We start from the raw sequence: 230686 nt of genomic DNA, 5'->3' as shown, positions 1-230686 counted from the left end.
CCGTCGTCGTGGCACTGCCCGGGTCGCCCGAGGTGGAGGCGACGATGGACGGTGAGGACGGGCTGCTGGCAGGACTCGAAGCGGGCCAGGTCCTCGTCGACGCCACGACGACGCTCCCGGAGACGTCCGTCGCGTGCGAACGACTGTGTCGCGAACGCGGCGCCCAGTTCGTCGAGGCGCCCATCACCGGGGGCTCGCCGCGCCCGGGCTATCACGTGATGGTTGGCGGGTCCGAAACCGCCTACGGCGCCGCGAGGGAGATCCTCGACGTGATCTGCGACGACCACGTCCGCATCGGCGACGTCGGCGACGCCACGGTGTTCAAGCTCGCACTCCAGCTGCGATACGCGGGCCAGCAGGCCGTCGACGCCGAGGTCGTCGAGTTCTGCCGCGACAACGGCGTCGACCCGGCGCCGCTCAACGAGTTCCTGGAACTCGGCGTCTGGGACCGGTACTTCACCGGTGAGTACGAACAGGCGATCCAGGGGCTCGGCGGACTCGAAATCTGGCACAAGGACGTCGGCTACGCTCGCCAGGTCGCCCGCGAGAACGGCACCGCGCTCCCGCTCGCGGCCGTCGTCCACGAGGCGTACAAGGCGACGGTCCGCCGGGTCGAGGAGGACGAGGGCCACGCCGCGGCGGTGATCGAGTACTGGCGGACGCTCAACGACGCCGAGGACCGCGACGCGCGGTAGTCAGCCCACAAACCACGCGCAACGACGGATGGGCGGGGAGGGGCGTGGACCCGGCCCGTGTTACTCTGCCACACGAATTTCGGAGATCGTCCGCCACTACCGGACGGTACGGCCGGGCGATCTCGTCGGATTCGGGCCCAGATGCCACTGATTCGGCGAAGAAACGTCCTGTAAGGAGTTTACGGGAAACTGAGTTTTCCGTTATAACCGGAAGGAAATTCGGATTTCGCGGGAAATCCGGGAGTGAGCGCCGAAATGCGTCATAGAGGCGGTCTAGCGCCGTTTCGAGTGAAAGTCGTCCGGCACTGCCGGAAGCATGGAACGGGCGGCCGACGACGTCAGTGCTGCTCGCTGGCGACGGGTTCGGGCGCCGGCGCGTCCTGCAGGCGAAAGACGATGGCAGCGGTCAGGGCCGTCGCCAGCGCCGCGACGGCGGCGACGGCGAAGAAGGCGACCTGCACGTCGAAGCGCTCGATGAGGAAGCCGAACACCGGCGGGGCGACGGCGCTGCCGAGCATGATGCCGATGGTGATGATCGCGAAGCTCTTGCCGACCGCGCCCTCCCCGGCGAGTCGCTGGGTCAGCGTGTCCCTGGCAGGCCCCTCGAGGCTCCTGACGGCGCCGACGAGCAGGAAGAGCCCGACAGCTGCGAGTGCCGGAACTGACCCGGTCGCGATGATCCCGACGAGCGCCGTGAGGCCGACGAAGCTCCCCAGCAGGACCGGCGCCGGCGAGAAGCGGTCGGTAAGCGAGCCGCCGACGAGGACGCCGACCGCGCCGGTGAGGAACAGCCCCGTCAGCGCCAGGTTCGCCCGATCGAGCCCGACCCCGTACGTGTCGGTCAGGAAGACGACGGCGTAGGAACTCAGCCCCCAGTTGGCCGTCGAGGCGACCAGCGCCAGTGCGGCGAGGACGAGGATCGCTGGGTCGGCCAGCAGCGACCCGAGTTCCGACCGGACACGTTCGGCCGCGCTCGCGGAGCCAGTCGATCCGGCGACGTTCGGCCCCGTGATGGACCGGTCGACCCGGCGGGCGAACAGCACGGTGACGATGACGGCGTATCCCAGGCCCACGACTCCGAGGAGGCCGACAGCGTGGCGCCAGGTGAGTCCCGGGACGCCCATGATCGCGGTGATGACGACCGGCGGCGTGGCGAACCCGAACGTGCCGCCGACGTTGTACACCGAGAAGGCGCGCCCGCGGACCGCCTCCGACGTCGCGTCAGTCAGCAGCGGGTAGTGGGCAGGGTGGTGGCCGGCGACGCCGACGCCCACGATGGCCTGGCCGACGACCAACCACTCGAACGTCGGGGCCGCTGCGACCACGAGGACGCCCGCCGCGCCGAGGAACGAGGACAGCGCCAGGGCCAGCGTCCGGTCGTAGTGGTCCGCGAGGTGACCGAACGGCAGCTGGAACACGGTGTTCGTCAGCGCCTGGACGCCCAGCGCGACGCCCAGCAGCGCGAGCGAGACCCCGAATTCCCCGGAGAGCACCGTGAGTATCGGCGGCAACAGGACGAGGTACATGTGGTTGACGTACTGCGACCCGCTGATCAGGCCGACGACCAGCGCGGACTCTCGGGGGATCCGACGAACGGTAGCGAGCGCTCCGTCCAGCATCTGTCCAGTACCAGGCGATCCGTCGTCTAAAAGGGTGCCACTGCGGCAACCACTGGGAAGCCGTCGTCGGCCCATCGACCAGTCGGCCCGTCGACCCATCGGTCCGCCGGTCCGGCCACGCGCCGGCAGACGTGAACCCCCGGGTATAGCTTTACAGTCCCGCTCGTCCACGTCCCGTGTCGCAACGTCGCCGAACACCTCCGCATCTCGCTCCCGGAGCTTCGGGCCTGCCTCGACGAGCGGGGCCACGCCGGCCCGGGATGCGGTCGAGACCGACTTCTTCGAGTCAGTCCGGGAGTGAGACGGACGGGAAGACCCCCGTGAGGGGTGCGCGGCCCCGGGTGAACATATAACACCGAATCCCACGAACGTCCGGTGTGCCACTCGATTACACCCACACACCTGTCGGAGCGGACGGCAAGACGGTCGTCGCGGTCGGTGCGACCAGCGGCATCGGTCGCGCCATCGCGCTCGGGTTCGCAGAGGAGGGCGCCGACGTCGTCGCCACCTCCCGGTCCGAGGCCCGCGTGGAACGGACGGCGACAGAGCTCAGGGAGCGAGGCGCCGAGACTATCGAGGTGACCTGCGACGTCACGGTTCGGGACGACCTGGTCGACCTGCGCGACGCCGTCTTCGAGGCCTTCGGCGGCGTCGACGTGCTGGTGTACGCACCGAGCTACATCGCCCGCGAGTCGGTCCTCGACGTCTCCGAAGAGCAGTGGGACGACGTCGTCGACGTCCACCTCAAGGGGGCCCACCAGGCCACCCAGCTATTCGCCCGCGAGATGGACGAGGGGGCCATCGTCCACGTGGCGTCGGCCTCCGCGAAGACGGCCATCCCGAACCTGGCAGCCTACTCCGTGGCGAAGGGCGGCCTCGACACGCTCGTCCGCGTCGCCGCGGACGAACTCGGTCCGGAGATACGGGTGAACGCCGTCCGACCCGGATTCGTCCGCAGCGAGCAGACCGAGGGGACCTACACCGAGGGGGAACCCCGTTTCGAGACGATTCGCCAGCGGACGACCGGCGAACGGCTCGGGAAGCCCGAAGAGATCGTCGGCGCAGCGGTCTACCTCGCGAGCGACGCGGCGAGCTACACGACCGGCGAGATACTCACCGTCGACGACGGGTTCATCGCAGCGACGTTCGAGGAGTGACGACTCCGGGTCGGTCAGGGAAAGTCGGGGTCAGCAAAGATCGGGGGTCAGCAAAGGTGGGTGGGTGGAAGTCTACAGCGCTACCCTCCGAAGTAGCGCAGGGCAGACAGTTACAGGCGACCGGGCCGTCCCGAACTACCACTGATGACGGGTGGATCACGGCAGCTGTTGGGAAACTGACTCGGGTGCTTGTGCCTCGTCATCGTGAACGATGACGACGATGTCGCCTGTACAACTGGCTTCTCGCGGATATCATAAAAAGGTTTGGGAGAGAGTCACAGTCAATCGGCCGGTCACGCCTCGCCAGCGGTCGGGCACGCCTCGCCAGCGGTCGGGCACCGACTGCGCCGCCCACCAACTGTTATGTGCGGCCGCACCAACAATCCCGTATGGAAACGCGTCCACTGGGCGAAACCGGCCACGACAGCACCGTCATGACGTTCGGGACCATCGCGCTGAACTGGCTCGAACAGGAGGGAGCCGACCAGATGGTCGAGCTCGTCCTCGACCACGGCGTCAACCACTTCGACGTCGCGCCGACGTACGGTGACGCGGAACTGAAACTGGGGCCGAAGCTCCGCCAGTACCGCGACGACATCTTCCTCGGCTGCAAGACCCAGGAGCGAGGGTACGAGGGAACGAAGCGGAAGATGCAGGCCTCCCTCGACCGCCTCGGCGTCGACACCATCGACCTCTATCAGGTCCACGGCCTGGAGTACGAGGAGGAACTCGACCGCATCACGGCCGACGACGGCGCACTCGCGGCCATCCGCGAGGCGAAGGCAGACGGCGTCATCGACCACATCGGCCTCACCAGCCACGGGAACCCACAGCTCATCCTCGACGCCATCGACCGCATCGACGACCTGGAGACGCTGATGTTCCCGCTCAACCCCGTCGTCGCCGGCAAGGACGACGAGGACCACGACTACCAGGCCGTGCTCGACCGCGCCAACGAGGAGGGCATCGGCACGCTCGTCATCAAGGCCTTCGCGAAGGGGCCGTGGCCGTCGACCGACGAACTCGCAGAGCGTGACCGGCCGTACGCGAACTGGTACGAGCCGGTCGACACGCCCGAGGAGACCCGCGAACGCTTCGACTTCGCGGCCTCGCAGGACGTGACGACCGTCGTCAACCCTGGCGACCCGAAGCTCGTCGCGATGACCCTCGACGCGGCAAGCCGGTACGAGACGATGGACGAGGCCGCCCAGCGCTCGCTCGTCGAGGGCGCGCGCCACGACGACAGCCCCGTCCCCGAACAGCTCCACCACTGACTCCCTGCCGCGATGGACGTCCCACGGACGGTGACGGCGGCGCTCGCTGACCGGCCCGTCGACGGGGCGACCTGTCTCGAAGCCGGCGCCGGCGTCGGGAAGACGACCGCCGGCCTGCTCGCCGACGGCGCCGACCGAATTTATGCGGTAACGAACGACGCCGAGCACGCGCGAACGGTCCAGGACCGTGTCGGACGAGACCACGTGGACCGCGTCGCAGTCGTCGAGGCCGACCTGGTCGCGACGCCGATCGCGTCTGACTCGGTCGAGATTATCACGGCCCACGGCCTGTGCAACGTCCTCCCGCTGGCCACCCTCGACGCCGTCCTCGAAGAGTTGACCCGCGTCGCCGCCCCGGGCTGTCACCTCGTCGTCGACGACTACGAGCCGCTGCCCGAGGACGCCGCGATGGGTGACCTCTTCGCCGTCGAGAACGCTGCGTCGGAACTGGCCCGGGGCCGGTCGGCGCTCACCTTCTATCCCGCGACGACGCTCCGTCGTGTCATTGTCGGCCACGGCTGGGAATTCGACCGCGAACGGACGCTGCTCGATCCGGTGCCCTGGACCGCGAACCACGTCGCGGCCCACGCGAACGCGGCCCGCGCCAGCGCCCGGACGCTGCCCGACGGCATGGGCGCACCGCTGTTGACCGAAATCGACCGCCTCGTCGACGAAATCGGCGAGGAGTCGACCGGGACGATGTACAGCCTCGCGTTCCGATTGCCCGGGTGAGCGGCTCTCCCCGGACCGGAGATGCCAGTCCTGCGGCCGAAACCAAGTACTATGTCGAACGGGCTCCGAAAGACGGTCGTGACCGACACTATCGTCGTTACCGGTGCGCTCGGTGGATCGGGGAGCTGGATCGTCGACGCACTCAGGGCGGACCACGACGTCGTCGCGGTCGACCTGACGCTGCCGGAGAGCACCGACGTCGACGGCGTCAGCTTCCAGGCCCTCGACCTGACCGACCAGGGCGCTGTCTGGGAGACGGTCCTCGACGCCGATCCGAGCGCCGTCGTCCACTTCGGCAACATCCCCCACGAGGAGAACAATCCCGGCGGGGACGTCTACGAGAACAACGCGCTGAGTACGTTCCACGCGCTCGAAGCCGCGGGACGGGCCGGCGCGGACGTCGTCTGGGCCTCCAGCGAGACGGTGTACGGGACCCACTGGCCGGAGCCGACGCTGCCCGAGTACCTCCCAGTCGACGAGGAGCACCCGGTCGAGCCCTGGAACGGCTACGAGATGTCGAAGCTGGCCGGTGAGGCGGCCGCCGAGCGCGTGACCAACCGGTTCGGCGTCTCCGTGGCCTCGATCCGGCCGTCGTGGATCCAGTACCCTGGCCGGTACGCGATAACGCCCTTCCGGGAGGACTTCGACCTCGAGAGCGCCGACCGGTTCGGCAATCTCTGGTCGTACATCGACATCCGGGACGTCGTTTCGCTCGTCGAGGCCGCCCTCGACGCCGACTTCGAGGACCACGAGGTGTTCAACGCCTTCGGCCCGGACAACTTCCTGGGCGTGGACACCGCGACGGCCATCGAAGCCGGCTACGGCGACCTGCCCAGTGAGTGCGACCTCTCCGGCGAGGAGTCGGCCTACTCGACGGAGAAGGCCGCGAAACTGCTCGGCTGGGAGCCCGAACACTCCTGGAAGACCGCCGAAGACGAGGAGATAGCGGGCCCGTCGTTCGTCTGAGACGACGCTACGGAGCGCGAGACGAGCGCCGGACCACATCCATTAAGCACCCCACTGCTGATTAACAACACATGGAGTACGTCAGACTCGGCACGACCGGACTGGAAGTCTCACCGATCTGTTTCGGCACCTGGCGGTTCGGCCTGGAACACGAGGACAGCGGCGTGATGGAGACGGACCGCGAGGCGGCCCACGAGCTGCTCGACGCGGTCGAGGAGCGCGGCGGGAACTTCATCGACACCGCGAACGGCTACGGCGAGGGCCGCAGCGAGCAGTGGATCGGCGAGTGGCTGGCCGACCGCGACCGCGAGGACTTCGTGATCGCCTCGAAGTGTTACTGGTCGCAGGTCTCGCGCTTCCAGGAGAACCTCTCGCGCAAGAACGTCCGCGCCGAGGTCGAGGGATCCCTCGATCGGCTCGGGACGGACTACCTGGACGTCCTCTACCTGCACCGCTTCGACGACGGGACGCCCATCGAGCGCACGCTCCGCACGCTCGACGACCTCGTTTCGGAAGGCAAAGTCCACTACATCGGTATCTCGACGTGTGACGCGTGGAAGCTCACCAAGGGCCTGTGGAAAGCGGACGTCAACAACTACGAGGCGTTCACCGTCACCCAGCCCGAGTACTCGGCGGTGTACCGGGACCCCATCGTCGACGACCTGGACCAGCCTCCCATGCACAAGGAACCGATCGCGGAGTACCTCGACGTCTGCGAGGACCAGGACCTGGCTGTCTGCCCGTACTCGCCGCTCCACGGTGGCTTCCTTACGGGCAAGTACGAGCGCGTCGACGGCGAGATCCAGGCGCCCGACGGCTCGCGCGCCGAGATCGACGAGAAATTCGAATCCGACTACGTCGCCGAGGCTGCGTGGAACATCCTCGAGGAGGTCCGCGCGGTCGCCGACGAGGTCGACGCGTCGCCGGCCCAGGTGTCCCTGCGCTGGCTGATGGACCACGAGCGGTTCACCTGCGTCCCCATCGTCGGCGCTCGCACCGTCGACCAGCTGGACGAGAACTTCGGCGCAGTCGACGTGTCGCTCTCCGAGGACCAGTGGGCGCGCATCGACGACGCCATCGACGTCTGAGCGAGCGGGCGGTCGCCGCGAGACGGGCTTTCGCTCCCGTCGCCGGCCGAACGCGACCGGTTTTAAGAGGCGGTGGACAGATGGATAGAGTGATACGAACACATGACCGAACAGGCCAAACTGGACCGGCTAGACGCGTATCTCGCGACGAACGACTTCGGATCGGTGTGGTTCGCCGCGCCGCCGACGTTCGCTTGGCTCACTGGCGGCGACAACCTCGTCGCCCGCGAGGGTGCCGCCGGCGTCGCCGCAGCGGGCTACGACGGCGAGGAAGTGACCGTCGTCACCTCCTCTATCGAGGGCCAGCGGCTCCTCGACGAGGAGGTCGGTGACGACGTCCGCCTCGTCGAGCACCCCTGGCACGAGCGCGGCGTCGAAGAAGCGGTCGCAGACGTCGCGGCGACGCCCGCGGCGGCCGACGTCGCCTGGGACGGCTTCGAGCGAATCGACCGGTCGGCCGTCACCCAGCCCCTGACCGACGGCGACGTCGAGCGCTACCGTGACCTCGGCCGCGAGACGGCCGAAGCCGTCGAGGAGGTGACCCGGGGCGTCTCGCCGACCGACACCGAGCGCGAACTGGCGGCTCGACTCCACTACCAGCTCCAGCGCCGGGGCATCGACTCGCCCGTCGTCCTCGTCGGCGGCGCGGACCGCCTCCAGCGATATCGACACTTCACCCCGACGGACGTCGCGGTGGGGAGCTACGCCGTCCTGACTGTGGTCGGCGTGCGCCACGGGTGCAACGCCGCTGTCACCCGCACCGTCGCCTTCGACGACGCGCCCGAGTGGCTCGCCGACCGGTACGCCGACGTCAGCCGCGTGGCAGCGACGGCCGCCGCGGCCACCCGGCAGGTGGGAACCGAGGGCGGGACCGCCGGTGACGTCTTCGAGTTCATCCAGGCCGCGTACGACGAACTCGGCTACCCCGGCGAGTGGGAGAACCACCACCAGGGCGGCGCGCTGGGCTACGCCTCGCGGGAGTGGACGGCGACGCCGGGCCACGAGGCGCCGGTCGAACTCCCGATGGCCTACGCCTGGAACCCGACCGTCGAGGGCGCGAAGAGCGAGGATACCGTCCTCGCGACGGCCGACGGCGTCGAGGTGGTCTCGACCACCGGCGAGTTCCCGACGCTGACGGCCGAGGCGGTGGGGCTGGACGCCGACCTGACGCTCCCGGACATTCTCAGGAAGTAAGGGCGGCGGCGCGGTGCGGAATGGAGGTGGAAAACCGAGTGTTTTCGCCGCCTACAGCGTCCGGAGGAGCCGGTCGACCAGCGTCGTCGCCGTCGGGTGCTCGCCGTAGGCGTCGGTCACGCGGAAGGTACAGCAACACAGCGTGCCGTCGCCGTGTTCGCGGGTGACGAGCGGACTCCCCCAGTTTGCGATCCAGCCCTCGACGGAGCCGACGTGGACCTCGTCGGCCGCGGCGTCGAGGTCGACGACCAGGTCGTGGGGGAAGAGATCCTCGAACGCCCACCCGACCCGGGCGTCCGGGCAGAGGTCCGCGACGAGGTCGCTGTCCTGGTAGAGCAGCGAGGCGACGAGGTTCCAGCTCTCGCCGGCAGGCACGTTCCGGTACTCGAAGCGGTCGTTCGGGACCATCCGGCCGTCGGGTTCCGGGACGACGAGTGCGCTGTTGCCGCGTTCGACGAACGCCGAGACGTCGTCGTCCAGGTCGGTGACGACGGCGACGTCGGCGTCGACCAGGTCGTCGGTGACGGTCACGCCGTTGGCGTCGAGCGAGTCCGCGACCGGCCCGGTCGCGTACACCGTCTTCCCGCCCGCGTACTCCGGGGCGACGACGGCGACCGGTTCCGCGTTCGTGACCACGCGGTCCCCCGTGTCCAGGGTCACCTCGACCTGGTGGGGGCCCGTCTCGGTGTCGGGCGACGGGGCGACGGTCAGGACGTTCTCGTACGTCGTCGTGCCGAAGCCGTCGATGGCGACCGACCGGCCGCCCTCCCCGCCCGCGCCCGTCCAGCTGAGGACGCCGTCCAGCGCGTCGGTCGTGTCGTTGACGACGTGGACGTCGACGGCGACGTCCTCGCCCGGCGCGACGACGTGGCGCTCGGGCTCGACGACAACCAAGACCTCACTGTTCACGGTCGCGAAGTCGTCGGCGAAGGACTTGGGCTCGCGGAGGTAGTCGAGGACGCCGTTGAACTCCCACTCGATGTCGGAGAACTCCGTGAGGACGTAGCCGGCAATCCCCTCGTGGGTGCGCATCTCCTCGATGACGCCCTTGAGCGACGCCGACTCGCGCTCCTGCCACACCTCGGCGAGGTCGTCGTACCCCTCGAAGACGTCGGGGAGGTCGGTGGCCTCGTAGCGGTCGTCGACGCCCTCGGGGCGCTTGAGCGGGTCCTCGAGGAAGTCGTGGGAGAACCACGTCGGGTCGCCGCCGTAGTGGTCGCGAAGCGTCGGCAGGTCCGGGAACCCCCAGGTGCCGAACTCGGAGATCAGGATCGGCGCGTCCGCGGCAGGGGTGTTCTCGACGGCGTAGTTGTCCTCCGGGTTCGCGACGATGTCGTCGAGGTCGTCCGCCCAGGCCGCGTGGCGGTCCGGGCTGACGAAGTACTCGTGGTAGTCGTTGAGGTCGGTGGCGACGTGGGCCCAGCCGGAGTTGTCGCAGATCGGTCGGGTCGGGTCCAGTTCCTTCGTCTCGTGGAAGAGCTCGGTGAGGTAGGCCTGTTTCTCCTCGTCGTTCCACAGCCGGCCATCGTGGTCCGAGTAGTCCACCTGGTCGAGGCCGATCCCCCACTCCTCGTTGTAGAGACTCCAGATCACGACGCTCGGGCTGTTGTAGTCCCGGTCGATCAGGCCCCGGATCTGGTCCCTGACTTCCTCTTTCGAACGATCCGTATACAGGTCGGGGTTGGCCGGTTCCTCCCAGACGAGGATTCCCAGCCGGTCCGCGGCCTCGACGAAGTCGGGGTGGGCCGGCTTGATGTGCTTGCGCAGCATGTTGAACCCGAGTTCCTTCGCCTTCCGGATCTCGTACTCGAAGAGGTCGTCGTCGAACGGGCGATACAGCGTGTCCGGGTAGTAGGCCTGGTCGAGCGCGCCGCGGACGTACAGGGGCTCGCCATTGAGGTAGAGACGGTCGCTGTCGACGCTGACGCTACGCATCCCGAAGTAATCCACGTAGCGGTCGAGGACCTCGTCGTCGCCGTCGTCCTCGCTCCGGAGTTCGACCGCGACGTCGTACAGGGTCGGGTCCTCGGGCGTCCAGTAGGCCGGGTCGTCGAGCGCGATGGTGCACTCGGCCTCGCCGCCCTCGACGGCGACGTCCGCCGTCGCGACCGCGTCGCCGTCTCGCAGAATCGTCACCGTCGCCTCGACGCCCTCCGTCGGGCCGTCGACGGTGACGTCGAGGGCGACACTGTCGTCGTCAAGATCCGGCGTCGCCTTCACGTCGGCGACGAAGGTCTCGGGCCGGGACTCGAGCGTGACGGACTGCCAGATGCCACTCGAGCGGGTGTACCACGGCTTCCCCTGCTTGCCGTGGGGAATTTCCTCGAGGTTCTCGGGGTCGGTCACCTCGACCACGACGGCGTTCTCGCCCGCCGAGACGGCGTCGGTGACCTCCACCTCGAAGGGGAGGTAGCCGTCGCGGTTCGTCCCGACCTGCTCGCCCGCGACGTAGACGGTGGCCTCGTAGTCGACGGCGCCGAACCGGAGGAAGGCCCGGTCGCCGTCGCCGTGGCCGTCGTACTCCACCGTCGTCCGGTACCAGGCCGTCCCGGTGTACTCGCGGTAGGTCTCGTCCTCCTGCCAGGCGTGGGGGACATTCACCGTCTCGGCCTCGGCCGGCCACTCCTCCTCTGGACGGTGGAGGCCGCGCTCCACCCCGTCGGCTTCCGGGTCCGTCACGAACGTCCACTCGCCGTCGAGCCGAGTCGTTACTCTCGGCTGCTCGTCGAACTGTGGCATGCTCTCCCGTAGCTTCTCGGGCATCCCTCAAAACGTCATCGCTACCGGGCGTAGCGAGGCGGTCCCGAACCCGGCGAGCGGCGGGTTCGTCGCTACCGGTTGTCGTGTTTCCAGCTGTCGATGGGCACCTGTCCGCCGTCGACGCGGAGTTCGTGGCCGTTGACGTAGTCGCTCGCGGGCGCAGCCAGGAACATCACGGCGTCGGCGATCTCCTCGGGCTGTGCGAACCGGTCCAGCGGGTTCAGGTCGACGATCTGCTCGGTCGTCTTCTCGGAGAAGCCGTCGGTCATCCGCGTGTCGACCCAGCCGGGGGCGACGGCGTTGACCCGGACGCCCTCGCGGCCGAGTTCGAGCGCGAGGCTCTTCGTCAGGCCGAGGAGGCTGAACTTCCCGACGTCGTACTCCGGGGACATGCCGACGCCGTTCTTCGTGTGGATGGAGGTGATGTTGACGATCTTGCCGTATCCCTGCTCGACCATGCCGTCGACCACCGCCTCGGTGCAGTGGATGGAGCCCCAGAGGTGCGTGTCGAGGTTGAGTTCGAACAGTTCGTCGCTGTCCCGCGAGAGGAACGGGCCCGACTGGCCGACGCCGGCGTTGTTCACCAGAACGTCTATCGTGCCCACCTCGTCGACGGCCTCGGCCACCATCGACTCGACGGCCTCCTTGTCGGAGACGTCGGCAGTCAGCGCGATGGCCTCACCCCCGGCGTCCCTGATCGATTCGGCGGTCGACTGGGCGGGTCCGTCTTCGAGGTCGTTGACGACGACGGTCGCGCCGTTGGCCGCGAGTTCTTCGGCTATCGCCTTCCCGTTGCCGCGTCCGGCGCCCGTCACGAGCGCGACGCGGTCGCTGACGTCGATGTCCATGCGTCGTTCGTACCTCGGTAACGAGGCACTTGAAGATGGGTGTCGTCGAGTCGCGAGTCGCTGGCGTGCTGGCCGCTCCGGTTCACGGGTGGACGAGGACGGGCGCGAGAAGGACGGCGAACGGGCGCGAGAAGAACGACAGAACTGCGCGAAAAATACCGGCGAGCGCGGGCCGGTTTACCGGACCGAGATGCCGGCGACCGTCGACGGTTCGAGTTCGGCGGTGAGGACGCCGTCCTCGACGGTGGCGTCGAGGTCGTCGGCCGCGAACTCGTCGGCGTTGTCGGCGTCGACCACCATGTCGGGCTCCTGACCCTCGAAGAGGACCTTCGCGTCGACGTCCGCGCCGGCGTCGCCCACGAGGTCGATCTCGACGGTGTGGCTCCCACGAGTGTCCATGTTCGTCGCCGTGACGTAGACGCCACCGTCGTCGTCGACGGACGCGGAGGCGCCGACGAGGGGCAGTTCCTCGTCGCCGACCTCGCGCGTGGGTGCGTCGACGGACGTCTGGACCGCCTCGTTGCCCTTGTGAGGGGCGTAGAGGTCGAAGACGCGGTAGGTCGGTCGCGCCCAGGCCTCGTCACCCTCCGTCTCGACCAGGCACTGCAGGACGTTGACGGTCTGGGCGATGTTGGACATCGTCATCACGTCGGCGTGGTCGTTGAAGATGTCGAGGACGACCGCAGCCGACAGCGCGTCGATGACGGTGCCGGGCTGTTCGAGGCCGGTCTCGGCGACGGCCTCGGTGTGCCAGGCGCCCCACTCGTCGATGATGACGCCGACGTCGCGCGTCGAGGCGAACGCGTCGATGGTGGAGGCGATGCGCTCGATGTGGTGGTCCATCTCCAGGGCCTCGACGAGGAACTGGTCGTAGTCGTCCTCGTCGGCCTCGGCGACGGACATCGTCCGGCCGTAGTAGTGGTGCAGCGTCAGGTGGTCGAGGGGGTACTCGACGCCCCAGCTCGACTTGCCGACCTCTTCCATGAAGCGGTGGTTCCACTCGTGGTCCTCGAACCCGCAGGCGATGAGTTCGAGTTCCTCGTCGAGCATGAGGTTGTCCATCGAGCCGACGTAGGTGGCGAACCGGCGGTACTCGCGAGCGTACTGTTCGGGCGACATCCGGCCGCCACAGCCCCAGTTCTCGTTGCCGATGCCCCAGTAGGGCACCTCGTAGGGCTCGTCGCGCCCGTTCTCCCGGCGGCGGTTCGCGAGTTCGGTGTCGCCGTCGTAGCAGGCGTACTCGACCCAGTCGGTCGCCTCCTGCGGGTCGCCCGAGCCGACGTTGGTCGCCAGGTACGGCTTGGTTCCGACGCGTTCGCAGTACTCCAGGAACTCGTCGGTGCCGAAGGTGTTGGGCTCTTCAGGGACTTCAGAGCGGTCCTGGGACCAGAAGAGGTTGCGTCGACGCGGCCGGTCCTCCCGGGGCCCGATGCCGTCCTCCCACTGATAGTCGTCGGCGAAACAGCCGCCGGGCCAGCGGAGAACGGGCATGTCCAGGTCCGAGAGCAGCGTCATGACGTCTTCGCGGAAACCGTCACCGTCGGCGTCCTCACTGTGCCAGATGCCGTCGTAGATACAGCGCCCGAGGTGCTCGGAGAAGTGGCCGTGCAGTTCGGGTTCGATGCGGTCGATAGCCGCCTCTGTGTGGACGGTGACGTTCGCGTCTGTCATACAGGTACATACTATCCAAGGCAGATTATAAAACAATCGGTCACGGCGGTCCGGCGGTGGGTGTTCTGGTGCGGCCTGACCGGCGGCCAGTGCCAGTGGGCTCGCGCCCGGAAGGTGCCAGTCAGTCCGTGCCCCGGGCGCCGTCGGCGCCGGCGTAGATCGTCTCGTCCTGTTCGGTGGCCTGCTCGTGGTCGGGCGGGTCCAGCAGGACGTGTACGTGGAACGCCGCAGCGAACCCCGCGAACACGAGCGGGAACGCGATGGTCAGCAGGCCGGTCGCGAGGAAGGCCACGAGCGTCGCCATCGCGAGCGTGACGGCGCCGACGGCGTTCGCGCTCGTCCAGCCGAACCCGGCCCGGACCGACGACTCGAGGTCGCCGCCGGTGGCGAGGCCGACGAACGTCGGCACGAGGACGAGCGCCGCGTACGCGCCGGCGTAGGCCGATCCGACCGAGAGGGCGAGCAGGAACGTCGACGGACTCGCGAAGTACTCCAGGACGTACAGGACTGAGACGACCCCGAGAACGAGCGGGACACCGGAGAGGAGCATCGCCGAGACGCCGTGGCGCTTCAGGACGCTGGCGACGTGCTCGCGGTCGAATTTGTACGTCTCCCGGACAGAGACGACCGCGGCGTAGGCCCCGAGCGTCGCCGGGCCGACGGTGACCAGCGGGAGCGAGCAGACGAACCAGACGACGCTCAGCAGTACCATTCTCGGACCGTACTCGTAGAAAAAACGGGTCGCAGCGATAAACGATCGATAGACCGATTTCGAGTCCGCGTCCCTCATGACGCGAACGGATGGGACGGGGCGTTAACTAGGTTACCCCTTGCATCTCGACGGCGGACATGAGCTGTTCCTGCAGCAACAGGAACAGGATGAACAGCGGTCCGGACGCGATCAGCGCCGACGCCATCGTCACCGCCGGCTGGTAGGTGAAGTTGTCCCGCAGCACGACGATCCCGATGGGCAGCGTGTACGCTGCCTCGCTCTGGAGCACGATCAGGGGCCAGAGGAACTGGTTCCAGCTCCAGACGAAGATGAACAGCGCGAGCGCCGTCAGGATCGACTTCGAGAGCGGCAGGACGATGTGCGTGTAGATCCGCAGGTTCGAGAAGCCGTCGAGCTGGGCCGCCTCCTGGATTTCGTAGGGCAGGTCCCGGAAGAACTGCGCCAGGAGGAACACGCCGAGCGGGCCGGCCACGAACGGGAGAATCACCGCCGCGTAGTTGTTGAGCAGCCCCAGGTCCGTGATGAGGATGTACAGCGGGATGATGTTCACGAAGCCCGGGACCATGAAGCTCGCGATGATGAGCGCCAGAACGTAGCGCTGGCCGGGCCAGTCGAGCCGCGTGAGCGCGAAGGCGATCATCGAGTCCACGAGCAGGACGAGCAGCGTCGTCACCGACGCGATGATGAGCGTGTTGAGCGCCCACTGGGCGATCAGTGACCCGGTCAACAGGCCCGTGAACGAGGCGACCGTGAGCGGGTCGGGGATCCAGTTCATCCCCTCGGAGACCGCCTGCTGCTGGGTCTGCAAGGACGTCGAGATCATGTACAGGTACGGCAGCACGAACAGCAGGGCCGCGCCGTACATGACGGCGTGGACGCCGACGCTCCGCAGGGAGACGTCGCCGACACTGAACGATTCGAACCGGTTTACCGTGGCTGATGAGTCACTCATTGTCGCCTCCGAGGAGGTAGTAGTTCGCGATGGAGACCAGCACGAGGATGCCCGTCAGGACGTACCCAATGGCGGCGGCGTAGCCGAAGTTCCGCTGGCTGAACGCCGACTCGTAGAGGTACATGACGAGCGTCTCCGTCGTACTGCCCGGACCGCCCGAGGTCATCACGTACGGCTGGCCGTACACCTGGGCTGCCCAGATGATGTTGATGATGACGACGAAGAAGATGGCGTGTCTGATCTGGGGGACGGTGACGTCCCTGAACTGGCGCCAGGCGCCCGCGCCGTCGAGCTTGGCCGCCTCGTAGAGGTAGTCCGGCACGCTCTGACGGGCAGACAGCAGGATGACAAAGCTGAACCCGACGAGCCACCAGACGGTCGTTATCGCCAGGGCGGGCATCGCCGTGAGCCGTTCCTGGAGCCACCGGGGCGGGTTCTCCATGACCATCCCGAGGTAGTGGTTGATCATCCCGTACTGCGTCGAGTACATGTCGACCCAGACCACCGCCACGACGGAGACGGTCAGGATGTACGGGCTGAAGAAGATCGCCCGGAGCAGGCCCTTCCCCTTGATGTCGCGGTTGACGCCGAGCGCGAGGCCCAGCGCGACGACGACGATCGAGGGGACGGTGAGCAGTGCGAAGTAGCCGGTGTTCTTCAGGGCGTTCCAGAAGCCCTGGTCGTTCATGAGCGTCTGGTAGTTCTCGAGTCCGATGAACACCGACTGGGTCGGATCGATGGCGTTCCAGTCGAACAGGCTCATGTACCCGCCCATCACGAGCGGGTACAGGAGGAACACGCCGAAGATGACGAGATAGGGGAGCGAGAAGAGGATGCCCTCGATCAGTTCCTTGCGCGAGCGATCGTCGGAACTGATCACCCCTCTGATCCCGTCGAATCGGTCAGTGACAGACATTGTGTGCGTGTACCTGTGTGGTCACTGAAGCTGGGAGTTCCAGGTGTCGACGCCCTGCTGGAGCGCTTGTTCCGGCTCCGTGCTCTGCGAGTAGGCGTCAGTGAACCACGTCCAGTTGCTCTGGGCGAACATGTCCGCGTTCGGCAGCTGGGGCCAGTAGGCGAGCTGGTCGTCCTCCGCCATCTCCATGAACGTCGAGAGCGTCTTGTCCCAGATGTCGGCCTCACGCAGTTCGTCGCCGTTGAGGATCGGGCTGTACGCCGGCAGGTGACCCGCTTCGGAGCCCCATTCGGGGTTCTCCTGGGCGATCCACTCCGCGGCCTCGACGCTGGCCTGGATGCGCTCTTCGCTGGCGTTCGACTGCTGGGGAACGACGATCGTGTGACTGTCGGCCGTCGTCACCAGTTGCTCGGCGTCCGGGACCCAGTGAGGTTTCTGAAAGCCCCACTCGAACTCCTGATCGCGCATGACGTTGACGTACCACGTCCCGTTGACCGTCATCGCGACGTTCCCGTTCCGGAAGCTCTGGGCGACGCGGTTGTCGGAGGTGTCGGGCTCGTCCCAGCCGCGCTCGTCGGGGATGCTGGCGATGTACTCGAGCGCCGCGAGTCCGGTGTCGCCCCCGAAGGTGGCTTCGGTGAGGTCGTCGTTGAACATGCTCCCGCCCATCTGGTTGAGCGCCATGAAGTACTGGCGGAAGCCGCCGCCGTTGCCCCAGTACGGGTCGGGACTGAACGGCTTGGCGTCGGTGTTCTCGAGGATGGCGTTGCAGGCCTCCTCGAACTCCGTGAAGTTCTCGAACGGCGGCTCGACGCCGGCCTCGTTCAGAACGTCCATGTTGTAGTACAGCCCGAGCGGGTGAGAGTCGATGGGGACCGCGTACTGATTCCCGTCGATCATACACGAGTCGAGGATCGACTGGACGTAGTCGTCCGTCGTCGAGGTGTAGTCGCCCAGGGTCGTCAGCGTGTCCTGGAACCGGCGCAGGTACGTGGCGTGCGAGATGGCCATGTCCGGCGGCTCGCCGCCCGTCATCGACGTGAACAGACGGTCGTAGTGGTCGTCCCACGGCGTCCGCTGCCGGTCGATGGTGATGTTGTCACCGAGCGGTTGTTCGTCGTTGAACTTGTCGATGATCGACTTCATCACCTCGCCGTCACCGCCGCCGAACAACGTCCAGTACGAGAGCTCCATGCTGCCCCCGCCGGACCCACCGGTGCTGGCGCCGCCGTCACCGCCGTCGCCACCAGAACCGCCGTCGCCGCCGTCGCCGCCGCCGCCGCCGCCGAGTCCGAAACAGCCAGCGAGACCGGCGATACCGGTCGCACCCGCTGCCTGGAGGAACCGACGACGGCTGCGTCCCTCTTTCGTCGTTTGGTGATTCGAATCGCTGCCACTGCCACTACCACTGCTATTTGTTGGCATCACTATCGGGGTTGTTCTTAATGATAATAAAGGTTACTGCTGTTGTAACATGGACCATTGAGATGGGAGAAATATTAACGATCCGCGTTGTGCAACGATGATCCACCTCCCGCGTCCGTGACTGGAGTGGTGATCGGCCAGAACAGCAGGGGGATACAGACCGACCAGAAACGTCCCCTAATTAACACCAGTGATACCGGCCAACAGTTCCCAAACACGAAAACGTTTTTACCCTGTCTGGGCAATCATTGAGGCATGAGTGAGGTTACCATCGAGAACGTGTCGAAGGTCTACGACGACGGCGGGAACGACATCCTCGCCGTCGACGACATCGACCTGGACATCCGGGACGGCGAGTTCATGACCATCGTCGGCCCCTCGGGGTCCGGGAAGTCGACTTTGTTGCGGATGATCGCCGGGCTGGAGAGCATCACCGACGGGACGATCAGCATCGGCGACCGCGTGGTCAACGACGTCAGCCCACAGGACCGCGGGACGGCGATGGTGTTCCAGAACTACGCGCTGTACCCGCACATGACCGCGCGGAAGAACATGGCCTACGGGCTGAAGCTGACGACGGACCTGGGCAAGGAGGAGATCAACGACCGCGTCGAGGAGGCCGCCGACATGATGGGTATCTCACAGCAGCTCGACAAGAAGCCGGGCAGCCTCTCCGGCGGCCAGCAACAGCGCGTCGCCACCGGTCGTGCCATCGTTCGCGACCCCGAAGTGTTCCTGATGGACGAGCCCCTCTCCAACCTCGACGCAAAACTCCGCATGCACATGCGGACAGAGATCCAGCGCATCCACGAGGACCTGGGGACGACGATCATCTACGTCACTCACGACCAGGAGGAGGCGATGACCATGTCCGACCGCGTCGCCATCTTCGACATGGGCGAGATCCAGCAGGTCGGGACGCCCGACGAAATCTACAACCACCCGGCCAACCTCTTCGTCGCGGACTTCATCGGCAGCCCGTCGATGAACACCTTCGACGTCACGTTCGACGGGTCACGCCTCGTCGGCCCGGACTTCGAGTACGAACTCTCCGCCGAGACCGTCGACCACGTCACCCAGTACGCCGGCGAGGGCGACGAACTCGTCCTCGGCATCCGCCCAGAGGACATCTACCTCGCCGACGGCAGCGGTACCAACGACGTCAGCGCGTACCTCGACGTCCTCGAACCCGTCGGCTCCGACAACTACCTCTACTTCCAGGTCGGCGACGACGAGTGCCGCGTCCGCGTCCCCGGCGACGTCAAGCCAGAGGAGAACAAGGAGGTGTTTATCGCCTTCGACGAGGAGAATATCCACCTCTTCCATCCCGAGGACGGGACGAACATCCTCGCCGAGAGCCAGCGCACCGCCCAGCCGGTCGCCGACGACTGAGTCCGTTCCGACGACAGCTCTCCGTCTTCTGTCGCGCGTTCCGGTTCCGTGAACTGGTCGAAAAAGACCGAGTAGCCGCCGGTCACTCCGCCCGCGGCCAGACCTGCATCTCGCCGGGGTCCCGGTTGTCCCACGCGTAGTACGGCACCATCGTCAGCCGTGCCGACTCCGTCCCGACCTCGTCGTCGGGGCGGTACAGCGATCCGTCCCATCCGTCCAGATTCGGCACCGACGCGTCCGTCTCCAGGACGGTCACGCCCTCGAGCAGGTCCTCCCGGTGGTCGGCGTCGACGTCGCCGTCCGTCCGGACCGCGTACTGGTGGAGGGGCCGGTCGTTGTCGACGGCCTCGGCGCAGTAGACGAGCGGCCCGCGTTCGACGGCGACGCGGCCGGCGTCGGCCTCGACGGCCGGGTGAGCGCGAACCAGTTCGGCCGTCTGCTCGAAAGTGACGTGGATGCGGTCGCCGTCCCACTCACCTTCGAGTTCGACGTAGCCGTCCCCGCCGCCGTGGTCGATTTCCTCGCCCTCGACCGAGACGGCGACGTCCGTCGCCCACGACGGGACCCGGAGACGGACGGGGACGGCGCCTTCGGACTCGACGGTCAGCGTCACCTCGCCGACCCAGGGGAGTTCGCTCGACTGGGTAAGTTCGACGGCCGTTCCGTCGACGGTCGTCTCGACCGTGCTCCCGACGTACTGTTGGACGGTCAGCGCGCCGCGGTTCGTCGAGTAGACGTACTGACCCAGGGAGGCGAACAGGCGCGCGGCGTTGGGCGGACAGCAGGCGCAGGTGAACCAGCCCTTCCGGTGGTGGTCGCCCGAACTCGCCAGCGGGTTCTCGTAGAAGAATCGCGTGCCGTCCATGGAGACGCCGGCCAGGAAGCCGTTGTACAGCGTGCGTTCGATCAGGTCGGCGTACTTCGCCTCGCCCGTCAGTTCGAGCAGTCGCTGGTTCCAGAAGATGCTCCCGATGGCGGCGCAGGTCTCCGCGTAGGCGTCCTCGTTCCTGAGGTCGTAGTCCCCGGTGAACCCCTCGTGCTCGCGCTCGGGGCCGATGCCGCCGGTGACGTACAGACGCTTCGTGGTCATGTTCGCCCAGAGGCGCTCTATCGCCTCGAACAGTTCCTCGTCGCCCGTCTCGGCGACGAGGTCGGTGACGCCCGCGTAGAGGTACATCGCCCTGACGGAGTGACCTTCGACGGTGTCCTGCTCGCGGACCGGTGCGTGGGCCTGCGCGTACGTGCCGACGTATTCCCCCTCGTCGCCGAGGAACAGGCTCCCGCCGTCGTCGGTCGGGATGAGCGCGCCGTCGTCCCACGAGTGTCCGCCGATCTCGTCGGGGTTGGTGAGTTCCCATTCGAGCCGGTCGTCGTGGCCGCGGAGGTCGACGAAGTACCGCGCGAGGTCGAGGTAGCGCTCCTCGCCGGTGACGTGATACAGTTTGACCAGCGCGAGTTCGATCCCCTCGTGGCCGGGGACGCCGTCGATCTCGTCGCCGAAGACGTCGTCGACGTGGTCCGCGAAGTCGACGGCCACGTCGAGCAGCGACTCCTCGCCGGTGGCATCGTAGTGGGCGACGGCGGCCTCGATCAGGTGGCCCGCGCAGTACAGCTCGTGCATGATGTTGAGGTTCGTCCACTTCAGCTCCGGCTCGACGAGCTGGAAGTACGTGTTGACGTAGCCCGAGGCTTCCTGGGCACCGGCGACGAGGTCGATCACCTCGTCGACTCGCTCGCGAAGGTCGGGGTCGTCGGCCTTCGCGAGTTCGTAACTCGCCGCTTCGAGCCACTTGTACGCGTCACTGTCCTGGAACCACATCCCCTGGAAACCGCCCTCCTTCCCGTCCCGGGCGCGGCGGAAGTTCTCCAGGCTCCCGGACTCCTCGAGCTGGTCGTACTGGTACTCGATCGTTACCTCGCGGTTCCGGGTCACCCAGGGCGACCAGAACTGGTCGTCGATCTCGACGTCGGTGACGCCGACGGAATACTGTGGGCTGGTCATACTGGACGGTTCTACCATGCGACGCTCGGTTACATAGCTCTGGTGCCGCCCGAACGCACTGACGGCCTCCCGAGCGGGCACTGGACTCCGGAGGGGCCCCTAATGCCTAGTTATTACTGTGCCTCCGTCGAACGGGCCGACTATGGAGCTGACACGGCGAGACGCAGTGGCAGCGCTGGCTGCCGCGGGCGTCGCCGGCGGCGGTGCGTACCTCGCCACCACCGGCGGCGACTCCGGTGGGGAATCGAACGACGACGAGGGTGCATCGAACGAGGGGAGCGACGCCGTCGTCGAGACGGCGACTGCACTCGCCCCGGTACTGTACCCCGCCGAGGTAGCCGACGCCGAAGAGTTCGTCCGGACGTACGTCACCGGCCGGATCGAGAACGACGACGACCACCGGACCGGGATGGCTGATGCGGTCGCCGTGCTGGACGACTACGCGACCGAGGAGTTCGAGTCGAACTTCCGCGACCTCTCGCCCGCCGAGGGCGACCAGTTGCTCACCGACCTCGGCCTGGACCGGGTCGGGCCCGACCCCGAAGGGTCCGATCTGGAGCGGGTCCGCTTCTACCTCGTCAACGAACTGCTGTACGCGCTGTTCAGTTCGCCGACCGGTGGGGAGCTCGTCGGTACCGAAAATCCACCGGGCCACCCTGGCGGGTTGGAGTCCTATCAGGGGGCCCGTCGATGAGCGTGACCGACGGCGAGTCCACCGAGCGAGACGCCACCGAACGAGAAGCCCCCAATCGCGAGCCCTCCGACCGGGTCGACGTCTGCGTCGTCGGCGCCGGGCCGGCAGGCGGCGTCGTCGCCCACTCGCTGGCCGCCCGGGGCCACGACGTCGTGGTCCTGGAGGCGGGCCCGCGCTTCTCGTTCGAGGAGCGGATCCGCCGGATGGAGCGCCACCAGCGCCCGGCGTTCGACCAGGCCGACGTCTGGGAGATGGGCGGGGACCGCGACGCCTTCCGCTCCAGCGGCGACCTGAACTACCCGCTCAACGACGTCCGGGTGAAGGGCGTCGGCGGGACGACGCTCCACTGGATCGGCTACACCCCGCGGTTCCACGAGAAGGACTTCGAGATGGACTCGCGGTACGGCCTCGCCGACGACTGGCCCATCGCCTACGAGGACGTCCGGCCGTACTACACCGCCGCCGAACGCGAGATGGGCGTCGCCGGGGGCGAGGACAACCCGTTCGCGCCGCCGCGCGAGGAGGCGTTTCCGATGGACGCGTTCCCGCCGAGTCACTCGGACGCGTCGCTGTCGGCGGCCTGCGAGGAACTGGACATCACTACCCACTCCATCCCGCAGGCCCGGAACAGCGAGGCCTACGACGACCGGAGCCAGTGCGTCGGCTACGGCACCTGCCACCCCGTCTGTCCGTCGGGGGCGAAGTACAGCGGCGACGTCCACGTCAGGAAGGCCGAGGAAGCGGGGGCCAGGATCCTGGATCGGGTCCCCGTCCAGCGCCTGGAACACGACGACTCTGGCGAGCGCGTCGAGGCGGCCGTCTACGCGACGCCCGACGGCGAGGAACACCGCCAGGAAGCGCGCCAGTTCGTCCTCGCCGGGGGCGCCGTCGAGACGCCGCGGCTCCTGTTGCTCTCGGAATCGTCGCAGTACCCCGATGGCCTGGCCAACAGCTCCGGCGCGGTCGGCCGGTACTTCATGGACCACCTGCTGCACATGACGATGGGCGTCGTCCCCGAGGAGACCCGCCAGCACCAGGTCGGCTTCTCGACGGCGGCGACCCACCAGTTCTACGACCACGAGGAGCCGACGCCGGGGAGTTTCTTCGTCGCCTTCCTCAACTACGCCGGCCCCTCGCCCGTCGAAGCGGCCCTGGAGAACGGGGCCTGGGGCGACGACGTCGTCTCGGCGGTGTCGGAGGAGTACGGAAACCACGTCGGCACGGAGGCCCTCGTCGAACAGCTCCCCGACGCGGAGAGCCGCATCACGCTGGACACCTCGCAGACAGACGACCACGGCAATCCCGTCCCGGACGTCGCGTGGTCCATCGGCGAGCACGGCGTCCGGACCGGCGAGCGAGCGCTCGAGGTCCAGCGGGAGATCATGGACGAGGCCGGCGCCCGCATCACCTGGTCGACGAGCCCGCGACAGCCGCTGTCGGGCAGCCACCCGATGGGCACGACGCGGATGGGGGCCGACCCCGAGACGAGCGTCGTCGACGAACGTCTGCGGACCCACGACCTGGACAACCTCTCCATCGCCTCCAGCAGCGTCTTCACGACCGGCGGCGCGATGAACCCCACTCTCACCATCGCCGCGCTGTCGCTCAAAGCGGCCGATCACGTCGACGCAGACCTCTGAAAACCGTTCTCTCTCCGCCGGGCCGCGGCGTTCGAGGCTCAGAACGCGCTGTCGCCGAAGCCGCCGTCGACGGTGAGCACTTCGCCCGTCACGTAGGATGCGGCGTCGCTCCCGAGGTAGACCGCCGCCCCGACGACCTCCTCGCGGTCGGCCACCCGGCCGAGGGGTGCGCGCTCGTCGATGGCCGCCCGTTTCTCCGTTCCCTCGGCGTAGGTGTCGGCGTTCTGCGGCGTGATGATGAAGCCGGGCGCGATGGCGTTGACCCTGATTTCGGGGGCCAGTTCCTTCGCCGACGCGCGGGTGAAGGCCTCGACGCCGCCCTTCGCCGCGGAGTACGCGGGGAGGTTCGCCATCGAGAGTCGCGCGGCCATCGAGGAGATGTTGACGATGGAGCCACCCTCGTCCATCGCGGGGGCCATCGCCTGGGTCACCTTCCGGACGCCGTCCAGGGCCACGTCGGTGACGAAGTCCCACTCGTCGTCCTCGATGCCCAGCACCGAGGCCCGCGAGATGGCGCCCTGGGAGGCGACGACGACGTCGATGCCGCCGAAGGCGTCGACGGCCGTCTCCCGGACCTCGTCCAGCGACTCGCGGTCGGTGACGTCACAGGTGACGCGGGCGGTGTTCGCGCCCAGGTCCTCGATGGCGTCGGCGGTCTCGTCGACCGCGTCCTCGGTCCGACTGGTGGCGACGACGTCGGCGCCCTCCGAGGCGAATCCCAGTGCGATGGCCTGCCCGATACCGCTCGTTCCGCCGACGACGACGGCCCGTTTGCCCTCGACGGATACCGGCGTGTGTTCGTACGCTACCATGGCTTCACGATGACAGCTTCGCCGTATTACGTTTCCGGATGCGGACGGCTGGCGGGGGATCGACCCAACACTTTATTACGAACCACACTCGAAATTCCGCTATGCGAGGGCTTGCGAAAACCAGCCGGAGCCGTGGTGGAATGGAACTCGTCGATCGGGACCGACCGAAACCCGGGCCGGACGAGGCGCTCGTCGAGGTCGACTACGCCGGGCTCTGTGGGAGCGACGCCGGAATCTACGAGTTCGAGTCCGCCTTCGAGCGGATGAACCTCCCGACCGTCATCGGCCACGAGTACTCCGGGCGCGTCGTCGAGGTCGGCGAGGGGGTCACGAAGTTCGCCGTCGGCGACCGCGTCGTCGAACGGCCGATCCGTGGCTGTGGCGACTGCTACCAGTGTGAGATCGGCGAATCCAACGTCTGCCAGAACGCCGTCATCACCGGCGTCGACCACGACGGCGCCTACGAGCCGTATCTCGTCGTCCCCGAGGACGCCCTCCACGCCGTCCCCGACGGCGTCGAGCAGCAACACGCCGCCATGGTCGAGCCGACGAGCATCGGCGCCCGCGCCGTCATCGAGAACTCACGGGTCCGCGCCGGCGACCGCGCCCTCGTCGAAGGTCCCGGCCCGATCGGCCTGCTCACCGCCCAGATCGCCCGGGCCCAGGGCGCCGAAGTCGTCGTCTCGGGCGTCGGTCAGGACGCAGACTACCGCCTCCCACTGGCCGAGGAACTCGGCTTCGAGACGATCAACGTCGCCACGGACGACATGGCGGCCTATCGCGACGACCTGACCGACGGCGTCGGCTACGACGTCGTCTTCGACACCACGGGCCACCCCTCCGGGCTCCCCTCGGCCGTCGAGGAGGTCCGGAAAGGGGGCCAGATCGTCCTCGTCGGCCAGACCGGCGAGACCACGATGGAGTACTCGCCGCTCGTGCGTGCCGAGATCGACCTCCAGTGTTCCTACGCGTCGATGTATCAGGACTTCGAGAACGCCCTCCGGCTGATCGACACCGGCGACGTCGACGCCGAGACGTTCATCGACGACCGCTTCTCGCTTTTGGACGCCGACGAGGCCTTCGAGACGTTCGTCGGTGGCGGGACCTGCAAGCCCGTCTTCGACGTCTCCGAACTGCGGTAGGAGCGCCAGCGGCCCGGCCAGTCCACCGCGTGGACGCGGAACGACGCCCCTCGTGGGACGACCACCCACACCAGAGGCTTTTACTCCCCGCTCGCAGTATCGTGAGCCAATGCTCGACTGGATCGACAGTTACGAGGAACGCGCGTGGCAGACGACGACCGACGGCACGGTCAGGTACGCCCTGCTCGGCCTGGGCTGGTGGACGATAGACGTCGCCCTCCCGGCCATCGAATCGTCGGACCTGGGCGAGGTGACCACCTTCGTCAGCAGTTCGACCGAGAAGGCCGAACGGCTCGCCGACGAGAACGACGTGGCCAACGGCATCAGCTACGACGAGTTCCACGACGGCGAAGCGAGCGACGAGTTCGACGCCGTCTACGTCGGAACGCCCAACGCCTACCACCTGGAGTACGTGGAGACGGCCGCCGACCTCGACAAGGCGGTCATCTGCGAGAAACCCATGGAGTCGACCGTCGAACGCGCCGAACGGCTGGTCGAGGCCTGCGAGGAGGCAGACGTCCCCCTGATGGTCGCCTACCGGATGCACACCGACCCCGCCGTCCAGCGGGCGAAAGAACTGATCGACGAGGGGTTCCTCGGCGACCCGGTGTCCGTCCACGGCAACAACAGCCAGCCGCTGTTGAAGATGATCCCCGACCCCGACCAGTGGCGCCTCGACCCCGACCTGTCGGGCTACGGCACCTCGGTGATGGATCTCGGCATCTACTCGATCAACACCGCGCGCTACCTGCTGGACCGGGACCCCGTCGCCGTCCAGTCCCAGATGAGTTCCCACCACGATGCGTTCCAGGACGTCCCGGACGAGCGCTCGGCCGCCATCCTCGTGCTGGAAGACGACGTGAAGATGGTGACGACGGACAGCCAGCACGCCCAGGAGGACACCGAACTGAAGATCACCGGGACGGAGGGCCAGATCGAGTTCCAGCCCGCCTTCCACGGCGAGGTGACGCTCAAACTGTCCCGCGGCGACGTCACGGTCACGGTCGACCACGACACGTTCGACGCCGAGCGAGAGATGGAGGAGGAGTTCGACTACTTCGCCGACCGCGTCCTCACCGGCGGGGAGATCCACGCGGACGGACGCCACGGACTGCAGGACATGCGCGTCATCGAGGCGATCCACGAGTCGGCCGAGAGCGGCGACGTCGTCAAACTCTAGAACGGGGCGGCGGTTCTCCCGCGAGTTACGAGTACGTGAGATTTACCTCGATGACGTTGGCGCTGCGGAGCACCATGTCCGGGAACTCGTCGGTGAAGGAGTCGCCGAGCATGCGGCTCTTCGGGCCGGAGACGCTCACGGCGGCGATGGCCCGGTCGTCGGCGTCGGTGATCGGCGCGGCGACACAGCGGATGCCGTCGACCCGTTCCTCGTCGTCGAAGGCGTAGCCGCGTTCGCGGACCTGGTCGAGGACGTCGAACAGCTCCTCCCTGTCGGTGATGGTGTTGTCGGTGACGTCGGGGAGGCCGTGCCGGTCCAGGATGGCCTCGACCTCCTCTCGCGGCCGGTGGGCGAGGATGGACTTCCCCATCGCCGTCGTCTGGAGCGGGACGCGCTTGCCCGCGTGAGTGTCGAGCTGGACGGCTTCGGACCCGCGGACCTTGTAGAGGAACACGCCGAGGCCGTGTTCTTCGATCATCATGTTGGCGTGCTCGCCGGTCTCCTCGGCGAGGCTCTCGACCTCGGGGCGGGCGACCTTGAACACCTTCATCCGGTTACGGGCCTGTTCACCCAGCTCCAGGAACCGGGCGCCGACCCGGTAGGTCCCGTCGTCGTTGATGAGGTACTCCTCGTTCTCCAGGGTCCGCAGGTGGTCGTGGATGGTGCTGGTCGGCATGCCGAGCCGCTCGGCGAGCTCCGAGACGCCAGCCCCGTCGAGCTCGCGGAGCGTGTCGATTATCTCGAACGTCGTCTTCGCGGCCTGGACCGGAGAACCCGTAGTCGTCATGCTACGAGGGTACACGGCGCTCGGGAATAATCCTTCCGGTGTGTCCGGATCGGAGTCCGGTCTTAGGGCGCCCCTTCCACCAGAATCACGATTCGAATCACCGATCGGCCGCGAATCTTCCGGTGTTGCCGGACGTTCGATACAGACTTTATAACAATATTAATTTTGTTATTTTTGTTCGGCCACGACCCGCCACGAGAGCCGAATCGCGCGATGGGAGGTCCAGTCGCTCGTCAGATTCGGGTAACGAAGTGAAAGAAACTCTGTGAGGGAATAGACGACGTTCATCGGGAGAGTCGTAGTCGCGTCCGGCATCACCGGAGATGTAGCTGCACGAACGAGTTAGGGAGATGTTACCAAATGGCACGTTTCGGCACTGGACGGACGTGGGTCGCGAGCTCCGGGAAGCGGCCCGGAAGCAGGGACACTCCACGACAGAGGCCCACCCGAACGCGCCGACGCAACCGTCGAACGCGGGAACGGTCGACCCCACACCGTCCCCCTGGACGGTGAATGGAGCGAAAAGCGGGATGGCTGTCTGCATGTCGGACGACTGGAGAGACGAGGCCGACGGGCCCACCGCGACACGGAGCACCGGTCGACGTCGAAAGGCGAGGCCAGTCGACCGACCCTCTACGACAGATCACCCGAGTCCGGTTTCGCCCGTCCGACATCGTCGGTTCCGTCTCGCGGGTCGCCCGCTCGTTGCCAGGCCAGTGAACTTTGGGCGTGAGACGAGACCCCAGGGTTCACACGCCGTTCCGGAACTCGCCGGAGCCCACTTCGTGTCGACTACCGGGTCAGTCGAGGCCGACGTGCTCGCGGAAGGACGGGCCGGTGAGCCACTCGCGGTCCCGTTTCGACAGCGAGTCGACCTGCCGGAGCCAGGTGTGCGAGGCGGCGTAGTCGGTGACGTCACTGACGTTCGGGTAGTCCGACCCCCAGACGACGCCCTCGGTGCCGAACGTCTCGACGAACCACCGGACGTGGTCGTGCACGTCGGCGTAGGGAAAGTCGGCCTCCGTCATGTGGGCGATCTCGGAGATTTTCACCGCGACGTCTGCGACGATGTCGGACAGTAGTTGGTATCGACGGAATGTAACTGGTACCCAGGACAGAGAGAAGAGAACGTCTCGTGGCGCTTCCGGAAGGAATAACAGGCATAAGAGTGTTATCAGTTGCGTTCGACATCGTCGGTCTCCCCGGTGCAGAGGGGTGCAGACGTCGCTATCGGCGTTCGATCGTCCCGGTCGCCTGCTTGAGCGACCTCGCCGCCACCGGAAGGGGCGCCCACGAGCGACGTCACCAAGAAACCGGCCTCCGGACAGGTTCCGAGACCCGAGAAAAACGCCAGGGCCAGCGTGGCGGCCGAAAAGTGACGGAAAGGAAACGGTCCGCCTGCTCAACGACGATACTGATCCGCCTACTCGACGGCGAAGCCGTACTCGCCGGACCCGACGTCGACGACGAGTTCGTCGCCGTCGCGTTCCACGGAGCGCACGCCGTCGGGGGCGCCTTCCGTCAGCGGGACGCCCCCTTCGGAAATCGAGGCGTCCGCGTCGGCCGGGAGCCGGACCGTCGCCCGACCGTTCCAGGGGACGGTGACGGACAGTTCGTACCCGCCGTCGCCGTCGCGCTCCCACTCGACGGCCAGTTCGCCGTTCCGGGTGTCGAGCGTCGCGGCGACCCACTCGAGGTCGTCGACGAGCGAGGGAGCGACCGTCACGTGGTCGGTCACCGGCCGGTCGCCGATGCGGATGCCGGCGAGCACCTCGTAGAAGAACTCGGAGACGTGGGTGAACGGCGAATGGTTGAACGAGTTCATCCCGTCCCCGACGCGGCCGTCGGAGTCCCAGCGCTCCCACATCGTCGTCGCACCGTTGCGGACCATGTACACCCAGCCGGGCTGTTCGGGCTGGCTGACGACCTCGTAGGCCAGGTCGGCGTAGCCGTGGTCGGCGAGCGTGTGGATCAGCGGTCGCGTCCCGAGGAAGCCGGTCTTCAGCTTCCCGCCGTCGGCGCGGACCTTCTCGGCGAGGTTTGCGGCGACGTCGTCGACGTGCTCGTCGGGCACCAGCCCGAGGAACAGCGGGACGGAGTAGGACGACTGTGTCCCGGGCCCGTAGGATCCCGCCTTGGCGTCGAAGTAGCGGTCGTCGAACGCATCCGCGACGTGCTCGGCACGCTCACGGTAGGCTGCCGCGTCCGTCTCGTTGTCGAGGACGGCCGCGATCTTCGCGAAGGTGTCGACGACCTGGTAGAGGAACGCGGTGTTGAACAGGTGGTGGGGCAGGCCGCGGCGCCCGTCCGCGTTCTCGAAGGTCAGCCAGTCGCCGAACTTGCCGTAGTCGTCCGGGAGGATGCCGTCTTCGGCGTTCTCGTACCAGTAGTCGACGTACTCGCGCATCCCCTCGTACTGCTCGCGGAGGATCCCCTCGTCGCCGTCGTGGCGGTAGAGGTACCACGGGACAACGACGCGCGTGATGGACCAGGTGGGGTCTGCCGGGTCCTCGGTGGCCTTGTTCGGGATGACGTCCGGAACGTACCCCATGTCCGAGGCGACGTCGTCGTGGTCCCGGGCCCACTTCTCGTCGAAGCGGACGGCGTCGTAGTTGAACAGCAGCGACCGGGTGGAGATGTGGGCGTCGCCGGTCCAGCCGAACCGTTCGTCGCGCTGCGGGCAGTCCTCGGGGATCGAGTGGGTGTTGCCGCGCAGCCCCCAGACCGCGTTGTGCTGGAGCTGGTTGAGCTCCTCGTTCGAGCAGGCGAACTCACCGCGACGGTCCATCGCCGTGTGGACGGCCTTCGCCGTCACGTTGTTCGGATCCAGTTCGCCGGGGTAGCCCGTGACCTGCGCGTAGCGGAAGCCGTGGTAGGTGAAGCGCGGTTCGTACGTCTCGCTGTCCGCGCCGCGGGCGACGTAGGTGTCGGTCGCGTCGGCCGACCGGAGGTCGATGGTGGAGAGGTCGCCGTCCTCGGTGAGCGCCTCGGCGTGGCGTATCGTCACCTCGTCGCCGGCCTCCGGGTCGTCGACCGTCAGTTCGACCCAGCCGGTGAGGTTCTGGCCGAAGTCGAGGATCGGTCCGTCCTCGCGGTCGTGGACCGCCTCGACGTCGAAGCTGTCGACGACGCGCATCGGTTCGATACGTTCGGGCCGGAGCGCCCCGCCGGGGGCGTCGACCACTGTCGCGGTAGCCCACGAGGAGGCGTCGAAGCCCGGCGAACTCCAGCCGTCTTCCTCCTGGCGCGCGTCGTAGGTCTCGCCGTCGTAGATGTCGTTCTCGAGCAGCGGGCTCTCGGTCGCCTGCCAGTCCGCGCTGGTCGCGACGCGCCGCGTCGTCCCGTCCGCGAACTCCACGTTGAGCATCGCACGCGTTCGCGGGGAGCCGTCGCTCACCCAGTAGGAACTGCTCTTGGCGAACCAGCCGCGACCGAGCCACAGCCCCACGGCGTTCGGGCCCTCCTCGAGCCGGTCGGTGAGGTCGTGGCTCGTGTAGAGGACGCGCTTCTCGTAGTCCGTCCACGCCGGGTCGAGCTTCCGGTCGCCGACCCGGTCGCCGTTGACGTACAGTTCGCCGTAGCCGACGGCGGCGACGTGGAGTCGCGCCGACCGGACGGGCTCCTCGAGGTCGAACTCGGTCCGGAGCAGCGGCGAACTGGAGCCGGCCCTGGACGAGGTGTGTCCGTTCACGAGCTGTTCGCGCCCCCAGGTGTCCGTCTCGAAGGACGAGGAAGACTCGACGACGCCGTCGGTCGCGAGTTCGGCGCCGGCCGGGTCCTCGACGGAGAGCGCAGCGAGCGCGAAGCACTGCCACGCGCTGGCGCGTGCGACGCGCCGGTCGTCACTCCGGTTGTTGGACGTGTCCCACGTCGACGGCGTCACCTCGAACAGGTCGGTCGCCGTCACCCGGACGTACCGGCCGCTGACGCCGACGTCCTCGTGTGTCTGGACCGGGACGTCGTCGTCCGTCGGGACGCCGTCCTGGACCGCCTCGTCGTCCGCCTCGAACGCGACGTCGGCGACGACCGTCGCGTTCCCGAAGTCGGGGTCCTCGGCCACCTCGACGCGGTAGGCCCCGGGAAAGCCGAACCCCTCGAGGGGGTTCTCGTCCCAGGAGATGGTGACGACGCTGTCGTCCGGCGTCCGGACGACGTCGACCGGTTCGGCCCCGTGGAGCGCGACGGCCGAGACCTCGCGCGTCTCGCCCAGGTCCACCTGGACCCACTCCTCGGCGTCCGCCGCTGGCCGACGCCACTGGCTCCGCCAGCCGTTCGTGTCACCCCCACCGGGCTGGTGAGCGATCCAGTCGCCCCGCCATCGCTCCGGGTCCAGCGCCGTCGCGAACCGGGACGGTGTCGCCCAGTCGGTCTCCTCGTCACCGTCCCAGACCTTCACCGACCAGTAGTAGGTCTCGTCCGACCCCAGGGACGGCCCGTCGTAGTCGACGTCCGTCGAACGGGTCGCGTCGACGCGACCGGAGTCCCAGAGGGGGCCCCGTCCGTCGGCGACTGCGTCACGGTCGCGACCGACGACGAGTCGATAGGCAGTCTGTCCGGCCCCGCGTCCGTCGGCCTCGACACACCAGGAGAACCGGGGCGACCCGGTCGGGTCGACGTTCTCTGGCGCGTCCTCGTACTCGACGCGCAGGTCTGTCGGTCGGCAGTGGGGCACCTCCCCGGATGATGCAGCCATGGATCCGAACTCAGCAGGCGGCGAAGTAAACCTTTGGCCGCCGAACGTGACTTGCCGCTCGCCCCGGCTCGGCCGACGGCGAACGCGCCTGCACACGCACGAGAGATCCCACCCGGTGGCAACCACCAGGGCTGTTCTCGACCGGGACGCTCGACCCAGCCGACGCCGAGTCACTGTTCGCCGACATGGTCGATGCCGAGCGCGAGTACCTCACGGACTACGACGTCGCGGGCGCGGATGTGCTCTCCTGAACCACCGGGTCGTTCCAGGCACCAGCTGCGTTCCCCAGTGCCGAACGGTTTAAGACCGCGCTCTTCTATTGCCCTCCCATGACAGACGGCGTGGTGGACGACTCCGGACGCACGATCCAGTCGGTGGAGATAGCGTTCGCCGTCATCGACGCGCTACAGGAGACCGGCAGCGCCGGCGTGACGGAGCTCGCGGAGTTACTCGACCACTCGAAGAGCACGATCCACAGCCACCTGCGGACGCTCGAAGCCCAGCGGATCGTCGTCCGGGACGGTGACGGCTACCGGCTCAGCCTCCGCATCCTCGACATGGCGACCCACGTCAGAGACCAGGTGGGGAACTACGACGTGATCCGTGAGGAGGTGGACGCACTCGCCGCCGAGACCGGCGAGGTCGCCCAGTTCGGGATCGAAGAGCACGGGCAGCTGTCGTACCTCTACAAGCAGGCCGGCGAGCGCGCCGTCGAGACGGCCTCGCGCGTGGGAACCCAGCAGCCGATGTACGCGACGGCGCTCGGCAAGACCATCCTCGCGTCCCTTCCCGACGACCGGGCCTGCGAGATTATCCAGGCCCAGCGCTTCGAGGCCCAGACGCCGACGACGATAACGAGCGCCGAAGCACTCGCCGCCGAACTGGACACCATCCGTGAGCGGGGCTACGGCATCGACGACGAGGAGAACATCGAGGGCCTGCGGTGCGTCGCCGCGCCCGTCACGAGCGACGAGACGGTACTGGGCGCGGTCAGCGTCACCGGCCCGGCCAGTCGGGTCACCCACGACCGCATCCACGACGAACTCGCCGAGGAGGCCAGGCGAGCGGCGAACGTCATCGAGCTCAACACGAAGTTCGCGAAGCTGGGCGGGAGTGGACGGAGAAAATAGTGGATCGGCAGCCGCAGTTACCGCGCTTCCGCCGTGGTCGACGGCGGGAGGTGAGGTGTCGTCCCTACTCCTGGGCCTCCATCTTGCCTTCTCGGGGCAGCCAGAAGGGCGGCCACTTGATGCTGCGGTCGACGTCGCCTTCCTCGGCGAGGGTCCACTCGTCGTTCGTGACCCAGGACTGCTCGAACTTGGAGACCAGCGAGAGCATCGGCAGGTCGACGTTGTTGTGCCAGGCCGCTTCCTGGACGATCGGCATCGCCTCCTCGTTGGTCGGGACGGTTCCGATCTCGTCGACCTTGTCGAGGGGGACGAGCGTCGTCTCGCCGTCGCCGTCCATCGAGGGGATGGTCTGCTCTTCCTCGGCCGGGTAGTTGTGTCCGCCGCTGATGGCGTCGTTCACCAGCTGGTGGCGCAGCGGGTAGTACGGGAACGCAGACCGGGCCTGGCCGGGCAGCCAGTAGAACGTCCCGATTTTGAAGTTGCTGTCGATCAGCGAGCCCTGCCAGTCGCTTGTCGGCTGGCTCGCGACGGTCAGGTCGAAACCGAAGTCGCTGAGCCGGTCGACGATGGTGTTGGTCATCGTCGTGAAGTCGGACCAGCCAGCCGGGGTGAGGTACTCGGCGCTGATGGCCTCGCCGTCTGGGGTCTGCCAGGTGTCGCCGGACTTCGAGTAGCCCGCGTCCTCGAGGACCTGCGTCGCCGACTCGGTGTCGCTCTCGCCGACGCCGTAGTCGTTGAAGTTGCTCTTCGTGTCACCGAGCCACTGGTCGATGTTCTTCGGCGCGATGCCACAGGGGACACTCGCCGGGAACTTCGTGCGTGGGCCCGCGTTGGAGACGAGTTCCTCGCGGTTGACGACGTAGGCGATGGCCTGTCGCACCGCGCGGTCGCCGAAGACCGGGTCGTCGTGGTTGAACACCATCCCGTAGCCCCACTTGGCGGGGATGGACCGCACCTCGACGACGTGGTCCTGGAACCCCTCGACCGTCTCCGGCGGGGCGAACATGCTCCAGTTACTGTCGAAGCGGCTTCCCGCAGTGAAGTCCTGCTGGGGGACGCTCGCTTCCTGGTAGGCGTCGAACTTGTAGTTCGAGAAGTTGATGTTGTCCGCCTTGCGGAACTCTGGGTTGCGCTCGAAGTTCCACTCCTGCTGGTTCCGGTCGACGTACTTCCAGCCCGCGCTCGTGAGGACCTCCTCGTCGCTGTCCTCCCAGTACCACGTCTGGACCTCGGAGGCGTCCTGGTCGAGGAACTGCTCGAACACGGCGGCGGGCGTGTCCACCCACATGTTCGCGAGCTGGTGTTTCACCATCACCGGGTTCGTCTCGCCGGTCAGGTTCAGCTGGTAGGTCAGGTCGTCGACGACCTCGGTGCTCTCGACGAACCCCCAGATCGCGTCGCCCGTCATCTTCCGTATCTTGAACTGGACGTCGATGTCCTCGGTGGTTACCTGGCTCCCGTCGGACCAGGTGAGGTCGTCGCGGAACTTCAGGGTGACCGTCGTCCCGTCGAACTCCCAGTTCTCGAGCGCAGACATGATGAACTCCTCGGACTCGAAGGAGTACGCCGCGTACCGGTCGAACACGAGCTGTGTCGCCGGTTCGGAGGCGTTCTGCGTGTGATGGGGGTTTACCGTTCGGTCGTTCGGGTTGGCCTGCAGTGCGCTGGCGTGCGTCTTGTCGATGACGCCACCGTCACCGCCGTCGCCCCCGTCACCGGAGCCATCCGAACCGTCACCGGACCCGTCAGATCCGTCTGAGCCGTCTGACCCGTCCCCATCACCACTGCAGCCTGCGAGTGCGGCGACGCCAGACGCCCCCGTAACCGCGAGGAATTTCCGCCTGTCGACGACGTCCGCGTACCGCCTGTCGTGTTTGGACATACCATCCAGTGGTATATATGAAAAGATAATAAATATTCCGGTGTCACCGAACGAGAGACGAATACTCGACGAGGACCGGAATCTGCGTCGACCGCTGTCGATGTAGCGTTTCGTCACTGACCGGTCGTCACCTGGTTGCCACCGGGACGGCCAGCCACGAGTACTCGGATCCGGTTCCCGCAGTCCGAACCGTTACAGAACTAGTTTTGTGAGGATTTCGCCCTGTATCGCCACCATTCGCGACGAACTATTCACTCACCCGATAATAATTCTTCGCGATACGCGGGTTTACGGCCTCTAACAGCCGACGTGCCTTCGTTCGGCAGGCGCGAACGCATTCGGCAATAGAAGCGGACAGCCGCCTCGGACTGACGACAGTTGATCGGCCAGGCTATCGGTAGAATATCGGGATAGAGAAGCGATATGCCCGAGTGTTTCGGTTTCAGTGGCTCGAGCACCGTCCAGTACTACGGCCAACTTACGTTCCCGTGTGGGGAACAGTAGTCACTGTTTTCTCCGGTGTTCGAGGACATACCACATGGATAATAATTGACACCACCGGTGTAGGATAGCCCGCAATCCATGTCGAACCAGCGTCACAGGAGCGACGGTGTCACGGGTGGAACAGACGAGAGAGCGGAGACGGACGAGCGGAGGCCGAGCGGTGACAGGACGCACCTCACCCGGCGACGGGCCATTGCCCTGGCCGGCGCAGGCCTGGCGACGAGTGCGATCGGGGCGGCCCAGGCGGACAGTCACGATGCCCTCGTCTCGAACAGCGGGGGACAGTTCGTCGCCGAGAACGGCAGCTCCGAGGTGTACGCCGGCGGGGACTTCCTCGACGCCATGCAGGCGGCCGTCGACAGCCTGACCCCCGGCCGCACGGCGAAGGAGACGGTCCGCGTCGAGGCGACCGGGTCGACGGGGAGTGCGGGGAGCCTGCGAGCCGTCGACCTGCCGAGTTACACCGTCTTCGACGTCCCGGGATCCATCGACGTGACCGACTCGGGCGAACCGTGGGTCGTCCCGGTCCGCGCCCAGAACGCCGAGGCCATCGAGATTCCCCGCCTGACCGTCACCGGGAATCCCCGGTACGGGATCCGGATCTCTCACTGCACCGACGTGGTCATCGGCGACGTCACGATGGATCTGTCCACCGGTCTGGGCATCCGCATCGACGGGCGCGACGGCCCGCGGACGCGGAACGTCACGCTCGACTCCGCGACCATCAGTGGTTCGAGCACCCACGCCGTCGAGACCTACGGCGTCGACGACATCGACGTCGGGACCGTGACGGCGACGGACGTCGACACCGGCTGCGGGTTGCTCCTCAACGATACGAGCGGCGCCACCGTCGACCACGTCGACGCGACCCGGTGCGACGAGGGCGGCGGCTACGCGGGCTTTCGCTGTGCGAACGACGCCGGCCCGGAGATCTCGGTCGGTCGGGTCGACGCCGTCGACTGCGGCCGCGGGGTGTTCACCGTCTCGGGCAGCCGCGGCATCACCATCGACGAGGTCGCTCTCGAGAGTTGCGGGTCGGGTGCGCTCGTACAGGACACCCGCGACACCGCCATCCGCGGCGGGTCGATCACCGGGAGCGACGGCGAGGGCGTCCGCATCGACTCCCGGGACTCGAACGAGCACCCCTACACGCGGAACGTCACGGTCGAGAATCTCCAGATCCACGACAACGGCTCATACGGCGTCTACGAGACCGGGCCGGACACGGAGGCGAACACGATTCAGAACAACGACTTCTGCGGCAACGGGAGCGGTGCCATCGAGACTTACGCTTCGAACACGACCGTCAGCGGCAACACCAACTGTGCTGGTGGCACCGGTGGAAGCGGGAGCGGAGGCGGCGACGGTGGCAGCGGTGGCGACGGCGGCACAGGCGACACGCCGATAAGTGACGGCCGGTACCGCGCTGTCAGTGCCAACAGCGGCAAACTGCTGGAGGTAGCCGCTGCCGACACCAGCGACGGCGCCAACGTCCGCCAGTACGCCGACACCGGCCACCCCTGCCAGGAGTGGGACCTCTCTTCGAACGGCGACGGCACGTACACGCTCAGCAACGCCCACAGCGGAAAACTGCTGGAAGTCGCGAACGCCGACACCAGCGACGGCGCCAACGTCCGCCAGTGGGCCGACACTGGCCACGCCTGCCAGCGCTGGCGGTTCGTCGACAACGGTGACGGCACCTACCGCCTGGAGAACGCCCACAGCGGCAAGGTCGCCGACGTCGAGGGCGCCTCCACGGAGGACGGTGCGAACGTCCTCCAGTGGCCCTGGACCGGCGGCGACAACCAGCGCTGGTCGTTCGAGGGGGTCTGAACGAAATTAGTCGACCAGCCGGTCGATCTCGTCGTCGAGGCGGCCGTACAGTTCGCGTGCGCGCTCGCGCTGGTCGGCCGTGAGCGGTCGGATCGGTTCCCGGACCGACCCGCCGTAGAGACCCGCCAGCTCCAGACCTTCTTTGACGGCGGGGACGCTCGCCGCACCGGGAATTGTGTTGTCCGCGCCGGTCTCGTCGCGGAAGATGCCGACGCCGCCTCGTCGGCGTTGAATGTCACGTTGGCCGAACCATCGGCGTAGTGGGCTCGAAGCCCCCTCGCCGAGTCTAGCGGTTCGAAGTCGTCGTCGCCGACCATCGGAGCGGCCAGGACGTATCCCGTCTCGTTGGGCTTTCGGAGGACTGCGGCGCTCTGCATGTCGAGTTCACGCCGAATACTCCCCGCGTCGCCGCGCCGTCGAGATCGACCGCGCTCTTCAGCCACCTTGTCACTCACTTCGCAGAATCCCGCCGTGTGGACGACGTTTCGGACCTCTTGCCGGGTCGCGTCCGAGATCTCGGCGTCCCCAGCAGCGGAGTCAGCGGCGGCCAACCCCGGTGCTCCGATGGTCAGCGCCGTGAGACTGGTCGACCGGAGAACCTGTCGTCGGGAGAGGTTTCCGCTAACAGCGTCGTCACTCGATACTGATCTACTCGCTGCGTCTCGATCGTTGGTATCGTTCGCCATCTCCAGTAGATACGTGTCAGTAGATAGTATTTATTCGTCCGAATGAATATCGAACCGAGCGTTCGGCGTTTTCCGAACAGTCACAATCCCCTCCCGGGGAGTCGCCACCCGGGCGTCGTCTCCCGGTATCGAGTCGAGACAGCACCGACGTCGAGGATCTGGCCGCGCTTCTGCAGCTGCTCGACAGCCGTCCCGACGCCGGTGTGGTGACCGGTCGCGTCGAAGACGACGTCGAACCCGTCGAGGACGTCGACCCGCGGCCCGTTCACCCAGGGTGGTCCGCGCCCGGTGGTCCCCGGGCGTGGACGTGGCTATCGAGCAAGCTGCGACCAGCGGCGGGCCGGCCTCTAGCTCTTCCCCCGTCTCACGATCGACGGTTGATCCGTACGACCCGCGATGCCCCCCGTCGACGGTCAGCGACGTGACACCAATCGTTCACAACATGCGTTGTCGGTTCCCATGAGTTTAGGTTGCAGTCCGAATATACCTAGCTATGCGATTCGGTGTACTCAGCACGGCAGACATCGGCGTCGAATCGGTGATCCCCGCGATAGCCGCGAGCGACCACGAGGTCGCCGCCATCGCCTCGCGCGACGGCGACCGTGCCGAGGCGGTCGCCGCGGACCTGGGCATCCCCGAGTCCTACGGGAGCTACGACGAACTCCTCGCGGAAGCCGACGTCGACGCGGTGTACATTCCACTGCCCAACGGCCTCCACGCCGAGTGGATCCGGGCCGCCGCCGACGCCGGCCTCCACGTCCTCTGCGAGAAGCCCGTCACCGGCGACCCGAGCGAGACGGCCGCCGTCTTCGACTACTGCGAGGAGCGCGGCGTCACCCTGATGGAGGCGTTCATGTATCGCTTCCACCCGCTCACCGAACGCGCCGCCGAAATCGTGGAGACGGAACTCGGCGAGGTCCGCGCGGTCACGTCCACGTTCACGTTCCGGATGCCCGACGGCGCCGAGGACATCCGGCTCGACCCCGACCTGGAGGGCGGCTCGATACTCGACGTCGGCACCTACGCCGTCAACGCGGCGCGACTCTTCCTCGGCGAACCCGACCGCGTGTACGCGACCACCCACGACGGGCGCGACTGCGGCGTCGACACCGAGATGGCCGGCGTCCTCGAGTACGACTCCGGCGCCGTCGCCCGCGTCCAGTGCGGCTTCGAGACGCCACTGACCCAGTACTATCGCGTCGAGACGACCGACGGCTGGCTCCGCGCCGAGCCCTCCTTCGACGTCGGCGTCGAAAACGAGACGTCGCTCACCTACGCCGTCGACGGCCGGGAAGTGACCGAGCGCTTCGAGGCGACCGACCACTACCGCCTGGAGGTCGAACACTTCGCCGACCGCGTCGAACACGGCGAGACACCGCGGCTCGACCGCGCGGAGAGCGTCGCCCACGCCGACGCGCTGGCGGCGATATTCGAGTCTGCGGCGTCGGGCGAGCGCGTCACCGTCGGCGAGGAATAGGAGACCGGCCCACCGCCTGTGGCATGCATCCGGCACCTGTGTGAGGAGCAGTGGGTCGATGACCTCAGTCACCGGACCCGCGTAGCGAGCGTCGCGCCCGCGTAGACGGCGATGGCCACCAGCACGATGGTCCCGCCCGCGGCGACGTCGTAGACGTACGACAGCGTGACCCCGGCGACCGTGGCGACCAGGCCGGCACACACCGCCGCACCTATCGACCGCTTGAAACCGCGGACACCGGTCGCCGCCGCGACAGGGATCACCAGCATCGCGGCGACGAGGATGACGCCCATAATCTGCATCGCGCCGACGACGACCACCGCGGTCAGCACCGCGAGCAACTGGTTGTATCGCGTGACGTCCAGGCCAGCGGCGCGGGCGCCGACCTCGTCGAAGGTGACGTACACGAGCGGTCGGTACGCGACGGTGACGCCGAGCGTGACGACGACGCTCAGGAGACCCAGGATGGCGGCGTTGGCTCGCGAAACCGTCGCCAGCGAGCCGAAGAGGTAGGCGTTGATGCCGACGGCGATGCCGCCGTCCGTCGCGGTGACGAGCACGCTCCCCACCGCGAACGACCCCGTCAGCACGATGGCGAGTGACGTGTCCCGGTAGGCGCCGGCGTAGTCGACGAGCGTCTGGACGACCAGCGCGGCGAGTGCGGCCACGAGCAACGCCGTCAGCAGTGGCGGCACCGTCACGGCGAACGCCGAATTGACGAACAGCCCTGCGGCGACGCCGGCGAACGCGGAGTGAGCCAGCGTGTCGCCGATCATCGCCATCTCCCGGTGGACCAGGAAGCTCCCGACGAGCGGGCCGATGACGGCGATGCACACCGCCGCGAGGTAGGCCCGCTGCATGAACGGGTAGCCCAGCATCTCGACGCCGGTCAGGGCGGCGAGGAGGTCGAGGACGGTTCCCCAGACGTCGTCGAGGATCAGTTCGACGAGGCCGTCGAATACACCGACCTGGACGAGCGAGAGGGCAGCTGTCGACTGGGAAAGGAGTGTCACCGCCATCAGTGCTGGTGGTGGACGATGGACTGGGCGCCACCGTAGGCCTCGGCCAGCGCGTCGGTCTCGACGAAGGTCTCGGGGTCGCCGTGGAAGAACAGCTCCCGGTTGAGGCAGGCGATCTCCGAGGCGTGGGTCGTGACGACGCCGATGTCGTGTTCGATGAGGACGACCGTGATCCCCTCGTCGTTCAGCTCGTGCAGCAGGTCGTAGAACCCCTCCCGGGACTCCGCGTCGACGCCCACCGTCGGCTCGTCGAGCGCGAGCAGGTCGGCCTCGGCGGCGAGCGCGCGGGCGATGAACACCCGCTGGCGCTGGCCGCCCGAAAGTCGGCCGACGCGCCGATCAGCGAGAGCTGCGATCCCGACGCGCGCCAGCGCGTCGTCGACGGCGCGCCTGTCTGCGCCGGTGAAACGCCCCACCAGATTTCGGGGATACCGCCCCATCCGGACCGCCTCCCGGACCGTCGTCGGCATCCGCCCGTTCGCCGTCGCGACGTCTTGCGGGACGAACCCGATTCGGTGGCCGTCGCGGGACTCGTGGGCCGGGTGGCCGAACAGCGTCACCGAGCCGCTGTCCGGGCGACGCAGGCCGATCAGCAGTTCGAGCAGCGTCGTCTTCCCCGACCCGTTCGGCCCGACCAGTCCCAGGAACGCCCCCTCCTCGATAGCGAGGGAGACGTCCTCGACGACCGGCCGGTCGCCGTAGGAGAAGGTGACGTCGGTGGCTTCGACGACGGCCATTATACGTCGAGTGCGCGCTCCAGCGTTGGAAGGTTTACGTTTTCCACGACGTCGACGTACCCCCAGTCCTCCCGCTCCCACTCGTCGGTGAGCCCGGGCATCGCGGTCAGGGGCAGCACCGCCTCGGCGTCCGTCTCGGCGACGAGTTGCTCGGCCGCCTCCTGGGACTCCAGCGGGTCCGCACAGACGTACCGCAGGTCGTGTTCGTCGATGATCGACTGGGCGCGCTCGACGTCGCGCGTCGACGGCCGGTCGTCGGGCGAGACGTTCGTCAGCGCCGCGACCTCGACGTCGTAGCGGTCCGCGAAGTACTGGAACGAGTCGTGGCCGGCGACGAGGACGGTGTCCGTCGACGCCTCGGCGACCGTCGACTCGATGCGCTCGTGCAGGTCCGCCAGCCGAGCGGTGAACTCGTCGGCGTTGGTGTCGTAGGCGTCCGCGTTCTCGGAGTCGACGTCGACGAGCGCCGCCCGGACGGTTTCGACCGCGTCCCGTACCCGGAGCGGGTCCATCCAGAAGTGCGGGTCCGCGTTACCGTGGTCGTGGTCGTCGCCTTCGTGGTCCTCCTCGTGGGAGGCGTCGTGGTCGTCGCCCTCGTGGTCGTCGTGCGTCTGCTCGCTGTGGGTCTCTTCGTCGTCGTGCGCGTCCGATTCGGAGTGCTCCTCGTGGTCTGCCTCGTCGTGCGTCTCCTCGTGGTCGTCGTGTGCTTCGTCGTGGTGTTCCTCGTCGTGCCCGGCGCCCGGTGCCAACAGGTCGACCCCGCTGCTCACGTCGACCGTCGCCACGTCCGACCCGTCGGCTTCGAGGTCCCCGATGATCCCGTCGACCCACGGCTGGAATCCCGTCATCCCGTGGACGAGCAGGTCGGCGTCGTGGACGTCCTCCCGGACGCTCGGCCCGGGCTCCCAGCCGTGGCCGTGCTGGCCCACCGGAACGAGTAGCTCCGCGTCGGCCGCGTCGCCGGCCACCTGGGCGGTGATATCGCCGAAGACGAAGAACGTCGACTGGGCGACCGGGCCGCCCGATTCCGACCCCGGATCCGCACCGTCCGCCGCACCGTCGAGACAGCCGGCGAGCAGGCCCGCACCGGCCGCTCCCGCCGTCGCGGTCAGCAATCGTCGTCTGGTGAAGTCCATGTGTAGTTGTTAAACTATATCTCGAATATAATAATCTTCGGTTTTTCGTAGCCCTCGTATAATAACCCTTGTCAGAGTCGGGGCGGTGATTAGCATTCGGACGGGCGACGGTTCGAGCATGGCGTCCGCGCCGCCGCTAGCGGTCCTCGGGTTCGGCCGGTCCGTCGTCCAGTTACGCAGGGCCGTCGTCCAGTTCGGCCGGGCCATCATCCAGTTCCGCCGGGCCGCCGAGTTCGTCGCGAATCCGCGCGACGTGGGCGACGAACGACCTGTCCGTTCGCTCGCGCGGTCGCGGCAGGTCGACGGCGACGGTGGACTGGACGGTCCCCGGGTCCGCGTCCATGACGACGACCCGATCCGCCAGCCGCACCGCCTCGTCGACGTCGTGGGTGACGAACACGACGGTCTGGCCCGTCCGTCGCCAGATAGCCAGCAGTTCGGCGTGGAGTCGGTCGCGCGTCCGCGCGTCGACGCTCCCGAAGGGCTCGTCCAGCAGGAGTATCTCCGGGTCGACGGCGAGCGCCCGCGCGACGCCGACGCGCTGTTTCATCCCGCCGGAGAGCTCCCGGGGATAGGCGTCCTCGAAGCCCTCCAGCCCGACGAGGTCGATCAGCTCCCGGACCCGCGCCTCGCAGTCCGGACAGTCACAGGCCGGCCGGTCGAGGCCGAACCGGACGTTCCCGCGGACGGTCCGCCAGGGGAACAGCGCGTGCTGCTGGAACACCATCCCGCGGTCCAGCCCCGGGCCGGTGACCGGCTCGCCGTCGACCAGGACGGCGCCGCAATCCGGCGTTTCCAGCCCGGCGATCGCACGCAACAGCGTGGTCTTCCCGCAGCCGGACGGCCCGACGACGCAGCAGAACTCCCCCGCCGCGACGCGTACCGACACGTCGGACAGCGCCCGGACGGTGCCCGACGCCGATCGATACGTCTTGCCGAGGTCCCTGACGACGACCTTCCCGTCCGCGGCCGAACCCGACGGAGGAGACGGGGCGTTCATCGCCACGCGAGCACCCGCCGTTCGACGAGTCGGAACCCGACGTCCATACAGAGGAACGCCAGGCTGATCAGGATCATGTAGGCGACGCTCGTCGCCATCGCGAGGTTGTTCGAGGCGTTGACGATCTCGTATCCCACGCCCGGGGCGCCGAACAGCTCGGCGCCGACGACGATCATCCAGCACCGACCGATGCTCGTCCGGAACCCCGTCAGGAGCTGTGGCGCCGCGCTCGGTAGCGCGACGAGTTTCAGCATCGACAGGTCGCGCTCGACGCCGAGCGTCGCCGCCGCGTCGGTCAACTCGGTCGCGACGCCCTCGACCCCGCCGTAGGCGCCGTAGAAGTTGATCCAGAACGCGCCGACGAAGACGATGAACGCCGCACCGGTGTGGTGGATGCCGAACCAGACGATGGCGAAGACGACCCACGCCAACGGCGGGATCGGTCGGAGCACCCGGACGAGCGGTCGCAGCCAGTCGTCGAGGGCCCCGTTCCACCCCATCGCCAGGCCGAGACCGGCGCCACAGAGCGCACCCAGGAGCAGGCCGGGGACGTAGTGGAACAGCGTCTGTGCGAGGTGGGCAACGCCCGTGGGAAGGACCAGCGTCGCCCCGAGCAGCGGGACGACGACCGCCGTCGTTGTGGCGAAGAGGTCGAGGAACGCCAGCGCCGACGCGGCCGGACCCGGCACCAGGTACGACGGCTCCGTCGTCGACGCCGTGAGCCACCAGACGAGGAGAAACGCGAGGAGCCCGCCCAGGCCGCGACGGTACCGGCGCAGATCACCCTCGAAGCCGGCCGCAGTCACCGCGCCGGACCCGGTGTCGGTGCGCGTGCTCATGGCCGAATCGCGTCGTAGGGGCCGAACGCGAACAGGTCCTCGGTCGCGACCGGTTCGTCGACGTTGCCGACGTCCGCGACGAACGCCCCCATCGTCGCGGCCTGGTCGGTGATCGCGTGGGGGTCCGAGAGGAACTCCGACGCGCGCGAGTCCATCGCCGTCTCGGCGAGGTCCCGGCTCACCCCGGAGCCGATCACCGACGCCGCGTGGGCAGCGGCGTCGTCGGGCGAGTCCGTCGTGAACTCGGTCGCCGCCACGTGTCGTTCGACGAGGGCCTGGGAGACCTCGCCGTCGTCGATCACCCGCTCGTTCGCGAACAGCACCGTCACCGGGTGGTTCGCCAGGACGTCGCCGGACCAGACGAGTTCACCGAAGCCCTCGTCCCGGCCGATGATCGTCGTGAACGGTTCCTGGACGATCGTCGCGTCGACGTCGCCAGACTGGATCGTCTGGACCGCCTTCGCCGGCGGGACCGTCGACGTCGTGATCGCGGACTCCATCTCGCCGACGCCGAGGTCCTCCTGGATCCAGTACCGGAGCACGACGTCGGGAACGCTCCCGTCCGGCGGGACGCCGAACCGCACCTTGCGCCCGTGCTCCCGTTCGAAGCCCTCGAACGCGGCCGGGCCCGCTCGCTCGTAGCGGTCGACGAACCCGGACGTGGCCACGATCTCGAACCCGTTTCTGGAGTTCGCCGCGAGGATACCCGCGTCGGTCCCCCTGTCGACGAGCACCATCGCGGGCGTGATGCCGAAGTGCGCGACGTCGACGTCTCCGCTCGCAAACGCCTTGACGACGCTGGGGCCGGCGCTGAACCGCTCTATCGTGACGTCCACCGGCAGCTCGTCGTAGTACCCCTCCCGCTCCATCACGTAGTGTTGCATATTCGGGTAGATGGGCACGTAGGCGACGGTGATCGAATCGAGCCCACCGGCGGCGCCCCGGCCGAGACAACCGGTGAGGCCCGACGTCGCCACGGTCGCTCCCAGTCCGGTCAGCATCCCTCGGCGAGTGAACTGGCACATCTGTGTTACTAATCATATCTCTAGTTCTAATAACTTCTGTGATCCCCACCCAACTTGTTATTAACAGTGGCGAGGGAGGGATGCCGGGTCGGTCGTCGAACCGGGTTGGACACGTCACCCTGCTTCGCCAGGAAGGTCGATCCAGTTGTGGAATCGACACCGTCCCCCAGCTAGTCAGGCTGTCGCGTCGGTCACCTCGACCTGGTAGAACGACGACGGGGCGTGGTCGGTCTGCCACGCGTACGCGTATGTCCACGACGTCGCCAAACGGTCCAGTGAGCGGCCGTCGTCGCTGTTGCCGGTAGCCGGATCCCAGGTCGTCCCGTCGCCCCGCACCGTTCCGTCGGCGTCCCGCTCGAACGGAAAGCCCGGGTCTTCGTAGGCGACGAGCGTCCCGTCCGCGTCGAAGACGACGACGTCGGTTTCGCCGACGGTCGTTCGCACGAGTCCGCCCGCGGCCTCGACGCGAGGTCGCGCGAAGCCCACGGCGTCATCGTCGACTGTTACACCCAGCACGCGCGTCTTCGCCGTAAGGTCGTCCGGCCCGTCCGCCTCCCACTGCTCCGGACCGCCGTGGAGGTCGAGGTAGCCGAAGGTGTCCTCGCGCTCGAAGACCGACGTGACGTCGGCGTACGCGTCGCCGGAGCCGTCCGGGGAGTCCGCGTCCGAAATCCAGCCGCGCAGTTCGACGACACCGGTGAGCAGTTTCATGAACGGGCTGACGCTCACCTCTCGCGTCCCGTCCTCCGGGTCCCGCGCGAGGTTCGCCGCGCGGACCAGGCTGAACGCGGCGTCCATGACCTCGCGACCGGCGGGGTGTTCGAGGAGTCCCGTCGTCGTCGCGGCGAACTGCTGGAACAGGTACGGGCCACTGTGGTCAGGCCGCTGGAGCACCGTCCCGTTTGGATAATCGATCTGGAACGCCTCCCACGTACTCATCCGGGAGGAGTACAGGTCGAGGCCCTCGCCGGCCAGCTCGCCGTTCAGGCCCTCGCCCGTCGACTGCTTCCACTCCGAGCCCGTCTCCTCGTCCCGCATCACGAGGTTGTTCTCGACGATCTTCCCACCGAACTCGAAGGTGAGTTCCCGCCCCCCTATCCGGCGCTCGTAGGCCGCGACCGTGCCACACAGCGGACAGTAGGTCACGACCAGTGGCACCCCGTCGACGGTGTCGTTGGCGATGTGGTGGACGTTCAGTATCGAGACCGGATAGCCGCGAGCGCCGTCGTCCGTCTCGACGACGAGCAACTCGTCGTCCGGATCGCCCGGATAGTCGGTCTCGAAGGTCGGGTTGCCGATACTCGGTATGAAGTCGGTGTCGAATCCTGTGACGACTCGCATCTGTAATCCCGTCTGATCCTCGGGTCGACGCCGGCATATATATAATCTAAATTACACTTTAGCCGGTTGCGTCCGCGTGATCCACTCAATCGGCGGTAAGGTGGTTTCCTCACGCTACCCCTGCCGGGAGCGGACACGGGTCGCTACGGAGTTGCCTGTGACGCGACGGACTCGCTCGCGGGACGGCCGGGTAATCGAAGAATGAGTCCGCGGGTCGACGATGTCCGCAGGCTCGGTTACAGGGTGAGTACGAACAGCAGTTGCAAGAGGACGACGCCACCGGTCGAAGCGAGCCCCAGGTGGTGTAACGCCGCGAGACGACCCACCCCCCGTCGAACTGCGGGGGCGTCACCGTCCGAGGAGACCGACTTCACCGCCTCGATACGGGCGCGGAGCTGCGAGACGACGTATCCCATACTGAGCACCAGCCAGGCGGCGACGGCGACCGCCATCCAGCGGAGGTCGTACTGCCACGCCTGGACGAACACCAGGAGCGTCCCGCTGGCGACGACGGTGATCATCGTCGGCGGAGCCAGGCCGATAACGCGCTTCAGTTCGGCGTGCACCAGCCGCGCGTCCTCGGTCGGGACGTCCTCGCCGTCGGCCCCGAACATCAGCGGCCAGATCGGCTTCTCGACGTAGGAGAGCACGACGAAGAAGCCCGTCGCGAACGAGAACAGCGACGCCACGAGAACCGGAACGAGCGCCGTCATCGGTCTTCTCCCCACTGGACGAGCCCGTGGCCTGTACTCGCAGGCCGGTGACTGGAGCGTCGAACTGCCGTCGATAGACGTGTGGTCTGTCCGAGTGACATCGATCCAGTGTAGCACGCCGGGAGCAATAAATATCATATTTAGTATACTTTAGGCCCTCGGGTCGGGGTGAGAGGATAACCCGAGCGTTAGCGCCTCACCGGCCCTGACCGGACGAATCGCGCGCGACAGGCGGGTCGACCGGAACGAGTGCTTTAATCCTGCCGTGCCCGAGTTAGTACGCATGCCCCGGGACGACGACGAGTACGTGTTCAAGTCCGCCCTCGACGACGAGGAGTCGACGGCCTCGGTCGCCATCGAGTTCCTGAGTCGCAAGTGGACCAGAACCATCGTCGAAGTGCTGGTCGAGGAGGACAGTCTCCGCTACAGCGAACTCAAGACCGAACTCGAAGGTATCTCCGACAAGGCGCTGTCCGACGCGCTCGAAGGACTGGAAGCCCTGCACCTCGTCGACCGCGACGTCGTCGACGACCGACCGGTCAAAGTGGCGTACTCGCTGACGGAAGTCGGGCAGTCCCTCGAGACGATCATCGACGACTTCGTGGCCTGGAGAGACGAGTACCTCGCCTACGTCGACGGCCTGGACGGTGCTACCGAGGACGGTCTCGATACCGACGACTGACGGGACCGACGGCCTCAGACCTCCCCGTTGATCACGTCCGCCAGCCGCTGGTGATCGAACAGCTGTGCGTCCTCGTCGCGGAGCGATTCGACGCCGTTCCACGCACCGAACCGGTCGGGATAGAACTGTTTGGCCGCGATCTCGGTCTGGAGGAGGTTGAGTACCGGCCCCTGGTAGGACGTGCCGCCGCGATAGAGCCGGTCCTCCTGCACCGCGGTGAGTTGCTGGCCCACGGAGTGGGACCGCAGGTCGTCCATCCGCTCTTCGAACTCGTTCTCGGAGAGGTCCGAGAAGCCGTACGGGAACACGATGACGTCCGGGTCGACGTCCAGGAGCTGTTCGTAGTCCCAGCCGGCGTAACTCCCCTCGATGTGGGGCCCGAACGCGTCGTGGACCCCGAGGTCACGGTACTGTTTCTTGCCGTTGCCGTCGCCGATGGGATAGGCGTCCAGCGAGCCCGCGGTGAAGTCCGAGAACGCCGAGACGAGACCGATCTCCGGACGCTCGTCTTCCGGCGGGAGATCCGCTTGCAGATGGGCGAGGAACTCGTCGTGGATTGCCTCGATGGCCTCGTAGCGCTCTCGCTCCTGGAACACCTCGGCGACCGTCTCGAAGGCCTCGTACAGCGAGTAGTACGGATAGTCGTGCCAGTCCTCACCGACTCGCCTGATGTAGTTCCCGAGGACCGGGCCGACGTTCGCCGCGATCTCGTCGAAGTCCTCGGCCGAGAACGTCTCGTGTTTCAGCCCGACGAAGTTCGGGTCGAGCAGGTGGACGTCGGCGTCGATCTCGTAGAACACCTCCTTGTCGAAGCTACTCGCGTTGTACAGCTGTCGGACGTCGTCGAAAGAGACGTCGACGCCGGGGAGCACGTCGTAGAACTGGTCCGGCCAGCTGTCGCGATAGACGAGCGCCTGGAGGCCCTCGAGTTGCCCGAGGGCGATCCCCATGTCGCCGTACGTGCTGTAGTAGGCCATCCAGGTCTCGGGAACCGAATCGAACTCGACCTCGCCGGCGGGCGCCATCGTCACCGTGTAGGACGTGTCTTCCGGGGTAGCCGCCTCGGTCGCCGCGCCGGTTTCGGTCGCCGTCGACGCCGGCGTGGTGTTCGATCCGCCACCCGAACAGCCGGCGAGCAGTCCCCCGCCGACGACTGCCCCGCCGTACTTCATGTAGTCTCTGCGCGTCGGTGCCGTGTGCGTCGTCTCGTCGTCCATATCAGTTCCCTCCGGTGATAGCGGTCGCCAGTCGATCGCGGTCGAACAGCCGCTCCGAGGGGTCGTGCTGGCCGACGCCCTTCCACTCGCCGAACTGTTCGGGGAACAGCTGCTTTGCGGTCATCTCGATCTGGAAGACGTTCATGACCGGCCCCTGCGTGGGCGTCCCGCCGACGTAGACGCGGTCGTCCTGGACGGCGGTGAGTTCCTGCGCGACCGGGCTGTCGGCGAAGAACTCCCGCATCGCGCGGGTCCGCTCCGACGGCTCGACGTCCCAGTTGTGCACGATCACGTCCGGGTCGATCTCGAGTAGTCCCTCGACGTCGTAGCTCCCCTCGTAGTTCTCCGCGTAGGTCTTGTCGCTGTCCGCGAAGGCGTCCTCCACGTCGAACGGCCGGAACTGCGCCTTGCCGTAGCCCGGCGCGTTGATCCGGTACGGCGAGAACGCCTCCTGGTCGGGAGTGAACACGAGCAGGCCGACCGACGGTCGATCGGACCGGGACGGGAGGTCCGCCGTAATCTCGTCGACCAGGTCGTCGCGGATCGCCTTCAGTTCGGCCGCCCGCTCGGTCTCCCGGTAGACCTGCCCGAGCTTCTCGGTGAGTTCCCAGAGCGAATAGTACTCGTACTCGCCGCCGTACTCTCCGGGCGGGTCGGAGTGGGCGCGGCTCAACCGGTTCGCGAAGAACGGACCGACGTTCGACTCGATCTCCTCGACGTCCCGCATCGACCAGCCCGACCAGCCGCTGTACCCGATGTTGACGGGGTCGAGGTGATGGACGTCCGCGTCGAGTTCGTAGAACTGCTCCTTGTCGAGACCGTCGTTGTACAGCGGCGCGAGTTCGCTCGGATCGAACGAGACGCCGTCGAGCTGGTCGTAGTAGCCGGCGTAGTAGTTCTCCGGGTGCCCGAGCGACAGGACGGCGTCGCCGTGACCGAGACCCACGAGGGCGTCGGCCCACGTCGCGTCGTACACCGTCGCCGTCTCGGGTGGGCGCTCGAACTCGACCGTCCCGACCGGCGACATCGTCACCGAATACCCGGTGTCCTCGGTCGCGCTCGGCGTCGAGGTTCCCGATTCGGTCGCCGTCGCGTCCGGAGTCGACCCACCGCCTGAACCGCCCGTACAGCCAGCGAGCAACCCACCGCCGACGACGGCCCCGCCGTACTTCACGTACTCCCTGCGCGTCGGTGCTTCCCGACCGCTTGCATCCCTTGCCATGAATTTTAGGCCCACCTAAAGGTAGATAATAGCACCGATTCTTAGGCAGACCTAAATTTGTCTCGGCGTCAGTACCGGTCGTCATCGAAAGGACTCTTCGAGGTGAAGGGGGCCGCTCCGCGCTTCGGAAAACGCCGGGTTCGCCCCCGGAGTAGACCCCAACGACGATATCGCTAGCACTCGTGGCCGACGACAGAGATGCTGACAGAGGGCTTTACAGACCGTTTTCGGCTCGAACGCGTTTCGAGGGACGCGCTGTTCGTGACGGCGTCGCTGTTGCTCTCCCTCAGCTACGCCGTCGGGAAACTCCTCGTCGATCCCCAGATCACGCACGCCACTGGCGTCCGCGGCGACACCGTTGTCGTACTCGCTGTCGCACTGTCTGGCTGGGCGGTACTGACGTCACTCGCCGGGGTGCCGATCGCGACGTGCGTCCTGACCGTTCTTCCACTACCGATGGCCTTCTACGGGATCCGGTTTTTCGATTCGATCCGCTGGTCGTCAGGGCCGGTGCCAGACCAGCTCACGTTCGTGGCGGTGCTCGTTTTCGGAACGACCGCCTTCGCGGTCAGCGTAAGCTTTCTTTCTGGAGTTGCAGTGCGTCGCATTGCTGGTAGCTCGCTTCGATCGTCGGAATGAGAGCGGTTCATTGTTCCCGCCGCCATGGAGAATCGTATGCGACGACGAGCCCTTCTCTCGGCGCTCGGTGTGGGAGGGTCGGCCCTCCTTTCGGGCTGTGGCTCCCGGGACCGTGAGAACGAAGTCGAGCTCACGGTGCGAAACGACAGTCAGCAAAAGATCACACTGGACGTCTTCGTCACTACCGACGAGTATGAAACGGTCTTCTCGGCGCACTATACCCTTGCTGCTGAGAAAGCGGACGAATCGAAGAGCTTCTACGGAACTGCCAGCCGAGTCTACGCTATCGTAAACGAATCCGAGACGAAAGTGAAAACTTTCGACCCTCAGCCGTGTTCCGGGACGAACACTATCCCCGTTGGAGTGTCGCATAGTGTCGACGGGGAAATACACATCGGGGTCGCGTGCTCGGATCAGTAGGCCACGACAGGGCTCTCGGTCCGCCGAAAACGAAGAACGAGAGTAATCCAGGCGTTCAGCGCCCTCGACCACTCGAACGGCGTCCAGCAAGTGTCTCCGAAGCGGGTCCGTCGCCAGTCCAGGTGAACTGCTCACGCCCGGGCGCACACGCTGTCGGGTATCGGGAGAACTGTCACGACGAGGATGCGTCCATCATGTTCACCGTCTTCGAGACCCATCCCGTGGCACCGCTCGGGAACGCCTCCGACCGCTCCTCGGCCTGGACGGTCCCGTCGCCATCGATCGCCCGGACAACGACCTCCTGGCTGGCCCGGGGTTCGAATTCGAAGCGCCACTGTCGCCACACGTCCTCGCCCGGGAGCGGTTCCGACAGTTCGGCATCCCGCCAGGTGTCGCCGCCGTCGACCGACACCTCCACAGTGTCGACGCCGCGGGTCCCGGCGTAGGCGTGGCCTGCCACTTCGATCTGCCCGTCGTCCAGCATCGACTCGCTCCAGAGTTTGGCGACGGTGTTCACCGGGCCCGTTCCGTGCCACCCGCGCCGTTCCCAGTAGCCGTCCATCGCCTCGTCGAGGAGTTCGATCTCGGCGAGCCACTTGACGTTCGTCTCCCCCCAGTGTCCGGGGACGAGGACGCGCACGGGATGCCCGTGAGACTGCGGGAGCGCCTGGCCGTTCATCCCCCACGCGAGGAAGCCGTCTTCGAGCGCTTCGATCGGGAACTGGACGAAGTAATCGTCTTCCGCGCGGAGCATCGCACATCGACACTCCCCCTCCGGGTCGGCCTCCTCCAGTAGGGGCTTGATCGGCGTCCCGGTCCAGACGGCGTTGTCCAGTTTGTGACCGTTCAGGCTCTCGCCCACGCAGCGCAGCGTCTCGAACCGTCGCTCGGTCGGCATGTCGGTCAGTTCGTCGAACGAAACTGTGACGTCGGTCCCGACCTCACCGGTGACGGTCAGTGACCACCCGTCGGCCGACAGGTCCGGGTCGAACTCCGCGATGTCTACGTTGTAAAATTCCTCGAACGTACTCACCAGGCCCGGGATATCGCCGTCGACGTCGAGGGACTTGCGCTCGGCCTCCTGCATGAGTGTCGATACCTCCTCGTCTATCGGCTCGCGCTCGTCGCTGGCCGGGCCGCCGGTCGTCATCAGCCGCCCCAGGCCGATCGATACTCCGACGAACGTGAGTGCGCCCGCGGCGGAGACGAGTGCGCTCCGCCGTGACTGGTCGTGGTCCGGCGAACTAAACGGCGCACTCCCGACCGCGGTAAATACCGCTACTGGCCCGGCCGCAGCGAGTGCGAGCGTTGGCTCCGTCGCGATCGCCGTCGTCACCCCCCACGCGAGTACGGCGGCGAGGAGGACGCCCGCGGTGGGGTGACCGAACCGCCGCGCGACGAGAAGCCCCACTATCGCGGTGCCTGCGAGCACGCCGATCGCGATCGTGAACGACAGCGCGATGTGAAGGAGATGTCCTCGCTCGCCCACGTTCTGTATGACGAACGCGACGATCGGTCCCGGCGTCAGTCGGACGACGAGGGCGTCGATCGGTGCGACGATGAACTCTCTAGTGTATCCCGCGACAGCATACGAGCCAGCGACCCCAGTGACCCCTGCGAGGACGGCGAACACGATCTCGGACCAAGAGACAGAGTCGCGGATGTTCGTCGGCATTGCCTTGGCGCCCCTAGTCGGTGACGTAGGGGCCACCGCTAAAGAAGATAGTTTCCAGGTCCATTCAACTGCTGTCTGCGGACGGGCTGGGGTACGCCCAGTCCACGTGTCTAGCACGTCAGTGTGGGCCCTCGGATTTCGACGGCTCCTCCGCTCTCCAGCGAGCGATGGCCTCGTCGACCGATTCCTCCGGACGGACACCACCAACGTCGGCCGCAAGTCCCATCGTCTCGAACATCTGTACGACTTCGGATTCCGCCCCGGCGAACCGGAGGTCGATCGCTCTCCCGTCGAGGTCCCGGCTGAGGTCCGCCAGCATTTGCGCGGCGCCGAAGTCGACCGTCGGCGACGAGGTGAGGTCGAAGACGACCAGTTCGACGTCGGTAGAACGCGTCTCGATCCGTTCGAGGAGGTCGCTGCGAACCGTGTCAGCGTTCGCGTAGAACAGTTCGGCCTCGACGCGGTAGACGAACACGTCCGATATCGTGGTCGCCGCGGGGTAGAGATCGAGGGCGACGAACCCGTCCGTCCCGGCGACCTGCCCGAGTTCGTGCGTCGAAGGGCGACTGACCCTGGAAACGGCCACCAGCAACGACAGCACGACGCCGACGAAGACGCCCCAGAGCATCCCGAGCGAAAGCACGCCGAAGAACGCCGCCATCGCGATGGCGAACTCGGTCCTGCTCACGCGGTACAGCTGGCGGAGCGACTCCGCGTCGATCAGGCCCGTGACTGCGACGATGACGATGGCTGCGAGGATCGTTTCCGGGAGATTCGCGAAGACACCGGTGAGAAATACCAGGACGACGGCGAGGACGAGAGCGACGACGGCGCTCGTGAGCTGGGTCTCGCCACCGACGGCGTCGTTGAGCGCCGACCGGGACATACTGCCACCGACAGCGAATCCGCCAGCGAGACCGGCAGCGAGGTTTGCTACGCCATCGGCCAACAGTTCCTGATTCGAGTCGGTCTGGTAGTCGTGCCGTCTGGCGAACGTTTCGACGGCACTGATCCCCTCGACGTACGAGAGCAGGAACAACCCGACCGCGACGGGGACGAGCGAAGACAGCGTCGAGAGACTGGGAATCGCCGGAGCCGTCAGTGCGGGGAGCCCGCTCGGAATCGACCCGACGATGGAGACACCTCGGGCCGCCAGATCCGTCACCGACATGAGCACGATCGAGAGGATAACGACGACGAGCGCGGTCGGGGCGCGCGGCAGGTACCGTTCACCCAGGACCAGCAGCGCGATGCCAGCGACGCCGACACCAAGTGTCTCGGGGTTCGTCGCTGCGAAATGCGTTCCAGTGTACCAGAGACGCCCGAAGAACGTCTGCGCAACGAAGGCGTCCGACGAGTCACTCGGAATGCCTATCAGCGTCGTGAGTTGCGTCGACATGATGTAAAGTGCCGCGCCGGCGGAGAACCCCGTGAGCACCGATCCCGAGATGAAATGGACCAGAAACCCCAGCTGAAACGCCCACGCGACGATGGCGAAAACGCCGACGAGCATCGTCGTCAGGACGACGAGTGACGCGTAGGACGCGGTGCTACCGCCAGCGACTGCCCCGACCCCGCTGGCGAGCAATATCGCCAGGGCCGACGTCGGTCCCACGACGAGTTGTCGGGAGGTGCCGAACAGAAAATAGGCGGAGACGGAGAGCAACGCAGCGTACAGGCCGGTCTCCGGTGGTAAATTGGCAAGCGACGCGTACGCCAGGGCTTCAGGAACGAGCACTGCCGCGACGGTTATTCCTGCAACGACGTCGAGCCGGAGCCGCGAGGTGTCGTACCGCGGAAGCCATTCCAGCACCGGAAGCATCGACGAACCCCGCTGGCTGACGCGATCTCTCAGGCTGGGTGGAGACACGAACGCTCACCCCCGTCACTGTCGGTGTCGTTGCTGAGAGAGCGACCACTATCGAGACCGACTGTTGAACCTCGGACCGAAACGCCGGAAAAGCCGCCGTGAAGGTCGACTCCCGTGCCATACTCAGATAGTCCATCAGAACACTTGCCGGAAGCGTAAGCGAGCGAGCGCATGGTGACCCACCGCAGAAACACGCACCGAGACCGGTCTGCGTCCATGGGGTACGTATTCGTCTCGTCGGCCAAAGTAACGCACCGAGAAATGGATTTCGGAGGGAGTAACTCGGCCCTACTTGCTGTGTTGAAAGACGGTGTCGGCCGCAACACCCCATTATTCGCCGGTTTGCTGGTAGCTCGCTTCGATCGCCGTACCGGGGTCAATTTATTACCATCAAGAAGCTTCTACGGAACCGCCAGCCGAGTCCACGCTATCGTGAACGAATCGGAGGCAGCAGTGAAAATTTCGTGCCTCGACCGTGTTCCGGGCCGAACACCATCTCCGTTGGAGTGTCGTACAGTCCCGACAGAGAAATCCAGGTAGGGGTCGCGTGTTCGGGCCAATAGGCCAGTACCAGGCTTTCGATCCGTCTGAAGCGAAAGACGAGATCAAGCCAACCGTTCAGCGTCTTCGGACTCCTCGACGGCCTCCAGCAAGTACGCCCGCACCGCGTCCGCCGCCAGCGCGCCAGTCACGTGACCCTTCTCCAGCACCGCGACGGGGAACCCTTCGTAACAGGACCGCTGGACGTCGTACTCGACGATCCGGTCGTAGCGCGCGAGCAACGGCTCGCCCATCTCCGCATTAGCCGCACCGTTATATCGTTGTGGAGAGACGTTCGACGCGAGTATCGGTCACTGTGACAGCACCTTTCTCCTCGAGACGACTCACGATTTCCTGTAACTGTGTTGTGGCGTAATCGAGATCTTGCTGCAGGGTGGACATCGATTTCGGCTCGTCCAGGACGTGAAGCACTTCGAGTTCCTGGTAGACGCGCTCCGTGATCTCCGCGACGGGGTCGTGCAGCGGTGTCGTCACGTTGTGTCGTTCGGTGAGATCACTCAATGCCTCGCTTACGTAAGTCACGAACAGTTCTTGCTCCAGGAGTTCGATCTGCGCAGCGAGTTCTGCTTCGACGACGTCGAAATCGAGACCGGTCTGCATCAGGGAAAACATGTCCTCGACGTCGTCCACACGTCCGGCAACCGCTTTGAACAGGAAGATATCTTCCGGGCTCACGAGCTCGACGACGAGATCCCCCGGGTCGAGATACCGCTCACTCCGCTGGCGAATCCCTTCTGAGAGAACCAGTTTGTCGATCACCTGCCGATTGAAGACGTCGATACGACACCCATCGTCGTTCCCGAGAATTCGCTAGGCGCCGAGCGCTTCGTACGCTTCGTCCGGTTCTCGAACGATGTCGTATCCCAACTCGAGTAATACTGCCTGGAGCTGCCAGAGATCATCGCCGGACGTGACGACGAGGTCGATATCTTTGGTCGTGTCCTTGAGCCCGCGAAACGCCATCGACCCACCGCCGATCAGGAAAACGGTAAGCGGTTCGTCTAGCTGCTGGCCGATACGGTCGAGCTCTGACCGAATATACGAACTGTCGAACCGCGCTCTCATACCGTCACCTCGTACTCCGCAGCCAGTTCCTGGAAGTCTTCCCACTCGGGCAGTCGAGACGTCCGTTGCTCACCGCTCGTATCGAGGTACGTGCAGAGATCGTCGACGAGATCATCGACGTCGTACGTGACTGCCTGGGAACGGAGTTCGTCGCGGTCGACGTCGACGTGGCTAAGCAAGAGCAGGCAGTAGGACTGAACTCGCGCTCCTGCATCGATGACGAGCATGTGGCAACACAGTGTCTCCGGTGAGAGGTCCCTCGTGGTCTCCGAATAGAGGTAGTAGCGGCGGTCGCGTGCCAGGAGGGGGAGGTCATAGGCCTGGAATTGCTCTGGTCCGGTCGGGACGAAATCTTCTGCAGTAATGTCGTCGGCAGTCTGTACGAGGAACTCGTCGAGCGACTCCCAGCGGATGGTGTAGGTGTCGGTGTACCGTTCGACGGTCTGGCGATGGTCGTGGTGAGCGAGTTCCCGGGCGAGCGTGCTCAGTCGTTCGAATCCCTCGTTCAGTGCATAGGCATCGTCTTCGGTCTGGTAGACAATCCCTCGATGTTTGAGTGGATCGAGGGCGCGATGGACGGTACTCCTGTGGACGTCGGCCCTGCGTGCGAGATCGGTTGCGGCCCGCGGTGTATCGAGATAGTAGAGGACGCGAAGCGTCGCGCCCGACACCAGTTCGGGCCACTCGATGTGAGAATGCGTTTGCGTGATGTCTGCGAGGAGTTCCAGTGCTTTCGCGTCGGATGGTCGGACCCGTTTCGTCTTTCCATCTCGGCGCGTCTCGACGAGACCAGTGGTCTCGAGGCGCTCGACGAGTTCGGACGTGTAGCTGAGACTTCGGTCGAGTTCAGTTGCGAGTCCGGAGACTGTCTGCTCACCGTGGAGGACGACGAGTGCGCGCAGCTCCCCTTCCGTGAGCATTCTGTTGCATAATTACGAATCCAAATATAAATAACTTCGTTATTTCGCAACGAATTGGCGGAATAGGCCCAGCCGTGATATCGCTAGCACCCGTGGTCACCGACAGCGAGGGCAAGGACTTGTCAATCCCCAGGAAACCCGGGAGTGACTCCGATGGCACTAGTCAGCTCACTCGGACTCCCGGACGGCCTCCAGCAAGTACGCCCGCACCGCGTCCGCCGCCAGCGCGCCAGTCACGTGGCCCTTCTCCAGCACCGCGACGGGGAATCCTTCGTAACAGGACCGCTGGACGTCGTACTCGACGATCCGGTCGTAGCGCGCGAGCAACGGTGCGCAGTCGTCGGCCGCCACGGCGCGGAACTGGTCCTCGAAATCGAGCACGTCGCGCAGACGGTCCGGCCGACGCAGGGCCGACTCCGAGACCAGGTGCCGGTAGACCGACGAGACGAACAGTTCGCCCAACGCCGCGCCCGCGAGCAACGGAACGTACCGGTCCGCCGTCCCGAAGCAGGCCCGGTGGAGGTTCGCGGCGAACCCGCCGAGGCTCACCCCCGAGAGGACCACCGGCGCGTCACTCCGCTCGGCCAGGTCTGCTCGGGTTGCCTCGAACAGCGCCGCCGAGGAGGCGCACATCCCGACGAAGTTCCGGAGGTCGCCCAGGGCACGCGCGTACTCCCGCTGCGAGCGGTCGTGGAAGGGTGCCCGCACGCCGACGATATTGACGGGGAGGTCCGCCTCGTGGCCGACGAACAGCCCCTGGAACGAACTCGACGCGAAGCGGCCGAACTCGAAGGGGTGCTCGCCGCTGCCGTGATGGTAGACGACGGTCGGATACTCTGGTCCACGCCACTGCCAGGGCATGTACGCCGCCTCGAACGTCCCGAGCGGCGTGTCGACGTCGACGGCGTGCTGGCCGGCAGTGGTGGCGTTCTCGACTGTGGTTTCGGCATCGGGCGTGACGTCGACGAGTGGTGGGACGTCGAGGCCACGCTCGAAGAGTTTCCGGTCGCGGGTGAGGAGTCCGCTGAGTCGGATCGCGGCGACGTCGACGAATTCGTGGTGGTTCATCGGTCGGTGGGCGGGCAGGTCGAAGTCGCTTCCTTCTCCGTCTGGTCGCGGACTGCCGTGAAACCGTCGGCGGGAACCATCGGTGTTCCTCGCTACGTACTGGCCGGGTATCAGCGTTGGTGAGAAAACGGATCTCGTCGCGTGCCCGCGGCGGTCAAGATTCGATCCACTGGTTGGGCCACGCGGACCGATTCCGTACGGAATGGAGTACGTCGTGGACTGGGCGCCAGTGGGGAGCCTCGTCGGGACCGATCGGTGCAGCAATTTCGCTAGTTTGCCATACTAAAATTTAAGTAGTAACTGGGAGCCACCAACTGCCATGGCCGTCACGCGCGGGACCGAACCGTCGGAGTCGCCGACAGTGCCAGCGCCGATACCACCCGGAGACCCCGACGCCTGGTACGCACCGGACGTGCGGTCCCAGGACGAAGTCTATCCCGGGGTAGTAGTGACAGTCCGGGACAGTCGCCAGGAGTTCGTCTACGACGTCCGCGAACCGGAACTCACACAGCGCGGGAACGAGGCCCGCGAGCGGGTCGAGGACTACTTCGAGAGCGCGCACGTCGAACGACCCCGGACGCGGGAAGGCGCCATCGAACGCATGGAGTCGGGATTCGACCCGAAACATCGGACGGTCATCGACCGTCTCGTCGACTGCTCGCCCGCGGTGCGACGCCGCCTGGACTACCACGCGCTCTGTTCGCTGACCTGCCTCGGCGAGATGACGCCCTACGCGCTCGACGACCGGATCGACGTCGCCGACGTGACTGACGACGCCGTCCTCGTGCACACGGACGACTTCGCACCGGCGCGGACCGACCTCGATCCCGACACGGAGTTTCTCGAACGGTTCGCCAGCGAGCGGATCGAACAACACAGTGTCACGTTTCACGAGTTCGACGTCCCCGTGATCGTCTACCGGGAGAACCTGCTCGGGGAGGACCCCTTCACGACCAAGTACGCCGTCAGAGAACCGGACCTGCTCCCCGGCGACGAGGACCTGATCGAGGACTGCAAGACGCGGGTCTGGGAGGCGAGTATCGACGGCGTCCTCGAAGACGAGGTCGGATTCGTCCGCGACCGGGCGAGAACGCTGCTCTCCCGTCAGCTGACGATCCAGAATACGCGTGCCTGGCTGGACGCTTTGTCCTACCGTGTTCGGACGGCCCTGGCGGAGTACGATCTGACCGTTCCGCCCGTCGACCACCGCTTCGCCGACGACCGACTCGAAGACCTCCTGTACTACGTCCTGCGGGACCTGGTTGGCTACGGAAAGCTCACGATTCCGGTGAGGGACCCCACGCTCGAAGACATCGAGGCGAACCGGGTCGGCGAGCGGATCAAGGTCGTCCCGCGGGCTGACGTCGGCCACAACAGCAGAGTTCCGACGAACCTCGTCTTCGAGGAAGAGCGCTCCTTCGTCAACGTCGTCACCAAGCTGGCTGCCGACGACGGGACGGAACTGAACGCCTCGACCCCCAGCGCGAAGGTGAACCTATCGCCCGATGGCGTCGAGGAAACGATACGGTGTGCCGTAGCACTCCCGACCATCTCGGAGGACGGCCCACACATCTCGATCCGGAAACAGTCCACCGACCCGATGACGCCGGTCGACCTGGTCGACGCCGGTTCGATGTCGACCGAACTCGTCGCCCTGCTCTGGTTGCTGTACGAACACCACGGCGTCGTCCTCTTCTGTGGCCCGACGGGAGTCGGGAAGACGACCCTGATGAACGCTCACATGCCATTTATCCCCTATCGCGACCGACCTATCAGCATCGACGAGGGGTCACGCGAGGTACACATTCCCCACGAGACGGGCGTCTCACTCTCGACTCGCGAGCACGAGCGCGACCACCGCCGCGTGACGATGGCCGACCTGATGACGGAGTGTAACTACCTCAACCCGGACGTCGAGGTCATCGCGGAAGTGAACACGCCAGCCAGTTTCCAGACGTTCGCGGAGACGCTCAACACCGGCCACGGCCTCATCGGGACGACCCACGCCGACGACGTAGAGACGCTCGTAAACAGGATCATCGAACAGGGGTTAGCGGCGTATCTGTTGCAGGAGATCGACCTGCTCGTCTTCCCGAAACGGGTCGGCGACGACCGCTACGTCGGAGAGGTCGTCGAGCTCGTCGACGAAACGACGTACAGGAGCCTCGACCGGGACGACGACAGGCGCGGCACGATCCGCAAGGACGGAACGACGGTATACTGGACGTCCGTCGCCTGGCGAGACCACGACGGTGACTACCAGTTCGCCTACGACCATCCGTCGCTCGACGGTGGAGACGCTGGCGACGGCACCATCGCGACATTCGAGCGATTGGCAGAAGAGATCAACCAACCGGTGGACCAAGTCGAAGCGATGTTCCACCGACGTCATCGATACGTCAGGTACCTCGTCAAGGAAGGGATAGCGGACGTGGACGAGCTATTCACAGTCCTCGCCGACCTGGAAACGAACGAGGCAGCCACTGTCGAGCGGTTACGACGCGAGCTCGTTCTCGACGGACGAACGGAGGGCTCGGATGGGAACGAGTAAACCGCCGCGACAGCTCAACCTGATCGACCGGGGACTCTACGCGCTGTTCGCCCAGCACGCCGACGGGGACCAGCACGACCGGGACCGCGAACGGTACCGGGCGACCGACCTCGATACGGGCTTCGACCTCTATCTGGCGCGAGTCTACGGTCTCGCCTGGGTGAGCAGTTTCGCCCTGGGATTCGTCGTCTTCAGTACGTTCACACTCCTCCCTGACGCCCTCCTGGGTGGGGGCGTCGCGTTTCTGCAGGACGGCATCCCCGTGATCAATCGCATCACCTGGCCCGCAGTCCCACAGGCCACGCTCGCCTTCGGTTCGGGCGTCGTCGTCGCCGTCCTCACCCGATGGGCCCTAATCCGAGCAGGCGGGACCTATCTCGGCTGGGCAGCGTCTGCCCGTCGCGCCGACATCGAAGCGACGCTCCCGGGAGCCGTCCGGTACCTCCGCGTACTCGCTTCCGGCGAACACGACCAGCGAGCGATGTTGCGACGCGTCGCTGACCAGGACGCCTACGGAGAGACGGCCGTCGCGTTTCGGCGGGCCCTCAACCGCGCCGCATTGACTGGGAGTCTCGACGACGGTCTCGAGCGCGTGGCTAGCGAAACGCCGTCACGCGACCTGCTCGCCCCCTTCCTCCTGAAGTTTCGGGAACACGCGAACCAGAGTTCGAATGCGCTCGAAGGGTACCTGGAGATGGAGAGTCGATTGCTCTCTCACCAGCAGTCACGGCGCCAGGAACGGGCGACAGGCTATCTCGAGCTCGTGGCCGAACTGTTCGTCGTCCTGCTCGTCCTGCCAGCGTTGCTGGTTCTCATCGTTACGGTCATGGGCGTCCTCTCTCCTGGGCTCTCGAATCCAGTCGTCACGCCGCTTGGGACGACGACTGTCCGTGGCCTGCTCGTCCTCGGAAGCGCCGTGTTCGTCGTCTCTGCCGGCGCGACGGCATCGTTCGTCGTGACGACGCTCCGTCCGCGAAACGCGAGCCCACCGTCCTACGAACGGCCCGACGAGTTGCTTCCGCTGCTCGAGAGCGTCCCACTGAATCCGGCGAGTGCGACGGTCGTGATGGTACCTATCGGGCTCTGCGTGGCCGTCGGGCTCTGGCTACTCGACTACAGGCTCGAAAACGTCTTTCTCCTCTCGTACGCAGCGTTCGGTCTCCCTATCGGAGTCGTCTCCGTGAGGCGAGCGAGGCTCGACGACGACAAGGACCGCGAAATCCAGGACTTCGTCCACGCCGTCTCGGGTCACGTCAGCCTGGGGCGGCCGTTCAGCGACGCCGTCGAACGCGTCGCGCGCGAGGTGGAACTCGGTGCGCTCCAGAGTGACGTCGACGATCTCGCCTTTACTCTGGGACTGACGTCGAGCCCGGCCGGGGATTCGACAGACGGACGGGCTGCTGCGCTCGACCGGTTCGTCGAGGCCGTCGGCACACCGATGGCCGACCAGACCATCGGGCTCGTCGTCGGTGCGCTGGACGCCGGGAGCGACGCCGAAGACGTCTTCGAGACGCTACAGACTGAAATCGGTACGCTCTATCACGAGCGAAAGGCACTCCGGTCGTCGCTCCTCGTCTACGTCGCTGTCGGGTGGACCACCGCGTTGCTCGTCATCGGCATCGTGGTCGCCGTGAATACGTACGTCCTCGACGGATTCGCGCAGCTATCGACCGTCTCCGGCGGTCAGGGGCTGACCATCGATCCGAACGCCATCGACCCGGCGCGGGACCGCCACCGGTTCTACGTCGTGACGCAGGCCACGATGCTCGCCTGCGGCTGGTTCGCAGGGACGGCGAGCCGGGGATTTTACGAGGCGCTGTTACACTCCGCGTCGCTCGTCACCATCGCCTACGTCGTCTTCGCGGGGGCCGGGATGATATGACGCGGAAAGCGAGGTGCCGACGGCCACGTACCTCGGCCCAGCCACTCGGAACCGGAGACCGCGGGCAGTCACACGTCGTCGGCGTCGTCCTCCTCCTCGGGCTGACTGCCATCGCCCTGGGCGGCCTGACCGCGAGCATCGGAGCCATCATCCAGGACCAGACGGCTCACGCCGACGCGGCGAGCGTCGCCGCCGACTTCGACTCGTCACTCCGTCCGATCGAGACGACCGGGTCGAGGCGGGGGCGAGTGACGTTCACCGAAGGGACGGTCTCGACCGTCACCCGCGAGATACGCGTTCTCGACGAGACCGGGGTGAGACAGACGGTAGACGCCGACGCTCTCGTATACGAGTCGGCAGACCGGCGAGTGGCGTTCCTCGGTGGGGCGATCATCCGAGGGCAGGAGGGGAACGCCTGGCTGGAACGCGAGCCGCCCGTGACGAGCGGGTCGGACGTACTGATCGTCGGCGTGCCACGACTCAACGGGAGCGGCGGGGTCAGCGGCACCGGTGGCGTCGCGACACCGATCGAGACGAACGTCACCCACACACGCCACTCGCTCGGGGACGGCGACTACAGCGTCGCAATCGAGACGGAGACGCCCAGTGCCTTCGAGGAGTACGCCGCCGAACAGAACGCGACCACGACGGTGCGCGACCTCGATAGCGACGGCGTCCCGAGCGTCGTCGTCGATTTCGGCGGCGACCGAACCGGCTACGTGGTCGTTCACGACATGCGACTGGAGGTCGGCCATGGATAGCCGCGCGGTCACGCCCGTCGTCGAGAAGACGATAACGATGGGTATCGTCGTGCTTTTCGTCGGCGGTATGACGACCGCGATGTTCGGGACGGCCGTCCCGACGTACCGGGACGCGGTCGGCACCGAGATGAGCGAACGCGTACTCGCGATGGCGAGTGAGGAGATCGAACGAACGGTTCCGCCGAACACGACGACCGTTCAATCCGACCGGACCGTCGACCTGCCCGCCACGATTCGGGGTTCAGCCTACAGGATCAGGGTCGACGGCCGGTCGCTCGTCCTCGTACATCCAGACATTCCGACACGGCGGAGTCGGCCGGCACTTCCGCCGATGGTGACTGGTTTCAGTGGCGAGTGGCAGAGCGGAGCGAACACCATCGTCACCGTTCGGAGCGTCTCCGGCGGTCTCGCCGTCGAACTCCGGGAGGGAGCGCCGTGAACCGAGCGCAGACGGGGCTGCCGGCCCTCGCGATCGCGCTCCTGGTCCTGACCGTCCTCACCGGCCTCGGGCTCGCTATCGCCGACGGAGCGCTCGCGAGCGCCGACCGGAACGCCGACGAGCGACGCGTCGCCTCGTCACTGGCCGAACGCTTCGTGGCGGCCGAGTCGCCGCTCACCGAACGCGCGAACGTCCTCAATGCGACGCGGCTGCGTCGACTCGACGCAAGCGGGGTAGAGCGGTCGTTTCCTGTCGCGGACGGGCGGAGCTTTCGCCTCCGGGCGAACGGCACGACCGTCGCCACGACGGACGACGTCGAAGACGGGACGACCTTTCGACGGCTCGTCGTCGCCGAGCGTCAACAGACGAGAACCCTACGGCCTGATCTCAGACCGAACCGGGCGATTACGCTCCCCCGTCGAACGACGAAGGCGACCGTCGACCTCTCACCGCCGGCGAACACGACGCTCACGACCGTCAGGGCCAACGACCGGGTACTGCTGCGGAACACGAGCGGACTGTCCGGACGGTTCGAGGTCGCGCTTTCGCGGTTCGAGACCACGCGACTCCGGTTCGAAGGGGCCGGAAGCCTGCCAGAGGGGAGCGTGACGATAACGTACCGTGCACCGGAGACGACGAAGACGACGCTGGTGGTGACAGTCGATGGATAGAGCCCAGCTCCCGCTCTCGCTGCTGGAAGTGGCCATCGGGATAGTGTTCGTCCTCGGTGTGACACTCGGGTTCGCCCTCGGCGTGCCCTCACCGAACACGCGAGAACCCCAGCTCGACGCCTATGCCCACGACACCGCGACGATCCTATCGAACGAACAGCCGCGCCACGGTGGCGCGACCAGACTCGCGGAGGTCGTCGAGTCCGACGCGGCGTTCCAGCGCGAACGCGACGCGTTGCGCGAGCGCGTCGACCGCATCCTCACCGACAACCTGCTGTTTCGGGTCGAGACACCCCACGGCGCCGTCGGCTACCACACGCCTCACGGCGTCGCGACTGGGCGTTCGACCGTCACGACCCGCGCCGGCCCGGTAACGATACGAGTGTGGTACGTATGAGACGGCGCGGACAGCTCGTCCTCGTCGCGGCGGTGATCATCGCCGTCGCGATGATTCCCATGGTACTCGCGTACCTGCAACTGGGGTACCACGCCGACGTTCGCGCCAGCGGCGCGCACGACGACCCGTCGACCGAAGCCCGATCGGTGCTTGTCCGGAGCGTCCACAGTGCGAGCGTGGACGTCCCCGGAACGTTCCGATGGAGCAGTCGCGACGCCGCCGTGAACGCGGTCCGATCCGACCTCGACCCACGACTCTCGACTGTCGAAACCGCCCGCGTCGACGAGGGAATCCACCGCAACGTCACCTACAACCAGACTCTCGCCAGCCGGTGGTCGAGCGCCAACTGTCCGACCGGCCCAGACCGACAGTTCGGCTCCTGTGAAGCCATCGACGGCGTCGTCGTCCAGGAACGAGCGGGCTGGACCCACGTCCTCGCCGTCGCGTTCGACCTGGTGACGGATACCCGTCGGCAACACACGGAACTGTCGACAGTCGTTCGGGCTGGGTACGAATAGCCGAAACGCGACCAGAGGGGCTGACGAACGCAACTAGCCGGTTCAGACGTATACGGGGTGTAACTGGAATCCGTCGTGACTATTTCCGGGTGTTCCGCATCGACTGGCCGGACTCAGAGCACGAATCGCCGCGTCCGGACCGGGCCAGACGATGAGAAAGTACTTGTCGGTGACAGAACCAGGGCAGTCCATGTCGACCGACTGGTCCCGGCGCGCCCTTCTCGGCACGGTCGCGACGGTTCTGGCCGGCTGTTCGGCCGATTCAGAGACGGCGGCAACGGCCACCGAGTCGTCGCCGACGGCCAGTGAGACGGGGACGGAGGCCGGCGAGTTCGAATCGCTACGGACCGACGACCCGGTGCTCATCTGGGCAGTAGCCCTCCCGGAAGCTGTCGTGACGCCTCCTGCGCTGGATCCAGGGGCAGACCGCCTGTACGTCGGAGCGGGAAAGCACTACGGTGAGACGCCGACGCCGACGGACCAGCGAGAATCCTCGAATGGTGCGCTCTATAGCCTTCGGACGGTGGACGGACAGAAGGAGTGGGGAACCGCGACGCCGGGACCGATAGCGGCACAGCCACTCGTCCACGACGAGCGAATACACGCAGTTGCGGGCATCGGCGGCCCACTGGAACCATCGATCGGTGAGCCGGAGATTGTCGCCTACGGCGCCGACGGCGAACAGCTGTGGACGGCAGCCCCAGGAGGTCCGGAATTGTCGCTCCTCGGTGCAGACGGCGGACGGGTGTTCGGTGGGTCGAGGGACGACCAACTCGTCGGAACCGAAAACAGATCGCTGTTCGCGCTCGGCGACGACGGGGCGGTAGTCTGGGAACGCGATGCGAGCGACGCCATGGGAGGCGCAGTAGCAGGTGCCCACCTCTTGCACTGGGACGGGACCGAGGAACTTGCCGCCTATAGCCTCGAAACCGGCACGGAGGCCTGGCAAGTTTCCGAAGCGCCGATACTGACGTCGAACGAAAATCCCGAGCTACGGTCGGCGTTGGAGCCGGTGGTGTTCGACGGTCTCTGCTTTACGAAGTCGAGCGAGGCGGCCGATGGGAGTCAGTCGCTCGTCGCGCGGTCGGTGGCGGATGGATCCGAACGGTGGCGGTACGAGCCACCCGACGGCGGCACGTTCCGCCCGACGGGCGTCGCTACCAGCACCGGCGTAGCCGACGGACACCACGAGGACCCCTCGATCGTGGGAACGGGAGACGACGGCACCGTATTCTCGCTGTCCGACGACGGAACCGAGCGGTGGAGGACGACCGTCGGTGGCGTTCGACGGGGTAGTCCGCTCGTCGGCGACCGAATCTATGTTCACGGGAACGGGACGATATACGCCCTGGACCCGACAGAGGGGCCCGAGCGTTGGCGAGCGTCGGTACCGGGGAACGGTACGCTCCGTCTGATCTCCAATGGCGTCGTTGCGCTTTCGAACCGTGAGAACGACAGCGTCGTCGCATCCTTCCGGTCCGATGGGAGCGAACGGTGGCGATACGAGACGTCGAAGGACCTGACGCAGCCAGCAGTCCACGGGAACCGGGTGTACGTCGGTACAGCGGACGGGACCGTCCTGGCCTTCGCTGCCGAGTGACGTGTGGGAGTGAGTCGAGATGAGTGCTCGGCGTTCGACCGCCGGACGACGACCGAGCACGAGCGGACCGAACTGTCGACCGTGGTCCGGCCAGTGGGCGACCGCGAGCCCTGACTCCTGCGCTCTGCCCGACAGCGCGCGAGCGAACGGGGACGCACGCCGCCCCGAGATAGCATCGTTCAAGTAGCGGACCGAGAGACAGAGGGCAGATGCTGCATCGATCGGTCCGGACGCGGTGGCTGCTCGTCCTCGTCGCGGCCGCCGGGATGGGCGCCGCCGGGTCCTACCAGTTCGTCTGGTCGTCGCTCCGACCAGCGCTCGGCATGCGACTCGGGGCGAGCGAGGCGGCGCTGGGGACGGTGTACACCGTCTACCTCGTCGCCCAGACCCTCTCCCAGTTCCCGGCGGGCTGGTTCCGGGACCGCTACGGGCCGCGCCTGCCGGTGGCCGTCGGCGCGGTGCTCCTCGCCGTTGGCTACCTGGGAACCGGGGTCGCGACGGCGACGTGGCAGGTCACGCTGTGGTACGCCGTCGGCGGCGTCGGCGCGGGCACGCTCTACACCATCGCGGTGAACACGCCGGTCAAGTGGTTCACCGAGCGCCGCGGGCTGGCGACGGGCATCGTGACGATGGCCTACGGCGGCCTGAGCGTGCTGTTCATCCCGTTCGTTCGCGACGGGCTTGCGACGGACTTCTTCGGAACGGTCGCGACGCTCGGACTCGTCACCGGCGCCATCGCGTTCGCCGGTGCGCTCGTGCTCCGGGACCCCTCCCCGAGTTCCGACGACGGGGACGAGAGCGAGGGAGACGAGAGCCCCGACGCCGTGAGCGACCAGACCGCGACAGCCGACGAGACCTACACCTGGCGCGAGGCGGCCCGGACCTGGCAGTTCTGGTTGCTGTACGCGATGCTGGTCGTCGTCAACGCCGTCGGGCTGATGCTCATCGGCAAGGCGGTGGCCTTCGCCGACCAGTTCGGGATGCCCGCGGCGGTGCTGACGGCGGCGGCGTCGGTCGTCGCGCTTGCGGACAGCGCCGGCCTGCTGGCCATCGGCGGCCTGTCGGACCGGCTCGGCCGCGAGCGAACCGCGGCGGCGACGGTGACGCTCTCCGGTGTCGCCGTCGCCCTGGCGGTGTGGACCGGTGCGACCCAGCGGGCGCTCCCGTTCGTCGTCCTGCTCGGCGCGGCGGCGTTCTTCCGGAGCCCAGTGTTCTCCATCGTCCCGTCGCTGGTCGGGGAGTACTACGGCCAGGCGCGGTCCTCGGAGAACTACGCCATCCTCTACACCGCGAAGGTGTGGGGCGGCATCGGCGGCGGCGTCGTCGCGAGCCTGCTGATCACCCGCGTCGGCTGGTCGACGGCGTTCCTCCTGGGGGCCGTGGCGTTGAGCGCCGTCGGGCTGTCGCTGACCCGGTTGCGGCCCGTGGCGTCGGATTCCTCCCACGGCTGAAGCCGTGGGCACTCACTATCAGTCTGTAATTTCCGCGTCAGTCGACTGTCCGTGGATCGAGGGCGTTCCCTACATGCACCGGCTGAGGTCGTCCTGCCTGGGATAGTCGAACGCTTCACCGAGCCCGCGCGTGACTGGCGTCTGTGGTCGACGGAATCGCCTTTCGATAGTTCCCCGTACTCGATATCGCCACTGGGCACCCGAGTCAGCGGATTTCAACTGGCAACTGATTTTGATTATCGGTCGTCGCCCGTTACGTCGATGGCGACCAGTTCACCCATCACTCCGGCGTAGAGTTGTCCATCCGATACGAGTATACACGAGGTGGGGTATTCGGTCTCCACGTACCACCGCTCGGTGCCGTCGTGTGAGAACGCATAGACCCCATCGTCGGTCCCGGCATACACCCCGCTCGCGTCAGCTAGCGGGCTCGCGAAATCGGAATCCCTGACAGTGTAATCCCAGCGCATCTCACCGCTATCCTGGTCGTATGCAACGAGCCGGCCGTCGTCATTCTCGTCTGGGTACGTTCCGACGTAGACCTGTTCGTCTCCTGTGGTTATTCCGGAGGGGCTGATAGCCGGTGTCTCGGCGGTCCAGTTGACGGATCCGGTCGAGCGATCGAGAGCCACCAGACGGCCAATTTCTTGGTCGCGGCCAGTTGCTGCATACACAGTGTCGGCGGCGACGACCGGTGGACGACCCTCCCACTCGAGGTCGTGTTGCCAGCGCGACGTTCCATCAGCGTCCATGCAGTGGACCACGCCAGCAGCCTCGTTACAGGCGACGACGCCGTCGTCAGTCGGAGCGAGGAACAGTTCCTCTCGGGCGCCGATCGCTGTCTGCCACTCTTCCGTCTCGGAACTGGCGGAGACAGAAATGAGATCTGACCCCCCAGCGTAGACGTGGCTTCCCGTGGCGACCACGGAGGACATCCCAGCCGAACCTGCTGTCCACAGGTCGGATCCGTCTTTCAGGGAAAGCGCACGCACGCCGTCGCAGCTGGGTACGTACAAGCGCTCGCCGTCTGAAGCGACCACCTCCCGCAAACAAGTGGTTTCGTCAGAGTGGAGATTCGGTTCGTCCTCGACGTGTCGAGACCAGATCTCCTCGCCGGTCTCCGTCTCGATCGAGTACAGGTCTGTACCTGTGGAGAAGTATAGTGCTTCGTCGACGATTGCAATATCGTAGGAAACAGGCGAGCGGTACCAGATGATTCGGTCGTGGGACAGCGTCGCCTGTGGACTACTCGAAAACGAACATCCCGCCAGCAACGAACCGACTGTGGCGCCTGTAGCGCCGAGTAGTTTCCGCCGTTCAAACGAGCTAGCCATCGCTAAGGGATGTGATCTCGGCCAGGAAATACATTCCGTTTAACACCCATCTGGAAAAAGAAAATTTCTTCGTGTGAAAATTTGCCGATATGGAACCAAGAGTTAGAGCTCAGTTCGAAGGACAGACACCGGTCTACACGTCACATGCACCGTCCGACGCCGTCCTGCCTGGGATAGTCGAACGCTTCACCGAGCCCGCGCGTGACTGGCGTCTGTGGTCGACGGAATCGCCTTTCGCTAGTTCCCCGTACTCGATATCGCCACTGGACACTCGAGCTAGCGGACGATAGCCGACAACTTGGTTAGATTACTGGTCGTCGCCCGTTGCATCGATCGCGATCAGTTGACCCGTCACTCCGCCATAGAGCGTCCCGTCCGAAACGGTGGAACACCTGGAGGAGTATCCAGTTTCGATGGACCACCGTTCGGTTCCGTCGTGGGAAAACGCCTTGATACCGTCGTACGTCCCAGAATACACTCCATTGGCGTCGACGACCGGCTCTGAAAACTCGGATTCGGCAACGGTGTGTTCCCATCGCTTCTCGCCGCCGTCCTGCTCGTATGCGACGAGATGACCGATGTCGTTCTCGTCCCAATAACTCGCAACGTAGACCTGTTCGTCTCCAGCGGCCAACCCGCTCCGACGGATAGATGGCGTCTCAGTAGTCCAATTGACGGATCCGGTCGATAGATCGAGCGCCACGAGGCGGCTAACTTCGTATTCGCGAACGCTCGCTGCGTACACGGTATCGCCCGCGACTACCGGACGACGTCCCTCCAAGTCGAGATCGTGCTGCCACCGCAGCGTTCCATCCGCATTCACGCAGTGGACGACGTTAGCAGCCTCGTCACAGGCGACCACACCGTCGTTGATCGGAACGAGGTGCAGTTCCTCGTTGGCGCCGATCTCGGTCTCCCACTCAACCGTCTCGGAACGTGGGCCGATAGAGAAGAGATCGGTTCCGCCAGCATAGACCTCATTTCCTGTGGCCACCGCAGAGGACAGCCCGGCCGACCCCGCCGTCCACAGGTCAGAACCATCTTGTAGGGAAACTGCATGAAGGCCATCGCAGCCGGGGACGTACATCCGCTCGCTGTCCGCGGCGGCCATCCCACTCAAGCAGATGGTTTCGTCTGAGTGGAGGGGCGGTTCGTCTTCGACGTGCCGAGTCCATTTCTCCTCGCCGCCCGCTGCCCCAACTGCGTACAGGTCCGTGCCAGTGGAGAAGTACAGCGTCCCGTCGACAACGGCAATCTCAGAAATATATGGCGAACGGTGCCACATGATGCGATGGTGGGAAAGCGCCGGTTCCGGTTCTGGACTACTCGAATACGAACACCCCGCCAGCAACGAACAGACTGTGGCACCTGCAGTGCCGAGTAGTTCCCGCCGTTCAAACGAGCCAGCCATCGCTAAAGTATGTGAGCTCGGCGTGAAAAGTAATTTCATTTGTTCTTGCTCTCAAAAAGCAAGACTATTCAAATGAGAATTTTCTTAGACGAAACCGGAAATTAGAACCGGGTTCGACAGGCACCCAACGGTATTCGCGTCACGTGCACCGGCCGGCCTCGTCGTGTCTGGGATAGCCGAACGCCTCGCCGAGGCGGTCGGCAGGGTCCCACTCGGGGGAATAACGGCCTTCGTCGTTCAACACGTAGTACCGGACGTGCGTCTCTCCGTAGCTGGTGAACCGCGGATGGTCGGCGACGATGTACGTGGGCTTGGTGTCACTACTGAGGGTCACAGTGGCTTCGTCTTCCGGGGTTTCGAAGTCCCCCACGAGCGTGGAATTGAGGACCGTTCCGTTTGCGTCGTAGAAGCACAACATCACGTCCTCGAACGTGGTCGATTCGAGCGAGTCGTCGAGCGGTGCTCTGAAGTCGACCCTGACGTCCATTCGGTGCGTCCCGTTACTGTCGTCGTATTCGTCGGCGTAGAGCCTGACGACGCCGAACGGGGCAGTGCCGTCCGACCCACCGCCAGTCGGCGTCGTGGTCTCGTCCGAATTTCCGTCGAACGGGCCCGCAAGTGGACCGCTACAGCCCGCTACGAGGAGAAGCAGGCAGACTGCGACGGTTGTTCGCGTGCGCCCGTTCATCTAGTTAGCGTCCCGTCAGTGTCGGTGAAGAGTGCTTCGAGGCTGACGGCGGTGTACCGCGTCCCGGTCGGAGGGCGAGGAGTGCGAGACTACGAAAGCGTACCATACCAGCCCAACACTCAAGCCCGCGCTCTCTGACACGAACGGCATGAACGATCCGGACCGGGAGAATCGGAAACTGTGGGACGAGTGGAGCGACGAGTTCCAGGCGCTCTGGAACGCGGACACCGACGAGGGCGGGCTTCCCCCAGTGTACACCCCGCTACCGGACCCCGAGGACCTGGCGAAGTGGCAGGCCGAGCGACTCCCCGACCGCGAGGACCTGGATTTCGTGGAACTGGGCTGTGGCGGTGGACAGGGAACGGTCGGGACAGCCAGCGAGGGCGTGGGCACCGCCGTCGGCGTCGACTTCTCGTTCCAGCAACTCCGCCACGCGACCCGCGTCAGGAACGTCTACGGCGCCGACGCCGAGTTCGTCACCGGCGACGTGGCGGACCTGCCGCTGGCCAACGGCGCGTTCGACCTGGCCTACTCGGGATACGTCTACTTCATGGTCGAAGACGTCGACGCGGCGCTCGCGGAGGCGAGGCGCGTGCTCCGGGACGGCGGCCTCCTCACGTTCCAGGTCCCCCACCCCTTTCACGAGCAGTTCGACCCGGCGACCGTGGAACTGGCGCGGAGCTATCACGACACCGGCCCGCGACGCGAGAAGTTCGACGATATCCTCCACGACGACATCGTCGTCTTCGACCGGACGGTCGGCGACCTCCACACCGCGCTCGTCGACGCCGGATTCACGGTCCGGGAGCTGTTCGAAACCCCGAGCAGCGACGACCCGGACGACTACGACGACGGGGACGCCAGCACGTCGCCGGAACTGCAGGCGATGGTGCCGCGGACGCTGGGCTTCTGGGCGGTCGCCGAGTAGCGCGCGGTCCGGCGGCGAGTACTACGGCCAGGCCCGGTCCTCGGAGAACGACGCCGTCCTCTACACCGCGAAGGTGTGGGGCGGCATCGGCGGTGGCGTCACGAGCCTGCTGATCACCCCCGTCGGCTGGTCGACGGCGTTCCTGCTGGGTAACGGCGCGCTGAGTGCCGACGGGCTGTCGCTCACCAGACTCCGGCCCGTGGCGGCCGATTCCTCCGACCTTCGCGAGACGGAGCGCCTCGCGTAGTCCTGACCAGGCACGTGATCCGGACGACAGTGATAGTCGCTCGAAGCCGAGGTCGGATCGCTCTTCCCCCGAACTGGGCCTGTTCATCGCTGGACGTGCCCACCAGCTCCTGAAGTGAGGAAGGACAGTTCCTCCCCGGCCGGTCGAAACATCTATATTAGCAAGCGCTCATATTACCATTCACTGAAATGGACTCGAACGCTACCGAGACGGCTTCCCAGTCCGGTCGACCCGACGATTCGGCCGAGAGCGCGTGTTGTGCGGAGATTCCCGAGGTCGAGGAGGACGCGCTGGTCGCGGACGTCCAGTTGCTCTCGGCGCTCGGCAACGACACCAGGTACGAACTGGTGCGCCGCATCGGCGCCGCGGAGGGCAGCGTCTGCGTCTGCGACCTCGAAGCGGCCGTCGGAATCAGCCAGAGCGGCGTCAGCCAGGCCCTGTCGCGGCTCTACTCGGCGGGGCTGGTCACGCGACGGAAGGAGGGGTCCTGGCGGTACTACGGACTGACCGACGACGCCGAACAGATCCTGGAGACGCTCGACGCCCTGGGTGACGACGATGAGTGACGTGCCACAGGACTCGTCGCTCGACCGCGACGCGGACGAACAGCGCCGGATCGTCAGGGAACGCTACGCCGACATCGCCACCGGTGACGGCGGGAATTCCTGCTGTGACGACGGGACCGGCGATGGGGAGAGCCGTCGTGAGGACGGGACTGGCGGCGGGGAGGGCTGTTGCGACGACGGCACTGGCACGGACAGCGAACGACTCGGCTACTCACAGGACGACATCGAGGCAGTGGCAAGCGGCGCGGACCTGGGCCTCGGGTGCGGGAACCCCAAGGCGATGGCTGACCTCGACCGGGGCGAGACGGTGCTCGACCTGGGCTCCGGTGCCGGTTTCGACTGCTTCCTCGCCGCGAACGAGGTCGGTGACAGAGGACAGGTCATCGGGGTCGACATGACGCCCGAGATGGTCGAGAAGGCCCGCGAGAACGTCGCAGCGAACGACGCGCGAAACGTCGAGTTCCGCCTCGGCGAGATCGAACACCTGCCCGTGGCGGACGCCAGAATCGACGTCGTCATCTCGAACTGCGTCGTCAACCTCTCGCCGGCGAAAGACCGGGTGTTCGCGGAGGCGTTCCGCGTCCTCGTCCCGGGCGGTCGACTCGCCGTCTCGGACGTCGTGTTGACCGCGTCGCTGCCCGACTCCCTGGAAGCAGACCCGGACTCGGTCGCGGCCTGCGTCGCCGGCGCGTCGCCCGTCCCGGAGATCGAACGGCTGCTCGCCGACGCCGGGTTCGTCGACGTCCGGGTCGAGCCGAAAGACGACAGTTCGGAGTTCATCAGCGAGTGGGACGACCGGCTCGACCCGAGCGAGTACGTCGTCGCGGCGACGATCGAAGCGCGGAAACCGGCGGCCGAGCGGGACTGAGCGTCGCGACCGATGGCGGGGCACGCGGACCGGTCCAGTGACGGGTGGATCGACCGACCGGACGTCCGGATGCTGGCGGTCGTCAGCGCGACACTGTTGCTGTCGGCGTTGCTCTGGTTCAACTACTCGGCGGTCCTGCCGACCGTCGTCGATCGCTGGGGGCTCAGTGGCCTCCAGGCCGGCGTCGTCTACGGAGCCTTCCAGGCCGGCTACCTCCTGGGCGTGATCCCGTTCGGGGCGCTCGCCGACCGGTACGCGCCGCGGCCGGTCATCGCAGTGGGCGCGACGGTCGCGGCGATCGGGAGCCTCGCGTTCGGCGCGGTGGCGGACGGATTCCTCGTCGGAACCGCGCTCCGCTTTCTCAGCGGCGTCGGGATGGCGGCCGTATACGTCCCGGGGATGCGATTCGTCAGCGAGTGGTTCGACCCCGGCGGCCGCGGGACGGCGATGGGCGTCTACGTCGGGACCTTCTCGATCAGCAGCGGGCTGTCGTTCGTGGTGACCTCGTCGATCGCCGCGAGCGCCGGCTGGCGGACCGGCATCGTCGTGACGAGCCTGCTCGCGCTCGGTGCCGGCCCGCTCGTCTATCTCCTGGGGCGGGACAGTCCCGACCGGGCGTCGAACGGTGGGGGGTTCGACCGCTCGCTGCTGACCGACCGGGCGTTCCTCGCCGGCGTCGGCGTCTACGCCGCGCACAACTGGGAGCTGTACGGGATTCGCAACTGGCTGCCGGCCTTTCTGGTCTCGACGGCGGCCGTCGGGGCGACCGCCGCACCGGTCGCCACCGCGGGGCTCCTGGCCGGCGTCGTCACGGCCGTCGGCGGCGCGGGGAACCTCGCCGGCGGCTGGCTGAGTGACCGCATCGGGCGTTTCCGGGTGATAGCAGTCGCGCTCGCGTGTAGCGGCACGGGAACGCTCGTGCTCGCCGGGTTCGCGTGGGAGTCGCTGGCGGTGCTGGCTGCGGTCGTGATCGGGTACGGGTTCGTGCTCACGATGGACAGCGCACCGACCTCGACGACGATCACGCTCGTCGTCGACGACGACCAAGTCGGAACCGCGCTGTCGGTCCAGGCCTTCCTCGGGACGCTCCCGGGAATCGTCTCGCCCGTCCTGTTCGGTGCGGCGCTCGACGCCGGCGGTCACGCGCTCGCGATGCCGACCCTCGGTGCGGGGGCACTGCTCGGCGTCGGGGGTGTCTACCTCTTCTGGAGTGCTACCGGGACCAGGACGCGGGCCGAAGAGACCGTCGACGTCGCGGATTGACCGCCTGCACGGCCAGGGCCCCTCCGGTAGCGGGTGAAATCACGGAAGGACCGGGCGCCGGGATCATCCCGGTCCGTGGTCGGGAGTCGACTGCAAGGAGAACGGCCGACGCTCGCGACGTCTCAGCGGTCGTCCACCTCCCCCCGAGAGACCTGCTGGATGCTGATGTTCGCCACGTTCGCCCCGTACTCGGCGGTTCGCTGCAGGCTATCGAGGAGGAGGCCGGCGGTGTGGGCCTCGCCGGGGACGTCGTGGTCGTAGAGCTCCCGGTCGAGCGTCTCGATGTCGGCGACCAGGTCGTCGCGGTGTTCGAGCGCGAGGTGGGCGGCCTCGATCCCGGCGTCCGCGAGGACGACGTCCGCCGCCTGGTCGACGATCTGGCGCGCGTCCTTGCCGAGCGAGACGATCCGGTCACCGAAGTCGGCCGGCAGGCCCGCGTCAGGGTCGAGGGCGAAGCGGGCTATCTTCTCCGCGTGGTCGGCGATGCGCTCGAACTGCCGGCACGTGTAGTAGTACTCGAAGAGGTCGTCGCGGCCGTGGTCGAGCTTCTCTACCTCGTGGAGGTCGGTGAGCGCCCGCCGGAAGTGCCTGGTCACCATGGCGAACAGTTTGTCCGCCTCGGCGTCCCTGCCGACGACGCGCTCGGCGAGGCCCTCGTCGCCGTTCACGACGGCAGTAACGGCGTCGCGATGCATCGCGAGCGTCACCAGACGCAGTCGGAGTGCGCTCTTCCGGACCTCGACGTTCTCCGCGTCGATGAGGTTCGTCAGCCGGATGCGGGTGTCGGTGACTTCGAGCAGCTCGAAGCCGGAGAGTTCCTCGACGGTCCGTCCGACGACCTGCCGCCTGTCCGCGTCGTGCCCGCCCTGGTCGACGAGCGTCACCTCGTCGAATCCGACCGCGTGGAGCGCGTGGACGCGCTGTTTGACGGCGTTGGCCCCGCTGGTGGAGACGTCGACCGTCGCCGTCCGGCGGTCTTTCGACCGGTCTGGCGACGCCTCGACGAGGAGGGATCCGTCGCCGTTCGGGTGGAGTGAGAGGACTGAACCGGCGTCGATCCCGTTCTCGGTCGCCCAGGCTTTCGGTAACGAGACCGTGTACGTCGTCCCCCCAGAGAGTTGCACTTTCCGAGTCTCCATATGGAGCGTTCTCACGGAGACCCTATCTGAGAGTTTATATGAGGGGAACGTGCCAGTTCCGTCCGATATATATCCGTACCGTCGGTACGGAGGTGCGGATCGAACCGCCGACGGGAGCCGGAGCGATGGAGCCTATATAGCCGTCCAGACAGTCTGTGGGATAGCCCTATAGCGAGCACACGAGCCCGGGGACGTATGTCCCGCAAAACGTGGCATCGGCCGAGAGACGCGACGAGGCACGGTCGGGACGCCACCCTCTCCCAGGTAATCGAAGCCGTCGACCGAACGGCGCCGGCGACGAAAGCGGACCTGGCCGACGCGGTCGGCATCTCCGAACAGTACGTCTCCGAACTGCTCCAGGAACTGAAACGTGACGGCGTCGTCAGGAAAGCCTACGTCGTCGACGACGCGGCCGTCTTCGACGCCGCAGACAGCGTCTCGGAGTTCTTCGAGACGGCCGCGGACGCCGCCTCCGAGAACGGGCGTCGTGCGACCGGCACCGACAGGGGGACGACCGTCCTCGAGCTCCTCGAACGGCTCGACGACGTGACCTCGACGCAGTACGAGGCGGCGCGACTCGCCTTCGTCGGCGACTCGCCGGACCACCCGGCCGACGGACTCGAATCGCTCACCAACGAGCGCTACTTCGCCGTGCTCGGGGAACTCAAGTCGTACACGCTGACGACCGACTGGCCGGGCAACCGCGTCGCCTCGGACCTGGCGACGATCGCGACGAACCTCGAGATCGTCGGCGACCGGTCGTGTTTCATCGCCGACGTCGTCGACCGACAGGACACCGAGACGACCGGCGTCGTCGAGGAACGCATCCTCGACGTCTTCGAGGCGGGCAGCCGGATCAACGGCTATCTCGTGGACGTCCTCTTCGAGGGCGATCTGGAGGCCTACGACGCCTTACACGCCGAGGAGGAGACGGTCCACCGCGACCTCGACGAACTGTTCGAACTCGTCACCGCCTACGATCCGGAGCTGTACGGCCACCTCGTGACGGTGACGCGAGCGCTCGAACGGGCGATCTACTACTGGGTCGACGCCGCCGAAATCGCCGTCCGGCTGCACTCCGGAATCGAGGCCGACCACGCGATGATCTGAGTGAGCGGGGTGTCTCCTGCCTGTTCACCGGTGCTGGGCGCAGTCGGCGAAAAGAAACCACAGAGCCGTTACGGTTCTACAGAACGAGCCTCGGGGAGAGTTTTAAAGGCATCGGGGTCAAAAAGATCCTACCATGGCCACCAATACGGTCGTTTGTCCCTATTGCGGCGTGGAAACCAATGTCACTACACCCCGTGGTGCAGCGATTACCGAGGTGCTCAAAGAGCGATCGACTGACGATCGTGGTAGCGATGCCGGCTGTCCAAACGGCCATCAGTTCGCGGTTACCTTTTCGATCCCGCAGTGACGGTCAGTTCAGGGTATCGAGTATCGGATCGTCCGTGGCGCTTGTTTCCATCGCTCGTTCGATCGTACACGCAGATTCAATCTCGAAGTCGTTCAGGCACGCAAACCGCTTGACGAACCTGTCTCCGAGTTCGCTGTCGTACACGAGATACAATTCAACGGCTATGCGGCCGTTCCAATTCCTCGCGCTCACTTCACGCACGCAATCACGGAAAGGCCGTCGTGACTGTCCACCGGCTGACTGTTCTATTTCGATGGTTCCACGATATGGCTCCCTCTCGTCCGATCCGGACTCGTCCGTGCGAGAAAGCGGTACGACGACCGGACGCAACTCCGGGTCGATAAATTCCCAGGCGGGCTGGTATCCCTCCTCGACCGCCGCCAAGTACGGTTGACAGCACACGCGAAAGTTCTTCGCACGTCCTCGTCCAGCGTTCTTCACGACGATTTCGATCGTATCACCAGCCGCCGAGACGGACTCTACGGTAATGTCCGGTTTGAAGGACGCGGCCATGAGCTTGGTCTGCCGGTCCATGATGTCGGACTGCGTGCGCTGAACCTCGTTTTGGCTCTGCTGTTCGCGGTACATTCGCCAGTAGAGAAGGGCAAGAAGACCCGAGAGGCCGAGTGAACCGACAACTCGAAGCGCCTCCAGCACCCAGGCCACCGATTGGCCGATCTGGCTACCCTGAAAGAAGAGTGTCGTACTTGACATAGAATATACCGCCGCAGTTGGTGCAACCACACCGTTCTTCTCGGTCATCGCCCGTCGTCCGGCGGTGTGCTGGACCTACGCTTGCATCAACCGGTATCATAGCGAAGGTCTCTCTACCGCAATACGGACACCCGACGTTCACCACCTGCATTGATTCACTCGTTACTCTTCCGAGATACTATTTTAATCCACGGCCACGCGTGAGGATATCGTGTCGTAGCTACTGGTTCGCGATCGTTCGGTACCGTCGCGGACGTGCAGGGACCAAGAGTCGCAAAACAGACTCCTCACGTGCGTCTGTAAACGCGCACACCGGGACGACAGCCCGAATTACTCCACTACTCCGGTCGTCTCGGGCGCGTATCGCTCCAGAAACACGTTGAGGTCGCGGAAGGCGTCGAGCCGGTCGGCGAGCGTCTCGTGGTCCCACTCCCACCACTCCGTCGCCTCGATCCGCTCGGCGACGTCTTCGGGGAATCGACGCCGAATCGGTTCGGCCGGGACGCCCGCGACCACCGTGTATGGGTCGACGTCGCGGGCAACGACCGCGCCGGCCCCGACGACCGCACCGTTGCCGATTTCGACGCCGGGGAGGACGATGGCGCCGTGGCCGATCCAGGCGTCGTGGCCGACGGTGACGGGCTGGTCGGCGCGCCACGCGAAGATAGAGTCGTCGTCTTCGTCGGCGAGGTCGTACATCGACGAACGATACGTGAAGTGGTGGGCCGACGGTCGGTCGATGGGATGGTTCGTCGGACCGAGACGGGCGTCAGAGGCGACGTTACCGAACTTCCCGATAGTCGTGTAGTCCAGCTGGACACGCTCCATCAGGTAGGTGTAGTCGCCGATCGTCGCCTCGTTGACCCGTGATCCGGCGCGCACCTCCGTCCACTCGCCAAGCGTGCTCTCCGTGATCTGGACGGGATCGTGGAGCGTCGGTTCGGGCGAGAGGCCACCGACGCGGTCCTCGCCGTACGACTCGACGACGTATCCCTCCTCGCGGCGCTCGAAGTGCGTCGTCATCCGGTCACCGCCTCCCCCCAGCCGACTCGACGATCTTTCGCGGGGCGGTGACGAACGCCTCGAGCACGCCGGTCTTCTCGACGTCGTCCTCGTCGCGCAGGTACGATCGCACGCGCTGGCTCGCCAGTTCGACGGAGCCGGCGAGGACGACGACCAGGATGATGCAGGCCATCATCTCGGTGTAGTTGAACGTCTGCTTCTGGATGTTGAGTTCGAGGCCGAGCCCACCGGCGCCGATGAGGCCGAGGGTGATGGCGACGCGGACGTTGTGTTCGAGGTCGAAGGCGATCCAGGCGATGAACTGACGGAACACCTGGCTCAGCATACCGAACGAGATGACCTGGCGCGACCCCGCGCCGGTGCTCTCGACGCCCTCGATGGGGCCGTCGGCTATCTCTTCGAGTTCGTCGGTGAACAGTCGGCCCAGGTAGCCCGTGGTGTCGACCATGATCGCCAGCACGCCGGTGAAGGGCGAGACGCCGCCGAGCGGGATGAAGATGAGCGCCCAGACCAGCGCCGGGATGGCGCGGATCAGGCTCATCGTCCCCCTGAAGAGGAAGTTGAACGGGTACGGGACGACCCGCTCGCTCGCGAGGATGCCGAACAACAGCGCGCCCGGGAGGCCGAGCACGGTCCCGGCGAACGCGATGGCCATCGTCACCTGCGAGGCCTGGAACAGCTCCGCCTCGACCATGAAGTTCCAGTACTGGCCGACGTCGACGAACGGGACGCCGAAGTAGGTTGTCGGCGGGAAGTACTCCGTGAGCGCGTCGACGAAGAAGGGGAACTGGGTCGTCAGCTGTGCGAGCGTGAACTCCGCAGTCTGGAGGCTCAGCAGGAACAGCCACCCCCCGACGACGACGCCGAGCACGGTCCAGAGCCGCCGGACCGTCTTTCGCCGTTTGAGTTCCGTGAGCTTCCGGTCGACGTCGGAGGTGCCGGTCTCCGCGAACCCGAAGTAGGCGCGGAGCCCCCCGCCCGGCGGTGACTCCGAACTCACGCCTCGACCCTCCAGTCGTCGCCGTCAACCGGGGGCGACTCGCCGTTTGCGTCGACTGCGACGGGGTCGTCGGCCAGTCCGACCGTCTCGACGTCGCCGTAGAGGTCGTCGATGAGGTCGCCGGTGAGTTCGTCGCTCCCGACGTCGAACAGCAACTGGCCGTCGCGCAGCCCGATGAACCGCTCGCCGAAGTGGGCCGCGATGTTCACCTGGTGGAGGCTCACGAGCGCCGTCACCTGGTGGACCGTCGCGGCCTTCTTCAGGTAGCCCATCACCGTCTCGGCGCTGGACGGGTCGAGGCTCGCGACGGGTTCGTCGGCGAGCAGGAGTGACGGGTCCTGGACTAGCGCCCTGGCGATGCCAACGCGCTGTTGCTGGCCGCCGCTCATCTGCGTAACGCGCTGGTGTGCTTCGTCGAGGAGGCCGACGGTCTCGAGCGCTTCCAGGGCCCGTCGCTTGTCCTCGCGGTCTTGCCACTGGAACAGGCTCTCGACGAACCCGGCTCGTTCGAGCGAGCCGGTGAGTGCGTTCAGGTACGCCGAGACGCCCTCGACGAGGTTGTGCTGCTGGAAGATCATCCCGACCGACGGCTGGGACCCTTCGAGGGGTTCGCCGTCGAGGTAGACGCCGCCGCTGGTCGGCTCGGTCAGCCCGTTCACGCAACGCAGTAGCGTCGACTTGCCGGCGCCGGACTCGCCCAGCAGGACGACGAACTCGTCCTCGATCTCGAAGGAGACGTCCTCGACCGCCGTGACGTCGCCGTACTCCTTGGTCAGGTTCTCTACGGTGAGTGTACTCATGATTGGAAAATTGGATGGCCGACGGCCCTAGCCGAGGTCGATGCCGAGGTCGTTGAGCCGTTTGATCACGGGTTCGTAGTTGTCCATCGTCGTCTCCTCGAGCGTCGTGAACGGCAGGTCGTTCTCGTTGTAGTCCTCCGGAAGATACTCCTGTATCAACGACTCGTCGGACGCGATCAGTTGCTCGCGGATCTTCGCTTTCATCGGTGAATCCCACGACTGGCGGGCGTAGATCGGCTGTTTGGGGATCGGGAACGACCACCAGAACGGCCGGAGCGCCGTGCCTTCCTGACCGCGGTTCCCGATGAACGAGTCCTCCTCTGCGACGCGGTCGGGAAGTTCCTGGTCCTCGGCGAGGTAGGCCATTCCGTTCCCGGACCAGGTGGTGCATGCGTCGGCCTCGTCGTTCAGCACGCGCTGGACGGCGTCACCGTGGTTGGACCACGTCCCCTCGAAGTCGACCGGGTCCCCGTCCGGGGCGTCGCCGACGTCCAGGCCGGCCTCCTTGAGCGCGTAGACGGCGAAGATAGACCCGCTCGTCGAGAGCCGGTCGGCGAAGGCCATGTTCTTCCCCTCGATGTCCGTCCGCTCGTCGATGTCCGAGTCTGGCTTCGTGAGCATCATCGAGAAGTAGAAGGCCGTTCCGCCCGTGACGGCGGTCCCGAACAGGTCCATCATGTCGGGCTTCGAGATGAGCGTCACGTCGTCCATCCCGATTTCGGCCTGTTCACTCTCCAGGGCGGTGCGGACGGCGGAGTAGTCCTGGGGAACCTCCATCTCCAGGTCGAGTCCATCGATCTCCCCCTCGAGCATGTCGTGAACCGGGGCGTACTGCGGCCGCACGTCCGACGGCGTGTCCGGCGTCAGCAGCATCGTTATCGGCTCACTTCCGCCGCCACCGAGCACGCCCGAACATCCCGCGAGGCCGGTCAGTGCGGTGGTCCCCGCTGCGCCGCCGACGATGAACCCCCGCCGGCTCACCCGTCGCGAGTCCATCCCGTCTGTCCGTTTCCGTCCAACCGATCCGTCGGTACTGGTCTCGTCCAACATCACCTGAACGGCCCGGAGTGGGTAGAATAACCGTTTGCTGCGTAAAGTCCGGAGAGACCTGTCCACCCGACTCCCTCTCTGTCTCGATCAGCGATTCTGGAACACGGGTCCATACTAGTCCGGACCGCTCGATCGAGGGGATGGATCGAACCGGCCCACGCTGGCAGCGATGGAGAGTACGCAGTGAAGGCTTATCGGGTTCATTCGGGTGGGTCCGCTCGATCACATGGACGATCCACACGACCGGTCGGACCGCTTCGAACTGATCGCCGCCTGCGACGGCGACGCCCTCGAATCCGTCGCCGACCAGGTGCTCGCCGGCGACCCGACGCTCGACGTACTCCAGGAACCGCGGCCACAGCTCGTGATGCAGCGCGTCGTCGAACCCGTCGAGCGTCGGCCGTTCAACCTCGGCGAGGTCGTCGTCACGCCCGCGGAGGTCTCCCTCGACGGCGAGCGAGGATTCGCGATGGTTCCGGGCAAAGCCGAGCGCGCAGCACTCTCCGGGGCCATCGTCGATGCCGCCGTCGCCGACGGCCACCCGATCGCCGACGAGGCCGTCGCCGTCCTCGAACAGGCAGGCGAGGAGTACCAACACGAGCGCGAACAGACGTGGGCGGAGAGTCGCCACACGACCGTCGAGTTCGAGACGATGGAGGACGACCTGTGAGAGCGCTCGGCATCGACCCCGTTCACGATACGCGGGCCACGTTTCGCGCTCTGTGCGACGCGACGAGTCGGCCCGGGACCGTCGCCGACGTCGGGACGACGCCCGCAGGTCACGCGATCCTCGCCACGGTCGTCGACCACGAAGTCAGAACCTGGACCGACGACGATGCACTCCGGTCGGCACTGGAGAGTCGGGGTCGGTTCGACCCGGCCGAGCCGGCCGAGGCCGACCTGCTTCACACCCACGGCCAGCCCGACTGGGACGTCCGCGAGTGCAGCCGTGGGTCGCTTGTCGAACCGAGCGACGGTGCGACCGTCGTCTATCGGGTCGACGGACTCGAAGCGGGCTCGGACAGCGCGCTCACGATTGTCGAACTGACCGGACCTGGCGTCGACGGGACGCGCCGGCTTAGCGTCGGCCTCCCTGCCGGCGAACTCGAACGGCTCCGGGAGGCCCAGTCGACCTATCCCCGCGGCGTCGACGCCTACCTGGCGAGTGAGAGGCGCGTGGCGGCGATTCCGCGGTCGAACGAGCTGGAGGTGGTGTAAGTGGGCTACGTTGCCGTCACGGCCGGCGAGGAGATCATCGAACGCGCCGAGGACCTCTTCGAGAAGCAGCGCCTCGACGCGGACGAACCGTCGCTCTCCGTCGACCAGGTCGACGGCCAGCTCTCGCGACTCACTTCCCAGGCGATGAGCGAGGGCGGGCTGTACGCGCCGCGACTCGCTGCGCTCGCGGTGATCCAGGCACAGGGCGACACCGTCGAGGCGTCGTTCCTCCTGCAGGCCTATCGCTCGACGCTGGAGCGGTGGGACGAGACAGACCCGGTCGACCCGTCGGAGCTGTTCGCGACGCGCCGAGTATCGCCGGCGTACAAGGACGTCCCCGGCGGCCAGATACTCGGCCCGACCAAGGACTACACCCAGCGCCTGCTCGACTTCGACATCGACGGTGCGGACGAGACCGACCCGACCGCGGACTGGGACCTCCCTGACGCGGAGCCGACCACGGTACAGAACGTCATGGACGTCCTCCGGTCCGAAGGGCTCGTTCACGAGCCAGCGGCCGACGCAGACGAGTTCGACGAGCCGACCGACACGACGCGCGAACCGGTCACCCACCCCGCGGACCGGGACGAGGTGCTCCAGGAACTCGCCCGCGGCGAGACCGGCGCCGTCACCGCGCTGGGCTACTCGGCCATGCGCGGCTACGGCCAGGTCCACCCGACGCTCGCCGAGGTCCGGGTCGGGAAGCTCCCCGTCCGGATCACCCACCCATACACCGGCGACGACGTCCGGGTCACCGACGTCGAGGTGAGCGAGTCCGAGGCCGTCGTGCCCGTGTACGCCAAGCGCGACGACCCGCAGTTCGCCTTCGGCTACGGCCTCACCTTCGGCCGGAACGAGCGCAAGACCATCGCGATGACCATCCTCGACGCGTCGATCCAGCTCGATAGCGAAGCGGAGCCCGCCGAGAACGCCGAGTTCGTCCTCGACGCCGTCGACGGGCTGGACTCCTTTGGCTTCATCGAGCACCTCAAACTCCCCCACTACGTCACCTTCCAGAGCATCCTCGACCGCATCCGCGCCGTCCGGGAGGGCCGTGGGCTCGACGCGGGAGCCGAGACGGCGGACGAGTCCCCCGCCGATGAGAGAGACGAACCGGCAGCCGACGACGCCGTGGCCGCCCCGGAGGTGAGCGACGATGACTGACACGGAAGCGGACGCGGCCGACGGGACCGATCCGGCAGCCGCCACCGAGAGCGGGACGGCGGTCGCGGCGTCGTCCGTCGCGGACGCCGTCGACGACCTCTCCGGCGAGGGGCTCTCGGGGTACAACTACGCCTACCTCGACGAGCACACCAAGCGCGAGGTCCGGCGAGCCATCCTGAAGGGCATCGCCATCCCGGGCCACCAGGTGCCCTTCGCGTCCCGGCCGATGCCACTCGCTCGCGGGTGGGGCACCGGCGGCATCCAGGCGTCGCTCTCCCTCCTCGGGCCCGACGACGCGTTCAAGGTCATCGACCAGGGGAGCGACGAGAGCGTCAACGCCGCCAACGTCCGCCGCCTCGCGGAGACGACCGCCGAGGTCGAGACGACGACCGACACGACGGAGGCCGACGTGATCCAGACCCGTCACCGGATCCCAGAGGAAGTCCTGGACGAGGACCAGATCCTCGTCCTCCAGGTACCCATCACCGACGCGCTCCGGAAGGTCGACTCCTCCGACGCGGCGAACCGCCGGCGTCACGCCCACGCGAACTACGGCAAGATGTGGGTCCACCTCTACGAGAACGTCGTCGAGTGGGGCGAGATCCAGATCGCGGCCCGGTACCCGACGATGGTCGCCGGGCGCTACCTGATGGACCCATCGCCCATCCCGCGCTGGGACGTGCCGAAACTGGACGACGCGGACAACCTGTTCGTCTTCGCGGCCGGTCGCGAGGCCCGCATCTACGCGGTGCCGCCCCACACCGACGTCGAGCCTCTGGCGTTCGCAGACAAATCGTTCCAGGTCGAGCGGTTCCCCGACCAGGCGTGTCGCTCCTGCGGGTCGACGGACACGTACCTCACCGAGATCGAGACCGGGGAAGGCGACCGGCTGTACGTCTGCAACGACACCAGCTTCTGCCTGAAACGGCAGGACGAGCCCGGCCTGGCCAAGGACCACCACCTCGACCGCGACGGGGTGGACTGGGGGCCAGGGACGCCGGGCGGGCCGACGGCTGATGAGATGGCTACGAACGGAGGTGACGACGCGTGACGCTCCTGGACGCCAGCGGCCTGCGGCGGGTCTACGGCGACTCCTGTGGCGACTGCGTCGAACTAACCGGCGACGACGCGGGGACGAACCAGTGTCCCGAATGCGGCGCCGTGGTGGCCTGTGCCGACGTCTCGCTCGACGTCGAGCCCGGCAAGGTGCTGGGCGTCGTCGGCGAGTCCGGCTCGGGGAAGTCCAGCGTCGCGGAGCTACTCGCGCTCGAACGCGCGGCCGATGGGCAGGCCAGCGGTGACGTCCGACTCGACGGCCACGACGGCAACCTCCTGGACGCCGACTACGAGACGCGTCACCGGCTCCGGAACGGCGCGGTCGGCCTCGTCCACCAGCACGTCCGCGACGGGCTGAACCTGTCGTTCACCGGCGGCGGCAACGTCGCCGAGAAGCTGCTCGCCGCCGGCTGGCGCAACTACGGGGACGTCCGCGACCGCGTCCGCGACCTCTTCGAAGAGACGGAGGTCCCGGTCGAGCGGATGGACGACCCGACGGAGACGTACAGCGGTGGGATGCAACGGCGCGTCCAGATCGCTCGCGCGCTGGCCACCGACCCGGACGTGGTGATCCTGGACGAACCGACGACCGGGCTCGACGTCAGCGTCCAGGCCCGCGTCCTGGACATGTTCCGGCGCATCCAGCGCGAGCAGGACGTGGCCGCCGTCGTCGTCAGCCACGACCTCGGCGTCGTCAGGCTGCTGGCCGACCGGACGCTCGTGATGCGCCACGGGCGCGTCGTCGAGACCGGCTTGACGGACCGCGTCATGGAGGACCCGCACCACGAGTACACGCAGACCCTCATCAACTCAGTCATATGACCGACGTTCTCACCGTCGAGGGGCTCACCAAGACCTTCGACATGCACGCGCTCGGCGACAAACAGGTCGTCGGGCTCGACGACGTATCGTTCACCGTCCGCGGCGGCGAGTTCCTCGCCGTCGTGGGCGAGTCCGGCAGCGGCAAGTCCTCGCTGCTGAAGTGTCTCTACCGGACGTACGAACCGACGGCCGGGTCGACGGTCTACCACCCCGCGGACGTCGACCTGGCGACCTGTGACGACCGCACAGTGATGGCCATCCGGAACTCGACGCTCGGCTACGCGTCGCAGTTCCTCGACGAGATTCCGCGCGTCCCCGCCGTCGACGTCGTCGCGCGGCCGCTCCTGGAGCGCGGAGTGTCGGCGGCCGACGCCCGCGAACGCGCCCGCGAGCTACTGGACGCCCTCGGCCTCCCGGAAGAGCTGTGGGAGGCCTACCCGGCGACGTTCTCGGGCGGCGAGCGCCAGCGGGTGAACCTCGCGCAGGCGCTCGCGCCGGAACCGGAGCTCCTCCTGCTCGACGAGCCGACCAGTGCGCTCGACCCCGAGACGCGGACGGCGGCCATCGAGTTGCTATCCGAATCAACGGACGCGGAGACGACGGTCGTCGGCGTCTTCCACGACCGCGACGTCGTCGAACGGGTCGCCGACCGCGTGGCCGTGCTCGACGGGGGCGAACTGCAACGCGTGGTCCCGGTCGAGGCGTTCGCCGAGGAGGGGGAGGTGGTCGCGTGAGCGAACAGCGTGAAGCGAACGAGGCCTCGGAAGAGCGACGCTCTTCCGGTGGTCGCGTGAGCCAGCGACCGCAGTCCACCGGTGAACTGCCGACCGATTCCGCGTCGGCCGTCGCCGTGACGAACGCGACCGTCGTCACGCCCGACGCGGTCGTCGAGGGCGGCGTCCGCATCGAGGGCGACCGCATCGTCGGCGTCGGTGACGTGGACGAGAACGGGGCCGTGACCGTCGACGCCGACGGCCAGTACGTCCTGCCGGGGCTGGTCGACCTCCACGGCGACGACATCGAATCGCACCTGCACCCGCGTGCGGGGGCGCGCATGGACACCCACATGGCGCTGGCGGCGGCGGACCGGGCGAACCTCGCGGCGGGCATCACGACGAAGTTCCACGCCATCTCCTTCGAGATCGACCCCGACGCCGACCGGTCGCCCGAACTCGGCGCCGAGCTGACCGACGCCATCGAGTCGACGGACGACCTGCTGGCCGACCACCGCCTCCACGCGCGCTGTGAAGTCACCCAGCCCGAGTGCGTCGACGCCGTCGTCGACGTGACCGAGGCCGGCAACGCCGACCTCGTCTCGGTCATGAGCCACGTCCCCGGCAAGGGGCAGTTCCGGGACGAGGAGGCGTTCCTCCAGTACTACCGGGATTCGCACGACCACACCGTCGAGGAGGCCGAACAGATGATCGCCGAGCGCGGCGACGTCTCGATGGCGACCATCCGCGAGCGGATCGAACGCGTCGTCGACTGTGCCCACGCGAACGGCGCCGTCACGGCGTCCCACGACGACGAGGACCCCGCAGAGGTCGAACGCCTCGCCGAAGCGGGCGTCGACATCTCGGAGTACCCCATCACGATGGCGACGGCCGAACGGGCCCACGAGCTCGGGATGACCGTGACGATGGGCGCACCGAACCTCGTCCGCGGGGAGAGTCAGTGGGGGAACCTCGCCACCGCGGACGCCATCGAGGCCGGGGTCGTCGACGCGCTGGTCGCCGACTACCACCCGCTCTCGCTCCTGGCCGGGACGTTCGTCGAGACCGACGAGCCGCTCCCCGAGCGAGTCGCGAGAGTGACGGCGAACCCGGCGAGTGCGGCCGGGCTCCCGGACCGCGGCCGTATCGAGACGGGCGCGCGCGCCGACCTCGTCGTCGTGGACCGGGAGCCGACGCCGACGGTGTCGCGGGCGTTCGTCGCCGGCGAGCCAGTCTACCGGGCGGAGGGGACGCGATGACGTCGGTTGGCGCCGCGATGGACGTCCGCTTCGGCGTCTCTGTCGAGCAGTTCGTCGAGTACGTCACCGAGCTCGGGCTCTCCCACGTCGAGCTCAAGCGCGAGTACCTCCACGGCCATCCCGACGCGCCCTCGCCGGCGGAACTCGGCACTATTGCCGACCGGTACGGCGTGTCCGTCACGTATCACGCACCGTTCCGCGACTGGAACATGGGAAGTTTCAACGACGCCGTCCGGGAAGCGTCCGTCGACCAGGTGAAGCAGACGCTCGACGATGCAGCGGCGGCCGGGGCGGGCGCCGTCGTCGTCCACGGCGGTGCCGTCCCGCATCGCTATCCCTCGTGGGTCAGGGAGAAGGCCGCCGAAAACGCCCGCCGGTCGCTGCGAGAGTGCGCAGAGTACGCCCAGTTCGTCGGCGTCCCGCTCTGCCTGGAGAACCAGCCCGTCAGCGACGAGAAGCAGCGCTGCACGACGACGCCAGACGACCTGGAATCCTCGCTCCGAGCGGCGAACGTCCTGCCCGAATACCTTGGCGTCACACTCGACGTCGGACACGCCAAGGTGAGCGGCTACCACTGGCGCGACTTCGTCGACCGCTTCGGTGACCGCATCCAGGTCTGCCACCTCCACGACAACGACGGCACGGCCGACGACCACGAGCCGCTCACCGACTATGGTCAGATCGTCGACGCCGTCCCGGCCGACTACTTCGTCTTCGAGACGAAGTCGGTTGCCGACGTCGCCCGGTGTCTGGGCGTCGACGAAGACGACATCGAAACCCCGCCGACCCGTTTCGGGTGATTCCGCCCCGGTACGCGATGCCGTTACTCGACCGTTCCACTATCGACGCTGCTTCTGTTCGTCCGTTTTCCTCCAGCCGAGAATCTCGATAACACGGCACCGAATCGTCGTTCCCCTTCCACGCCCTCGAAGGATCGCTAGCAGGTCGTTACCAGTCACTACCAAAAATATCAGACTATAGATGTCATATAAACGGTGATTAGCTCACTGGTCCCTGGTTCAGACGATGTCACGGGATACCGAGGGGCGGACGAAGCACGTATCGCGACGAGGCGTTCTCAAGACCACTGGAGCGATGCTGGGCACTGCGGCGCTCAGCGGGACGGCATCGGCGTCCAGAAACTGGGGGCGGGGCCGAGGCCGAAACGACGACCTCGCCATCACGGCCCACCGCGGATTCAGGGACGTCTATCCGCAGAACACGGTCGCCGCCATCGAGGGGTCGTGTCGCCTCGGTGCCGACCGTATCGAGATCGACGTCGAAGCGACTGCGGACGGCGAGATCGTCGTCTTCCACGACGCGGCGCTCGACGACCTCACCGACGAGGAGGGACTCGTCGCCGAAACGCCGTCCGAGACGGTACTGGAAGCGGAAGTCCTGGAGTCGGGCGAGACGATCCCGACGCTCGCCGAGACGCTCGACGCGGCGTGGCCCAGGGTGACGATGAACATCGAGTTCAAGGATTCCGGCCCGCTCTCCTGGACCGAGTTCGCCGAGCGAACACTCGAGATCGCGTCGCAGTATCGTGGCGAGTACTACGCCTCCTCGTTCGACCCGGACGCGCTCAGGGCAGTCCGGGACGTCGACCCGAACGTCGCGGTGGCCCCGATATTCGGGGGGAACAAGGACGAGAACCTGGCGATCGCCCGCGAACTCGACGCGGAAGCGGTCAACCCGTCGACCGGGGTCCTGGACCAGGACCTCGTCGAAACCGCACACGAGGACGGCCGGGACGTCAACGTCTGGACGATCGATAGCTGGCGAGAAGCGAGGACGCCCGTCGAACTCGGCGTCGACGGGCTGATCGCTGACTACCCCCACATGGCCAGCTTCGCGACCCGCGAGAGTCGTGGTGACCGGCCAGGCCGGGGCCGTCGAGGGCACTAAACGAGCGTCGCGCCGTCGCGAGTTGGGACGGCCGCCGGCCGCAGCCGGTCGGCCGGTTCCACTAGCTCGAAGGTCATCGCGACGTGCGCTCCATACAGTTCCCCGCAGCCATTATTTTGCCTCGCTCATTCGCCGTTCCACGGTTCGACGGCGGTTCGTGATACACTCGCCCAGGTCGGCAATCGTCGAGAGGACGGGATACGTCTCGTCGAGCCCCTGGTATACGTACGCGGGGACGTCCGGTGCAGACCGGGGAACCCAGAGCTGGCGATGCTGGCGGCGGATGGCTGCCTGTCTGTCCGCGGCCACCTCGTCGCACTCTGCTTGCAGGTTTTGCAGCGTCGACCGGCGCCCCTCGAGCGCGCTGAACGACGGCTTCCCGTCCTCGTCGTCGACCGTTCCCTCGACCCGGTCCAGGATGGTGTGGATCCGTTCTTCGGTGTCGGCCAGCGACTCCCGCTCGGCGTCGAGCGTCGACAGAAATCGCTCCCGCTCGTCCAGCGCCTGTTCGGTCTTCGCGAGCACCGACTGCTTGCAGTACTCGCCGAAGTGGCCCTGGACGAGCGCCGCTGCGACGTCCGCTCCGAACTCGGCCTCGAGGCTCTCTACGTAACTGTCGCCGTACTCCTCGTCGTAGTGGGGGACGCTCATCACAGTCTCCACGTACGCGTCGCGGACGGTGGCCACACCCGTCGTCTGAGGTGTCTGGATCTTTCGTCTCGGGCCCTGCACGGGCGTCGGTTCGACGACGTCCACGTTCCGTACCCGTTCGAGGAAGGACGCGAGTGCGTCGCGCTCGTCGGTCGTTCGCTGGCGTTCGACGGTCAGGGCGCGCCGCGCGGCCCCAAGGGGGCCGTCCGGCGCTGGGTCCAGGTGGGCCGGGTCGGCTGTCATCAGCCGAAACTCGTCTAATCCACGCATAAGGCGTTATAATACGTCTACCGATCGGTCTGGTCGGATCAGAGCGGTACGTAGTCGGTCGCGAGTCCACGGCAGCGCTACTGGTTTTGCCCGTCAGCAGCGGCCGTCGTCATGCCCGACGTACATCCCATAAATATATAGAAATCATATAAAATCTTTATATCTTGTCTGACATCTGTATGCCTGACGGCAGACAACCTGCCAGCCGGTCCAGCCAGCCACCATGTCATCAACAGACGAACCCACCCAGGATCGAAACGCCCGGTCGAACCTCCCCTGTTGGACCTGTCGCCAGTGTGGCCACTCGTACAACGTCACGCCGCGTCGGTGCCGGCATTGCCGCGGGACCACGTTCGCTCCCTGAAAGTGGTACGTACGTCGCAATAGAACTACTAGAAGATTCCTTGTACCCCACTCGGCCTTTCCGTACCATGCCACGGGCCGTGTTGCGACGGTGCTTAGTCCCAGTCCGCGAGGCCGTCTCCGCGTGCGGGGGAACGACGGACGACGCGTCCAACGAGAGAGTGTTGGAACGGGCGACCGATGGTGACCGCTGCAAGTCTCGTACAGCCCGCCGGTCGCTCGCCGCTGCAGCGTGGATCGATGAGTGAAGGAGACCTGACCGATCCCGACTACTACCTCAACCGGGAACTCTCGGAACTCGCCTTCCAGGAGCGCGTCTTGCGCGAGGGGATCGACGAGCGGAATCCGCCCCTCGAACGGCTCCGATTTCTCGCCTTCTTCACCAAGAACACGGACGAGTTCTTCATGAAGCGCGTCGGTGGACTGAAACAGCAGATCAAGGCCGGTGTCACCAGAACGACGCCGGACGGGCGGACCCCGAAACAGCAGTGGCGTGAGATACTCGACGCCGCCCGTCCCCTCTTCCGGGAACAGTCGGAGTACTGGGAACGGACGCTGAAGCCGACGCTGGCCGAGAACGGGATCGAGATCCGCGAGCCGGACGAGCTACCGGTCGACAAGCGCGAGCAGTTGCAAGTCTACTACGAGGAGTCGATCCTCCCGACCCTGACGCCGCTCGCCTTCGACCCGGCCCACCCGTTCCCGTTCATCTCGAACCTGTCGCTGTCACTGGCGGTGCTCTCCGCCGACGGAAACGGCGGGACGCAGTTCACGCGCGTCAAGATCCCGTCGAACCAGCCGCGACTGATAGCGGTCCCCGGGAGCGGGGACCAGTACGTGCTCATCGAGGACCTGATCGAGGCCACCCTCGACCTCCTGTTGCCCGACCTCGAGATCCTGGACGTCTCGAAGTTCAAGGTGACCCGGAACGCCGAGGTCCGGCGCAACGAGGAGGTCGCCGAAGACCTCATCGACATGGTCGAAGAGGTCCTGGAGGAACGTCGGTTCGCCACGGTCGTCAGGCTGGAGGTCGACGCCGACATGCCCGAGGAGTCGGTGTCCATCCTCAAAGACCAGCTCGACGTCCAGGAGCGGGAGGTGTTCTACCGGGACGGACCGATCGACTTCGAGGACTTCTTCGAACTCGTCGACCTGGAGTATCCGGACCTCAAACGACCGGACTGGACGCCGAAAGCCCATCCCCGGCTGGCGTCGGTCACGAGCGACGCCGGCGACGGGGCGACGGACATCTTCGCCGAGATTCGGGATGGTGACATCCTCGCCCACCACCCGTATCACTCCTTCGAGGGGACGATACAGCGGTTCCTGGACGCGGCGGCGAACGACCCGGACGTCCTCGCCGTGAAGGCAGCCATCTATCGCACGGCGAGCGATTCCAAGGTGATACAGAGTCTCATCGACGCCGCCGACAACGGCAAACAGGTGGCGGTGATGGTCGAACTCAAGGCCCGCTTCGACGAGCAGAACAACCTCGAATGGGTGCGACAGCTCGAAGAGGAGGGGATCCACGTCGCGTACGGGACCGTGGGTCTAAAGACGCACACGAAGACTGCCCTGGTCGTGCGCCAGGAGGACGACGGCGTCCAGCTGTACTCCCACGTCGGCACCGGAAACTACCACTCCGAGACGGCGAAGGGCTACTCCGACCTCGGGTTACTGACGGCCGACCGCGACGTCGGCCACGACCTCACGAAGGTGTTCAACTTCTTCACGGGGCCGACGCTCGACGACAGCTTCCGGAAGCTCCTCATCGCGCCCGTGACGATGCGCGAGCGGTTCACGGCCATGATCGAGCGCGAAATCGAGCACGCGGAGGCCGGTCGACGGGCGCGGATCGTCGTCAAGGTGAACGGCCTCGAAGACCCGGCGATGGTCGCGGCGCTGTATCGCGCCTCGATGGCCGGCGTCGATATCGACCTGATCGTCCGGGACATCTGCCGGCTCCGCCCGGGCATCGAGGGGCTGAGCGAAAATATCACCGTCCACTCCATCGTCGGCCGGTTCCTCGAACACGCCCGGATCTTCTACTTCGAGAACGCTGGCGAGCCCGAGTGGTACATCGGGTCGGCCGACTGGATGACCCGGAACCTCGACCACCGGGTGGAGGCAGTCGCGCCCGTGGAGAACCGCCAGCTTCGGGAACAGCTCCGGTTCGTCCTGGAAGCGTCGCTGCTGGACAACCGTCGACGGTGGGTGATGCAGAGCGACGGCCACTACGAGCAGGTCACGCCGGGCGACGAACCGGAACGGGATATCCAGGAGATACTGATGGTGGCGACGCGAGCCGCCGTCGACCGTGGTCACGGACCCGGACTGGAAGTCGATACGGACCTCGTCGAGGGCGACCTCCTGGTCGACGACGTGCCGGAGCCGGCGGTGGACAGTGGGTCCGCGGAGCCGGACGCCGCATCCACCGACGGCGACGACGTCGCGGCGGCCGACGGGGTGAAAGCGGCGAAATCGGACGGCGGCAGTACATCTCTCTTCGACGTCCACGCCGACCGCTGGTACCACCCCGATAGCGAGACGTACGACTGGGCGGTGCGAACTGCCGATGGCGAGCGTCGGTACTTCAAGACCCGTGATGGTGCCCGAGAACGGCTTCGAGCCGAGTACAAGTAATCCGCTCGGGGGGCGCGGCTCAGACCACGGAGACGATTTTCGCGTCGTCGCGCTGCTCGTGGGTCGTCGTCTGCTCGATCGTAACGCAGTCGTCGTTCCGGTAGTCGTAGGCGGTGAGCATCCCGCCGTAGACGCAGCCGGTGTCCAGGCCGACGGCGTACTCCCGTTCCACGGGGCTGTCGTGGACAGTGTGGCCGAAGAAGACGCGGTGGGGCCCGTCGTAGTCGTCGTACCAGAACGGCCCGTCGTAGCCGTCACCGTCGGGCGCACGCATGGTCAGCAGTTCATCGACGGTGTGGTCGTCCAGCGGTCGACCGGGGTCGACGCCGCCGTGGACGACCAGTGCGTCGTCGAAGGAGATCACGACGGGAAGCGACTCGAAGTACGCCCGGTCGCCGTCTCTGAGCCAGTCGGGGTCCTTGTCGCCGCGGACGACCTTCTGTTCGTTGTTCCCGCGGACGCTGACGAGTCGGTCGTCGTCGCGGACGAGGTCGACGACGCCGGGGCTGTCCGGTCCCTTTCGCACCAGGTCGCCCACGAAGACGAGCCGGTCGTCGTCGGCCGGGTCGAGCTCGGCCAGGAGCCGCTCCAGGGCGGCCCGGCTTCCGTGGACGTCGCCGACGACGTACACCGCTCCGTAGTCGTCGACGTCGAGTCGTTCGTGGCGTGATTCGACGGTGTCACTGAACTGTGGGATGGGAGTCATTAGGGGAGCGTCGGATCGACCGGAGTGTTTCGTCGCCGTACGGAGAGAGTCGCCGCGATCGGACCAAGACGGTTACTAATAGTGGTCTGTACGACTATGTACCTCCTCGGCCCGATTCACTGCACGATGCGGGTAACTCCCGTGTCGGTCAGCGCGGCTGGTCGGTGACTGCCCGAATCTGCGTGGGCTCACCGGTGGGACTGGCGACCGACGAATCGCAGAGTACTGCGCGTTCCACCGACGAATCGAGCGTTCCCTCGACCTGACAGTTCTGGAACACCCGGATCCAGCTCGGAAAATCATTTAACTACACCAGTTGTAATTACAGCTGGTTCCGCACGCCTGTACTGACCATGCGTGTGATGCGGAGCCCCAGGCTGCCCTTCACGCCCGAATCGTCACGCGACGTGCTCAGCCCGGGCGTGAAGCACTCCCACCCACCGTTTCTGTGATGCGCGCTCCGACGTCGTCTGACCGCCGTGGCCGATCCCGCCCGCGGCGCCGGAGACGAACGCCACCTCGTCATCGAAGTCGAGCTTCCCGCTCGTGGGGACCTCAGGCTCCGACATGCACCATGACCTTGATCGCCTCCCGCTGGTCCATCGCCTCGTAGCCGTCCGGGACGCCGTCGAGGTCGACGGTCTTCGTGAATATCGGCGACGGGTCGAGGGTCCCCTGGAGCACGTCGACCATGAGTTCCTCGGCGTACTGTCGTACCGGCGCGGGACCACCGGTGAACGAAGCGTTCCTGAAGAACAGCTGTTCGACGAACTCGGCGCTCTCGACGTGGGGGACACCGACGTACCCGACGTGTCCACCGGGGCGGACCACCTTCGCGGCAGTCTCCAGCGCCGCTTCGGCGCCGACGCACTCGAGGACGTGATTCGCGCCGCCGTACGTGAGTTCCCGGGCCTCCTCGATTGCCTCCTCGCCGCGGGCGGAGACGACCTCTGTCGCGCCGAACTCCCGGGCGAGTTCGAGGCGGTCCTCGTGGTGGCCCATGGCGACGATACGCTCGGCGCCGAGGCGTTTCGCGGCGAGCACGCCACAGAGGCCGACCGCGCCGTCGCCGACCACGACGGCCGTGTCGCCGGCCTCGACGTTCGCACAGACCGCGGCGTGGTGGCCCGTTCCCATGACGTCCGTCAGCGGGAGCAGGGATTCGAGGGCGTCCTCGTCGTCGGCGTACCGGTCGGGAACGCGGACGAGCGTGCCGTTGGCGTGGGGCGAGCGAACGTACTCGCCCTGTGCACCGCCGTTGTCCTCGTCCCAGGAGGCGCCGTTGGCACACGACGTGTGGAGTCCCTTGCGACAGAACTCGCACTCGCCGCAACTGATCGCGAACGGCGCGAACACTCGATCGCCCGGTTCGACGTGGCGGACCTCGTCGCCCACCTCCTCGACGACCCCCATCGGTTCGTGGCCGACGGGTGCGCCATCGGCCCTGTCCTCCTCGCCGCGGTAGAACCAGAGGTCAGACCCGCAGATCGCCGTGTGGGTGACGCGAACGATGGCGTCCGTCGGGTCCTCGATTTCGGGCCTGTCTCGCTCTTCGATACTGATGTCACCTGGGCCGCGATACACTGCTGCCTTCATCGTTCACTGCAGAGTGCGTGACCGATCGGCAAGTGTCCGACGCTATACTGACGGCGTGTTCAAATGACACTCCGTGTCGAGCGGGGCCGACACGATCTAGCGTTCGGACCGGCCGACCCCGAAAGTTCGAAACGCTGATTCGCCCGTTTCCCGTCTCCAGAGGTGGATGGTCGATTACGACCGGCTGTTCGGGCTCTGGCGGCGGACCGTCTCGCTGTCCTGGCCGATCAGCGTCCAGCAGGCGCTGACGACGCTGATGCGGACGGTCGACGTCGTCGTCGCGGGGCTGTTCGCGCCGGCGTACGTCACCGCCATCGGGCTCGCCGACCTGTACGCCCAGGTCCCGTTGCGGATCGGACTCGGGCTGGGGACGGGCGCCATCGCCCTGTCGAGCCAGGACACTGGCCGGGCGGCCACGGCGACCCGTGACCGGGCGATCACCCAGGCGTTCCTGATCGGCGCACTGGCGGGTCTGCCGCTCATCGTCCTCGGACTCCTGTTCTCGGACGTCTTCATCGCCGTCCTCGGCGCCGAGGCCGAGGTCGTCAGGCTCGGTGCGCAGTACCTCACGCTCGTGTTCGCCGCCGCGCCGATGCGCATCGTCGGCCTGGTCGGCGCCCGGTCGCTCCAGGGCACCGGCGACACGGTCACGCCGATGATCGTCAACGGCGGCGCCAACCTCTGCAACGCGGTCGCGACGGTCGTGCTCGCGCTCGGGCTCGGGCCGGTCCCGGGGTTCGGCATCGTCGGCATCGGGCTGGCGACGTTGCTGGCGCGGACCGTCGAGGCCCTGGCGATAACGGGCGCCATCGCGAGCGCCCGGACCGACCTCTCGTTCGCCCGGCCGCGGTCGCTCACGATCACCCGCCAGATCGTCGGCGTCAGCCTCCCGAACCTGGCCGAGGGGATGAGTGCGTCGCTCGCGAACTTCCCGTTCAACGCGCTGTTGCTCGTGTTCGGGACGGAGGTCAACGCCGCCTACCACATCGGACGCCGCATCTACCAGCAGCTCGCGGGGCCGATCTACCGGGCCGTCAACACCGCCGCGAGCATCACCGTCGGCCAGTCGCTGGGCGAGGGTGACCCAGCGGGCGCGCGCTACGCCGGGTTCGCCATCGCGGCGCTGAGTATCCTCACGATGGGTGCCGCGGGCGTCGTCCTGGTCGCCGGCGCCGACCCCATCGCGTCGGTGTTCACCGACGACCCGGAGACGCTCGGGTACGCGGCCGCGTTCACCCGCGTGTTCGGCGTCTCGATGCTGTTCTTCGGGGTCTTCTTCCCCTTCGCCGGCAGCCTGCGCGGTGCCGGCGACACCCGGACGCCGTTCTACGCGCGAGCCACCGGGACGTTCGTCTTCATGCTCGGCGGGTCGTACCTGCTCGCGATTCCGCTGGGCTGGGGCCTGTCCGGCGTCTACGTCGGACTTATCCTGAGTTACATCTGCTGGGCGGTCATCGCCGTCGCCGGCTTCGTCTGGGGCGACTGGGCCGACCGCGCCGCCGGGATGATGGCCGAGCGGGCCGAGGTCTCCGACTGATAGTGCCGGTCGTACCGACGGTCGCCGTGCCTCACTCCAGCTTCGCGGCCCGCTCGGCGTCGTCGAGTCGAACCGACGTCCCGCGCTCGCTGGACTCGTAGACGGCGTCGATGATGCACGAGCAACACAACCGGTTCTCAACGCCGTCTCACGCAGAGCCATGAACGATTCTTTCAGAGACCGAAACACTAAACCAGACGGCGAATTATATTCTATGTAAAGATAGTGGCTATGAGTGCGACAAAAACCTCAAGAAGTAAACGCGGCGGGCTCTCGGCTCGGGAGAGTCGCCTCCTCTCGCGGCTCGCCGCGGAGGGACACCAGATAATTACCCTCGACGACGTCGAAGCGACGCTAGAGGTTGCCCCCGAGACGGCCAGAGAGATCGCTTCCCGACTCGCGAAGAAAGGCTGGTTGGACCGGCTGCTCCCCGGAACGTACCTCATCATCCCGCTCGCCGCCGGCGAAGAGTCGATGTACACCGTCCACGAGTACCTCATCGCGACGCACGTGGCCGAGCCGATGTACGTCGGCTACTACAGCGCGCTGGACCATCACGGCCTGACCGAACAGGTGCCGCGGACGGTCTCCGTCGTGACGCCGACCAGGGCGCAGAGCCGTGAAATCCACGGCGTTCCCTATCGCGTGACGACAGTCACCGAGCGGAAGTTCTTCGGCTCAGAACCGACGTCTATCGAGGGAACGACGGTCCACGTCAGCGACCTCGAGAAGACGCTCGTCGACTGCGCGGACCATCCCGAGTTCTGCGGTGGGATCCATCAGATCGCATCGGCGATGGTCGCTGCCGACGAACAGGGGTGTTCGTGGGCGACCGTAGGGGAGTACCTCCAGCGACTCGGCAACGGTGCCGCGACCAAACGACTCGTCTATATCGCCGACGTCCTCGGGATCGATCTCCCCACTCGTGACGCACTCGTCGATTCGTTCACGAGCGGCTACTCCTTGCTGGACCCGACCCAACCCGAGTCGGGATCCCATGACAGCGAGTACCGCCTCCGGATCAACGTCGAACCGGACGCGCTCGAACCGGCGGAATCCTGATCGCGATGATCAGCCGCGATCGTCTCCGCGTCCTCGCTCGCGAACTGGGCGTCCGACAGGGGTACGCCGAGAAGAACTACGTCAACTCGTGGCTCCTCTGGGGGATCTTCACGAGCCAGTACGGCGATAATCTCCTGTTCAAGGGCGGGACCGCCCTGAGCAAACTCTACTTTCCGCAGTCCTGGCGGTTCTCGGAAGACCTCGATTTCGGCGTCGCAGGTCAGTATCAGGGATCAGCGGACGAACTCCGAGCGGTTCTCGAAAGGATCACCGCACGGTCGGGTATCGAGTTCTCGATCGGAGAGCACCACGAGTCTCGACAGGACCACTACCCGACGCACTACGTCGACATCAGCATCCAGTACCGGGCCGTCCTGAACCACCCGAACACGACCAGCGTCGACGTAATGGTCGACGAGCACGTCGCGTTCGACCCGGTTGGCCGAAGCCACGAGTACGAGGACGTCCCGACGTTCGATCTGCAGGCGTACTCCGTCGAGGAGATTTTCGCAGAGAAACTTCGTGCGATCTACCAGCGCGGCGTCGCTCGTGACTACTACGACCTCTATCAACTCCTCGAAACCGAGACGGTGGGGATCGACTTCGCTGCGGTACGCCCCGCGTTCGAAGCAAAGTGCGAACACGATGGGCTCAGAATCGAACTGGCTTCGGGGCTTCCGGACGAGCAGCGAGATGGAGTCCGGAGACAGTGGGAGACGACGCTCCCGGACCTCACGGGCGACCTGCCAGCGTTTCAGACGGTATGGGGGCGACTCGACAGCGCGATTTCCGAACACGAGTCGGAGTAGGGTTCGCACCGGGGTGCAGCTGTACGCTCTGACTATCACTCCAGCTTTGCGGCTCGATCCTGTCCGCTCGCTCACTCAGCTTAGTCCAGCCGAACCGACGTCGCACGCTCGCTGGACTCGTAGACGGTGTAAATGACGCGCTGGAGAGCAGGCCTCCACGACTGATCTGTGAAGTGGCCCGGAACGGCTCCCATATCAACATGCATTTGTAATTAGTATTACACCCACGTTGCACGATGAAATCTGAAGGGGTGAGTCGGCGACGGATGCTGCGAGCTGTCGGGGGGGTCGTCGGCGGCGGGGCGCTCACGTCCGTGGCGAGTCGACCTACGCGTGCCCAGTCCGGCGAGGCGTGGTCCCAGTTCGGCTACGACGACGCGAACACGCGGCACGCGCCCGAGAACACGGGCCCCGTCACAGACATCTCCCAGCAGTGGGCCGTCGAAACGGGCAGCAGGGTGTGGTCGTCACCGGCAGTAGCAGACGGCACTGTTTACGTCGGAAGTTACGACAACAGTGTGTACGCCCTGGATGCGACCGATGGCGCCGAGCAGTGGACTTTCGACACGAGTGGAATGTTGGAATCATCGCCGGCAGTGGCCAACGGCACCGTCTACGTCGGGAGTAATGACAACAGCGTGTACGCCCTGAATGCGGCCGATGGCAGTGAGCAGTGGGCCTTCGAGACCGGCGACTCGGTGCGGTCGTCGCCGACAGCGGTCGACGGCACCGTCTATATCGGGAGTACTGATAATACGGTGTACGCGCTGGACGCGGCCGACGGCAGCGAGCAGTGGGCCGTCGAGACTGGCGACAAAGTGTCCTCATCACCGGCAGTGACCAACGATACCGTCTACATCGGAAGTAACGACGACAACGTGTACGCCCTGGACGCGGCCGATGGCACCGAGCAGTGGGCCTCCGACACAGGCAATCCAGTGTTCGACTGTTCACCGGCAGTGGCTGACGGTACCGTCTACGTCGGAAGTCTTAGCAGACTCTACGCGCTGGACGCGGCCGACGGTACTACGCAGTGGACCTTCCAGATGTCCAACGACGTCGGCTCGGCGCCGGCAGTGGCCGACGGGACTGTCTACGTCGGAAGGGGCAACCACACCGTGTACGCGCTGGACGCGGCCGACGGCACCGAGCAATGGGCCTTCGACACAGGGTTCGACGTGTACTCGGCGCCGGCAGTCGCCGATGGCGTCGTCTACATCGGAAGTTACGACAACAACGTGTACGCACTGAAAGCGGCCGACGGTACCGAGCAGTGGGCATTTGAGACGGGCGATAGTGTGTACTCGTCACCGGCAGTCGCCGACGGCATCGTCTACGTCGGAAGCTTCGACAACTCGGTGTACGCAATACAGGGCTCCCCGGGGACGCCGAAGAGCGAGCCCACGGACGACTCCGGGCCGGGGTTCGGACTTCTCAGTGCAGCGGCCGGCGCGGGGATGGCTGGCCTCTCCAGGGCAGTCGCAACCGAGCAGGATATGGACGAGTGAACGGAGTGCTACTCACTCCAGCTTCGCGGCCCGCTCGTCCTCGCTCACACCCTCGGCGTCGTCCAGCCGAACCGACGTCCCGCGCTCGCTGGACTCGTAGACGGCGTCGATGACGCGCTGGACCAGCAGGCCCTCCTCGACGTGGTTGATGGCGGGACGCTCACCCGCGCGGACGCCGTCGAGGAACGTGGCGGCCTCCTCCACGTACCGGTCCCGGTCCGGGTCGCCCGAGAGCGTCGTGTCCCGGTGGTGGTCGAGGGCGCGGTCGTCCGAGCCCAGCACCTGGAGTTCGTCGCCGCCGATGGCGAGGCGAGCACCGCCCTCGGTGCCGCGGACGTGGAACTCGTGGTCGGGTTCGCGGTTCGTGGCCCACGCGACCTCCAGCGAGATGGTGGTGTCGTCGGCACAGCGCAACAGGAGGGTCGCCGAGTCCTCGACGTCGCGCTCGCCTTCGGTGGCGTCCCAGCCGCCGGCGAAGTCGTCGGGGTCGACGTACGCGTCGCCGCTGATGAACGTGTCCCGGGTGACGCCGGAGACCTCGACGACGTCGGGGAAGCCAGCCAGGTAGAGCGCGTAGTCGATGGCGTGGACGCCGATGTCGATGAGCGCGCCGCCACCCGAGAGGTCGCGGTTCGTGAACCACGAGTCGAGGCCGGGGATGCCGCGGCGGCGGACGAACGCGCCCTCGACGGCCTCGACGTCGCCGAACTCGCCGTCGGCCTGGTAGGCCCTGAACAGCGACGGCGCGGCGGCGAAGCGGTTGCTGAACCCGACCATGCAGAAGGCGTCGGAGGCCTCGTCCGCGGCGACGATTCGCTCGGCGTCGGGGAGCGAGTCGGCCAGTGGCTTCTCACAGAGGACGTGGACGTCGCGTTCGAGGGCGGCCGTCGCGGCCGGTTCGTGGAAGGCGTTGGGCGTCGTGATGACGACGGCGTCCAGGTCGAGTTCGTCGTACATCGCCTCGTGGTCGTCGAAGGTCACCGCGTCGAAGGCGGCGGCGAACTCGTCGCGGGCCTCGGTGACGACGTCCGAGCCGCCGACCACGTCGGCGCCGAGTGCAGTGAGGTTGCTGGCGTGCTGGGTGCCCATCCCGCCGAGACCGACGATGCCGACGGCAGGGGAATCGGACATTGACATTACGTATCCGTCTCTCGTCCACCAACATGAATCCATCTTATATCGCGATTGAGAGGACGTGCCGACCAGCTCGACGCCAATCGGTTACGTCCCGCCGCGACGGGGCGGGTGCGTCGGGAACTGTCCTTTCGCCAGGCGTTTATTGGCGGATGCCCTCTCCTGGAACCATGGGACCATCGGGCTCGGCGCCGGACGTCACGCGGGAGGACGCCCTCGGCGTCTTTTCGGGGCTGGCTGAGCCACACACACCGCTCACGACGGGGGACGTCGCCAGCACGCTGGAGTGTAGCGAACAGGCCGCGGAACGACGGCTGCGAGCGCTCGCCGACGACGGCGCCGTTCGGACGCGACAGGTCGGCGATGGCCTGCGGGTTTGGTGGCGGCCGGCCGACGCGGACCTGGCGACCAGTCGTCGGTCGACGCTGGCGGAGTTCGGGGCGTTCGTGCGCGCGGTCGAGGATTACGCCATCTTCACGCTCGAAGCTGACGGCACCGTCGCGAGCTGGAACGACGGCGCCGAACGCATCAAGGGGTACGCCGCCGACGAGATCGTCGGTGAGCACTTCTCGACGTTCTACACTGACGAGGACGTCGCGGCGGGCGTCCCCGAGGCCAACCTCGAAACCGCCGCCGAACGGGGACGGGTCGAGGACGAGGGGTGGCGCGTCCGTGCGGACGGGACGCGGTTCTGGGCGGACGTCGTCGTCACGGCCATCCGCGACGACGACGGCGACCTCGTCGGCTTCACGAAGGTCACCCGTGACAGGACTGAACAGCGAGAGTACGAACAGCAACTGCGCCGGGAACGCGACCTGACCGAACAGATCCTGGAGACGGTCCCGCTGAGTATCTCCCTGGTGGAAGCCGACGGCCAGTTCGTCCGGGCCAACGAGCAGACGCTGGACCGGTTGGGACTCGACGAAGACGAGCTGATGGACGCGAACGTCGACGCGTGGGACCTGTACGACGCCGACGGCGACCCGATACCGGTCGCCGAGCGGCCGTGGAAGCGAGCGCTCGAGGCCGGGGAACCGGTCACCGGGTTCGAGTGTCAGATCGACCTGCCGTCGCTCGGACGGCGGTGGCTCTCGGTCAACGCCGCGCCGCTCGGGGACGGCGGCGACGGGGAAGTCGCGGGCGACGACCGGGTCGTGGTCACCGTCGAGGACGTGACCGACCAGAAGGAACGCGAACGACAGCTGCGGCGCGAGCGCGACCAGACCGAGCAGCTGTTGCGGACCGTCCCGGTGGGCATCGCCGTCCAGAACGCCGACCGCGAGACGTTGCGAACCAACGAACACGTCCAGGCGGAGATGGGGCTCACAGAGCAGGAGTTCCGCGAACAGCCGGTCGACGAGGGAGAGTGGCAGATATACGACGTCGACGGCGACCCGCTCGGCCCCGAGGAGACGCCGTCGGCGCGCGCCATCGAACAGGAGGCGGCGGTGTTCGACGAGGAAATCGTCATGGAGTCGCCCGACGGCGACCGGACCCACTACCGGATAAACGCCGCGCCGCTGTTCGACGACGACGGGGTGGTCGAACGGGTCGTCCTCGCCGGCGAGGACATCACGGAGCTGAAAACCCAGCAGCGACAGCTCGAGCGCCAGAAGTCGGAGCTGGAGACCGAACTCGGCGAGATATTCGAGCGAATCTCGGACGCGTTCTACGCCCTCGACGACGAGTGGCGGTTCACGCACGTCAACGAGCGGGCCGCCGAGATCGTCGGCCACTCGCCCGACGAGTTGCTCGGACAGGTCGCCTGGGACCAGATCCCGGGCGGCCGGGACGGCGCGCTGGGTGAGCGGTTCCGGACGGCGATGGACACCCAGGAGCCGATCACCTTCGAGGAGTACGTCCCCGTCTCCGACGTGTGGCTGGAGTTCAACGTCTATCCGTCGGAGTCGGGGCTCTCGACGTACTTCCGGGACGTCACCGAGCGCAAGGAGCGCGAACGGGAACTCGAGGAGTCCGAACGCCGCTACCGCGCGCTCGTCGAGAACTTCCCGAACGGGGTGGTCGCGCTCGTCGACGAGGACCTTCGCTACCAGACCGTCGGCGGGAGCCCCACCGACGTCGTCGACCGAACCATCGACCAGGTGGAAGGCGAGTACGTCGGCGACGCCCTGCCCGACGAACTGGCCGACGAACTCGTTCCGTACTACGAGGCCGCAATCCGTGGCGAACGCGGCGAGTTCGAGGCCGACGTCGGCGAGCGCGTCTTCCAGTTCCAGGTCGTCCCCGTCCGCGACGCCGCGGGCGACATCTTCGCGGCGCTGGGCATGTCCCAGGACGTCACCGACCAGAAGCGACGGGAACGGGAACTGACGAAGTACGAAACCATCGTCGAGACGGTCAACGACGGTATCTACGTGAAAGACGACGACGGCTACTTCACGATGGTCAACGACGCCTACGCGGAGTTGACCGGCTACGACCGGGAGGAACTCGTCGGCGCCCACTCCTCGCTCGTGGTCGACGAGGCGGCCATCGAACAGTCACGCGAACTGGAAGCGGCGATGGAACGGGGTGACAACCCGACGATGGAGGCGACCATCCAGACGGCCGGCGACGAAGCGGTCCCGGCGGAGGCGACGTTCACCACGTTCGAGACGAGCGACGGCGAGCGGAATCACGTCGGCGTCGTCCGGGACATCTCCGAGCGCCTGGCACAGCGGCGCCGGCTCGAAGAGTCCGAGCGCCGGCACCGCACCCTCGTGGAGAACTTCCCGGACGGCGCCGTGGGCCTGTTCGACGAAGACCTGGAGTACACCGCCGTCGGGGGCCAGTTGCTCGACGCGGCGGGAGTCGGCAAAGAAGACCGAGTCGGAAGCACTGTCTCGGACGTGTACCCGGACCACCTCGTCGAGACTGTCGAACCGTACTTCGAGTCAGCCCTCGACGGCGAGTCGAACTCCTTCGAGGCCGAGTTCCACGACCGTCACCTGCTGGCGCACACGCTCCCCGTCACGAACGCCGACGACGAGGTGTTCGCCGGGATGTTGGTGGTCCAGGACGTCACCGAACAGGTCGAGCGCGAGCAGCGCCTCGAAGAACTCGTCGACCGCCTGGAGGCGTCCAACGAACGCCTCGAACAGTTCGCCTACGCCGCCTCCCACGACCTCCAGGAGCCGTTGCGGATGGTGTCGAGCTACCTGCGCCTGATCGAACAGCGCTACGCCGACGAACTCGACGACGACGGGCGGGAGTTCATCGAGTACGCCGTCGACGGCGCCGACCGCATGCGCGACATGATCGAAGGACTGCTTCAGTACTCCCGGGTCGACACGCGCGGTGACCCGTTCGGCCCGGTGGACCTGAACGCGGTCCTCGCCGACGTTCGCGACGACCTGCAGGTGCGCATCGACGAGACCGACGCCGACGTCGACGCCGAGGACTTGCCCGTCGTCGAGGGCGACGGGGGACAGTTGCGCCAGGTGTTCCAGAACCTGCTGGACAACGCCATCGAGTACAGCGGCGACGCCCCGCCCGAGATCCGCCTGAGCGCCCAGCGGCGCGGCGTCCGCGCGAGCGACCCGAGCGAGGGCTCGTCGGACGAGTGGCCCGAGTCCGACGGCGACTGGTGGGAGATCTCGGTCACCGACCAGGGGATCGGCATCGACCCTGCCGACGCCGACCGGGTCTTCGAGGTGTTCCAGCGCCTCCACGCGCCCGACGACCACTCGGGGACGGGCATCGGCCTGGCGCTGTGTGAACGCATCGTCGAGCGCCACGGGGGCGACATCTGGGTCGACTCCGAACCCGGCGAGGGGGCGACGTTCACGTTCACCCTCCCGGCAGCAGGTGAGCGCGATGCGTGACGGACGCGCGGCGAGCGGTCCGTCGGACATCCTGCTCGTCGAGGACAACCCCGGCGACGTTCGCCTCACCCAGGAGGCCCTCGACGCCGGCCGCTTCCACAACACGCTCCACGTCGTGACCGACGGCGTCGACGCGCTGGACTTTCTCAACCGGCGCGGCGAGTACGGCGACGCGCCCCGGCCCGACGTCGTCCTCCTGGACCTGAACCTCCCGCGGATGGACGGCGACGAGGTGCTCGCGGCGATTCGCGACGACGAGACCCTCCAGTCGCTCCCCGTCGTCGTCCTGACGAGTTCGCAGGCCGACGAGGACGTCCGGCGGTCCTACGAGCTACAGGCCAACGCCTACCTGACCAAACCAGTCGACCCCGACGAGTTCGTCGACGTGATGCGGTCGTTCCAGGAGTTCTGGCTCTCGGTGGTGCGCCTCCCCGGGCAGGGGGACTAGCCCGCACGGGCGCCGAACGGCGGCGCAGTCGACGGGCGCCGAGCGGAGGGTTGATTCGACGTGACCCGTTTGTCTCTCGTAGCCAGATGGACCTCTCTATCGTCGACATCGCCCCCGTCCGGAGCGGAGAGACGGCGACCGAGGCCTACGAGGACACCGTGGAACTCGCACAGGCCGCCGAACGCCTCGGCTACTCGCGGTTCTGGGTTGCCGAACACCACGGCGTCTCGGACGCCATCGCGAGCGCGACGCCCGAGGTGCTGATCGCCCACCTCGCGGCGAAGACCGACGACATCCGCGTCGGGTCGGGGACGGTGCTCCTGAACCACTACAGTCCCTTCAAGGTGGCCGAGACGTTCGCCTCGCTCGACGCGCTCGCCCCTGGCCGCGTCGACCTCGGCCTGGGCCGGGCGACCGGGATGCCCGCGGTCGACCGCGCGCTGGGCTCCGGCGGTCCTCGACAGTCCGCGGGCGACGACCACGCCGCGAAGATAGAGGAAACAGCGCGGCACGTCTACGACGCCTACCCCGACGACCACCCCTACGCCGACATCCGGATCCCCCGGTCGGCCGACGGCGTCCCCGAGGTGTGGGTACTCGGCTCCAGCCCGTCGAGTGCGAAGATCGCCGCCGACCTCGGCCTCCCCTACGCCTTCGCGGCGTTCATCCGCCCGACCGTCGCCGCGACGGCCCTCGACACCTACCGCGAGCGCTTCCAGCCCTCCGAGTTCGACGAGGGCCTGGATGAACCCCACAGCATGCTCGCGGCCAACGTCGCCTGCGCCGAGACCGACCACGAGGCCGCGCGCCTCCGCGCCTCCTCCGAGGCGGCCTACCAGCGCATGGCCCGTGGTGCCTTCGGCCCGCCCCCGACCGTCGAGGAAGCCGTCGACGAGATCGGCGGCGTCCCGGAGCCGACGTCGACCTCGCTGGCTCCCAGTGAGTGGCCCCGCGCCATCTCCGGCAGTCCCGAGACCGTGGGGACGCTACTGGAGGAGATGACCGCCCAGGTCGGCGCCGACGAGGTGGTCGTCCAGAACCTCATCGAGGACCCGGAGGCCCGGATCCGCTCGCACGAACTCATCGCCGAGGGCGTCGGCATCGACGGCCGGTGAGAAAACGACTTTGGATCCGTGAAAAACCCACTCACTGCCTCCCTCGACTTCGCTATGAAAGCATTGGACCCGGAACGACCGTCTGGGAGCATGCTTATTCATCAAAGGTCCATTTGTTCGTTCGTCAGTGAGTTACCGTTGGGATCAGAATAAGAGTATATGAAACGTCGTCGCTATCTTGAAATCCTATCGACTACGTCTATAGGGATGACAGCAGGTTGCGTGAGTGAGAACTCGTCCGAACGATCAACGTGTTCCAATGAAGATAGCTGGTCTCCGAGTGTCACAGCAGAGATTCTGACCCTTTCTCCCGGAACTTCGACTGAAATCGACATTCAGATAGATGGTATCACCAGATTCCAACTATTCGGACACTTAGTGCATGATACAGACGCTATTGAACTAAGTTTTGATGAAGATATGGTCTCTCCTGCACCCGATCAAGCATTGGATTCTTCACCGCCTGTCTGGGGGTGGGAGAATTGTTCCAATGTTGAGATTACTCTCCCAGTCTCTGCTGCCTCCGATGCTTCACCCGGTGAATACGAATGGGGGTTCAGTATCTCAGAGGCAATCGGTGAGCCACACTCGAACGACTTCTACTACCCGATTACCGTAAACAGAGAGTAGAATTGCTGGGACGACTACTCTCTATTCCATCTACACTGTTCACACCGCCTCGACTCGCCCGAAGAGGTAGGTTCCGGCGGCGACCATGACGACCGACGAAAAGAGGAGCGCCCCCAGATCCACCGCGAACGGATACGCGGAGGTCCCGACCAGCACCGCCCTGAGCCCGTCGACGCCGTAGGTCAGGGGATTGAGAAGCGCGAGAAACTGGACCGGGCCGGGGAGGCTCGAAATCGGGTAGATCGCTCCCGAGAGGAAAAAGATCGGGAAGATGACGAACTGGACGACGAGGTTGAACCCCTCGCTGTCGCTGAACTGGGAGGCCAGGGCGACGCCGAATCCCACGAACGTCACCGCGATCAGGACGAGGAAGACGAACGCCAGCGGGAGCGAGAGGAGACTCACCGGCCGGAACCCCAGCGGGATGGAGAGCAGGAGGATCAGGACGGCCTGGACGAGCGCCGTCGTGGACCCGCCGGCGATGCGGCCCAGGACGATGGAGGTGCGGCTGATCGGGGCGACGAGGATCTCCTTGAGGAAGCCGACCTCCTGGTCCGAGAGGATGGAGAGGCCGGCGAAGGAAGCCCCGAACAGCATCGTGAACCCGATCATCCCCGGAACCAGGAACTGGAGGTAGTCGACGCCCTCGGGGAGCCCGGGGATCGCCGCGCCGCTGAAGCCGAACGCCAGGAAGACGAGGAAGAGCAGCGGCATCGCGATGGAGCCGATGATTCGCGAGGGCGCCCGGAGGAATCGCGTGACGTCGCGGCGCCAGAGCGCGTAGACACCGAGCGGGTCGACGAGGTTCATCGCTCGGCCTCCGTCGCAACCGGGCGTTCGGCGTCGCCGGCCTCGCGTTCCTCGATGGTCGCACCGGTCAGGGAGAGGAAGACGGTTTCGAGGTTCGGGCGGCGCAGGTCGACCGACGTGATGGTGACGCCGGCGTCGTCGGCCAGGCGGACCAGGTCGGCGATACGCGCCTCGCCGCGTTCGACCGTGACGGTGACGCCCTCGTCGGTCCTGGTGTATTCGGTGACCCACGACTGGTCGTCGAGCCGGTCGGTGAGGGCTCCAGTCGGCCCCTCGACGGCGAGGGTCACGACGTCGCCGCCGAGCGACGCCGTGAGGGCGGCCGGGGTGTCGATGGCGGCGATCTCCCCGTCGTCGACGACCGCGACGCGGTCGCAGAGGTGTTCGGCCTCCTCGATGTAGTGGGTGGTCAGCACGATGGTCACCCCTGCCTCGCGGTTCATCCGCTGGATGTACTCCCAGGTGTCCCGGCGTGTCCGCGCATCCAGCCCGACCGTCGGCTCGTCGAGGAAGAGCACCGCGGGCTCGTGGAGGAGGCCGCGACCGATCTCCAGGCGGCGCTTCATTCCGCCGGAGTACGTCCCGACGGGGTCGTCGCGTTCGTCGGCGAGGCCGACGAGGTCGAGTATCTCGTCGATCCGCTCTGTCCGCTCGCGGCGGTCCATCCCGTACAGCCGTGCGTGGAACGCCAGGTTCTCCGCGCCGGTCAGCTCCTCGTCGAGCGCCGGCTCCTGGAAGACGATGCCGAGGCTGTCGCGGACAGCGGCCGTCTCCGATTCGACGTCGTGGCCGTCGACGGTCGCGGTCCCGGCGGTCGGCCGGAGGAGCGTGACGAGCACGTTGATGAGCGTCGACTTGCCCGCACCGTTCGGGCCGAGCAGGCCGAATATCTCCCCGTCCTCGACGGTGAACGAGAGGTCGTCAACCGCCGTCACGTCGCCGAACGTTCTCGTCAATCCGTCGACGGCGATGGCTACCATCGGCGACTCCTCCCGGATTCGACTGATCGTTCAGTAAGGTCGACCGAACTACCAGTCTGAGGGCACGACATCGTTTCTCTGCCAGGACGGTTGCGACCCTCGGCACCTGAAACTTACCATTCAATTAGCTGTCAACCAGCACCATCACTTATCCCACCCGAGCAACGATGGTCGGTAGAATCCCGTGCCAGCCATACAGATCGACGACCTCACCAGGGCGTACGGAGACGTGACCGCGGTCGAGGAGCTCTCGCTCACCGTCGCCGAGGGGGAACTGTTCGGCCTCCTCGGACCGAACGGGGCGGGCAAGACCACCACGATGGAGGTGCTCACCGGCCAGATAGTGCCGGATAGCGGTCGCGTCAGGGTGCTCGGCGTCGACCCGGTCACCGAACCCACGGCGGTCCGGGAACTGGTCGGCGTCCTCCCCGAGAAGGAGTCGCCGCCGAGTTTCATGACGCCGCGGGAGTACTTCGACTTCGTCGGCGCAGTCAGAGGACTCGACGACGAGGCGGTCGACGAGCGGACCGACACGTGGGCCGAGCGCCTCGGGTTCGCCGAGAAGCTCGACACCATGGCGACGGACCTCTCCCGGGGCCAGCAACAGAAGGTGATGATCGCCGGCGCGTTCTTCCACGAGCCGGCGGTCGTGTTCATCGACGAGCCGCTGGCCAACCTCGACCCCATCGTTCAGGAGCGCGTCAAGCGCTTCCTGCGCGAGTACCGCGAGGCCGGCAACACGATCATCATCACGACCCACGACGTCGACGTGGCCGCCGAACTGTGTTCCCGCGTCGGCGTCGTCCACGGCGGCGGCCTCGTCGCGGACGTGCGCCCAGCGGAGCTGTCGGCCGAGGAGACGCTGCTGGACGTGTTCCTCGACCGCGTCGACGCGACCGTCGAGGGGGGTGTCGCCGCGGATGACTGACGGGCGGACCCGCCGGGTCTTCGTCGAGATGCTCCGCGAAGAGTGGCGCATGCACAGCCACCTCTTCCGCGGCGGTCACTTCGCCCTCTTTCCCGTCCTGATCGCCGCCCTCACCGCGGGTGCGGCGTGGCTGCTCGTCACCACGGGGACCGGGCCGGGGACCGTCTTCGCCGGCCTCCACGCGCTCGCGTTCGTCTTCGGCCTCCACACCGGCTCGATCGGCTTCGTCGGCCGCGACGCGCTCCGGAACCTGCTGGGCGACCTGACGCTGCTGGTCTTTACCGCCCGGACGCTCCCGCTCTCCCAGGACCGGCTGCTCGGTATCTTCGTCGTCAAGGACCTGGTCTACTACGCCATCCTGTTCCTGCTCCCGATGGGGCTCGGGACGGCCGCCGCGGTCGCAGTCGCCAGTGGGGGCAGTGGCGTCGCCGGCGGGGGCGGACTCGCGGCCCTGCTCCCCGCGGCCGGCACCGCGCTCGGGCTCTGGGCCACGCTCACGCTGACGTTCGTCCTCGGCATGGGCGCGACCATCGCCGCACTGGGGATCACTCGGCGGGGGGTGCCGGGCTGGACGCTCCTCGTCGCGCTCGGCGCGGCGGTCGGCGTCGCCGTGGCCGGGAACCTCGACGTGGTCGCCTACACGCCGTACGGCGTCTTTCTCGACGCGACGCTGCCGCGAGTCGGGGCGTCGCTCGCCCTCGTGGGGGTGGTCTTCCTGGTCGGCGCGTTCACCTTCGACGCGAGCGCGCGCCCGGCGGCCCGCAGCGTCGACCCCGCGTTCCGCCGGTGGCGCGACCGCGTCGGCGACCCCGTCGCTACCAAGACGCTGCTTGACGTCCACCGCAGTTCCGGCGGGTTCGGCAAGGTGCTGTTCTCGGCGGCCGTGCTCCTCGGCGTCACCGTCAGCCTGGTCGACCTGGCCGGTCAGATAACGGGCGTCTCACCCTCGGTCGGGGTCTCCGTCGGCGCTATCCTCGGCCTCTCCGGGTTCACGACGTACAACTGGCTCACCCAGTCCGACGACGTCGACTCGTATCTCGCGCACCCGCTGTCGGTCGCGGACGTCTTCGCCGCGAAGTTCCGGGCGTTCCTCCTGCTCGGCCCGCTCGTCGGCCTCGCCTTCTACGCCGTCGCGCTCGCCTGGCGCGGAACGCCGGTGCTCGAAGCGCTGGTCGGCGCCGTGCTGCTCGTCGGCGTCGCCTGCTACATCTTCGGGACGACGGTCTACCTCACCGGGCTCTCGCCCAACGAGTTCCTCTTCGACACCGGGCTGTTCGCGGTGTTCGGACTCGCGATGGTCCTGCCCCTCGTTCCCATCCTCGTCGTCGGCTTCGCCCTCGCGCCAGTCTCCACGGGGCTGCTCGCCGCGCTGGGCGCCGGCGGCGTCGTCCTCGCGCTCGCGGGCGTGGGTCTCTATCGCCGGTCGCTGGCGAAGTGGCCGGCTCGATACCGGGAGCGATGACTGCAGTTCGGGTCAGAAAATCGTGACCGCGCCGCCGATCAGGCCGATGGTGACGACGAGCCGGCCGAGACTCCCGACGAACGTCGCGGCGGCGAAGCGGACGTAGTCCCGTTCGAGGACGGCGAAGGCGTATATCGAGATGGTGTCCGGGAAGAACGGGACACAGAGTGCGCCAGCGAGGCCGGCGTAGCCGTACTGCTGTGCGAGCTGGACGGACTGGTTCTCAGACCACTCCATGACGTCCCACCGCGACCGGCGGAGCCAGCGGACGACCGGGCCGGCCTGCTTGACCTCCTGGCCGACGTGGAACGCGAGGACGCTGCCGGCGGCCTTGCCGGTCGCACTGACGAGCATGATCACGCCGAGGCGGCCCGTCTGCGACAGGCCGAGATCCAGCGGCGCCGCGAGCACGATCTCGCTCGGGCCGGGCAGGACGAAGGCGATGAGGAACGAGTAGACGAAGACGATACCCACGCCGGGCCAGCCGGTCGCCGACTCGACGAGCGCCTCGAACCCCCCGGCGAGCGTGGCGACGATCGTCTCGAACGAGAGCGACAGGACCAGTGGCGCCGCCCCTGTCATCGTCCCACCGTCCGCCGTGGGGTGTGGTCGACGAGTGGCTCGCCAGTACAGGCGCGTCGCGTCGACGGAGACCGGGATGGCAACGCGGTGGAGAGCACGGACGAGCGGACGGTCGTCATTTCGGTAGGGATCACTCCACGGACCGGATAGATGAGTCCGGCGATATCGGCCACGGTCTGTCCCGTCGGCGTCGTCGGTCTCCGCCGGGCGAGGACAGTCGCAGCCCGGTGACTTCGTCCCCGGGAGCGTGCCGCTGACCGGCCTCCTGGCGCCGAGCGCCCGGTCACGTGTCCTCGCGGAGGACGGCGTCCACGTATTCGTCGGCCGCGCGTCGCGCAGTCTCGAGCGCGTCGAGGTCGTCCAGGACGACCGCGCGCGTCCGGGCGCCGTCGACGATGGTCATGAGCGCCGACGCCGCGTGCTCGGCGTCGACGTCGACGAACACGCCCGCCCCGATCCCGTCGTCGATCACCGTCCGGAGCATGTACCGGACGTACTCGTCGTTCTGCCGGAACCGCTCGGCGAAGGCCGCTTCGTACGGCGCCTGGCTCCGCATCTCCAGGAGCGCGATCGACAGGTCGTAGTGGTCCTCCGGGGCGAGCAGGAGCTGGTCGAGCAGTAACTCCAGGCGCCGTTCCGGGTTGGTCGTCTCCACCTCGTGGATGGTCTGGACGAACTGGTCGAGGATGAAGTCGAGAAACGCCGCGAGCAGTTCCTCCTTCGTGTCGTAGTGGTAGTGCACCGCGGCGGTCGACTTCCCGTACTCGTCGGCGATCTGTTTGATCGTGAGGTCGGCGTAGCCGTGCTCGCGAAGCGCCCGGTAGGTCGCGCCCATGATCTCCTCGTCGGGATCCGAGGCGGACCGTTCCGGCGGGTCGGACATTGGTAGTACGTTCGTCCCCGTCGGGAAAACAGTTGTGACCCGCCCGTCAGGTACCCCGACTGCCCCTAGACTCTGTCATACTCCCTCTGGTCGCGCATTCAGTCCATCAGACCCCATCGCTGCCACCTTCCGAAGGGCTTTTGACTAACTAGTCAGTAAGTTTCTCATCGACCGACATGGACGACACTCTCCCTGCCGATATGCCGGATGCGACGTGCCCTCCCCCGTCGAGTCGCGACGACGGCTCCCGTGCGCCCGATAGCGGAACGACGGCCGCGAACCGGCCGACTGGCGCGGTTTCCGAGTCGCGTCACTGCGCCGAACCGACGGAGGGCGGTCGCTGATGGGAGTCCGCAGTCGCATCGGAGCCCTGTTCAGGGGGCCCGAGGAGTTCGACCTCACGTCCGGGAGCATCGGCAAGCCCCTGTTCTTCCTCTCGATGCCCATCGTGGTCACGAACCTCTTCCAGACCGCCTACAACCTCGCGGACACGTTCTGGCTCGGCCAGTACAGCACGGACGCGCTGGCGGCGATCAGCTTCGCGTTCCCGATGGTGTTCCTGCTCATCTCGCTGGGGATGGGCATCTCCGTCGCCGGGAGCGTGCTGGTCGCCCAGTACACGGGTGCGGGCGAGGAACGCGAGGCCGAGTACGCCGCCTCCCAGACGATGACCTTCGCCGTCGTCGCGTCGGTTCTCCTCGGGGTTACCGGCTACTTCCTCGTCGAAGCGTTCCTCGCGGTGATGGGTGCCTCGCGGGACGTCCTGCCGATGGCGACCGGTTACATGGAAGTCATCTCGCTGGGACTGCTGTTCATGTTCGGGTTCGCCGTCTTCGTCGCGCTGATGCGCGGCTACGGCGACACCATCACGCCGATGCTCGTGATGTTCGGCTCCGTCGTGTTGAACATCGTCCTCGACCCGTTCCTCATCTTCGGCTGGTGGGTGTTTCCCGAACTCGGCATCGAGGGCGCCGCCTACGCGACGGTCTTCTCGCGCGCGCTCGCCCTCGTCGTCGGCCTCGTCATCATGTTCCGCGGGACACACGGCGTCGAGATCCACCTCAGGGACATGGCGCCCGACACGACGTACCTGCGCCGCCTCGTCAGGATCGGTCTGCCCGCCTCCGTCGAGGGCACCGGTCGGGCGCTGTCGATGAACCTCCTGTTGTTCATCGTCGCCCTGTTCCCGGACACCGTCGTCGCGGCCTACGGCATCGGAACGCGCGTGTTCTCGGTGATCGTCCTGCCGGCTATCGCCGTCGCTCGCGGCGTCGAGACGATGACCGGCCAGAACATCGGGGCCGACAAACCGGATCGGGCCGCGGAGGCGGCGGGGCTGGCCGCGAAGCTGCTGTTCGGCATCCTCACCGCGGCCGGCGTCGTCGTCTGGTTCCTCGCTGCCCCCATCGCCGCCGTCTTCACGACGGACCCTGCGGTGGTCGGCGTCGCCACCCAGTTCCTGCGCTACGTCGCGCTGACGTTCGGGTTCATCGGGATCACGCGGGCCTACACCGGGAGCTTCCGCGGGGCCGGCAAGACGCTCACCGCAGCGGCCATCTCGGTGCTGATGCTCGGCGTCGTCAGGTTCCCCATCGCGTGGGTAGCCGCGGGCGAGATCGGCGAGACCGGCATCTGGCTGTCGTTCGCCCTCTCCAACGTCGCCGGCGCGGCCATCGCCTACGCCTGGTATCGCCGCGGCACCTGGCGCGACGGCGACCTCACCGAACCGGCCGTCGACGTCGACGACCACGGCATCGAGGCCGTGTCGACAGACGACTGACGACTGACGATGGCGACCGGAAACCGGCGAAGCGGCCCGCGTTCCGTCCGCCTGCGCCGGCTGACCGATCCGGAACGCGGAAGCGTCACCAGCCCATGTACTAGACCAGAAACCGAGATGACACACCGATATGCGGACCGACGCTCCGGCGAGACCGACCGGGCAGTCCGTACGCCCCCGTCCGTCGCGGCCGAGACCCGTCACCGACCACATTACATTAGTAGCGAGGGACTCAAACGGTGACCAGAGGATGACGTCCGTATCACCCGTCGAACCGGATCTCGAGTGGTGTCACGACGCGGTCCAGGGCGTGTCGCGCACGTTCGCTCTGACCGTCGACGTCCTGGAAGAGCCGATGTCGTCGCACGTCTGCCTGGGGTATCTCCTCTGTCGCGTCGCCGACACCGTCGAGGACGCCGGGCACATTCCGCCGGACGCACAGGTTCGACTGCTACGGACGTACGACGCCGCGCTCGACCCGGACGACGACGTGACGATGACCGAGTTCCGGTCGGACGTCGACGAGTGGCTGCCAGCGCCCGAGGAGCGTAACGACGACTGGGCGGTCGTCGCCGAGTCACCCACCATCTGGGCGACCTTCGCCGACCAGCCCCAGCCGGTCCACGACGCCGTGATCCCGCCGGTCCGGGAGATGGTCGACGGGATGGCCATGTTCGTCGACCGCCACGCCGACGTCGGCGGGCTCCGCATCGACGACCGCTCCGAGCTCGAAGAGTACTGTTACTACGCCGCCGGCACCGTCGGCACCCTCATCACGAACCTGCTCACGCGCGGGGAGATATCCCGGGAGCGCGCCCGGACGCTCCGGGAGACCGCCGAGGAGTTCGGCCTCCTCCTGCAACTGGTCAACGTCTCGAAGGACGTCTACGACGACTACACCGAGGAGAACAACGTCTACCTCCCCGCCGAGTGGCTCGCCGACGAGGGGATCGATCAGGACGCGATCGTCGACCCGGACAACCGGAAACCCGCCGCCCGCGTCGTTCACCGGACCGCGTCCCACGCCTCGACCTTCCTCGACGACGCCCAGGCCTACCTGGAGGCGATGCCGCTGGCCCACGGCAACACCGTCTCGGCGTGGTCGGTGCCGTACCTGCTCGGCGTCGGCACGCTCCGCGAACTCCGCTCGCGGCCGGAAGACGCGCTGACGGAGGCCGGCGTCTCGGTCTCTCGGCAGGAAGTGATGGCGCTGATGGGCGCCGCCAGCAAGACCGGTCGCGACTCGCTTGCGGATCTGCGCGAGACCGTCGCCCGGAAGCCGTACCACCACACGGTCGACTGAGCGGCGCTTCTGTGGACCGAATCGAGAGGGATAACCGTCTTCCGCCCGCCACCTGATCCGTGGACGAACGGTTCACGACAGTCGGGCTGTTCGCTGTTCTCGCCACGCTCTGGGGACTGTCCTTCCTGGCAATAGCCGTCGGCCTGGAGTCGCTAGAGCCAGTGCTGTTCGCGGCCTACCGCTACGACGTCGCCGCGGTCCTCCTGCTCGGCTACGCCCTCGCCCGGACGACGGACTGGCGACCGGTGGGCGCGGCCAACCTCGGTGCCATCCTGGGCGGCGGCCTCTTCCTCGTCGCGGGGAACGCCTTCCTCTTCGTCGGCCAGCAGACCGTCCCCAGCGGCGTGGCGGCCATCATGCAGAGTCTGGTCCCCATCGTCACCTCTCTCTGGGCGCTCGGACTCCTGCCCGAGGAGCGCGTCTCGGCGACCGGCGCGGTCGGCATCCTGCTGGGCTTTCTGGGCGTCGGTCTCATCGTCAGGCCGGACCCGTCGAACCTGCTCGGGAGCGACGTCGTCGGCCGCGTCCTCGTGTTCCTCCAGGTCGCGAGCGTCGCGCTCGGTGGCGTCCTCGTCCAGCGCGCGAAGCCGACGCTGGGCAACGCCGCGCTCTCCGGGTGGTCGATGCTGCTGGGCGCAATCATCCTGCACGTGACCAGTCTCGCCCTCGGCGAGCCGTTCGCGCTCCCGACGAGTCCGAGCGCGGGCGCGGCGGTCGCCTACCTCGGCGTGTTCGCCACCGCCATCGCCTTCTTCATCTACTTCACGTTGCTGGAGGTCCGCGGCGCCCTGGAGACGTCGCTGGTCGCCTACCTCGTCCCAGTCGTCGCCACCGTCGTCGGCGTCCTCGTCCTCGACGAGGAGATAACGGCGCTGACCGTCGTCGGCTTCCTCGTCGTCTTCGCCGGCTTCCTCGTCCTCAAGCGCCGGGCCATCGCCGGACTGGTCGACGAGGTACAGGGCTCGGTCGGGCAAGCCGGCGACTGACGGGGCTCGCGAGCGGACGACACTGGCTACCTGCCCGGCTCAGAGAAGTACCGTCAGCACCGCGAGGGCGACCACGACGGCGGCGAGTACGTTCGCACCGCGGGTCAGCCGGGGGCCGTGGGCCGAGGTGACGGCCCGGGCCCAGATCCGCGCCGACAGCGCGAGGCCGGCGACGAACAGCCACGCACGGACGTCGAGGACGCCGCTGCCGTCGAAGTACGCGGGCGGCCGGCCCTCGACGAACGCGAGCGAGTGACCGCCGAGCGCGGCCGCGAGCGTGGCGTCCGTCGTCGCGGCGATGGCGGCCGCGATGACCACGCTGGCGCCGTAGACGAACAGCCAGGGGACCCCACACCAGGCGACGGCGGCCAGCGTCTGGCGGGGGGTGCCCGTCCCGCCGGCCAGTCGGGCGCCGGCGTGGGTGACCGCGGCCAGGGCGAGCCACGGCGCGAACGCGGCACCGACGTTCACCGCGAGGTTGAACGGCGCGGCACTCTGGACCGCCAGGAGTCCGTCGCCGGTCGCGAACTGGAGCGAGTGAGCGGAGGCGTCGCCGAGCGCGAGAGCCATCAGCGGCACCGACTGGACGGCCACGACGACGCCGAGCGCGAAGACGACGAGGCCTGGCGTCAGGAGCGACGGGCGGTCGGGCACCTCCGCGAACGCGTCGCCGGGGCGGACGAACAGGGAACGGAGCCGAACCGTCATCGGCCTGTCAGTCGAACGGTGCCGACTTAACCGCCACGATCAGCCGAGGACGAACAGGTAGTACGTCGTCAACTCGATGGCGAGCGCCGGGAGGACGGCCAGCGCCGCCTGCCGCGTCGTAACGCCGCGGCCGACCGCAGTGGCGAGGACCCATAGCCCGAACGCGACCACCGCGGCGACGGGGTAGAGCACGTCGACGGCCGCCATCGCCGGGCCGGACTGGACGGCCTCGATCCACGCGGCGTTCCCCGATGGGGCCGCAGGCGGCGCCCTGGTGGTCGCGTTGGCGACCAGCGCGCTCAACCAGAACAGCTGGACGGCCAGCCCTGGAGCCAGCCCCCAGGCGAACAGCGTGGCGTAGCGGGTGTAGGACCCCTCGCCGCCGAAGCGGGCGGTTATCCCGTAGGCGATACCGGTGTACAGCAGCCAGAAGAAGAAAGGCGTCGCGAAGCCGAGGACGACGCTGGCCACCGCGAGCGCCGGCGCCTCCACGACGCCGGCGCCCGTCGCCAGCGCGACGACCGGCTGGTCGCCCCGGGGCATCCGCGCCGAGAGCACCAGGTTCGCCACGAGCGGCGTGCAGGCGATGGCCGCGACGACCGCCAGCCCGCGCCAGCGCGGGCGCTGGCGTTCGGCCTCGAAGAACGCGCGAACGGGTCCGACGAGCATGCCTGTCAGGGGACAGGTTCGGAAACGTCCCGGATTACGATGTCGGTTCGACGATGGGCGACGGCCCGTGGCGGGCGCGATCGGACCGGAACAGACCGCAGCGACCACGCGTACCGGAGCGGGGGCGTATACGGAGGGAAGAGGCGTCAGCGGGGCGTCGGTGGGAGAGCGTCAGCGGGGGAAGGTGCGTCAGCGGGAAGGGGGTTCAGTCCCGGAGCGCCTCGACTGGGCGGGCGTTGGCGGCCTTCCAGGCGGGGTAGAGCCCGCTGAGGAAGCTCGCCAGCGTCCCGAAGACGAAGCCCATGACCGCGTACTGGAGGGCCTCGGTGGTGAAGGCCAGTGGGTCCGACAGCAGTTCGGCGTTGATGGCCATCCCCAGCAGGACGCTGAGGACGACCCCGACGAACGCGCCGCCGAGCCCCAGCAAGATCGCCTCGGCGAGCATCAGTCGCAGGACGTCGAGGCGGTGGTACCCGACCGCGCGGAGGACGCCGATCTCCTCCTTGCGCTCGATGGCCGACATCAACATCACGTTGAAGATGCTGACCGAGGCGACCACCAGCGAGATGCCACCGATAGCGAGCAGGAACGTGTTGATCGTGGCCATCTGCTGGTTGAACTGGTCGATCAGCTGTTCGGCGTCGTTGACCTCGTAGCGTTCGTCGCGTCCCGGATTGAGCGACCCATCCAGATCCTCCGAGGTCTCGAAGGCCTCGTTCGGGCTGTCCGTCCGGACCATCAGGAGGTCGTAGGTCGACCGGTCGAACTGGGACGGTGGCAACAGGACGGCGTTGTCTGTCCGGACGAACGACGACTGCGGGGTGGGTTCGAGGACGGCGAGGATCCGGTGCCGTTCGCCGTCGACGACGACGCTGTCGCCCGTCTGAACGTCGAGGCTGTCCGCCAGATCGGGCCCGACCAGCGCGCCGGAGCGCCAGTTGTCCGGAATCTGCCCGGTGTCCGCCGTCGCGAACTCGCCCGGGTGCGAGAACCCGTATATCGTCGCCCCGGTACTGGCCTTCTTCGCCTCGACGCCGGCGCTCTCCTGTTGCATCGTGTACACGGGATGGTCCACGTACTGCCGGACTTCCTCGAGGTGTCGCTCCTCGAAGGCCGCAAAGTCCGCGTCCTCGCCGGGCGTCAGCCAGACGCTCTGGGTGACGGTGTCGGCACCCTGCAGGATCGACTGCTGGAAGGCGACGCCGCCCATGCCCAGCGACGCGATGGCGAGGACGCCGATGGTGATGCCGGCCATCGCGAGGGCCGTCCGGGCGCGCGCTCGGGAGAGGTTGTTCCGGGCGAACGCAAGCATCGGGAACCGCCGCCCGAGCCAGTTGTCGATCACGACTCGATCCTCCCGTTGACGAGTTCGACGACCCGGTCTGCGTACTCGGTGACCTGCGGGTCGTGGGTCACCGTGGCGATGGCCACGTCGTCTTCGGCGGCGATGCGGCCGAACACGTCGAGCACCTGGTCGCTGGTGTCCTGGTCGAGGTTGCCGGTCGGCTCGTCGGCCAGCAGGATGTCGGGCTCGTTGACGAGCGAGCGGGCGACGGCGACGCGCTGTTTCTGGCCGCCCGACAGTTCGTTGGGGTAGTGGTTCAGCCGGTCGCCCAGCCCGACGCGTTCGAGCAGGGTCTCTGCCCTGTCCTGGAGGGCCGAGCGGTCGCCGTGGACGAGCCCCGGGACGGTGACGTTGTCGCGAGCCGTTAGCGTCGGTATCAGGAAGAAGCTCTGGAAGACGAAGCCGACGGTGTCACGCCGGAGGTTCGTCCGCTCGCGCTTCGACAGCTCGGAGAGCCGCTCGCCGGCCACCGTCACGGCCCCTTCGGTGGGGACGTCGAGCATCCCCAGCAGGTTCAACAGCGTGGACTTGCCGCTCCCGCTGGGGCCGACGACGGCGACGAACTCGCCGGGGTCGACCGACACGTCGACGCCCTTGAGGGCCCGGAGCGTCTTCGACCCGGACTCGTACTCCTTGACCGCGTTCGCGGCGCTGATCACAGCCATCGTGACCACCTACCGGAACCGCCGCCAGCCGAGGCCACCGACGACGGCCACGACGACGAGGCCGCCGAGCGCGGGCACGAGCAGGCCGGAGTTGCGCTGGGTCGACTGGTCCGGCGTCGTCCGCGGCGTGTACTCGACGTCGATGGTCCGCGTCACCTGGTCGCCGTCGACGGTGTAGCTGAGCTGGAGCGGGATGGTGACGGTCTCGTTGGTCTCCTCGGTGAGGCGGCCGTGGACCTCGAAGGAGGAGTAGTCGCTCGCGGCGACCTCGCCGACGAAGAACGACGCCTGGTTCTGGGCCGGCGCGACGCGGTCGCCGCCCTGGACGGCCACCTTCACGCTGGAGGCGTTGGTCGAGCCGACGTTACTCGCGCTGCCGCGGACGACAACCTGGTCGCCTTCCTGCGTCACGTGCTTGCCGGTGACGTCGATCTCGGCCGGCTGGCCCTGGTCCTCGACGGTGGCCGAGAGGGTCTGGGTCACGCTACGGGACTCGCCGTCGGCGGTCAGGTAGGTCAGCTCCGCCTCGACGGTCTTGGTCCCGGTCGAGACGTTCCGGACGGGGACGTCGACAACGGCCTCGTTCCCGGGCTGGAGCGACGAGACGACGTGGCGCTCTTCCAGGAGCGTGACGTCGTCGCTCGCGAGTTCGACCGTGACGCCGCGGACCTCCTTGGGCAGGCCGTTCGCCACCGTCAGCGAGAGGTCGGTCTTCCCGGTGGCGCTGGCCTGCCCGGCCGACAGCGACGTCGCCGGGTGAGACTGGCCGATAGAGACGGTCACGGGCCGCACCATCTCGACCACGTCGCCGGTGCTGGAGACGAACCGGAGGTGGACGTAGCGGTCGAACTCACCGGTCTGGTCGAACTCCTCGGTGAGGTTCACGGTGACCGAATCGCCGCCCTGGACGAACTGCGAGGGGTTCTCGCTGTCCACCGCATCGTCGCTGCCGTTCCTGGTCTCCTGGAGCTCCACCCGCTGGAGCTTGTAGGGCTGGCCGTCGTCGTGCATGCTCTCGACGGTGGTCGAGACGGTGACCTCGCTCCCCGGCGGGGCCGGGTCCGGCGTCGCCTCGACGTCGACGCTGATGAACGCCGCACCCGCTGCGGCCGCGGAACCCGCGCCGACCGTCACGGCACTCGCGAGGACGAGCGCGGCGAGTGCGAGGGTGGCAGCGCGCTTCATACGATCACCCCCGGCGGGCGCGTCCGGACCGGTGGGAGGGCGATACTACGGAGTGCTGGGGGTCGCGTCGTCATTGCGTCCTGACTGAAACACCCGTACAAGAAAACCAGCCTCGCACAGTTTCCGGGCCGGAAACCGTGACGCGCGCTTTTTTATACCCAGGCCGAACACTCGCAGGTGAATCGTGTCTCTAGACCGTCCATCGACTCGGGGTCGCCGGCTGTAACCGCGAGCGATGAGCGAGGAAACCGAGCTGGCGACGGTCGTCGAACTGCTCGACGACGAGTACGCCCGGGCCATCCTCGCGGCCACGAGCATCGAGCCAATGTCGGCCTCAGAACTGGCCGAGCGGTGTGACGCCTCGCCGCCGACCGTCTACCGACGGCTCGACCGCCTCCGCGAGCAGGACCTGGTCGAGGCCGCCCAGCAACTGGACCCGGAGGGCCACCACTACGAAGTGTTCAGCGCCCGCCTCGCCCGGCTGGAGGTCGAACTGGACGACGGGGACTACCAGATAGAGATCGAGCGCCGCGAGCGCGACGCGGCGGACCGCTTTACCGAACTGTTCGAGGGGCTCAAATGACCGGGCTCGTGCTCCAGTCGACGGCCGGATCCGCCACGATGCTGAGCCTCCTGACGTTCCTGGGCATCCTGGTGTCCGTCGTCCTCTCCGTCGTCATCCTCGTTAAGGGAATCCAGGGGTACAGCCAGACGGGCGACGTCGCCCTGCCCGGTCTGGCCGCCGGCATCCTCCTCCTCAGCGGCGCACCCCTGCTCCTGAACGTCCTCCTCACCTCGCTGACCGGGACGGGCCTCGGGACGGTGACGGTCCTGACCAACCTGACCCAGTTGCTCGGGCTCGCGCTGATCACCTACGTCATCTACCATACCTGACCATGAGCCGAACCACTGCCGCCGACCGCACATCCACAGCCACCCACGGAGGCGACCGGCCGTGACCGGGCTCTCGCTCGGGATCGTCGCCCTCCAGTCCGTCGGCGTCGGCCTCTCGACGGTCACCGCGACGGTCACGGCGCTGGCCGGCGCGTTCGTCGCCTACCAGGGGTACCGTGGCTACCGGCGCAACGACAGCCGGCCGATGCTGTACCTCGCGGTTGGCATCCTGCTGCTCACGACCGTCTCCTTCCTCGTCCAGCAAGCCGTCGGGCTCGCCGCCGGCGGTGCGGCAACCGCGCAGTTCGCGGCGCTCACCGTCAGCATCGCGGGCCTGCTGGCGGTGCTGTACTCCTTTACCGGCGCCTAGTCCCCAGAGTCAGTCCTCCCCGTCCTCGGTCACCAGGTACCGGTCGACCTCCTCGTCGCGCTTCCACTCGCCCAGTTCCTTGGGGTCGACGTGGACGAACGCGTCGTCGACCTCCGGCAGGTCTTCGATGGCCTGGACGACGGCCGACTCGATGGCGTGGGCCTCCCGCAGCGTCTTGTCGCCCTCGACCTCGACGTGGAGGCTGACGTCGATCTCCGGGCCGACGTAGTGGGCGATGGCGTCGTGGGCCCCCTCGACGTCGGGGTGGTCGAGCGCGCGCTGGATGATCTCGCCCCGGAGGTCCTCGGGCGGGGCGGCGCCGACGAGGTAGTCGACGTTGTCCCGAACCACCTCGTAGCCGGTGTAGACGATGCCGACCGCGACGACGATGGCGGCGATGGGGTCGAGGACCGGGAAGCCGGCCGAGGCGCCGACGACGCCGACCAGCGCGGCCGCGGCCGTCAGGATGTCGTTGCGGTTGTCCTTGGCCGTCGCGACGACGGCCGGGGAGTTGCGTTCGGTGCCGATAGAGAGGCAGTAGCGGTACAGTGCGTACTTCAGCGCGGCCGAGAACAGCAGGACCGCGACCGCGGCCGGCCCGCGTGAGACGGTGACGTCGCCGCTCAAAAGCGACTGGGCGGCCTGCCAGACGATGGCGCCGCCCGCGGCGAAGATGCCGACGGCGACGAACAGCGAGACGAAGGGCTCGATACGCTCGTGGCCGTGGGGGTGCTCGAAGTCCGGGGGCTGGGTCGTCAGGTAGATGCCCGCGACGATGACCAGGCTGTAGGTCGCGTCGGCGAGGCTGTTGACCGCCTCGGACCCGACGGCGAGGCTGCCGGTCGCCTGCCAGACCAGGCCCTTGAGGACGACGAGCAGGACGTTGGCTGCCAGGATGACGAGGGCGACCCGGCGAAGCGCGGCCCGGCGCGACATGGGACTGAGTGTTTCGTGTCCCCCGACAAAGCCGCTTCGACAGCGCCATCGCGACGAAGCCGCTTCGGAAGCGTAGCCTCGACAGCGCCACCTCGACACCGCCGCTACGACGCCGATCCGTCAGGGCTCGGGCCGGGGCCTGGCCGCGAACGTGAGCAGTCGCGGGCTGAACGGGTCGTACACCGACTGGTGGCACTGGCAGTACACCTTGTTCTCGGCGCCGAACTTCGCGCTCCCGCTGGCCTTGAACGACGGGACACAGCAGAAGTGAGTGCACTTGTCGAGCCAGGCGACGAATCCGTTCGCCGTGGCGGCGTCGAGGAACGTACGGACCGACTCGGAGAGGTTCGCGTACTTGCCCTCGCCAGCGATCATCTTCGGCACCTCCGGGCTCCGCATCACGATGACCGGGATGTCCGTCACGTCCTCGCCCTCGGAGCGCCAGTAGGCCTTCGCGGGCTTTCCGAGTCCGGCCGTCCCGACGCCGTTGCCCCACTCCTCGTAGTCGTCGAAGTGCTCGACGCGGAGTACCTCGCGGGAGTCGAGTTCCCCCTGCCAGCTGTAGGTGCCGCCCGCGCGGAGGAAGTCGTCCTGGTCGGCAGTCGGCTGGATCCCTGCTGCGCGCTCGACGCCGCAGAACTGGAACCACCTGACGGAGTAGGTGAGCCCGCCCAGTTCCTCCTCGGCGCTCTGGTAGGTGCTCCCGTCCTCCGTTTCCTTCTCGACGGTCTCGGGATACCGGCCCTTCACCTCGCCGTCGTCGATTTCGATCGGGATCAGCGGCATCCCGCGCGGGGCCGGCCCGGCGGTGTTGGCGATGCCGACGAACCGGGTCGACCCGGCGTCGATACCCGACTCGTTCGTGGTCACGTCCGCGACGACGCTACCGCCCGTGGCGCCCGCGGAGGCGACGCCGCTGCCGACCATTCCCTTGACGAACCGCCGCCGACCCGACTGTGGAGGGTATTTGTCGCTCATTGGCACAGTGCTGAGGACGGACAGGTGACCAAAAGATCCGGCCGGTGATTTCCAGATCCTGGAAATCGGCCCGGTTCGAACGCTCCGTCGGGCGATCAGTCGAACGCGACGGCCGTGTCCTCGTCCGCGACGACGGCGCCGTCCTGCCCGGCGAAGGCCTCGTGCAGGCGCTCGTAGGTGTCCGCGATGGCCTCGACGATGACCTGCGTGTCGCTGACGACGGGCATGAAGTTGGTGTCACCCTCCCATCGCGGGACGACGTGGGTGTGGAGGTGGTCGTCGATGGACCCGCCCGCAGCGCCACCGCCGAGGTTGAGCCCCGCGTTGAACGCGTCCGGGCCGAGGGCCGCTTCCAGTGCGTCGAAGGTCCGCTGCTTCAGTCGCGCGTGGCCGAGCAGCGTGGTCTCGTCCAGGTCTCGATAGTCGCCAGTGTGGTCGAACGGGATGACCATCGCGTGGCCCGGGTTGTACGGGTAGTTGTTCAACAGCACGTAGGCGTGGTCGTTGCGCGCGACGACGCGGTTCTCCCGGTCGTCCTCTCGGGCCGGCAGGTCACAGAAGACGCACTCCACGTCGACGTCCGGGTCGTCACGTTCGACCCACTCGATGCGCCACGGCGCGAACACCTGATCCATACACGGGGGTGCAGCGGGGGCCGTTAAACGGCTTCGGCGTCAGGCCAGCAACCCCCTATAAAAACCCACCGGCCGTTCACCAGCTACTCTGGAGATCTGGACGATTAGAACGCGACCTGAACAGTCTCGGCGCCACTGAACCAGTCGTTTGCCAGAATCGGCCCCCGTCCCTCGATAAACCGTCTGAACGGCGCATAACGGTTCCCCCTTTTTATGCTACTATCTGGCCTCTAATCGGACAGGATGGCAGCGACAAACAGCGCACCGGACATGACGGAGCCGTGTTCCAACTGTGAGCGGACGACGCCACACGACGTCTCCGTCGAGATACTGACCGAGAGTGCCCAGCCCGAGAACGCGGAATTCTCCCGCGAACCGTATCGGGTGAGCGAGTGCATGGTCTGCGGTACGACCACCAGCACCCGCATGAACAACGCGTAGGCCATCCCGCAGGCGATCTCACCGCCACATCCCCACACCCACACCCACACCCCTTACCGTGGCGTCGACGGCACCCTGCCGTCCGTGAGTCACCCTGTTTCTCGAAAGAGCGAAACCGAACAGTCGAGAGTCGTACGTCCGAGACAGTCACTTCTGCCTGGAGACCGTGAAAGTACAGCGAACGCATCGTCTCTAGCGTCGTCGATCTGTCCCGCTCGGCGTGAAACTGCCCTCACCAGTTCAGATCGCGTTCGGCCCCCTTCTAGCGCGCCAGTGGCATCGAGTAGCCCGTCTCTCGGTCCATCACGACCTCCCAGGTCCGCTCGCACTCGCACTCGACCTGATCGAAGACGGTCGGGTCCTGGCGCAGGTCGAAGTCCTTGATCGCTCGCTGGGCACGGTCGTCGCAGTCGCCACAGTTGTGCGGGCCGCGGTCGCTACCGTGGCCGACGGGGTCCGAGACGACGATGACGTCGGCGTCGGCCGTCGACTCCAGCACGTCACAGACCGACCAGAGCCACGGCGGGCGGTAGCCGCCGTCGTGATAGAGTTCGGCGACCATCGTGTAGTTCTGGACGTTGCAGGGGTTCATCGAGACGGTGTGGCACCCCTCGACGTCGGCACAGCGGCGGACGGACCGCTTCATGTCTTCGACGGCTTCGGACTCGCTGAGGAAGGGCGGCTTCATCAGGAGGTAGGCCTTCACGCCGCCGCCGGCGCGCTGGGCGGCCGCGGCCGCGTCCTCGAAGTCCGCGAACTCGAAGTACTTGTTCACGCAGTCCCGGCGAACTCTGTCGGTGGCGGTCTCCAGGCCGACGGCGACGTCGGTTTCGAGGCCGTTGTCCACGAAGTCGGCGACCTTCTCCTCGGAGACGAAGTCGGGGAGCGACTCGACGACGATTCGATCCCTGTCAGCGAACGTCTCGGCGATCGCTTTCCGGGTCTCGGCGGGCACCTCGCGCTCGTCGAGGAAGCTCCCGGAGGTGTAGATCTTGATGAGGCCGGCCTGCTCGTCGGCGTTCTCCGCTTCGTGGTCGAGGCAGTGCCGGACCTGGGCCATCAGGTCCTCGTGAGCGACGCTACCGCCCTCGACGCTCTCGGCGACGTAACCACACATCGTGCAGCCGCCGGCGCGGGCCCACCGGCAACCGCCGGTGTTGAGGATGATCGTCAGGCTCTGGTAGACGCCGTCGGGCGTGTTGTCCTCGTCCAGCCAGACGCGCGTGGGCTCGCGGGGGTCGTAGGACGCGTCGTTGCGCGAGCGGAACTCCCGCATCGCCTGGTTGTGGGCGTCCATGCCCTTGCCCTGCTCGTAGACTTCGGGACTGGGCGTACTCATTGGCAGGTTCTGGGCACCGCACGCGTAAAACCGGCCCGGTCCGGCGGCTCGTCGCTACTCGCTTGTCACTCTGGCCTCTGTCGGTCGGACTGTCGTCGCCTTCGGGACTGCGTGAGTTTCACTGACTACGCCCCACTGCAAGAAGGTACACTAACATTCTAGCATTCTAACGTTATCACATAAGTTTAAGTTGTGTCTAATTATAATCAAATCCGATGGTAGATAACAACCAGGAGACAGATGATGGAGTTGGAATCGGATCGAGCACACGACGCGGCGCACTCGCTACCTTCGGAACGGCTGCTGGTGTGCTGCTCGGAACGAGCGGCATGGCAAGTGCGCAGTCAGGTGGGCTGTCTATCTCCGTCGACCCCGACCCGCCGACCGTCGGCGAGGAAACGACGTTCACCGGGAACGCGGCCTTCGTCGACGAGTGGCGGTGGTTCATCGCGCGACCCGACGGGACGATGGTGCGGAAATCGGGGCAGTCAGTGACGGTCACGTTCGAGCAGACCGGGACCTACTCGGCGGGCCTCTTCGCGAAGTTCAGTGACGGCGAGGTCGAGGACGTCGCGAAAGAAGGGACGATCGAGGGAAGCGGTGATGACAGTGGTGGCGAGACCGGTGACCCGGTGGCGAACATCGAGTACTCCCCACAGGACCCGGTCGCCAATCCTATCTCGTTCGACGGGAGTGGTTCGAGTACGCCGGAAGGAGAGATAGAGAGCTACGAATGGTATCACAAGCAAGGGGAGCCGGACTCCGACGGGATGTTCGAATACGTCCTGGAATCCGAAACGTACGAGGATAGTTTCGAGTCGGGCACGACCTGGTCGGTCAAACTCGAAGTGACGAACTCTGCCGGCAACACGGCCACGGAGACGGTCACGTTCACGCCCGTCGAAACCGAACCGGTCGCAAATATAGAGTACTCTCCGCAGGATCCGGTTTATAACCCGATCACGTTCGACGCGAGTGGATCAAGTGTGGCTGGCGGAGAAATCGTCAGCTACGATTGGTATCTCAAAGAGGACGAGGAATACACGGATAACACGACACCGCTATTCGAACAGAACAGGCCGAGTGCTACGGGTGAAACGTACGAGGAGAGTTTCTCCAACAATCCGTGGACAGTCGGTCTGGAAGTGACAGATGCAAACGGCAATACGGACCGGGATTCTGTCACGGTCTCGCCTATCGATGCCACGCCAAACGCTGTCGCTAACGTCTACCCCGAAGAGATCTCGCCGCCGAATCCAATCACACTCGACGCCAGCGAGTCGACGACGCCGGTGGGCAGCATCGAAAGCTACGAGTGGGAGATACGGAAGTACAATTACGACGACGAAAAAGTCGATACACTTCACCGTACGGGTGAAGTCGTGGAAGAGAACTGGGATACTCCCTATGTTTACACGTTCGACCTGATCGTGACGAACGACGTCGGCGAGCACGATCAATATTATGACAGCTTCAAACCAGAAGCGTAAACCTCCCGTCTCGTAACTAAATCTCGCGATTTATACTCTCCTCTTCCACCTTACCAGGTCAGTCCCTCGTACGTAATTCCATCTCGCCGCTCGACGATATGCCGACCGTCCACCACCACGGGCTCGGCCATCGCGTCGAACTCATGGTCGAGGGCGGCGAACTCGTCCCAGTCGGTGGCGACGACGGCCCCGTGGGCGCCCTCCAGCGCCTCGGCGGCGCTGTCGGCGGCCTCGAACTCCACCTCGGGCGCGTACTCGCGCAGCGACTCCACGGCGACGGGGTCGTAGGCGACGACGTCGGCGCCGCGCTCGCGCAGGCCCTCGATGACCGGAATCGCGCGCGTGCCCCGAACGTCGTCGGTGCCGGGCTTGAACGAGAGGCCGAGGACGGCCACGCGCTTCCCGGCGACGTCGACGTGGTCGTCGAGCAGGGAGAGCAGGCGCTCGGGCTGGGCGTCGTTGACCTCGACGGCGGCGTCGAGGACCGCAGGCTCGTACCCTACGTCCCGCGCAGCGGCTCTGATGGCGTCGACGTCTTTTGGAAAGCAGCTTCCTCCCCACCCCAGACCGGAGCGGAGGAATCGTTCGCCGATGCGGTCGTCGAGGCCGATGGCGTCGGCCACCTCGTAGGCGTCGACGTCGTACTCCTTGCAGACGTTCCCCAGGTCGTTGACGAGGCTGACCTTCGAGGCGAGGAAGGCGTTGTTGGCGTACTTGATCATCTCCGCCTCGCGGATGCCGGTCCGGACGACGGGGGCGCCGGTCTGCTCGACGAGGGGCTCGTAGACGGCGTCGAGGGCGTCGTACGCGCTCTCCTCGTCGGCGCCGAAGACGATCTTGTCGGGGTCGGTGAAGTCGTCGACGGCGGTGCCCATCCGGAGGAACTCGGGGTTCATCGCGACTTCGAACTCCTCGCCGCGGGTGAGGTCGCCGCCGGCCTCGATGGCCGGGACGACGCTCTCGTCGGTGCTGCCCGGGATAACCGTGCTCTTGACGACGACGAGGTGTCCGTCTTTGTCGTCCAAGACCTCCCCGAGCGATTCGGCGGCAGCCTCCATGATCGACAGATCGATACTGCCGTCCTCGCGCGAGGGCGTGGGCAGCGCGAGAAAGGTGACGTCCGTCTCGCGGATGGCGTCGTAGTCCGTCGTCGCCCGGAGTCGGTCGCCGGCGCACTCTTCGAGCAGTTCGTCGAGGCCGGGCTCGTGGATCGGTGCCTCGCCGTCGTTGATGGTGGCGACGACGTCCTCGTCGACGTCGACGTTGACGACCTCGTGCCCCAGGTCGGCGAGACAGGCCGCGAGTGTCGTGCCGACGTACCCGCTCCCGACGATGCTGACGTTCATGGGCGGTGGTTGACAGGGACCGGACTTGATAATTCGGTTTGTACTGCCGACTGCGCTCGCGTCGGCCGCCTGCGACCGGCCGTCGGCGGTGCCGACGGGACAGAGCATCGACAAGAGTTTTACCGGCTTGCGGTCCACTGTGGGAACATGCAAGCTGTGGTCCTCGCCGCGGGGGAAGGCACTCGCCTGCGCCCGCTCACGGAAGACAAGCCGAAGGGGATGGTCGAAGTCGACGGAAAGCCCATCCTAACCCACTGTTTCGAACAGCTCGTCGATCTGGGCGCCGACGAACTCCTCGTCGTCGTCGGCTACAAGAAAGAGGTCATCATCAGCCACTACGACGACGAGTTCCAGGGCGTGCCCATCACCTACGCCCACCAGCGCGAACAGAAGGGGCTGGCCCACGCCCTGCTCACCGTCGAGGAGCACATCGACGGCGACTTCATGCTGATGCTGGGCGACAACATCTTCGAGGCGAACCTCCAGGACGTCCTGAATCGCCAGCGCGAGGACCGCGCCGACGCCGCCTTCCTCGTCGAGGAAGTGCCGTGGGACGAGGCCTCGCGCTACGGGGTCTGTGACACCAACAAGTACGGCGAGATCGTCGACGTCGTCGAGAAGCCCGAGGACCCGCCGTCGAACCTGGTGATGACGGGCTTCTACACGTTCACGCCGGCGATCCTCCACGCCTGCCACCTCGTCCAGCCGTCGAACCGGGGCGAGTACGAGATTTCGGACGCCGTCGACCTCCTGATCAAGAGCGGACGCACCATCGACGCCATCCGGATGGACGGCTGGCGGATGGACGTCGGCTACCCCGAGGACCGGGACCGGGCCGAGGAACTGCTCGGCGACGTCGAGGGGGGCGCCGACGAGACCGACGGGGCCGCCGCGGCGGACGGCGCGGAGTGAGGGCCCGACATCGGGCTTCGGAACTATCGCGGACGGCGTGGCCGGGACCTCTTGGTCGTTCCACCACATGCGGGCGGCGAGCGTCTCCCGAGTGAGACCCACTGCTGTAACTAGGCAGTTCTCTGCTGCGAAGAGGAACACTCATTATCTCAACATCGCACGTCACGGTAGCTACTGTGAAGGGATCGCTGGATCCGCGAACGACTCGCGCACTCCTCGCGAGTGGCGTCTTCGGTATGCTCGGAATCCCGTTCGATATCGTGTACCTCACGTTTGTCCCCGGGCTGGTTACTGTTTCGGTCGCCGTTACGGGATTTCTCGCTTGGTACGTCGCTGTCAATACTCCCGAACTGGTGACGGTCCGGCAAGGTGCCATCGTCGGTGCGCTCGTCGGTTTCTTTTCACACTTCACAAACGGCCTCTTGAACGTCGTCTGGGCGGTGCTGATCCAGATCCACTTGTTCGTCGAATTGAATATCGAACCAGGGGCTGACGGAGTCGCACTGACCGAACTGATGGATCTCGACGCCGCCCTGACCCAAGGGTTGTTTGTCACGATAATGGGACTTCTCTTCGCTGGTGTCGTCTCCACCCCTCTTGCCGCCGTTGCCGGTGCCGGAACGGCGTGGCTGCAGGACAAGTGGCTATAGGTTTCGTCCGTGGTCACGACAGCTGGATCTGATTATCCGGTGGTCGATTCGAGTATCCGGAACCTGTCCTCTGTCGCTACTTTTCCTCGCCGTGGCGCACCTCGCAGGCGACGCCGCGCGTCGATTCGGCCATCTCCGGGCCGGACATCTCGGCGCGGCCGACGGCGAAGGCGGAGGGGCCCTCGACGACCACGTCGTCGCCGACGCGGATGTCGTCGCTGGCGTCGACGACGCCCGGCGCCAGCACGCTGCCGTGAGGGACGAAGTCGTCGATCTCGACGCGCTTGACCGGAACGTCCGAATCGACCCACCGCCGTGCACCCTCGATACCGAACGCGAGGACGCCGTACTCCTGGGCGAGCGCGGCGAGTTGCTCGCCCTCGGAATCGTGGGCCCGGAGCTGTGGATAGCGACCCTCGGTCGTCAGGACGTCTTCGGGGAAGAGCGCGTCGCCGGCGCCCTCGCCGAACTGGTAGTCGGCGACGGCGCGGATCGTGTTGTGCTCGCGCTCGCGTTTCATGTACTTCGGGTAGCCGTCCATCGCCTCGGCGAGGTTGGAGAGCGACTCGCTCGTCGTCGGGTGGTCGACGGCGGTGTAGGTGAACTCCACGCCCAGCGACTCCTCCACGCGCTCGCAGATTTCGCGGTACCCCTCGCCGGGGACGTGGACGACGACCTCGGGGTAGTCGTTGCGTTCGAGGTACCGCTCCAGCACGTCGCTGACGAACTCGATCTCGTTGGCGCTCCAGCGCCCGGTGACGACCGAATCGTAGTGCTGGGCGGGGTAGGTGAGTTCGAGTTCCTGGGGGACGACGCCGATGGGCGAGGTCATCGAAAGCATGTGCCCGCGGAACTGGATGGCGTCGTGGAGCTGTTTGTGACTCTGGGAATCGCTGTAGGGTTTGCGGGCCGAACAGGGGACAATGACGAGGGGTTGCTCGTCGAACCGGCACCGATAGCGGGTGGTGACGCGCTCGGCGAAGCGCTGGATCTCGACGCGGCGCAGGGTGTCCTCGGTGGCGGCGGTGATCTCTTCGCGACGGAGGACCGGGGTGCGCTGTTCGAGGTAGCCGTACTGCTGGTCGAGCCGTCGCATCGTCGCGGTGAGCCACTGGTCCTGCCGGACCTGCCCTTCGATGTAGTCCCGCAGACGCCCGTCCCGGATTCGTCGGCGGACGCGCTTGAGTTCGGCTTCCAGCGCGTTGACGTTGTGCTCGACGCAGGCCTCGCGGTCGAACTCCTCGCGGGGGACCTGACACGCCGGACACGAGCAGGGGAGTTCGTCCAGGTCTTCGAGGAAGTACGCCTCGTCGGTCGTGAGGTAGCGGCCCTGGGTCCCGCGCACGACGGCGCGGTCCGTATCGACCAAGTCGACGCCGGCGTACACGAGGGTGGCGACGTTCCGGGGCGTGGCGACGCCGGGAAGATAGAGCGCGGTGTCGGCTGGCGTCGCCTCGCGCGTCTGGACGACGGCGTCGACGAACGCGCTCGCGTGGCCGACGTAGCCCGTCGCGCCAGAGAGGACGTAGGCGTCGGTTTGGTGGTCCGCTGCGGAGTCAGGCGAGACGACGGCGGCGCTGGGGAAGTCGACGTCCGGGTAGTCGACGGCGAAAGCCTCCTCGACCTCGTCGGGCGTTCCCGCAGGGAGGCCGCGGTGCGGCAGGACGGTGAGGACGGAATCGTCACCCTCGGGGACGTTGCGACCTTCGGGCCAGAGACTGCCCGCGTCCGCGACGACGTCGTCCGCGAGGCGGGGCGTGACGTGCGAGTCGGCCAGGCGGAGTTCGCCCACCCGCGCGGCCCCGTCGCGCTCGTGGACTTCGAAGTGGTCGGTCATGGTCGGTCTGGGGCGCGGGGCGGCAACTATCTTGTTATCCTCAGCCGGGACCTCACCGGTGGCTGCTCTCCAGTTCGTTGCCACCGCGATGGCTCTCACTAGTCGACCGCGTTCGGTGGTGGTCCACACCGCTCCGGCCACTCCCCGAGCGTCCCTGTCAGCGCTCCAGCTGTCGGTTATTTCGGCTTACGAGTCGCTTTCGTGTGATACGTTCACGTTTCTCTTCCGGTCGCCGCCGGAGTGGTGTGGACCACGCCGTTGGTCGCTCCCGGAAAATCCGCCACAGTCTGTCGGTTCCGGCGTTCACGCGTCCGGTTCGCGGTACGCTGCGTTTTCTTTTGGAACTCGGGGACGACGGTGGGACGAGGCATGACTCCGGAAGACACACCCGACGAAGACGACCGAGGACAGGCGGAACCGGACGCACGGACGTCGCGACGGCGGTTCCTGGCCGCGACGGGGCTGACTGGGCTGGCGGGCGTGGGCGGGTTCGCCTACGCACAGCAATCGTCGACCACTTTCGAGTTCGGCGGCGAGGTCGCCGGCTGGCAGGGCCGGTCGCCCGCTGCCATCGAGGGCGAGACCAACCCGACGCTGGAACTCGAGGCCGGCACGGAGTACGAGGTGGTCTGGGAGAACCTCGACGGCGCGCCACACGACTTCGTCATCCAGGACGCCGACGGCGAGCGGATCGTCGGGACCGAAGTCGTCGACGAACAGGGCGCGACCCTGTCGCTGACGTTTACCGCGACCGCGGAGATGGCCCAGTATATCTGTACCATCCACCCGTCCTCGATGGTCGGCGACGTGCAGGTTGCGGGCGGCGAGACGGCGACGCCGACGGCGGAGACAGGGACGGCCACGCCGGGGACGGGCGGATTCGTCCCCGAGGGCCCGACCGTCGGCGCCGAACTGGTGGCCGACGGTCCGCTGACGAACCCCGTGGCGCTCGAGTCGGTTCCCGGACAGAACGGGGCCCACGTCGTCGTCGACCAGACTGGCCAGCTCTACCTCCTGGCGGACGGCGAGTTACGGGCCGACCCGTTGCTCGATATCGGCCCCACGCTCGCCATCGGGATGGAGGGCGGTTTCGACGAGCGCGGACTGCTCGGCCTGGCCTTCCACCCCGAGTTCACCGAGAACGGTCGACTCTTCCTCCGGTACAGCGCTGACGGCCCGTACTACGACGACGGCCTCGTCGGGCCGGGCGACCGCGAGTTCCCCGACGACTGGGACCACGTCGAGGTGCTCTCGGAGTTCCGGGCTGTCGGCTCCGGGTCGCAACTGGGGATCGACCGGAACTCGGAGCGGGTGCTCCTCGAGGTCCCCAGCCCGCAGTTCAACCACAACGGCGGCGCGGTGACGTTCGGCCCCGACGGCTATCTCTACACCACCGTCGGCGACGGCGGCAACGCCAACGACGTCGGCCTCGGCCACGTCGAGGACTGGTACGACGGGAACGAGGGCGGCAACGCCCAGAACGTGCGGGCGAACCTGCTCGGGAAAGTCCTCCGGCTGGACGTGGACGCGGGCGCGCCGGCGACCGACGACGGACGGCCCGGCGCGACGCCCTACGCCGTCCCCGACGACAACCCCTTCGTCGGCACCGGTGGGATGGACGAGATCTACGCCTACGGGCTGCGCAATCCCTGGCGGATGTCGTTCGACGGCGACACCCTGATCGCGGCCGACGTCGGCCAGGACCTCTTCGAGGAGGTCGACGTGATCGAGTCGGGCGGCAACTACGGCTGGAACGTCCGCGAGGGGTTCCACTGCTTCGACGCCGCGAACCCGACGGAACCGCCCGCGCAGTGCCCGACGACGGCGCCCGCCGCTCCGCCCCACGACGGCCGGCCGCTCCGCGACCCCGTCCTGGAATACCCCCATACGTACCAGGGGACGAGCGTCGGCATCTCGGTCACCGGCGGCTACGTCTACCGGAACGAGGCGCTCTCCGACCTCGCCGGCCGGTACGTCTTCGGCGACTGGTCGAGGAGCTTCGCGGAGCCCCAGGGACGGATCTTCGTCGCGTCGATGGACGGCGGGCAGGCCGCCGGGACCGAGACAGGCGCCGGGAGCCCGACGGCGACGGCGACCGCGAGTCCGGCGGGCGAAGGAGGGGCGGCGACGCCAGGAAGCGGCGGGGACGATCAGTTGCTCCCGGACGAACAGCCCTGGCCCTTCGAGGAGGTGCTGATCCAGGGCGGCGAGGGCGAGCGACTGAACCGGTTCATCAACGCCTTCGGCCGCGACGCCGACGGAAACCTCTACGTGCTGGCCAGCCGCACGGGACGGATCATCGGCGACGGCGGCGAGGTCTACCGGCTCGTCCCTGCCGGCGAAGGGGACGAGATCAGTCAGCCCCAGGTCGAGACGCCGACACCGGGTGGCGGCGACGGCGGCGGCGGTGGCGGCGCTGGCGAGAGCACGGGGAACGAAACGACCACCGAGTCGGCGGGCGCCGAGACGGCGAACGAGACGACGGCCACCGAGACGGCGAACGGGACGACAGAAACCGAGACGATCGCGACCGACCAGACGCGGACGACGGAGGGGATCTAGCCGGAGGGGTTCTCGTCCCGTCGCTCGGCGAGGTTCCGCACGTCGACCCGGTCGGGCACCCGGTCCAGCGCCGACGCCGGCCAGCGATCGTGACCGAGCGTGAACGCGGCGTCGGGGTTCAGTTCGACGAGGCGGGCCAGGCCGTCGGCCGCCGCCTCGTAGGCCTGCGGTTCGAGATTCTCGGGAACCTCCGCCGTGAAGGGGTACGTCTCGCTCAGTTCGCGCGGATAGGGGCCGAAGGGCGCGGCGATGCGCCAGTTCTCGTCGAACTCGTCGCTCCGGCTTCCCTCGGTGACGAACACGTCGCCCGAGAGGTCGAACCGGTCGAGGCGCCGGTGGTGGCGCACGACCTCGGGCCGGCGGGCGCTCTCCGTCGAGAGGTAGAAGAACGTGTCCTTGGAGACGGGGTCCGTCTCCTCCAGCTGGTCAGCGTGGTCCAGCAGAGTCCGGTACCCATCGAGCATGTCCGGGTGGGCGCGAGCGCGCGACTCGACGAGTTCCAGCAGGTCGCCGTCGCGGATGGCCTGCTTGATAGTGCGGATTTCGCCGTAGGTGACGTGGAGGTTATGGCGGGCGAGCAGTTCCTCGGTCTCGCGGTCGGTCATCCCCCGCAGGGCCTCGGGCGTGTACTCCGCACAGACCGGACAGTGACACGGGAAGTACTCCATGTCGTCGAGGTGTTCGGTGCCCCGGACCGTCAGGTAGCGGCCGTCGCGGGCATAGAGGGCGTATGCGGCCGAGTCGAACAGGTCACAGCCTAGCGCGACGGCCAGCGCGAACATCATCGGGTGGCCCGCGCCGAAGAGGTGCACCGGTCGATTCTCGCCGAGGCCGCGCTTGCAGGCGGCGACGACGTCGACCAGGTCGGCGTAGCGGTACTCGTTCATCAGCGGCACGACCGCACCCAGCGGGAAGACGTCGAGCGAGGTGCCGTCGGCGTGTTCGGCGGCGGCCTCCCGGAGGTCGGGGTAGGTCGACCCCTGGACCGGCGCGGTGACGAGCATCTCGCCGACGTCGACGGTCTCGGCGAGTTCGAGGCGCTCCTGCGTGGTCGCGAGCTCTTCCTCCGCCTGCTCGCGCTCGACGTCCGGCGGCGTGGGGATGTCCACGGGCGTCCCGATGTCGCTCCCGATGTCGTGCTGGAACTGGAGGATCTCCTCGGTGGTGACGGTGATGTCGCCGTACTCGGCGAGCTGGAACGAGCCGGAGTCGGTCATGATGGCGCCCGAGAACTCCAGCAGGTCGTGGAGGCCCTGCTCCAGCGCGGGCTCTCGCAGGTCGTCGCTCCCGTGGAGGACGTAGCTGTTGGTGATCAGGATCTCGGCGCCGAACTCGGATTCGAGGGTCGCCGGCGACACGGTCTGGACGTGCGGGTTGACGACCGGGAGGAGCGCGGGGGTCTCGACCGTGACGCCGCGGCGGGGCACGGTGAGTTCGCCCAGCCGCCCCGCGGCGTCGTAGTGGCGGACCTCGAAGTGACTCATTGGATAGAGTGGGGGCGAGTGGACGCCTAAGGATTGCGTTCTCGGCCCCGCCCGAGGGAAAAGTACTTGCCACTGGCGTGTTACTCACGATTTGAGTAACTAATGACGATCCTCGTCACTGGCGGCGACGGCTACGTCGGGTGGCCCGCCGCACTGCGAATCGCGGACCGGACGGACGACCGAGTGCTGCTCGTGGACAACTTCGGCCGACGGGAGTGGGTCGAGGAGACGGGCGCGACGAGCGCGACGCCAGTCGCCAGTATCGACGAGCGCCTGGAGGCCGCACGCGAGGTCCACGGCCTCGACAACATCTCCTTCGTCGAGGGCGACCTCGTCGAGAAGAGCTTCGTCGACGAACTGCTCCAGGTTCACGAACCGGAGACGATCATCCACGCCGCGGCCCAGCCCTCGGCGCCCTACTCCCAGATCAACGGCGAGCGGGCGAACTACACCCAGCACAACAACATGCAGGCCACGCGGAACCTGCTGTGGGGCCTCGAAGAGCACGACCTCACCGACACCCACTTCGTCGAGACGACGACGACGGGCGTCTACGGCGCCCCCGAGTTCCCCATCCCCGAGGGCGGCGCGACGATGGAGAACCAGGGCGAGCGCGACGACGTGCCGTTCCCGGCGATGGCGGGGAGCTGGTACCACCTCACCAAGTCCCACGACGCGGCCAACATGCGGCTGGCCCACAAGCAGTTCGACATTCCCGTCTCGGACGTCCGGACCGCCATCGTCTACGGGACCGAGACCGCGGAGACCCGCGAGGACGACCGCCTGAAGACGCGCTTCGACTTCGACTACTACTTCGGGACGGTCACGCACCGCTTCTGCGCCCAGGCCGTCGCCGGCTACCCCGTGACGGTGTACGGGAAGGGCGAACAGCGCAAGCCGTTCGTCTCGCTGGAGGACGCCGTCGAGGGCCTCGCCCAGCTCGCCGTCGCGGACCTCGACGACCGCCCGGAGGGGCTCACCGTCTACAACCAGGTCACGCGCGCGATCAGCATCGTCGAGATCGCCGAGACCATCGCCGACGTCGGGTCGGAGTTCGACCTCGACGTCGCCGTCGAGCACTTCGAGAACCCCCGTGACGAGGACGAGACCCACAAGATGGAGATCGAGGACGACCGCTACGCCGACCTGATCGGCGAGCAGGCCCAGACCTTCGAGGACGGGGTCCAGGACATCTTCGAGACGCTCACCCGCTACGCCGACACCATCGAGGCCCACGAGGACCGGTTCCTCCCGGGCGTTCTCGAAGAGTCGGAGGACTGAACGGCCGATGGACGTCCTGGTCACCGGCGCCTGCGGCTACATCGGGAGCGCGCTCGTCCCGCTCCTGCAGGACGACGAGCGCGTCGACCGGATCGTGCTCCTGGACAACCTCTCGGATGGGGCGCCCCGCTCCTTGCTGGGGGCGGTCGGTGACTCCCTAGAGTTTCGCCGGGGCGACGTCCGGGAGTACGGCGACGTCGAGAGCGCGACCAGAGACGTCGACGCCGTCGTCCACCTCGCGGCCATCACCGGCGCCGCGAGCACCCACGACCGACGGGACGAGACCTTCGCGGTCAACTACGAGGGCACGGAGAACGTGCTGACCGCCGCGGGCAAGTTCGGCGTCGACGACGTCGTGCTCGCCTCCTCCTGTAACGTCTACGGCCGGGCGACCAGCCGGGACATCGACGAGACGACCGAGGCCGACCCGATCAACCCCTACGCCGAGACGAAGCTGCAGTCCGAGGAGTTGCTCGCGGAGTACTGCGAGGAGTTCGGGATGGACGGGACGGCCCTGCGGATGGCGACCAACTACGGCTACTCCCCCGCCGTCCGGTTCAACCTCGTCGTGAACTACTTCGTCTTCCGTGCACTGACCGGCCGCTCGCTGACGGTCTACGGCGACGGCTCGAACTGGCGCCCCTTCATCCACGTCGAAGACGCCGCTCGCGCGTACGCTCACGCCGCGCTCGAACCCGACCGCTGGGACCACCGCGTCTACAACGTCGGGACCAACGACGGTAACTTCCAGATCGCCGACGTCGCCGAACTCGTCCGCGAGGAGGTCGGCCCGGTCGACGTCACCTACCTCGAAGACGAACACCCCGGCCCGTCCTACCACGTCAACTTCGACCGCCTCGCGGAGACGGGCTTCGAACCGTCGTGGACGCTCCGCGAGGGCGTCCGCGACCTGCAACGACGGTTCGCCGACGGCCCGGCGAGCCAGCAATGACCGACACACCAGACGAAACCAATGACTGACGAACCACACATCGCGATAACCGGCGCCGCGGGCTACATCGGCTCTCGCGTCGCCAGAGAGATACAGGAAGCACATCCCGACTGGGAACTGACCGCCATCGATAACTTCTACCTCGCCAAGGTCCGCTCCATCGGCGACCTCGACGTCGACCACGTCGACATCCGAAACCGGGACCGCCTGGAGGCCGCACTGGAGGGCGCCGATATCGTCCTCCACCTCGCCGCCGTCAGCGGCGTCGACGACTGCGAGGAGAACCAGGACCTGGCCTACGACGTCAACGTCCAGGGCACCAACAACGTCGCCTGGTTCTGCCGAAAATCGGGCGCCGGCCTGGTGTTCCCGTTCAGCATGGCCGTGCTGGGCGACCCCGAATCGTTCCCCATCACCGTCGACCAGCCCCGCGGCCCCATGAACTGGTACGGCCGGACCAAGCTCCTCAGCGAGCGCGCCATCGACACGTTCGCCGAGGGCGCCTTCCCGGCCCACCAGTACATGATCTCGAACCTCTACGGGTCCCACGACGTCGACGGGACCACCGTCTCCAAGGGGACCGTCATCAACTTCTTCGTCTCCCGCGCGAAAGCCGGCGAGCCGCTGACGGTGTACGAACCGGGGACCCAGTCGCGCAACTACGTCCACGTCGTCGACGTCGCCCGCGCGTACGTCCGCAGCTGCGAGCGCCTGCTCGACCAGCTCGAGGCCGGCGAGACGGGCGTCGAGAAGTACGAGGTCGCCAGCGACGAGGACCCCAGCGTCGAGACGGTGGCCAACCTCGTCGCCGACGTCGCCGCCGAACACGCGGGCGAGCGGCCCGAGGTCACACTCGTCGAGAACCCGCGGGCCGACGACGAGACGCTGACGGACACCTTCGAAGTCGACACCTCACGCGCTCGGGAGAAACTCGGCTGGTCTGCCGAACGCGACATCGAGTCGGTCGTCCGGGAGATCTTCGCCGACGAGTGAGTGAGTTCGAGATCGGCGTTTCGGAAGTTCCGGTCCCGGCCGATACGGTGTGTGCAGTGAGCGATCAGTGGAGTTCGGCGTTTCAGCAGTGAGCATGAGTTCAAACACCCCGAAAGCCATCCGCACGCTCTCTGCAGACAGAATCGAGACCGTCAACAAAGGAAAGCCCTCGGCCCGCTGAACTCGCGCGGACCGCACTGCGCTCCTCGCTTCGCTGCGGTGCTTATGGGTCCGTGCTTCGTTCACCGAGCCTCGCCCTTTCAATCCTCCAGGATCAGCATCGCTCGCGCCACGGAGGTGCTCGCGGTTGCCTCCCCACACCTCCCCGGATTCGCGCCGTCCGGCGCGAATCACACTTCCTGGCAGCCCGCAACCGCCCGGCCGGGAGCGCGTTTCATCGCGCGACCAGGGGAAGGGCAGGGCTGTGGTGCTGTGCCGTCCTGGAGGACTGAAAGGGCGAGGCGGGGTCGGGGAAGCCGGGACCCCTTAGCACCGCAACGGAGTGAGGAGCGCAAGGTGGTCCCCGCGACCCGAGCGCGCCGAGGGCTTTCTGATTGTTTGCGGTCTCGATTCTGGCTCCAGAGAGCGCGTCGAGGGCTTTCTGGGTGTTAACAGTCTCATTTCTTCCAGCACCCTCTCACCAAATCACCCGTTAAATTCACATACTCACTCACCACACGAGCGCGGCCAGTCGGCATACATATCATACGGGGGCAGTGTGACGCAACGTATGATCCACGACGAACTGCCCGGTGCCGCGCTCCACAACGTCGCCGAGACGGCCGCGGCGCCGTGGAGTCCCGGGGGCCACCGGCTGCGTCGCGCTCCCGGCGGCCTCGGGCGCGAACTCAACGTCGACGCCCGCGAGCGGATGGGCCACCCGACGAACAGCGAACTCCGGTTCGTCCCGGAGGCGGACGACGCGACGGTCCGGGTGACGGTCTCGGCGCAGGGGAGAACCGTGCTCCGCCCGTTCTGGGGTGACTTCCAGGGCGAGGAGCCCGTGGAGTTCGGCCCTGTCCCGAAGACGGTACGACTGACAGTGCCGGACCGAATCAGCGCGCTCGACGACGAAGTAGCGACGGGCGCGTTCGACCCGCGCGTCTGTCGCCTGCGGTTCGACGCCTGGGAACCCGTCGCCGTCCACGACGTCGCGGGGGCGTGCCGCCCGCCGACGGACGAGGAACTCCCGGACACGCGGTACCTCGCCCACGGGACCTCTATCACCGAGGGCGCCGCCGCCTCGGCCAGTCACCTCACGTACGTCTCGCGAGTCGCCCGCCGCCTGGGCGTCGACCCGGTCAACCTCGGGGCGTCGGGGTCGGCCTTCTGCGAACCGGCGATGGCAGAGTACCTCGCGAACCGCGACGACTGGGACGTGGCGACGCTCGCGCTGTCGGTGAACATGGCAAACAGGGGGTTCACCGAGGCGCAGTTCGACGAGCGCGTCCGCGCCTTCGTCCGGACCGTCGTCGAATCCAACCCCGGGAAGCCGGTCGTCTGCGTGACGCTGTTCCCCTACCACGAGGATCTCGTCCGGGACGGCGACCGTGAGCGCGCGGCGGCGTTCCGGTCGTCGCTCCGGTCGGCCGTCGAAAGTTGCGCGACGGACAACGTCCACCTCGTCGAGGGCCCCGACCTGCTGGACGCCACCGGCCTGACGACCGACCTGCTCCACCCCGGCGACGCGGGGATGGAAGCCATCGGTGCGGGGCTTGCGGACGAAGTTCGTTCGCTGCTCGACTGACGGAGTCTCACTACTCGTCGCCGCGCTGGCGACCACTCAGCGACCGATCGTTCCCTGCCGGGTGACGGGCGCGTCCGGGTCGATCAGGAAGGCCACGACCAGCGCGTCCTCCCGTGCCGTGAGTGTCAGCCCGTCGTCGTCGACGAGCAGCCCGCTCTCTCCCTCCTCGAAGCGCGCGTCGGCGGCCTCTACTGTGCCCTCGAAGATGTAGAAGTACGCGTCCCGCCCGGCAATCTGGGGGAGGTCGTCGCTGGCCCCCTCCTCGAGGTGGGCGTCGTAGAAGTCCACCTCGTTGCGCACCGAAAGAGGCGCGTCCGAGTCCTCGGGCCCGAAGAGGTGTCGCCACTCGTCGGCGACGGGGTCCGGGACGGGTTCGTGCTGGATCTGCGGCTGGAGGTCGAGGCTGTGCGGGCGCACGAAGATCTGGAGCATCCGGAGCGGCGGGTCCTCGGCGAGCGTGCGCTCCTCGTGCCAGAACTCGGTGCCCGCACCCATCACCATCAGGTGGTCCGCGTCGGTGACGAGCTTGTTCCCCTCGCCGTCGTCGTGGCGCATGACGCCGTCGGGCACCCACGAGATTATCTCCTCGTTCCGGTGGGGATGCATCCCGATGAGCGTGTCCGGGTCCATGAACGACTCGACGACGGTCGCCAGCGGGCCGTAGCCGTGGTCGTCGTGGTCCGGCAGGTTTCGGCCGGGAAAGTTGAAGTGCGTCCTGAACTGCCCTTGATCCTGTATCACGTCCGTTCGGGGCGCTTTGTAGAGTGTCTCTCGGGCGGTGGCTTCCATAGTGGTCCCCGGTACGCGCTCGACGCCTTTGACGACACCGGCGGCTCCAGTGCAAGCAGGCGACGTCGATGTCGCCCGAATCGAACTCCGTTGTCATATCGAGCACGGTCCCACAGGTGCGTCTCGTCACGACCGACGTGGATCGCCGATCAGGTCGGCGGTCATCGACAGAATCGCCACCCCTGAACTTATTTCGCTCGACGGAGACTCCGGATTATATGGTCCCCGACGGAAGCGGTGACGGCACTGCGCACAGCGGGCCGGTAGCGGACGGCGGAGCGGCCGCCGAAATCGACGAGGCCGTCCTCTACACCGTCGTCAGGAAGGCCGTCGAGGACGCCATCCTCGGCGTTATCGGCACCGTCCTCCTGGTGGGCGTCGCCTTCGTGATCGCGTACGTCGGGTTACTCGGCGTGGTGGCCTCGGCCGGGTCCACCGGAGCCGGGTTGGCCGGCGTCGCAGTCAGCGTCGCGCTGATCGCCGTCGGCCTCTACCTCGCCGCGGCGACGCTCGAACTGATCCCGCCGATCCGTGAATGGGGCGGTGAGTGACGGACGTTCGCCAGAAACTGCCGGTCGGCGTTGACTCGCACCGACTCCTCACCCCCAGACGTCGTCGGCGCTCCTCCCCTCGTGGACGACGCCGTTCAGTGCCTCGACGACCGCCTGGGGGTCCTCGGTCTGCCAGACGGAGCGGCCGATGACTGGGCCGCGCGCACCACAGCCGACGGCTTCCTCGATGTCCCCGAGCATCGCCCGCGTCGACCCGGAGGCGGGCCCGCCGAGGACGGTGACCGGGACCGGCGAGGCGTCAACGAGGTCGGCGTAGGTGTCCGGTTCGCCGGTGTAGGGCGCCTTGAGAACGTCGGCGCCGATCTCCCAGGCGATGCGGCAGGCGTCGGCGACGTACTCCGGGTCGGTCTCCAGGGGCTCCGGGACGCGTTTTCCCCAGCCGACCGGTTCGACGATGAGCGGGACGCCGGTGCCCCGGAGTCGCTCGGCGAGGTCTGCGACGGCCTCGATGTTCTCCTGGAACAGCTCGCGGTCCTCCCGACCGAAGACGAGGACGGTCTTGACGCCGACGGGGTCGAGATCCAGCAGCGAGTCGACGTCGAAGGGCTGGGTCCAGATGTCCATCGCCTCGTCGTGGCCCGGTCGGGTGGAGAACGTCGCGACGTCCGCCGTGACCAGCAGGTCGGCGTCCGAGTCGTCGAATCGGTCAGCATACCGTCGGGCGAAGTGCGGCCCGACGAGGACGCCGTCGGGATTACCCGCGAGGACGGCATCCAGCGTCGCGCCGGCGTCCTCGAACCCCTCCAGCGCGCCCATCCCGAGGCCGTGATCCAGTGCGACGACGACTGCGTTGCCGGACTCCGTGTCGAAGAGGTCGTAGCTCATGGGCGTGGACAGGGACGGCACGGGAAGTAAGGTATCGGTTTCTGGACGAGGATGGCGGGAAGCTACGTGGCGTCCCGGTCCTGAAACCACTGCGCGACCGCTTGCTGAAACTGTTCGAACCAGTGAACATCGCTGTGGAGTACGTCGTACACGATGTCGTGGTCAACGTCACCGTACCGATGCGCGAGGATGTTCCGGAATCCCACTGCCTCCTCCATCCGTGCCTGTGTCTCGTCAGAGATGATCCCCGCATCCCCGAGGGCTTCGATTTCCTTCTTCGAGGTTCCACTCGGTGAGAGATTCTCGGCCGCTCGAATGTGTTGAGCGAGGTCGATACAGGACTGTATGAGGTTCATCAACGTCCGTTCGACGGCCCGTTGAATCACGACGTCGTTCACGTATTTGTCCTTTGACATTCCGCGCATCTGCTTCAGGTCCTCGGTGTACTCGTTGATGTGCCGGAGTTTGTCGACGACGATCTCCTCGTCCACCATCTAGATCTCTCCCCGGGCGAGTCGCTCGATGAAGGCTTCGTCGTCGGCTTTCCGTGCGGCTGACGAGGACTCGTATTCGGTCTGGACCTGGGTCCGGTATTCGTCGATGGTCTGCTCGTCGCCGACGAGACGGACGCCGTCTCGAAGGGCAGCGTGCGCGACCGGGATCGGCAACGAACTGATGTCACTGACGTCGACGAACCCGTCGGCGTACTCCTGCAGTGCTGCGTCGATACGGTTGCGTCGGCGGAACCGCTCGTGTGCGTCCATCTCGCCGGGGAATCGAAGCGCGACGTCGACGTCCGACGAGGCGTCGGCGGTTCCGCGCGCGTGCGAGCCGAACAGGAGTGCGAACACGACTTCTTCACCGGCGAGATACTCGCGCATCCCCTCGACGTCTACCTCGTCGATGGCTGGCTCCCCAGGCTCGTCCATACGTCTGAATTGAGGCTCCCCGGTAATATATATTGCAGCGTCAGTCTGTCATCGCTGCGACGATCCGTCCTCGAACAGCGCGTAGTGGAGGACGGCGAACGCGGACCGGCCGTCCTGGAGGTCGCCCGTACGCACGTCCTCGACCAGTTCGTCGAACGTCGTCGTCTCGACCCGAATGGACTCGTTGTGGTCGAGTCGCTGTTCGGCCGTCGGTTCACACCCGTGAGCGACGAAGTAGTGGAAGTACGAGTCCGCGAAGCCGTTGGCCGGTTCGACGCTGGTGAGGTGGTCGACCACGCTGGCCTCGTGGCCGGTCTCCTCGACGAGTTCGCGGTGGGCGGCGGCGACGGGGTCGTCGTCTTCGGGTTCGATACTCCCCGCGGGCAGGCCGCGGTTGACGCGGTCGACCGCCTGGCGCCACTCGTCGATGACGACGACGTCGCCGTCGGGCGTGAACGGGAGGACGACGACGGCTTCGCTCTCCGAGAGGTAGTCGAACTCCGACTCGGTGCCGTCCGGGAGTCGAACCGACTGGTTGACCACGTCGAACCCGTCGCAGCTGTAGGCGGTGCTGGCGTCGAGCGTCTCCCAGGCGAGGTCGTCGCCGGTCGGCCCGTCTGCGGCGTTGCGGTCGGTCATGCGCGCATCTGGCCGGCCCAGGAGGTTAAGCGTCGAGGATCCGCAACGGGTGTGTTCAGTCCGACCCGGTCCGGCCCACGTCGACCACGTTGTCGGCGCCCGTCTGGGCGACGACGGCGTAGTCGTCGACGGCGGGGTTCTTGACGGTGTAAGCCAGCAGGCTGGAGAAGCCGTTCGGACCGGGGTGGAGACCGATGCCGCTCCCGGCGCCGACGAGTCCCGGCGGCTCCGAATCGAGCGTCTCGCGCCACCACTCCCGGTCGAAGAAGAGGTCGGCCATGTCCATGTGCTTGGCCTCGTGGGTGAAACAGCGGCTGTCGTTCCGGAGCACGGGCCAGAGGTGTTCGAGGGCCGTCTCCGCGGACGTCCGGAGGCCGACGTCGAGGAAGGCGGCGACGCAGGGCTCGTCGAACCCCGGCATCGTCTCGTCGAAGTAGCCCGGGTGGAACACCACGGCGCCGGGGTCGCCGTAGGCGACGACGTTGGCCTCCACCTCGGCGACGGTCGCCTCCCAGGAGTTCTCCTCGTAGGAGTGGACCCGCTCGGAGTCGACGACCAGGTGCGTCTCGTCGTCCGCCGTGGGTTCGGGCATCCCCTCGAAGGAGTCGAACACGTGGAGGGTGCGGTCACACAGCCCCGCCACGAGCGACAGGTTGGCGGTGCTACCGCCCTTGAAGCAGCCGCACTCGACGACGCAGCCGTCGACCTCCGGGGGAACCTTGAGGATGGCGGCTGCCATCACCAGGTGTTCGACGAAGCTCGATCCGGTCGGGATCTGCCAGTTGTTCCGTACCATCCGCGCCGCGAGGACGAGTTTCGACGCGAGGCCGACGTCGTAGGCCGCGCCGGTGTCCGGGTCGAAGTAGTCGGCGAGGACGATCGGCAGTGCCGCGGCGGCGATCGCGAGGCGGTACGCGCGGGCCACCGCGCGACGCGCGTCTGACGTCTCGAACATGCACCGAGAGACCCGGCCCCATCAGTTTGTTATACGTTCGAAACCGTTCGTAAGAAGGTCATACTTCGGCGCGCGTCGCCGTCACGTGGTGTCGCGCTCGACGAACGTCCCCGTCCAGTTCGCCGGATCGTCGATCGGGCGCCCGTCCAGCGTCCACGACGAGGCCGAGAGCCGCATGGGCCGGACCGCGAGGGTCTTGGACCGGTCGCGCACCCACGAGAGCGGTGGCCGGTCGTCCGGCCTGAACCCGTGCCGTTCGAGGGCCGCCGAACGGATCGGGCCCGTGATTGCGGCGATAAGCGTCGACTCCGCGTGGTCCCGGACCACCGGTCCCAGGAGGGTCGTGGCGGCCCCCCGCTCGTACTCGTCGCCGGCCATCGGCAGGACGTCCGCTATCTGGGTTACGGTGACGCCGTCGGCGAGTGTCCGGGTCCGCGCGACCAGCGCCGCGACGGCGGTGCCGTCGCGTCTCGCGAGATACGTCCGTCGGGACCAGACGGGGCTCCCGAACCGCCACGCGAGGAGCGCCTCGTCGCGGAGCGCGTGGAACCTGCGGGGGACACTGCCTTCGTAGAGCGACGCGAGCGTCGCGTGCGGAACCCCGCGCTGGGACGCGACGTCGACGTCCGCACGCCGGGGCAGTCGGCTGGGAGGACGACGGACCGCGCGGACCAGCGGCCGGACCGTCCGGCGGACGAGCGGCTCCGCCGCAGCGTCGAACCGGGCCGAGAGGAGCCGTGCGGGGTCCTGAATCCGGTAGAACGTCACCTGCGGTCCGACCGTCCGCCAGCCGAGTTTCTCGTACCCGGGCCGGGCGGCGTCGTTCGGGTAGTTGAACAGCAAGCTGGGCTCCTCGTCGGCGTAGGCCGCTATCGCTCGCCGCGTCATGCGGGTGAAGAGGCCGCGTCGCCGGTGATCCGGGTGGACCATGGTGTCGCTCGGCTGCAGTGCGTCGACGACCGTCTCGCCGGTGCGTATCCGGAAGGCCATGAACGGACGCGCCCCGACGATTTGGCCGTCACGCTCGACCACGAACACCGGGACGTCGTCGACGAACGGGTTCGACTCGTACTTCCACCGGAACCAGTCGGGGCCCCGGTCACGGTCCCAGACGATCCGATCGAGCGCTATCACGCCGTCCCTGTCCTCGGGACGGAATCGACGGACCGTGTACGGGTCCGTCGCCCCGCGTTCCCGGTCCGGATCGGTGGCACCAGTCATCGGTGCCCGGACCTCCGCCTCCCACCAGTTTCAATATATATTGCACAATACACCGACAGGTTCGTGTTACTCAGTTAGGTCTGTGGTACCTCCTGGGTAGTGGGCGCCATTGCCGGGTGGAGGCAGAAGGCAACGACCCGTCGACCGGTAACGGCCCGTTGCGAGCGGTGCAGACATCGGCTCGAAGCGATTCTCGGCGTCCCAGTGGCGGACGTCAGGAACCTTCGAACAGCTAGCGCGGCCCGGCGGCGATTCCTGGCCGCTCGGGACCGCCGTCGAGTCGATTGACGCTTTTCCGTCGGCGGTTCCAAACGAACGTATGACCGGGGCAGCGGCGGACGGCGAGGCGGTGACGACCGACGCCGACGGGGACGTCGTCGTCGACGTCGGGCTGCTGGTCGCCCACTCTCCGCGGAGCGACGGCGTCGACCTCGCGGCCTTCGCCGACCGGGCGGCCCACGACGTCGTCGGCGAACTGGCGTCGGCGACGGACGCGAGCTGGCGGTTCCACGCGGAAGAGCCCGAGGAGCTGACAGACTACGACGCGCGGTACCCCTCCGAGTTCCTGGAGGAGGCGGCGCTGCGGATGGTCGAGGGCCCCTACGACCTGGTCGTTGTCGTCACCGACGTCCCGCTGCTCTCCCGGCGCGAGCGTCGCGTGCCCGGGCTGGCGTCGCCGCTGGGACGCGTCGCCGTCGTCTCGACGCGAACCCTGCGGCTATCGCCCCGTGACCAGCCCCGGCGGTCCCTCGAGGACGCGGCGGTGCGCTGGAACGGCGCGGCACTGCTGCTCCACCAGGTCGGCCACGTCCTCGGCGCCGGCCACGACGCGGGGGGTGACTCCGCGATGGCGCCGTTCACGTTCGACGCCGAACGGGACGGCGTCCCGCGGTTCGACACGACGCTGAGCAGACAGTTCCGCCGCGAGGCGAGCCGGATCCCCGAGGAGGAGACGGACGCCCGTGGCCCCCTCGGACGGCTGTGGTTCTACCTCGCCAGCGTCGCCCGGAACCCGGGGGAGGTGGCCGCCGCAGTGGTCAGGAGCCGCGCACTCGCGCTCCCGCTGTCGCTGCCGAAGCTATCGACGGCGGCGCTGGTGCCGACGCTCGTCGTCGTCTTTAGCGCCGAGACGTGGGACGTCGGGCTGAACATCACCGACGGCACCGCCGCGCTGTTCGCCGTCGGCTCCATCCTGCTCGCGGCAGTCTACCTGCTGTTCTCGCACAATCTGCTGTTTCCCCGCGGGCGCCAGCAAGTCCTCACCGAACACGTCGCGCTGGTGAACGTCGCCGTCTTCTGCATCCTCGTGCTCGCCATGGTCGGCCTCTACCTGCTGGTCGGGGGGATCATGCTCACCATCGAGTACGTCGTCTTCCCGCCGAACCTGATGACGAACTGGCCCAGCCTGGAGGACCCGACCGTCGGCGTCGTCGAACTCGTCCGCATCGCGGGCTTTATCGCCACCATCGGCGTCCTCTCGGGCGCCCTCGGCGGCGGCCTGGAGAAACGGACGATTCTCAGGCACCTCGTCCTGTTCAACGACCGGCCGTGAGGTGATTTTCGTCGTAGGAGTCGTCGTTCGTTCATGGCTAGTACAGTGTGTAGAGGTCTCGTTTGGTAGGTTTCGAACTGGTGACGTGGCTGGAAACGACACTACCTCGAAAGCCCTCGGCGCGCTCGACTCGCGCGGCTCGCTGCGCGCCTCACTTCGTTCGGTGCTTGCGTCGCCGTGCTTCGTCGAGCGCTCCTCGCCCTTTCAGTCCCCCAGGGACAGCCGTCGCTCGCGCGATAAAACGCGCTCACGGGTCGCTTCGCTCCCCGTTCGCTCGTTCGGAGGCCCCTCCCTCCGGTCGGCGCCTCCCTGCGCTCGCGATTGGCTCCGCCACCCCTCCCCGGTCGCGCCTAGCGGCGCGACACGCGTCCTGACCGCCCCGCAACCGCGCGCCGGTCGGCCGGGAGCGCGTTTCATCGCGCGACCAAGGGAAGGGCAGGGCTGCGATGCCTGGCGGAATGAAAGGGCGAGGCGGGGTCCGGGAACCCGGGCGCAGCAAGCGACCGCGAGAGCGTAGCTCTCGCGTAGTCCTCAGCTTTCGCTGAGGGCACCGGAACGAAGTGAGGAGCGCAGCAAGCCCCGGGACCGGAGCGCGCCGAGGGCTTTCTGGCTGTTGGCGGTGTCGCTTCTTCCAGCGCAATTCAGACGAACTATCCGTGCAACTCACAGACACGCCCAGCAGTCACAGCATCGACAGCCAGAGCACAATCAACCGACTGTGAATCGGCCACTGACACCCGCTCGCCACGGGTCCACAGCTACTCTCAGCCGACCTCGTCCCAGCTACTTCACTTTGTTCCGGAGGCCCTGGAGGAAGGGCCCGGGGTCGTCGAGGTTGAGGTAGTCGAAGTGGGGCTCCGAGAGGCAGGAGGCCGCTATCTCCCAGGCGGTCCCGGCGAGCGACGGCCGCTGGACGAGCGGCGAGTCGTCGGTGAGGATGCTCAGGAGGTAGCCGACTTCGCCGTGGAGCAGGTGGCTCCCGACGCCGATCTCGTAGTCCGGGTCGATCTCGTCGGTCCGGTCCGTCGCCTGGAGCCAGTAGTAGTGGGGGAAGTCGACGCCGGCGCGGACAGTCGAGGGCAGGGACTGCCACATCCGGGGGTTGATCTCCGTGAGGACGAACTCGCCGGTGCGCTCGTCGCGCATGTACTCGATGCAGGCCAGGCCGTGCCACTCCAGGTGGGACAGCAGGTCGTCGGCGACGCGGTCGAGTTCGGGGATGTCGGTCGACTGGCGGTAGACGCCGCCGCCGCCGGTGTAGGAGGTGCCCCGGACCTGGTGGTGCTGGAAGGTGGCCAGCGCCTCGCCGTGGTCGTACAGCCCGGCGAACATGTACTCCTCGTCGTAGGGGACGAACGCCTGGACGATCGGGTCGTGGCGGTACGCCTCGCGGATCGCGTCGGGGTCCGGTTCGGTTCCCGGCTGGAGGTGTTTGACCGCCTTGACGACGGCGGACTCGCCCGGGTCGAGGTGGTCGACGTAGTCGTCGACGACGAGGTTGTACCGGGACTTGACGATGCGTTCGGGGCCCCAGTCGTCGACGTCGGCGAGCCGGCGCGTCTCTGGCACCGGCACGCCCGCCGCCTCGGCCGCCTCGGCGAGGCGCAGGCGGTCGTGGACGGTTCGTAGCTGGTCGAACGACGGGACGGGCAGGGAGACGTGCGCCTCGAACGACTCGCGGAAACGAGAGAGGACGTAGCCGTCCTCCGGCCGGACTGGAAGTATCGTCTCGACGGTCTCCCGCTCGGCCAGTTCGAGCAGGGCGTCCCGGTAGGCCAGCAGGTCCTCTTTCGGCGGCGGCAGGTCGACGGACTCGTCGCAGTACCGAGACGCCGCCGCCGGAACCCCCTCCTTCTCCGAGGCGACGATAGTCCGGACGCCCTGCTCCGAGAGCGACCTGACACAGACGTACCCCTGGGCCTCGTGCCCTGTCGGAATGACGACGGCGTTCACGCTTCGGTTCTCCTCATGTCGGCGTTAAAGCTCCGTATGGGGATTAGTATGATCGGCTGAACGTTCGCCGGCGACGCCTAGGGCCGTCTTACTGCCACGCTAGATACATTCACGACGGCCCGCAGTCTGTGGTTCGCTGACGCGCTGTCAGTAAGTGGTGTACCCGTCGGTGTCGAGGTAGTTGTGCGCGACGGCGATGGCGTGGTCTGCGTGGATGGCCTTGGGCCCCAGGGAGAGCCGCCGGTCGGCGACGTCGTCGAGGAGCGCGCGCTCGCCGTCGGAGAAGTCGTGGTGGTCCGAGAGGACGAACAACGGGTCGGTCGGCGGGTCGACCTCCACCGCGGGGTCGCCATTCTCGTGGAGCTGGACGACGGTCTCGGCCGCCTTCGCTGCCGTCTCCACGGTCGCCTCGAAGCCCATCCGGGAGAGCGAGACGCCCGGCGACGTCTCGACCGGGACGTGACCGATGGCCTCCTCGCGCTCTTCGAGGGCGTTCCGGACCCGCGCCGCCGTCGAGCGCTCGTCGGGGTTGAAGTTCCGGAGCGCGCTCCCGTCGAAGGTGACGGTGTACTCGTCGGCGAGGACGAGGTGGACGCGGACGTCCTCGCGGAGGCCGTGGGAGAGCACGAGCGCGCTCGTGACACAGCGCGCCAGCAGGTCGAGGCGTCCCGCGCCGCCGGGGAGGTCGTCCAGGGAGAACTCCGGGGTCGTCGGGACGTCGTGGCCGGTGACGACGAACTGTCGCATGCCTCCTGGTTGGCGTGGACTGGCTTATACCGTTGGTTCCACGGTGACCTGCGGGCGGTCGATTCGGTCTGCCTGTTCTATCAGGACGTGTGCGACGTGTCACCAGTTTTGATGGTAGGGAGAGCTTTCCGACCGGGGCCGCCGACCTGTCGCGCGACGGCAATTTTCCAGACGGAGCCAGCGCGACGCCGAAGATAATCCCGCGTTAGTCGCGTAAGGGCACTCTATAACTAACCACGAAGTTCCCAATAGGGGCCTACGGGCTTGCGGTTTCGTCTGCGAACTCGGTTGGCTTAACGAGGGTGGATACACGAGGGAGCGCCAGATGATCTACACCGACACACCGCCGTCACTATGAAACGGGAAACAGGCGCGTGGCTCGCGGTCGCCCTCCTCTCTATCAGCGCGATGGGCGTCTCGGCCACGACGCTGGAGTCGACGATGTCGACGGACGCCAACGACGTCATCGACCTGGACTACGACCAGGTGCCCATCGGGCAGGACACCGCCTCGAACGTGATGGACGAGATCGAGGGGGACGAGCGGGAGGGAGAGCCCGCGAGCGCAATGAGTTCGAACCCGGGGGACCAGCGTGAGTCGACGAGCAGCCAGCCGGCGGAGAGCCAGTCCCAGCAACGGCAACAGCAACAGCAGCGGGAGCAACAGCAGCGGGAGCAACAGCAGGACGAGAGCGGCGAGCAGGGCCTGGAACCGATGTCACTGCTCGACCGCCTGCTGGCCCTGCTGATGGCCCTGTTGCCCTACTTGCTGGTCCTCGCCGCCGTGCTCGGTGCGGGCGGCCTGGCGTATCGGTACCGGGAGCGGTTACTTGCCGCGTTCGCGGATCCGGACGACGAGGAAGACGCCGAAGGCCCTGCCCCGGCAGCCGAGGCAGACCCGCGGGAGGGCTCGCCCGCCCATGCCGTCGAACGCGCGTGGCTCGGGATGGTCCGCCACCTCGACCTCGATCGTCCAGGAACGATGACGACGAGCGAGTGCGCGAGCGCGGCCATCGAGGCCGGGCTGGACAGGGAGGCCGTGAAGCGACTCACCGAGACGTACGAGGAAGTCCGCTACGGCGGCCGTCCCGTCACTGCCCAGCGCGAAGAGACCGCCCGCCAGAGTCGGGACCGACTCGACGCCGGAGGTGGCACCTGATGGCGCTCACGCGCAAAGCGCCGGCCGCCGCGGGAATCGTCCTGCTGGTTCTCGGCATCCTTGCCGTCCTCTCGCCCGCCGTCGCGGGACTGATCCCCATCGGCGCGGCCCTGGCGCTCGCCGGCAACGACTACGTGCTCGTGGCCGTCCTGGCCGTGCCCGCGCTCGCCACCGTCGCCGGACTCGTCCTCTCGCGGACGACGACGGGCGTCTCGGAGGCGACGCCGCCCCCCGTCGAGGGGACGGACCCAGCCTCGCCCGGCCGCGACGTCGACGACGCGCTCGACTCGCTCCCGTTCCTGCGCGTGAGCGATACGCACCGGCACGTCCACGCACGCGTCCGGGCCGCCGCCGTCGAGGCCGTCGCCGAAGCGGACCGGTGTTCCCGACCGGCCGCCCGCGAGCGCATCGAATCGGGCGAGTGGACCGACGACCAGGCCGCCGCGGCGTTCGTCGCAGACGACGAACTCGACCCGCCCGGACTCGCGGGGCGCCTCGCAACACGTCTCCACCGGGACGACTGGTTCCACCGGCGCGTCGACGCCACGGTGTCCGCACTCGAATCGATGGAGGGCGAGTCGGCGTGAGCGACGTCCGCACCACCGGTCGCTGGCGCGGCGTCGTCGCACTCTCGCTGTTCGCGGGCGCGGTGGGCCTCCTCGCCCAGCGCCCCAGCCTGTTGCTACTCGCCTCGGTCGGCGTCGGCTACGCCGTCTACCCGCGACTCGTCCCGGTGCCGCCCGAACCCGACCTCGCCGTCGAGCGGACGATATCGGAGCGGACGCCCGCACACGGGGAGTCGGTCGACGTCGCGGTCACGGTCCGCAACGAGGGCGACCGGTGGCTCACCGACCTCCGTATCGTCGACGGCGTGCCCGCGCTACTCCCCGTCGTCGACGGGACGCCCCGGCGCGCCACGGCGCTGGGCCCCGGCGAGGAGACGACCATCGAGTACGCCGTCGAGGGCCGCGAGGGAAAACACCGGTTCGAACCGACGATCGTCCTCTCCAGGGACCTCAGCGGCGCGACGGAACGGACGACGACCGTCCAGGAGTCGACGGTGATCGACTGCGGCGTCTCGGTCCCCCAGGCCGCCCTGCGGGACCTGACCCGCCGGCGGACCGGCGAACTCGTCACCGACGAGGGCGGGAGCGGCCTGGAGTTCCACCGCATGCGCGAGTACCGCCGCGGCGACCCGGTGAAACGGATCGACTGGCGGCGCTACGCCAGCGGTGGCGACCTGACGACCGTCGAGTTCCGGGAGGAACGGGCCGCCGCGGTCGTGCTCTGCGTCGACGTCGGGACGGACGTCCCAGCCGACGAACCGGGGGCGACACCGACCGCCCACGCCGTCGCCCGGAGCGTCGCCGCGGCCGACCGCCTGGCCGCCGCGCTCGCCGACGCAAACCACGAGTTCGGCCTCGCCGCGCTCGGCCCGGAGCCCTGTTGGCTCCCGCTCGGCGTCGGCCGGAGCCACCTGGCCCACCTTCGCCAGTTGCTCGACGCCGACCCCGCGTTCGCGCCGTCGACGGTCGCCGGCAGCCAGGACGGCCCTGCCGACCGGGTCGTCTCGCCCGAGTTCGACAGCAGGGACGTTGCGCCCGAGGTGAACGACTCCCCGGAGGGACCCACGGTGGACCAGCCCGGCTCCACCGGCGCGGAAGCAGCGCTCTCCGATGGCGGCCGGCTGGTGGACGGCGCGACGAGCGGTCGCGACCGCCAGACCGCCGAACTCCGTGAGCGACTCGGCGGCAACACCCAGATTACGCTGCTGAGCCCGCTCGCCGACGACGACATCCTGGGGACCGTGCGGACCCTGGAGGCCGCCGGCCACCCAGTCACCGTCGTCAGCCCGGACACGACGGCCGGGGAGACGGTCGGGAACCGCCTGGCCGCGCGCGAACGGACGACGCGGATCCAGGCGCTCCGCCGCCTCGGCGTCCCCGTCGTCGACTGGCAGACCGGTGACCACCTCGGCAACGCCCTCGAACGGACCATGGAGCGATACCGATGACGTCGCCGACTGCCTCGCGTGACCTGCTCGACCGACCGACTGCGCCCGGCGCGCTGCTGGCGATGGTGGCCGGCGTCGCCACCGTCGCGCTCCTCATCGAGGGTGCCGGCCAGTGGCAGGCGCTCGTCGCCGAGATCGCTGGACTGGGACTCTGTGTCGGCGGCTACGTCGCCTGGCAGCGCGGCCAGAAGGCCCCAGGGTCGCTCGCGGCGCTCGCGGGCGGCGTGCTCGTTCTCGTGGCACTCGGCCTCGCCGTCTCCCGGCCGGAGGCAGTGACGGACCGACTGGAGCTACTACCTGGATTGCTCGGCCTCGCGGTGCTGCTGGCAGGGCTGGTGCCCGTCCGCTCGGGCTGGGAGCGCAGGCTCGTGACCGCCGGCGCCGCGCTCCTGTTCGTCGGCGTCGTGACGAGCGGCGTGGTGCGAGGGGCGTCGGAGATGCAGTTGCTGGTCGCCGGCGTCGCGTCGGTGCTCGCCTGGGATCTCGGTGAGCAATCCGTCTCGCTGGGCGGCCAGGTCGGGCGTCGTGCGCAGACCCACCGGGCCGAGTTGGTCCACGCCGGTGGGAGTCTACTCGCTGGAGTCGCGATTCTGGGCGTGACGCTCGGCGTGGCTGCGATGGACGTCCAGGGACTCTCGCTGGCCGGCTTTGCGGTGTTGCTGGTCGCCGGCTTCGCGCTCGTCGTGGCGATGCGACAGTGAGAAACGAACGCCCTGTCCCGATTCAGAGCGCGTTCGCGTTCCGGGCCTGTTCGGCCCGCCGGTTCGCCTGTTCCTGGCGGTTCTCGGCCGCGTTCACGAGCGACTCCGGCAAGTCGTCGCTCGCCTCTGCGAGGCGCTGTTCCGCCCGTTCGAGCCGGTCGGCGACCGCTTCGAGCTGCTTGTCCGCGTTCCCGCGGTCACCCTCACGGGCCCGCGCTGCCGCTCGCTCCGCCGCGTCGACGACCGCGGCGAGCGCCCGTTCGAGACCCTGGATGGCGTTCGACGACCCGTCCGAGCCACCGGTCCCGGAGCCGCCAGAGCCGTCGGTTTCGGTCTCCGTCCCGCCGTCGCTATCCCCGTCGTCGCTCCCGCCGTCATCGCTATCTCCGCCGTCGCTGCCACCGTCGTCGCTGCCACTGTCGTCGCTATCCCCGCCGTCGTCTGCGTCCATCTCCGCCGCCACCGCCGCCCGCGTCTCCTCGCTGACGTCGGCGAGGTACTCGGCGAGCGGCGCCTTGCCCGTCTCCGGGTTGTCGATGCGAACGCCCGCGTCCGAGTTCCGGTCCGGATTGACTCGATAGGCGCCGACCTCGTCGTCGCTGTCCCGGACCTCCGTCGTGTACGCGCCCCCGGCGTGGACGTAGACGGCCTCGTCGCCGTCGTCGTCTCCGACCGGTGACTCGTAGAGGCGACCCGCGAAGTCGTCTTCGAGGGCCACGGTGGCGACGTCCACGTCGGCGTTCGCCGTCCCGACCTCGAGTTTCCTCGCGTCGCGGTTGGCGACGAGCGGGATCTCGCCGTCGACGCCGGCGGCGGTCACCGCGCCGGCGTTCCCGTCCCCGCCCCCGGCTACCGACACCCGCTCGCTGTGGGGGGCCTGCCCCGCGCCGTTGACCGTCAGCCGGTGGTCACCGGCCGGGACGTCCCGGACGACGGCGACGCCGCCGAACGTCGGGACCGCCTCGGGGTCGCTCTCCAGCAGGGCGACGGACTCGACGGTCGCGTCCGTCGTCGTCAGCCCCTCGTCCTCGGGCGCGTCGTCGGTCGTGACCGCCTCCGTGACGCGGGTGACGACGGTGTTGATCGGCGCCGGCTCGCCGATGGCGTCGTAGCGGTCGGCCAGCGCCGCGCGGTGGTTCGGGTCCGTGACGTCCGCGGCCGGGTTCTCGTAGCGGGGCTGGTCCCACGGCGCACCCGTCGTCGTGATGTGGCCCGCGACGGCGTCCTCGACGGCCTGTGGGACGGCGAACTCGAAGCTCAACTGCGGCCCCGTGAAGTCCGTGATGTGTTCGAGTTCGCTCGACGGGACGAGGTCGTACTCGACGTCGGCCTCGTCGGCCGTCTCCTCGCGCTCTTCGTGTTCGAACACGAGCCCGGTCTCGCGTCCGGGGAGGTCCGTCGGTGGTGAGGTCAGTTCGTCGAACGCTCGCACCGTCAGCTCCTCGGTGACGAGCGAGTCGGCCGTCACCGACGGAAGCCGGTCGTGGTCGTACAGCGGCGCGCCCTCGTACGCCGGGACGACGTAGGGCAGCCGGGACCCCTCGTCCCGCGGGAGGCCGTAGGCCAGCGGGATCTCGGCCAGGTCCTCGACGCCCTCGATGGCCCGGTTGGTGACGTCCGCGAACAGGTCACCCTCGGCCAGGCGCTGGAACCGGTCCGCGTCGTCGTTGACCGACAGCGCCGTCGAGTGCGAGCCCAGCTCCGCGAGCATCCGCGGGACTGTCTCCGGGTCCGGGTCGAGGAACTCGTTGTTGGGCACCTTCCGGGAGTGCGAGCTGGCGACGTACAGCTGCGGGTCGCCCGTGTCGGTGTCGACGAAGACGTGCAACACCTCCCAGTCGTGCCAGTGGAAGTTCGTCGTGAACTGGTCGAACGCCGAGTAGAGCCAGAACTGGACGACCGCTAGCGGCGACTCGGCGTACTCGACGGCGTTGTAGAACACCGTCGGGTTCGGCGGGTCGCCCTCGCTGTAGCGCTCGTGATAGCCGTCGAACGCGTCGAAGCCGTCGACAACGGTCTCCCCGTCGTCCTCGCTGGCGTACGGGCGGGGGTCCGTCGGGAACCACGGCTCGTGCTCGTCGAAGTACAGCGTCGGCGCGAAGCGCGTCGCGAGTTCGCGGGCGAGGTCGTCGTCGGCCGCCGTGGCCTCGCTGTCGCTCTCTGCCTGGAGTGCCGAACAGCCAGCGAGCGAGGTGGCTCCCGCGGCTGCGAGCGCGCCGAGGAGGGTTCGGCGGTCGAGGTGCTGTTCACTCATCGGCAGAGAGCTGATGGGAGGGAGAATCAATCGCGGGTGATTGCATTACCTAACGACGGCTAGACGCGGGGAAAGGTCTTCTGGCAGTCGGGGCAGTGGGGCGATTCTGGTCACTGGGACAAGGCACGTGAACGACAACGCGGGCATCCGGGCCCGGCCCGACGAGTGACGCGGACGGCCCGACCGCGTCACGTCGGCGGTCGCTCGCGCCGGACCTCGGTCACCTCGTAGCCGAACGTCGTGAACCCGACGGCGGCGACCGCCATGGCGCCCACCAGCAGGACGCTCCGGAACTCGCTGCCCGTGGCGTTCAGCTGCCCCGTGCCGGCGGGGACCGACAGGACCGCCGTCAGGATCACGGACAGGAGCATCACGGCGACGAGGACAAGCACCTCCACACGTATCGCCCAGACGAACGACTGCGTCGCGCCCCGGCCGGTGGCGTTCGCGGCGCCGCCGTGCGGGAGGCGGGAGAGCAGTCGACGGCCGGCCGTCCGACGGCGACAGGCCGCGGGCTGGAGTCGGGACAACAGGAGCAAGCGGTTGACCCCGCCGAGGCCCGCGGCGGCGAGCGCGAACGCCACCTTCACCGCGAGGACGACGCCGTAGGCGGAGGTCCGCACCGTCGTCGGCCCCGGGAGGTGCCAGACGGCGATGAGCAGGCCGGCGACGCTGGCCAGCGTGACGCCGCCGACGGCGATGGGCGAGAACGACCGGATCGCTCGCGCCACCGCCCGACGTCTCGCGTCCTCGTCGACCGCCCGGAGCACCGGCGGACAGACCGTCGTGAGCGCGACGAGGCCACCGGTCCAGACCGCCGCACCGGCCATGTGCCCGAACTTGAGCGCGATCGCGACGCGGGCGTCGGGAACGACGGTCGAGTACCCCGATACACAGACGGCCAGCAGGACGAGGACGCCGCCGGCGGTGGCACCCCTGAGCCACCATCGACGCGGCACCACGACGAGGCCCAGGATGCCGACGACCGCGACCAGCCCGAGCCCCAGGGTGACCGCCGTCTGGGCGACCCAGACCGGCCCCCACTCGGTCGCCAGGAGCGCACGTCCCCCGGTAACCGAGAGCGGGAGCCCGCCGGTGCTCGTCGCGAGCAACAGTGCGGTGGCAGCGGCGAACGCGGTCAGCGCCGGGACGCCGACGAGCAGCAGAACCATACGGTCGACGACGGTCGCCCTGACGTCTTCCGCGTCGGCCAGCGGGTACACCACCAGCTCCGCCGTCGGTGGTCCCCCCACCAGGACGACGACTGCGAGCAACAGCGTTCCACGGAGTGGCGCGGTGAGTTCCATCGTGGTGTCCGGTTCGCCTTCTTCGCGCGGCCCGGTCTCGACGGCGTGGCCGCGATCGACGACGGCGCACGTCCTGAACCGCTGTCGGCGTCGTCGCGGTGGGCGGTGCCACGGGTGATGACCAGACGTCACGTGACGCTAAAGAGCCGTTCGAACGCCGACAACTGGCCGTCGCGCGTAGTGCTCCCCCGTCGGTGTACGGTAACCGTCGCGCGCCACGTCCGCGATTCGAGCGGGCCGGCTCTGGCTTCCGGAGTATCTTTCGAGCCAAGTAGAAATTAAAGTTATGAAAATTAGAGACTATATAACCGCTATTTCTGAAGGAGAGCAAATGATGCCGGTGTAGCCTCGCTGGACGTGCAGTGGCTGTCGATGGCTGTATTCGCGATGCTGATCGTCGCCGGGTTAGCGCTGGTCGTTGCGATGCGGCACTGAGCGTAGTCCGGGGAGACCTCGTGGTTGATTCGTGGATGCTGTTCTCTTTGCCGGTGGTTCGCTTCGGAATGTAGACGTTTTTAGGAGCGCCGATATTCACAATCGGTTACCTTCCGGCGATTTTGTACCTCAAACCGATCGTTCATTCTGCCACTTCCGTGGGCATCGGTGCTGTTCTCTCACCGCGTTTAGTCGCACCGCCAGTTTTCATACTCGGTGTCAGTGGCCGAGCGCGACCGAGCCCGCCTATCGGGCGGCCTGCGGCGCTCGTTTGCCGTTCACGAACTGCTCGAACGTCCGCTAGAAGCGGTGCCGACCCGGCTGATATCGGATCTAGGAAATTGACTCGGCGGCCGTACTGAGGATCACAGACTGGACATAGCTGTCTACGATGGCGACAGGAATAGGACCTATTACCAGGATTGTCCAGTCCCTCGTTTTAGGCCAAGAAACTGCCCGTACGACCCGATTTCGATTCACCGCGTTCTCGGACCAACCTGGAAGTATACTCGCGTACGAGCGACGTGGGCATCGAGAACGGGGATTCGATACGTATTGAAACCGGCAGACGGGAACCGATTGTGAAGATTTTAGCCGGTAAGATTTCGATGTCGTCCGGTCACGGACTGAATGAGATCAGCTGTGAAATCGCCTCTATACCCGAATTAGCACGTGTGGCTGTGGTTTATCGGTTCGTTCGGCTAGTTCCTAGTTCCGTTTCGTATGTTATACGAAGGCCACTTGCGGACGTTTTGGCCGAATGTGAATCTACGATACCGGAAGGACATTGAATATGGGCGCTTCTACCGGCTTCTAAAAGGCTGACATCGATTTTGGGTTGTGATGGTCGGTGGGGCTGTTGCGACGAGACGGTTATCGGTGGAGATGCGAGATTTGCAGAGGGTAATGCATGCTACCAGGCTTTCGTGCATGCAATCTCTTGCTCGAAATGGGCCCGATGGAGTGACCTGTAGCTCGTGGGCTTGATTGCGACAGGAAATGGGCCGGCGCAGATTCGAACACGGGAAGACATTCCTGCTCGCTTCGCTGCGCGGGCTGTGACTTCCTTGCTCGAATCTGCGTGCCCACTTCCACCAACGGATACTCGTCGCTGACGCTCCTCGTATTGCGTTGCGAGAGAAGTGGGCCGGCGCAGATTCGAACTGCGGTTACGGCCACCCGAAGGCCGAAGGATACCAAGCTACCCCACCGGCCCGTGTGGTAGCAAATAGAGAAATGGCAGGCCGAGTTTTAACCGTTGCGGAACGGTCTACTGTTCGGCCGTACTTCTCACTCGCACCCGCTATTGATTCGCGAGATTGGTAACCGCTCACTTCTCGAACGAGTCGAGCTTGCCGACGATGCGGGTGTATACGTCGGGCGCACAGAACCAGCCAGCGTCTATCATCTTGTCGATGATATCCCGGCCTTCCTGAACGCTGATCGTCCCATCGGATACCGCAGACAAGACGAGGTAGGCAGTTCCTCGCGTGTCGATCCCCTCGGTCGCCGCGACGTCGCGACCGTAGGCTTCGTCCATCACTGCGACGGCGTCCCGTTCGGCTGCACAGACGAGCACGGCGACGTCTGCTTCGCTGAGGCTGTCGTTGTCTTCGAGTCGTGTTGCGAGACTCGTCTCGGGAACAGCGGCAACTTCGAAGACGCCGTCGTCGACCTGTCGTTCGATCCGACGCGCGCCGGGATATCCCGCTTCGAGACCGGCGTCGACGACTTCGCCGTACACAGGTTCTGGAACGAGACGGGGGTCGTCAAGGAACTCAACAACGTCGAGCCGATTCACTTTCGCGAGGTAGATGAGCGGCGTCGCGTCGAAGACCCACATTCACAGGTCCTCGAGGTCGTCGCCGACGTGGTCGCCCGACACCCACGTGATGTCGCGTTCCTTCGCCAACCGGGCGAAGTCCCAGACCGACATGTCGGCGACCTCTGCCGCCCTGCTAAACGTGATGCGACCGTCGGCGAGCCGTTCGAGCGCTCGTTCGCGACGCCACTCTTCGAGCCCTTCCGTGAGGAGCTTCCGGACGGCCGTACTCCTGTCGAGGTGCTCGTCTTCGAGGTACTCCTCGAGATCAGATTCGAGTTCATCGGGCACCCGGGCGGAGATCGTTCCCATGGCGTATGCTTTGTGTGCGATGTATACAAGCGTTTTGCCAGTGCAGTCTGGCTATCCGAAACCTGAGCGTAACGAAACTCGCGAAGATGCATTCGGCTTCGTTCGAGGTCCTCGATGACGTCGCGATCCGATTGGGCCGGACAGATAGAAGGTCGTGGGCGCTCATCGCTTTCGTTCCCGATCGGGCTCACGAGAATTCGTCGCGGAGTCGACGGGCTTCGGCTGCGACTCGGTTCCTCGCAGTTCGACTGTCGGCGGGTCACCGCCATCGACTCGCCCGTCAGAAGAGCTCCATCAGATCCTGGACCGAAAGCAGGTGGACGTCGTCGCGTTCTGCCGCCACGTCCCGTAAGTCCGGGGTAAATCCAGACTTGGAGAAGAGCGCGTAGCTGACCGAACGTTCGCTTCCGTGCCAGCGGACGTTCGGTTCTGTCGCCTCCAGGTCGGCGAGCAGCCCGCGGCCCACAGCGTCTGCGGTCCACTTGCACTCGCCGAGCAGCAGCGTCTCGTCCCGTTCGTTCACGCCCGCCACGTCGACCTCCATCTCATTGTACCACCAGCGGCCGACCCGCGAACACCGCACCGGAAACGCCGGCGTTCGAACCGCCTGTCGGCAGACGTCTTCGAACGTCCAGCTAACGTGCGTGGGAAAGGTCTCCTCGACCGCTCTGCGGACCGGTGTCGTGTGTCCCTGTTCGAGCGTGGCTCGGTTCGGCAGGACGTAGCGAAACCAGAACCGGAGAAAGTGATCGCTCAGTCGATACATCCCCCGACCGTCGGGGTCCGTAACCGGCGTCTCTCGCTCGACGAGTGCGAGTCCGTCGAGGTTTGCGAGGTATCTGGACAGCCCACTCGCGTCCTTCCCGATTTCGTTCGCGATTTCGGTGACTCGACTCGCGCCGCCCGCGATCGCTTCGAGGATAGCCATGTACGTCGCGGGTTCCCTGAGTTCCTGGCGAAGCAGAAATTCCGGTTCCTCGTAGAGGAATGCCCCTTTCGAGAGGACGTGTCTTTCGACGTTCGTCAGCAGGTCCGCGTCGGCGTCGAACTGTGCGAGGTACGCCGGGATCCCGCCGACGACGCCATAGGTGCGGACCAGTGCTTCGGCGTCGTATTCCGGAAAGAACCCCGCCGCCTGTCCCGCTGTCATCGGTTCCAGCCGCCACTGCCCGGTTCGACGGCCATAGAGCGGACTCTCGTAGCTCAGAACCCCCTCCTCCATCATCGAAATTGACGACCCGAGCAGGACGAGCGAGATCTCGGTCCCGTCGAGGACGTCGTCGACGATGGTCTGGAACACCGACGGGACGCTCTCGTCTTCCGCCACGAGATACGAGAACTCGTCGAGTGCGACGACGAATGGCCCGTCGACGCGCCTGGCGAGGTACCGGAACGCGTCCACGAAGCCGTCGACGGCCGGTGGGACGTCGTCGAGCGCGTCCGCACACTGCTCGGCGAACGCGCGTGCGTTCGGCTCCGTGCCTCGCTGATCACAGAGATAGTATACCGACTGTGTGTCGGACTGTTCGAGGACGTGCGTGACGAGCGTCGTCTTCCCGACGCGGCGTCGGCCATAGAGAACCAGGAGCTGACGGTCGTCCCTCTCGAGGTGTGAGGTGGCCCACTCCCGTTCTGCCTCCCTGTCGATCATTATGCGTGCGATAATATTATCGCGGTCATAATGGGTATTCCGGTCGACGTGAGTTGTGGCACTGCAAACACGTCGAAAGCCCTCGGCGCGCTCGCGCGCCCTGAGCGGGATATCCTCGCTCCTCCGTCGCTCGGATAGGGCCCGGCTCAGCCCCCGCGACCGGCCTCGCCCTTTCAGTCCACCAGGAGACTCGCTTTGCTCGTCTCCTGAGCCTTCGTTCGCTTCGCTCACGAAGACTCCAGGGACAGCTATCGCTCGCGCGGCCTTCGGCACGCGCTCTCGAATGAATTCCCCACCCCCCTTCCCGAACCCGCCGCGTCCGCGGCGGGTCACGCTTCCTTGCCGCTCAGCAACCGCCCGGCCGGGTAGGGCTTCCACTTCGCCAGCGCTCATCGATTCGACGGCCGTCTCACGTGGACTGGAATATGCCATCGTGACAGGAGAAAGACTCCAGCGGGGTTACAGGTGCCCGTAGCCCTTCCGTTCGAGTTCCGCGTCCAGTTCGACGTGCATCGACTCGACGGTCTCCTCGTCGAAGTGCTGGCCCGTCATCGCCCCCGAGATCTCCGCGATTTCGGCGTGCCAGTCGCGCACCGCCGACGCGAGGTCGGCCAAGAGGTTCTCTTCCGTTTCGTTGCCCCCGTCGACGTCCGCGACGACCTGCCAGCCGGGCTGGAAATTTTCGAGGACGTACCCGTGGTCCTCGAACTGGATGGCGAAGCGCTCGCAGACGGCGCCGAACCCGGTTTCGACGGAGAGCAGCGGGATGACGTGGACGACGTCGTCCCGGTCTTCTAACGCGCGGAGATCCGCGACGGGCACGGCGGTCTCGGGGAGCACCGAATCGAGGGGGTCCGGCAGGGCTTCGTCGTCAGCGCTTTCGCTTGGGCTCGTCCGTTCGTACTGGTCAATGGAGTCGCCCTTCGCTTTCACGACCGTCGGCTCCGCGTCGTTCGGCTCGTCGCTCAGTATCTCTTTGAGGATGCCGTAGAAGCGCCACTCGTCCCCGTAGTCGTAGAGGTAGCTAATCCGGTCGTACTGTTCGAGCCCGAGCTGTCGGGTCAGCTCACCAATGGTTACGGGGCCCGCGTTCTCACTCTGCCCGAGGTCCGGCAACGGGCTGGGACTGGGTTATTCTTCGTACTCTCGTGGATTCTGGCAGGCGACGTCGCTGTTCCAGTAGTTTTCGTCGGTCCCGACGAACCACAGGTGATCTTGGTCGAGTCCGACCGCGGCGTTAATTTCTGTTTGTAACTCAGCGATGGTCCTTTCCGCGCCGACGACGATGTCCCGCCACAGCGACGTCGGCTCACAGTCATACTTGACCCGGAACCGATAGGCGGCCATACGCGAACAGTTGGATAATCCACACATATTTGTTTTGGCGTGGTGTCAATGTTGGTTTGTCTGAACCCTTTCCACCCTAGAGATCGACACACATCTTTGCAGGAGTTAAAGACTACAAGATTGGCGATTAATCGTGCGTAGAACAAATCGGTGCCGCCCTTGAGATTTCACCTACCACGAATAATCAAGCGACTTAGTTGCACCATCGCAAACGCCACACTTTTAAGCAAACCGTATAAAATGTCCAGAGTGCCCATGAAATCCTTCGTTCTATGAATCGAATACTCCTTCAACTTCTAGTTGTGGTGGTGCTCAATACTAGTGCTCAGTTGTTACTTAAACTGGGGGCTGATTCCATTCCTTCATTTTCTCAAGTTAGTCCTGTTTCTTTCGCTACCTCTATCCCAATACCACTCGTTGCTGGAATCTTGCTGTATGGATTCAGTTTAGTTCTCTATGTCGTTACACTGACGGAAACCAATCTCTCAGTTGCGTTCCCATTTTTAGGGCTTACCTATGCTCTGGTGGTTTTGACGAGTGCGTTTCTGCTCGGCGAACAAGTAGACACAATGACATTCGTGGGAACGTTTCTCATATTCGTCGGTGTTTCATTGGTCGGTGTGGACGTTGGCTCTTGAGCAGTAAGATGTTAAACAAATTGAACTCGGCTTACTCATTGCCCATTCCAGCAGAATTTTAGTGGGCCAACTCTCACCTTAATTTCGTCGTGTGGTACTCCCGTAGAATTGTTCGCATCAACCGCATTCCATCGATAAACGTCGATAACTCTGGTTCGCCTCCGATTCGTTCTGGCTCGTGGGTCGGGATCTCACAGATAGAATATCCATCATTGAGTGCCCGCATCGTCATTTGCACTTCGATGTCGAAGTGATCAGCATCTGTATCTATTGATTCCATGCAGTCTCGCCGGATAGCTCGGAATCCATTAACCGCATCCATTAGCGACCCGCCGAATAGTGAATTAATTGTCACTGTAAACAGCCTATTGCCGAACCAGTGCAACGGCGTAGCATCATCTGTCTCAGCCCCTGAAGCGAATCGTGATGCGATGGCCATATCGTACCCGTCTTTGACTCGATCGACGAGTTTCGGTATATCTTCTGGGACTTCGTTCCCGTCGGGGCTGAAAAAGACGATAATGTCGCCGGACGTTTTCGCAAGCCCCTCCCTAAAGGCGTTCCCTCGTCCTGGTTTAGACTGTTGGACTACTTGGTAACCACTTTCTCTGGCGAATTCGACCGTACCGTCGGTGGACCCACCATCCACAAAGAGAATTTCGTTCGCCCATTCATCTTGAATACGTGGAAGAATCTCTTTGACTCCTTCGTACTCATTGAGCGTTAAGATGACTATAGATACATCCATTGCTAGGAAAACGAAAATCGAATACATTAACTCTTCTGGAGGTAGTCGCGATACTGATGATTTGTCTAGACTAGTATTGAGGGCTGGTAGTGCTTGCCGCCACTGTCTTATTTACGTGAATGATACGTATCGTCCCACGGCCGTTACCGACACTGGTTACGTTGTCGACGTAGCCGTACTGGTTGACGGAATCCAGTGCCTGCTCAGAGATAATAGTGTTGCCGTACACCGGAATTAAAACAACATCCGCTTCTCGCTTGACGATAACGTCTGCTAAATCGGCCTCTGATTCGACCTTACTATCTGGCGTGATAGCAAGTATTGATCGTCCCATCCCGGATTTTCGCAGATAAAACCTGTGTGGTGGGCAACATGCCTGATGGAGCGAGATCACGACTTGGTCCTCTGCAACAGTCGAGTCAACGTATTGGAAAGCGAGATCGTATCTGTACTCCGCTATAACATCTCTGGGCGTGTCCGATTGGTCCGAGACCGTATACATCGATCCCGAGATAGCCGGCGGAATCGCGAGCTGGGAGAGAATGACCAGTATGACGAGACCACCGACAGCGTAGTTCAGCTGCTGGGTGCCGACTGAACGTTTGACGACTGAAATTGCGGAAACCGCGATGACGATCACGAATGGAAGGTACGGTAACACGAACCGGTGCACTCCTAACCAGGCGTCTGACGTGAAGAAGACGTAGAAAATTCCGATTATTCCGATGGAATAGGCGGTGAACGCGTCTCTCTCGGAGTACACCGCTACTGGAAGCCCTACCAGAAAGAGCGCAGACACGAATACAGTGACTTGGCCAGGAAGGGCAAACAGATACGTGAAAGCTGATTCACTGAGCCAATTTCCCGGTGTGAAATCGTAGCTCCGCCAGACGTATTTGTTGCTGACGTAGAGCCACGGTATCATCGGTGCAGTTCCGAGATACACACCAGTAAGATCTCGAATCGTGATAGTCCAGTTATGTCGGTTCAAGTAGACGACAGACAACAAGAGAAGGGGTGTAGCGACGATTGCAGGCCGTTTGAAAAGGAAGGCGGCCGACAGGAGGATAGAGGCCAACACTAGTTCTGAGACCTCTTTGGATTGTACGTATTGGAATAAATAATACGTAGACAACAGCATGAAGAACGTCATCGCTGGCTCAATATACGTGAGATGGCCGTAAAAGATCGATATCGGTGAGAAGAGAAACACCACTGCCGCACCAAGCGCGACCGTCTCGCCGCGATACTGTCTGGCGAGATTGTACAGGACAATCGACGACAGAATGAAGAAAACGCTCTGGATCCCCAGAATAACCGGTTCGCTGTAGCCGAACAGGGCAGTCGAGAAGATGTAAATCAGAGCGGCAAACGGGGGGAATCGAACGACGTTGGAGATGAAGTAGTCGGGCATGCTGGCCCTCATCTGTTCACCAGTAGTCATATCATAGCGGAGAGCAAGCAGGCCAACAACGAAGACACCACCAAGTAGGAGAGCGGGGTTGACTTGGTCAACTGTTGAGATACAATACAGTAGTGCCAGCAGGATCAGCAGAACTGCTGCTACTTTCACAACCGCCGGGGTTCCAAACAACCCGGCGTTGTTGATATGTCTGTGGAAGATGAAGTTTATCGTCGCGTGTGACGCGACATCGCCACCAGTGGGGATGACCCTCGGCATTGCGACGGCCTGAAGAAGGAGATATCCCAGGGCCGCCAGCGTCAGCCATCTGTTCGGTTCGAGCGGTGATGGTATTCGAAATGCTACAGGTTTGAGATCGTAATACCGGGCGAAGGCGTAGAACCCGGAAAGATGCAACAATACGAAGAGTATAATCAAGACGTGCTCTAGCGTGGTCTCGAATGCCAGATACGTCGGATACAGAGAATAAACAATCAGATACAGCAGTGCGAGCAAGATAACGAGATCGAAATGCCGTTCGTTGAATCCTTTGACGTCCATGGTGAGCCGGTCTCTCATTCTCTCGCCCTACGGTTACAGAGGGATAGATGTATCTCCGCTAACAGCTCGATTTCTGTTCCGCTCATGGGTCCAGCCCCGTACGTCACAGATAGTCTAGACCGACTTCACCCTCGGTTTCAACCTTGTCGACGTCGTTCTGGACCATCCGTTCGACCAGCCCGTCGAGCGACGTTTCGGCTTTCCAGCCGAGTTCGGTCTCTGCCCTGGTCGGATCGCCGATGAGAGTGTCGACCTCGTTGGGCCTGAAGTACCGGGGATCGACTTCGACCAGCTTCTCGCCCGTTGAACTGTCGATCCCCCGTTCGTCGACGCCATCGCCTTCCCACGTGATGTCAATTCCAATCACCTCGAAGGCCTTCGTCGCGAACTCGCGGACGGTATTCGTCTCGCCCGTGGCGAGGACGTAATCGTCCGGATCATCCTGATTCACGATCTGCCACATCCCTTCGACATACTCGGGAGCGTATCCCCAGTCGCGCTTCGCGTCGAGGTTGCCAAGATACAGTTTGTCCTGGTAGCCGGCGTTGATCTTCGCAACAGCGCGGGTAATCTTTCGCGTCACGAATCGCTTCCCGCGTCGAGGCGATTCGTGATTGAAGCAGATCCCGTTGCTAGCGTGGAGGCCGTACGACTGCCGGTAGTTGATAGTGATCCAGTGGGCGTACAGTTTCGAACAGGCGTACGGGCTACGCGGCCGGAACGGAGACTGTTCGTTCAACGGCTCACTCGTTTGACCGCCGTAGAGTTCGCTGGTAGAAGCGTGATAGAACCGAGTATCGATTCTGGATTCACGGATCGCATCCAGAACTCGAAGTGTCCCGAGAGCGTTGGTGTCCGTAGTGTACTGGGGCTGGTCAAACGAAACTGCGACGTTGCTCTGTGCGGCGAGATTGTAGATTTCGTCAGGCTCGATATCCTCGATCAATCGACTGATATTGCTCGCATCGGTCATCTCACCGTAGTGCGTATGAAACGGGATCTGGTCGTCGTGGGGATCCTGAAAGATATGGTCGATACGCTGTGTGTTGAACGTAGATCCGCGTCGAATGGTTCCGTGGACTTCGTATCCCTTATCTAGTAGAATCTCTGCCAGATAAGAACCGTCCTGTCCGGTGACGCCAGTTATGAGTGCTCTCTTAGACATGTGATATGCCTACGCAGTTTCCCTCAGTTAAATCGTTTTGCGTTACTCAATCAGGTCGATCCTGTTGTCACGATACCACTCGATCGTTTCCGAAAGGCCATCGTCGAATTCCGTCGCCGCTTCCCAATTCAGGTGCTCTCTCGCACGGGAGACGTCGAGACACCGACGCGGTTGTCCGTCAGGTTTCGACCTGTCCCAGACGATCTCCCCGTCGAATCCCATCGTGTCAATGATCATGTTCACCAGTTCCCGGATCGAAATCTCTTCGCTGGACCCGAGATTCATCGGTAAAGGTTCGTCGTATGATATCGTCGCCTCGACGATAGCCTCGGCGGCGTCCTCCACGTAGAGGAACTCACGGGTGGGTTCACCGGTTCCCCAGGCCGTGATCGTATCGTTGCCGCGACGCATCGCCTCGTCTACTTTCCGGATGATCGAGGGAATGACGTGCGACGTCTCGGGGTCGAAATCGTCTCTGGGACCGTACAGATTGACGGGTAGCAGATAGATCCCGTCGAACCCGTACTGCTGTCGGTAAGCCTGGCTCTGTACGAGCGGGAGTTTCTTCGCGATCCCGTACGGCGCGTGCGTCTCTTCCGGGTATCCGTCCCACAGCGACTCCTCGTCGAACGGGACCGAGGTGTGTTTCGGGTACGCACACACCGACCCGATCGAAACGAACTTCTCGACGTCTGCCCGCCGCGCAGCCTCGAGCAGCTCGATACCCATAATAGCGTTATCGTAGAATATCTCACCCGGCTTTTCGTCCATCACGCCGATTCCACCGACTGTGCCAGCGAGGTGGATCACGACGTCCGGGCTCTCGTCGTCGAACAGAGACTGGATGTCGTCGGGGTCACGCAGGTCGTACTGATCGCTTCTCGGGACCGTGATGTGAGAGTACCCACGCGACTCCAACTCTTCGACGACGTGGGAGCCGAGGAACCCAGCACCGCCCGTGACGACGATTCGTTTTCCCTGAAGGTCCATGAACGCTCGTTCGTATCGCTACCTATATGGATACTGGTTCAAGTTTGTGACTCGACATATTCCTCGACGATTGATACGATGTAGTCGATCATCTCGTCGTCGAGCCGGTGGTGATTGCCGATGAACAGCCCTGTGTCGTGAATCTGCTGTGCTCCACTTAGAGCACCCGATACCCGATGGTCGATTTCTTCGAGGATCGGTTGGCGTGCGAGGTTCCCGGCTAGGATCGGCCGCGTTTCGATGTTGTTCTCCTCGAGGTAGCGCTGGAAATCGTCGCGTGAGAACGGTGCGCTTTCCCGGACCTGGAAGGGATACGCGAACCAGGAACAGTACGCACGTTCGTCCTCTTCGAAGAACCTGAATACGTCGTCGTATTCGGAGAGCCTGCTCGTGATCTCCGCGGCGTTCTGACGCCGCTGCTTCACGAACTGGTCCAGTTTGTCGACCTGGTGGATACCGAACGCGCCTTGAATCTCGGTCGGCCGGAGGTTGTAGCCATGGCTCGCAAAGAGGAACCGGGGATCGATGTCGGGGTGCGCCTCGGTCACGTCTTCGGTATCGTCGAGTTCGCGGATCCAGCCGTGAGCTCGCGCCATTCGGACTCGTTCGCTGATCGTCTCGTCGTCCGTGATTACCATCCCGCCCTCAATCGTCGAGATGTGATGGGAGAAGAAGAAGCTGTAGGTGCCGACGTCCCCGAACGTCCCGACGTCTTGCCCGTCGTATCTGGCACCGTGTGCCTCACAGCAGTCCTCGACGATGGTAATGTCGTGAGCGTCGCAGATATCGACGATAGAGTCCAGATCGCACGGGTTCCCGAGCAGGTGGACAAGTACCACGGCCTCAGTCCTGTCGGAGATCGCATTCTCGAAGGCCTCTGGATCGATGGTGTACGTCTCCGGGTCGATGTCGACGAGGACTGGTGCCGCTCCGATGTCAACGATGGGGAACAGACTCGTCGACCACGCGACGGCCGGAACGATGACCTCGTCACCCGGTTCGATCACGTCTCCCTGCAGTGCCTTCAGTGCTAACAGGTTCGCTGACGACCCTGAATTCACCATGTGGGAGTACCGGGTATCGACGTAGTCCGACCACTTCTCTTCGAACTGATCGACTTTCTCGCCCATCGTGACGAACGTCGAGAGGAGCGATTCGACGGCCTCAGTCACCTCGTCGGGCCCGAACGTCGGCCGACTGAGCTGTATCGTACTCTCTCCCGGCACGAAGTCGTCGTCTTTCCTTTCGAAGTGTTCCTCGACCAGAGGACGGATCGCGTCGATGGCCTTTTCGGATGTCACACGTGTTTCTTCTCCTCCTCGCATCTATAGCTATTGCATGGACCGACGACAAAGTTTAGTTTGACGCGAAAAGTGATGTGGGGGAATATCCTTGGTTATCAATGCCGGAAGCCGATCGCCAGTGTGGGGGTAAAGACGGACTAATCAATGTATTTTGGAGTGCGATTTGAACCCTCGCCGTCGATAGCACTGGGTATTCAATCGTTCGTTGTGGACCTCTTGATGTCGAGTTTCGGCAAATTGCCCGCCGGATAGGCCCTTACCAAGAGATCTCTATAAGATCTGCAGCATAAACATAGTGTCGAAACCGCTAGATTTGTCGCTGACGACGCTCATGTGCTCCAAACTGCACTGCAACGTCCTGGGCTCCGATTTCAGATGTCTCGCCACAGAAATCGAACGCTGTCGAACGAATCTTTTGAGAACTGAAGCGTCGAACCTCGTTGTTCTCGAATTGCTTCAGTCAAGTCGAACCAGAAACCGCCGAATCATGGCTTCAAACCTTCGTTCGCTGGCACAATGCCACTAACTTATCACTATCCAAAGAGGGACGTAATCCTTATAGCGAATGTCACTCAAAGGCTGATGTGTCAACAGGATATTTTCCAGATTATATAACAGATACAAGCCGGGACACCCTCTTGTTGACAGGAGTTCTACTCGCAACATTTCTCCTCGGGTTTGCCATCCGGGGTCCGCTCTATCAGTTCGGACTCAACGACCACAACGAACAGTTGATCGTAGTCTACCGTTTTATCGATTCGAGTTACCTCGCTACCGACTTCGTCTTGAATCAGAAGACGCGACCCGCGAGCCCGCGGTATCTGTTCGGCTTCCTCGTCGGTACTATTTCGTCCGGGCTAGGGGTGAAATTAGCATACTTCGTCTTACATCTGCTTTCGACAGTGGGAATACTGTCGTCGGTTTTCTACCTCGGCAGGGAGATATTTGACGATTGGATCGTCGGGACGGCTATGGTCGGCACACTACTCCTCCCGGTCACTGGCGACGTATCTCTGGGGGGCAACTCCCTCGTCGGCCGCTATCTCTTGCCCTCGCACCTGGCAGACGCGATGGCCCTTCTGGGGATTATCTGTGCTTACAAACGAAAGTATTTCTGGGGCTTTGCGATTCTGGGCCTGACATCAATCATTCACGCGTCGATCGGTAGCTGGATCACCGGTATCGTCATTGTGGCAATCACTGCCCGGGAGTACGACTGCCTCGACGGATTTGAAGGCCTTCGCAGGAAGGTACGCGCGCTGATCGTCCAACTCCCGTGGCAGCCACTCCTCCTCTACGTACTGATCGCGTTCGCTGGTCTATACAGAGTCATCGCGAGCAATCTCGATACGACTGTTTCCGCGGACACCGTCTGGATACTGGCGTACTTCCGCCATCCTCACCATTACGTGCCGAGTTCCTGGCCACTAGTCGAGATCGTCGAGTACGTCTCCGTAGTTGCCCTGGCATTAGCACTCTACACCGTGGCACGGAGGAATGAACGTCGCTTGTTCGGAGACCGTGAGTCAGAAGTGTTTGCCCTCACGTTCTTTGTTACGGCTATCTCTGTGATGGGCGTCGGCGGGTTCTTGTTCACTGAGGTCGTTCGACTCGACTTCGTCGTCAAACTCCAGCCGTTCCACATCGATTACTATCCGAAGGTTTTGGCCTTCGGACTCCTCGTGGCCGGCATTCGGCTGTCCATCGATCGAGTCGTGTCGTCGACGGTCTCAACGAACGCCGCCCTCGCTGTTCTTTTTCTCTTGTCTGCGTCACTCGTCGGCACTCATGTTGCTTCTCACGGCGTGAACGGGCAGATGGTTGTCGACGGTCCGACGTATTCAGAAGAGAGTGGAAGCTACGAGTGGATTCGTGAGAACACGCCCGAGGAGAGCACCATTATTACGCCGCCGTCGATCAGGACCGCACGACTAGGGACCGATAGAGCGATCGTCGCGGATTACAAGACGTTCGTCTTCACGCCGGAGGGTATCGCCGGATGGAAAGACCGGCTTGATGCCCTCTGTGGTACGGAATTGCAGTCGTTCGGCGAGTGTGAGTACGACCAGCTCTCCAGCGAGGAGATTGTCGGCATATCACAGAAGTACGGTGCGTGCTACCTAATGGTCTCCTCTGAGAGATTGTACGAAAAGTTCGACCTCCGGTACGAAGACGAAGAGTACAGAGTTTATTACGTCTCTGGGAGTGAAGCCTGCGACTAGCAGGTTTCGGTGCAGTCCGACGAGTCCAGCGCCGTTTCGGAAATGATATTGTTCGTGGTTATCGAAGTACGCGGTGTGAATCGTCTTCGGCGTGAATTTCTGTCTCTTCCGGCAGTAGCGTTCCTCGCTGGCTGTCTCGGGGGCCGCAGTGAGAGTGGATCAGAAACGAGAACGGACCGACAGGGACGCGATTACGATATTATCGAGGGCAAATATTTCGCCGCGAACGGCGCGGGAATGCCTTTCTACGACATCATCCAACCGCAGGGGTTGTACGTCGACACTACTCACTCAACCTACGTCGTCTGGCAAGGCAAGGGGATTGCTTCGTACATCTGTGAATACAGCCACAAGGACAAGAGTTGGGGATCATCCGTAAAGATCAGAGACCATCCCGCAGAAGCAGACTATCACGGTGGTCCCTCTCTCGTCCGTGATCAGGATGGGTATATTCATGTCTTCTACGGCAGTCACGGGTCGAACCAACTGTACTCCAGGTCGAAGTCCCCGGACGATATCACGGCCTGGGAGCACCGGGCATCCTTCGAGGGCGGATTCACCTATCCAAAGCCGGTGGTTGTTGATGGACGGCTCCACCTTTTTATGCGCCGGAACGAAGGCGGCCCCTACAACGTCGAAACCCACTATCGGTCCAAAGACAACGGTGAAAACTGGCAGGGCGGGGAGGTGATCATAGACCACGGTGAGGGATGGACTGTTTACACGGGCGGGATCGCCACCCGCGGTGACGAGATCCATCTTGGCTGGGTCGCACACGATCACGAGACGGGCAAGCGGTTGAACGTATACCATGCTCGTCTGAATCCCGCTACCGGCAACCTGAGAGCGGCCGACGGGACGGATATCGGTTCACGGGTTTCGGCAGATGAGGCAGAGGCAGTCTGCAAAGTGTTCGATTCCGGCGAGTCTCAGTGTTCCACGGTTCGATGTAAGTTCGACCGGAAGGGGGCTCTATACCTGTTTTTCAAGCATAATGACCCGAGTGAAGGGTGGGTTCTGAAGTGGACGAAGTGGGACGGGTCGTCTTGGAGAACCCCGCAGACAATCACGTCGGTCGGCCACAAATACAACTCACATGAGGAGATCGTGTCGACTGCCTCGGATATCAAGGCGTACGTCACGTGTTCGGATAGAGGCCGACGGAGTGGCAAATTACAGCGATTGGAGTACGACGGGAGTGAGTGGTCGCTAATCGAGCAGTTCCGTAGCAGTGACGACGGTGTCGGAATCAATAACCCACAAATAGTCCGGAACCACGTGAACGAACTGGAAGTTGTCTTCGCAGAGGAGGATTACGAGGACATAGAGAACGGCGATCTTAGGACGTTTGCGTACGGAGAGGGCGGATTCGTCTAGTAGAACTCGAGCGGTCCACCTGATCCTCGTCTACTCGTACTCGTACTTGATATGGAACCGTCACCATCTTTCCCGTCGAGGTGTTTTTCGACCAGCGGATTGGTCGCGTCGATGGTACCGTCCTGCTTTACAGGTGAGGATCCGTGTCTGATCGTCACTGTTGTACAGACGAACAAGTGATGATTGTCGAGTGCAACCGGGTAGGATTGAATGTACTCGCGTCTACTTCTAAAACCGGGAACAATCGACTGCAATGAAGACTTTATCGACATAAAGGGCTCCATGGGCAATTTGATCGTTCGACCGAAAGGTGATGAATCAAGCTTTAGTACGTCCTCTTCCAGATATATGGCATGACTGCCATTGCATTTCTCGGTAGTCACTCCCTGGGAGAGGCCTGCCTCCATCGACTCGAAGACCACCCAGATCTCGACATCCCCGTATAGTCACGTACCCGCAAGACGACGATCACTGGTGGGACGGTTCAATGGACGAGCTCTCTTGAGCATGATGTCCTGACGATCGACGAGGAGTAATCCCTGTTCGACTACGAGTTCGACTGGTTCCTGTCCGTATACTACCCCAATATCCTGGGCGAGGAACTGCTCGCCCACCCCACAGAGGGCGCTCTCAATTTTCACCAGGCGGAACTCCCCCGGTACTGGGAGTAACGTGTTCAGTCACGCGATCATGCACGCGCGGGACGACAACCACTGGAAGCACGGAACGACGCTGCACTTCATGGCACCGGAAGTTGACGCCGTCGGCGTCGTCGCGCGACGGTTCGCGGAGATCAGCGAGGACGACACCGCGCGGACGCTCTACGATAAGGTCTGCTCGGAGTCGATATCGCTGTTCGAGGACAACTGCCGAACATCGTCGACGGGACCGTCCACGAACGTAGAACGCCGCAGGAGGAGTTCGACGGCGAGCGGTACTTCTACACGAAAGAGAGCCTAGACGGATTAAAGGAGATCCCGCCCGAGGCCCTGGCCGATCGAGAATGGGGAACGGACCTCTACGACAGGATTCGCGCGCTGGACTTCCCGCCACACGAACCCGCCTGGACCGATTTGAACGGCGAGAAGATCTACCTGACAAAGCAGGGACACCAGCGGTTCGACTGACCCCGGGACGACGTCAGGAAAGCTCTAACGTCTCGTTTCGTGCTGCAGTCCGTAAGTCCTCAACCCCCTCTGCTGAAGGTGCCGTATCCTTCGCCTTCGCAGGTCATCGATCCCTGGCCCTGTGCTCGCCGGGCAGCGCGCTCGGAAGCCATCGGCGTCCTGCATCGTTCGCTCGGCGTCGGCCAAGCGGTCTTGCGGTTACCACGTCACCTCCCATCCTCCGGTTAGAGTATTGCATGACGGTGATCAGCGACGGCTACGCGTAGACGATACGACACCAAGAGCCGCTCTGACAGCATCAACAGTTCGGCTGGCGCAGCCGTCTCTCCATCGTCACTCTCGGTAGAGTCTGTGCTAATTCGATTCACAGCTATATCGTACATGAACGAACCATTAATGCGATGCACGGATAACAGTGTCCACGATGGGCAATTGGCACGCGCGACAATCAGCGATAATCAGCGATTGCGATATCGGCGAGGGGACAGAAGTGTCGGATTTCACGATTCTAGATGGTTGTGAAATAGGAGAAGACTGCAAGATATGGCGGTTCGTGAACCTCTACGGGTGCGAACTTGGCGACGAATGCATGGCGGGCTCGAACGTAGAAATTCAGGACGGTGTAACGGTTGGGGATCGGTGCCGGATTCAGTCTCACGCGTTCATATGCTCACGTGTGACGATCGAAGACGACGTCTTTGTGAGTCACGGGGCGAAGTTCGTAAACGACAGGTATCCCCCAAGCGGAGACGCAGACGAGTGGGAAGAAACTATCGTGCGAGAAGGCGCGTCTATCGGTACGAATGCGACCCTACTGCCGGTCGAAGTCGGGGAAAACGCGATCGTCGGTGCCGGTGCTGTGGTCGTCGACGACGTACCACCGAATGCAATTGTAGCCGGAAATCCAGCAGAGGTAATCAGCTATCAGGACGCGGGAGCGGCGTCCCATTGATCGTTCTGCCGCCTGAAATCCGAGAAGCCCGTCTCTGTGCTTGTAAATGATGTCTAGATTGACGATTGTTACAGTTCGATCGTCTCGTTCCGTTCCGCGGACTCCTCCGCACGCTCTAAGAGTTCGACGGTCTTCGCTCCGATTTCGCCGTTGGCGAGCGGATCGAGTCCCTCGTGAGACGCCGTCAGGAAGTCCTCGATTTCCTGCTTGAGGGGCTCGTATCCGTTCACCTCATAAGTCGTCGAACCCTCGTCCTGTGCCCGCAGGGCATCGCCCTCTCGGACGACGCTGGCGTCGTGGATCGTCAGTTCGGTGTCGGCCAGGTAATCGAGGTGTGCAGTGCGCTCGGATCCGACGACGACGAGGTCGCGTCGCTTCCCGAAGACCGGGATCTGCCAGGATTCGTTGATGACGCCGGTGACGTCTCCGTACCCCAGAACGAGCGTAGCCGTTTCGTTGATGTCGTCCCTGACGTGCCGGTCGAGCCGGCAGAAGAGGTGGTCGGGCGTCCCCTCGAGCAACATGTTGTAGATGTCGACGTCGTGGACGGCGAGTGAGTACAGCGCGCCGGTCGTCGCTCTCGGCGCCCGGAAGGTCGATCGGGTGGTCGTCAGGTACTTGATCTGTCCGAGTTCACCGCGGCCGATCCGGCGTTCGAGCTCTCGGAGTGCCGGATGGTACCTGAAGATGTGCCCGACGCCGAGGGTCCGGCCGTTCTCTGAAGCGGTATTGACGATGTCCCACGCGTCGTCGCTCGACAGGGCGAGGGGCTTCTCGACGAGGCAATCGATACCGGATTCCAGAAGCGTGGTAGCGATCTCTCTGTGGGTCGTCGACGGCGTCGCGATCACGGCCGTATCGACCCCGAGTTCTTCGAGCTGGGCGTAGTCAGTGACGGATTCCAACCCGTAATCTGCCGCGAGGTCCCGCACTCTCGTCTCGTCAATGTCGCACAGGACGACGTCGTCGAGGACACCGGCCTCCTCGAGTTCCGACGCCACGCGGACGTGGTTCGATCCCCAGTACCCGGTCCCGATTACTGCGTGTGTCGTCACGCGTCCACCTCGAACGATTCGATCGCGTCGACTACGTGATCGATTTCCTCCGTCGAGAGCCGCGGATGCATCGGCAGCGAGACGGTCCGGCGACAATACTCTTCGGCAACGGGTACGTCAACCAAACCGACGCGGTCGCGGACGGCAGGCTGCTCGTGGACTGCCCGTTCGTAGTGAATACCAGTGTCGACGCCGTAATCGTCCAGATGGGCGCGGAACGCCGACCGTTTGTCGGCTGGGACCTGGACGGGATAGTGATGATAAACGTGCTCGGCGTTCCCGTACGTCGTCGGTGTGACGACCCAGTCGACGTCCATCAATCGCTCGTCGTACGCTGAAGCGGCCCGCTGACGTCCTGCCGACCAGTCCGGCAGCGCGTCGAGCTGGTGGCGCCCGACCGCGGCCTTGATCTCGTCGAGCCGGTAGTTGAGTCCGAGGACGACGTGCTCGCCCTTCTCGTTCCGGCCGTGGTTCCGGAGCGCACGCGCCTCGTCTGCGATCGCCGGGTCGTCAGTGGTGATCATGCCGCCGTCGCCGCCGACGGTCATGTTCTTCGTCGGATAGAACGAGAAGCACCCGACGTCACCGATACTACCGACCATCTCACCGTCGTACTCCGCGAGGTGGGCCTGCGCGGCGTCTTCCACGACGGGAAGGTCGTACTCGGCTGCGACGTCGGTGATGGGATCCATATCGGCCGGCTGTCCGTGCATGTGCGTGACGACGATTGTAGCGGGGTCCTCCGCTGCCTGGATCGCCTCTCGCAGCAGGGCCGGGTCCATCGTGTACCGGTCGGGATCGATGTCGACGAAGCGAGGCGTCGCACCGAGTTCGAGAACGGGTGAAACAGTAGCGAAATAGGTGTGTGCCGGCGCGAGCACTTCGTCGCCCGATCCGACCCCGATCGCTTTCATCGCAAGTAAAAGCGCGGCAGTCCCGTTCGAGACGCCGACTGCGTGGTCGACCTCGGAGGCCGCCGCAAACTCACTCTCGAACTGCTCTAGGACGGGCCCTTTCACGTAACGTCCGCTCTCCAGGACGTCAGCCACGTCGTCGACGGTCTCTTGATCCATGTGGATATCTGTAAACGGAACGTGATCTACCATTCTCTCTGAGTGGCCTTCGTCGTTCAGGTGTGAAGTAACCTTCCATCGATTCAGAGATATCGACAGTACTCGGACCAGTCAGTAGGGTGTCATTCGGCGGATGCGTCTGACCAGACGACAGCAGCCGCGGACTGTGTACCCAACTCGTTGCTTTCAGGCATCCAAACGGATTCAGGAACAGGTCTGAGACGGCTACCGCGCTTCGGTCGGGATACGCCCCAGACGAGGCTGTCAGAACACACGATCGCGCCGGAGTGGGTAGCTGCCTCTTTGAGAGAGCTACGGGGAATAGTTGCGTTGATTAGCCTCCGGCGAGTCCTTCGGGGTATGTCACAGAGCCAGAATGGCTCGTCGATCACTTACTCGGTGGTCGTCCCAGTCTACAAGGAAGAAGACACGATATCCCAGTGTCTCGATTCCGTACTACAGACTGGCCTCGCTCATCCCCAACTCGAAATCCTAGTCGTCGACGGTATGAGCGAAGATCGAACCCCAGAGATTGTCACCGAGTACGCTGCCGAACACGAGTCCATCCAGTTACTCGAAAACCCGGATCGCACTACCCCATCGGGGCTGAATCTCGGCTTTCGGGAGAGCAGCAACGACGTTATTGTAATGCTCAGCGGCCACAGCCGCATCAACTCCGAGTTCTTCCATCATCTGGACGAGACTTTCACGGACATAGCCCCTGACGCCGGCGTTGTCGGCGGGCGAATGGCGCCAGTTGGGGACACATACACAGAGCGGGCTATTGCGGCCTCGTTGTCGACACCAATCGGTTCCAGCAGTCAACGGTTCGAACCTGTGGAAGGGTACGTCGAGACAGTCAACTTCGGAGCGTATCGGCGTCGTGTGGTTGAGGACGTCGGCCTACTAGACGAGGAGCTGCCTCGGGCCCAAGACTACGAGTACAACAGGCGCGTTCGGGACGCTGGATATAAAATTTACCAAAACCCTTCGATCAAGGCATACTACTCGCCAAGGTCTAGCTACATGGCGCTCTCGAGACAGTACTACGGAAATGGGATTTGGAAGGCGAACGTTCATCGAACGTTCGGGGACTACCCGCTGCCACCGGAACTGTTACTCTTAGGCCTCGTACTAGCAGGTGGAATTGGGTTGAGTATGACTGCAGTTCTGATACCTGTGTTTGCCGTCGGAGTGTTCGCCTATTTATTGCTACTCTGGTGCACAGGTGTGAAGACGCTCCAACAGCGGAACGATACAATGACGCTTCTCCCAGGCGTCGTGGCAGCACTGATCGTAATCCACGCTTCGTTCGGTACCGGTTTTCTCCTGGGGACTGTGCGCGGTGTGATGCAGTAGATCAATTCATCAGATTCCGGTGGCAAGTAGACAGCCTAGAATGCCTAACGTGGGATTGAAGGTGTCAAGAGGCCGATTAATCCCCCGCATAGCGCTGAACTGATTACAGAGAAAGGCCACGAAAGCAAGATTCGGTCGACACAGTATCTGAGCAGGTGCCGAAACTGAGCGGTAGTACGAATGGTGGCAGCACGTTGCTTCCGAAACTACTCGCCACCCCGTGGTAGTTAACCAATCCAGACAAAATAAAGCCCTGGGCATAGTTCGTGAGTATTGATGGCAAGTCAGCCGAACGTCTACGTTCTTTCAGTCGACTCACTTCGGTATTCGTCGTTCGAGATGGCAAGTGAGTCGCTCGCAGCTCGGATCGATGGCATAAATTTCATCAACGCCGTCGGCGGTGTTCAAATAAGCCGGTTCCATGCGAAGGCGAACGCTCGGAGCCACTCGTCGGCGGTTGTTGCGGCGGCGTGACTGAAACAGTTCGAGAAAGATGACGTTCGTCGTTTTATCTCTTGGAAGACACGTTCGACACTGTTCCGATCTCCACTGCGTTCGTATCTAAAATCGAGGCCCTGTCGAGCGCACGCATTTTGGAGTGGTGACGCTCCATCAACAAGGAACGTCGCCTCTTCGACATCGTGTCCCTCGTGAAGTTCGGCGAAGAACGTGTACGCGATAACGTTCGTTCTCGTCGGTTCGAGCTTCGTATGGAGTAATTCATTCGTATTGGGGTCGACCGCAACATATAGCCAATACTGTTCGTCGTTGAGTCGGATCACCGTCTCATCAACCGCGACGAGATCCGTACTCTGACCCTCCGCTGGCTGTAGATCGGTTTTGTGAACCCAGTTATGAACGGTTGAACGTGCGCGATCAACACCGAATACATCAAGAAACGAAACAGTATTCGAAAGTGATATCCTGCCAAATGTAGCTGAATACTGAGCTTCATCAACAGCTCCGGTGTTGCTTCTCGCTCCACAAAGTCCAAGTCGATCCGGCCGATAATCCAGTGAGGCCGGTGGTTTCGGGCATGAACACTTCGAAATTGCCGCGCCTCACCTTTCAATCCTAATCTGAACACTGCCGCGCTCACGGGAAAATCATCTATAAGGATGGATAGTTCTCGGTATAAAAATGGATAATCTATGATTAAATGTGTGGCGCAAATAGGGCCTACGAGGTTATCAATACGCCCGCTGTTAAATAGTGTAATCTCACTCGAGATGATGCGAACGGCGAGACGCTTAGGCAATTGATTCATATAACTGGAGTAGTCGCTCTTCTTCGGCTTCCCAACTGAACCTTGCTTGAACGCGTTGCCGCCCGTTCGTACCCGTTCGTGATTCGTCAGCAGGATCGGCTTCGAGGAGTTCGGCCACCGCTTCGATTTGTTGTTGCTCGTCGTCGAACTGCACCCGTACTCCGCAGTCGTCGGGAAGGTAGCGTTGGGTGCCCTCTATATCGGAGGCGACGACGGGAACGTTCACGTACATGTACTCGAACAGTTTCGTCGGGATCAAACCTTCGCTGTCTTCAGGGTCTAGCAGCGCGAGGCCGACGTCGGCGGCGTCGAGATACCCGAAGATGTCTTCGTAGTCGATCCATCCAAACGACTGCACGTCTTCGGTGAGGCCGTAGGCGTCGACGTACTGGCGGAAGGCGCGTTCGTCTCGATCAGGACCCGGCGGACCGAGGATCCAGAGGCAGACGTCGAATCCCCGCTCGCGAAGGCCGCGCAGTATCGCCGCCATCTTAAGCAGTCCGCGCTTCCGGGTGCGATTGCCGACGTACACGAGGACGTGCTCGTGCGTTCGTTCAACGGGGGGGTCAGAGGGGAGAGATATCGATCTGGTTCTTGGAAAGTTTCGCACGGTAACGACGCGTTCGAGGCCACTCTCTTGGAACGACTCGGCTATCCACTCAGTGGCAGCGACGACGGCGTCGAATCGGCGAGCGACCGCATTCTGGATTGTGGGGAACGCGCGAGCGAGCGGTGATCGAATCGGTCGAGGGATCCAGTCGCGACTGAGAATCTTCCGGCCGTAGTTCTCGTGTGCGTCGTACACGACAGCTGCGTCGGTCCGGAGGGAAAGAGCCAGGCCGACGGGAATGAGTTCCGGGTCGTGGAAATGGTACACGTCCGCCTCGTGCCCGACTGCCATTCTGTAGAGTCGGGGAATACTCCGCCATCGTTCAATTCGCGTATCGGCAGTTCCTAGAGACTGGATTCTTATCTCGTCTCTCCATTCGTTTGCATCAGTATGAACAAAATAGGAGACGTCGTATCCAGCTTCAGCGAGGGAGTGAGCTTCTTTGTGAAATATTCGCGGATCGCCCACCTGGTGAACCGTAGAGATATGAGCCACGGGGGTGGAGTTGAATGGCATGAGGACATCACTGATTTCGAGCGGCAAATAATATCTAGTTATGCTTGCCTCGAGTCGAAACGCTCCGGCTTGGTCTCATGAATAGATAGGTATAACTGGCATAAGGAGAACACCAAATACACAGCTCGACGTTTAATTGAATCAGCTCTTTATCAACGAACTCAATTGATGCCTATATTTGCAATTCGCGAAATCTGATAATATGACGGAATTGACTCTCAGGCGACCACGACTCGCCGAATTACGCGCATACGGTCTGCTCGTTATCACGCTCTCAACGTTTTATGTTGGTTTCGTGGCCCTAATCTTTACGAGTAGCGGATTTACAGCTACATTTGATCTGTATCGACTGTCAGATGCCATATTCTTACTCTCTTTGAGTTATCTCGTTCTCCCAAAGAGCGGGACTAAACCCTCTACATCTACGGTTCAAATGATTATGGTTTTTCTGATAACTCCTACTATCCTTTATTACGCGTTCAATGGGGGCGCTCGCGCCTACATCTATACTGCAGTACTCGGCTTCATTCTGACGTGCATAGTAATTCGCATCCCTCCTGACCGGAAGATCAAACAATTATCCATATCTAGGTGGCAGTTCGGATTATTCATCTTTGCGGTCAGTGGAATCGTGTATGTCGCGCTGCTGTTCGGAAATGGTCTACCCACGCTAACAGCCATCGATATACGTGATGTTTACGAAGTCCGGGGTTCAGTGACGGTCATCCATCCAGTTCTCAATTATCTGGTGCCATGGCAAGCGAACGTGATCAATCCCTTTTTGATCGGAAAGTCAATCATTGAGAAGAGATACAAACTGTTAGTGATTGCCTGCGGTCTTCAACTATACTTATACCTGCTTTTTGCACATAAAATGTTCCTTTTTATGCCTCTTCTTCTCATTGTGTCACTTCTCCTGATCGCAAATAGGAACTTTCTCAGTGGTATTTGCAGAGGAATATCCCTTGGTTCGGTATTCGCATGGTTAGTTTACTTTTCAACTGGTTTGTTAATTGTTCCATCGATACTCATTCGCCGTTTATTCTTTGTTCAACCACGTAACCAGTTTTATTATTTTGAGTACTTCTCTCGGAATCCTTTCGCGTATTATTCGAATTCGAAAGTGGGTATTCTGTTCCAGGACGTGTATTCTACCCCACTCCCTCTGATCATCGGCGAGGAATACACGGGGGCGTTCGCTAATGTCGGGTACATTGCAGGTTCGTACGCTCAACTTGGACTGACTGGCATTATTGTGGGCTCAGTCGCTTTAGGCGCTCTGCTGTGGCTCACAGACGTGCTAACCTGGAAATACGATCCGCTTTCTGTAAGTATTATTGTGACTTCGTTTTTCAACATTATAAACAGCAGTTTGACGACATCGATTCTGACCCACGGAATCGCATTCTCGCTATTCCTCGTTTACTTGCATCAATCTGCTGAGGCGGACCACTCATACAACCATCTAGTTTTAACCAGTAGTAGAAACCGGAAAGCCAGCGCTTGAAACCCTCTCTATTACGACTCTGATCTTCTATTCCTGATATCCAAGCTCTTGAAGACGGTTTTCCACATCCGACGAGACCTCCGGTCGAGAGACTGAATCCGTACTCTCCTCGACGAATGTAATGTGCCCTACCACCTCGTCTAAAAATTGTCCGACTACGCCCTCGTTTCGTTCAGATACGTCTTTACTTTCCTGAGGATCGCCCTCGATATCGAATAAACTAACATCCTCCATTTCAGTGTCGGTGGTCAGTTTCCACCCGCCTTCTACGGCCATAACATTGCCACCATCGGGTTGTCCTGCCACGGCAAATACGATCCTGTCCTCCTTGGGAACTTGGAAGGCCGATATGCCGTTCAACGTCCGATCGTAATCGATAGACGCTTCGTCCAACAGGGTGGGAAGAATATCGACTCCCGAGACTGGTGAGGAGATGCAGTTCGAATCGCGTTCGGGTGTGTGGATTGCGAAAGGAACTCGCGTGACCTCGTCGTAGAGAATATCCGAATGACCGAACTCTTCGTGTTCACCAAACGCCTCTCCGTGATCAGCAGCGAGCAATATCACGGTGTCGTCCATATCCCAATATCGCTCTAATTCGTCTAGGAGTTCGCCGATGCAAATATCCGTGTATTCTATTTCACCTCGGTACAACTCTTTTAGCGTACTAATGCCCTCTTCACTGAGCGTTTCCGGGGATTCGATCATCTTCTGCCGTAACCTGATCGCACGCTGTTTTTCGATACCGGCGCTGGCCGTGTCTTCGTGGGGCACGTAGGGGTGATGAACGTCCATGTAGTGGACCCAGCAAAATGCCGGGTCGGTGTTCTCAGCTAGCCAGTCAAACACCTGTTCGTTCAACCGTTCCCCGGAAATGTACGGCATACCGATACTCATACCGGTTGTCTCCTCCCCCCTCTTGTACGCCCATCTCAAAGATCGGTAGAGGACCGAATCCTTCGGGAGGGTCCTCGTAACGTATCGGCGGATCTGCCCGAGCAACGAATTTTCTGCCTGACCATCGAAAAACCGGTCGAAAGCACGGTCGTACCCGAACTCCGCGCTGAGGTAGGGATTTGAATGAAATGCAGCGGTAGTATAACCCGCCTGCGAAAACGCCTCGGCCATATATGGGCGGTCAGCGGTTAATCGCGCATATCCGCCGTACATCCACGGATGTGTACCCGAAACCATCGCTGGAACAGAAGCCCGGGTATAGGGCCCGCTTGCGTAGGCCCGCGAAAAATCAACCCCGTTATCTCGGATCGAATCGAAGTTCGGTGTCGAAACAGTATCGTCAGTAACTGTATCGTATCTGAGTGAGTCGACAGTCAACAGCAAAACGTTCGGACGACAAGTCATGGGCTTGTGTCGGTTACTGGGTCAATTCAAGGTTCTGGTTCACTTGGCATCCTCGTCGTACAAATTGGTCCACTGTCTGGTCCCAACTAGTCAGTAATATTTCGCCTATAGACCCTTGTTATCCCGTTTCCGAGTCGCCGGTTCGATCGACATCGACCGTGCATAGACTGGATTTACAGGCTGATATTTCGGACGAGACATTCGGCGCGAAGGGAACGTATATTACTTAGGTCCGGAAATGGCGAGACATACTGCTACACCGAAATCGTCCGATCGGTTTCCGGAGATGTGATGCCTTCCCGGTGGACTCGTCTGACTTCGCCACGAAACAGTTTCGGAGGCGATTGCGGTTCGAGAACTCACGATAACGGTAATCCCTCGAAGAATGAAACTCGAACAAACAACTCTGGTCCACTTTTCGTCGAAGTTCATCGCCGTCTTCGTTGGCTTTCTGGGTACCGTATACTTTGCCCGTGAGGTCGGCGCTCAAATCCTGGGCACGTACTTTCTGATTCTGGGACTGCTGACGTTGATGAAGAAGATGGGAAGTATCGGCGTGAGAACTGCGACGACTAAATACCTCAGCGAAAACCAGGATCCAGCGTATATCACGTCGGGTTTCGCCGTCCAGCTATTCATATTCGCATTTTTATCAGTTCTCGTCTTCCTGCTGGAACCTTTTGTCAACCGTTACGTCGGCGCTGAGGTAGCGTTGCTACTAATCTTTATACTTTTTATCCGACTGACGTTGTCGTTCCTCTACGGTGTTCTTGACGGGGAACAATCTGTACACGTCTCGTCTGTATTAGAATCGACGGAGACGATCCTCCGGACCTCTATTCAGGCAGCAGGGATACTAGTCGGGTTCAAACTGGGTGCTCTGGTTTTCGGATACATCGGTGCCGTCCTCGTCGTGATCGTCCTCAGCGCATATTTCGTCTCGGCGGGGTTTCGAATGCCTGACAAGTCGCATCTATCTGATATCACGTCTTATGTGAAGTACTCTTGGCTCGGAGGGGCTAGGTCAGTCTCTTTCGCGTGGATGGACACACTCGTCCTGGGATTATTCGTCGCGAACGATGTAATAGGGGTGTACGAGATCGCTTGGATGGCCTCTAGTGTGCTTGCGATCTTCGGCACCTCGGTGAGCAGGGCGGTGTTCCCTGAAATAAGTAATATCAGCCAACAGAAGGGCGATCAAGCTGTTTCTAAACTCACATCAAAGAGTATTGCTTACGCAGGTTTACTGTTAATTCCCGGGATAATCGGATTCTACCTTTTGGGGGAACCGTTACTGTTGATATACGGTGGGGAATTCGTTATCGGTTCAACCGTTTTGGTCATTCTCGCAATCGCACGACTCTTATACGCGTATCAGCAGCAGTTTCTGACGTCTTTGAATGCGATAAACCGGCCCGATCTTGCCTTTCGAATCAGTGCTGTATTCACTATCGCGAACGTTGGTTTGAACTTCGTTCTAATCTATTTAATCGGTTGGACTGGAGCCGCCATTGCGACGGCTTTCTCATCTGGGCTTGGATTGGTCCTCAGTGCATCGTATTTGTCGAGAACTATCTCAGTCAACTTTCCGTATCAGTTTATTTTACAGCAGGCTATCGCCGCTGGTCTGATGGGCCTCGGGATTATCGGTGCCCAGTCGCTCATAGGGACGTCTATACTGAATTCATTACTTCTTGTTATATTGGGCATTATTGTTTACTTTTCTACACTGTCAGCAGTTTCGCCGGACTTCAGGGCCGCATTCATGCGGAATATCTTAAGCATCTGATTACATACAGGAAATTTTGAGAAAGACGATCTATTGACACGGACGGACCGAAACATCACATGGGCGTCTGCTATCACGAACACGCTTATGTCTCTATGGTTGTAACAAAAAAACTATGAACCGTCGGAATAGGGGTGTCAACGATAGAGCGAAACGTGTGATCGAGGTATTGACAAGTGTGCCAAGCTATCGTTCCTTGACCACATCGTTGATCAGGCGCGCGAGCAAGAAGTATTTTCGCGTGAGGACGTACCGACGGAAGAGAGGGTCTGGGCGGCGTTTTTGTACCATTCAGGGCTTTCGTATCTGAAGGTCGGTCTCGCGCTCAATCATTCGCACGAGGCCGTCCATCAGTGGTATCATCAGATCGCAGAGTTGTTCGATCCAGAATCTGATAGGCATGGAGTTATAGCAGTCGACGAAACCAAAGTTGCGACCGAGGATGAAGAGATCTACGTGTGGGCTGCCGTCAACGTGGATATGTTCGAAACCGTCCACGTCGAAGTTTCACTCGACCGTTCAGACCTCGATGCGCTCGTCTTTCTCAAAACCGTACTAGCGCGTTTCCATGGTGAACCCGTCGTTCTCGCCGATCGCGGTCCGTGGTACGACTGGCCACTGAACGACTTCGACTTACCGTGTCGATCCCGGCGTGAAACCTGGGGAGAGCGCTCGCTCGTCGAAGCCTGGTTCTTCGTGTTCAAGTACCGAACCATGCTGTTTTTGGCCCGGTTACCGTACCCCAGTTCGTGGCAATCTGCTGATCGCTGGGCGAAAGCATTCGCAACCTTTCACAATGCACTCCGCTAACGTTGACCCCATTACGCCATGCTCCCACAGCGCTTATTACCTCGGTTCGACCTGAATACACCAATGGGAACGGGCTTGCGGTACCGGATCTTCGCCATCGTCGGTACGCTAGCGCTCACTGGCATTGCAGTCACCATCGCTAACCATCCTACCGTCCAGGCCCTGACCACTGCTGTTCCCGTCCTTGACAATCTTCAACGGGCCACCAAAACCAACGGTGACCTCGTCGACGAAATTCTGACAACGACAATCATCGTCTTCGCCGCTCTTTGGCCGCTGTACAAGCCCCAACCTCGTCGCATTCTCGACGTCATCGCGTTGACGCACAAGCGCACCTTCCTCGCCGCGACGGCGCTGGCGACGATCGGGTACTTCGACTGGTCGACACGACTCCCGCGAACTACTCTTATCGCAACTGTCGCCATCCTCGGCCTCGTTCTCCCCATCTGGTTCGTTTCGATACGCCGGCGTCCCCTCTCGCCCACACGCGCCGTCATCGTCGGTGACGACCACTCGACCATCAAACGACTCTACGACGCGGCCGAGATGTCCATTCTCGGATATGTCTCTCCTGCGAGTGTCACACCGGATAACAACCCAATGATTAACGCCCGCATCACAGACGGTGGTGTCACGACCGACACCGCCCCGGCCCGGTCCAGACTCGGCGGTCTGTCTAAGCTGGGCGACGTGCTCATTGAGCACGACGTCGATACCGTACTCTTGGCCTTCGACAAACCCGACCGCGAGGAGTTCTTCGGGACGCTCTCGACCTGCCACCGACATGGTGTCCGGGCTCTCGTCCACCGCGACCACGCGGAGAGCGTCCTCGTCGCCGATGCGACCGGCGACGAACTCGTCGACACCGATCTGGAGCCGTGGGATTGGCAGGACTACATGGTCAAGCGGGTCTTCGACTTCGCGTTCGCAGCCGTTGGTTTGCTCGCGCTCTCGCCATTCATCGCACTGATCGCCATCGGTATCAAGCTCGACTCGCCGGGACCGGTGCTCTACAGCCAGCGGCGGACCGCTGAGTTTGGTGAGACCTTCACGATCTACAAGTTCCGGAGCATGGTCGCCCATGCAGAATCCAAAACAGGTGCGGTCCTCAGCCAGGAAGACGCCGGTGGGGTCGACCCGCGCGTCACGCGAATGGGGAAGATCCTTCGCAAGACCCATCTCGACGAAATCCCGCAGCTCTGGTCCGTACTCGTCGGGGACATGAGCGTCGTCGGCCCACGCCCGGAACGACCGGAACTCGAAGAGAACATCGAATCCGACGTCGATGAGTGGCGGAGCCGCTGGTTCGTCAAGCCAGGTCTCACCGGCCTTGCCCAGATCAACGGCATCACAGGCCACGATCCCGAACGAAAACTCCGCTACGACATCGAGTACATCCGCCAGCAGTCGTTCTGGTTCGACCTGAAGATAGTCACCCGCCAGATCTACGGCGTCGTCGTCGACGCCGCATCAATCATCTTCGGGTTGGAGGACGGCGACGAGGCGTAACGGCAACGCGCTATGTAAACGGGGCCGAAACAGGGCTTTCCGCCGAGTAACAGCTAGTCGACGTAAGGAACCCCTGGTGGACTGAAAGGGCGAGGCGGGCTTCGGGAACCCCGGACCCGCAAGCGACCGCGAGAGCGGAGCTCTCGCGTAGTCCTCAGCTTCGCTGAGGGCACCGGAACGGAGTGAGGAGCACAGCGGATCCGCGGGAGCGAAGCACGCCGAGGGCTTTCGAGGTGTTTGCAGTACTGCTAACGACTGTGATTCTTCTTGCTACACTACTCACACCGATCCTCGAACACAACGACTTTCACAGGCTACTCCAACCAAACCCATAATGGATATCATCGACGAGAAGGGGCGCCTGTTCGGCGTCGTCAACGTCGTCGACGCCCTGGTCGTGTTGCTGGTCCTCGCCCTCGTGGCTGCGGGCGTCGCACTCGTTCTGGGTTCTGATTCCGACCCCGCCCAGTCAGACGAACTGGACAACGCGAGCACGCACGCGACGCTCGACCTGGGCACCCAGCCCGAGTACATCCTCGCCCAACTCGAGGAGGGCGACACGTACTCGCCGGGCGAGGACGACAACCTGACCGTCACGGACGTGCACCTCGAACCGCGAGCGAACGGCGACGCGGCGGCGCTCCTCCGCGTTCGACTCGAAGGAGACCCAGCGAGCGAGTCGTTCCAGTACGACGGCGCGCCGCCGCGGCTCGGCCGCGAACTCCAGGTCGTCACCGACCAGTACCAGGTGAACGGCGTCGTGACGGGGACCGGTGAGGCCGACGCCGTCGAGACGACGGAGCGCGGGGTGCTCGTCGCGGGGACCGTCCCCGCCGACACCGCCTCCGAGATCAGAGAAGGTGACGCCTTTACACTCCGCGAGCGGACGGTCGCGACGGTCGAGTCCGTCGAGGTCTTCGGGACTGACGAGCCCGACCGCAAGCGCGTCCGCCTCGGGCTCACCCTCGACGCGCGCCAGACGAGCGAGGGCACCCAGTTCGCCGGAGAGCGACTGGCAGAGGGCGCGGAGATCCCCTTCCGGACGGACGACTACGGGCTTTCACTCGCGGTCCAGCGCGTCGGGGCGACGGAGCCCCGCGGTGAGCCCGCAACGCGGACCGTTACCCTCCAGATAGAAGACGCGGATCCCGGCCTCGCGACCGCTATCGAGGCGGGCATGACCGAGTCGGTGAACGACCGGACGGTCGCGACACTCACCGACGTCCAGCGCGAGCGCTCGACGGTGATCCTCGTGAGCGAGGACGGCGACGTCTACGAGCGCGACCACCCCCGGAACCTCGACGTGACGATGACGGCCGACCTGTCGGTCCGGGAGACCGGGGGCGGCCTCACGTTCAAAGGCGAGTCGCTCCAGTACGGGAGCACCGTCACGCTCGACCTGGGAAGCGTGACCGTCGAGGCGACCGTCGCGTCACTCTGACCATGGCCGAACACAGTTCCATCACGGAGACGAGCCGCGTCGCCGCGATGGGCGAACGCGCGCTCGACAACTCCCGCGTCGTCGCAGCCCTCCACGCCCCGTTCCGAGATGGATCGCGTCCCGTCAGGGCCGCACAGTGGTCCGCCGGCGTCGTCAGAGACTCGTACCTCGTCCGCTGGCTCACCGCCGAGCCCGAGCCCGATGTCGTCGTCATCGACCTGCGGGAGACGTGGACCGTCGGCCCCGTTATCGCCGTCCTCGACTGGCTGGCGCCCCACGGTCTCCGGATGTGGCACGGATCGATAGCCAGACGGGTCCTCAACCGGACCACGACAGCCTTCCGTGACGCGCCCGTCAAGCTGACGAGCGTAGTCGTCCTAGGCGTCGCCCTCGCCCGACTCGCGCTCTCCCTGGGAAGCACGGGCACCGTCTCGTTTGTCGCCCACCTCGTCGTCGCCGCCCTCGCCGTCGCCGGCCTGCGCGTCGACTGGACGTGGGAGGAGCTCAGGGAAAGCAGGTTCGGCCGGCTGGCGGCGGCGCTGTTCGTCCCGCCCGAGCCGCCTGACGAGAACTGAGTTCCAGCCGGAGGTCGTGATGGTAACCTCACTCTCATCGAGGGACGTAGGACGAGAGAGCGAGAAGTCTCAGCAGAAACGATTATTCGGTCGGTAGGCGACAACCTCAGTGTGACCGACGACGTCGAATATCCCTCGGTCGAACTCGTCCTCGACCTCCACGAGCAGGTCGTCGCGGAAGGCGAGACTACGGAATCCGGTGTTCGATCAGCGGACTCTATCGAATCTGCGCTACAGTACGTATCGGAGGGATTCTTCGGCGAAGTGCCGGCAACGGTCCACGAGAAGGCCGTCCATCTAGTGCGACTCCTCGTCGCGGATCATCCGTTCGTCGACGGAAACAAGCGAACTGCGCTTCGAACGGTGGTCGTTCTCTGCATGCTGAACGGACATACGTTCGAATACGGCGACGAAATGCGGGCACTACTCCATCGATTCGCGACCGAGGAAGCCGAAGTCGACGTCGAGATGGCAGTGATCTACTTCCGTGCCTGTGCTCGCCACAATGAAGAAATAGACCCGTCTGCTACCTCTCGATCGGCAATGGTGTCCAACACCAATTCCTCGACGGCGGTCGACGACGAGGTCCGCCAGCTGTACGAGCGGTATCTGTCCGCCGAGAGCGACGAGGAACGACACGAGATCGCCCTCGAGATTGGCAAACTCGATGGACGACGTCACGCGGCTATCTACGCAGCGCTCGAAGACGAGTAGCTTTCTCCGCCACTGGCGACTTTTTGATGCAACGAAGGTACTCTAGAGGGCCCACTGGAGCACGGAACCCGATGACTTTATTCGGCCGAGCGGACAGCACACGCACATGACAGACGCGGGCGGCCCGGCCGAACTCCTGGACGAGCGTCCGGACCTGGCCGACCCGCTCGAAGCCGTCCTCGCCGTCGACGACCGCGAGGACACCTGGTCGTTCGACGACGTCCCCGTCGACTCGGGCCCGTTCGGCGAACTCGTCTCGCGCGGCGTGGTCGTGAGCGCCGGCGACGACTACCGAGTCGCCGACCCCGCCGCCGCCCGTGCGGCCCTGAACGGCGATGCGGGCGCGGTCACTACAGACTCCGATGACCCGTCGAACCGCTCCGCCCCCTCGTTCGAACTTCCGACCACCACTATCGACCGGACGTCGGCCGCCATCGTCGCCGCGGCCATCGCCTTCGTCGGGCTCGTCCGCGCGCACCCGATCCAGTCCGTCTACCGCGACGGGAACGTCGTCCTCTCGGGGAACGACCCGTACTACTACCGCTACTGGGTCGAGCAGGCGCTGGCCTCCGGCGAGAACATCCTCGACCTGAGCGCGCTGGCGACGCTCCCCGACGCCGTCCAGAAGGGCGAACCGCTCACGGTGGCGACGCTGTGGTGGGTCTCCGAACTCCTGGGCGGCACCCCCGACGTCGCCGGCCACGTCCTCGCGTGGTATCCCGTCGTCTCGGCCGTCGTCACGGCCGCGATGGTCTACCTCGTCGCGGTGTGGGTGACCGAGGACAGGCGCGTCGGCGTCGCTGCCGTCCTCGTCTTCGCCCTGATTCCGGGCCACGCGCTGCGGACGAGCCTGGGCTTCGCCGACCACCACGCCTTCGACTTCCCGTGGCTCGCCGCGACGGCGCTCTGCCTCGTCGCGCTCGTGCGTACGGAGAGACCGGAACTCCGCGCACCGCGAACGTGGGCCGTGAGCGCGGCACTGGGCGTCGCTATCGCCGCCCAGACGCTGGCCTGGGAGGCTGGCCCGCTGCTCATCCTCGCGGTCGGCCTCGTCGTCGTCGCGAAGGCGCTCGCCAACGTCCACGCGGGCCGCTCACCGCTCCGTCAGGCTGCTCCAGTGGCCGTCGGGATACTCACCGGGGCCGCACTCGCCGCGGCCGTACACGTCGTCGTGGGCTGGCATACGCAGCAAGTCGCGTTCGCACCGGCACTCCTCTTCGCCGGGGCCATCGGCGCGCTCTTGGCTGCCGAAGCCGTCCACCGGACCACCGGCGACGTCCGTCACCTCGCGGCCGTCGACGCGGTCGGCGCCGTCGTCGGCTTCTTCCTCTTCCGTGCCCTCCTCCCAGAGTACTGGACGCGGCTCCAGACCGAACTGGACCGACTCTTCAGGAGCGACAGTATCGCCGAGACGGCCGGCCTGCTCTCGCCGGACTCGTTCGGCTTCCTCTACCTGTTCGGCTTCGCGCTCGCGCTCGCGCTCCCGTTCATGGTGATGGGTGCCTGGCGCGCGGTCGACGACGACCGCTGGCTCGTTGCGACCGTCTACGGCTGGTACTTCTTCCTGCTGGCGACGTTCCAGGTCCGCTTCGTCGGCGAACTGGCGCCCTTCGCCGCCGTGTTCGCGGGCTACGGGTTCGTCTGGGTCGCCGCGTGGATCGACGCCGCGGGCCCGCTCGGTGAGCGCGTCGAGCGCTTGCGCGTGCCGGACCGGACCCAGCTCGGGACCCTCGTCTTGCTCTTCGTCCTCGTCGCCAGCCTTGGCATCATACAAGTTCCGGTCAAGACGAGCCAGGTGACCATCACCGACGATACGTATCGGACCTCCCAGTTCCTCGCCGAGCACTCGGCCGACCTCGACCAGGAGTACCCCGACAACTACGTCCTCAGCGAGTGGGGGCAGAACCGCCACTACAACTACTTCGTCAGCGGCGAGTCCCGTAGTTACGCATACGCGCAGTCCAATTACGACCGATTCATCGGGAGTCCGAACCCCGACGAGTCCTACGACCGCCTGGAGGGACGCGTCGGCTACGTCGTTCTGGAGACGGGCCGGCCGACCAGCGGCGAGGGAACGACGTACCAGCAGTTGACCGAGACGTACGGCAGCCGGGCCGAGGGGACGCCCGGCCTCGCGCACTACCGGGCCCTCTACGTCGCGCCGGGCGAGTCGCGCATCGCCTACGCCGTCGTCCCCGGCGCGACGGTGACGGGGAACGCCTCGGCCAACGCGACGGTCTCGCTCGCGACGGACGTCGCCATCCCGAACGCCGAGTTCACATACGAGCGCCAGACGACGGCGAACGCCGACGGGACATACAACGTCGCGGTGGCGCACCCTGGTACGTATCGAGTGGAGATCGACGGCGAGACGCGCGAGGTGACGGTGAACGAATCGGCAGTGCGGAACGGGGCGACTGTGTCGACCTAAAAACGCCGACCGCGAAACGACGATGACAAAACGGCGACGACGGGAGAACTATTACTCCACGGTGACGCTCTTGGCCAGGTTCCGCGGCTTGTCGATGGAGCGCCCCAGGAAGTTCGCGGTGTGGTAGGCCGCAAGCTGGAGCTGGACGTTCGCGAGCACCGCGGCGGCCCGCGGGTGTGTCTCCGGGATGGTGAGGACGTGGTCGGCGTACCGTTCGATGTCGGACTGGCCGTCGGTGACGGCGACGACGGGCGCGTCGCGAGCCTCGACCTCCTTGACGTTGCCGACGGTCTTGGTCGCCTGCTCGCCGTCGCCGACGGTCGTGGCGAAGACGGGCGTGTCCTCGGTGACCAGCGCGAGGGTGCCGTGTTTCAGTTCGCCGGCGGCGAAGCCCTCGGCGTGTTTGTAGGTGATCTCCTTCATCTTCAGCGCGCCCTCGAGGGCGACCGGGTGCATGTGACCCCGGCCGATGAAGAAGTACGACTTGGCGTCCTGGTAGTGCTCGGCGACTTCCTTCGCGTCGGAGTCGTCGATGAGTTCCTGGACCTGGCCGGGGAGGTCGCGCAGCGCGGCGATGATGTCCCGGGCCTCGTCGGAGCGCGTCGTCGCCAGTGCGAGCAGGTTGAGCGCGCCGAGCTGGCTGGAGAACGTCTTCGAGGCGGCGACGCCGATCTCGGGGCCGGCGCGGATGTACAGCGCGTGGTCGCACTCGCGGGCCGCGGTCGAGCCGACGACGTTGGTGACCGCGAGCGTGCGCGCGCCGCGGTGGCGCGCCTCGCGGAGCGCGGAGAGGGTGTCGGCGGTCTCGCCGCTCTGGGTGACGCCGACGACGAGCGCGTCGCCGATGGGCGGCGGGCTGGTGGCGTACTCCGACGCGAGGAACGCCTGGGCGGGGATGCCCGCGGACTGGAACAGCTGTGCGGCGTAGAAGGCGGCGTGGTAGCTCGTCCCGCAGGCGACGAACTGGATGCCCGTGGGCGACAGATCCCCGAGGTCGCCGATGTCGACGGAGGCGGAGAGTTCGTCGACGCGCCCGCGCAGGCACTGGCGGAGCGCGCGGGGTTGCTCGTGAATCTCCTTGAGCATGTAGTGGTCGTAGCCGCTCTTGCCCGTCTCCTCGGGGTCCCAGGAGACGGTGTCGACCTCCTTCTCGACGACGGTGCCGTCGACGTCGGAGACTTCCCAGCCCTCGGGACTGATGCGGGCGTACTCGCCGTCGTCGAGGTAGACGACCTGGTCGGTGAAATCACGGAACGCGGGGACGTCGCTGGCGAAGAAGGTCGCGTCGTCACCGAGACCGAGCACGAGCGGAGAGTCGTTGCGCGCGACGAACACCGACTCGGTGCCGGCGACGGTCAGCGCGACGGCGTAGCTCCCCTCGAGTTGCCCCACGGCCTGTCGGAAGGCGGCCTCGGGGTCCAGCCCGTCGTTCAGCGCGTCTTCGACGAGGTGGGGGACGACCTCCGTGTCCGTGTCGGAGTGGAAGGTGTGGCCCGCGGCGACGAGCTCGTCGCGCAGGGACTGGTAGTTCTCGATGATGCCGTTGTGGACGACGGCCACGTTCCCGGTGCAGTCCTGGTGGGGGTGGGCGTTCTCGTCGGTCGGCGGGCCGTGCGTGCTCCAGCGGGTGTGACCCATCCCGACGGTGCCCTCGACGGTCATGCCGGAGAGGTGCTCGCGCAGGTCCTCGATCTCGCCAGCGCACTTGCGCACGTCGAGGCTCTCGTCGGCCAGCGCGACGCCGGCCGAGTCGTAGCCCCGGTACTCCAGCTTCGAGAGACCGTGGACGAGCGTGTCCAGCGTGTCCTCGCCGCGGCCGGCACAGCCGATGATCCCGCACATTATCGCACCACCTCCACGCCCTCGCCGACGTGGCCGTAGGCGTGCACGCCGGAGTGGAGCGTCGCCTTCGGGCCGACGAGCGTGCCGGGCGACAGCGAGACGTTGCCACGGGCCCGCACGCGGTCGGCGAGGACGGCGCCGAGGCGCTGGTCCTCGTAGACGTCGGTACCGACCTGGACGTCCGCGGGGCCACCAGGGATGGTGGTGTTCGCGCCCAGCGTGGTGTCCTGGCCGACGACGGCGTCGATGATGGTCGAGCCCGCGTCGACGCGCGCGTCCACGTCGAGCACCGAGTTCCGTATCGTCGCGTTCGCGCCGACGGTCACGTTGTCGCCCAGCGCGGTGTTCGATCCGACGACGGCGTTGGGGCCGACCTCGCAATCGGGGCCGACGACGACGGGGCCCTGGAGGGTGGCGTCCTCGTGGACCGTCGCGGAGTCGTCGACCCAGACGCCGTCGGCCCGTTCGTCTTCGACGACGCGCCCGCGGGCGAGCACCTCGCGCGCGACGGCGAGCAGGTCCCACGGGTAGGTCGCGTCGACCCACATTCCGTCGGTCATGATCGCCCGGACGCGGCCGCGCTCGATGAGCCGGGCGATGGTGTCGGTCAGGGCGAGTTCACCGTCCGAACGCGGCGTCTCGTCGATGGCGCCGAAGATACTCTCCGGGAAGGCGTAGATCCCCCCGTTGATCAGTCTGTACTGATTGGAGTCGGGTTTCTCGACGATGGAGACGAGGTCGCCGTCCCGCAGGTCGACCGCGCCGTAGCGCTGTGCGTCGGCGCGCTCGATCACCGCGAGCGCGGGCGTGTCCTGGTCCTCCTCGAAGTGGTCGACGACGGAGGCGACGGTCGCGCCGTCGATGAGGCGGTCGCCGTTGACGACGAGGACGGGCCCGTCGACGACGGAGCGGGCCTGGAGGAGGGCGTGGCCGCTACCGAGCTGTTTTGCCTGGGTGACGTAGGAGATCGGGACGTCGCGGTACGTGGGACCGAAGTAGTCCTTGACGCGGTCGCGCTTGTAGCCGACGACGGCGACGATTCGGCTGATACCGGCGTCGATCAGCGCGTCGAAGACGTACTCGAGGATAGGGCGGTTCGCCGCCGGCAACATCGGCTTGGGGCGGTTGCGCGTCATCGGACGCAACCTGGTCCCCTCGCCTGCCGCGAGGACGACGGCCGTTCGAACGCTCATACACCAGTAGACTGCGGGAGGCACTTTCAACGTTGTGTCCCTACTACCGTTCGCGAGAACGCTAGACGGTGGCTAATCCGCCCGTTCGTCCAGTTTTCTGTGGAACGCGCTCGCTACTGATCGGGAATTCTTCGGAGCGGAACACCCGGTACACCATTGCGTCTCATCGGCCCGGCTGGTTCACGTGAATCCGACTGGCAAAACTGGCTAGCGTCGCCAACGACAAACCATTAGGCCCGCAGTCTCGAAACTCCGGCCATGACAGACGTGGACCTGGAGTCGGAGCAGTACGAGAAACACCGCGAAGCCGGGCGAATTCTGGCCGACGTGCGCGACGAGGCCGCGGAGATGGTCGAGGTCGGCGTCTCGCACCTCGAAGTCGCCGAGTGGGCCGAAGAAGAGATCCGCGAACTCGGCGGCGAGCCGGCGTTCCCGGTGAACATCAGCATCGACCACGAGGCCGCCCACGCGACGCCGGGCAAGGACGACGAGACGACCTTCGGCGAGGAGATGGTGAACCTCGACATCGGGGTCCACGTCGACGGCTGGCTGGCCGACACCGCCGTCACCGTGGACCTCTCGGGCAACGACGACCTCGCACAGGCCCCCGCGGACGCGCTGGAGGCCGCCATCGACACCGTCGCGCCGGGCGTCAGCACCGGCGAGGTCGGCGCCGCCATCGAGGAGCAGATCGAGGGCCACGGCTTCAACCCCGTCGTCAACCTCACCGGCCACGGCCTGGGCCACTGGGAGCAACACACGAAGCCGAACATCCCGAACCGCGAGATTGCCCAGGGCGCCACCTTCGACGTCGGCGACGTCGTCGCCGTCGAACCGTTCGCGACCACCGGCGGCGGCAAGGTCAACGAGGGCACCGACGAGGAGATCTTCGCGCTCGAGCGCGAGGGCACGGTGCGCAACCGCGCCGCCCGGCAGGTCCTCGAACAGATAACCGAGGAGTTCAAGACGCTCCCATTCGCGGCCCGGTGGCTCGACTCGCCGCGCGCGAAGATGGCGCTCCGCCGGCTCAAGCAAAACGACATCGTCCACGGCTACCCGGTCCTGCAGGAAGCCCAGGGCGAACTCGTGAGCCAGAAGGAACACACCCTCATCGTCACCGAGGACGGCTGCGAAGTGACCACGCGGTCGCGGTAGGTTTCGGAATCCAGCTTTCTGTGCCTGCTCCCGCCGAGTGCGAGGTGAGTGGGCGCTGTCTCGAGAGCGACGGCGCTCGTGAAGTGACCTCTCACGACCGTGTCGTGTGGCCTATACAGGAGGTTTCACTCATCGTTTAATGGCGATACTGGTGACAGCAGTCCCGGCTACCGCGAGAAGGAATCCCACTCCAGAAAGGGCATCGATTGATTCGCCCACTATGAGAAAGACGATCGCGAGCAACGTCATTTGTACCCCCGCAAACATGGCTTTCACGTTCGGTTCATCTCCAGTCATACCGAACAACGACATGTAGGACTGCTAAATTGTTACCGGTCACTTCACACGCCAACTGACCAGAGAGTTCGGCAGAACGAATCTGCAACCAGAACCGGCTCCATCCGCGGTGCTAGATGTCGTCCGTCGGCTCGTGTTCGTCGCGCATCCGTTCGACTTCGGTGGCGTACCGCTCCCGAGTCTCCGCGTCCTCGACGGCACCGAGGTTCGAACGGGGGACCAGTAACGATGCGCTCGTCCCGCGCGAGTCGCTGAAACTCGTGAGCGCGCGCTCCTTCCGGTAGTCACGGCGGCCGTCGGGCGTCGCGTAGGTGAGGATGATCAGATTCTGTTCGTCGTCGGAGTACGTCCGCTCGACGAGCCAGACGCGTTCATCGTCGCTCGCCGCCGGTTCGGCCTCGTCCACCGAGTTCGCGACCATACGCGTTCTACGGACGCCTGCCGTTTCCACGTTTCTCCCAGTTCGGGCGTGATACTGTCCCCAGTCTGGGCGTGATACTGACCCCAGTCAGGGCGTGATACTGTCCCAGACGCCGCTTTCACTTTCGCCCCGGTATCCACACGTTTTTTAGTTCAGCAGATATTTTATACAATTAGGGGTCAGGGCTAAAGTCACACGCTCCATGACCCCGTTCCCATCCTCTCGACGTCGACGCCGGACAGCTGCTGGACTACCGGGAGACCAAACGTCGGACTACCGCTGGACGAGGTCGAAGAGCCGGTCGAACCAGCCGGCGCGACCAGTGATCGGTCTGTCGGAGTCGAACAGTCGGACAGTCAGGTAGATCATCCCGGCGGCGAAGACGAGTTCGTAGGCGAGCCCGGCCACGACCAGCTCCGTCCCGCCGAACAGCAACTGCTTGGGCGCGATGACGGGGTGGGTGAAGGGGATCAGGAACAGGACTGCCTGCATCGGGAGCGACAGCGACGTGAAGTCGGCGAACATCGTCATGAAAAAGGGCACCATCGTCAGCCCGACCAGGGGAAGGAGTAGCATCTGGGCGCCCTGCTGACTGTCCGCGAAGATACCGAGCGAGAGGGCGAGCGCCAGCGTCCCGACGAGCGCCAGGAACAGCGAGAGGCCGATCAGAACGTATTCCAGCCCGCCGAGCGTGAGCGCACTGGTCGTCCCACCCGCGAAGTCGCCGCCGACCTGGAGGAAGCTCAGACCGACCATGTAGACCGCGGTGGCGAACAGGCCGATGGCCGAGCCGCCGACCAGTTTCGCGGCGACGATGGTGCGGCGCGGCACCGGCATCGTCAACAGCGTCTCCAGCGTGCGATTCTCCGTCTCGCTGGCCATCGAGTTCATCACCATCTGACCGGAGAAGAGGATGGTCACGGTGATCACCGCCGGGACGAAGAAGAACTGGCCGGCGAGCGTCGCCGACAACTGGGCCGGCGACGTATCGATCCGCTCGCCGCGGACGATAGTCGTGTACGAGTGGCCGATGGGGTCGAGTTCGGGCCGCGTCGCGCCCGTCTTCGCCACGGTGACGTTCGTCGCGGCGCGCTGGAGCACTCGCTCTACGTCGGCAGAGGACACGGCGCCGAACAGACTGACGGTGTCGGTGACCGTGTACACGTGGATAGTCCCGCGCTCACCGTTCTCGATCCGCTCCGAGAAGTTCTCGGGTATCACCACCACGGACTCGCCGTCGGCGGCCCGCGTCTCACGAATGGCGGCCTCCCGGTCCGTCCCTTCGTAGCTCACGTTCGCGTCCGACCGGAGCGTCTCGGCGACAACGGTCCCGTACTCCCCGTCGTCGTTGTCGACGACGCCGACGATGGGGTCGCCCGCGCCCGAATCAGCCACCGCGCCGATCCCCTGCCCCATGCCGACGAACAGCACCGGAATCAGCAGTATCGGCAGGATGTACTGGGGTCGGAGGAGTTCGCGGGCCTCCTTCCAGACGAGCCTGAGGAAGGGCCTCACGAGACCACCTCCGGACCGACGGTCCGGCGTCGTCGCGTTCGCTCTCGACGGTCGCTCACGCGACCACCTCCATGAAGACGTCCTCGAGGTTGGCCACGTCGTAGCGCTCCAGCAGTTCCGCGGGCGACCCCTGGGCGACGATCTGTCCGTCGTTGAGCAGGCCCACCCGGTCACAGAGATACTCCACTTCGAGCATGTCGTGGGAGGACAGCAGAACCGAACGGTCCTCGTCGGGGTATGACTTGATGATCTCCCGGACCTTGCGGGAGTTGCGCACGTCCAGGCCCGACGTCGGTTCGTCGAGGATGACCAGGTCGGGGTCGGTCATCAGCGCGCTGGCCAGCAGTAGCTTGCGGGTCATCCCCTTGCTGTACTCGCCCGCGGCGTCGTCGATGCGCTCGCCCAGGTCGGCCATCTCGACGCCCCGGTCCAGACACTCGTCGGCGTCCCCGTAGAAGTCCGCGACGAACCGGAGGTTCTTCCGCCCCGAGATGGACTCGTAGGCCCCCGCCTCGTCGGGCAGGTACCGGATCGACTCCCGGACGTCGATCGCCTCCTGCTCGACGTCGTGGCCGCAAACGGTGACGTCGCCGTCGTCGACGTGCAACAGCGTCGCCAGCGTCCGAAGGGTCGTCGACTTGCCCGCGCCGTTCGGGCCGACGAGGCCGAATATCTCCCCGCGTCGGACCTCGAAGGAGACGCTGTCCAGCGCCTGCACGTCGCCGTAACGCTTCGCCAGTTCGTCGACGGAGACCGATGGCCGCGACATCTCGTATCTTGCCGACACGTCCGGAGGAACGGGTTTGAACGTACCGGTACGCGGTCGAAAACTACTCCGCGAAGCCCTGCAGGACGCCCTGGCCGTCGACCGGCCCGACGTCGGGGAGCGACGCCCGCTCGGGGTGGGGCATCATCACTGCGACCGTCCCGCGCTCGCCGACGATTCCGGCGACGTTGTGCTTCGACCCGTTGGGGTTCGACTCGGGCGTCACCTCGCCCTCGGCATCGCAGTACTTGAACAGGATCCGGTCCTCAGACTCCAGTTCGTCGAGACGGTTGTCGTCGATCTCGTAGCGACCCTCGCCGTGGGCGATGGGAAACTCGACGACCTCGCCTTCCTCGTACGCGCTGGTCCACGGCGTGTCGGCGTTCTCCACCCGGAGGTGGACGTGCTCGCACTGGAACCGTGCGCTCTCGTTGGTCGTGAACACCCCCGGCGTCAGTCGCGACTCACAGCCCACCTGCGCGCCATTGCAGACGCCCAGCACCGGAACGCCCTCGTCCGCGGCCTCGCGGACTTCGGCCATGATCGGCGACCGGGCTGCCATCGCTCCCGCGCGGAGGTAGTCACCGTACGAGAACCCGCCGGGGAGCATGATCCCCGAGACGTCCGCCGGCAGGCCGTCCTCGTGCCAGACGATTTCGGCGTCGATGCCCAGATGTTCGAGGGCTTGCACGGAGTCGCGGTCGCAGTTCGACCCGCCGAATCGGATGACGGCGACTGTCATTCGGCCTGCTCGACCTCCACGTCGTAGTCGTGGATGGTCGGATTCGCCAGGAGCCGCTCGGCCATCTCGCCGGCCCGCTCGGCGGCGTCGTCGGCGTCCGCGGCGTCGAGGTCGATCTCGTAGCGGTCGGTCGAGCGCAACGCGTCGAGTTCGAAACCCAGCCGGTCGAGCGCGCGCTTGGTGGTCTCGGCTTCGGGGTCCAGCACGCCCCGCTTGAGCCGAACCGTCACCGTGGCGGTGTACGCGGTCATTAGGTGTTGGGCGGTGTGGGCCGGAGAAAACGCTTGTGTTCTGGTGGTCCTCTGAGCTTGTGGAAAGTCTGCGTAAATTAGATTAATAGCGTCACCAGATGAGGATGATTAGTCTTCGTAGTCCGGATTGGCCGGTCCGGGTTCAATCGTATCGTAATACTTGAGAAGATATTTTCTTTCACTCACATCACCTGTTATCATTTTCATTGCGCGATCATAGGTAGTATAGGCAGTCTCATAAATTTCTCCAGCAGGCGTAATAGCAACTACATTAACCCGTTTCGGTACCCAAGATTGGTTGACCTCAGAATTGTTTTTGCTTATGAATCGTTCTACACCAACCACATATCCAAGAGAGATATTTTCTCGTTCCCGACCAGTATATAAGTCACTTTTCGGATTCTTCATTTCATACTTTAAGTATAGTGTACTGTTTGCAGAGTGAATTCTTGTTTCAAGTACATTGACTCCGTTGTTTTCTACTCCTTCAACATAACCGGTTCGGAAAGTGTCATATTTTTCCTTTTGGGTCAGTTCAGGGGTAGATGTTGGGGTAGAGGTCACTCGGCGATCTTCTGTGGGGGTAGGGCTGGTCGCTGGAGATGGAGTTGTGGCATTTTCGGTAGCAGGTGACGAAGGGGGTTCAGTTGGACCAGTACAACCAGCTAAAGGTGCGATTAGTATCACTAATCCAATCACGAGCTTCATCATACTCTTCGAATTTTGTAATATTATCTCATTTGTCATTATATTCTAATCACATGTATCTTCGTGTGGAAGGTGGTATACTGGACTCTATAGGAGGTAGTGAGGAATCTGTCGAATCCGAGTCAGCGGAAGATTCAGATGACGATGTGTCAGAAGAATCGCCATTATCCGACCGGCTCCTTCCTGGGTTTTCAATTTGGTAATCGAAAACAGGGCCGAGTGTGGGAACTAGAGTATTCTCAAAATTTTGATTAACCGTATCACGGGTGAGAGCCCCGTTAGAGTTCTTCTGAAGTTCGTCAACCTCTCCCTCAGTCATCATCTGAACGATTCTTCCCGCGGTATTGTCGTACAAATCCAGCCCCTCCTGCCCGTTCTGTTCCAGCACATGATCCTCGTAGATCATGTCCGCCCCGGATTCGGGCGTACAGCCGATGAACTCGCCGTCGAAGCCGAAGTACGGCGACCCGCCGTCGGGACAGTGCTCGTGGTCACTGTAACCGCCGAGGACAGTACTGGAGTCGACGTAGAGGAGAAGCGACGTCGTTTGCGAGTACCCCCTGCTGTCGACCACAGTCGCGTTGAGCCGGTAGGGCTTCGTCTCGGAGAACGACCGGTTCACCGTCACGGTCTCGTTGTTGCCGGAGAGGTCGACCGTCCGTTCGACCGAGCCGTTCTCGATCCAGTACAACTGGCTGAGGTTGGCGCTGCCGGCCGAGGCGTTGACAACGAACGATGTCTGCGAGTCCGGTGACGTCTCGCCAGGGCCGAGCAGCCCCACCGACGGACCGCTGGCCTCCTCGACGGTGACGTAGAGGGTGTCGGTCCGGGTCGCGCCGTCGTCGTCGGTGACGGTGAGGTTCGCCGTGTAGTTGCCGGTCTCGCTGGGCGTGAACTGCGTCCGGACGCTGGCGTCGTCGGCGGTGTCGACGGGCGTCCCGTTCGGACCGGTGATCTCCCACGACACGGTGGCGAGGGAGCCGTCGGGGTCCACCGAGCCGCCGGCGTCGAGGTACACCGTGGTGCCGTTGTCGACGGTCTGGTCGAGGCCGGCCTCCGCGAGCGGGGGCTCGTTCCCGTCCGCGGCACTGGCGCCGGCGAACAGCGCCGCTATCGCGACGACTACCAGGACGGTGACCCCCAGCCGTGCCATCGTACGTTCAGGTGGCACCGCGACGACATATATAATTGCGGAAAACTGTCCGGGCAATGAAGGTGCAATCTGGTGAACGAAACGTCGACCGCCGACGCCGTCGACGAAACGCGAAGGTTTTTGGCTCGCGCTGTCGGATTCGGGAGCAATGACCGCCGGTAGCGCGACGAGGTGGGCCACATGACGCGCCACCTCACGGAGATAACCGTCGTCGGCGAGGACGACACTGGCCTCATCGCGGAGGTCACCTCGCTGCTGTTCGAGCGGAGCATCAACATCGAGGATCTGGACCAGGCCGTCCGCGAGGGCGTGTTCCGGATGACGATGCACGTCGACACGGAGGGGATGGTCTGCACGGAGGAGAAACTCCGGGAGGACCTCGACGAACTCGGCGACAACCTCGGCGTCGACGTCCAGGTTCGCTTCCCAGCCGAGCGCGAGACCCAGTCGATCGCCGTCCTCGTCACGAAGGAGAGCCACTGCCTGGAGGCGCTGTTCGAGGCGTGGGCCAGCGGCGACCTGGAGGCCGACATCGACGTCGTCATCGGCAACCATCCCGACCTCCAGCCGCTCGCCGAGAAGTACGACGTCCCCTTCCACGACATCGGCGACGAGAAGGGGACCCCCGACGAGGACGAACTGCTGGACCTGCTGGCCGAGTACAACGCCGACCTGATCGTCCTCGCGCGCTACATGCGCATCCTCAGCCCCGACGTCGTCTTCCGGTACGAGAGCCGGATCATCAACGTCCACCCGAGCCTGCTCCCCTCCTTCCCGGGCGCCTCGGCGTACATGCAGGCCATCGAGGAGGGCGTCCGCATCGCCGGCGTCACGGCCCACTACGTGACGACGGACCTCGATCAGGGCCCGATCATCACCCAGCGGGCGTTCAACGTCCCCGACGACGCCAGCGAGGAGGAACTCCAGCAGATCGGCCAGCCCCTGGAGGCCGAGGCGCTGCTGGAGGCCATCAGGCTCCACCTCGCCGACGAGGTCACCGTCCACCGCGGCCGGACCAGGCTCCGTGACGCCGACGACGTCGAGGCCCAGCTGGGCGCCCCCGCTGAACTCGACGATATCAATCCAGACCGACCCATCGACGGACTCGGCGAGATCGTCGCGGGAGCGGACGACGAGGACGCCGAGGTCGAGGCTGATGACTAAGCCACCAAGGACTGCGCGCTAGCGCGTCCGAGGACTTAGGCAGCAGCTTCGCAGAAGCGGACGACTAGGCCAGGGAGGGCCGCTCGCAAGAGCGTGCCCGACCCCGTAGTCGGACGGTTCGCAGAGGCGGACGACTAATCGCCCGAACGCGAGCTCATTCTCCCACGGCGAAGTAGCGGTCCCGGTGGCGCCGGCAGCCGGGATTGAACGCCGCTCCGCACTCGGGGCAGGAGTCGTCGCAGTCGAGGTACGCGTCGACCGACAGCGTCGCGCCACAGCTACCGCAGAGGACTGCGGGCCGGTCGAACCGGTCCGGTGAGATTCGCCCGGGCTCGTGGTCGGTGACCGCTTCGTGGCAGCGAAAACACGGGTAGTAACAGTCACAACAGGCGAACCGGATCGCGACCACGTCGCGGTCTGAGTCGTAGTGGTCACAGCGGGTCGCAGGGTCGACGGCGACGCCGCGAAGTGGAACGGAGAACCGGTCGTCTGCGTCGGGGGGCGCCGTAGTTCGCCGACGAACGCCGTTCTCGGTCGTGTGGTCAGTCATGGATTTCCGTCGTCTCCCTGGAGAAGCGAGAGAGCCGCCGTCGAACTCAGAGGTCGCGGACCTGCTCGACGGCGTCGTCGAGCGACGGCGCGTCGAACACCGCGCGGCCGACGTAGGCGTTCGTCCCGGCACAGTAGAGGTCACGAGCGGCCTGTATCACGCCCGCGTCGAGCGGTTCAGGTGACTCCTCGCACAGCGACTTCCAGTCGGCGAGGCCCTCGGCGTCGGCCCGTTCCTTGGCCTCGGAGACCGCGGCGACCCAGTCTGGCTGGGTCCGCTTGTGGTACTGGCGGACGACTTCCTTCGAAACCTGCTGACCGTCGTAGGCGAAGCGGTTCTCGTCGAAGGTGCCGACGACGTCCGCGACGCGAATCTCGCCCTGGTAGTAGAGACACTCGATCTTGCCGTCCTGGTGGACGAGGTCGGCCTCGGCGGCCTGCTCGGTGACGACGCGATTCACCTCTCGGGCGACGGCTTCGAGGTCGTCGACGTCGGCGACGCCGGCGATTCGGTCGGCCGCCGCCCGGTCGAGATAGCGGTCCTGCTCCTCGTACTTCGTGGAGAACTCGACGATAGGGTCGTCCAGTTCGACGGTCTCGGCGGGCCACTCGTCGAGGTCGAGGCCGTGGTCGGCGGGGTCGGTGCGGGAGCGGAGCGAGGAGCCGACGCCGACCCGGTTCCGGAAGACGATCTCCAGGGGGACCAGGTAGTTCTCGCCGGCGTCGGCGTGGTAGGCGTCGTAGTCGTACGCGCTGGATTCGAAGGGGAGGTCCGGGACCTGCGTGAGTTCGATGGCCATCTCCCGGGGCGCGACGCCGTCGTCGAGGGCCGCGTCGAGCGAGAGGGTCTCGTCTTCCAGCACGACGCCATCGTAGTGCGTCGGGACTCCCTCGGCCTCCAGCAGTTCGAAGTTGAACGCGCCCATGGTGCACAGCGAGGCCCCCTTGTCGGGGATCTCGTCGGGCATCTTCCCCCAGTCGAAGACGGAGTAGTCGTCGGTGAAGACGAACGCGCCCCGGCCGAGGTCGTCGGCGGTGGCGGGTTCGTCCACGCGGAACTCCTTCACAGAGGTCATTGGCGAAGGCTCTCGGGCCCGGACCAAAGACGTTTCTCACTCGCGGTCAGCTCCGTCCATGCGCGCTGGCCGCCGTCCCAAAACAGCTATTCGGCTGGTCTGACCAGTGTGACCCCATGGCTGGATCGACCGCGTTCGCAGCGGGGATCGTCGTGGTCGCGACCGGGGCCGTCTGGCTCGGGAGCGCCTGGCTCGAATCCGCGAGCGAGGATCTCTCGGGGTACTACGGCCTCCCGCAGGTCGTCCAGGGATCCATCGTCGCCGCGGTCGGGTCGAGCTTTCCGGAGCTGGCGACGGTCGTCTTCTCTGCAGTCCTCACGGAGTCGCTGGGGCTCGGTGCCGGCGCCATCGTGGGGTCGGCCATCTTCAACGTCCTCGTCATCCCGGCGGTCGCCGGCATCTCGACCGAGGAGGACATCGAGGCCAACCGGACGCTCGTGTACAAGGAGGCCCAGTTCTACATGCTCGCCGTCTCCGCGCTGGTGATCACCTTCGCGATGGCGGTCATCTACAACCCGGATACGACCGTCGACTACATCGCCGGGACGCTCACCCGGCCGCTGGCGTTGATCCCGCTCGGTCTCTACGGGCTCTACCTGTTCATCCAGGCCCAGGACACGGCCGACTACGTCGCCGATCCGTCCGCCGGCGAGGGGGTCGACGTCGGTCGGCAGTGGGGTTTCCTGCTGGCCGGGCTGGTGGTCATCCTGGTCGCCGTCCACGAACTCGTCGGCGCTGTGGAGACGCTCGGGACGGTCGCCGGCGTCCCCGGGTTCATCATGGGGGTGACCGTCCTCGCGGCCGCGACGAGCCTCCCCGACGCGCTCGTGAGCGTCCGGGCCGCCCGTGACGACCGCGGCGTCGCCTCACTGGCGAACGTCCTCGGGTCGAACACCTTCGACCTGCTGGTCGCCATCCCCGTCGGCGTCCTCATCGTCGGCCACTGGTCGTTCAACTTCGCGCTCGCGATTCCGATGTTCGCCGTCCTCACCCTCGCCACGGTCCTGCTGTTCACCGTCCTCCGGACCGAGCTCGCCCTCTCGACGGCCGAATCGGTCGCCTTGCTGGTCGCTTACGGGCTCTTCGTCGCGTGGGTCGTCCTCGAAACCGCGACGAGCGTCGTCGACTACCTCCCCGCCGGCGGGTGAGCGCGGCCCGGGAAAGCCCTCGTTTGTCCGCTCTAGGGTCGGACAATACTCAGCCCGCTCGCGTTCTCGTTCCCCCTACTCGGCCCGGCTGTGGCGCGTCTCGCACAACGGACCTGTTAACAATAGGCCGATGGCGCCATCCCGGGGTATGGATCGAACGAGATCGACCGTCGTCGCCGTCGCCGTCCTGCTCACGACCGCGATCGCCGCGCCGGCGCTGGTCGGAACCGTCGCCGCACAGGGACAGGGCCAGCAGATCGGCGAGTGTACGACCATCGACGAGTCCGGAACGTACGAACTGAACGGATCCATCGGCGTGAACGACTCGGCGAACGCGAGCGCCGTCAGCGACGACGGATCCACCGACGTCGTCGCCACGTCCGGAGATTCGAACGAGACGTCCCTCCCGAACGAGACCGGGGTCGTCGCAGCCGATGCGAACACGAGCGCCTGTCTCGCCGTCGAAGCCAGCGACGTCACCCTCGACGGGAACGGCTACACCGTCGACGGGAGCGACGCGAGCGCGCTGAACCTCACCGGGAACGGGACGGCCAACGCGACGAACGTGTCGGACAATGCGACCGTCTCCGACGGTGCGAACGCCTCGGCCGACGTCAACGAATCGGTCGTCAACGGCATCGTCGTCCGCCCGGGGACCGAGAACGGCACCGTCTCCAACGTCACCATCAGCAACGTGACTGTCCAGCACTGGTACGTCGGCGTCTACGTCCAGGACGCACAGGACGTGACGCTCGACAACGTGACCCTTGCGAACAACACGGTACCCGGCTTCCGCCTCGACAACTCCACCGGCCTGTCGATCCAGAACGTGAACCGGAACACGACCCGGTGAAACTGACGGAAAACCAGCCGTTTCCGGCTTCCCGCACGTTTTTACCGTGGTCGCCGTAGGAAGCGCCAGATGTCGGACGCCTCACGGTCGCCGAACGTGCCCCGCGACGAGTTCGACTTCCGTCACCGGCCGGAGACGGACCAGTCCTTCGAGAACGCGCTGGCGAAGGCCAGGGACGGCGAGCGCCTCACGGTCGACGACGGCGTCGAACTGCTGACGACTGGCACGGACCACGAGCGAATCGACCCCGTCCGGAAAGAGCAGGTGCTCGAAGCGGCAGACCGCCGCCGCGCCGAGGTGGTCGGCGACGAGGTGACCTTCGTCGCGAACCTGAACAACAACGTCACCACCGCGTGCAACACGGGCTGTCTGTTCTGTAACTTCAAGGACCGCTCCGAGAAGTTCCGCTCCGCCAACGACGAAGAGCACGGCGGCTTCACGAAGACGCCGAAAGAGTCCCGCCGCATCGTCGAGGACGCCCTGGAGACGGGCATCTACGAGGTGACCTCGGTTTCGGGCCTGCACCCCGCCTTCGCGCTCGACGACGAGCACCGCGAGATTATGGAGTCGAGTGAGCGCGACGACCTGAACTACCGCCCGCCCGCGGAGTACGACGTCGACCCGGGCACCTACTGCGAGCAGATGACGGCGATGTCCGTCGGCGGCGTCCACCTCCATTCGATGACGCCCGAGGAGGCGTACCACGCCCGCCGTGGCACCGACTGGAGCTACGAGGAGGTGTACGGCCGCCTGAAAGAGGCGGGACTGAATTCGGTGCCCGGCACTGCCGCCGAGATCCTCGTCGACGAGGTGCGCGCGGAGATCTGCCCCGGCAAGATCCGCACCGACGAGTGGCTGGAGGCGATGGAGGCGGCCGCCAGCGTCGGCCTCCCGATGACCTCCACCATCATGTACGGCCACGTCGAGAACGAGATGCACCGCGTCATGCACCTGGAGCGACTCCGCGACCTCCAGGACCGGACGGGCAACGTCACCGAGTTCGTCCCGCTGTCCTTCATCCACCCGGACACTCCCCTCTTCGAGCGCGGCATGGTCTCCGGCGGCGCGACGACGGCCGAGGACGAACTGATGATCGCCGTCTCCCGCCTGTTCCTCGACAATATCGACCACATCCAGTCCTCGTGGGTGAAATACGGCGACGAGCAGGGCCTGAAGATGCTCGCCTGTGGCGCCGACGACTTCATGGGCACCATCCTCTCCGAGGAGATAACCAAGCGCGCGGGAGGGGGCTACGGCGAGGCACGCTCCTTCGCGGAGTACGTCGAGATGATATCCGCCGTCGGCCGGACGCCCGTCGAGCGCTCGACCGACTACGAGCAACGGCGCCAGATCGACCCCGACGACCCGCCGTTCGGCCCGGAACTCGGCCCGCAGGCCGACGGGACGCCGCTGGTGCCGCGAAGGGAATGATTATCTGACAGGAGCCGGAATCGGCTCCCGATGCCCGACCCCCTCCGCGGTGCCCTCCGGGAACGAACGACGGTGGGCTCCGTTCTCGGCTGGGCGACCATCGCCGCCATATTCTGGCTCATGTTCGACGGTGCGCTGGTCCAGGTCGCACTCCTGGTCGCACTCCTCTTCAGTATCGATTCGATCGACGTCCTGGGCGACGTCTACGGGTTCAGTTCCGCGATCAAGCCGCTCGTCGTCGGCATCGTCGGTCTCTCCGGCATCGGCGCGATACTGTTCCTCGAATCGGTGGCGATGTTCGACGAGCCAGGAGGAATCTGGCAGTTCCTGTTCCTCGCCGCCCTCACCGTCGCCGGCTGCTGGATCCTGTACGACGGCGTTCGGCGACTCCGCCGGGAAGGCGTCTGGGCCGACGCCGCCGGATAGATCTGGACGCGGCCGTCAGCGGTCGAACGCCGCCGGTGCCGCAAACAAAATGACTAATGGACACGAGGGAGAGACCACGATTGATGACGGACGCCCTCCAGGACGCTGACGAATACCGAGAGAAACTCCAGTCAGTACTGGAAGGGCTCGCCGTCGCCGGTGGCATCTACTGGCAAATCCGAACGTCGACACTATCGTTGATCGACGCCGTCGTCGTCATCGCCGTCCCTGTCGTAATTATCGGTCTGGCGGGTTGGCTGATCGAAGCGTACGACCTGCGGTCGGCCGTGAAGTCACTAGCATTCGGCGCGGTCGCGACGACGTACGGCGCCGCGCTGTTCGTCTTCGGCGGGGTCCCGCAAGCGGTCGCCGTCGGATTGTTTGTCGTCGGCGCGTGGTTCCTCTTCCACGCGGTCCAGGTCGTCCGGCACGATGGCCTCTACGCCGACGGGAGCGGTCCCCCAGACCGACCCGGCGTCCCTCGCGACGACGTCGCCCGGCAAGTCGACTACGCGCTGCGCGACAGGCCCAGAACCAGGCGGGAACTCTGCGACGAACTCGACCTGGACGCGGCGGCCGTCGACGACGCCCTGGCGACGCTCGACGAGCGGCGCGTGCTCACCCGCGAGGGGAGCGAACTCAGGACCTGTCGGACGCCAGGCGAAGCGCCGGGTTCCATCGCCAGGATTCAGCGCGCAGTCAAACGGGGCGCCAGCCGCCTGGCGCGTCCGGTCACCGTGGAGTTGCAGGGATGAGTGGAACCGACGGATGCTGACCAGTAACATCGAGTTCTCGCCCGTCCGAAGCACCGACCGGTAGCGATCGGTGCGGACTTTGTCGACCAGATCGGTCGGCACCTCGACGGAAATGATTATTTGACGACACGCCGAACCGCCGTCCGATGGCAGAGACCCTCCGCGGTGCGGTTCGAGAGCGGGCGACCACGCGAGCGCTGGTCGGATGGGTCGTGGTCGTCGCCGCCCTGTACGCGCTTCTCGGATCCTCGCCGCTACAGCTCGCGACGTCGCTCGCGACGGGCGCCGTCGTCGGCGCCGCCCGGCTTCTCGCAGAGGTGTACGACCTCCGGGACGAGGTCGAGACGCTCGCGCTCGGCATGATATCACTGGCCGGCGGCGCCGCGCTGGTCGCCGTCGAGGGCGACAACCAGTCCGTCGGCGTGGCCTTTCTGCTGGTCGGCGCGTGGACGGCCCTCGACGCGGGACAGGTCCTCCGTCACAGAGGGCTCGCCGATCCCTCGAAAGCACGGGACGGGCGCGACGTCTACCGCGACTACCTCGCTCGGCGGGTTCACGAGGCCGTCCGGGACCGACGGCGCACGCCACGCGAACTGCGGGAAGCTCTCGACGCCGAGGGCGAGGAGGTCGACCGGGCCGTCGAGGAACTCCGGGAGCGTGGTGTCCTCCGGCGCGTCGGCGGCGAACTGCGTTCCGTTGACGACGACGAGCGGGCCGACCGCGGAACGCTCGCACGAACGCGGTCCGCAGTGAGGGCGGGGCTCCACCGGCTGGCGCGCCCCATCGCGATAGAGTTCGAGTCGGAGTCGTCTGCGACGGGCGACGTTCGATGAAGTCAGGCAGCGACGGGCGCCCTCAGGCCGGATTCTCGCCCGTCCGGAGCACCGATCGGAAGCGCTCGCCGTGGACGTCGTCCCATTCGATGGCCTCGCGGATCCGGTCGGAGACCCACTCCGCGTCCCCCCTGCTCTCGTCGACGAACCGCTCGTAGACGGGCAGGCGTTCCCGGAGCGGGACGCCGGCCTCGTCGGCGATGTCTTCCAGTTCCCGCAACGCCGGCCAGGCGTAGTCGGGGTTGATGTGGTCGTCGGTGACGGGCGACACCCCGCCCAGGTCGTCGACGCCGCAGTCGAGCAGGTCGCGGGCCGGGGCGAGGTTCGGCGGCACCTGAACAGAAATTTCGTCGGGCAGTCCAGCACGGGCCATCGCCGTCACGCGCCGCATCGTCGCCAGGTCGGGCGTGCCGTCCGTCCAGCGCTCGTTCTCGACGACAGGCTGGACGATGACCTCCTGGATGTGCCCGTAGCGCTCGTGCAGCTCGCGGATGGCCAGGATACTCTCGGCGCGGTCGGCCCAGTCCTCGCCGATGCCGACCAGAATCCCCGTCGTGAACGGGACGGAGAGTTCGCCGGCGTTCCGCAGCGTGTTGAGCCGCTGGCCGGGGTTCTTGGCTCGCGGGCCACCGTGTGCCTGCACGTCCGCCGTCGTCTCCAGCATCACGCCCATCGAGGCGTTGACGTCGGCGACGGTGGCCATCTGCTCGCGGGTCTGGTCGCCGGGGTTGGCGTGGGGGAGCAGGCCCTCCTCCAGCGCGATCTTGCAGGCCTCGCGGAGGTAGGTGTGGATGGAGTCGTGGCCCCACGAGTCGAGCTGGTCGTGAATCGCGTCGTAGCGCTCGTCCGGGTCGTCGCCGAAGGTGAACAGCGCCTCCGTACACCCCGCGTCGGCGCCGCGGGCACAGACGTCGCGTACCTCGTCGGGTGCCATGAGTTCGGCCTGCCCGGGCGGGTCGTAATAGGTGCAGTAGGTGCAGGTGTACCGGCACGCCGTCGTCAGGGGGACGAAGACGTTCCGCGCGAAGGAGAGTTCCGGCGCCGCGTCGACGTCCGCCGGCGTGACCGCCAGGAGGCGGTCGACGCGCTCCTCGTCGACAGTCAGGTCCACGTCGTACTCGGCGGCGCCGGGTATCACTGCTACGGGCTGGGAGCGCCTCGGGCAAAAGGGTTCATAGTGGTGGTTGTAACTTTTTACCGACGTTCGACGGCACCGGCCACGTCGAACGCCGGCAAGGGCTTACAACCACCACTATCAGTATCGGCGAAGCGCGGGCTCAGGACGCGCGCCGACCGGCCAGCACGATGAGCACGGCGACGGCCAGCGGCGGCACCAGGCCGGTGAGCGGCGGACGGCCATAGAGGAACTCGATAAGTGGTGCGAACGGTCCCGTGACGGCCTCTTGCAGTCCGGGCGGTACCGTGATGACGAGCGCGACGAACAGCGATCCCACGAAGACGTAGCCCAGCGCCGCGAGCGTGGCGTCGTAGCGGGCGGACGAGACCCCGCGGCGGTGGCGACGGGCGACGAACAGGATAGGGGCGAGCAGCGGGGCGACGACCGTCAGCCCGACGAAGACGAAGAAGGCCCGCGAGAAGGAGAAGGAGCCGCCGGGGGCGCCGGCCGTCGCCCCGATCAACACGACGACCGAGAGCCCGAACAGCAGCGCGACGGCGAGCGCCAGGAACCCACCCACCAGGGCGTAGCTCTTGAACAGGTAGGACTCGCTCGACCAGAAGGCGTAGGGGAACGCGCCGAACACCCCGGCGTAGGAGTCGTCTTCGGAATCGGACGCGTCGGCCTGGTCGTCCGAATCGCCCCAGTCGTCGGCCGTCGCACGTTCGTCGGCGTCGTCCCCGGGAACGGCGGCGGCGAAGGAGTCGGCGACATCGTCACTGTCGACTGAATCACCGACATCGTCGGTCGCGTCGTCGGCCATTGGCCGGGTGTTACCCCGCTCCGGGGTTAAGCCCGGTGGTTTCACCGGCCCGCGCGGCGACGGAAGTGGCGGGTACTTTTATCGGCCCCAGTCGAGGACCGAACCATGTACGTGGACATCGGAAACGCGCTGGCGTCCGTCGCCGACCCGGGCGTCACGCGGTCCGAACTCGAGGGCATCGACGACCAGGTCGCAGCCGCCCACTCGCGCATCGCCGAGGGACGCGCGGACAACGAGTTCGGCTACGCGGCGCTGAACCTGCCCGCCCTCGTCGACGCCGGGGCCATTCGCCGTGCGGTCGAACCGGTCGCCGACGCCGGAACCGTCGTGACCGTCGGCATCGGCGGGAGCGCGCTCGGTGCGCGAACGATCACCACCGCGCTCACCGACGACGCCGGCGACAGTCACGTCGTCCTCGACAACGTCGACCCCGACGAGGTCGAGGGAGTGCTCGCCGACCTCTCCTTCGAGGACGTCGCCGTCAACGTCGTCTCCAAGTCCGGGACGACGGCCGAGACCCTGGCGAACTTCCTCGTCGTCCGCGAGGCGATGGACGAGGCCGGCGTGGACTGGACCGAGCGGACCGTCGTCACGACCGGCCAGTCAGGCCCCCTCGCAGACCTGGCCGCCGAACACGACCTGCCGACGCTCGCGGTCCCCACCGGGGTTCCCGGCCGGTTCTCGGCGCTCTCGGCCGTCGGCCTCGTGCCGGCGGCGATTCTGGGCTGCGACGTGGAGGCGATCATGGAGGGTGCCTGGGAGGCCGAAGCGACGCTCGGCCCGTCGCTGTTCGACTGCCCGGGCTACGCCTACGGCGCCGTCTCCTACGCGCTGGAGGCCCGCGGCGCGAGCGTCAACGCGTTCATGCCCTACGCCGAGCGCCTGGAACCCTTCGCCGAGTGGTTCGCCCAGCTGTGGGCCGAGAGCCTCGGCAAGGACGGCGGCGGCCAGACCCCCGCGCGAGCCCTCGGTGCCACCGACCAGCACTCCCAGCTCCAGCTCTACCGGGCGGGCCGGCGGAACACGATGGTGAGCTTCCTCACGCCGCGCGAACGACCCGGTGTCGAGGTCCCCGAGCCCGACGCCGAGGCCCTGGCGTACCTCGCCGGGACCGACCTCGGTGAGTTGCTCGACGCCGAACTCCAGGCGACCGAAGCGAGCCTCGCCGAGGCCGGCCGACCCAACGTCCGGATCGAGATCGACCGGCTGGACGCCCACAGTCTCGGGGAGCTGCTGTACGGGATGTGTGCTGCGTGTATCATGGCTGGCGAACTGGCTGGAGTCGACACGTTCACTCAGCCGGCCGTGGAGTGGGGGAAGGAGACCGCCCGCGACCTGCTGCAGGGCGAGGAGACCGAGCGGACGGCCGCCGTCGAGGACAAGACGGAACTCGTCGTCGAGTAACCGGTGCAATCTTGGCTCTCGGTCCCGAACGGTGACCACTAGCTCGCATGGAATCTACTGGTGCTGCCGTCGATCGGGTCGACGAGCGGGTGTTGCTGGTGAGCCTGTTCGGCGCGGTGGCCGTCATCTCCGGCGCGTTCTTGCTGGCGTTGATCTTCCAGTCCGTCGTGGCCCTCGCGCTCGGCGTGCAATCGCCCGAAGCGATTCAGGGCCAGCCCGGCCTCTACACGGTCCTCAGCGCGAGCACGTTCGTCGGGTTTATCGCCGCCGCCGTCGGCTTCCTCTCGCTCCGCGACGAGTGGGACGTCCTGCACGTCCGGCGGCCGACGCTCCGGGACGTGGCGTTCGTCGTCGCCGGCCTCCTCGCCCTCGCAGTAGCGGCGACGGTGACCTCCGCGCTCGTCTCGGCGATCATCGCCGTCCTGGACTCGGTGTTCGGGGTCGACGCGCAGTTCGCGACGAACGAGGTCATCGAGACCGGCCAGCAGAACCCGACGACGTTCCTCTACATGATTCCGGTCGCGATCCTGCTCGTCGGCCCGGGCGAGGAACTCGTCTTCCGCGGCGTCGTCCAGGGCCTGCTCCGGCGGGCCGTCGGCGTCGTCCCGGCGATACTGCTGGCCAGCCTCCTCTTCGGCCTGGGTCACTACCTCGCCATCGCCAGCGGGAACGCCTGGACGTACGTCTTCGTCGCTGGCGCGATGGGTATCGTCCTCGGCGCCATCTACGAGTACACGGAGAACATCGCCGTCCCCGTGGCCATCCACGGCCTGTGGAACGCCGCGATTTTCGCGAACCAGTGGGCCAACGCCACCGGCGCTTCACTGCCGTTCTGAGCCGCGTTGGGCCCCGTCAGACAGCGGTCTGACGGGTTTTTATAACACGAAATCGCATACCTGAATTCCCATGCCAACCCGGTTCGCCGTCGCGTGCGACGAGGAGCAAGCCCAGGCTGTCTCGCGCCTCGCCCACCGGTACGGCATCACCGAAGAGGAGGTCGTCAAACAGCTGATCGACCTCGGCCTGGAGTCGCTGGAAGAGGAGGCCCAGTAACGCGATCAGGCGAGCCGTCCAGTTCGCTATCGCTCCGAGTTCTCGTCGTCCGGTAATCGTTCGATGGCTTTCTCCCAGTCGTACCGCGCGATACCGCCCAGCTCGGCGAAGCGGCCGATGTACTGCTCCCGTGGAACCGGGTGCCACATTGAACCGCTTCCCTCCCAGCCGCGCGACCGCCAGAGCCACAGGCCAGTCAGGCCGATCCACAGCACGCCGAAGATAGCCAGCCCCACGAACCCGTCGGGATACGCGAGGGCGACCCCGACCGCGTCGAGCGCCACCAGGAGCGCCTGTCCGCCGAAGACCAGCCCGAAGCAGACGGCGAACGCGGCGACCAGGAACCGAAGCACCCGCTTCGGCACGCCGGAGACCGATATCGTCCGGGACACGGTCGACGGTAGTCGGGCCACTGACAAGAAGCTAGCCGGTCGCGCGCGACTGTGAGGCGAGTGACCGTCGGTCCGTACCCTACGCCGGGTTCTTCCGCGAGAGGTCGCTGCCACACACCGGACAGCGGTCGTGGTTCTCCTCGAACTCGCGGCCACAGCCCGCACACTGGAAGCGCCAGTCGCGCTGCTCGTCGATGCCCTCCTGTGCGATGACCTCGACGGCGACGTTCAGCTTCTCGGCGACGTTCTGCATCGCGTAGTCGTCGGTGACGAGGCGGGCGTCGAGTTCGAACGAGGCCGCGACGAGACGAACGTCTGTGTCGGAGAGCGTCGCGAGGTCGCCGGTCTCTCGGGCGGCCCGCTCGACGCGCTCGACGGTCTCGGGTTCGGGGATGTGCATGTGCATCCCGGAGCCCTCCAGCGCGTCGAAGCGGAACGCGCTCTCGTCTTCGAGTTCCTCGCGAACGAGCGGGATGGAAGCGATGGGCTCGTCGGTGTGATACTCGTTGATAAACGCGGACGAATCGAGGACGTACATCTAGCGCTTGATGATCATGTGGTCCTTGACCGCCTGGACCCGGTTGACGGGGACGAGGATCCGTCCGGTCTCGTCGCGGTCGAAGCCCGTCTCGCCCACCGACTCGTTGGCGTCGATCACCAGGTCGTGGAGCGCGCCGGACTTGAGGTCCATCGTGATGTTGTACAGGCTACCCAGCTCGGCACCGTCGGTGCCCATGACGTCTTTCCCCGAGAGATTCTCGGCGAGGATCTCTGTCATACTGGGCCCTTCCGAGTGCGCGAATATAAACGCCACGGGCTGTCTGACAGACGTCAGCGGCGCGAGGGGAGCGACGATGCGGGAACGACGCGAGAACGACGGCTCTAATTCGGAGGAGACGCTACGGTCGGTACATGGTTACCGTCGGCGCGCTACGCAGGTCCACGCCCGACGTGACGGCGGTGCAGCGTGACCGGGCCATCCTGGCGCTCACGATCTTCGTCGTGCTGTTCGCGCAGGTGCTGCTGTACCCCGGTGTCACAGACCTGGTCACCGCGCTGGGCGCGGTGGGGGACCTCGACGCGAGCACGTGGTTCCTGGGGTCGGAGTTCGCCGCGTTCGTCCTCTTCGCGGGCCTGTGGGGCGTCGTCAGCGACCGGACCGGGCGGCGCGTCCCGTTCATCGTCGCCGGCGCGATCGGCGGGTCGGCCGGCTACGCCGCCCTCGTCGTCATCGGCGGGACGCCGGGCGCGACCTTCGAGTCGGTGATCGTCGTCCGGTTCCTCCAGGGCGCCGCGACGATCAGCGCGTTCTCGCTGGCGATGACGATGCTGATGGATCTCGAAGGCGGCAACGGACAGAACATGGGCGCGGCCGGCATCGCCATCGGCCTCGGGACGGCGTCGGGCGCCCCGGTCGGCGGCGCCCTCACCGAAATCGGCCCGCTCGTCCCCCTCTGGGTCGCGAGCGGCGCGTTGCTGCTCGCGGGGCTGCTCGCCCTCCTCCTCGTCGACCGGGCGCCGACGGGCCAGCGGGTCGGTCTCCGTAGCGCGGTCCGCCGCCTCCGCGAGACGCCGGCGCTGGGATTCCCCTACGCCTTCGGCTTCATGGACCGGCTCACCGCCGGCTTCTTCGCGCTCGTCGGGACGGTGTACTTCCGGGACGTCTTCGACCTGGACGCGGCCGGGGCCGGGATCATGCTCGGACTCTTCTTCGTCCCCTTCGCGCTCCTCCAGTACCCCTTCGGCGTCCTCTCGGACCGGGTCGGCCGGCAGGTACCGGTCGCGGTGGGCTCGATCTGTTACGGCGGCGCCGTCCTCGCGGTGTACCTCGCGCCGACGGTGTGGCTCGCGGGCGCGACGATGGTACTGCTGGGCGTGCTGGGCGCGCTCATCTCGCCGGCGACGATGGCGCTGGTCTCGGACCTGTCCGGTGACGCGGACCGCGGCGTGGCGATGGGCGGGTTCAACGTCTTCGGCAACCTCGGCTTCCTCGCCGGATTCGTCGTCGGGAGCGTCGTCACCGATTCGTTCGGCTACGGCGCGGCGTTCGCCACCGCGGGACTGCTCGAGGCCGGCATCGTCGTCGTCGCCCTGCCCGCGTTCCTCCGCCTCGACCTCGCCCGGACGGCGACGTTCACCGAGTGAGGACCCGGTTGGAACCCCACGGGGGCGTGGTAGAGAGAGCCATCCCGCCCCACGGCGGCGGCCATTACGATGCACTTATCCGGCACCACCGGCTTCTTTCTGACAACTTCTGGACGGTGACTTCTATGGCAGAAACAGACGCAGACTCCGACGACGGACCGGACGCGGGCGCCCTTCGCACCCCCATCGTCGCGGTTCTCGGGCACGTCGACCACGGCAAGACGAGCCTGCTCGACAAGATCCGCGGCTCCGCAGTGACCGCCGGCGAATCCGGCGCCATCACCCAGCACATCGGCTCGACCGCAGTGCCCCTCGACGTCATCTCGAAGATGGCGGGAGACCTGGTCGACCCGACCGACTTCGACCTCCCCGGCCTCCTGTTCATCGACACGCCGGGCCACCACTCGTTCTCGACGCTGCGCTCGCGCGGGGGCGCGCTGGCCGACATCGCCATCCTCGTCGTCGACGTCAACGACGGGTTCCAGCCCCAGACCCTCGAAGCGGTGGACATCCTCAAGCGCACCGCGACGCCGTTCATCGTCGCCGCGAACAAGGTCGACACCGTCCCCGGGTGGAACCCCAACCCCGACGAACCGATCCAGGTGACCAAGGAGAAACAGTCCGACCGGGCCAGTTCGGACCTCGACGAGAAACTCTACGAGATCATCGGCGAACTCTCCGACAACGGCTTCTCCGCGGACATGTACTGGCGCGTCCAGAACTTCCAGGCCAACGTCGGCGTCGTCCCCGTCTCCGCCGAGACCGGCGAGGGCGTCCCCGACCTCCTGACCGTCCTCATGGGCCTCTCCCAGCGGTATCTCAAAGAGGAGATGTCCGTCGACGTCGGCGGCCCCGGCGTCGGTACGGTCCTCGAAGTGAAGGAAGCGCGCGGGTTCGGCACCACCGTCGACGCCGTCGTCTACGACGGCACCGTCCGCGAGGACGACCAGATCGTCGTCGGGGGCCTCAACGGCCCAATCGTCACGGACGTGCGCGCCCTGCTCAAGCCCAAACCGCTCGCCGAGATCCGGACCGAGCAGGAGTTCGAGCGCGTCGAGGAGGTCGCCGCCGCCGACGGCGTGAAGATCGCCGCGCCGGACCTCGATTCCGCGATGGCCGGTGCCCCCGTCCGCGTCGTTCGCGACCAGGACGTCGACGAGGTCATCGAGGCCGTCGAGGCGGAACTGGCCGACATCGCCGTCTCCACCGCGGAGGAGGGTCTAGTCGTCAAGGCCGACACGCTCGGCTCGCTCGAAGCGCTCTCGGGGACGCTCGAGGAACACGAGATCCCCGTCGTCCGCGCAGAGGTCGGCGACGTCGCCCCGCGCGACGTCCGCGTCGCCGGGACCGCCAACGAACCGACCAACCGCACTATCCTCGCCTTCGGCGTCGACGTGCTGGACGACGCCCGCGACCTGGCCGACCAGGAAGACGTGAACGTCTTCGAGAACGACGTCATCTACCAGCTCATCGAGGACTACGAGGACCACGTCGAGGCCATCGAGACCGCCCAGCAGGACCAGATCTTAGACAACATCACCCGGCCGGCACGCTTCCAGATTTTGCCGGACCACACGTTCCGCCAGTCCGACCCTGCCGTCGTCGGCGTCGAGGTGCTCTCCGGGACCGTCACCCGTAACTCCAACGTCGCGCTGTTCGACGGGGCCGAGCCCGAACGCGTCGGCCGGATGAAATCCATCCAGGACGAGGGCGAAGACGTCGACGAGGCCAGGATGGGCGACCGCGTCGCCGTCTCCATCGACGGCCCCACCGTCGGCCGACAGATCGAGGAGGGCGACGAACTGTGGACCGAACTCCCCGAGAAACACGCCAAGATCCTCGAACAGGAGCTCAAGGAGGACATCCCCGGCGACGAACGGGAAGCCCTCGGCCTCTACCTCGAGAAGCAGCGCAACCGCGACCCCTTCTGGGGCAAGTAGCGGTCCGGTGGCCGTCAGTCGCTAGTTCAGGTGCCCGTGGGCGGGGCCGACCGACCGCTCCGTTTCCCCGTACAGGTCGCGCTTGCCGTAGAGGTAGACCAGCGCGACCGACGATATCGCTAGCCCGAAGACGTTCCCGCCGACGAGGTTGAGCACGACTGCGATCCCGAAACTGATCAGCCCGACCGGCCACGCCCAAGAGTGGAGTTTGAGCAGCCCAACCGCGATGACGAGGTGTGCGACCCCGACGACGATCAGCAGCGGCCCGATCAGGAGGCCGATCAGACCCATCGCGGAGACGGCGAGGCCGTTGGCGATCCCGAGTAACCCGTCGAAGACGGCGAAGACGCCCAATAGAACGATACCGGTCGGCGGGACGTTGGTGCTCATACCCCATCCAGATGGAAGCCGTTGATAGTTCTTTCCGAGGCCTCACGGTTCGAAAGGGTGCGGCCGGCGTCCTCGTCGCCAGCGACGACGCGCCACCGGGCCGCCCTGGGTGACGTAATAACATTTAATTAGAAAACGCCCATCCGTTGAGGTAGCATGTTCCCCACCGTCCCCGTCGCGACGGCGGATCTAGTGCTGGCCGCCGTCGCCCTCCCGATGGTACTCGCGGCGCTCGTCGGACTCTTCTACTCCGTCCAGTTCGCCATCGCGCTCGGCGCGGGGAGCGTCCCCGCCAGTGGCACCATCGGCTACGCGCTGTTCTACGACCCGCCGAGTGACGGATAGCACCAACGGAGAGCGAACGCAGAGAGGAGAGAGAGAAACCGCCGTTACTGGGCGACTGCCGGCGCGTCGCCGCCCATCGCGTTCTTGACCTGGAGCGCCGCCGAGGCCGCGAGTCCGTGGACCAGGTCGTCCAGTTCGTCGTCGTCGATGCGGGCGTCGTCGGACTCGGGCGTGAAGTTCGCGCTCACGACCGCGCCCATCGGCGGCTGGACCGCGATGGTCGCGCGGACGCCCGAGTCGTCGTTCGTGATCTCCGAGCCGACGACGAACTCGGCAGGCAGCACGTCCCGCATGCGCGCCGCCATCGTCGAGAGGTCCTGCCGGAGCAACTGCCGCTGCTCGGCCGTCAGGGAGACAGTTTCGGGCTCTGCACCGAGGGGAGAGTTTCCATACATGAAGGGTTCGACTCCTCTTCGACGAGGGCGGTTAAAAGCCCAGCGGTGCTCGCAGTCGCAGTCCGTTTGCGGCTAGCGCCGCTCGCTCGTTCGCCTGTAAGCCGGCCCCTCCCTTCGGTCGGCGCCGGCCGGCTCGCGTGTCGCTAGCGCTCCCGCTCGCTCGTTCGTCGGCGCTTCACTCCGTTCAGCGCCGACCGCTGCTCACGGGTCACTCCGTTCCCCGTTCGCCTGTAAGCCGGCCCCTCCCTTCGGTCGGCGCCGGCCTACCCTCCCCATATACCGCACACACAACAGCGCCAGCGTACTCGTCCGTCGCCGTCGCCGACTCGACGACGACCTGCTCGTCGACGAAGCGCCAGTCCCGGAGTTCCCGCCCGGCCGCGAGACCCTCCCGGATCTCGGCTTCGACCGATTCGGGGTCGTCGCCGTCGACCTCGTAGAAGATGCCACGTCCCGACTCGCTGCGGGCCCAGCCGACGCCCGCCGCGACGGACTCGCCCGGCGCGGCGACGGCCGAGGACTCGACGACGTGGAGTTCGTCGCCGACGGGGCCGAGGTCCGGGGCGGTCCCGACCACCTCGATGTCGGGCCCAGCGGGGATGACCGACGACAGCGTCACCAGATTGTAGTTGTGGACGCCGGCCTCGGCCAGGGCCGCGTCGAAGGCCGACAGCTCCGTGGGACCCTCTCCTGCGCCCCAGACGAGCCTGATGAGACTCATTATCGGATCTGGACGACCTGCGCGGTAAGGCGTTTCGCTTCCGGGTGTCGCCGGTCTCTCGTCGAGAGCGACGAGAGCGACCGCGTGGGTCAGTTGCGTCGACCGTCCTCCCAGGCGTTGCTTCCCGGCAACAACCCCGAATCCAAACGAGGCCTTACCGCAACAACCCACTTTGCGCAGACTGTCGTTACGTACCCCTACGGATGCGACGGCCACGTCCCGGACTCCTGACCACGGCGCTGATCCTCTGCGTGGCCGTGGTGCCGCTCGCGACCAGCGTCCAGGCCGTCCCCTACGCACAGGCGGTCGCGCCCGACCAGCGCCTGCCGGCCCAGCAGGTCGAAGGTACCGACACCGGGTCGCCGCCAGCCGGCAACGAGACGACGCCGACCGGCACCGACGGCGTCATCCTCTCGGTCGATCTCGCCGAGAACGGGACGGCGGCCTGGGAGATCGAGTACCGGACGCGGCTCGAGGACCGCGACGACAGGACGGCGTTCTCGCGCCTCCAGCGGAACCTGGAGTCGGACGCTCGAAACGCCAGTGGCGGGTTCCACGACCGGATCCGGGGGACCGTGGCGGCCGCCGAGTCGGCGACGGGTCGAGAGATGGCCGCGACGGACTTCGACGTGCGGACCACCGTCCGACGGATCCCCCGCGAGTACGGCGTGGTCGTCTACAGCTTCCAGTGGGAGGGGTTCGCGACCGGCGAAGACGGGAAGCTCTACGCTGGAGACGCCCTCGAGGGCTTCTTCCTCAGTGGCGGCGAGCGCCTCGTCGTTACCTGGCCAGAGGGGTACGAACTCGACGCGGTCGAGCCGACGCCGGACGCACAGCGCGAGCGGACCGTCGTCTGGCGCGGGCCGACGACGTTCGGGGCGGGCGGGCCACAGCTCACCCTCAGCCAGCAGCCACTGGCCGGAACGAGCCCCGTCCCCCTCGCCGCGGCGGTCGGCGTCGTCGCGCTCGCCGCTGGCGCCTGGGCCCTCCGGGGTCGCATCGGGACGCTTCCGGCCCCCTCCCCGGGACGACTGCTCGACGACGGCAGCGGGGGCGACGACGCGGAGCTCCTGAGCAACGAGGAACGCGTCGTCCGCCTGCTGGAGGAACGCGGCGGTCGCGTCAGGCAACAGGAGGTCGCCGACGAACTCGGCTGGACCGAGGCCAAGACCAGCTACGTCGTCTCGAACCTCCGCGAGGAGCAGTGGATCCGGAGCTTCCGGATGGGCCGCGAGAACGTCCTGTCGCTCGCAGACTCCATCGACAGTCAGGGGACAGAGACGTGAGCCTCCACCGCACCACACGATCACACCACGCACGAATTTCGCTACGATCGCACCACGCACGACTTTCGCTACGATGACAGACGACCCCACGTCCGACGCTCGATCGCTCGCGCTCCTCCTGCTGGCAGCTGCGGTCGGGCTCGTCCTCTTCGTCCCGACCGCGTCGGCCCAGGAAGCATCGTGTACCGAGGTACTGGAGAACCAGAGCGACGTCCACAACGGCTCCACCGCTCCCGGCGGGCTGCTCGCCGACGCCATCGGCGACCAGCGCGACGAGATCGGGAACGAACTCGACGAGGACGGATTCGAGGCCCGCCTCGACAACGCGACCTCGACCCGAGAACGGGCCAGGGTGATCGCCGCGGAGGTCGAACGGATCGAGGCGAACGTCTCCACGATCGAGCAATGCTGGGGGACCAACGGGACCGAACCGGTCGCCAACAGGAGCCTCGACGAACTCGACGCGAGTGAGCGCGCGACGCTGGAGAACCACACGGCGTCGCTCTACGATCGCCTCAACGCGACGCGGAACGCGACCGACCGGCTTCCCCGTTCCGTGCGTAGCCGACACGACGTCGACGCCCGGCGGCTGGCGTCGCTGGAACGGCGGGTTCTGGCAGTGCAAAACGCCACGACGAGATCGGAGTCGGCGGCGGCCGACCGGTTCCCCTTCTGACGGATTCGGCGAAGCGACCGTCCCTGCCACGTGTCGAAAAAGACTCCGCGAGACTCACCCGAGGTCGGCGGGATCCACGACCTGGTCGTCGAGCAGCACCACCACGTCGTCGGTCGCCGTCTCGAACGCCGTCACCTCGCCGCTGAACAGGTACTCGTCGACACTGCTCCCGGTCACGCGCCCGGTCACGGCGTCGACCAGGTTCCCGTCCGGGTCGGCCGGGGTCCCGCCGGAGATGGACTCGACGGCGCCCGAGACGGCGAACTCGTAGTCGACCGCCGGACCCTGTGCGTGGACTGAGAGTCGCGTCGGCCCGCCGCGTTCGTCCGGCCCGTCCCGCTGGAGGTCGAGTTCGACCGCGACCTCCCCTTCGACGACTTCGAGGTCGACCATCGGGCCGGAGAAGCGGTAGGCCTCGCGCTCGCCCGCGCCGTCCAGCCGGCAGATGGCGACGTCGTCGTACGACGGTTCCGAGCCGCCCAGCAGGCAGTCCGATCCGATCTCGCCGCCGACCTCGATCCTGACGATGGCTCGGTCCGAACGGGCCTTCAGGACGATTCTGTTCGGCTTCGGGTGGCCGCGGGCCGCGTCTGCGCCGGTCCCGGCGTCGTCGGCCTCGCCTGGTCCGGCCGGGCTGTCCGTGGAGGGCTGTCCGTCGACGCCACCGGTCGCGCGTCCCGCGTCGGCGGCCTGGTCGTTGTGTGACATCACCAG

207 protein-coding genes, 1 tRNA gene and 8 pseudogenes (1 of these 216 cut by a window edge) are annotated in these 230686 nt (G+C 65.6%); 107 read left to right on the top strand and 109 right to left on the bottom strand.

All coding sequences use genetic code 11. The annotated features are described in order from the left end of the window. Both BM337_RS21705 and BM337_RS21700 read left to right on the top strand, forming a co-directional pair. Positions 1–269: pseudogene (locus tag BM337_RS21705) on the top strand (NAD(P)-binding domain-containing protein); its annotated part reaches 223 nt to the left of the window's first position; the annotation flags it as partial. After that, positions 270–695, top strand: coding sequence for an NAD-binding protein (locus BM337_RS21700; RefSeq protein WP_281244888.1), 426 nt, complete (start codon positions 270–272; stop codon positions 693–695). Positions 696–1033: 338 nt separating this feature from the next. On the opposite strand, the gene BM337_RS04455 is transcribed toward BM337_RS21700, so the two are convergent. Continuing rightward, the gene (locus BM337_RS04455; RefSeq protein ID WP_177227154.1) at positions 1034–2314 is read right to left on the bottom strand and encodes an MFS transporter; all 1281 of its coding nucleotides are present in this window, start codon (positions 2312–2314) and stop codon (positions 1034–1036) included. Between the two features lie 377 nt (positions 2315–2691). On the opposite strand from BM337_RS04455, the gene BM337_RS04450 reads away from it, so the two are divergent. The 6 genes from BM337_RS04450 (at position 2692) to BM337_RS04425 (ending at position 8725) form a co-directional block, all read left to right on the top strand. Next, complete coding sequence (locus BM337_RS04450) at positions 2692–3471, top strand: SDR family NAD(P)-dependent oxidoreductase (protein WP_089814294.1); 780 nt, start codon at positions 2692–2694, stop codon at positions 3469–3471. 389 nt (positions 3472–3860) lie between these two features. Further along, on the top strand, positions 3861–4745 hold the full coding sequence (locus BM337_RS04445; protein WP_089814292.1) for an aldo/keto reductase: 885 nt from the start codon (positions 3861–3863) through the stop codon (positions 4743–4745). Between the two features lie 12 nt (positions 4746–4757). Beyond that, entirely contained in the window at positions 4758–5477 is a 720-nt protein-coding gene (locus BM337_RS04440) for a class I SAM-dependent methyltransferase (protein ID WP_089814290.1), read from the top strand. Between the two features lie 78 nt (positions 5478–5555). Further along, complete coding sequence (locus tag BM337_RS04435; protein ID WP_218155510.1) at positions 5556–6443, top strand: NAD-dependent epimerase/dehydratase family protein; 888 nt, start codon at positions 5556–5558, stop codon at positions 6441–6443. Between the two features lie 71 nt (positions 6444–6514). Then, positions 6515–7531 (top strand): aldo/keto reductase, encoded by a 1017-nt coding sequence (locus tag BM337_RS04430; protein ID WP_089814286.1) that lies wholly within the window; start codon positions 6515–6517, stop codon positions 7529–7531. 102 nt (positions 7532–7633) lie between these two features. After that, positions 7634–8725: a M24 family metallopeptidase gene (locus tag BM337_RS04425; RefSeq protein ID WP_089814284.1), complete on the top strand. Its 1092-nt coding sequence runs from the start codon at positions 7634–7636 to the stop codon at positions 8723–8725. Between the two features lie 51 nt (positions 8726–8776). Here BM337_RS04425 and BM337_RS04420 read toward each other — a convergent pair whose 3' ends face one another. From BM337_RS04420 to BM337_RS04390, 7 genes are all read right to left on the bottom strand, one after another. Then, complete coding sequence (locus BM337_RS04420) at positions 8777–11464, bottom strand: sugar-binding domain-containing protein (RefSeq protein WP_089815569.1); 2688 nt, start codon at positions 11462–11464, stop codon at positions 8777–8779. 92 nt (positions 11465–11556) lie between these two features. Beyond that, a complete protein-coding gene (locus BM337_RS04415; protein ID WP_089814282.1) occupies positions 11557–12333 on the bottom strand; it encodes an SDR family NAD(P)-dependent oxidoreductase in 777 nt (258 codons plus the stop codon). A gap of 177 nt (positions 12334–12510) precedes the next feature. Beyond that, positions 12511–14004, bottom strand: coding sequence for an alpha-N-arabinofuranosidase (locus BM337_RS04410; RefSeq protein ID WP_089814280.1), 1494 nt, complete (start codon positions 14002–14004; stop codon positions 12511–12513). Positions 14005–14125: 121 nt separating this feature from the next. Further along, complete coding sequence (locus BM337_RS04405; protein WP_143117636.1) at positions 14126–14716, bottom strand: hypothetical protein; 591 nt, start codon at positions 14714–14716, stop codon at positions 14126–14128. Positions 14717–14822: 106 nt separating this feature from the next. Continuing rightward, a complete protein-coding gene (locus BM337_RS04400) occupies positions 14823–15689 on the bottom strand; it encodes a carbohydrate ABC transporter permease (protein WP_089814276.1) in 867 nt (288 codons plus the stop codon). Then, positions 15682–16605, bottom strand: a complete 924-nt coding sequence (locus tag BM337_RS04395) for a carbohydrate ABC transporter permease (RefSeq protein WP_089814274.1) — start codon at positions 16603–16605, stop codon at positions 15682–15684. The genes BM337_RS04400 and BM337_RS04395 overlap by 8 nt, the downstream gene beginning before the upstream one ends. Positions 16606–16626: 21 nt before the next feature. Further along, a complete protein-coding gene (locus BM337_RS04390; RefSeq protein WP_177227151.1) occupies positions 16627–18030 on the bottom strand; it encodes an extracellular solute-binding protein in 1404 nt (467 codons plus the stop codon). Positions 18031–18285: 255 nt separating this feature from the next. On the opposite strand from BM337_RS04390, the gene BM337_RS04380 reads away from it, so the two are divergent. Beyond that, a complete protein-coding gene (locus BM337_RS04380) occupies positions 18286–19422 on the top strand; it encodes an ABC transporter ATP-binding protein (protein WP_089814268.1) in 1137 nt (378 codons plus the stop codon). A gap of 82 nt (positions 19423–19504) precedes the next feature. Here BM337_RS04380 and BM337_RS04375 read toward each other — a convergent pair whose 3' ends face one another. Then, positions 19505–21424: a glycoside hydrolase family 127 protein gene (locus BM337_RS04375; RefSeq protein ID WP_089814266.1), complete on the bottom strand. Its 1920-nt coding sequence runs from the start codon at positions 21422–21424 to the stop codon at positions 19505–19507. A 142-nt stretch (positions 21425–21566) separates the two neighbouring features. On the opposite strand from BM337_RS04375, the gene BM337_RS04370 reads away from it, so the two are divergent. Together BM337_RS04370 and BM337_RS04365 are read left to right on the top strand one after the other, a co-directional pair. After that, positions 21567–22118 carry a gluconate 2-dehydrogenase subunit 3 family protein gene (locus tag BM337_RS04370; protein WP_089814263.1) on the top strand — a complete coding sequence of 184 codons (552 nt, stop codon included), beginning with the start codon at positions 21567–21569 and terminating at the stop codon, positions 22116–22118. After that, positions 22115–23758, top strand: a complete 1644-nt coding sequence (locus tag BM337_RS04365; RefSeq protein ID WP_089814261.1) for a GMC family oxidoreductase — start codon at positions 22115–22117, stop codon at positions 23756–23758. Before BM337_RS04370 ends, BM337_RS04365 begins: the two co-directional genes overlap by 4 nt. Positions 23759–23796: 38 nt before the next feature. Here BM337_RS04365 and BM337_RS04360 read toward each other — a convergent pair whose 3' ends face one another. After that, positions 23797–24570, bottom strand: coding sequence for an SDR family NAD(P)-dependent oxidoreductase (locus BM337_RS04360; protein ID WP_089814259.1), 774 nt, complete (start codon positions 24568–24570; stop codon positions 23797–23799). 101 nt (positions 24571–24671) lie between these two features. Here BM337_RS04360 and BM337_RS04355 point away from each other — a divergent pair, with 101 nt between their 5' ends. Both BM337_RS04355 and gfo6 read left to right on the top strand, forming a co-directional pair. Then, positions 24672–25712, top strand: coding sequence for a zinc-dependent alcohol dehydrogenase (locus BM337_RS04355; protein ID WP_089814257.1), 1041 nt, complete (start codon positions 24672–24674; stop codon positions 25710–25712). 109 nt (positions 25713–25821) lie between these two features. Continuing rightward, entirely contained in the window at positions 25822–26892 is a 1071-nt protein-coding gene (gene gfo6, locus BM337_RS04350; RefSeq protein WP_089814255.1) for a D-xylose 1-dehydrogenase Gfo6, read from the top strand. Positions 26893–26917: 25 nt separating this feature from the next. Here the strand turns inward: gfo6 and BM337_RS04345 are convergent, their stop codons facing one another. The 3 genes and pseudogenes from BM337_RS04345 to BM337_RS04335 all read right to left on the bottom strand — a co-directional run bounded on the left by BM337_RS04345 (position 26918) and on the right by BM337_RS04335 (position 32372). After that, positions 26918–27679: an IclR family transcriptional regulator gene (locus tag BM337_RS04345; protein ID WP_089814253.1), complete on the bottom strand. Its 762-nt coding sequence runs from the start codon at positions 27677–27679 to the stop codon at positions 26918–26920. Between the two features lie 800 nt (positions 27680–28479). Continuing rightward, positions 28480–28779 (bottom strand): annotated as a pseudogene (locus BM337_RS04340) (amidohydrolase family protein); the annotation flags it as partial. 323 nt (positions 28780–29102) lie between these two features. Further along, on the bottom strand, positions 29103–32372 hold the full coding sequence (locus BM337_RS04335; RefSeq protein WP_089814251.1) for a family 78 glycoside hydrolase catalytic domain: 3270 nt from the start codon (positions 32370–32372) through the stop codon (positions 29103–29105). 329 nt (positions 32373–32701) lie between these two features. Between BM337_RS04335 and BM337_RS04330 the strand changes: the two genes are divergently transcribed. Next, entirely contained in the window at positions 32702–33502 is an 801-nt protein-coding gene (locus BM337_RS04330; RefSeq protein ID WP_089814249.1) for an IclR family transcriptional regulator, read from the top strand. Between the two features lie 64 nt (positions 33503–33566). On the opposite strand, the gene BM337_RS04325 is transcribed toward BM337_RS04330, so the two are convergent. Further along, positions 33567–35384 carry an ABC transporter substrate-binding protein gene (locus BM337_RS04325; RefSeq protein WP_089814247.1) on the bottom strand — a complete coding sequence of 606 codons (1818 nt, stop codon included), beginning with the start codon at positions 35382–35384 and terminating at the stop codon, positions 33567–33569. A gap of 582 nt (positions 35385–35966) precedes the next feature. Between BM337_RS04325 and BM337_RS04320 the strand changes: the two genes are divergently transcribed. Beyond that, complete coding sequence (locus BM337_RS04320) at positions 35967–37721, top strand: RICIN domain-containing protein (RefSeq protein WP_089814245.1); 1755 nt, start codon at positions 35967–35969, stop codon at positions 37719–37721. Positions 37722–37727: 6 nt separating this feature from the next. Here BM337_RS04320 and BM337_RS21850 read toward each other — a convergent pair. After that, a pseudogene (locus BM337_RS21850) lies at positions 37728–37925 on the bottom strand (dihydrodipicolinate synthase family protein); the annotation flags it as partial. Positions 37926–38487: 562 nt separating this feature from the next. After that, entirely contained in the window at positions 38488–38676 is a 189-nt protein-coding gene (locus BM337_RS04310) for an MDR/zinc-dependent alcohol dehydrogenase-like family protein (RefSeq protein ID WP_089814243.1), read from the bottom strand. Between the two features lie 224 nt (positions 38677–38900). Here BM337_RS04310 and BM337_RS04305 point away from each other — a divergent pair, with 224 nt between their 5' ends. After that, the gene (locus BM337_RS04305) at positions 38901–39884 is read left to right on the top strand and encodes a Gfo/Idh/MocA family protein (RefSeq protein WP_089814241.1); all 984 of its coding nucleotides are present in this window, start codon (positions 38901–38903) and stop codon (positions 39882–39884) included. 68 nt (positions 39885–39952) lie between these two features. Here the strand turns inward: BM337_RS04305 and BM337_RS04300 are convergent, their stop codons facing one another. The 8 genes from BM337_RS04300 to BM337_RS04265 all read right to left on the bottom strand — a co-directional run bounded on the left by BM337_RS04300 (position 39953) and on the right by BM337_RS04265 (position 47694). Beyond that, on the bottom strand, positions 39953–40903 hold the full coding sequence (locus tag BM337_RS04300; RefSeq protein WP_089814240.1) for a metal ABC transporter permease: 951 nt from the start codon (positions 40901–40903) through the stop codon (positions 39953–39955). Next, entirely contained in the window at positions 40903–41640 is a 738-nt protein-coding gene (locus tag BM337_RS04295; protein ID WP_089814238.1) for a metal ABC transporter ATP-binding protein, read from the bottom strand. Before BM337_RS04295 ends, BM337_RS04300 begins: the two co-directional genes overlap by 1 nt. Next, complete coding sequence (locus BM337_RS04290; RefSeq protein ID WP_089814236.1) at positions 41640–42776, bottom strand: metal ABC transporter substrate-binding protein; 1137 nt, start codon at positions 42774–42776, stop codon at positions 41640–41642. Before BM337_RS04290 ends, BM337_RS04295 begins: the two co-directional genes overlap by 1 nt. 172 nt (positions 42777–42948) lie before the next feature. Beyond that, entirely contained in the window at positions 42949–43776 is an 828-nt protein-coding gene (locus BM337_RS04285) for an ABC transporter ATP-binding protein (RefSeq protein WP_089815567.1), read from the bottom strand. Further along, positions 43773–44615 carry an ABC transporter permease gene (locus BM337_RS04280; RefSeq protein WP_089814234.1) on the bottom strand — a complete coding sequence of 281 codons (843 nt, stop codon included), beginning with the start codon at positions 44613–44615 and terminating at the stop codon, positions 43773–43775. The genes BM337_RS04285 and BM337_RS04280 overlap by 4 nt, the downstream gene beginning before the upstream one ends. Then, entirely contained in the window at positions 44612–45640 is a 1029-nt protein-coding gene (locus tag BM337_RS04275; RefSeq protein ID WP_177227146.1) for an ABC transporter substrate-binding protein, read from the bottom strand. Before BM337_RS04275 ends, BM337_RS04280 begins: the two co-directional genes overlap by 4 nt. A gap of 174 nt (positions 45641–45814) precedes the next feature. Next, positions 45815–46981, bottom strand: coding sequence for a DUF3179 domain-containing (seleno)protein (locus tag BM337_RS04270; protein ID WP_089814232.1), 1167 nt, complete (start codon positions 46979–46981; stop codon positions 45815–45817). Positions 46982–47217: 236 nt separating this feature from the next. Next, positions 47218–47694 (bottom strand): hypothetical protein, encoded by a 477-nt coding sequence (locus tag BM337_RS04265; protein ID WP_089814230.1) that lies wholly within the window; start codon positions 47692–47694, stop codon positions 47218–47220. Positions 47695–47977: 283 nt separating this feature from the next. Between BM337_RS04265 and BM337_RS04260 the strand changes: the two genes are divergently transcribed. After that, positions 47978–48376, top strand: coding sequence for a winged helix-turn-helix transcriptional regulator (locus BM337_RS04260; RefSeq protein ID WP_089814228.1), 399 nt, complete (start codon positions 47978–47980; stop codon positions 48374–48376). A gap of 14 nt (positions 48377–48390) precedes the next feature. Here the strand turns inward: BM337_RS04260 and BM337_RS04255 are convergent, their stop codons facing one another. Both BM337_RS04255 and BM337_RS04250 read right to left on the bottom strand, forming a co-directional pair. Then, positions 48391–49593, bottom strand: coding sequence for an ABC transporter substrate-binding protein (locus tag BM337_RS04255; RefSeq protein WP_218155509.1), 1203 nt, complete (start codon positions 49591–49593; stop codon positions 48391–48393). Position 49594: 1 nt separating this feature from the next. Beyond that, complete coding sequence (locus tag BM337_RS04250; RefSeq protein WP_089814226.1) at positions 49595–50815, bottom strand: ABC transporter substrate-binding protein; 1221 nt, start codon at positions 50813–50815, stop codon at positions 49595–49597. A 198-nt stretch (positions 50816–51013) separates the two neighbouring features. On the opposite strand from BM337_RS04250, the gene BM337_RS04245 reads away from it, so the two are divergent. Together BM337_RS04245 and BM337_RS04240 are read left to right on the top strand one after the other, a co-directional pair. Then, a complete protein-coding gene (locus BM337_RS04245; protein ID WP_089814224.1) occupies positions 51014–51454 on the top strand; it encodes a hypothetical protein in 441 nt (146 codons plus the stop codon). A gap of 36 nt (positions 51455–51490) precedes the next feature. Continuing rightward, a complete protein-coding gene (locus BM337_RS04240; protein ID WP_143117635.1) occupies positions 51491–51874 on the top strand; it encodes a hypothetical protein in 384 nt (127 codons plus the stop codon). Between the two features lie 172 nt (positions 51875–52046). On the opposite strand, the gene BM337_RS04235 is transcribed toward BM337_RS04240, so the two are convergent. From BM337_RS04235 to BM337_RS04210, 6 genes and pseudogenes are all read right to left on the bottom strand, one after another. After that, on the bottom strand, positions 52047–53549 hold the full coding sequence (locus BM337_RS04235) for a molybdopterin-dependent oxidoreductase (RefSeq protein WP_089814220.1): 1503 nt from the start codon (positions 53547–53549) through the stop codon (positions 52047–52049). A gap of 118 nt (positions 53550–53667) precedes the next feature. Next, on the bottom strand, positions 53668–55371 hold the full coding sequence (locus BM337_RS04230) for a SulP family inorganic anion transporter (RefSeq protein ID WP_089814218.1): 1704 nt from the start codon (positions 55369–55371) through the stop codon (positions 53668–53670). 653 nt (positions 55372–56024) lie between these two features. Continuing rightward, positions 56025–56213 carry a hypothetical protein gene (locus BM337_RS04225; protein WP_089814216.1) on the bottom strand — a complete coding sequence of 63 codons (189 nt, stop codon included), beginning with the start codon at positions 56211–56213 and terminating at the stop codon, positions 56025–56027. 19 nt (positions 56214–56232) lie between these two features. Beyond that, positions 56233–57045, bottom strand: a pseudogene (locus tag BM337_RS21845) (DUF6036 family nucleotidyltransferase). Beyond that, positions 57042–57965 (bottom strand): ArsR family transcriptional regulator, encoded by a 924-nt coding sequence (locus BM337_RS04215; RefSeq protein ID WP_089814214.1) that lies wholly within the window; start codon positions 57963–57965, stop codon positions 57042–57044. The pseudogene BM337_RS21845 and the gene BM337_RS04215 overlap by 4 nt, the downstream one beginning before the upstream one ends. A gap of 168 nt (positions 57966–58133) precedes the next feature. Further along, the gene (locus BM337_RS04210; protein WP_089814212.1) at positions 58134–59033 is read right to left on the bottom strand and encodes a hypothetical protein; all 900 of its coding nucleotides are present in this window, start codon (positions 59031–59033) and stop codon (positions 58134–58136) included. Positions 59034–59352: 319 nt separating this feature from the next. Here BM337_RS04210 and BM337_RS04205 point away from each other — a divergent pair, with 319 nt between their 5' ends. The 9 genes from BM337_RS04205 to BM337_RS04165 all read left to right on the top strand — a co-directional run bounded on the left by BM337_RS04205 (position 59353) and on the right by BM337_RS04165 (position 69303). Then, positions 59353–61584 (top strand): type II/IV secretion system ATPase subunit, encoded by a 2232-nt coding sequence (locus tag BM337_RS04205; RefSeq protein ID WP_089814210.1) that lies wholly within the window; start codon positions 59353–59355, stop codon positions 61582–61584. Further along, positions 61571–63466 carry a type II secretion system F family protein gene (locus tag BM337_RS04200; RefSeq protein WP_089814200.1) on the top strand — a complete coding sequence of 632 codons (1896 nt, stop codon included), beginning with the start codon at positions 61571–61573 and terminating at the stop codon, positions 63464–63466. Before BM337_RS04205 ends, BM337_RS04200 begins: the two co-directional genes overlap by 14 nt. Continuing rightward, positions 63463–64227, top strand: a complete 765-nt coding sequence (locus BM337_RS04195) for a DUF7289 family protein (RefSeq protein ID WP_089814198.1) — start codon at positions 63463–63465, stop codon at positions 64225–64227. The genes BM337_RS04200 and BM337_RS04195 overlap by 4 nt, the downstream gene beginning before the upstream one ends. Further along, positions 64220–64666: a DUF7266 family protein gene (locus BM337_RS04190; RefSeq protein ID WP_089814196.1), complete on the top strand. Its 447-nt coding sequence runs from the start codon at positions 64220–64222 to the stop codon at positions 64664–64666. Before BM337_RS04195 ends, BM337_RS04190 begins: the two co-directional genes overlap by 8 nt. Next, the gene (locus BM337_RS04185; RefSeq protein ID WP_089814194.1) at positions 64663–65337 is read left to right on the top strand and encodes a DUF7263 family protein; all 675 of its coding nucleotides are present in this window, start codon (positions 64663–64665) and stop codon (positions 65335–65337) included. The genes BM337_RS04190 and BM337_RS04185 overlap by 4 nt, the downstream gene beginning before the upstream one ends. After that, positions 65330–65734, top strand: coding sequence for a DUF7262 family protein (locus BM337_RS04180; RefSeq protein ID WP_089814192.1), 405 nt, complete (start codon positions 65330–65332; stop codon positions 65732–65734). Before BM337_RS04185 ends, BM337_RS04180 begins: the two co-directional genes overlap by 8 nt. Beyond that, the gene (locus tag BM337_RS04175; RefSeq protein WP_089814190.1) at positions 65731–66252 is read left to right on the top strand and encodes a DUF7261 family protein; all 522 of its coding nucleotides are present in this window, start codon (positions 65731–65733) and stop codon (positions 66250–66252) included. The genes BM337_RS04180 and BM337_RS04175 overlap by 4 nt, the downstream gene beginning before the upstream one ends. A gap of 190 nt (positions 66253–66442) precedes the next feature. Continuing rightward, on the top strand, positions 66443–67852 hold the full coding sequence (locus tag BM337_RS04170) for an outer membrane protein assembly factor BamB family protein (protein ID WP_177227144.1): 1410 nt from the start codon (positions 66443–66445) through the stop codon (positions 67850–67852). A 209-nt stretch (positions 67853–68061) separates the two neighbouring features. Continuing rightward, the gene (locus BM337_RS04165) at positions 68062–69303 is read left to right on the top strand and encodes an OFA family MFS transporter (RefSeq protein WP_089814186.1); all 1242 of its coding nucleotides are present in this window, start codon (positions 68062–68064) and stop codon (positions 69301–69303) included. Positions 69304–69539: 236 nt separating this feature from the next. On the opposite strand, the gene BM337_RS04160 is transcribed toward BM337_RS04165, so the two are convergent. From BM337_RS04160 to BM337_RS04150, 3 genes are all read right to left on the bottom strand, one after another. Next, positions 69540–70637 (bottom strand): outer membrane protein assembly factor BamB family protein, encoded by a 1098-nt coding sequence (locus tag BM337_RS04160; protein ID WP_089814184.1) that lies wholly within the window; start codon positions 70635–70637, stop codon positions 69540–69542. A 307-nt stretch (positions 70638–70944) separates the two neighbouring features. After that, on the bottom strand, positions 70945–72048 hold the full coding sequence (locus tag BM337_RS04155; RefSeq protein ID WP_177227141.1) for an outer membrane protein assembly factor BamB family protein: 1104 nt from the start codon (positions 72046–72048) through the stop codon (positions 70945–70947). 139 nt (positions 72049–72187) lie between these two features. After that, a complete protein-coding gene (locus BM337_RS04150) occupies positions 72188–72736 on the bottom strand; it encodes a hypothetical protein (protein ID WP_089814181.1) in 549 nt (182 codons plus the stop codon). 148 nt (positions 72737–72884) lie between these two features. On the opposite strand from BM337_RS04150, the gene BM337_RS04145 reads away from it, so the two are divergent. From BM337_RS04145 to BM337_RS04130, 5 genes are all read left to right on the top strand, one after another. After that, complete coding sequence (locus tag BM337_RS04145; RefSeq protein ID WP_089814179.1) at positions 72885–73664, top strand: class I SAM-dependent methyltransferase; 780 nt, start codon at positions 72885–72887, stop codon at positions 73662–73664. A gap of 73 nt (positions 73665–73737) precedes the next feature. Further along, positions 73738–73911 carry a hypothetical protein gene (locus BM337_RS20930; protein WP_177227139.1) on the top strand — a complete coding sequence of 58 codons (174 nt, stop codon included), beginning with the start codon at positions 73738–73740 and terminating at the stop codon, positions 73909–73911. A gap of 188 nt (positions 73912–74099) precedes the next feature. After that, the gene (locus BM337_RS04140) at positions 74100–74477 is read left to right on the top strand and encodes an ArsR/SmtB family transcription factor (RefSeq protein ID WP_089814177.1); all 378 of its coding nucleotides are present in this window, start codon (positions 74100–74102) and stop codon (positions 74475–74477) included. Beyond that, entirely contained in the window at positions 74470–75345 is an 876-nt protein-coding gene (arsM, locus tag BM337_RS04135; protein WP_089814175.1) for an arsenite methyltransferase, read from the top strand. The genes BM337_RS04140 and arsM overlap by 8 nt, the downstream gene beginning before the upstream one ends. A gap of 12 nt (positions 75346–75357) precedes the next feature. Next, positions 75358–76608, top strand: coding sequence for an MFS transporter (locus tag BM337_RS04130; protein WP_245778598.1), 1251 nt, complete (start codon positions 75358–75360; stop codon positions 76606–76608). A 122-nt stretch (positions 76609–76730) separates the two neighbouring features. On the opposite strand, the gene BM337_RS04125 is transcribed toward BM337_RS04130, so the two are convergent. Beyond that, positions 76731–77747 carry a PhoU domain-containing protein gene (locus BM337_RS04125; protein WP_089814173.1) on the bottom strand — a complete coding sequence of 339 codons (1017 nt, stop codon included), beginning with the start codon at positions 77745–77747 and terminating at the stop codon, positions 76731–76733. Between the two features lie 195 nt (positions 77748–77942). Here BM337_RS04125 and BM337_RS04120 point away from each other — a divergent pair, with 195 nt between their 5' ends. Then, positions 77943–78857 carry a winged helix-turn-helix domain-containing protein gene (locus BM337_RS04120; protein ID WP_089814171.1) on the top strand — a complete coding sequence of 305 codons (915 nt, stop codon included), beginning with the start codon at positions 77943–77945 and terminating at the stop codon, positions 78855–78857. Between the two features lie 133 nt (positions 78858–78990). Next, entirely contained in the window at positions 78991–79164 is a 174-nt protein-coding gene (locus BM337_RS20925) for a hypothetical protein (protein ID WP_177227136.1), read from the top strand. Between the two features lie 3 nt (positions 79165–79167). On the opposite strand, the gene BM337_RS04115 is transcribed toward BM337_RS20925, so the two are convergent. The 5 genes from BM337_RS04115 to BM337_RS04095 all read right to left on the bottom strand — a co-directional run bounded on the left by BM337_RS04115 (position 79168) and on the right by BM337_RS04095 (position 83751). After that, positions 79168–79926 (bottom strand): hypothetical protein, encoded by a 759-nt coding sequence (locus BM337_RS04115; RefSeq protein WP_143117634.1) that lies wholly within the window; start codon positions 79924–79926, stop codon positions 79168–79170. A gap of 282 nt (positions 79927–80208) precedes the next feature. Further along, a complete protein-coding gene (locus BM337_RS04110) occupies positions 80209–80901 on the bottom strand; it encodes a DapH/DapD/GlmU-related protein (RefSeq protein ID WP_089814167.1) in 693 nt (230 codons plus the stop codon). Positions 80902–80905: 4 nt separating this feature from the next. Beyond that, on the bottom strand, positions 80906–81901 hold the full coding sequence (gene phnE / locus BM337_RS04105; RefSeq protein ID WP_089814165.1) for a phosphonate ABC transporter, permease protein PhnE: 996 nt from the start codon (positions 81899–81901) through the stop codon (positions 80906–80908). Next, positions 81898–82701, bottom strand: a complete 804-nt coding sequence (locus tag BM337_RS04100) for a phosphonate ABC transporter ATP-binding protein (RefSeq protein ID WP_089814163.1) — start codon at positions 82699–82701, stop codon at positions 81898–81900. The genes phnE and BM337_RS04100 overlap by 4 nt, the downstream gene beginning before the upstream one ends. Positions 82702–82728: 27 nt before the next feature. Then, on the bottom strand, positions 82729–83751 hold the full coding sequence (locus BM337_RS04095) for a PhnD/SsuA/transferrin family substrate-binding protein (RefSeq protein WP_089814161.1): 1023 nt from the start codon (positions 83749–83751) through the stop codon (positions 82729–82731). Positions 83752–83977: 226 nt separating this feature from the next. On the opposite strand from BM337_RS04095, the gene phnG reads away from it, so the two are divergent. From phnG to BM337_RS04050, 9 genes are all read left to right on the top strand, one after another. Further along, on the top strand, positions 83978–84421 hold the full coding sequence (gene phnG / locus BM337_RS04090) for a phosphonate C-P lyase system protein PhnG (RefSeq protein ID WP_089814159.1): 444 nt from the start codon (positions 83978–83980) through the stop codon (positions 84419–84421). Beyond that, a complete protein-coding gene (phnH, locus tag BM337_RS04085) occupies positions 84418–84969 on the top strand; it encodes a phosphonate C-P lyase system protein PhnH (RefSeq protein WP_089814157.1) in 552 nt (183 codons plus the stop codon). Before phnG ends, phnH begins: the two co-directional genes overlap by 4 nt. Further along, positions 84970–86133, top strand: coding sequence for a carbon-phosphorus lyase complex subunit PhnI (locus BM337_RS04080; RefSeq protein WP_089814155.1), 1164 nt, complete (start codon positions 84970–84972; stop codon positions 86131–86133). It begins immediately after the preceding gene. Then, positions 86126–87184: an alpha-D-ribose 1-methylphosphonate 5-phosphate C-P-lyase PhnJ gene (locus tag BM337_RS04075; RefSeq protein WP_089814153.1), complete on the top strand. Its 1059-nt coding sequence runs from the start codon at positions 86126–86128 to the stop codon at positions 87182–87184. The genes BM337_RS04080 and BM337_RS04075 overlap by 8 nt, the downstream gene beginning before the upstream one ends. Continuing rightward, the gene (locus tag BM337_RS04070) at positions 87181–88011 is read left to right on the top strand and encodes an ATP-binding cassette domain-containing protein (RefSeq protein ID WP_089814151.1); all 831 of its coding nucleotides are present in this window, start codon (positions 87181–87183) and stop codon (positions 88009–88011) included. Before BM337_RS04075 ends, BM337_RS04070 begins: the two co-directional genes overlap by 4 nt. Then, positions 88008–88745, top strand: coding sequence for a phosphonate C-P lyase system protein PhnL (locus BM337_RS04065; RefSeq protein WP_089814149.1), 738 nt, complete (start codon positions 88008–88010; stop codon positions 88743–88745). Before BM337_RS04070 ends, BM337_RS04065 begins: the two co-directional genes overlap by 4 nt. Then, positions 88742–89983, top strand: a complete 1242-nt coding sequence (locus BM337_RS04060; RefSeq protein WP_089814147.1) for an alpha-D-ribose 1-methylphosphonate 5-triphosphate diphosphatase — start codon at positions 88742–88744, stop codon at positions 89981–89983. Before BM337_RS04065 ends, BM337_RS04060 begins: the two co-directional genes overlap by 4 nt. Further along, positions 89980–90783 (top strand): sugar phosphate isomerase/epimerase family protein, encoded by an 804-nt coding sequence (locus BM337_RS04055; RefSeq protein ID WP_089814145.1) that lies wholly within the window; start codon positions 89980–89982, stop codon positions 90781–90783. Before BM337_RS04060 ends, BM337_RS04055 begins: the two co-directional genes overlap by 4 nt. Positions 90784–91009: 226 nt before the next feature. Further along, on the top strand, positions 91010–91891 hold the full coding sequence (locus tag BM337_RS04050; protein WP_089814143.1) for a glycerophosphodiester phosphodiesterase: 882 nt from the start codon (positions 91010–91012) through the stop codon (positions 91889–91891). 111 nt (positions 91892–92002) lie between these two features. Here BM337_RS04050 and BM337_RS04045 read toward each other — a convergent pair whose 3' ends face one another. Continuing rightward, on the bottom strand, positions 92003–92785 hold the full coding sequence (locus BM337_RS04045) for a DUF7260 family protein (protein WP_089814141.1): 783 nt from the start codon (positions 92783–92785) through the stop codon (positions 92003–92005). 630 nt (positions 92786–93415) lie between these two features. Here BM337_RS04045 and ppk1 point away from each other — a divergent pair. Further along, positions 93416–95818: a polyphosphate kinase 1 gene (ppk1, locus tag BM337_RS04040; protein WP_089814139.1), complete on the top strand. Its 2403-nt coding sequence runs from the start codon at positions 93416–93418 to the stop codon at positions 95816–95818. Between the two features lie 19 nt (positions 95819–95837). On the opposite strand, the gene BM337_RS04035 is transcribed toward ppk1, so the two are convergent. The 3 genes from BM337_RS04035 to BM337_RS04030 all read right to left on the bottom strand — a co-directional run bounded on the left by BM337_RS04035 (position 95838) and on the right by BM337_RS04030 (position 98120). Continuing rightward, positions 95838–96524, bottom strand: coding sequence for a metallophosphoesterase family protein (locus BM337_RS04035; RefSeq protein WP_089814137.1), 687 nt, complete (start codon positions 96522–96524; stop codon positions 95838–95840). Positions 96525–96922: 398 nt separating this feature from the next. Next, entirely contained in the window at positions 96923–97093 is a 171-nt protein-coding gene (locus BM337_RS20920; RefSeq protein WP_177227134.1) for a hypothetical protein, read from the bottom strand. After that, positions 97080–98120: a zinc-dependent alcohol dehydrogenase family protein gene (locus BM337_RS04030; protein WP_089814135.1), complete on the bottom strand. Its 1041-nt coding sequence runs from the start codon at positions 98118–98120 to the stop codon at positions 97080–97082. The genes BM337_RS20920 and BM337_RS04030 overlap by 14 nt, the downstream gene beginning before the upstream one ends. A 166-nt stretch (positions 98121–98286) precedes the next feature. Here BM337_RS04030 and BM337_RS04025 point away from each other — a divergent pair, with 166 nt between their 5' ends. The 4 genes from BM337_RS04025 (at position 98287) to BM337_RS04010 (ending at position 103036) form a co-directional block, all read left to right on the top strand. Next, the gene (locus BM337_RS04025) at positions 98287–99657 is read left to right on the top strand and encodes an MATE family efflux transporter (protein ID WP_089814133.1); all 1371 of its coding nucleotides are present in this window, start codon (positions 98287–98289) and stop codon (positions 99655–99657) included. A gap of 231 nt (positions 99658–99888) precedes the next feature. After that, positions 99889–100719 (top strand): type IV toxin-antitoxin system AbiEi family antitoxin domain-containing protein, encoded by an 831-nt coding sequence (locus BM337_RS04020; RefSeq protein WP_089814131.1) that lies wholly within the window; start codon positions 99889–99891, stop codon positions 100717–100719. Positions 100720–100724: 5 nt separating this feature from the next. Beyond that, positions 100725–101528 carry a nucleotidyl transferase AbiEii/AbiGii toxin family protein gene (locus BM337_RS04015; RefSeq protein ID WP_089814129.1) on the top strand — a complete coding sequence of 268 codons (804 nt, stop codon included), beginning with the start codon at positions 100725–100727 and terminating at the stop codon, positions 101526–101528. 266 nt (positions 101529–101794) lie between these two features. Continuing rightward, the gene (locus BM337_RS04010; protein ID WP_089814127.1) at positions 101795–103036 is read left to right on the top strand and encodes an outer membrane protein assembly factor BamB family protein; all 1242 of its coding nucleotides are present in this window, start codon (positions 101795–101797) and stop codon (positions 103034–103036) included. Positions 103037–103048: 12 nt separating this feature from the next. Here the strand turns inward: BM337_RS04010 and BM337_RS04005 are convergent, their stop codons facing one another. Beyond that, positions 103049–104173, bottom strand: coding sequence for a Gfo/Idh/MocA family protein (locus BM337_RS04005; protein ID WP_218155508.1), 1125 nt, complete (start codon positions 104171–104173; stop codon positions 103049–103051). Between the two features lie 167 nt (positions 104174–104340). Between BM337_RS04005 and BM337_RS04000 the strand changes: the two genes are divergently transcribed. From BM337_RS04000 to BM337_RS03990, 3 genes are all read left to right on the top strand, one after another. After that, complete coding sequence (locus tag BM337_RS04000) at positions 104341–107994, top strand: PAS domain-containing sensor histidine kinase (RefSeq protein ID WP_089814123.1); 3654 nt, start codon at positions 104341–104343, stop codon at positions 107992–107994. After that, positions 107987–108442 carry a response regulator gene (locus tag BM337_RS03995; protein WP_089814122.1) on the top strand — a complete coding sequence of 152 codons (456 nt, stop codon included), beginning with the start codon at positions 107987–107989 and terminating at the stop codon, positions 108440–108442. The genes BM337_RS04000 and BM337_RS03995 overlap by 8 nt, the downstream gene beginning before the upstream one ends. A gap of 86 nt (positions 108443–108528) precedes the next feature. Beyond that, on the top strand, positions 108529–109557 hold the full coding sequence (locus BM337_RS03990) for an LLM class flavin-dependent oxidoreductase (protein ID WP_089814120.1): 1029 nt from the start codon (positions 108529–108531) through the stop codon (positions 109555–109557). Positions 109558–110226: 669 nt separating this feature from the next. Here BM337_RS03990 and BM337_RS03985 read toward each other — a convergent pair. Both BM337_RS03985 and BM337_RS03980 read right to left on the bottom strand, forming a co-directional pair. Further along, positions 110227–110997 carry an ABC transporter permease gene (locus BM337_RS03985; RefSeq protein WP_089814118.1) on the bottom strand — a complete coding sequence of 257 codons (771 nt, stop codon included), beginning with the start codon at positions 110995–110997 and terminating at the stop codon, positions 110227–110229. Next, positions 110994–111977 (bottom strand): ABC transporter ATP-binding protein, encoded by a 984-nt coding sequence (locus BM337_RS03980; protein WP_089814116.1) that lies wholly within the window; start codon positions 111975–111977, stop codon positions 110994–110996. Before BM337_RS03980 ends, BM337_RS03985 begins: the two co-directional genes overlap by 4 nt. Before the next feature lie 184 nt (positions 111978–112161). Between BM337_RS03980 and BM337_RS03975 the strand changes: the two genes are divergently transcribed. After that, positions 112162–112905: an ABC transporter ATP-binding protein gene (locus tag BM337_RS03975; protein WP_089814114.1), complete on the top strand. Its 744-nt coding sequence runs from the start codon at positions 112162–112164 to the stop codon at positions 112903–112905. Next, positions 112898–114367: a hypothetical protein gene (locus BM337_RS03970; protein ID WP_089814112.1), complete on the top strand. Its 1470-nt coding sequence runs from the start codon at positions 112898–112900 to the stop codon at positions 114365–114367. Before BM337_RS03975 ends, BM337_RS03970 begins: the two co-directional genes overlap by 8 nt. Positions 114368–114379: 12 nt before the next feature. Here BM337_RS03970 and BM337_RS03965 read toward each other — a convergent pair whose 3' ends face one another. Further along, positions 114380–114949 (bottom strand): YqaA family protein, encoded by a 570-nt coding sequence (locus BM337_RS03965; protein WP_089814110.1) that lies wholly within the window; start codon positions 114947–114949, stop codon positions 114380–114382. Positions 114950–115232: 283 nt separating this feature from the next. Beyond that, a complete protein-coding gene (locus tag BM337_RS03960) occupies positions 115233–115832 on the bottom strand; it encodes a TetR/AcrR family transcriptional regulator (RefSeq protein ID WP_089814108.1) in 600 nt (199 codons plus the stop codon). 343 nt (positions 115833–116175) lie between these two features. Here BM337_RS03960 and BM337_RS03955 point away from each other — a divergent pair, with 343 nt between their 5' ends. From BM337_RS03955 to BM337_RS03945, 3 genes are all read left to right on the top strand, one after another. Beyond that, positions 116176–117612, top strand: a complete 1437-nt coding sequence (locus tag BM337_RS03955) for an MATE family efflux transporter (protein ID WP_089814106.1) — start codon at positions 116176–116178, stop codon at positions 117610–117612. Between the two features lie 250 nt (positions 117613–117862). Next, complete coding sequence (locus tag BM337_RS03950; protein ID WP_089814104.1) at positions 117863–118915, top strand: phytoene/squalene synthase family protein; 1053 nt, start codon at positions 117863–117865, stop codon at positions 118913–118915. A 59-nt stretch (positions 118916–118974) separates the two neighbouring features. Further along, positions 118975–119901, top strand: coding sequence for a DMT family transporter (locus BM337_RS03945; protein ID WP_089814102.1), 927 nt, complete (start codon positions 118975–118977; stop codon positions 119899–119901). 39 nt (positions 119902–119940) lie between these two features. Here BM337_RS03945 and BM337_RS03940 read toward each other — a convergent pair whose 3' ends face one another. The 5 genes from BM337_RS03940 to BM337_RS03920 all read right to left on the bottom strand — a co-directional run bounded on the left by BM337_RS03940 (position 119941) and on the right by BM337_RS03920 (position 124473). Next, a complete protein-coding gene (locus BM337_RS03940) occupies positions 119941–120609 on the bottom strand; it encodes a YIP1 family protein (RefSeq protein ID WP_089814100.1) in 669 nt (222 codons plus the stop codon). A gap of 39 nt (positions 120610–120648) precedes the next feature. Beyond that, a complete protein-coding gene (locus BM337_RS03935) occupies positions 120649–121278 on the bottom strand; it encodes a YIP1 family protein (protein WP_089814098.1) in 630 nt (209 codons plus the stop codon). A 205-nt stretch (positions 121279–121483) separates the two neighbouring features. Then, positions 121484–122623, bottom strand: coding sequence for an ABC transporter permease (locus BM337_RS03930; RefSeq protein WP_089814095.1), 1140 nt, complete (start codon positions 122621–122623; stop codon positions 121484–121486). Continuing rightward, on the bottom strand, positions 122620–123288 hold the full coding sequence (locus BM337_RS03925) for an ABC transporter ATP-binding protein (RefSeq protein WP_089815558.1): 669 nt from the start codon (positions 123286–123288) through the stop codon (positions 122620–122622). The genes BM337_RS03930 and BM337_RS03925 overlap by 4 nt, the downstream gene beginning before the upstream one ends. Positions 123289–123297: 9 nt before the next feature. After that, positions 123298–124473 (bottom strand): COG1361 family protein, encoded by a 1176-nt coding sequence (locus BM337_RS03920; protein WP_089814094.1) that lies wholly within the window; start codon positions 124471–124473, stop codon positions 123298–123300. A 235-nt stretch (positions 124474–124708) separates the two neighbouring features. Between BM337_RS03920 and BM337_RS03915 the strand changes: the two genes are divergently transcribed. The 3 genes from BM337_RS03915 to BM337_RS03905 all read left to right on the top strand — a co-directional run bounded on the left by BM337_RS03915 (position 124709) and on the right by BM337_RS03905 (position 125737). Continuing rightward, a complete protein-coding gene (locus BM337_RS03915) occupies positions 124709–125056 on the top strand; it encodes an ArsR/SmtB family transcription factor (protein WP_089814092.1) in 348 nt (115 codons plus the stop codon). Continuing rightward, positions 125053–125367 carry a hypothetical protein gene (locus BM337_RS03910; RefSeq protein ID WP_089814090.1) on the top strand — a complete coding sequence of 105 codons (315 nt, stop codon included), beginning with the start codon at positions 125053–125055 and terminating at the stop codon, positions 125365–125367. The genes BM337_RS03915 and BM337_RS03910 overlap by 4 nt, the downstream gene beginning before the upstream one ends. Positions 125368–125428: 61 nt before the next feature. Beyond that, the gene (locus tag BM337_RS03905; RefSeq protein WP_245778597.1) at positions 125429–125737 is read left to right on the top strand and encodes a DUF7521 family protein; all 309 of its coding nucleotides are present in this window, start codon (positions 125429–125431) and stop codon (positions 125735–125737) included. Between the two features lie 9 nt (positions 125738–125746). Here the strand turns inward: BM337_RS03905 and BM337_RS03900 are convergent, their stop codons facing one another. The 3 genes from BM337_RS03900 to BM337_RS03890 form a co-directional block, all read right to left on the bottom strand. Continuing rightward, positions 125747–126673 (bottom strand): cation diffusion facilitator family transporter, encoded by a 927-nt coding sequence (locus tag BM337_RS03900; protein WP_089814088.1) that lies wholly within the window; start codon positions 126671–126673, stop codon positions 125747–125749. A gap of 120 nt (positions 126674–126793) precedes the next feature. After that, complete coding sequence (locus BM337_RS03895) at positions 126794–127657, bottom strand: cytochrome B (protein WP_089814086.1); 864 nt, start codon at positions 127655–127657, stop codon at positions 126794–126796. A gap of 89 nt (positions 127658–127746) precedes the next feature. Next, positions 127747–128286: an HIT family protein gene (locus tag BM337_RS03890; protein ID WP_089814084.1), complete on the bottom strand. Its 540-nt coding sequence runs from the start codon at positions 128284–128286 to the stop codon at positions 127747–127749. A 243-nt stretch (positions 128287–128529) separates the two neighbouring features. Between BM337_RS03890 and BM337_RS03885 the strand changes: the two genes are divergently transcribed. Next, a complete protein-coding gene (locus BM337_RS03885) occupies positions 128530–128727 on the top strand; it encodes a DUF7835 family putative zinc beta-ribbon protein (protein WP_089814083.1) in 198 nt (65 codons plus the stop codon). A 262-nt stretch (positions 128728–128989) separates the two neighbouring features. On the opposite strand, the gene BM337_RS03880 is transcribed toward BM337_RS03885, so the two are convergent. Further along, positions 128990–130066 (bottom strand): archaeosine biosynthesis radical SAM protein RaSEA, encoded by a 1077-nt coding sequence (locus BM337_RS03880; protein ID WP_089814081.1) that lies wholly within the window; start codon positions 130064–130066, stop codon positions 128990–128992. 491 nt (positions 130067–130557) lie between these two features. Here BM337_RS03880 and BM337_RS03875 point away from each other — a divergent pair, with 491 nt between their 5' ends. Then, on the top strand, positions 130558–131556 hold the full coding sequence (locus BM337_RS03875; RefSeq protein WP_143117633.1) for a PKD domain-containing protein: 999 nt from the start codon (positions 130558–130560) through the stop codon (positions 131554–131556). Positions 131557–131606: 50 nt separating this feature from the next. Here BM337_RS03875 and aglM read toward each other — a convergent pair whose 3' ends face one another. Continuing rightward, positions 131607–132902, bottom strand: coding sequence for a UDP-glucose 6-dehydrogenase AglM (gene aglM, locus BM337_RS03870; protein WP_089814077.1), 1296 nt, complete (start codon positions 132900–132902; stop codon positions 131607–131609). Between the two features lie 147 nt (positions 132903–133049). Here aglM and aglF point away from each other — a divergent pair, with 147 nt between their 5' ends. Then, positions 133050–133814 carry a UTP--glucose-1-phosphate uridylyltransferase AglF gene (aglF, locus tag BM337_RS03865; protein WP_089814075.1) on the top strand — a complete coding sequence of 255 codons (765 nt, stop codon included), beginning with the start codon at positions 133050–133052 and terminating at the stop codon, positions 133812–133814. A 176-nt stretch (positions 133815–133990) separates the two neighbouring features. Further along, positions 133991–134464, top strand: coding sequence for a hypothetical protein (locus BM337_RS03860; protein ID WP_143117632.1), 474 nt, complete (start codon positions 133991–133993; stop codon positions 134462–134464). A 76-nt stretch (positions 134465–134540) separates the two neighbouring features. Here the strand turns inward: BM337_RS03860 and arcS are convergent, their stop codons facing one another. After that, positions 134541–136301, bottom strand: coding sequence for an archaeosine synthase subunit alpha (gene arcS, locus BM337_RS03855; protein WP_089814071.1), 1761 nt, complete (start codon positions 136299–136301; stop codon positions 134541–134543). Between the two features lie 369 nt (positions 136302–136670). Between arcS and BM337_RS03850 the strand changes: the two genes are divergently transcribed. Further along, complete coding sequence (locus BM337_RS03850; protein WP_089814069.1) at positions 136671–138863, top strand: PQQ-dependent sugar dehydrogenase; 2193 nt, start codon at positions 136671–136673, stop codon at positions 138861–138863. Here BM337_RS03850 and tgtA read toward each other — a convergent pair. Further along, entirely contained in the window at positions 138860–140347 is a 1488-nt protein-coding gene (gene tgtA / locus BM337_RS03845) for a tRNA guanosine(15) transglycosylase TgtA (protein ID WP_089814068.1), read from the bottom strand. The genes BM337_RS03850 and tgtA overlap by 4 nt on opposite strands. Positions 140348–140449: 102 nt before the next feature. On the opposite strand from tgtA, the gene BM337_RS03840 reads away from it, so the two are divergent. From BM337_RS03840 to BM337_RS03825, 4 genes are all read left to right on the top strand, one after another. Then, positions 140450–141628 carry an NAD-dependent epimerase/dehydratase family protein gene (locus BM337_RS03840; protein ID WP_089814066.1) on the top strand — a complete coding sequence of 393 codons (1179 nt, stop codon included), beginning with the start codon at positions 140450–140452 and terminating at the stop codon, positions 141626–141628. Between the two features lie 7 nt (positions 141629–141635). Then, positions 141636–142580 carry an NAD-dependent epimerase/dehydratase family protein gene (locus BM337_RS03835; RefSeq protein ID WP_089814064.1) on the top strand — a complete coding sequence of 315 codons (945 nt, stop codon included), beginning with the start codon at positions 141636–141638 and terminating at the stop codon, positions 142578–142580. 21 nt (positions 142581–142601) lie between these two features. Continuing rightward, complete coding sequence (locus tag BM337_RS03830) at positions 142602–143573, top strand: NAD-dependent epimerase/dehydratase family protein (protein WP_089814062.1); 972 nt, start codon at positions 142602–142604, stop codon at positions 143571–143573. 730 nt (positions 143574–144303) lie between these two features. After that, on the top strand, positions 144304–145320 hold the full coding sequence (locus BM337_RS03825) for a GDSL-type esterase/lipase family protein (protein WP_089814060.1): 1017 nt from the start codon (positions 144304–144306) through the stop codon (positions 145318–145320). A gap of 36 nt (positions 145321–145356) precedes the next feature. Here the strand turns inward: BM337_RS03825 and BM337_RS03820 are convergent, their stop codons facing one another. Then, the gene (locus tag BM337_RS03820) at positions 145357–146109 is read right to left on the bottom strand and encodes a pirin family protein (RefSeq protein ID WP_089814058.1); all 753 of its coding nucleotides are present in this window, start codon (positions 146107–146109) and stop codon (positions 145357–145359) included. Positions 146110–146327: 218 nt separating this feature from the next. On the opposite strand from BM337_RS03820, the gene BM337_RS03815 reads away from it, so the two are divergent. Next, entirely contained in the window at positions 146328–146660 is a 333-nt protein-coding gene (locus BM337_RS03815; protein ID WP_089814056.1) for a hypothetical protein, read from the top strand. Positions 146661–146708: 48 nt separating this feature from the next. Here BM337_RS03815 and BM337_RS03810 read toward each other — a convergent pair whose 3' ends face one another. From BM337_RS03810 to BM337_RS03785, 6 genes are all read right to left on the bottom strand, one after another. Beyond that, the gene (locus BM337_RS03810; RefSeq protein ID WP_089814054.1) at positions 146709–147506 is read right to left on the bottom strand and encodes a class I fructose-bisphosphate aldolase; all 798 of its coding nucleotides are present in this window, start codon (positions 147504–147506) and stop codon (positions 146709–146711) included. A gap of 62 nt (positions 147507–147568) precedes the next feature. After that, entirely contained in the window at positions 147569–148000 is a 432-nt protein-coding gene (gene hepT / locus BM337_RS03805) for a type VII toxin-antitoxin system HepT family RNase toxin (RefSeq protein ID WP_089814052.1), read from the bottom strand. Then, positions 148001–148435 (bottom strand): type VII toxin-antitoxin system MntA family adenylyltransferase antitoxin, encoded by a 435-nt coding sequence (gene mntA, locus BM337_RS03800; protein WP_089814050.1) that lies wholly within the window; start codon positions 148433–148435, stop codon positions 148001–148003. It lies immediately after the preceding gene. A gap of 48 nt (positions 148436–148483) precedes the next feature. Further along, entirely contained in the window at positions 148484–149074 is a 591-nt protein-coding gene (locus BM337_RS03795) for an NUDIX hydrolase (RefSeq protein ID WP_089814048.1), read from the bottom strand. A 55-nt stretch (positions 149075–149129) separates the two neighbouring features. Further along, on the bottom strand, positions 149130–150029 hold the full coding sequence (locus BM337_RS03790; protein ID WP_089814047.1) for a TylF/MycF/NovP-related O-methyltransferase: 900 nt from the start codon (positions 150027–150029) through the stop codon (positions 149130–149132). Positions 150030–150110: 81 nt separating this feature from the next. Continuing rightward, entirely contained in the window at positions 150111–151250 is a 1140-nt protein-coding gene (locus BM337_RS03785; RefSeq protein WP_089814045.1) for a GNAT family N-acetyltransferase, read from the bottom strand. 319 nt (positions 151251–151569) lie between these two features. On the opposite strand from BM337_RS03785, the gene BM337_RS03780 reads away from it, so the two are divergent. Continuing rightward, positions 151570–152802, top strand: coding sequence for a hypothetical protein (locus BM337_RS03780; protein ID WP_089814043.1), 1233 nt, complete (start codon positions 151570–151572; stop codon positions 152800–152802). Between the two features lie 783 nt (positions 152803–153585). Here the strand turns inward: BM337_RS03780 and BM337_RS03775 are convergent. Together BM337_RS03775 and trmY are read right to left on the bottom strand one after the other, a co-directional pair. After that, positions 153586–154755, bottom strand: a complete 1170-nt coding sequence (locus BM337_RS03775; RefSeq protein WP_089814041.1) for a carboxylate--amine ligase — start codon at positions 154753–154755, stop codon at positions 153586–153588. A 147-nt stretch (positions 154756–154902) separates the two neighbouring features. Beyond that, positions 154903–155502 (bottom strand): tRNA (pseudouridine(54)-N(1))-methyltransferase TrmY, encoded by a 600-nt coding sequence (gene trmY, locus BM337_RS03770; RefSeq protein WP_089814039.1) that lies wholly within the window; start codon positions 155500–155502, stop codon positions 154903–154905. Between the two features lie 354 nt (positions 155503–155856). Between trmY and BM337_RS03765 the strand changes: the two genes are divergently transcribed. From BM337_RS03765 to BM337_RS03750, 4 genes are read left to right on the top strand one after another with little or no spacing between them, the layout of a single operon-like run. Then, entirely contained in the window at positions 155857–156660 is an 804-nt protein-coding gene (locus BM337_RS03765; RefSeq protein ID WP_089814037.1) for a DUF4129 domain-containing protein, read from the top strand. Further along, positions 156660–157247 (top strand): DUF7269 family protein, encoded by a 588-nt coding sequence (locus BM337_RS03760; protein WP_089814036.1) that lies wholly within the window; start codon positions 156660–156662, stop codon positions 157245–157247. Before BM337_RS03765 ends, BM337_RS03760 begins: the two co-directional genes overlap by 1 nt. Then, a complete protein-coding gene (locus tag BM337_RS03755; protein ID WP_089814034.1) occupies positions 157244–158674 on the top strand; it encodes a DUF58 domain-containing protein in 1431 nt (476 codons plus the stop codon). Before BM337_RS03760 ends, BM337_RS03755 begins: the two co-directional genes overlap by 4 nt. Then, positions 158671–159375, top strand: a complete 705-nt coding sequence (locus tag BM337_RS03750) for a DUF7519 family protein (RefSeq protein WP_089814032.1) — start codon at positions 158671–158673, stop codon at positions 159373–159375. Before BM337_RS03755 ends, BM337_RS03750 begins: the two co-directional genes overlap by 4 nt. Positions 159376–159397: 22 nt before the next feature. Here BM337_RS03750 and BM337_RS03745 read toward each other — a convergent pair whose 3' ends face one another. From BM337_RS03745 to BM337_RS03715, 7 genes and pseudogenes are all read right to left on the bottom strand, one after another. Continuing rightward, on the bottom strand, positions 159398–161629 hold the full coding sequence (locus BM337_RS03745; protein ID WP_089814030.1) for a hypothetical protein: 2232 nt from the start codon (positions 161627–161629) through the stop codon (positions 159398–159400). Positions 161630–161817: 188 nt separating this feature from the next. After that, the gene (locus BM337_RS03740; protein ID WP_143117631.1) at positions 161818–162936 is read right to left on the bottom strand and encodes a CopD family protein; all 1119 of its coding nucleotides are present in this window, start codon (positions 162934–162936) and stop codon (positions 161818–161820) included. A 1578-nt stretch (positions 162937–164514) separates the two neighbouring features. Further along, a tRNA-Pro gene (locus tag BM337_RS03735) sits at positions 164515–164587 on the bottom strand. A 114-nt stretch (positions 164588–164701) separates the two neighbouring features. After that, positions 164702–165214: a PIN domain-containing protein gene (locus BM337_RS03730; RefSeq protein WP_089814026.1), complete on the bottom strand. Its 513-nt coding sequence runs from the start codon at positions 165212–165214 to the stop codon at positions 164702–164704. After that, positions 165215–165505: a UPF0175 family protein gene (locus tag BM337_RS03725; RefSeq protein WP_089814024.1), complete on the bottom strand. Its 291-nt coding sequence runs from the start codon at positions 165503–165505 to the stop codon at positions 165215–165217. Positions 165506–165785: 280 nt separating this feature from the next. Beyond that, positions 165786–167156, bottom strand: coding sequence for an ATP-binding protein (locus BM337_RS03720; protein WP_089814022.1), 1371 nt, complete (start codon positions 167154–167156; stop codon positions 165786–165788). Positions 167157–167615: 459 nt separating this feature from the next. Then, positions 167616–168503: pseudogene (locus BM337_RS03715) on the bottom strand (IS1096 element passenger TnpR family protein). A gap of 272 nt (positions 168504–168775) precedes the next feature. Between BM337_RS03715 and BM337_RS20420 the strand changes: the two are divergent. Then, positions 168776–169141, top strand: a complete 366-nt coding sequence (locus BM337_RS20420) for a DMT family transporter (RefSeq protein ID WP_143117630.1) — start codon at positions 168776–168778, stop codon at positions 169139–169141. Between the two features lie 73 nt (positions 169142–169214). Here BM337_RS20420 and BM337_RS03710 read toward each other — a convergent pair whose 3' ends face one another. The 5 genes from BM337_RS03710 to BM337_RS03690 all read right to left on the bottom strand — a co-directional run bounded on the left by BM337_RS03710 (position 169215) and on the right by BM337_RS03690 (position 175308). Next, a complete protein-coding gene (locus BM337_RS03710; RefSeq protein ID WP_177227131.1) occupies positions 169215–169889 on the bottom strand; it encodes a glycosyltransferase family 2 protein in 675 nt (224 codons plus the stop codon). A 70-nt stretch (positions 169890–169959) separates the two neighbouring features. Then, positions 169960–171870 (bottom strand): ArnT family glycosyltransferase, encoded by a 1911-nt coding sequence (locus tag BM337_RS03705; protein WP_089814018.1) that lies wholly within the window; start codon positions 171868–171870, stop codon positions 169960–169962. An 85-nt stretch (positions 171871–171955) separates the two neighbouring features. After that, the gene (gmd, locus tag BM337_RS03700; protein WP_089814016.1) at positions 171956–173017 is read right to left on the bottom strand and encodes a GDP-mannose 4,6-dehydratase; all 1062 of its coding nucleotides are present in this window, start codon (positions 173015–173017) and stop codon (positions 171956–171958) included. A 42-nt stretch (positions 173018–173059) separates the two neighbouring features. Next, positions 173060–174007 (bottom strand): GDP-L-fucose synthase family protein, encoded by a 948-nt coding sequence (locus tag BM337_RS03695; protein WP_089814014.1) that lies wholly within the window; start codon positions 174005–174007, stop codon positions 173060–173062. A 38-nt stretch (positions 174008–174045) separates the two neighbouring features. After that, on the bottom strand, positions 174046–175308 hold the full coding sequence (locus tag BM337_RS03690) for a DegT/DnrJ/EryC1/StrS family aminotransferase (RefSeq protein WP_089814012.1): 1263 nt from the start codon (positions 175306–175308) through the stop codon (positions 174046–174048). Positions 175309–175587: 279 nt separating this feature from the next. Here BM337_RS03690 and BM337_RS03685 point away from each other — a divergent pair. From BM337_RS03685 to BM337_RS03670, 5 genes and pseudogenes are all read left to right on the top strand, one after another. After that, positions 175588–175838: pseudogene (locus BM337_RS03685) on the top strand (IS6 family transposase); the annotation flags it as partial. Positions 175839–175895: 57 nt separating this feature from the next. After that, on the top strand, positions 175896–177533 hold the full coding sequence (locus tag BM337_RS20415) for a DUF6798 domain-containing protein (protein WP_143117629.1): 1638 nt from the start codon (positions 175896–175898) through the stop codon (positions 177531–177533). Between the two features lie 9 nt (positions 177534–177542). Then, on the top strand, positions 177543–178910 hold the full coding sequence (locus BM337_RS03680; RefSeq protein ID WP_089814010.1) for a BNR-4 repeat-containing protein: 1368 nt from the start codon (positions 177543–177545) through the stop codon (positions 178908–178910). Between the two features lie 672 nt (positions 178911–179582). Continuing rightward, the gene (locus tag BM337_RS03675; RefSeq protein WP_089814008.1) at positions 179583–179870 is read left to right on the top strand and encodes a formyl transferase; all 288 of its coding nucleotides are present in this window, start codon (positions 179583–179585) and stop codon (positions 179868–179870) included. Between the two features lie 591 nt (positions 179871–180461). Then, positions 180462–180989, top strand: a complete 528-nt coding sequence (locus BM337_RS03670) for an acyltransferase (protein ID WP_089814006.1) — start codon at positions 180462–180464, stop codon at positions 180987–180989. A gap of 68 nt (positions 180990–181057) precedes the next feature. On the opposite strand, the gene BM337_RS03665 is transcribed toward BM337_RS03670, so the two are convergent. Together BM337_RS03665 and BM337_RS03660 are read right to left on the bottom strand one after the other, a co-directional pair. Continuing rightward, a complete protein-coding gene (locus BM337_RS03665) occupies positions 181058–182044 on the bottom strand; it encodes a Gfo/Idh/MocA family protein (RefSeq protein WP_177227129.1) in 987 nt (328 codons plus the stop codon). Further along, positions 182041–183117, bottom strand: coding sequence for a DegT/DnrJ/EryC1/StrS family aminotransferase (locus tag BM337_RS03660; RefSeq protein ID WP_177227126.1), 1077 nt, complete (start codon positions 183115–183117; stop codon positions 182041–182043). The genes BM337_RS03665 and BM337_RS03660 overlap by 4 nt, the downstream gene beginning before the upstream one ends. Positions 183118–183477: 360 nt before the next feature. On the opposite strand from BM337_RS03660, the gene BM337_RS03655 reads away from it, so the two are divergent. Together BM337_RS03655 and BM337_RS20915 are read left to right on the top strand one after the other, a co-directional pair. After that, positions 183478–184476, top strand: a complete 999-nt coding sequence (locus BM337_RS03655; RefSeq protein ID WP_089814002.1) for a glycosyltransferase family 2 protein — start codon at positions 183478–183480, stop codon at positions 184474–184476. 276 nt (positions 184477–184752) lie between these two features. After that, a complete protein-coding gene (locus BM337_RS20915) occupies positions 184753–184950 on the top strand; it encodes a hypothetical protein (RefSeq protein WP_177227089.1) in 198 nt (65 codons plus the stop codon). Here the strand turns inward: BM337_RS20915 and BM337_RS03650 are convergent. Together BM337_RS03650 and BM337_RS03645 are read right to left on the bottom strand one after the other, a co-directional pair. Continuing rightward, a pseudogene (locus BM337_RS03650) lies at positions 184881–185514 on the bottom strand (IS6 family transposase). The gene BM337_RS20915 and the pseudogene BM337_RS03650 overlap by 70 nt on opposite strands. A gap of 212 nt (positions 185515–185726) precedes the next feature. Then, on the bottom strand, positions 185727–186869 hold the full coding sequence (locus tag BM337_RS03645; protein WP_089814000.1) for a glycosyltransferase family 4 protein: 1143 nt from the start codon (positions 186867–186869) through the stop codon (positions 185727–185729). 202 nt (positions 186870–187071) lie between these two features. Here BM337_RS03645 and BM337_RS20410 point away from each other — a divergent pair, with 202 nt between their 5' ends. Continuing rightward, entirely contained in the window at positions 187072–188376 is a 1305-nt protein-coding gene (locus BM337_RS20410) for a hypothetical protein (protein ID WP_143117628.1), read from the top strand. 27 nt (positions 188377–188403) lie between these two features. Here BM337_RS20410 and BM337_RS03640 read toward each other — a convergent pair whose 3' ends face one another. Further along, a complete protein-coding gene (locus BM337_RS03640) occupies positions 188404–189738 on the bottom strand; it encodes a sulfatase (protein WP_089813998.1) in 1335 nt (444 codons plus the stop codon). 385 nt (positions 189739–190123) lie between these two features. Between BM337_RS03640 and BM337_RS03635 the strand changes: the two genes are divergently transcribed. From BM337_RS03635 to BM337_RS03605, 7 genes and pseudogenes are all read left to right on the top strand, one after another. Then, positions 190124–191527, top strand: a complete 1404-nt coding sequence (locus BM337_RS03635) for an oligosaccharide flippase family protein (protein WP_089813996.1) — start codon at positions 190124–190126, stop codon at positions 191525–191527. A 480-nt stretch (positions 191528–192007) separates the two neighbouring features. Continuing rightward, positions 192008–192337 carry a hypothetical protein gene (locus BM337_RS21840; RefSeq protein WP_394327758.1) on the top strand — a complete coding sequence of 110 codons (330 nt, stop codon included), beginning with the start codon at positions 192008–192010 and terminating at the stop codon, positions 192335–192337. Between the two features lie 63 nt (positions 192338–192400). Then, positions 192401–193846: a sugar transferase gene (locus BM337_RS03625; protein WP_089813992.1), complete on the top strand. Its 1446-nt coding sequence runs from the start codon at positions 192401–192403 to the stop codon at positions 193844–193846. A 334-nt stretch (positions 193847–194180) separates the two neighbouring features. Further along, on the top strand, positions 194181–195287 hold the full coding sequence (locus BM337_RS03620) for a DUF4330 family protein (protein WP_089813990.1): 1107 nt from the start codon (positions 194181–194183) through the stop codon (positions 195285–195287). 2 nt (positions 195288–195289) lie between these two features. Then, the gene (locus BM337_RS03615; RefSeq protein ID WP_089813988.1) at positions 195290–195862 is read left to right on the top strand and encodes a hypothetical protein; all 573 of its coding nucleotides are present in this window, start codon (positions 195290–195292) and stop codon (positions 195860–195862) included. Between the two features lie 111 nt (positions 195863–195973). After that, positions 195974–196369: pseudogene (locus tag BM337_RS21805) on the top strand (type II toxin-antitoxin system death-on-curing family toxin); the annotation flags it as partial. Between the two features lie 313 nt (positions 196370–196682). Next, positions 196683–199007, top strand: coding sequence for an STT3 domain-containing protein (locus BM337_RS03605; protein WP_089813986.1), 2325 nt, complete (start codon positions 196683–196685; stop codon positions 199005–199007). A 51-nt stretch (positions 199008–199058) separates the two neighbouring features. On the opposite strand, the gene glmS is transcribed toward BM337_RS03605, so the two are convergent. Both glmS and glmU read right to left on the bottom strand, forming a co-directional pair. Then, positions 199059–200849, bottom strand: a complete 1791-nt coding sequence (glmS, locus tag BM337_RS03600) for a glutamine--fructose-6-phosphate transaminase (isomerizing) (protein ID WP_089813984.1) — start codon at positions 200847–200849, stop codon at positions 199059–199061. Continuing rightward, on the bottom strand, positions 200849–202042 hold the full coding sequence (glmU, locus tag BM337_RS03595; RefSeq protein WP_089813982.1) for a bifunctional sugar-1-phosphate nucleotidylyltransferase/acetyltransferase: 1194 nt from the start codon (positions 202040–202042) through the stop codon (positions 200849–200851). The genes glmS and glmU overlap by 1 nt, the downstream gene beginning before the upstream one ends. Before the next feature lie 258 nt (positions 202043–202300). Here glmU and map point away from each other — a divergent pair, with 258 nt between their 5' ends. Continuing rightward, positions 202301–203197 carry a type II methionyl aminopeptidase gene (gene map, locus BM337_RS03590; RefSeq protein ID WP_089813979.1) on the top strand — a complete coding sequence of 299 codons (897 nt, stop codon included), beginning with the start codon at positions 202301–202303 and terminating at the stop codon, positions 203195–203197. 129 nt (positions 203198–203326) lie between these two features. On the opposite strand, the gene BM337_RS20910 is transcribed toward map, so the two are convergent. The 8 genes from BM337_RS20910 to BM337_RS03560 all read right to left on the bottom strand — a co-directional run bounded on the left by BM337_RS20910 (position 203327) and on the right by BM337_RS03560 (position 209050). Further along, entirely contained in the window at positions 203327–203494 is a 168-nt protein-coding gene (locus BM337_RS20910) for a hypothetical protein (protein WP_177227122.1), read from the bottom strand. Positions 203495–203606: 112 nt separating this feature from the next. Then, entirely contained in the window at positions 203607–203915 is a 309-nt protein-coding gene (locus BM337_RS03585) for a DUF7967 family protein (protein ID WP_089813978.1), read from the bottom strand. Positions 203916–204188: 273 nt separating this feature from the next. Beyond that, positions 204189–205430: an ABC transporter permease gene (locus tag BM337_RS03580; protein WP_089813976.1), complete on the bottom strand. Its 1242-nt coding sequence runs from the start codon at positions 205428–205430 to the stop codon at positions 204189–204191. Positions 205431–205485: 55 nt separating this feature from the next. Then, on the bottom strand, positions 205486–206199 hold the full coding sequence (locus tag BM337_RS03575) for an ABC transporter ATP-binding protein (RefSeq protein ID WP_089813974.1): 714 nt from the start codon (positions 206197–206199) through the stop codon (positions 205486–205488). Between the two features lie 61 nt (positions 206200–206260). After that, positions 206261–206938 (bottom strand): phosphoribosylformylglycinamidine synthase I, encoded by a 678-nt coding sequence (gene purQ, locus BM337_RS03570; RefSeq protein WP_089813973.1) that lies wholly within the window; start codon positions 206936–206938, stop codon positions 206261–206263. After that, positions 206935–207189 carry a phosphoribosylformylglycinamidine synthase subunit PurS gene (gene purS, locus BM337_RS03565; RefSeq protein WP_089813971.1) on the bottom strand — a complete coding sequence of 85 codons (255 nt, stop codon included), beginning with the start codon at positions 207187–207189 and terminating at the stop codon, positions 206935–206937. The genes purQ and purS overlap by 4 nt, the downstream gene beginning before the upstream one ends. A gap of 108 nt (positions 207190–207297) precedes the next feature. Next, on the bottom strand, positions 207298–207900 hold the full coding sequence (locus tag BM337_RS20400) for a hypothetical protein (protein ID WP_143117626.1): 603 nt from the start codon (positions 207898–207900) through the stop codon (positions 207298–207300). A 46-nt stretch (positions 207901–207946) separates the two neighbouring features. Further along, on the bottom strand, positions 207947–209050 hold the full coding sequence (locus tag BM337_RS03560) for a PKD domain-containing protein (protein WP_089813969.1): 1104 nt from the start codon (positions 209048–209050) through the stop codon (positions 207947–207949). A gap of 180 nt (positions 209051–209230) precedes the next feature. On the opposite strand from BM337_RS03560, the gene BM337_RS03555 reads away from it, so the two are divergent. Then, positions 209231–210214 carry a formyltetrahydrofolate deformylase gene (locus BM337_RS03555; RefSeq protein WP_089813967.1) on the top strand — a complete coding sequence of 328 codons (984 nt, stop codon included), beginning with the start codon at positions 209231–209233 and terminating at the stop codon, positions 210212–210214. A gap of 154 nt (positions 210215–210368) precedes the next feature. Here the strand turns inward: BM337_RS03555 and BM337_RS03550 are convergent, their stop codons facing one another. Further along, the gene (locus tag BM337_RS03550) at positions 210369–210764 is read right to left on the bottom strand and encodes a CHY zinc finger protein (protein WP_089813965.1); all 396 of its coding nucleotides are present in this window, start codon (positions 210762–210764) and stop codon (positions 210369–210371) included. Positions 210765–210810: 46 nt separating this feature from the next. After that, positions 210811–211839 (bottom strand): phosphoribosylaminoimidazolesuccinocarboxamide synthase, encoded by a 1029-nt coding sequence (locus BM337_RS03545; RefSeq protein WP_089813962.1) that lies wholly within the window; start codon positions 211837–211839, stop codon positions 210811–210813. A 116-nt stretch (positions 211840–211955) separates the two neighbouring features. On the opposite strand from BM337_RS03545, the gene BM337_RS03540 reads away from it, so the two are divergent. The 6 genes from BM337_RS03540 (at position 211956) to BM337_RS03515 (ending at position 217285) form a co-directional block, all read left to right on the top strand. Further along, the gene (locus tag BM337_RS03540) at positions 211956–212987 is read left to right on the top strand and encodes a sodium:calcium antiporter (protein WP_089813960.1); all 1032 of its coding nucleotides are present in this window, start codon (positions 211956–211958) and stop codon (positions 212985–212987) included. A gap of 148 nt (positions 212988–213135) precedes the next feature. After that, a complete protein-coding gene (locus tag BM337_RS03535) occupies positions 213136–213840 on the top strand; it encodes a right-handed parallel beta-helix repeat-containing protein (protein ID WP_089813958.1) in 705 nt (234 codons plus the stop codon). A gap of 69 nt (positions 213841–213909) precedes the next feature. Then, complete coding sequence (gene cofH, locus BM337_RS03530) at positions 213910–215271, top strand: 7,8-didemethyl-8-hydroxy-5-deazariboflavin synthase subunit CofH (RefSeq protein WP_089813956.1); 1362 nt, start codon at positions 213910–213912, stop codon at positions 215269–215271. Between the two features lie 30 nt (positions 215272–215301). Continuing rightward, on the top strand, positions 215302–215697 hold the full coding sequence (locus BM337_RS03525) for a hypothetical protein (RefSeq protein ID WP_089813955.1): 396 nt from the start codon (positions 215302–215304) through the stop codon (positions 215695–215697). A gap of 83 nt (positions 215698–215780) precedes the next feature. Beyond that, a complete protein-coding gene (locus BM337_RS03520; RefSeq protein WP_089813953.1) occupies positions 215781–216452 on the top strand; it encodes a hypothetical protein in 672 nt (223 codons plus the stop codon). Positions 216453–216598: 146 nt separating this feature from the next. Next, positions 216599–217285: a hypothetical protein gene (locus tag BM337_RS03515; RefSeq protein ID WP_089813951.1), complete on the top strand. Its 687-nt coding sequence runs from the start codon at positions 216599–216601 to the stop codon at positions 217283–217285. A 22-nt stretch (positions 217286–217307) separates the two neighbouring features. Here BM337_RS03515 and cofG read toward each other — a convergent pair whose 3' ends face one another. Next, positions 217308–218423: a 7,8-didemethyl-8-hydroxy-5-deazariboflavin synthase subunit CofG gene (cofG, locus tag BM337_RS03510; protein ID WP_089813949.1), complete on the bottom strand. Its 1116-nt coding sequence runs from the start codon at positions 218421–218423 to the stop codon at positions 217308–217310. 139 nt (positions 218424–218562) lie between these two features. Continuing rightward, on the bottom strand, positions 218563–219225 hold the full coding sequence (locus BM337_RS03505; protein WP_245778593.1) for a DUF8056 family protein: 663 nt from the start codon (positions 219223–219225) through the stop codon (positions 218563–218565). 105 nt (positions 219226–219330) lie between these two features. On the opposite strand from BM337_RS03505, the gene BM337_RS03500 reads away from it, so the two are divergent. The 3 genes from BM337_RS03500 (at position 219331) to BM337_RS03490 (ending at position 221682) form a co-directional block, all read left to right on the top strand. After that, on the top strand, positions 219331–220629 hold the full coding sequence (locus tag BM337_RS03500; RefSeq protein ID WP_089813947.1) for a glucose-6-phosphate isomerase: 1299 nt from the start codon (positions 219331–219333) through the stop codon (positions 220627–220629). Positions 220630–220676: 47 nt separating this feature from the next. Continuing rightward, positions 220677–221465 (top strand): CPBP family intramembrane glutamic endopeptidase, encoded by a 789-nt coding sequence (locus tag BM337_RS03495; RefSeq protein WP_089813945.1) that lies wholly within the window; start codon positions 220677–220679, stop codon positions 221463–221465. Positions 221466–221535: 70 nt separating this feature from the next. Next, positions 221536–221682, top strand: a complete 147-nt coding sequence (locus BM337_RS03490; RefSeq protein ID WP_089813942.1) for a CopG family transcriptional regulator — start codon at positions 221536–221538, stop codon at positions 221680–221682. Between the two features lie 26 nt (positions 221683–221708). On the opposite strand, the gene BM337_RS03485 is transcribed toward BM337_RS03490, so the two are convergent. From BM337_RS03485 to BM337_RS03475, 3 genes are all read right to left on the bottom strand, one after another. After that, positions 221709–222074: a hypothetical protein gene (locus BM337_RS03485; RefSeq protein ID WP_089813940.1), complete on the bottom strand. Its 366-nt coding sequence runs from the start codon at positions 222072–222074 to the stop codon at positions 221709–221711. 79 nt (positions 222075–222153) lie between these two features. Continuing rightward, positions 222154–222612 carry an NOB1 family endonuclease gene (locus tag BM337_RS03480; RefSeq protein WP_089813938.1) on the bottom strand — a complete coding sequence of 153 codons (459 nt, stop codon included), beginning with the start codon at positions 222610–222612 and terminating at the stop codon, positions 222154–222156. Continuing rightward, a complete protein-coding gene (locus BM337_RS03475; protein ID WP_089813936.1) occupies positions 222613–222852 on the bottom strand; it encodes a PRC-barrel domain-containing protein in 240 nt (79 codons plus the stop codon). A 134-nt stretch (positions 222853–222986) separates the two neighbouring features. On the opposite strand from BM337_RS03475, the gene BM337_RS03470 reads away from it, so the two are divergent. Continuing rightward, positions 222987–224219 carry an MFS transporter gene (locus tag BM337_RS03470; protein ID WP_177227121.1) on the top strand — a complete coding sequence of 411 codons (1233 nt, stop codon included), beginning with the start codon at positions 222987–222989 and terminating at the stop codon, positions 224217–224219. A 125-nt stretch (positions 224220–224344) separates the two neighbouring features. Further along, positions 224345–226159, top strand: coding sequence for a translation initiation factor IF-2 (gene infB, locus BM337_RS03465; RefSeq protein WP_089813934.1), 1815 nt, complete (start codon positions 224345–224347; stop codon positions 226157–226159). Between the two features lie 21 nt (positions 226160–226180). Here the strand turns inward: infB and BM337_RS03460 are convergent, their stop codons facing one another. After that, positions 226181–226549 (bottom strand): hypothetical protein, encoded by a 369-nt coding sequence (locus BM337_RS03460; protein WP_089813931.1) that lies wholly within the window; start codon positions 226547–226549, stop codon positions 226181–226183. 156 nt (positions 226550–226705) lie between these two features. On the opposite strand from BM337_RS03460, the gene BM337_RS03455 reads away from it, so the two are divergent. Further along, the gene (locus tag BM337_RS03455; RefSeq protein WP_089813929.1) at positions 226706–226894 is read left to right on the top strand and encodes a DUF8015 family protein; all 189 of its coding nucleotides are present in this window, start codon (positions 226706–226708) and stop codon (positions 226892–226894) included. 44 nt (positions 226895–226938) lie between these two features. Here the strand turns inward: BM337_RS03455 and BM337_RS03450 are convergent, their stop codons facing one another. Both BM337_RS03450 and BM337_RS03445 read right to left on the bottom strand, forming a co-directional pair. Next, positions 226939–227289, bottom strand: a complete 351-nt coding sequence (locus BM337_RS03450) for a DUF5811 family protein (protein ID WP_089813927.1) — start codon at positions 227287–227289, stop codon at positions 226939–226941. Positions 227290–227497: 208 nt separating this feature from the next. Beyond that, positions 227498–228010, bottom strand: a complete 513-nt coding sequence (locus tag BM337_RS03445) for a pyruvoyl-dependent arginine decarboxylase (RefSeq protein WP_089813925.1) — start codon at positions 228008–228010, stop codon at positions 227498–227500. Between the two features lie 203 nt (positions 228011–228213). Between BM337_RS03445 and BM337_RS03440 the strand changes: the two genes are divergently transcribed. Then, positions 228214–229296 carry a DUF7345 domain-containing protein gene (locus BM337_RS03440; RefSeq protein WP_089813923.1) on the top strand — a complete coding sequence of 361 codons (1083 nt, stop codon included), beginning with the start codon at positions 228214–228216 and terminating at the stop codon, positions 229294–229296. Between the two features lie 73 nt (positions 229297–229369). Then, the gene (locus tag BM337_RS03435) at positions 229370–229972 is read left to right on the top strand and encodes a hypothetical protein (RefSeq protein WP_089813921.1); all 603 of its coding nucleotides are present in this window, start codon (positions 229370–229372) and stop codon (positions 229970–229972) included. 54 nt (positions 229973–230026) lie between these two features. Here the strand turns inward: BM337_RS03435 and BM337_RS03430 are convergent, their stop codons facing one another. Continuing rightward, positions 230027–230680 (bottom strand): hypothetical protein, encoded by a 654-nt coding sequence (locus tag BM337_RS03430; protein WP_089813919.1) that lies wholly within the window; start codon positions 230678–230680, stop codon positions 230027–230029. Positions 230681–230686: the final 6 nt, after the last annotated feature.

Origin of the sequence: Halomicrobium zhouii, from assembly GCF_900114435.1 — an archaeon.
Taxonomy (GTDB): Archaea; Halobacteriota; Halobacteria; order Halobacteriales; family Haloarculaceae; genus Halomicrobium; species Halomicrobium zhouii.
Note: the sequence above shows the minus strand (reverse complement) of the source record. Positions and strands in the feature narration are given on the sequence as shown.

Bases quoted from the DNA above. Each gene is read 5' to 3' on its own strand.
- BM337_RS04455 (WP_177227154.1), bottom strand. From the start codon at position 2,314: ATGCTGGACGGAGCGCTCGCTACCGTTCGTCGGATCCCCCGAGAGTCC.
- BM337_RS04445 (WP_089814292.1), top strand. From the start codon at position 3,861: ATGGAAACGCGTCCACTGGGCGAAACCGGCCACGACAGCACCGTCATG.
- BM337_RS04440 (WP_089814290.1), top strand. From the start codon at position 4,758: ATGGACGTCCCACGGACGGTGACGGCGGCGCTCGCTGACCGGCCCGTC.
- BM337_RS04430 (WP_089814286.1), top strand. From the start codon at position 6,515: ATGGAGTACGTCAGACTCGGCACGACCGGACTGGAAGTCTCACCGATC.
- BM337_RS04425 (WP_089814284.1), top strand. From the start codon at position 7,634: ATGACCGAACAGGCCAAACTGGACCGGCTAGACGCGTATCTCGCGACG.
- BM337_RS04420 (WP_089815569.1), bottom strand. From the start codon at position 11,464: ATGCCACAGTTCGACGAGCAGCCGAGAGTAACGACTCGGCTCGACGGC.
- BM337_RS04415 (WP_089814282.1), bottom strand. From the start codon at position 12,333: ATGGACATCGACGTCAGCGACCGCGTCGCGCTCGTGACGGGCGCCGGA.
- BM337_RS04410 (WP_089814280.1), bottom strand. From the start codon at position 14,004: ATGACAGACGCGAACGTCACCGTCCACACAGAGGCGGCTATCGACCGC.
- BM337_RS04405 (WP_143117636.1), bottom strand. From the start codon at position 14,716: ATGGTACTGCTGAGCGTCGTCTGGTTCGTCTGCTCGCTCCCGCTGGTC.
- BM337_RS04400 (WP_089814276.1), bottom strand. From the start codon at position 15,689: ATGAGTGACTCATCAGCCACGGTAAACCGGTTCGAATCGTTCAGTGTC.
- BM337_RS04395 (WP_089814274.1), bottom strand. From the start codon at position 16,605: ATGTCTGTCACTGACCGATTCGACGGGATCAGAGGGGTGATCAGTTCC.
- BM337_RS04390 (WP_177227151.1), bottom strand. From the start codon at position 18,030: ATGCCAACAAATAGCAGTGGTAGTGGCAGTGGCAGCGATTCGAATCAC.
- BM337_RS04380 (WP_089814268.1), top strand. From the start codon at position 18,286: ATGAGTGAGGTTACCATCGAGAACGTGTCGAAGGTCTACGACGACGGC.
- BM337_RS04375 (WP_089814266.1), bottom strand. From the start codon at position 21,424: ATGACCAGCCCACAGTATTCCGTCGGCGTCACCGACGTCGAGATCGAC.
- BM337_RS04370 (WP_089814263.1), top strand. From the start codon at position 21,567: ATGGAGCTGACACGGCGAGACGCAGTGGCAGCGCTGGCTGCCGCGGGC.
- BM337_RS04365 (WP_089814261.1), top strand. From the start codon at position 22,115: ATGAGCGTGACCGACGGCGAGTCCACCGAGCGAGACGCCACCGAACGA.
- BM337_RS04360 (WP_089814259.1), bottom strand. From the start codon at position 24,570: ATGGTAGCGTACGAACACACGCCGGTATCCGTCGAGGGCAAACGGGCC.
- BM337_RS04355 (WP_089814257.1), top strand. From the start codon at position 24,672: ATGCGAGGGCTTGCGAAAACCAGCCGGAGCCGTGGTGGAATGGAACTC.
- gfo6 (WP_089814255.1), top strand. From the start codon at position 25,822: ATGCTCGACTGGATCGACAGTTACGAGGAACGCGCGTGGCAGACGACG.
- BM337_RS04345 (WP_089814253.1), bottom strand. From the start codon at position 27,679: ATGACGACTACGGGTTCTCCGGTCCAGGCCGCGAAGACGACGTTCGAG.
- BM337_RS04335 (WP_089814251.1), bottom strand. From the start codon at position 32,372: ATGGCTGCATCATCCGGGGAGGTGCCCCACTGCCGACCGACAGACCTG.
- BM337_RS04330 (WP_089814249.1), top strand. From the start codon at position 32,702: ATGACAGACGGCGTGGTGGACGACTCCGGACGCACGATCCAGTCGGTG.
- BM337_RS04325 (WP_089814247.1), bottom strand. From the start codon at position 35,384: ATGTCCAAACACGACAGGCGGTACGCGGACGTCGTCGACAGGCGGAAA.
- BM337_RS04320 (WP_089814245.1), top strand. From the start codon at position 35,967: ATGTCGAACCAGCGTCACAGGAGCGACGGTGTCACGGGTGGAACAGAC.
- BM337_RS04305 (WP_089814241.1), top strand. From the start codon at position 38,901: ATGCGATTCGGTGTACTCAGCACGGCAGACATCGGCGTCGAATCGGTG.
- BM337_RS04300 (WP_089814240.1), bottom strand. From the start codon at position 40,903: ATGGCGGTGACACTCCTTTCCCAGTCGACAGCTGCCCTCTCGCTCGTC.
- BM337_RS04295 (WP_089814238.1), bottom strand. From the start codon at position 41,640: ATGGCCGTCGTCGAAGCCACCGACGTCACCTTCTCCTACGGCGACCGG.
- BM337_RS04290 (WP_089814236.1), bottom strand. From the start codon at position 42,776: ATGGACTTCACCAGACGACGATTGCTGACCGCGACGGCGGGAGCGGCC.
- BM337_RS04285 (WP_089815567.1), bottom strand. From the start codon at position 43,776: ATGAACGCCCCGTCTCCTCCGTCGGGTTCGGCCGCGGACGGGAAGGTC.
- BM337_RS04280 (WP_089814234.1), bottom strand. From the start codon at position 44,615: ATGAGCACGCGCACCGACACCGGGTCCGGCGCGGTGACTGCGGCCGGC.
- BM337_RS04275 (WP_177227146.1), bottom strand. From the start codon at position 45,640: ATGTGCCAGTTCACTCGCCGAGGGATGCTGACCGGACTGGGAGCGACC.
- BM337_RS04270 (WP_089814232.1), bottom strand. From the start codon at position 46,981: ATGCGAGTCGTCACAGGATTCGACACCGACTTCATACCGAGTATCGGC.
- BM337_RS04265 (WP_089814230.1), bottom strand. From the start codon at position 47,694: ATGACGGCGCTCGTTCCGGTTCTCGTGGCGTCGCTGTTCTCGTTCGCG.
- BM337_RS04260 (WP_089814228.1), top strand. From the start codon at position 47,978: ATGCCCCGGGACGACGACGAGTACGTGTTCAAGTCCGCCCTCGACGAC.
- BM337_RS04255 (WP_218155509.1), bottom strand. From the start codon at position 49,593: ATGGACGACGAGACGACGCACACGGCACCGACGCGCAGAGACTACATG.
- BM337_RS04250 (WP_089814226.1), bottom strand. From the start codon at position 50,815: ATGGCAAGGGATGCAAGCGGTCGGGAAGCACCGACGCGCAGGGAGTAC.
- BM337_RS04245 (WP_089814224.1), top strand. From the start codon at position 51,014: ATGCTGACAGAGGGCTTTACAGACCGTTTTCGGCTCGAACGCGTTTCG.
- BM337_RS04240 (WP_143117635.1), top strand. From the start codon at position 51,491: ATGCGACGACGAGCCCTTCTCTCGGCGCTCGGTGTGGGAGGGTCGGCC.
- BM337_RS04235 (WP_089814220.1), bottom strand. From the start codon at position 53,549: ATGCCGACGAACATCCGCGACTCTGTCTCTTGGTCCGAGATCGTGTTC.
- BM337_RS04230 (WP_089814218.1), bottom strand. From the start codon at position 55,371: ATGCTTCCGGTGCTGGAATGGCTTCCGCGGTACGACACCTCGCGGCTC.
- BM337_RS04225 (WP_089814216.1), bottom strand. From the start codon at position 56,213: ATGGGCGAGCCGTTGCTCGCGCGCTACGACCGGATCGTCGAGTACGAC.
- BM337_RS04215 (WP_089814214.1), bottom strand. From the start codon at position 57,965: ATGCTCACGGAAGGGGAGCTGCGCGCACTCGTCGTCCTCCACGGTGAG.
- BM337_RS04210 (WP_089814212.1), bottom strand. From the start codon at position 59,033: ATGAACCACCACGAATTCGTCGACGTCGCCGCGATCCGACTCAGCGGA.
- BM337_RS04205 (WP_089814210.1), top strand. From the start codon at position 59,353: ATGGCCGTCACGCGCGGGACCGAACCGTCGGAGTCGCCGACAGTGCCA.
- BM337_RS04200 (WP_089814200.1), top strand. From the start codon at position 61,571: ATGGGAACGAGTAAACCGCCGCGACAGCTCAACCTGATCGACCGGGGA.
- BM337_RS04195 (WP_089814198.1), top strand. From the start codon at position 63,463: ATGACGCGGAAAGCGAGGTGCCGACGGCCACGTACCTCGGCCCAGCCA.
- BM337_RS04190 (WP_089814196.1), top strand. From the start codon at position 64,220: ATGGATAGCCGCGCGGTCACGCCCGTCGTCGAGAAGACGATAACGATG.
- BM337_RS04180 (WP_089814192.1), top strand. From the start codon at position 65,330: ATGGATAGAGCCCAGCTCCCGCTCTCGCTGCTGGAAGTGGCCATCGGG.
- BM337_RS04175 (WP_089814190.1), top strand. From the start codon at position 65,731: ATGAGACGGCGCGGACAGCTCGTCCTCGTCGCGGCGGTGATCATCGCC.
- BM337_RS04170 (WP_177227144.1), top strand. From the start codon at position 66,443: ATGTCGACCGACTGGTCCCGGCGCGCCCTTCTCGGCACGGTCGCGACG.
- BM337_RS04165 (WP_089814186.1), top strand. From the start codon at position 68,062: ATGCTGCATCGATCGGTCCGGACGCGGTGGCTGCTCGTCCTCGTCGCG.
- BM337_RS04160 (WP_089814184.1), bottom strand. From the start codon at position 70,637: ATGGCTAGCTCGTTTGAACGGCGGAAACTACTCGGCGCTACAGGCGCC.
- BM337_RS04155 (WP_177227141.1), bottom strand. From the start codon at position 72,048: ATGGCTGGCTCGTTTGAACGGCGGGAACTACTCGGCACTGCAGGTGCC.
- BM337_RS04150 (WP_089814181.1), bottom strand. From the start codon at position 72,736: ATGAACGGGCGCACGCGAACAACCGTCGCAGTCTGCCTGCTTCTCCTC.
- BM337_RS04145 (WP_089814179.1), top strand. From the start codon at position 72,885: ATGAACGATCCGGACCGGGAGAATCGGAAACTGTGGGACGAGTGGAGC.
- BM337_RS04140 (WP_089814177.1), top strand. From the start codon at position 74,100: ATGGACTCGAACGCTACCGAGACGGCTTCCCAGTCCGGTCGACCCGAC.
- arsM (WP_089814175.1), top strand. From the start codon at position 74,470: ATGAGTGACGTGCCACAGGACTCGTCGCTCGACCGCGACGCGGACGAA.
- BM337_RS04130 (WP_245778598.1), top strand. From the start codon at position 75,358: ATGGCGGGGCACGCGGACCGGTCCAGTGACGGGTGGATCGACCGACCG.
- BM337_RS04125 (WP_089814173.1), bottom strand. From the start codon at position 77,747: ATGGAGACTCGGAAAGTGCAACTCTCTGGGGGGACGACGTACACGGTC.
- BM337_RS04120 (WP_089814171.1), top strand. From the start codon at position 77,943: ATGTCCCGCAAAACGTGGCATCGGCCGAGAGACGCGACGAGGCACGGT.
- BM337_RS20925 (WP_177227136.1), top strand. From the start codon at position 78,991: ATGGCCACCAATACGGTCGTTTGTCCCTATTGCGGCGTGGAAACCAAT.
- BM337_RS04115 (WP_143117634.1), bottom strand. From the start codon at position 79,926: ATGACCGAGAAGAACGGTGTGGTTGCACCAACTGCGGCGGTATATTCT.
- BM337_RS04110 (WP_089814167.1), bottom strand. From the start codon at position 80,901: ATGACGACGCACTTCGAGCGCCGCGAGGAGGGATACGTCGTCGAGTCG.
- BM337_RS04100 (WP_089814163.1), bottom strand. From the start codon at position 82,701: ATGAGTACACTCACCGTAGAGAACCTGACCAAGGAGTACGGCGACGTC.
- BM337_RS04095 (WP_089814161.1), bottom strand. From the start codon at position 83,751: ATGTTGGACGAGACCAGTACCGACGGATCGGTTGGACGGAAACGGACA.
- phnG (WP_089814159.1), top strand. From the start codon at position 83,978: ATGGACGATCCACACGACCGGTCGGACCGCTTCGAACTGATCGCCGCC.
- BM337_RS04075 (WP_089814153.1), top strand. From the start codon at position 86,126: ATGACTGACACGGAAGCGGACGCGGCCGACGGGACCGATCCGGCAGCC.
- BM337_RS04065 (WP_089814149.1), top strand. From the start codon at position 88,008: ATGACCGACGTTCTCACCGTCGAGGGGCTCACCAAGACCTTCGACATG.
- BM337_RS04055 (WP_089814145.1), top strand. From the start codon at position 89,980: ATGACGTCGGTTGGCGCCGCGATGGACGTCCGCTTCGGCGTCTCTGTC.
- BM337_RS04050 (WP_089814143.1), top strand. From the start codon at position 91,010: ATGTCACGGGATACCGAGGGGCGGACGAAGCACGTATCGCGACGAGGC.
- BM337_RS04045 (WP_089814141.1), bottom strand. From the start codon at position 92,785: ATGACAGCCGACCCGGCCCACCTGGACCCAGCGCCGGACGGCCCCCTT.
- ppk1 (WP_089814139.1), top strand. From the start codon at position 93,416: ATGAGTGAAGGAGACCTGACCGATCCCGACTACTACCTCAACCGGGAA.
- BM337_RS04035 (WP_089814137.1), bottom strand. From the start codon at position 96,524: ATGACTCCCATCCCACAGTTCAGTGACACCGTCGAATCACGCCACGAA.
- BM337_RS20920 (WP_177227134.1), bottom strand. From the start codon at position 97,093: ATGTCGGAGCCTGAGGTCCCCACGAGCGGGAAGCTCGACTTCGATGAC.
- BM337_RS04030 (WP_089814135.1), bottom strand. From the start codon at position 98,120: ATGAAGGCAGCAGTGTATCGCGGCCCAGGTGACATCAGTATCGAAGAG.
- BM337_RS04025 (WP_089814133.1), top strand. From the start codon at position 98,287: ATGGTCGATTACGACCGGCTGTTCGGGCTCTGGCGGCGGACCGTCTCG.
- BM337_RS04020 (WP_089814131.1), top strand. From the start codon at position 99,889: ATGAGTGCGACAAAAACCTCAAGAAGTAAACGCGGCGGGCTCTCGGCT.
- BM337_RS04015 (WP_089814129.1), top strand. From the start codon at position 100,725: ATGATCAGCCGCGATCGTCTCCGCGTCCTCGCTCGCGAACTGGGCGTC.
- BM337_RS04010 (WP_089814127.1), top strand. From the start codon at position 101,795: ATGCTGCGAGCTGTCGGGGGGGTCGTCGGCGGCGGGGCGCTCACGTCC.
- BM337_RS04005 (WP_218155508.1), bottom strand. From the start codon at position 104,173: ATGTCAATGTCCGATTCCCCTGCCGTCGGCATCGTCGGTCTCGGCGGG.
- BM337_RS04000 (WP_089814123.1), top strand. From the start codon at position 104,341: ATGGGACCATCGGGCTCGGCGCCGGACGTCACGCGGGAGGACGCCCTC.
- BM337_RS03995 (WP_089814122.1), top strand. From the start codon at position 107,987: ATGCGTGACGGACGCGCGGCGAGCGGTCCGTCGGACATCCTGCTCGTC.
- BM337_RS03990 (WP_089814120.1), top strand. From the start codon at position 108,529: ATGGACCTCTCTATCGTCGACATCGCCCCCGTCCGGAGCGGAGAGACG.
- BM337_RS03985 (WP_089814118.1), bottom strand. From the start codon at position 110,997: ATGAACCTCGTCGACCCGCTCGGTGTCTACGCGCTCTGGCGCCGCGAC.
- BM337_RS03980 (WP_089814116.1), bottom strand. From the start codon at position 111,977: ATGGTAGCCATCGCCGTCGACGGATTGACGAGAACGTTCGGCGACGTG.
- BM337_RS03970 (WP_089814112.1), top strand. From the start codon at position 112,898: ATGACTGACGGGCGGACCCGCCGGGTCTTCGTCGAGATGCTCCGCGAA.
- BM337_RS03965 (WP_089814110.1), bottom strand. From the start codon at position 114,949: ATGACAGGGGCGGCGCCACTGGTCCTGTCGCTCTCGTTCGAGACGATC.
- BM337_RS03960 (WP_089814108.1), bottom strand. From the start codon at position 115,832: ATGTCCGACCCGCCGGAACGGTCCGCCTCGGATCCCGACGAGGAGATC.
- BM337_RS03955 (WP_089814106.1), top strand. From the start codon at position 116,176: ATGGGAGTCCGCAGTCGCATCGGAGCCCTGTTCAGGGGGCCCGAGGAG.
- BM337_RS03950 (WP_089814104.1), top strand. From the start codon at position 117,863: ATGACGTCCGTATCACCCGTCGAACCGGATCTCGAGTGGTGTCACGAC.
- BM337_RS03940 (WP_089814100.1), bottom strand. From the start codon at position 120,609: ATGACGGTTCGGCTCCGTTCCCTGTTCGTCCGCCCCGGCGACGCGTTC.
- BM337_RS03935 (WP_089814098.1), bottom strand. From the start codon at position 121,278: ATGCTCGTCGGACCCGTTCGCGCGTTCTTCGAGGCCGAACGCCAGCGC.
- BM337_RS03925 (WP_089815558.1), bottom strand. From the start codon at position 123,288: ATGGCTGTGATCAGCGCCGCGAACGCGGTCAAGGAGTACGAGTCCGGG.
- BM337_RS03920 (WP_089814094.1), bottom strand. From the start codon at position 124,473: ATGAAGCGCGCTGCCACCCTCGCACTCGCCGCGCTCGTCCTCGCGAGT.
- BM337_RS03915 (WP_089814092.1), top strand. From the start codon at position 124,709: ATGAGCGAGGAAACCGAGCTGGCGACGGTCGTCGAACTGCTCGACGAC.
- BM337_RS03910 (WP_089814090.1), top strand. From the start codon at position 125,053: ATGACCGGGCTCGTGCTCCAGTCGACGGCCGGATCCGCCACGATGCTG.
- BM337_RS03900 (WP_089814088.1), bottom strand. From the start codon at position 126,673: ATGTCGCGCCGGGCCGCGCTTCGCCGGGTCGCCCTCGTCATCCTGGCA.
- BM337_RS03890 (WP_089814084.1), bottom strand. From the start codon at position 128,286: ATGGATCAGGTGTTCGCGCCGTGGCGCATCGAGTGGGTCGAACGTGAC.
- BM337_RS03885 (WP_089814083.1), top strand. From the start codon at position 128,530: ATGGCAGCGACAAACAGCGCACCGGACATGACGGAGCCGTGTTCCAAC.
- BM337_RS03880 (WP_089814081.1), bottom strand. From the start codon at position 130,066: ATGAGTACGCCCAGTCCCGAAGTCTACGAGCAGGGCAAGGGCATGGAC.
- aglM (WP_089814077.1), bottom strand. From the start codon at position 132,902: ATGAACGTCAGCATCGTCGGGAGCGGGTACGTCGGCACGACACTCGCG.
- aglF (WP_089814075.1), top strand. From the start codon at position 133,050: ATGCAAGCTGTGGTCCTCGCCGCGGGGGAAGGCACTCGCCTGCGCCCG.
- arcS (WP_089814071.1), bottom strand. From the start codon at position 136,301: ATGACCGACCACTTCGAAGTCCACGAGCGCGACGGGGCCGCGCGGGTG.
- BM337_RS03850 (WP_089814069.1), top strand. From the start codon at position 136,671: ATGACTCCGGAAGACACACCCGACGAAGACGACCGAGGACAGGCGGAA.
- tgtA (WP_089814068.1), bottom strand. From the start codon at position 140,347: ATGAGTCACTTCGAGGTCCGCCACTACGACGCCGCGGGGCGGCTGGGC.
- BM337_RS03840 (WP_089814066.1), top strand. From the start codon at position 140,450: ATGACGATCCTCGTCACTGGCGGCGACGGCTACGTCGGGTGGCCCGCC.
- BM337_RS03835 (WP_089814064.1), top strand. From the start codon at position 141,636: ATGGACGTCCTGGTCACCGGCGCCTGCGGCTACATCGGGAGCGCGCTC.
- BM337_RS03830 (WP_089814062.1), top strand. From the start codon at position 142,602: ATGACTGACGAACCACACATCGCGATAACCGGCGCCGCGGGCTACATC.
- BM337_RS03825 (WP_089814060.1), top strand. From the start codon at position 144,304: ATGATCCACGACGAACTGCCCGGTGCCGCGCTCCACAACGTCGCCGAG.
- BM337_RS03820 (WP_089814058.1), bottom strand. From the start codon at position 146,109: ATGGAAGCCACCGCCCGAGAGACACTCTACAAAGCGCCCCGAACGGAC.
- BM337_RS03815 (WP_089814056.1), top strand. From the start codon at position 146,328: ATGGTCCCCGACGGAAGCGGTGACGGCACTGCGCACAGCGGGCCGGTA.
- BM337_RS03810 (WP_089814054.1), bottom strand. From the start codon at position 147,506: ATGAGCTACGACCTCTTCGACACGGAGTCCGGCAACGCAGTCGTCGTC.
- hepT (WP_089814052.1), bottom strand. From the start codon at position 148,000: ATGGTGGACGAGGAGATCGTCGTCGACAAACTCCGGCACATCAACGAG.
- mntA (WP_089814050.1), bottom strand. From the start codon at position 148,435: ATGGACGAGCCTGGGGAGCCAGCCATCGACGAGGTAGACGTCGAGGGG.
- BM337_RS03795 (WP_089814048.1), bottom strand. From the start codon at position 149,074: ATGACCGACCGCAACGCCGCAGACGGGCCGACCGGCGACGACCTCGCC.
- BM337_RS03790 (WP_089814047.1), bottom strand. From the start codon at position 150,029: ATGTTCGAGACGTCAGACGCGCGTCGCGCGGTGGCCCGCGCGTACCGC.
- BM337_RS03785 (WP_089814045.1), bottom strand. From the start codon at position 151,250: ATGACTGGTGCCACCGATCCGGACCGGGAACGCGGGGCGACGGACCCG.
- BM337_RS03780 (WP_089814043.1), top strand. From the start codon at position 151,570: ATGACCGGGGCAGCGGCGGACGGCGAGGCGGTGACGACCGACGCCGAC.
- trmY (WP_089814039.1), bottom strand. From the start codon at position 155,502: ATGCGACAGTTCGTCGTCACCGGCCACGACGTCCCGACGACCCCGGAG.
- BM337_RS03765 (WP_089814037.1), top strand. From the start codon at position 155,857: ATGAAACGGGAAACAGGCGCGTGGCTCGCGGTCGCCCTCCTCTCTATC.
- BM337_RS03760 (WP_089814036.1), top strand. From the start codon at position 156,660: ATGGCGCTCACGCGCAAAGCGCCGGCCGCCGCGGGAATCGTCCTGCTG.
- BM337_RS03750 (WP_089814032.1), top strand. From the start codon at position 158,671: ATGACGTCGCCGACTGCCTCGCGTGACCTGCTCGACCGACCGACTGCG.
- BM337_RS03745 (WP_089814030.1), bottom strand. From the start codon at position 161,629: ATGAGTGAACAGCACCTCGACCGCCGAACCCTCCTCGGCGCGCTCGCA.
- BM337_RS03740 (WP_143117631.1), bottom strand. From the start codon at position 162,936: ATGGAACTCACCGCGCCACTCCGTGGAACGCTGTTGCTCGCAGTCGTC.
- BM337_RS03730 (WP_089814026.1), bottom strand. From the start codon at position 165,214: ATGTGGGTCTTCGACGCGACGCCGCTCATCTACCTCGCGAAAGTGAAT.
- BM337_RS03725 (WP_089814024.1), bottom strand. From the start codon at position 165,505: ATGGGAACGATCTCCGCCCGGGTGCCCGATGAACTCGAATCTGATCTC.
- BM337_RS03720 (WP_089814022.1), bottom strand. From the start codon at position 167,156: ATGATCGACAGGGAGGCAGAACGGGAGTGGGCCACCTCACACCTCGAG.
- BM337_RS20420 (WP_143117630.1), top strand. From the start codon at position 168,776: ATGAATCGAATACTCCTTCAACTTCTAGTTGTGGTGGTGCTCAATACT.
- BM337_RS03710 (WP_177227131.1), bottom strand. From the start codon at position 169,889: ATGGATGTATCTATAGTCATCTTAACGCTCAATGAGTACGAAGGAGTC.
- BM337_RS03705 (WP_089814018.1), bottom strand. From the start codon at position 171,870: ATGAGAGACCGGCTCACCATGGACGTCAAAGGATTCAACGAACGGCAT.
- gmd (WP_089814016.1), bottom strand. From the start codon at position 173,017: ATGTCTAAGAGAGCACTCATAACTGGCGTCACCGGACAGGACGGTTCT.
- BM337_RS03695 (WP_089814014.1), bottom strand. From the start codon at position 174,007: ATGGACCTTCAGGGAAAACGAATCGTCGTCACGGGCGGTGCTGGGTTC.
- BM337_RS03670 (WP_089814006.1), top strand. From the start codon at position 180,462: ATGGGCAATTGGCACGCGCGACAATCAGCGATAATCAGCGATTGCGAT.
- BM337_RS03660 (WP_177227126.1), bottom strand. From the start codon at position 183,117: ATGGATCAAGAGACCGTCGACGACGTGGCTGACGTCCTGGAGAGCGGA.
- BM337_RS03655 (WP_089814002.1), top strand. From the start codon at position 183,478: ATGTCACAGAGCCAGAATGGCTCGTCGATCACTTACTCGGTGGTCGTC.
- BM337_RS20915 (WP_177227089.1), top strand. From the start codon at position 184,753: ATGGCAAGTCAGCCGAACGTCTACGTTCTTTCAGTCGACTCACTTCGG.
- BM337_RS03645 (WP_089814000.1), bottom strand. From the start codon at position 186,869: ATGCCATTCAACTCCACCCCCGTGGCTCATATCTCTACGGTTCACCAG.
- BM337_RS20410 (WP_143117628.1), top strand. From the start codon at position 187,072: ATGACGGAATTGACTCTCAGGCGACCACGACTCGCCGAATTACGCGCA.
- BM337_RS03640 (WP_089813998.1), bottom strand. From the start codon at position 189,738: ATGACTTGTCGTCCGAACGTTTTGCTGTTGACTGTCGACTCACTCAGA.
- BM337_RS03635 (WP_089813996.1), top strand. From the start codon at position 190,124: ATGAAACTCGAACAAACAACTCTGGTCCACTTTTCGTCGAAGTTCATC.
- BM337_RS21840 (WP_394327758.1), top strand. From the start codon at position 192,008: ATGTTCGAAACCGTCCACGTCGAAGTTTCACTCGACCGTTCAGACCTC.
- BM337_RS03625 (WP_089813992.1), top strand. From the start codon at position 192,401: ATGGGAACGGGCTTGCGGTACCGGATCTTCGCCATCGTCGGTACGCTA.
- BM337_RS03620 (WP_089813990.1), top strand. From the start codon at position 194,181: ATGGATATCATCGACGAGAAGGGGCGCCTGTTCGGCGTCGTCAACGTC.
- BM337_RS03615 (WP_089813988.1), top strand. From the start codon at position 195,290: ATGGCCGAACACAGTTCCATCACGGAGACGAGCCGCGTCGCCGCGATG.
- BM337_RS03605 (WP_089813986.1), top strand. From the start codon at position 196,683: ATGACAGACGCGGGCGGCCCGGCCGAACTCCTGGACGAGCGTCCGGAC.
- glmS (WP_089813984.1), bottom strand. From the start codon at position 200,849: ATGTGCGGGATCATCGGCTGTGCCGGCCGCGGCGAGGACACGCTGGAC.
- glmU (WP_089813982.1), bottom strand. From the start codon at position 202,042: ATGAGCGTTCGAACGGCCGTCGTCCTCGCGGCAGGCGAGGGGACCAGG.
- map (WP_089813979.1), top strand. From the start codon at position 202,301: ATGACAGACGTGGACCTGGAGTCGGAGCAGTACGAGAAACACCGCGAA.
- BM337_RS20910 (WP_177227122.1), bottom strand. From the start codon at position 203,494: ATGACTGGAGATGAACCGAACGTGAAAGCCATGTTTGCGGGGGTACAA.
- BM337_RS03585 (WP_089813978.1), bottom strand. From the start codon at position 203,915: ATGGTCGCGAACTCGGTGGACGAGGCCGAACCGGCGGCGAGCGACGAT.
- BM337_RS03575 (WP_089813974.1), bottom strand. From the start codon at position 206,199: ATGTCGCGGCCATCGGTCTCCGTCGACGAACTGGCGAAGCGTTACGGC.
- purQ (WP_089813973.1), bottom strand. From the start codon at position 206,938: ATGACAGTCGCCGTCATCCGATTCGGCGGGTCGAACTGCGACCGCGAC.
- purS (WP_089813971.1), bottom strand. From the start codon at position 207,189: ATGACCGCGTACACCGCCACGGTGACGGTTCGGCTCAAGCGGGGCGTG.
- BM337_RS20400 (WP_143117626.1), bottom strand. From the start codon at position 207,900: ATGATGAAGCTCGTGATTGGATTAGTGATACTAATCGCACCTTTAGCT.
- BM337_RS03560 (WP_089813969.1), bottom strand. From the start codon at position 209,050: ATGGCACGGCTGGGGGTCACCGTCCTGGTAGTCGTCGCGATAGCGGCG.
- BM337_RS03555 (WP_089813967.1), top strand. From the start codon at position 209,231: ATGACGCGCCACCTCACGGAGATAACCGTCGTCGGCGAGGACGACACT.
- BM337_RS03550 (WP_089813965.1), bottom strand. From the start codon at position 210,764: ATGACTGACCACACGACCGAGAACGGCGTTCGTCGGCGAACTACGGCG.
- BM337_RS03545 (WP_089813962.1), bottom strand. From the start codon at position 211,839: ATGACCTCTGTGAAGGAGTTCCGCGTGGACGAACCCGCCACCGCCGAC.
- BM337_RS03540 (WP_089813960.1), top strand. From the start codon at position 211,956: ATGGCTGGATCGACCGCGTTCGCAGCGGGGATCGTCGTGGTCGCGACC.
- BM337_RS03535 (WP_089813958.1), top strand. From the start codon at position 213,136: ATGGATCGAACGAGATCGACCGTCGTCGCCGTCGCCGTCCTGCTCACG.
- cofH (WP_089813956.1), top strand. From the start codon at position 213,910: ATGTCGGACGCCTCACGGTCGCCGAACGTGCCCCGCGACGAGTTCGAC.
- BM337_RS03525 (WP_089813955.1), top strand. From the start codon at position 215,302: ATGCCCGACCCCCTCCGCGGTGCCCTCCGGGAACGAACGACGGTGGGC.
- BM337_RS03520 (WP_089813953.1), top strand. From the start codon at position 215,781: ATGACGGACGCCCTCCAGGACGCTGACGAATACCGAGAGAAACTCCAG.
- BM337_RS03515 (WP_089813951.1), top strand. From the start codon at position 216,599: ATGGCAGAGACCCTCCGCGGTGCGGTTCGAGAGCGGGCGACCACGCGA.
- BM337_RS03505 (WP_245778593.1), bottom strand. From the start codon at position 219,225: ATGGCCGACGACGCGACCGACGATGTCGGTGATTCAGTCGACAGTGAC.
- BM337_RS03500 (WP_089813947.1), top strand. From the start codon at position 219,331: ATGTACGTGGACATCGGAAACGCGCTGGCGTCCGTCGCCGACCCGGGC.
- BM337_RS03495 (WP_089813945.1), top strand. From the start codon at position 220,677: ATGGAATCTACTGGTGCTGCCGTCGATCGGGTCGACGAGCGGGTGTTG.
- BM337_RS03490 (WP_089813942.1), top strand. From the start codon at position 221,536: ATGCCAACCCGGTTCGCCGTCGCGTGCGACGAGGAGCAAGCCCAGGCT.
- BM337_RS03480 (WP_089813938.1), bottom strand. From the start codon at position 222,612: ATGTACGTCCTCGATTCGTCCGCGTTTATCAACGAGTATCACACCGAC.
- BM337_RS03475 (WP_089813936.1), bottom strand. From the start codon at position 222,852: ATGACAGAGATCCTCGCCGAGAATCTCTCGGGGAAAGACGTCATGGGC.
- BM337_RS03470 (WP_177227121.1), top strand. From the start codon at position 222,987: ATGGTTACCGTCGGCGCGCTACGCAGGTCCACGCCCGACGTGACGGCG.
- infB (WP_089813934.1), top strand. From the start codon at position 224,345: ATGGCAGAAACAGACGCAGACTCCGACGACGGACCGGACGCGGGCGCC.
- BM337_RS03460 (WP_089813931.1), bottom strand. From the start codon at position 226,549: ATGAGCACCAACGTCCCGCCGACCGGTATCGTTCTATTGGGCGTCTTC.
- BM337_RS03455 (WP_089813929.1), top strand. From the start codon at position 226,706: ATGTTCCCCACCGTCCCCGTCGCGACGGCGGATCTAGTGCTGGCCGCC.
- BM337_RS03450 (WP_089813927.1), bottom strand. From the start codon at position 227,289: ATGTATGGAAACTCTCCCCTCGGTGCAGAGCCCGAAACTGTCTCCCTG.
- BM337_RS03445 (WP_089813925.1), bottom strand. From the start codon at position 228,010: ATGAGTCTCATCAGGCTCGTCTGGGGCGCAGGAGAGGGTCCCACGGAG.
- BM337_RS03440 (WP_089813923.1), top strand. From the start codon at position 228,214: ATGCGACGGCCACGTCCCGGACTCCTGACCACGGCGCTGATCCTCTGC.
- BM337_RS03435 (WP_089813921.1), top strand. From the start codon at position 229,370: ATGACAGACGACCCCACGTCCGACGCTCGATCGCTCGCGCTCCTCCTG.
- BM337_RS03430 (WP_089813919.1), bottom strand. From the start codon at position 230,680: ATGTCACACAACGACCAGGCCGCCGACGCGGGACGCGCGACCGGTGGC.